Here is a 230,686-nt window from a genome sequence, read left to right on the forward strand (position 1 = left end):
GTATTTTTTTAGAGATATCATCTTTTCTAGAATAAGCATCATAATAAATAAAAATAATAACAAGGAATAACAACCTTCCTATGCTTTGAAAATCAAAAATATTTGTTATCGTAATATCTGTATTAACGTAAGGAACTAACTTATCAATAAAAGGAATAAATGACACTTTAATTAACAAATTTCCTACTGGTAAAACAGAAAACATAATGCTAATAATAGCTAACAACATTAGCTTTTTTTTTGATAACTTAAGCATTGAAATAAAGTAAAGAAATAGTAATAATACAGCTGAAGAATGAATTAACGATAATACTACAACAATAACAAAAAATTTAATTTTTTTGTTATTTTCAATTGTTCTTAACAAATAATAAATACCTACCGCTAAAGCTATACCTTGACGAAGACCGCTAAAAGTCCATACAAAATAGTAAAAGCATAGATAGACTAACATTGATAATACAGGATTCTCACTGTAATGTTTACATGTTTTTGAAACAAAATACAAATTTATTATAGCAAATAAGATTAAATACTGCTGATACGAAAGACCTATACTTTTTAAAAATGAACCAATTAAACGAAAGCCTATCTCTTGAGAATCTACTCCATTTCTATATTCGTTTAACAAGGATGTGTCCAACCTATAAAATAAGTATTCATAATTGAAATAGTCAGCCCCTACCCCATACCTAAAAAAAGCAACTACAGCTAAAAGTAGTGTAAACAATACTAAAACTATTCGCTTTTGATCTTTAACAAACGACAAAATAATCCCTATAAAAAAAAGAAGATAATACATTAGCAATCTCCTACACACATATTATTAGCTCTATTGTTAATTTTACATCTCACATATTGTTCATTTTCTACATTGTTCTGACTATAAGCAAATAAAAACTATACTAAAATATTGGTTATAAACTAAATTTCTTTTTACTTGCCTGCTATTCTTATTCTCTATGATGAATAGTGCCAGTATACATAATTTCTTTACTTTTGGTACCTTAGTATAAGTTCAAAACATTATCAAAAATTCTCACCATTACTGTATACAGTTTTTAGTAAAAGTTAATTCAATTATTCATAGATAATCTAAATAGAAAGTTCCCTCCAAAATTATACTATACAAAATTAACCAATTTAATATAATAGGGGAGTGCATTTTATTTGAACCATTGCATATTTCTTTTGCCTTATAGAAATAATAATAATAATAATAGCACTTGAAAGACTTACAATAATTATATAACTTAAGTAACTTTCCTCATTTAATACTACTCTTTATGTAAATAATAAATATCCATTACAACATCTTTTAATTCCGAATATCAGCTGATTAGTGCGCAACTTGTGATAGCATTCCTTTAATACTAGATACAGAAACAAACAAGCCTATAAAGACTCACAGAGTATAAAATTTTCATTTCGGTACCTACTTTTTTATAACTGCTTTATATATTCACTTTTATACTGTAACTTCTTAGAATCCGTTAATCTTCAACTAAAAAGTCAATTAACTGTTTCTTTATCTCAATTTGATTTTCTTGAATATCAGGAGATTTTCTATATACTTCTTTATTATTAAGAATTTTATACATTAATATGCTTAACTCTTTTGAATCAAACACCTCAAAGAATTTCGCATTTTCGTAGCCTTTAAGTATCTCTTTTGCAAAACTAGTGTTTGCTGCAAATATTATTCCCTTATGTAATCTAACTTCAAGTATAGGTAACCCAAAGGTCTCAATATAAGATGGAAAAATTAGTATTGATTGGGTATATAGCTCAAACACCTCTCTTCTTGTTTTCGGACCCTCAAAACTAATTGGTAGATGTTCTCTTTGTACTTGTCTATACAAGTCTTCTACATATGGATTTTCATTACCAGTCAATGTTAATATTATCTCAAAGTGCTTATTCGTTCGACTTTTTAAGTCTCTACATGCATTCAAGATAAGTTGATGATTTTTATATAACAATCCACTTGCAGGATAGAAAAATGTAGACAAGGATTTTTCACTTGATTCAAAGTACCTTTCAATTTCTACGTTAATAATTGGTGGGATAACTTCAATTTTACTGGCCTGAATTTGAGTTTTTTCAATACAAGCTTTCTTCATCCATTCTGTTTGTACAATTACTTTTTCTGCTTTTTTTATCGATTTAATTATGTTTTTACCAATAATCTTTTGATATACCCAAAAAAGTTTATTTTCTTTGAAAGAAAACTTGTAGTCCACAAAAGGTAAAGATTGATGTACATAAAGGACCTGTTCACACACAACTCTCGGAATTACTACATTTTGCAAAGAAAACACCTTATCGATTCGGTATTCTTTTACAAGTTTAGGTGCGATAACTTGATCGAAATAGAATCGATGTCCCCAACTTTTCTTTATCCAAGGAAAGTTTAGTATTTTTATTTTTTTTGTTTCTTTTAAAGCTGGTGTGCTAAGTACAAAAATCCAATTAATATCTTTAGAGTCATGTTCAACCACTTCTTTATAAAAATCATTTAAGACAGAGAGTGCTCCGCCACTCTCTGCCGGAACATCAATTACCATTATATTCATTTTACTTAATCCTTCTTCCAGACAACCTTATTAATAATCTCTGTATGGCTTTGAATAATCTTTACAACTTTCACTGACACATTTTCATCTAGATAATCAACTGGTAGGTACGTCTTTTCTTCATTTTCCCATATAGCTCTACTCAATTCTACAGCTTGTAAGATTTCTTTCTCTTTAATTCCACCAATTACAACTGTTCCTTTATCCAGGACTTCTGGTCGTTCAGTAGAAGTTCGTATTAAAACACCAGGAAATCCAAGGATTGCTGATTCTTCAGAAAGTGTACCACTATCTGAAAGCACTGTAAAAGCACTTATTTGTAACTGATTGTAATCAAAGAATCCAAACGGTTTTAATTGACGGACAAGTGGATGAAATGTAAATCCTCTTTGCTCGATCTTCTTCCAACTTCGCGGGTGAGTTGAATATATTACAGGTACTTGATATTTTTCTGCGATATTATTGATTGCATTCATGAGTGATAGGAAATTTTCCTCATTATCAATATTTTCTTCACGATGTGCTGAAACTAGAATGTATTTACCCCTTTCAAGATTCAACTCTTCAAGCACCTTACTTTTTGTTATACTTTTCATGTTTTTATTCAACACTTCTGTCATGGGTGATCCTGTTACAAAAATATGTTCCTTGCGAATTCCTTCCGATAAAAGATAACGTCTGCTATGTTCAGTATAAGGCAAGTTAATATCAGAAATATGATCAACAATTTTGCGATTGATCTCTTCTGGTACATTCTGATCGAAACAACGGTTTCCAGCTTCCATATGGAAGATTGGAATTTTTAATCGTTTAGCAGAAATGGTTGACATACAGCTATTTGTATCTCCGAGAACTAGAAGTGCTTCTGGTTTCACTTTCTCCAATACTTCAAATGACTTGGCAATAATATTCCCCATTGTCTCCCCTAGATGATCTCCCACCGCATTTAGATAGTAATCTGGTTTACGAAGTCCTAGCTCTTCAAAGAATAATTCGTTTAATGTATAGTCCCAGTTTTGTCCGGTATGAACAAGAACATGATTGAAATATCTATCACATGCTTTTATTGTTTCCGATAGCCTAATAATTTCAGGTCTCGTTCCAATAATTGTCATTACTTTCAATTTATTCATTCAGTTTATACCTCCAAAAATCTTGTGTCTGGTTGTTCGGGATTGAAGCATTCATTAACCCACATAACAGTTACAAGGTCGTTAGCCCCTATGTTTACAATTGAATGTGTATATCCTACAGGTATATCTACAACCTCCAACTTTTCACCACTTACCTTATATTCGATAATTTCTTCTGTGTTTACATTTCTAAATCTTATTAATCCTTGACCACTTACTACAAGGAATTTTTCATTTTTTGTATGATGCCAATGATTACCTTTTGTAATACCTGGTTTAGAAACATTCACAGAAACTTGGCCTCTATCAGCCGTACGTATGAATTCTGTAAAAGACCCTCGATTATCTACATTCATCTTTAAATTATAGGAAAACTGATCTTGTGGCAAAAAACTTAAATATGTGCTATATAATTTTTTTGTTAGCACATCATTCATATTTGGAATACTTAAATTTGTTCTAGATTCTTTAAAACTTCTAATAAGGCTCGCTAAGTCCTCTAATTTAATAGTATGTGTCGTTTCTATAGAACAATAGATATCTTTTTTGTTCGGATTTCCTTCAAGTGCATTTATAAACTCTTCTAGTACATCGTCTATGTAACAGAGCATCAATTGTGCTTCTGGATTATTTACTTGGATACCTAGATTTCTTGAAATATTATAGCAATATGTAGCAACTACAGTATTATAGTTAGGTTTACTCCACTTTCCAAACAAATTCGGTAGTCTATATACTAATACATCGACTCCTGTTTCTTCTTGATATTCAAAAAGTAAATCTTCTACGACTTTCTTACTACTGCCGTAGGAATTGTCCAACTCAGCTTGTATGGAGGAAGTAATAAGTACAGTGGATTTATTATTATGTTTTTTTAACAAGGCTAATAATTCAGAAGTAAAACCGTAGTTTCCTTCCATGAACTCTCTTTCAGCTTTTGGCCTATTTACACCAGCTAAATGAAACACGAAATCACACTCCTTAGTGAATTCCTCTAAGTCTTCTAAAGACTGTTCCCTTGTATATAAAAACAAATTATTATATCCTCTATTTCTCAACTCTGCTACTAAATTCTTCCCTACAAAACCAGCTGCTCCTGTAATAAGAATTCTCACTAGCTGTTCCATCCTTTCAACTCACTTTGTATATAAGGTAATTGCAACAATTTATCTTTTATTTGTTCAATTGTAAGTCGATACGTATTATGGGAATTATATTCTTCTTCTGAGGAAAGTTTTTTGTTACCTTTTTCATAATATTTTTCATAATTTAGGTCTCTATTATCAGCAGGAACTCTATAAAATCCTTTCAAGTCTTCTGCTACGACATGCTCTTCTCTTGTCAGCAAAGTTTCGAAAAGTTTTTCTCCATGTCTTGTGCCTATTATCTTTATTTCATTTTCAGCATTGAACAATTCTTTCACAGCTTGCGCTAAATCTTCAATTGTAGATGCCGGAGATTTTTGCACCATAATGTCTCCTGCATTTGCATTTTGAAATGCAAACACAACAAGTTCTACTGCTTCTTCAAGACTCATTAGAAAACGAGTCATATCTGGATCTGTAACTGTAAGTGGCTTTCCATTTTTAATTTGTTCTACAAATAGTGGAATAACGGACCCACGTGAAGCCATTACATTCCCATATCTTGTTCCACAAATAAGCGTTTTTTCTGGAGATACTGTTTTTGCTTTGGCAACAAATACCTTCTCCATCATTGCTTTTGATATGCCCATCGCATTTATTGGGTATGCAGCTTTATCCGTTGAAAGACAAATTACTTTTTTTACACCATATTCTATGGAAGCATTCAATACATTTTCTGTCCCGATAACATTAGTCTTGACTGCTTCCATTGGAAAAAATTCACATGAAGGAACTTGCTTTAAGGCAGCACCATGAAATACATAGTCTACTTCATTCAATGCATATCTTACACTCGCTAAATCTCTAACGTCACCGATATAAAATTTTAATTTTTCATTATTATAAAGCTTACGCATATCATCTTGTTTCTTCTCATCTCTCGAAAAGATACGTATTTCCTTAATATCTGTATGTAAAAAACGTTCCATAACCGCATTCCCAAAGGAACCTGTTCCTCCAGTTATTAGTAAAGTTTTATCTTTAAACATATAAACCTTCCTATCTTTTAAAATGTTTCATAATAATTTCGTATGACTTTGAAACATGATAATTTTCTTCTAAATATTTTCGTCCGTTGTTTCCTAACATATGAAGAATTTCCCTATCCTCCAGAATTTTTTCAATGGTATCCTTAAATTGATTTAAATCTCCAGCACGTACGAAATATCCACATTCAGCTTCCTTTATAATATCTTTCAAATCTGTATTTACATCGGTTACTGCAATTACAGGCTTTGCACTATCCATATAAGCAGTTAATCTAGAAGGAATATTCGGAATAGTAAAACGCTTATCCAAATATATCATTCCAATGTCCGCTGATCTAACCAGTTCTTCATATTGTTTTTTAGGCATATAGTTTTCTAAACGTATATTGGTAGGCATATTTTTTTCTATATACTGGTTGATTTGATTAAATTCAGTACCAGATCCAACTATTAAAAAGAAAACGTCTTGCCTATTTTTAAATAAATCAATCGATTCTATTAGAAACTCAATCCCTTGAGGCTTACCCAAATTTCCACCATATATAAATAAAAGTGCATCGTTTGGAATGTTATATTCATTTCTAATTAAATTAGTTTTGTTAGTGACTTTTATTTCTGTAGGTATTATTGTGTTAGGGTTTACTTCAACTTTATTTACATCAATTTCTGGATTATGCTTTAGAAGAAACTGTTTATTACCTTCTGACATACACCCGATATAATCGCTTATATGGTAAAGTCTTTTTTCTTTATTTACAAAAAATTTATGAATGTAACTATTTACTCTTAGCAGCCCTATGTCAACTGCATTTTGAGGGAAAATGTCTTTTAAAAGCAAATATGATGCTGATCCTTGAGTATTTTTAAAATACTTAATTACCTTTTCAAAAGTAATAGGTGGCGTAGAGTATAAAATAAGATCAAATTTTTTATTTAAAAAATANATTACCTTTTCAAAAGTAATAGGTGGCGTAGAGTATAAAATAAGATCAAATTTTTTATTTAAAAAATATCTCTTTATAGCATTAATAAATTGATTTTCTAAACGGAGTGTACTAATACCCTTCTCAAAAATATTTGTTTTAGTGATATTTCCAGTTTTAACTCTTAACACTGGAATAGAAAGATGAGATAATAGTTCGGTCCGCTTACTATTTCTCTTTTCTCTTTGGCAGATGACCGTAACATCATGTCCATTTTTTTTAAATTCGGACATTAAATCCGTATATAAGTTCGTCTGATCTTCATTTTCAGGATATGCTAAAGTGATTAATAAGATATTCATCTTAGAAAAGTTATACCTCGATTCTTAAAAAATATTAGGCAATAGTAAGCCTATTATTTACATTCACATTCTTTCTATTAGCCAGTTTTAGTAATAACTCTTTAAGTTCTTCTTCTTTTAAGTCTAGTAATTTCTCTATTATATAATCAATCTCCATTTTCCCAATTGGATTTGCTTTACCTACATGAATTTTCGGATAAACACTAACATTTTGTAATTCATTTTCATTAAGTAACTCTTCATATAGCTTTTCCCCAGGGCGTATTCCAGTAATTTCAATTTTTATTTCATCTTCTGTATATCCCGATAAACGAATTACATTTCGTGCTAAATCCAAAATTTTCACAGGTTCACCCATATCGAGTACAAATACTTCTCCATTATTTGCAAGAGTTCCTGCTTGAATTACAAGTCTAGATGCCTCTGGTATCGTCATGAAATAACGAGTCATTCTTGGATCAGTTACTGTAACTGGACCACCTAGAGAAATTTGTTTCTTAAACAAAGGAATGACAGAACCCCGTGAACCAAGTACGTTTCCAAAACGTACAGCTGCAAATTTTGTTTCACTTTCTATAGCTAAGTTTTGTACAATCATTTCAGCAAAACGCTTTGTTGCTCCCATTATATTTGGCGGATTAACAGCCTTGTCTGTTGAAATCATAACAAAATATCCTACTCCAAATGTATGTGCAGCTTCTGCTACATTCTTTGTGCCAAAAATATTATTTTTAACTGCTTCCATTGGATGATATTCCATCAATGGTACATGTTTATGTGCAGCAGCATGATAGATAACATCTGGTTTATATTCTGAAACAATGTCAAAAATTCGATTGCGATCTTGTATATCTGCAATGATTGGAATAAATTCTGTTTCAACTGAAACATTTTGACAAAGCTCCATATCAATTTTATAAATGGAGTTCTCACCATGACCTAATAATAGAATTTTCTTAGGTTTAAATTTCAATACTTGTCTACATATTTCAGAACCTATCGATCCACCTGCACCTGTAACTAGAATAATTTTGTCTGTTAATTTTTCTGAAATAGCTTCCATATCCAATTCAATTTCCTCACGCCCTAGTAAATCTTCAATTTTCACTTCTCTCATTTCACTAACAGTAAGTTTGCCTGTCATTACTGCTTCAATACTTGGCATTATTCTTACATTAGCAGTTGTTTTAGAGCAATGTTCAAAAATTCCTTGTATATCTTTTTTAGTTAGAGACGGGATAGCAATGATTATGTGATCAATTGCATGCGACTCTACTATTTTTGGAATGTCTTCTATTCCGCCCTTAACTGGGATATCCAGCATTTTTAATTTTTGCTTATTTGAATCATCATCAACAAATGCCACTGGAATTAAATCTGAGTTCACAGATTGACGCATCTGTTTTGCTAATACGGTTCCTGCTTGCCCTGCACCAACAATGAGTGCTCGAAATTTTTGTTGGTGTGAACTTTGTATTTTTCGTTCACTTAGTACTCTTAATGCAAATCTAGACCCACCAATTACTATGATATGAATCATCCAAGTAACTGCCATTACTCTGAAATATACGTCTTTTTGTACTGCAAATTGCATTAGACTTGCTGTACCGACAGAGATTGTTACAGAATACACAATCGTTAATAACTCACTTACCGATGCGACACTCCATATTCGATCATATAAATGAAAATAGTAGGCTGCTATATGATGCGAAATAAGTAACGTAATTGCACTAAGAATAAGAGTAGGTAGCGAGTAGACAGTTAATGTCGGATGTAATAGAAAATAACTAAAGAAAATAGCCGTTATTACAATGAATGAATCTAATATTATAAATGTAACTATTCTTAATTTATATTCCATTACTTTCACTCCTCTCTTTAATTATTACTCGGACTTATTTCTTGCCAATACTTTCTTATAAATACTATTCCCAAACCTATCATTATTCCTAGAACTAAACCTATAGCAATGTTTAAAAATGTATTTGGTGAGCTTGGTCCTTCTGGAATTGTTGGTTCAATAATTGTTTTAATTAACGGATCTGCTCTAAAACTTTCAATATTAGTCAACACGGATTGATATTGATCTAATACTTTTCTATATTCCTCTGACTTTGATTCAATTCTTGCTTGTAATTGCATTAGTTCATTTTGTATTTCCCCATCTATGTTTGTAAGAGCTGAGGATTGTTCATCAGATATACTTACAATAAGCTCATTTGATACCATTGTTTGTAATATTAATATTTCTGGCAATTTATTTTCTTTAACAGTTGTGTTATATATTTTAATTAAATCCCTAATCTCTTCGGATAGTTTGTCACTTTCTTTTGTATATGCATCCGCAAGTAATGTAAACTCATTTTTTAGTGATTCTGACATAGCAGACTTTTGTTTTTCAATTAATGTAGATAGTACTTCACTAGATTTTTTTTGTTCTTCACTCTTATATGTTAGGGTAACCATTGATGTTGCAGCATCTATATTCACATTTAAATCAGTACTACTTACTTCTCTAGAAGTCTTATTAAATAACTGATCGATGAATGCCTGACTTTTAATACGCTCTGCAAAAACTAGGTTTGTAAACTCACTATCTATGTATTGTTTTACAATTCCCTCGGCAGCACTATTTGATGTAATTTGAACGGTTGAAGTGGATTCGTACTTTTTTTCTAAAACAAAAAAACTTAATATAAAAGCTATTAGCATAGCAGTTATTATTGAAATTATGATAATATTTTTACCTTTCCAGATAATCTCAACTAGTTCTCTTAAATCAATCGTTTCTTCTTTCATGATGTCTCCTCTTCAACTCTTCTATTTGTTATTGCGTAGACAATTGTAGTAGCAAGTAACGGAACAATTGTTGCTCCTATTACAGAATCATTGAAAACTGCTTGAATGAGAAATGCTCCCCATCCCAATACAAAAGCTATAATAATAGGCGATAGTCTTTCCTTAAAAACTAATTTACCTAGTTTAACTGTATAATTAATTAAAATACTCAATAAGCTTAAGAATCCAAAGAAGCCAGTCCCGTATAAAATCCCAATATATAGGTTATGTGGTTTATCAATTATTACATTTTCTTCCATAAATCCATTTCTTTTATTAATATCATTCTGAGGGAAATAGTATGTAAGTGTATCAAGTCCATATCCGAACAAAGGTTTTTCTTTAATTAGAGGCACCATATTATTCCAAATATATACACGTCCTGATCCTCCAGATAAAGTTCTTTCCGGTAAATTTGGTAAATTCAATTCCGAGTCAGCCGCAGAAGCTTTACTAGTTTCAAAAATCGACTGTTGTAGCACTCCCTCTACTTGAACAAAAGGATTGGTTCCTGTAATAAATCCAAATGACTCTGTCCAAACTTGTGGATTGTGTTTGGATAATATCCCAGTAGAAACAAATGCAATAACTATAAATCCGGCAAACCACATAATTGATTTCTTCTTATTTTCCTTAATCAGAATTAAAACTATTAAAAATACTATCATTATTAACAAACTTATAAAGCCACTAGTTGAAATCGATGAGAGAATCGTAGAAAATGCAGCAATTGCAGTTAATAGATTCAACACTCTAGATTTCACTGTTCCATTAAATACGGCTATTGTTAAAAAGATTATTGCCATTACAGCTGAGTAACCACTCATGTAGTTCCATTGATTCAATGTTCCAGTTAGTACTGAGCCTTCACTAATAGTCATTTCGTCTATTAGAAACAATGTAAACAAATTATGGAAAGTAGCATTTTGAAGGATATTTACTCCATACAAATTCAATAAAGAGATGATTACATTTATCCACACAAAAGGATAGAGAGTGTAAACCAATTTATTTAAAGCATTTTTTGGATAAGTTATATGTAATGCTATAAACATTAATATGGCATAGCATATAAATGTTAAAGCCCCGTCGTAGCGATCATACAAACCCCAGAGTGCAATTGATTTATATTCTGCAAATAGTACAGATAGCGTCAGTGCCACTATAAAAGCAAGTAAAGAAAATGATACTATTTTCATTTTTATTTCATAATTTAGAAATAAGGTTTTGTAAAGAAATAACACTAGAGAGGACACTGTAAAAATAATTAAGAATACAAATTTAAAATAAGTAAAAAAGTCTAATTGGTAGCCAGAGCTAGTGATACCAGTTCCTGATACTAAAGGACTAACAAATAAATTTGCTTTTGCACCTATAACTAACGGAACTAAAGTTAAAGCACCTAAAAACAACCAAAATATTATTCGATCAACATATTTAATCGATATCATATCTTCTTTTTCATCTCTTGCTATTTTCATACTTCTAACTTTTAATCTACTCATGATGTCGATCCTTTCATGCTACTTATGGAATCCTTAAGTTCTGTTACAGTATTTCTAAAAGCCTCATCTATTTCCAACGTTAATATACGTTCAATAACAATGATAGCATTGTCATATTGCTTGTTACTCGTAAGTACAGTAGCGAATTCATACATAAAATTCTTATTTTCTACTAAATATGGATTCAAGTCCAAGGCTTTTGTATACATAATTAGGGCTTTGCTAAACTGTTGCTTGTTCATGTAAGAATACCCAAGTCTATGTACCACATTATAATCGGCTGCGTATCTTTTGTTCAGTTCTTCTAGTGTTAATAATGCACTATCAATATCACCTTCTTGTAATTGAAGATCAGCCTCTCTATATAAAACAGTATCATTTAGTAGTTTCTCATTTTGCTTCGTAGCTTGATTCTGCAAATAAAACAACGTCGAGCCAATAACTAAAACAAACAAGCATAGAATATAATTCATATAATTCTTTCTTTTAACTTCAAACTTTATTTGATTCATTATTTAATTCCCCTTAATAAAACGACATATCCATAAAATTATATCATAATTAGATACTTTTGGTAATGAAGTTATATGAAAAGCTAAAATCTTCTGAATTAAAAAAACTGTTCCCCAAGTTACTTTGGGAAACAGTTTTACTTTTCTAAACTATTGATTAATAACCAGAGATTGCTCCAGTAACATTAACATTTAGTTTATAAGCATTTGTAATACCTGATACAGAGCTAATGTTTAATGAACCATTTAATTTGTTGTCTCCACCTGAAATTGAAGATGGCGCACCAAATGTAATATCAAATCCATTATTAGTTTTTACAATTTTCGTACCATTTACACCATTCACATAAGTAGCTCTAGTTAAATCGCCATCTAATACTGTGATTTGTGCATTATTAGCAATTACAGTTGTAGCTTTCGTTGCAACTGAAACGTCTTTAGTTGAAGTAAAAGGAACAACATCTCCAGATAAAGAGTTATCACTTGAACCTACAAGAGTTCCTGCAGCAACAGTAAATTTACCAGGAGTTACAACTAGTGTTTTATTAGCAGCAACAGTAGAGATTGCTGAATAAGGTTTTGGACCTTCATTTGCAGAAACTGCTTGATAAGCTGTGAATGTAGTTGCATCTGCTGTTACTGGCACCGTGAAACTCCACTTACCATTAGAAGCAACTTGCCCTTGTGCAATTGCAGCTTCAGTAGTTCCGCTGTAAATTGATACTAATTTACCAGCTTCACCAGAACCTGATAATGTAACTACATTTCCTTCTACACGGTATGCAGTAGTATCAGTAGCAAGTTTTTGGTCCAATTTGAACTCAGATTGTGTTGCCCAGTCAATAGCTAATTTAAGATTCGATCCACTTGGATTATAAGTTCCAGTTACAACGTCATCTTTTGTTAATTTAGCTTTAAAAGCATCTAAAGTGATAATTGCATTGTTTGTATCTTGGTATACACTTCCTGCTGCTGATAAAACGTATTTGTTAAGATCTGTAGTTACAAAATAGTTATTAGCTACATCTACGTATTTTACTTTTCCACTATTTAAATCAAGTGGTGTAGATTCAGTTACTTTATTATAGAAATTTAATGAACCTGATGTTGTAGAATCTACAATATCTGTACCATTTGGTTTAGTATCGAATGTAACTACTCCGCCTGCAATTTTAGAAGCAGCTTTAACTGTTAATACTAATTGACCATTTACAGGATATACTGTATTTACACTTGTACTTGAAGCAGCTACACCGTTTACAGTTACGAACTCGTACCCTGATGCGCTTGTCGCATCAGTATAGTCAAAATTAATTTCGACTGGTCCATTATATGCAGCACCTTTAGAGTCTTTAAATGATGCTACAACTGCATAAGTACCACCTACTTCACCATGGAACGCTGCGTCCGTAACAGTGATATTACCAGGAATTGGAGACAACTGTTTTTTAGCATCATCTAATGATCCTGCTAAAGTTGTTTCCCACTTAAGAACGTTAGCATCAAGAATTGCTTGTGCTTCTGCAATTTTTGCATGTGCTTCTGCAATTTTCCCTGCTTTATTGTCCGCTAATGCTGCTTTTACAAGCATATTAACTGTTACTTCGTTTTTAACTGAAGCAACTGATTTTTCAAGTGCTGGTTTAACAGCATTACGAATTTCGTCACGAGTAGATTGACCATATACGCGGTCTAAAAGTTTAGCTTGTTTACGGTATTCAGCAGTTGCTGTGTGGTAAGCAGCTTCAACTTTTTCGATATCGCCAGTAGCGATAGCAGCATCTAATTTAGATGTTAAGTCTTTAATTTTTTCACTTGAAGTGATTGCATCGATGTAAGCTGCTGCACGTTTAACTTGTAATTTTGCATCAACAAGTTTTGCATCAAGGCTTAATTTTTCAGATGTAGAAAGTTTTTTACCAGCAGCTTCTGCTGCTGCAATTGCTTTCTTAGCAGCGTTGTATTGATCGTATGGACGTGTTACGAAATCAGCAGAACCTTCTACTGAGATAGCCCATTTTAATACTGTACCTGCATTTTGTGCGTCTGTTGCTAATTGGTTTACATTAGTTGCTGCGTCTGCTTGTTGTGCTGGCGCTGCTGCAACGAATGCTGAAGCTGCTACTGCAGTTGAAGCTGCAATTTTGATAGCTTTTTTCTTCATAAACTTGTGATCTCCCTTCGCTTGTGTGTTGCAATTTTTTTTAGTGTGTAACATCGGTCGCTTGATCGCGTCCAATATCGTCACCCTAACTAATATATGAGTATACAAAACTCATATGCTAAAATCAACTAATATCTTCAAAGATTACCAGTTTTTTATAAGGATGACTGTATGAAAGCACCAAGGACAACATTACATATTCCATATTACAGCAACATTACCAAAGACGCTAGCTTTTTTTTATGAATATTTCTTACTATTTTTATTTTTAAAGATTTCTTTCAAAATTACTTTTATANTAATGCGTGCATTTTTAAAATTATGTGTTATGATTTACAGTATAGAAGGTTACTTATAGATGTGTAACGCCGTAAACTTGTTTGTACATTCATTAGTGTGCAGCCTTCTACTTCCTTCGTTTTATCGCTCAAGAAAAGAAGCATCTGAACATCGGATGCTTCTTTTCTTATTTTATTAGGGTTTTGGTCTTTTGGCCAAAACCCCTTTTTTGTTTTCAGCGGTTATTCTCCTATCCAGATCTATTAAAATTGAAAAATACTGGAACACACTTAACCTTCTAGTTCTAGTTTATTTTTCACACTTTCATATATTTTTTTATTTTAATGTAGGTAAAAAGATTTCAGAGTCATAAATCTGCCATTAATTATATTACATCTATATTACGACCCCCACGCCTTTTTAACACTGCTGTAATATGAAAAATGAAGAATATTCCTTTTGAAAACGCTTTCGAAATAGATTTGTAAAGAAACTGAAAGTAGAGAAAAAGAAAAAACCACTAGAAATTTCTAGTGGTTTAGGACTTTTGATAGGAAATCCTGGGCACGTTGCGTATCCGGATTGGTAAAGAATTTGGAAGGAGCTGCACGTTCGACGATTTTGCCATCAGCCATGAAGACGATTTCATCGCAAATTTCTTTAGCAAAGCCCATTTCGTGCGTTACAACTACCATGGTCATACCGTCTTTCGCTAGTTTTCGAATGGCATCGAGCACTTCAGTTACCATTTCTGGGTCGAGTGCAGATGTAGGTTCGTCAAATAGCATGACATGTGGATCCATTGCTAGAGCGCGTGCGATAGCTACACGCTGTTGCTGACCACCTGAAAGCCTGCTAGGGTAGGCATCGAATTTATCTGCAAGACCAAGAGATGTGAGTAGTTCTTTACCTCTCGCTTCGGCAGCTTCTTTGCTCATTCCTTTTACTTTAAGTGGTGCCATTGTTACGTTTTCTAATGCAGTTAAAAACGGAAAAAGGTTAAAACTTTGGAACACGAACCCGATGTTCGTTCGAGCTGCGTTAATATCCGTTTTTTTACTGTGAATGGATACACCATCGACCGTGATTTCTCCATCGTCGATTGGCTCTAGAGCATTTATGGTACGGATTAGTGTAGACTTCCCCGCTCCACTTGGTCCAATAAGTGCGACTACATTCGATTTTGGTACTTCGAGCGAGACGTCGGTTAGGACGTGGTGATCGCCGAAGCTTTTATTGACATTTTTGATTGATATCATGATGATACACCCTCCCTACCGTTATGCTTCACTCTTCAGTAATCGTTTTTCGAAATATCGAATGATTAATGATAAGCTGAATGTCATGATGAAATAGATTAGTGCAACAAATGTCCACACTTCAATAGAACGGAAAGATGTCGCTACTAAGTTTTTCGCGTTAAGCGTTAAGTCTGTTGCCGCAATTACGGATACAAGAGATGAGTCTTTAATTAGCATAATAAATTGTGATGCAAGCGGTGGTAATACTCTTCTAAATGCTTGCGGCAAAATAATATGGGTCATTGCCTTCGTATGGGACATACCAAGAGAACGCGCTGCTTCCATCTGTCCTCTTGGAACACCTTGAATCCCAGAGCGTACGATTTCGGCAATAAATGCACCTGCAAATATTGCAAGTCCGATGATCGCTCCCCAATATGAACCAAGCTTATAGTATTGTCCGAGTACGAAGTAAATCCACATAAGTAATACAAGCAGTGGGACACCACGAATAATTTCTACATATATAGAAGAAATCAATTGTATAATTTTATTTTTTGAGATACGTCCCAATCCAAATAATATACCTATTGGTATCGCTATAAGAATTGCTAGTAAGGAAATTTCTAATGTTTTTAGTGCACCGTCAATAAAGATATCCATATTGCGCGGTATAACACTCCAGTCGTATATCATAGCTGTCCCTCCCCTAAGCTGCTAGAGTGTTCTATTCGTCTACAACTTCACTTAACCAGTCAGACGTTTCAAACCATTTATTACGAGAAGCTAGTTCTGCAGGACTTCCAATGTAACTGTTTAAGAAAGAGTTCACCCATTGAACAGTTTCAAAATCATTTTTCTTCAGTGCAATCCCTAAGTTCTCAGATGAGATTAAACCTTCTAGTTGACGAACTTGGTCTCCATTTTGTAATTTCCAAACCGCAATAGCAGGCTCATCATATACTACTGCATCTGCTTTACCTTGTGCCATTGCTGCTGCTGCAGATGGGAATTCTTCGAAATCTAACACTTCCGCGTTTTTAAATACATCTTTCGCAAGTAGTGCCCCAGTTGTTCCGATCCCTACAGCAATTTTTTTTCCTTTTACATCAAGCTCTTGCCAAGTTTTTGTTGCTGTATCCGATGTAGGAAGCATAACTGCTTGACCAGTTTGGAAGTATGGGTCTGAAAAGCTGACTGCTAGTGCGCGGTCTCCACGAATCGTCATACCAGCGAAAACCATGTCCACTTCTCCTGCTTGAAGTGCAGGAATTAAACCATCAAATGTAAATTGTTTGTATTCTACTTTAATATCTTTTCCAAGTGCAGCTCCAAGTGCGTTCGCAGTATCTACGTCATACCCAACGAAGTCTCCATTCGGATCTTTCATATCGAACGGGAAATATCCTGGTGACATCCCAATAATTAATTTTTTGTCTTTTAATGCCTTTTGAATTGTCGAATTTTCTGTTGAAACTCCGCCTCCAGAATCATTACTACATCCCGCGATAATTAAAACGGTAATCATAAGTAGTGCTGCTAACCATTTTTTCATAACCTTTACCCCCATTTATATTTTCTTCAGATCCCCTATTAAGCTACTGAATTATTAAAAGTATAAGTTATTAATATTCACATGTCTACATAAAAAATAATTTGGTATAATATTTTTATTATTGCATCTATTGGAAGAAAGATGCAAAATAGAGTATATATATTCTTCATATTAAGAGTTTATTAGGTTTGTAGGTGTTTTATTACAAAATAGATTAGTATGTTTAATTATTCTGCTAATTGAATATTTATTCAAAGGGGTGTTTTTTTGGAATTTCCAAAAGGAGAAGTTGGTAAACGAATTAGATATTTACGGAGATTGCAAGGACTCACATCGGACGAGCTTGCGAAACTTGCCGGAGTAAGTCAAAGCATGATTTCTCAAATAGAGCGTGGACAGGTGTCCCCATCGCTTGAGACCCTTTGGAAATTGGGTCATAGCTTGAAAGTACCGGTATTTTCTTTTTTCGAAACAGAGGAAACAAACGCCGTGACGATTTCCCGTGCAGGAGAAGCGAAGAACATTAAACGTGTACGCCCCAATGTGAGCTATGAACTGTTGTCGCCAAGCTCTGGTAAGCAGATGAGCTTTTTCAAGATGATTGTGGAGCCTGGAGAAGATTTAGAAACTCCACTTTTGTATCATTCAGGCGAAGAATGTGGAATTATGCTGGCTGGAAGTTTACGTATTGAGGTAGAAGGTGAGATACATACGATTCACGAGGGTGATAGTATTTATTTTGACAGCTCGCTGCCGCACAGGTTTACGAATGTTGGGGATGAGAATGCCGTGGCTATTTGGGCGATGACGCATAGTTTTTAAAGCTGGATGGGAGGCCACTCGCTTAGGCGGGGGCTTTTTTTGTTAGAAAAAAGCTCTCTGATTGAATCAAAGAGCTTTTTGATATTTATGCCAACCAACCATGTAAAGCGCCTAGTAATGTAAAGATAACAAGGTGATCGCAAATTGCTATAAGTGTTGATTTTTTCGAAATTAAACCAAACAATGCATTTTTCACATATACCATTTTTATGATAACTCCAATGATGAAGCCGATGATTGCTCCTTGAAGTAACGTTTCTGCACCGGTTCCGTTTATAAGAATCGCCATTAAAATAGAACTGATGAATGCAATGATGACAGAATAAATGTATTTTAACGGGCCTTCTGTTTGTTGCTCTTTCTTATTTCCTAATAAAATAGAATAATAGATTGTTCCATAGATCATATATAAAAGTCCGCCTATAATGATAGCTACATAGTTTAAATTGCTCCAGTCAATAGACATGAAAATCCTCCTAGTTTATAAATCTTTCAATGCTTCTGTACGAACCAATTCCACGAATCCGTCTACTACTTTATCATTGCTTTTCTTCGGACCTAATTTAATAAACACTTTCCCCATGAGGTTAATTCCTTCATTTTGCCCTGTATAAATAAACCTTGTGGATTGCTCATCCAGCTTGATGAGTGTATACGCCGCTTGAATTTTAAAGGTTTTCGCAAGTGTAAATTCAATTTTATTGTGTTTTCTTTGGTCCGTGTTTTCATGCTCTAAATCCGTAACGATGTAAGTTTCAGTTCTTTTTCCTTCTCTATAGGTTTGCTCATAGGTAGAACCTACAACTCCTTCTTTTATTTCTAAAGGTTTATGTTCCACTATATTTGGCATAATTCTCTGGATGTTTTCTAGCTGAAAGAGATTCCATACAGTTTCGATTGGTGCAGGGATGATAATTTCTCTATTCCAAGTTAGCATTAGTTTACCCCGTTTCAAAAGTAGTAGTGAATAAGATTTGGTGCTAATTTCCTAAAGTGTACCATAGAAATTTGTTGAATCAATAGGTTTGTCGTGTTCGCGGGGGTGTTTGTCGCGTTCAATGTGGAGTTTGTCTTGTTCACGGCTTAGTTTGTCTCGTTCAACCATATTTTAGGTAAATTAAAGGACCTTCCAAATAGGCAGGTCTTTGCAGATTGTAGATAATTCAAATTTCGAAGGTGGTACTTCAGACTGACTTGAAAACGCTTGTCAGTCGAGGCGCGCAGTACGAGGCGGAAGCGAATAGAACTTTAGTTCATGAGCTTACAACGATGTACAAGCAACGAAGAATGAAAGCGTTTGTCAACAGTCTGAAAGGTCCTGCCAAATAGGCAGGTCCAAATTTGTGAATAGCGGTTCGCAGAGCGCTTTAATTCAAGGTGTATTATTTTAAGATAGAAGAAAGTATAGTTACCGCTTGGTCAATTTCTTCCAATGAAACGGTAAGTGGTGGTAGGAGTCGAATCACGTTTGGTCCTGCTGCAACTAGAAGTAGTCCGGCTTCTTCAGCTTGCGCTATATACGGTGCTGCTTCCTCTTTGCAAACGATACCGAGCAATAATCCCGAGCCCACAATCGGGTATTGAGGTAGTGCTTCTTTTAGTTTATCCAAAAAGTAGTTAGATTTTTCATTGACTTCATCTAAAAATTTTGTAGTAAAAACATTGTCTAGCACTGTTTGTGCCACTGCTACTGCTAATGGGTTGCCGCCGAATGTTGTACCATGTGTTCCAGGGCCAAAAGAGTCATGTAAAGCACTCGTTCCGAGCATTACTCCGATCGGAAAGCCTCCTCCGAGTCCTTTTGCTAACGTCATAATGTCAGGTTTGAGTACAGTATGCTCATAAGCATAGCGAGTTCCTGTGCGGCCGATGCCTGTTTGCACTTCGTCGATTATTAATAATATTCCTTTGGATTTGCAAATGTCAGCGATTACTTGAGCGAATTCAGGCGTTACTTGGTTAACTCCACCCTCCCCTTGGATCACTTCAAGCATGATTGCCGCTACTTTTTCGTCGATAGCCGACTCCAGTTGCTCGATGTCATTGAACGGTACTGTTCGGAAAGTATCCAGCAAAGGTCCGAATCCATTTCGAACTTTGTCTTGGCCAGTAGCGGACATTGCACCAAATGTACGTCCATGGAAAGATTTTTCAAATGTGATGATAACGTGTTTTCCAGTATGTTTGCGAGCTAGCTTGATTGCCGCTTCATTCGCTTCGGCTCCACTGTTACAGAAAAATGCGTGTGCTAAATGCGTATCTTTTACTAAGGTTGCAGCTAGCTGTTCCTGTCCAGGACTTTCGAATAAATTCGAAGTATGCCATAGTTTTTCACTTTGTTGTTGAATTGCTTCAACAATCGCCGGGTGTGCATGACCGAGGCTTAGCACTGCGATGCCACTAGTAAAATCGAGATACTCTTTCCCTGTATCATCTACAATAAGCGTCCCTTTCCCTTGCACTAAGTGAACTGGTCGACGCGCGTAATTTTGAAATAAAGAACTCACACGAGTACCTCCTGATGTAAAATGGTCGTTCCTTCTAGTTGCTCCCCGACAATTTGAACGGAAGGAATACCTGCGGCTAAACAATCGAGTGCAGCAGTCACTTTCGGAATCATTCCTCCGTAGATTTCTCCCGTTGTGATCCATTCCGCAATTGCAAAGGAAGTTACAACTTGTTGCACTTCCCCTTCAATTTTAATGCCAGGTGTATCTGTTACGAGCTGCAGGCTTTCCGCTTTTATTGCGAGCGCTACTTTATTTGCTACTGTATCAGCATTAATATTGAGTGGTGTGCCAGTCTCAGTGCAGCTTATGCTCGAGATAACTGGTGTGATGCTGTTTGCTAGTAGTATTTCTAGCATTGAGCAGTTTACTTTATTTATTTCTCCGACAAAGCCGTAAATTTCTTTGTCTAATAACGTACATTCTAATAAATTGCCATCATATCCGCTTAAGCCAATTGCTACAATCCCGCTTTTATTCAACTGTTGAACAAGTGTTGGATTGACTTGACCTACTAGGGTCGACTGGACGATACCGATTGCTTCTTCAGATGTGACTCGAATGCCGTTTATAGAGGTTGACGTTATATTATTTTTTGCGAGTTCTTTATTAATTGCAGGACCTCCGCCGTGGACGATGATTATCTCATTGCCAGCAGCTTGGAGTTTTTTGAAATTGGTGAAGAAGTTTTCATTTAACCCCTCCAGCATGCTTCCACCAAGTTTGATGACGATGCGTTTAGGAGCGATAGGTTGCGTTGATTTGGACGTAGTCATATGTCAAATCGCACCCCCATGCAGTTCCTTGGCCATCGCCTTGATGTATATCTACGAAGATTTTTACTTCTGGTTGTTTTAAATAGACGATCAAGTCATCCTCTGAGAATGCGACAGGTTCACCGTTTTCTACAACTTTTGAAGTCCCAATATGAATCGTGATTGCGTTAGGATCCAGGGTAGCTCCACTATAGCCAACTGCTGCGATTATTCGTCCCCAGTTCGCGTCGTTTCCGAACACAGCTGTTTTCACAAGTGGCGAACCGACAACTGTTTTAGCTATTTTGCGAGCTTCTGCATCAGTAATTGCTCCCTTTACTTCTACTTCAATCAGTTTTGTTGCACCTTCTCCATCTTTTGCAATCATTTTCGCCAATTCTTGGGACACGATGTGTAAGGTTTGCACGAAGTTTTCCCAATCAGGATGTTCTGGAGTAAGCGTTTCGTTTTCTGCCATTCCATTTGCCATGACAATTACCATGTCATTAGTTGAAGTATCGCCATCGACAGTAATAGCATTGAACGTCACGTCAGTAATCGATTTTAGTGCTGATTGCAAATGTTCGGATTCAATGTTTGCATCCGTTGTAATGAAACCAAGCATCGTCGCCATGTTTGGTTCAATCATGCCAGAGCCTTTTGCAGTTCCAGCGATAATCACTTCTTTTCCATCAATCATTGTTTGATAGGAAGTGTTTTTCGTAACGGTGTCTGTCGTCATGATTGCTTGAGAGAAGGACATTGCCCCTTCTAACTCATCTACTGGATCCAATTGTTTGATTCCTTCTGTTACCGGATCCATTTTCATCAATTCTCCGATGACACCTGTTGATGCAACACCAACTAGATTCAGATCGATCCCTAGCTTTTCGGCAGTTAGTTTTTGCATTGTATAGGCATCTGCCATTCCTTGCTTGCCTGTGCATGCGTTGGCATTACCGGCATTGACGATGATTGCTTGCATTTTACCTGTCTGGTACACCACATCTTTTGTAACAAGTAGTGGCGCCGCTTTAATAGCATTCGTCGTGAATACACCCGCAACGCTTGCTGGGACCTCGCTGACTAGCAGAGCAAGGTCTTTTTTCTTATGCTTAAGGCCGCAGTGAATGCCAGTCGCTTTAAATCCTTTTGGTGATGCTATATTTTTATATGAAATACGCTTCATTGCCATGGTGGTTATAGCCATTTATTTTATTCCTCCTAATCAGCGTTTACGCTGAACTAATTAATGTTAAATGAATAATGGGACGTGCTTGAGGCCAGTTGTTTGATCGAAATTAAATTGAACGTTCATGTTTTGAATAGCTTGACCAGCAGCTCCTTTGACCAGATTGTCGATAACCGATACTACGGTCGCGCGGTTTGTGCGCGGATCAACCTTGACATGAATGTCGCAGAAGTTGGAGCCATATACTTGATTTGTTCCGAATTTGTTAGTTTCTTTTATTATTCGAACGAAAGGATGGTTTGCGTAAGTTTCTTCTAATGTATCGATTAGTTGTTTTTCTGTTACACCTTCGTTTAAGGGAGCATAGCTTGTTGAAAGAATTCCTCTTGTCATCGGTACAAGATGAGTAGTGAACGTGATCGTTGTATTTTGATTGGCAAAGAGGTTTATAGCTTGCTCGATTTCCGGGATATGTTGGTGTTGATGTAATTTGTATATGGCAGTATTTTCATTCGTTTCACTGTAATGTGTCATCTGCCCCGGCTTGTTACCCGCTCCAGATATTCCACTCTTCGCATCGATAATAAGATGTTTTACGTCGATGAGATTTTCTTTCAAGAGAGGAAGTAATGAGAGTAAAACCGCTGTCGGATAGCATCCTGGGTTCGCGACTATATCAGCTTGCTGAATGTTGGTTTCGTTCCATTCCGTCAGACCATATACGCTTTTCTTAATAGCTTCAATAGGAGCTGGTATTTTTTTATACCACTGCTCATATTGGTTTGGATCCTTCAGACGGAAGTCACCAGATAAATCAATGAGCTTTGGACCTTTATCTATTAATGATGGAAGTAACTCGCTCGATACCCCTGAGGGAGTGCTCGTAAAAATCACATCATACTCTTTTAATCTATCAGGCTCTATTTTTAATAACGGCTGGTCATGAATATTCAACAAATGTGTATATTTATTCGAAAACACGTTTCCTTCATCTGAAGAAGTGAACAAATCCAGTGTCCCTATTTCAGGATGTGTATGCAAAAATCTAATTAACTCAAGCCCACCATAGCCAGTTGCACCAATAATTCCAACCTTCATTTTCTTCACCTCTTCAGTAAGTTAGAATCTATTATAATACTGCATAAATATAAAGTCAATCGTATTTTTATAATTTTTTTGATTATTTTATAGATTTATGAATAAGAGGGGAATAATATTACAGAGGTGTTACTGGTGCCTGGCACCAGCAACACCTCTGTAACACATTTTTTCCATAGAAAAAGGAGCGAATTGAGGGATTCGCTCCTTTGCGTTTAGTTGTTTCCGTTTCCGTTGTTGTTTCCATTACCATTACCGTTATTGTTTTTTTCTTGATCTTTTTGGGATTTTTCATTTTCTTTTTGTGTTTTTTCTGCATCTTTTTGCTGTTTTTCTTTATTCATTTCTTTTGCTTGGTTTTCGGTAGGCTTAACGTTGTTATTTTGTTGATTTCCTTTTTGTTCCGGAAGCTTTTCTTTTTGTATTTCCTGCTTTTCTTTTATCTTTTCTTGTTGCTGTTTAACTTTTTCTTGTTGCTCTTGCTGTTTTTGTTCAATTTTTTCTTGTTGTTTTTCTTTATTGGATTGTTCGTCTATATTGTTTTGGTTGTTACTGGATGGTGTCTTTTGTATATTACTCTCCTGGTTTACTGGAATGCCATTGTTTCTAAGATTATCTTTTATTTTATTTCCGTTCTCAACTTCTTTTAACTTTTGAATGGATTTGTCATGTTTGTCAGCTTCTTCACGTTCTTCAATGGTACTTTCATTAACTATCCAGTCTTTGTCGGTGTGCTCGCTTTGTACTTCTTCAACTGCTACTTCTATAATTTCTTTCATATCAGATGATTCTTTATTATTTTCGTATATAGTTGTTATTGCTATTTCTTTTGCAAGGGGACTTAGTTGCTTTACTATGTTTGACAATACGATGTCCACTGGGTTCCCCTCCCAATCTTCGAGCATGATAGGAGCTGTATCATTTAGCGACCGAAGCGTCACTACTAATCCCTCTTGATCAACACCTAATTCTACTGAATTGTTTGCATCCAATTGTACATAAGCTAGAGCAGTCCCAGGGTTTGGGATAAAAGATGCTATCACAAATAGAAGAAACATTGCTGCGACAATAACTGGCGCGAGAAAAGAAGGTTTTGTCCAATTCCTACTAAGAGTAGTTACCCCCATTAAACGGAATTCAACTTCTTGTCCAATCTCAGGATTCGAAATGATGGGAACGCCTCGAAGAAATTTACCTTCCTTCGTTAGAAAAATCATATATTTAGTTTTCTTTTCGCAAACAATGCCTTTATAAGTGCGCATCATATGATTTCTCCTTTTACATACTCTTTTATATAATTGAAGTCACTTTTTAACAGTAAAGCAACTGCTATTATGTATTTTCTATGCCGTTCTAATGTTTTTCGTGAAACCTCGACGATTTCTTCCATTTCTTTCAGTGGTAATCTTTTATATTTTATAAGAAATTCATAGAATTCTTCTGTCTCAGCAATAATTTGTGATGTTTGAAATGCTGTTTTTCTCGCATCCTCATGCTTTGGAGCAACTTTTGCTAGATCTTCAAATGATAACCCGAATTCTGCCAGTAGTTTAGTATAGCGAGAAATTTCTTCTCTCCTTGCTTCTGCCTGCTGTTCTATTGAATAGGAATCAAGTGCTTGAGCGTCAAATAACAGCTGGTGCTCCGTTGCCGCTTCTTCTCTTGATGCATGTATTAATAGAACTTTCTCTTTTCGGACAGATTCTTTGCGAATAAAATCAATGATACGTCTCTTTATTATTAAGTGTGCATAAGTTTGCAATGATGCATTTTCACTAGGGTTAAAGCTCATGATAGCTTCATGAAATCCATTCATAGCTACACTAAATTCTTCGTCATGTTCATCAATTGATCGTTTACAAACAAAGGATGCGGTTTTTTTCATAAATGGGGTAAAGGCAAAAAGAAGGTCATTTAAAACCTCCTCATTCCCTGCTTTTGCCATTTGAGCAAGTTCAGTCGTTATTTGTTTTTGCTTTGTTTTCGTTTTGAAAATCCCTTGAATAATGGACAAAAGCATACATACCCTCCCGTTCTCATCTTTCCCTTAGCCTCTCATTGTAACTGGCTGATTGGAGAATGAAAAGCGGTTAAACTATAAATAGTTCAATCTTCGTCATTATTATAGTACTAGCGATGTTATTCTATTATTGCTCTAGTACTATATTATTCGTTCGTCATGATACATTTGTGGGGGTGGCTAGAGGATAATTTTTATGTAGAAATATAAATAGTAGTTTTTAATATTGATTGAAGATAATACATTTAACAAAAAGGAGGCTCTTAGGAACCTCCTTTTTGCAGTTGTTTTGTTTCCCTTAAATAATAGACGAAATCATACGTATCTACACGTTTTTACTTCATCTAAAGTACTGGGTTAAATAAAATTAAAATAGTGTATTGATAAAGAGGATTTATTTATCTTCTTTATTTTTTTTATTTTCTTGTTTTTCAGCTTTATGTTCTTCTTTTAAAGCTTTTTTTTCTTCTTTATGCTCTGCTTGAAGTGCTTTGCGCTCTTCTTTTTGCTCAGCTTTAAGAGCTTTGCTTTGTTCTTTAGCAGATTCCTTTGCAGGTTCTTCTACAACAGGTTTTTCAGCTACTGGTTTTTCCACTGGTGTAGGTTCAACTGTTACAGGTTTTTCTTCAACCGGTTTCTCAACTACAGGTTCTTCCGTTTTCGGTTCTTCTACTGTAGGTTCTTCAGCTTCTTTTTGTGCAGCTTCAAATTTAGCGATTGCTCTTTCAGCATTACGTTTAATTGCTGCTTTCGCAGTTTCACTTCCAGCATTTTCATAAGCTTTTGTAAGCGCTGCTAGATTTCCAGCAGTGTAACCTTCAGGAATTTCAATTCCAATAGAATCTCCTGTAGTAACTTCTCCTCCAACAGTGTCCCCTGTAGTAACTACTCCCCCAACAGTGTCTCCTGTAGAAACTGGAGCTGTTGCCGTAGTTTGCTCTTTTTCTTTAGTCAAATCATTTAAATTAACCGTGTCGAACAAATTTTCATTCGCCCATGCATAACTTGCACCTGTTACTGTCATTGTTGCAACTAATAATGCTGCACTTGTTTTCTTCCATTTCATCTGCATTTTAGAATCACCTCGGATAGAATTTTGTCCCGTACTATGTTCGGACACTATATTATTCGTAATAAATTCATATCTTGTGGGGGTGAAGACAAAAAAATAATATTACAGATGTGTTACTGGTGCCTGGCACCAGTAACACATCTGTAATATATTTAAGGAGTATATAGTAAGGAAGCGGTTTTAACTGCTTTTAGGTTGTTGCATTTTTTTCTTTTTATGTTTTTTCCATATATCCTCGGCTGCACCGGATCCTAGCATTACACCTGCTACGATTAGGAAGAGCCCGATGAAATGGCGATAGTTTAGTATTTCACCTAAGAAGATGGCAGATAGAATCAAAGAGAATAATGGATTTAAATTCATAAATATAGCCGATTTTGTTGCTCCTGCTTTACCTACTGCGTAATTGTACATGAGATGTCCTATCGCTGTCGAAAGTACGGCAGATGCTAAAAATAGAACCCAAAAAAGAGGCTTTGTTTCAGTAAATGTGTAGATACCTCTTGGTTCTTGCACTAAGCTAATAACGATTAGCACAACTGCTCCGATTAGTAGCATATAGGCAGTGAGCAATCTTGGGTCAAGTGTTCTCGCTGCTTTACTTACGACCATATAGCTCAGTACTTGCGCTAAAATTGCGAGGAACACATAGAAGTCCCCAAGGTTGGCACCGCTAGACTCTCCACCTACTACTAAGATGGATACCGTCACCCCAGATAGACCTAGTAAAAGGCCGAGCCACTGAAATCGTGATGGGAAGTACTTTAATATAATCGCACCTGAAATAGCTGTAAGCATTGGACCCGTTCCTAAGATTAGACCTCCGTGGGTCCCACTTGTAATCGCAAGCCCCATGTTCAAAAAATAATGATGGAGCACGACATTGGAGAGAGCCCCTAATAATATGTACTTCCATTCTTGTTTCGTTGGCATTCGTAGGAGATTCATTTTCCATAAAATGACCAGCACTACTAGACCGGCTGTTAAAATTCGAAAAGCCGTTAGGGTAACTGGAGGCACTACTGTTACTAAATATTTAAGTATCGGTAGGTTTGCTCCCCAAACGAACATGACGAACACGAGCATTAAATATATATTCCATTGCTTCATTTGAGGAACTCCTTTTTAAAAATTGTATTTTGTTCTCTTAATTAATAAACTACATACGACATATGCAAGTAGCGATAAGATAACTGGCACGACGACCGTATGCACACCGAATAAATTGCCGTTTGATTGATTGTAAAAATGCAAAGCAATATATGAAACAATTCCTGTGATCATGGATGCTACCGCTCCGTATTTATTGCCATAAGACCAATATAGTCCAAGGACGACTGGCCAAATAAAGGCTGCTTCTAACCCACCAAACGCAAAAAGGTTTAAGAAAATAAGTAAATCAGGAGGATTCAATGCTAATAAAAATACAACAGACCCTAATAGAGTCGTCACCCCAAAGCTTAGATTTTTGACCATTTTCTCGCTTGCATTCGGATTCAGATAGTTAATATAAACATCCTTTACAATAGAAGAACTCACTAGAATAAGAAGGGAGTCAACTGTCGACATAATCGCGGCAAGTGGTGCAGCAAGTACAATCCCTGCAAGCCAAGCAGGAAGTACCTTTAGTGCTACAAGTGGAATTACCGTATCCGGAACTTCCACACCAGGTAAAATTGTACGTGAAAAAATACCAATTAAATGCATGTTCAGCATAATAAAACCAGTTACAACCGTTCCGATTACAAGTGCTCTGTGCATAGAGCGAGTGTTTTTATAGGACATTGCACGTACTGCCATTTGCGGAAGTCCAACGACTCCTACTCCGACAAGTATCCAAAAGGAGGAAACATACGCTGCGGATAGGTTCCCTTCATTGCCGTATGGCGTTACCAGGTTTGGATTTTCAGCAAGCAGGTCCTGGATTATATTCGGCACGCCGCCGCCAGCAATAACTACCGCGATTAATAACACGAGTGTACCAATTACCATAACTCCACCTTGCACAGCATCGGTAACCGCAACAGCTCGGAAACCTCCGATTACTACATAAACTAATACGGACACTGCAAAAATAAATAAGGCTGTTGTATATTTCATACCCGTTAACGATTCGATTAAGCGGCCACCACCGACCCATTGTGCCGTCATCGCTGAAAATAAAAAGATGATCATACTAATTGCAGCAAGCAACACAACGGCTGTGCTGTTATAACGAACCTTTAGGAAATCTATTAACGTGATGGCATTATAGCGTCGAGCTAAAATTGCAAACTTCTTCCCTAAAATAAGTAATACAAAGTAACCCGTCACTACTTGGGTCATCGCAAGCAAAACCCAACCAAACCCCATTGTATATGCTGTTCCTGGTCCCCCCAGAAAACTTGAAGCACTTCCATACGTTGCAACCATCGTCATTGCCAGAACAAAGCCGCCAAGCTCTCTTCCACCTAAAAAGTACTCCTGCAAGAATCCTCCTGTAGATGATTCCAGCTTTTTACTAGACCAAAATCCGATGATAAAAATAATTGCGAGAAAAATAATAAGAGGGATAATAACGCCTATATTCACAGCTCTTCCTCCCCTTCTTCAAACGAAACATCCTTCAAAACAAATTTCGCCAATACAATAACCGTTACACAAATGAGAATAAAACCAACAATACAGCTATAGAAAAACCAATCCGGAAAACCAAGAATATAAGAATACTCTTCTACCGGTCGAGATCCAAGCCCATATGCAAAACCAAACCACCAAATAAAATGAGCAATAGCAAGTCCAACTCCAATTAGTGCTTCCCGATGTGCAATTTTAAAACGAGGATCCATCTTTCCATCAACCCCTATCATTTCCATTCATTACTTCAGTATAGCGAAGTTAAATTAACTTGTTAACAAGTTAATACCAGAAACTTAGACTTTCTAAATATTACAACAGTGTTACTGGTGCCAGGCACCCAAACAAACACGATAAACGTGAAAAACGTGAAAAATAAAACAATCACGAAAGTTGAAACTTTCGCGATTGTTTAAACTAACATGAATGTTTGGGTGCCTGGCACTTGTCACAAAGTACTTGTCACCTTACATTTCTTATTTATAAGTCAAGTATCTGATGTAGTCTTTCCAGCCGACTGCTTTAATGCTATTCCAAGTTGGAAGATCCATAGGGAATGGTAGGAATGCGGTTGAGTCATCCCGTTTTAGGTCTGCATTCAGGATTACCATGTTGTTCTCTAACCCTTCTGAAAGAATAGCATATTGTTTTAAGTCAAATGGTACTGTTACTGGAGTGCGGACGATACGACCTTCATTTGTTAATGTGTAGATTTCAGCTTTTTGTTCTGCTCTGTTTAATAGCCATTTTGACTTTACTTGCACTGCGTTTTCCACTTCATCTGTTGTGATGACGGAATTTATGTTAGCGGCAAATGGCAATTCTTCAGGCTGCTCATTTAATTGAATTTTTACTTCGTATAGTGGTTCTTTGGTTTTATTGTCCAATTGTTTGTATGCTTTTAGCCATTCTGACTTGTTGGCAGGCACTGCTGACTTCGTAAGTATACTACCTTCCGCTGCATCTTCTCGATGTGTGGAGTAGTTCATTACTTTTTGGCCTTCTATGATCTCGTGCCATTCTTTTTCATTGGCGAATGTGAGTACCGACTTTTCATTCGTATATATACGAATGAAATAAAGACCGTCTCGCTCTTCAATGCTTGCCACACTTCCATCAATCGGACTTAGTAATGAGAGATCGCCTTTTTCTTGACTAAGCTGCGTTGTGACAATTTGTAGCTTGCGATCAACTTCCGCAAGTTTTTGCTCCGCTTCAGCGATTGCTTGTGCGTAATTACCATCTTGCGGAACATTCACATCTACTTGGACATTGACGTCAATCACGTCATCGGTCGTCGTGCCTGTTGTGGAGCCTTCGCCATAGGAAGTGGCGTACGAACTAGCACGTTCCGATTCAAGTGAGCTTATAATTTGTTGAAGCTGTGACTGCTCCTGCGTATATGCTTGCTGCTCTGCTTCCCAAAGTGAACGCTGGTTATCGGCAGATTCTGTTTTTAATTGGGCAAGTTCTGCCCCTTGTTGGACAATATCCCCTTCCGCAATTATAAAATCACTAACTGCCTCTGCATCAATTGTAACAACTGTTTCTTTCGCCGGAACTACTAGCGATTCTTTTTCTATCTCTTGCGCGTACGTATTCGCCTGAGCTCTGTCGTATTCTTCTATATAATAGCTTCTAGCCAATTGGCTTTTTTCTGAGAATAAAAGAATGGCATTTGCAGCAATAAATGTGGAGACAACGATTGCTATACCTATAGTAAATCCCTTATTCATACAGATTGCCCCCCTTCAAACCAAGTTTCAAATGGGATTACATGAAATCCTGCTGAAACGAGAGCAAGTACGATTTGGATAACTATTAAAATGATTAATAGTTTACGAGTCGACATTTCTGTGAACGAACGCAGAAAATGAAACTGAATCGCAATTATTAGTCCAGTGATTAACGTTAAATAATTAAAGAAATGAATGAAAAATTCATTATCTAAAAACGTTGCTGCCAGTGGTCCAAAAGACAAAATTGAAAATTCAGTTGTGTAGCCAACTATAGAATAAATGAAAAAGTTTAAGGCTTTTTCGATTAATAGTAAAGCGACAACGAATAGTTGCAAAACCGCCACTTTAGATAAATCAATACTAGTTATTTTATGTAAGAGAAAGGCAATTCCAAAAAAATGAAATGCCATATATAAGATTGCCCAAATGAGTACACCGATCAAGGAGACTATTCTCGCCACCGAATAAGTGTCCTCATATCCATTCGCAAAAATGGATGTAAGTGCTTCTGTATTCATTCCCCATATATCTTGAAGAGCGAACAGGAGAACTCCTAAAAGTGCGATAAACCATACTCGCTTCTCAAAGCTACGCATTGTGTTAGTCTTTAGCGAATCAATTAATTCATTTCTGTTGAAAAGATATTTCCAAAATCGAAATTCAAAAAACATTCCAATGTTCCCCCTCTATGGTTGAACAGTTACTTCCACATAAGCACCGTTTTTCATCGCGGTCCCATTTTTCGGTTGAAAATTAGGATGGATGAGTAGTAAGTATGCTGCTCCTTTATCTAATGGTGCATTTGGTTTTACAACGAACTGCTTGGATGATTTTTGTTTAATCGTTATAGGCACGCCGTTGGTTTCACCAAGCTTTACTAACTCAATATTCTTTTGGTCCTTATTGTCTTTTATTTCTTTCGAAAATGTAACTGTAAATTCTTTTGTTGCTGGTATGTTCGAAAGTGTACGAATTTTTTTATACGTTTTATTCGTTTCTAAAATTGTGTCCAAATGCGCTTGGGAAAGCTCCTTTCCTGCTTCCGTCAGAACATTTGGAGTGACACCTGTTTTATTGATAATTGTTCCTTTTGGTCCAGTAAAAGTTGCTACTGTCAACTTCAAGAAAGATCCATCTGACAATTCATAAAATGTCTGCATTGTTCCTTTTCCATATGTTTTTTGACCATAAAGTTTCGCTGATTTTTGGTCTAGTAAAGCTGCTGCCGTCATTTCAGAAGCACTTGCGCTATAGCCATTTACAAGAACCTTTGTATTTTTAGGAAATAAAGACGCATGCTGTACAGATTCCACAAGCCCAGAAGGACCTCTCGTTTCAAGATAATAAGCGTGAGGGCTATTTGGGAATAAACCAATAAGTTCCTCAGCAGTAGGCACATACCCCCCGCCATTATTTGTTAAGTCAAGAATAAATGAAGTAGCACCCTGTTTTTGCAATGCGTTCTTTGCATCTTGAACGAGTTTTGCTCCATTTTCGGAGAATGAATTGATTGCGATATATCCTGTGTTTCCATAAAGCAGCTTCTTTGTCACAACAGGTACATGGAATTTTTTGCGTGTTAACGTATACGATTCTTTTTTATTCGTTTCTTTTAAAACGATTAATTGAACCTCCGTTCCTTCTTTACCTGTAATGAGCGATGAAGCTTGTTGTATAGACATTTTTTCAGTAGAAGTACCGTTCACTTCTATAATAATGTCTCCAGATACAATACCAGCACCGTCAGCTGCTCCACCATCAAACGTGCTAACAACCTGAATCCCTTTTTCATGCTCTTCAATAACAACACCTATCCCAGTTGTCGTATTGTTGATGGAGTTTGTGTACTTTTCGTATTCTTCCTTTGTAAAATATGTAGAATAAGGATCCAATTGATTCATAATGTCATCAATCGAAGTGGCGCTTTGCAGATTAGTCGGAACTTCTCCCTTATAATCCTCACGCACAATTTGCTTCACTTCATTAAGTGGAGCACTAAAAGCGGAAACTGGAGCAACCAATATACTAAAAATTAATAGAATAATTGCAAAACCAGAAAACCTCTTCATTCCATTTCCCCCTTTTAAAGCTTATAAACCTATCATAACCGAAAATCTTCCATTCTGCCGTAAATTTATTACAGATATATTACGAAAAAATATACAATATTAAAAAACCACTCAATGGAAGTGCACAAAATACAACATATTCCAAATTATCAGGGTTTATTACAGGTATGTGCTGCGGGTGAAAGGGATGTAATGTTACTGGTGCCAGGCACCAGTAACATTCCCGTAATAATACATGAACCTTTAATCGTAAGTATCTATAGAAATAAAAACAATCGTGAAAGGTTAGTTCTTCACGATTGTTTAGTGTGTTGTATGATTTTAGGTTTTGCTTGGAAGTGAGTTGGTCTATTGTTTTAATAGTTGCAAGATAGATTGGGCTTGTTGCATGTGGAGTCTTAGAACATATTGGCCAGCTTGCATTAAGATATTAGCTTTTGTTAACGCCATCATTTCTTTTGCGATGTCCGCATCTCGTATACGAGACTCTGCAGCTGTTAAATTTTCTTCCATATTTACCGCGTTATTATATGCATGTTCTAGTCGATTCGTATATGCACCCATGCGCGAACGTTCACTAGATACTTTATTGATCGCTTTATCTAGTTCCCCAATCGCTTCATCTGCTTTTTCTCTTGTTGAAATCGAAAGATCATTTACTCCTATGCTTACTGCTCCCATATTTCCAAAAGTTAGCTCGATGTGTTGTCCTGCATTTGCTCCTGCTTGAATTTTTAATGAACTTTGAGAGCCATCGAGTAGCTTTTTCGTATTAAATTCGGTATCTGTAGATATTCTAGTAATTTCTTTTTTTATTTCCTCAAACTCGATGCCTAGTTGTTCTCGATCATTGTCTGTTAGCGTATCATTTGCAGCTTGGACACTAAGCTCTCGCATTCTTTGTAAGATGGAGTGTGTTTCATTTAACGCACCTTCTGCTGTTTGAACAAGTGATATCCCATCTTGAATATTTCTTGCTGCTTGTCCGAGTCCACGAATCTGCGCTCTCATTTTCTCGGATATAGCAAGACCTGCAGGATCATCTGCAGCTCGATTAATACGGTATCCAGAAGTTATTCGCTCCATGGACTTATTTGCAATTGCCCACTGGGTGTTCATGTTTCTTATTATCGACAACCCAGTAGAATTCCACATTCCAAACATCTGATCATCCCCCAAGGACCCTTTTTGTATATATCGTCTTCTTCCAAATATTTTCAAGTTTTCTAGTAAATTTATTACAGGGTTGTTACTGGTGCCAGGCACCAGTAACAACCCTGTAATAAACCTGAAATATTGTTGTGTTTTGAGGATTATATTTAACTATTATGGGTAAACTATGGAAAGTTATATTTATATTATTTTTTTGCATTTATACTTTAGTGTTATTTCCCGGGAAATCTACAAATATGGAGGACAAATGACATGAAAAACGACAAATTCATAGGATTAAGCTGGGGGGATATTTTGTTTGGATTATTTGGTTCGAGCGCTTTCGTATTAATTCTCTACTTTTTTACTTCATTTTAATTTTTGAATACATAAAAACACCTATCGAAAATTTACTTTTTTTCGTTAGGTGTTTTTTATTTGGCTATTAGGTTCAAAGGTGGCATCCTCCATCAGTGTTCTTTATTTCTTGGATTTCATGGAATAATGCTTCGTTTCTATGGAGTAAAGAATAATCAATCATTCTATTATAGTTTTCTTGTTCTAGTTGCTGGATGATTTCTTCAGCACCTTCTATTGAAGTCGAGACAGAATCATTATTCGTTGCCTCAATTATTGACAGTAAGTGGATATGAATATCAGAAACAAGTAAGAGCTGGTAAAGTGGAAGACGAATGAATCGGTTTCCTTTTTGGAAAACGAATACTTCGGATAAATTCTCTACTTGCAGCGTAGTAGCATTCACTATTATTTCTTTTCCTTCTACAGGTATAAAGTGAAATAGTTCATCTTCTTTTCGAATGGAAAAATATTGATAGGCAAACACTAATTTTATTCTTCCAGCCTCGTGCTTTGTATAAAATGGTTTCATTAACTGTACTAGTAACATTTCATCCCCTCCCTCATGTTTAGAATTTTCTGACTTATATTAGTTTATCATATTTTATGATTTACGTGTAGTGCAAAACGCTAAAAAGCGAACACATTATTATGTATTCGCACTTCTTACTTCCTTATATTATTTCAATGATAAAACCTTAGCTGACTGTGGTCTATTTCTTCCAGAACCATATAGTAAGTAGCCTACTTTTCTTTCATTGTAGCGTACAGCAAATGTTTGAAACACTTTTTGAAGGATGACTGATTCTTGTGGCATTTCTTCGCTTTCTAAGTAAAAGGAAAGTATTTTAGTTTTGAAGTTTAGATGCAAATCATAAATTGTAAAATCATCTGCTACTATCTGTTCAATACGTGTCGTTTCTTGAGTAGGATAACCAATAAAATACTTAATATCACTTGTTTTAACACCGACTATTTTTACTTCTTCCAACCACTGTTGTCGCTCATGATCTAGAAAATCAAGCAATGAAGGTATATAAAACTGTATTTTATTTACACCACTCACTTCCTTTCTTATTGTATTAATACCTAATATTTACATCATTGTAATAGGATGTATGTTTTCTTTATACCTTATTAATTGGATGGTTTTATTAATATCGCCAATTTGGCGATTTTCATATTTCACTTTCATTAATTAGATATTCTAGGTTCAATGATAAGGGGGTACTCGGATGCCTTTTCATGAACATATTCGTGAATATCGGGAACAATTAGAAATCACACAAATCGAAGCAGCTGAGCGTTTAGGCATTGATCATTCCGTTTTATCTAAATATGAATTAGGTAAATTGGCGATTCCCCTCGATTTATTGCCAGACATTCGAAGAGTTTATGCTATTCCTAAGGAAAAATTTATAGATATGCTGGAAGACAAACTTGGCAAAAGTAGAAATCCTGGCTTAGAGGCAAGAGAAAACAAGATTCGTTATGCTGCTGCTCTACAAAATGAATACATGCCATACATTATGAATTCAAAAGAGTTTCGACTTTTTATGTCTAAATTAAATGCTTTAGACAAAAAAGAAGCGAAGAAACTTTTAACTGAAGCTATAAAAAATAATTAAAGCTTATGCTACTTATTCTGCAAAAATTGTGGAATATTAAACAGCAAAAGCTTTTTTGTTTAGTTATATTACTGACTTATGTTTGGAAAATAGTCTCGGTTCTAGTTAGATTGGTCTCGCCTAGCACTTAATTTGTCGCGGTTAGCGATAATTTGGTCTCGCTTCCAGTCGAAATGGTCTCGTTCTGACAAATAATGTCTAATTAAAGTAATTTTCTTCATTACATGAAGTTAACTCTTTACTATAAGAAATAGTCTTGCCCAGCACTTAATTTGTCTCGGTCCAAGCTGAATTTTTCTCGGTTAGCGATAATTTGGTCTCGCTTCCAGTGGAAATGGTCTCGTTCTGACAAATAATGTCTAATTAAAGTAATTTTCTTCATTACATGAAGTTAACTCTTTACTATAAGAAATGGTCTCGCCTAGCACTTAATTTTTCTCGGTTAGCGATAATTTGGTCTCGCTTCCAGCGGAAATGGTCTCGTTCTGACATTTACTGGTCATTTAAGTTCCCCTTCTTTTTTTGCCATCCACTCATCTTTTTGCTGAGGTTTGGAGCTATGCCTTTTATTAATGACGGTTTATACGTATAATGGAAGGAAAGCCTTTTTTCTTAGGAGAGATTTGTTTGAACCTTACTTCTTCCCAAAAACTAGCAAACCATTATAAAAAAAATATCGAGGAGTCCATGCAGACGTTTGAGAAGAAGTTTCATCCTGCCATTTTAGAGGATGAGGAGCTTATTCGTCGAGCTGCCTTTTTTGTTCGTAACAATGCTGTACTGGTGACGAATTTTTATCCACAAGATCACCGGGTGGATTTTATCGTGAGGGATGTCAGCAGTTTAGAGGTCTCTTACAATATTTTAGAAGATACTTTTCACTGTCCGTGTCCCATGCATAAGCCATGTCGGCATATTGTAGCGGCAGTTTTTTATTTGTATCAGCAAAATGAGTCATTATCGACATGGATTTCTAATTGGCGTTCTACTGCGGATCAGGCACAATTGAAGCTACTGAGAGACGAGCGAAGTCCAAGAAGCTGGGATATTCTGATTGAGAACTTTTTCCGTAAATTTATTTCCAGTTATCCACCGAATAGCTTTTATCTTTTAGAGTTCGCTGTGCATGATTTACAAACGCAAATTCGCAAATCTCGACCTTTTGAACGGGAATGGCAGCCTATTTTCGATGTGTATGTTAACTTTGTCGTCTTAATGAAGGTTTGGCCGTATTTAGAACCATTTGCAGAGTCCAATATGCGAAATCGTGTGCTTCATTTCCTAAACGAATATATAGAGGATTTAGATGACTCACTATCTCAGCTTGCTTCAAAGCCAAGACTATTTGCTGCGGATTCATTTTACGACGAATTAATGAAGCGAGTTCGCCATTTCTATTTTGAAATGGAAACACTGATGAGTTATCGAAAGCATGTCTATTTGTCTTTTTGGGATGCCCTTGTGACAGATAAGGTTACTCGTGAAAAGGAAGTAGCTTATTTGCAGGCACTCGATAAAACAGAAGATGGTATTCATCTAAATATGGTACTTCCATATTTTTATCTCACATTGTCTCGAATGGACGATTTAGTAAATGCTGCTGAAAAAATGGAGACAGTACAGCTGTTGGAATGGGTCGAAGTTTGCGAGAAGGCACTTCATTCTTCCAACAAAGAACTTGCTAACCAGCTTGCTCGAAAGTTATTGTCACACATACCTTCTTATTTAAATGAATATGCTCAAAATCCATCCAGAGTGATGTTAATTCGTAGATTGGAATTACTTTTTGATGCGATTCAATTAGACACAAACGAAATGGAGAAACTATACCAATCATTTGGCCTATATGGAGTTCAAGCGTATTCAAATTTATTAATAAAAGAAAGACGATACCAGGACTGGATGGCTCTCCATCATTCTGCTAACTCGTCACTGGAGTATGCCGAAGCTTGTGGCCTTCCAATTGTCAAAGAAGAGGCACCTGAAGTATTATTACCGCTCTATCATCATTATGCGATGCGCTTTCTATTGGAAAAAAACCGCTATAGTTATAAACAAGCGGTACGAATTTGGAAGAAAATGAAGCAAATTGCGAAAAAAACAAATGACACGGATTATTGGAATCAATATGTAGATACTATCCGGGAAAAATATCGCCGTCTACGTGCATTACAACAAGAAATAGAGAAAGGAAATTTGCCATTATGATACAACCTTTATCTATTACAAAAGAGCTGCCCTTGAAAATAAATGTGACAGAAAACGGGAACTTCCGCTTAATATCTATTGGTACATCAGCTGAACAATGGGTTCCTTCCTTATATATCAATCATCGCCAAAGTTTTTTTGGACTGCAGGCACAAATCGAAGAGAATGCTCTGATTGCTACTCCTGTTGAAATGATGGAGATTTTCTCAGGGAAAGCCCATCCTTTTATAACGTTTACAGGTGATAATCATGATTCTAATGAGTGGCTTCGAACTTTTAAAGAAGCGGCAACTACTTGGTCCTCTCCTGATTTATGGAGCCAGCTTACGATTGATGGAGTTAGCATTGAAGTAAATGCGCCTCTCGAGGAAAAAGGAAAAATACTTATTGCAAATGCTGTCAAACAAAAGCTTTTTCAAGCAGGACTGACAATGGAAGATGTCCCATCGCTTGTTCCTTTCTTCCAGCAAGGTGGATGGCCAATTAAATCCCAGGCTATTCATCCAAGCTTAATGGTGGCTATACGGTTATCTGAACCAGATGAATTTGATGACACATGGTTGTTGGAAACAGTAGTTCGTGGCAAAAAGAGCAGTGTGTATTGGACACCTTCCTTTCGGAAAAAAACTTTGCCAATTAAGGATGCTTTACCAGACAAATGGAATGCTTTTAGTGAATATATTGCTGAGACACAAGCTAAAATCTTTTCGCTCATATCTTCTATTGACCCATCTAACTTAGACATTTTCTTTTCTTCCCCATTAGCTGATGAGGAAGTACGTGTCTTCCTTAGAGATGACTTAGTGAAATTACAGGCGCTTGGATTCGAGGTTATCCTTCCAGCTTGGTTGAAAGCAGTGAAAGAAACAAAAATGCGTGTAAAAACCATTGCCCAAACAGCAAATACGTACAAAACAGCTGCTGGTCTCGATGAGATCTTAAAATTTAACTGGAGCTTTTCACTAAATGGGCAGGATATTTCTGCAGAGGATTTTCAAACGCTAGTGAATGAAAATCGTTCTTATATTCAAGCAGGCAATGAATGGTTCCGTATCGATGCAGCATGGATGCATGAAATCAGAGAACTCATGAAGAAATCGGAGGATGAAAACTGGACCGTTAAAGAGCTTTTATTCCGAGAGATTCCAGAAGAAATTGCACTTGCATTAGATGATGATAATGATCAGTCAAATGAAGATCCTTTATTAGAATTTGAAATGCAAAAATCTCTGAAATCATTGATGGATCAGTTATCAGAGAAAAAAGGATTTCCTGAAATCCCGATTTCGCCAAATTTGTTGACAACATTGCGTCCTTACCAACAACTTGGTCTTGACTGGCTAGTGTTTATGCGTAATGAAAAATTCGGAGCTTGTTTGGCCGATGATATGGGACTTGGGAAAACAGTTCAGTTGATCTCATACTTATTGCATGTACATGAAAAGGAAGAACAGCCAACTCCGTCTCTTATCATCTGTCCTACATCTGTCCTTGGGAACTGGCAAAAAGAGCTTGCAAAGTTTGCACCATCTTTAAAAGTACAGACACATTATGGATCTGGACGTACGAAAGAAATTGATATGACAGCGGATGTTGTCATCACGACTTTTGGTACTGCAATGCAAGATATCGAGTCTTTAGAAGAAATCGTGTGGGCTAGTGTCACACTGGATGAAGCTCAAAATATTAAAAACATGCATACAAAACAATCCCGTGCCATTCGTAAACTAAATGGTGCACATCATATTGCTCTTACTGGAACACCTGTTGAAAATAGATTGTCTGAGCTTTGGTCTATTTTCGATTTTATTCATAAAGGGTACTTAGGCTCTTTCCGTAAGTTCCAAGAAAATTACATTGTGCCGATTGAGCGCGATAATTCAGAATCCATTAAGCATAAGTTACGTGTAAAAATTCAACCGTTCTTATTAAGAAGAACGAAGCAAGATCCTGAATTGCTTCTTAACTTGCCTGAAAAACTGGAGCAACGGGAATATTGTGCTTTAACTACTGAGCAGGCTGCTCTATATGAATCGCTTATACAAGAAACGGTTAGTAAACTTGATACGCTCAGCGGCTTTGAGAAAAAAGGACTTATATTGAAAATGCTAAGCAAGCTTAAACAGCTATGTAATCATCCTGCCCTTTATTTAAAAGAGCCATTTGATGATGCAGAGGATATGCTCGATCGTTCCGAAAAACTTGCACGTATTGTGACAATGGCGGGTGAAATTGCCGCTAGTGGAGAGCAGTGTTTAATCTTTACTCAATATATTGGAATGGGCCACTTGTTGCAGCATTGCCTGACAGAGCTATATGATATTGATGCTCCGTTCTTAACAGGCAGTATGCCAAAAAATCAACGTGACCATCTTGTTGAAGCGTTTCAAGCGAAAGAGTTTCCAGTCTTTCTTTTATCATTAAAGGCAGGTGGAACTGGATTAAATTTAACCGCAGCAAGCCATGTATTGCACGCCGATCGTTGGTGGAATCCGGCTGTTGAAAATCAAGCAACTGACCGTGCTTATCGTATCGGACAAACGAACTTTGTTCACGTGCATAAATTTATTACAATCGGTACAATTGAAGAAAAAATAGACAAACTTCTTGTTGAAAAACAAGCATTATCGGAAGAATTGATTCATTCTAGCCAATGGATTACCGAAATGTCTGATACCGATCTAAAGGATCTTCTGACTTTATCGATCTAATCTACAGAAACTAAAACCTGACCGTGCTTCTTCGGTCAGGTTTTTCTCTCATGATTCAGCGGTAATGCGTGCGGTCTAATAAGTATTTATACTGGAAGTTGATTTGTATGTGATGTTGGAAATTCGAAGTCTGATTCTATTTTCTTTTCGTTTGGTTGATGTGGTTCTTGATCATCTCGTTTCTTCGTTACTAAAAATCGGATGTCCTCCACAACTACTTCAGTTACAAACACTCTCCCTTCTCCTTTTTCATATGACCTCGTATTAAGCCTACCTGCTATCCCGACAAGTGAGCCTTTCCCACAATACTTTACGGTCGTTTCTGCGAGCTTTCCCCAAATCGTGCATAGCACAAAGTCCGCTTCATCTGTTTTATATCCCTTATTTACTGCAATTACAAAACTTGTTTGTACCCTTCCTTCGGATAAATATTTGAGCTGTGGAGCTTTTGTCATTCGTCCGATTAATGAAACTGTGTTCACCATTTCACCTCCTTCTATTTGATTAGCACCATCATAAAGCTATTCCAAATAGTTAGCAAAAGTCGAAAATGGCATTTTTGGCTCGTTTTTTCATTCAAAATGCGATTCTGGTAGCATTTGTTTTTCTGAAACCTTCATAATCCAAGCTTTATAAAAATCAAAAATGGAAATTTCGCATTTCTTTATTATTTTGCCAGTAGTTCCACCTATCCGTGCATCCTTCTTATGTTATAATATGGTTTAATCAAATCCTTCATAAGGAGAATGCAGATGAAAACTTTTAAAATGATTTCAATTGATATTATACGCGAAGATGAGGTAGTTCCTATTTCTCTTGAAGATGGTATTGTGATCAATCAGGAAAATACAAGCCGTTCTTGGATATTGGAGCTTTTTATCGATAAAAAATATGAGAATCTTTTTCAAGAATTTCAATCAACCAATGAAATCCTGAATGTGCAGGTTATTATTTCTTATCCTGAAAACGAGCCTGCTAATTTTGAAGTTGTTACATATTCAGTGAAAGAAATTGGACAACACATTTCTGTATTGTTAAAAGGTACATTAAAGCACGTACGAAGAAAATATGCAGAATCACTCCTTGAAGAATTGATACAAGAAGGACTAACTGGAGAAGAACTACTAGCTAAATTTGAAAAAAATATGAAAACAAGACCTAAGCTAAAAACAGACCAAATAAAAAAAAGCTGACTCAATGGAGTCAGCACTTTTTTTACTCATTTCTCTCTTTTATATCTTGTTTTATCGTTTGTCCTGCTTCGTTGTTAGCCCCATTCATTTCAGGAACTACATCGTCATTAACACCATTAAAACCATTCGATTGATTTGGAACTGTATCTTGGTATCCATTATTTGTCCCATTCGTTCCACCTGTTCCATTCATTCCGTTTGGTCCCGTTGTCCCACCATAATCGTTCGTTCCATTGTTATTATTCCCGTTAGGTGTTACATCGTCCCCACCTCGCTGAACATCGTCCATTGGGGTATCATTATCGTTAGGAAAAGCACCTTCATCGTTGTTATTACATCCAACTAATAAAAAAGCACTCATTGCTACTGCAGGAATTGCCTTTTTCCACATAAATAATTCCTCCTTTTTATTTACATCAAACGATTACAAGATGGGAGGAACTATCCCATGGGCTGTTATGCAAATTAATTAGATATTTTTATATCTAATTAATCATTGATCCTTGTCGTTTAATATTCCATCCATGTTGTTGCCGTTGTTACCATTATTACCGTTGTTGCCGTTGTTACCGTTGTTACCGTTGTTGCCATTATTACCGTTGAGGCCATTGTTTCCGTTGTTGTCGTTTTCACCGATTTCGCCATCGTCACCGTGGTCAACGCCATCATCGAGGTCTAAACCGTTATTGTTATTAGTATTTGTTCCACCCATACCATTTCCGTTTGTACCATTATTATTGTTATTATTCATGTCAGGTGTGATCTCGTCTACACCCTCTTGAACATCTTGCATTGGAGTTTCATTATCATCTGGAACACCATTGTTGTTATTACATCCAACCAATAAAAATGCACTCAATGCTATAGTAGGAACGGCTTTTTTCCACATAAAAAAATTCCTCCTTTCTGGATTATGTTCATCACACTATGGTGACTTACAATAGGTTATCCGGAAAGGAAGGAACTATCCTATGGCAATAATGCCTGTTTTTTACTCCGTTATTTCTTTTATTTCTTGTTTCGTCGATTGACGATTATTGTTGTTTGCGTTTGGAACAGTCTCGTCATTGACACCATTGTTAGTACCTGTACCTGCGCCACCATCAAAGCCAGCTGGATTGTTTTGGCCATTATTATTGTCATTCGTATTTGTTCCATCTGTGCCGTTCATTCCATTGCCATTGTTATTATTCATATCAGGTGTGAGGTCATTCAAATCCTCTTGAACTTCTTCCATTGGTGTTTCGTTATTATTCGGAGCTGCATCATCGTTGTTATTACATCCAACCAATAAAAAAGCGCTTAATGCTATACCAGGAACAGCTTTTTTCCACATAAAAAAATTCCTCCTTTCTGGTTTATGTTCATCACACTAAGGTGATTTACGATAGATTGTCCAGGAAAGGAGGGAACTATCCCATGGCATAAATGCCTGTTTTTTCATTTATTATCAGATTGCGATTACTTCGTTATTTCTTTTATTTCTTGTTGCATCGTTTGACCAGTATCGTTGTTTGCATCTGGAACTAAGTCTTCATTGATTCCTTTGTTTTCATTTGGAACTACATCATCGAGACCGTTGTCTCCAGCACCACCATTATATCCACTTTCATTCGTATTAGTGCCGCCTATTCCATTCATTCCATTACCATTGTTATCATTCACATCAGGTGTAAGGTCGTTCATATCAGGTACGAGGTCGTTAGCATCCTCCCCAGCACTCAACGTTAAAGCAGGAACAGCTTTTTTCCACATAAAAAAATTCCTCCTTTTCTGGTTAATGTTCATCACACTATGGTGATTTACAATAGATTGTCCAAAAAGGAAGGAACTATCCTATGGCATTCCTGCCTGTTTTTTTGATTAAAAAATGAATAAAGTATAACACTCTTCTAGAGCGGAATACTATTATTGATTGTCTACTACTGGTCCTAATGCGAAGAGGATATCAGCCTCACAAACAAGTTCACCGTCTACTGTTGCGATTCCATGCCCTTTACCCATAGCTCCACGAAGTTTAACTAGTTCTACTTCCAGCTTTAATTGATCACCTGGTTTAACTTGGCGTTTAAATCTGCAATTATCAATACCAGTGAAAAAAGCGAGTCTTCCTTTATTTTCAGGAATTTGAAGAACTGCTACTGCTCCAACTTGCGCTAACGCCTCTACGATTAATACTCCCGGCATCACTGGGTATCCTGGGAAATGCCCATTAAAAAATTCTTCATTTATCGTGACATTTTTAAGTCCTACTGCTCGTTTACCTTCTTCTACTTCAAGAATTCGATCAATCATTAAAAATGGATAACGATGAGGTAAAATCGCTTGAACTTGCTCTGTTGTTAACATGGTTTTCCCTCCGATATGTCCCTATTTACCGTCTTTTATATCTAAAATATGCTGATACGTTTCCCATTTGAGTGCATCTTTCGCAGATCCTTCTCCAAGGACCCCGTATCCAACCATTAAACCAGCTGCAGCTGCTCCTACAAGGAGTGCGATAACTATTAGTATACGCAGCCATATGGGGAACATGCGAATTTGGACCCAATTGATTTTTTTCGTTTCAGTTTTAGCTTCTTGCGCTTTTTCTATTTTTCGTTGTTGTCTGCCAGAAATTTTAACTTCTTCTGTCATGAGCCCAACTCCTTACGGAAAAGATTATCTTATCCCATTTATTAGACCCAACATTTGGTCTGCTATCGATATTGATCTTGCACTGAATTGGTAAGAACGCTGAGCAGTCATTAACTCAGTCATTTCTTTTGACATATCTACATTAGACATTTCCAATACTTGATTCGTTAAAGCTATTTCACCACGTTCAGCACCTTGAAGGTCAATTATCACATCTTGTGCATTGACCCCTAACTCTGCCAAATTGTTTGGCAATGCAATGTACGTCTCAGAAAGCTGTTCCATTAACTGTGGTTTTTGTAAAACAGAAACAGCTAATTCTCTTTGGACAGTAGAACCATCTGGATAATTTGCTGTTAGTACACCAGACTCGTTTACAGAAAAACTTGAAACGTTATCTGGAATAGTAATTGCTTGTCCAGCTGCATCAGCCACAGGATAACCATCTCCTGTAACGAGCATTAAGTTACCATTTTCCATTGGCGAAACATAAAATGCACCTTGACGAGTATAAGCCGTCTGTTGACCATTTTCTCCATCTGGCATTAAAACATTAAAATATTGCTTTGGTTCCTGAAAAGCAAAATCTAAATCACGTCCCGTAGATTGGAGACTTCCTTGCTTCCAGTTCATGGATGCCTGTGCAAGTGAAGCTCCAACTCCATAACGGATTCCTACGGGTGATTGACGATCTACTTTGTCCAACTTGTCATTGTTAAATTGTTGGTATAGAAGCTCTTGAAATTTTACATCTTTCGCTTTATAGCCATGCGTATTGGAGTTCGCAAGGTTGTTTCCAATAATATCCATTTGACTTTGAAGCTGTGACATTGTATTCGTAGCTGTAACCATTGTACGTAACATCTATGGGTGCCTCCTCTTTAAAGAAGATTAAATTTTTCTATATTGTTACTGTCTAGCTTCCGGCTTCTGCTGCCTTACGTATATCTAATTTACCCGTCCTACTTCATTGACTGCTTTTTGCATGCTTTGGTCGTATGCTTGAAGTACTTTTTGATTTGCTTCAAAAGCTCGGTATGCTGTTAACATTTCCGTCATTGTTTTAGCAGTATCTACGTTGGAACGTTCAATATATCCTTGTTGCATCGAAAAACTAACGTTTTCCGTATCGTAAGCTGAAGGCAAGTTTGTGCCATCCGCAGTTTTAAATAAACCATTGTCTTGTTTAATCAACGTTTCTGGTTGGGTGGAAAAAGAAACACCGATTTGCCCGATTGCCGCATCATCTACATAAATCTGCCCATCACCAGCAACACGAAAATCGTCATTTTGAAGCTGAATACGTTGCCCATTTGAATCAAGAACATACAAACCTTGGGGATTTGTTAAAAATCCTTCTGCATCTAATGTGAAGCTCCCATTGCGAGTGTATGCTTCTCCTTCCACTGGATGCTGTAAACGATAAAAAATGGCACCTGTTTGACCCGTTTCTGCATCTTCTGGTAGTAAACCATCAATCAAAGAAATATCCGTATTCAAGCCCGTTTCTTGCAGCTGACCTTGCTGCATCAAAGCGATTGTTTCTTGCATATAAACACCAGTGCCTACTGCTCCAACACCTGTTGCATACTTTCCGTTGATAGGAGCATCCGTTGGAATATTGGAAGGACCTAATTTGGATAAAAACATTTCAGGAAATGATCTAATCGCTGATTGGTCCGCTTTATATCCAGGCGTATTTGCGTTTGCCATATTATTTGTCAGTAATTCCGTTCTACGCTGTTGCGCAATCATTCCAGATGCAACTGTATGAAATCCACGAAACATTAGAATGCCTCCTCTTTGTCCAGCTGCAGAACCAGCCAGTTATCTTCTTGAGATTCTATCAATATTATCTAACATGATTCCCGTGCCTATCGCTACACAATCCATAGGGCTCTCTGCTATAAATACTGGCACTTTCAATTCTTCTACAAGAAGATGATCCATTCCATGTAAAAGTGCTCCCCCACCAGTAATGATTACGCCACGGTCAATTATATCGGCCGATAATTCAGGCGGTGTCTTTTCTAAAACATTTTTCGCTGCTTGTACAATAACAGAAACTGATTCGCGTAATGCTTTTTCAATTTCTTCTGAACGAATGGTAATGGTTCTTGGAAGACCAGTTACCATATCACGTCCACGAATATCCATCTCTTCATTACGACTATTTGGAAATACAGTGCCTATCGTAATTTTTATGTTTTCCGCTGTACGTTCCCCTATTAAAAGCTTGTACTCTTTTTTTATATATTGAAGGATGTCGTTGTCAAAAACATCTCCGGCAATTTTAATAGATTCAGAAGTAACAATGTCTCCCATTGAAAGTACTGCAACATCAGTAGTACCTCCACCGATATCGACTACCATATTACCGCTTGGTTGGAAAATATCCATTCCTGCTCCAATTGCTGCAACTTTAGGTTCCTCTTCCAAATATACTTTTTTACCGCCCGATTTTTCTGCTGCTTCTCGAATTGCTTTTTGTTCTACACTTGTAATGTTAGTAGGACAACAAATTAAAATGCGAGGCTTAGATAGAAATCCTTTTACGTTTAATTTGTTAATAAAATGCTTAAGCATTGCTTCTGTCACGTCAAAATCAGCAATTACTCCATCTTTTAGTGGGCGAATAGCAACAATATTCCCTGGTGTTCTGCCCACCATTTGACGTGCTTCTTCTCCAACTGCAAGCACTTTGTTTGAGCTTTTATCTATAGCAACTACGGATGGTTCATTTAAAACAATCCCTTTACCCTTTACATGAATTAATACGTTCGCTGTTCCTAAGTCGATTCCTATATCCTTCGCAAACATTAACAATGTTTCTCCTTCCCTATCTAAACCATTTTATATGTATAATTCCATACGTCTCTAACTTATAATTTTATCATAGTTTTGTTATAAAAACACTTTTTTTATTGACAAATAAACCCTTACTATTTTCCTTCTTTTTGTTTTTTATTACGTAAATGGAGGAATATACTAGAACTTTATAACTAGTTCTATATCATTTGAGTAACGGTATTATTTTCTATTTAACCATTCCATTCAGAAGGGCAAAAAAAGAATTTAACAGAATGAGAAAACAAGACCAATTTCGTTTAAACAGAGACCAATTATCCTCCATTCGAGAACATTGCTCATAAAAAAGAGTAGCAAAAGGCAACTATTTTAAAAGAAAAAAGCCGTGATTTATTACAAATCACGACCTTTCCCATCTTCCTTTTTTGTTTTCCATTTTCGTTTCGTTGCCTCTCCACCGCGTAAATGCCTGACCGATTTATGATACGCAAGTATTTCTTTGACTTCTTTCGCCAATTGCGGATCCACTAAATGGAGCCTCTCCGTCAAATCCTTATGAACAGTGCTTTTAGAGTGACCGGTCGTGCTAGCGATGGCACGGACAGTTTTCTTTGTTTCAATTACCATTTCCCCTAAACGTATGCATCTATGACGTATCGTTTCGTGCACTAACTCTTCCTTTCGTTAGTAAAGGAACACTTTTCATCACTTTATGCATTCGTATCGGTTTTTATGAATTTCAAATTCGACTTAAGGTGTTACTTCTGCAAAACGCAGAAAAGACTACATCGAATTTATTCAATGTAGTCTAAACGAAATCTGTACATCCATTGGAGGCTTTAAGTCCACTGGATGCTTGGAACTCAGGCGTTACCGGAATTCCCTATTTCAGCATATTCACGCTAAAATTTAAATAAATAATGTTTAAAACGCTAGTAATGATTCCGGATTGACTAGGATACCCTCTTCGTTATAAACCTCAAATTGCAAGTGAACACCTGCAGTAGGGTTCCATTCATTTTCAGATGAAGTTGCAAGTGCTTGTCCTTGCTCCACAACATCTCCTACTTTTACTAGAATGCCAGTGACAGAGCGATATTTTGTTTGCATACCATTTGCATGAGATAAGACGATTTCATCTCCTACAAAAGGATCTACATTGACTGCTTCTACTTTTCCACTCATTGCTGCAACTACTTCGAATGGTTCTCCATTCATCGACAGGGATACACCCGTATTCGCTACATAGGTTTGATTGAACACGAGTAATGATTTTTCACGTGTCGCTTCATCTGCTTCCATGTCATAATAGTGCTGTACGACTTCCATGCTATCCAACAAAGTTTCTTTGAAAGGATATTTCATAGATTCTGCTTGTGCATTCGTTTCGATAGTTACTTTATCAGGATCCTTACTAGCATCGGTCCATTTGGACTCCCCTGCTGTATCCGTGTCAACAAACACGTTATACCCCCAAATCATTCCTACGAATGCTACCGAAAACCCCGCATAGATTAGTGGCCAAAACCACGGTTTCTTCGGATTTTTATTCTTCTGAGAAGGCTTGTTTGATTGTTCTTCTCTCATTTTCATCACCTCAATTGCTATTATTTGCATTTGAAGGAGATTTTAAACACGTTGAAAAACTTTTTATTTCTGTTCCTTTATAATAGTGAAGAAGAATGTCATGTGCACCTACAGAATCGTGTGCCAGCACCTCTGCACCGTACTGGCTCATCCCTACTCCATGCCCATATCCGACCGTATCTACTATCACCTTATCATTCTTGAATGTAACTTTGAAATCTGTAGAGGGTAGTCCGAGTAATGTACGAACTTCACGGCCTGTCCACGTTTTGCCGTTTATTTGTACCGATTCTACGCGGTTAGAATCTGTCTTCGTCACTTGAAATGTTTTCGCTATACTTTCAGACCATTTTAATCCAAAAGCATTTGCCCATTCTTTCTTTGTATACTCGAATTGCTTGTTTACATTTGGCGCAAACAGCTCTTCCTCTTCACTTGGTACAGAAACTAAATACGGAATCGCATACCCACTATAATTTTCCGCACTCTCTGTTTGTCCATTACTAGTTGAAAAGAACATAGCCGTGATCAGCTGATCCTTATAAACAATGATTTCTCCTTCGGTAGAAGCGACGACGTTACGGAGTTTTTCCTCATATTCCTCAAAGGAAGATCCCCATTTTTTCTTTCGTTCTTCTTCGCTTGCATACACTTGTTTTTGCACCGTTTTTTCAATAGGTGTTTCCCCATAATTCGTCTCGCGTAACACATACGTCCGAGCAGCGATAGATTGTGCTTTTAAAGCCTCTTCATGAAAGGAAATAGGCATTTCCGCAGCTACAACTCCTAAAACGTACGTTTCGAGAGGAATCTTCTGTTGCTCCCCTTTCACTTCGATTAGTATTGGACATTCAATTTCAAAATCTAGTTCCAATGCAGGTGGTGATTTTGCGTCATGCTTTTCTTTGATTAATAAGAACGGTAGTAACAGGAGGCATATGACAATGAATAATAAGAGTATGTTTTGTTTCATAGAGGTACTATATGCTAGACCGAGAGGGAAAATGAACAAGCATTTTTAATAGGGAAACTTATGAAGGAATTATATAAAACAATCTGGCTAAGAGAGTCCTAAATTATCAGCATGCTGAGAGCGATCAATTTATTAACGAGAGCAACTAAATTTCTATTTGAGCAACTAAATCATTTTTAAAGTACAAAAATCTTATTTTGAGACACTTTTGGTAGCAAAAATTCAATTATTGAATCATTTTTATACAAAATAGACCTCAAGAATCGCATTCTAGTGATTTCTATATTTATATCCAGATATGGTAACCTATGTGCGAGGTGAGAGAATGATAGCCAAAAAATATACAGCTTCTCAATATGTCAAAACACTACGCACACTATATAAACGCTTACCAAAAAACCATCCAAAGTTTTTAAAAATTAAAAATGAATTTTATCAAAATCAGGCAGGGGAAATAGGAGAAGAAGTGGTAATGAAAGTTCTTGAAAAATTGAAGTTGCCCTATAAGTTCTATGTTTTTCATAATATTTCTTTATACTCAGAGGCACTTTTTCAAATGGACATAATTATTATTACTCCATATTATGCATTAATCTTTGAAGTAAAAAATATTAACGGAGAAATAATCTTCACCGATCAACAATTGTTAAGAAAGCTTGAGACAGGTGAAACTCATACTTTTGAGAATCCTGTTCTTCAATTAGAGGAGTATGAATATCAATTAATACAACTATTTAAATCTATAGGAGTTTCTTTACCTATCTATAGTGCAATCGTCTTTGCGTTTGCCTCTAGTTATATTAAAGTTGCACCTGCAAATAAAGTCCTTATATTTCGAAGAGGAATCAAACCCTTTATACGAAGTATTAATGTTGGCTTACCTATTCTTACTGATTCGCAATTGGAGTCCTTAAAAAACTATTTGCTTAAAAATAACAAAGATTTTCAACCATTTCCTTTAGTCAATTATTTTGGTATAGAACCTAATTCTCTTCTAAAAGGAGTAGAGTGTGATTGTGGATATATTGGAATGAAAAAAGTAATTAGGAGCTGGTATTGTCCCGCGTGTAAAACTTACAACAAAAATGCACATGAAAGTACACTAAAAGATTATTTTCTTGTATTTAAAAATACAATAACTAATCAAGAATGCCAACAGTACCTATTGTTAAACAATAAGCATGAAGCTACAAAAATATTAAGGAATCCATTACTGAGAAATACTGGTCAGTCCCGTAACAGAAAATACTCACTAATAAATGGAAAAGAGCAACCATCTTTTTCTAAAAGCAACCAAACTTAAAACGTAAGCAATCAAATTATTCTTAAAAGCAACTAATTCTTCTTTATCAGCAACCAAAAATACCCTTCGACAAAAAAAGCACCATGCATGTATGAATGCACAGTGCTTTACATATATTATACAAGTTGAATTGCTTTCTCTGGGCTTTCGGTACCGATTCTTTCAATATCCGCACCAAGTGCTGCAAGTTTTTTGTCGAAATCAACGTACCCACGATCTAAATGATAAAGTTCAGTTACACGTGTAATACCTTCAGCTACAAGACCAGCGATAATAAGTGCTGCTGCTGCGCGTAAGTCCGTTGCTGCGACTTCTGCACCTTGTAAATTAGATGGTGATTCCATAATTACGGAACGTCCTTCGATTTTCATGTTGCCATTCATCCGTCGGAATTCTTCCACATGCATAAAACGGTTTTCAAATACAGTTTCTGTAATGATTCCTGTTCCATGAGCAGTCATCATCAATGCCATCATTTGTGATTGCATATCTGTAGGGAAACCAGGATGTGGCATTGTTTTAATATCAACTGATTTTAATGGTTCTGAAGAACGTATACGTAAGCCTTGATTTTCTTCAGTTACTTCAACGCCCATTTCTTGCAATTTAGAAATTAGTGCTGTCATATGCTCAGGTACAGCATTTTCGATTAGCACATCGCCTTTTGTAATTGCAGCTGCAACCATGAATGTTCCTGCTTCAATACGATCTGGGATGATATGGTGCTCTGTTCCGTGTAATTCAGATACACCTTCAATACGTATTGTATCCGTACCGGCACCTTTGACACTTCCACCCATTTCGTTGATGAAGTTAGCTAAATCGACAATTTCCGGCTCTTTAGCAGCATTTTCGATAATCGTGATGCCTTCAGCAAGCGCTGCAGCAGTCATAATATTTTCTGTTGCTCCTACGCTCGGTACGTCTAAATAGATTTTTGCACCTTGTAAGCGTCCATTTGTTTTTGCTTCTACAAAGCCATGTCCGAACGAAATTTCAGCGCCCATCGCCTCAAAGCCTTTTAAATGCTGATCAATAGGGCGTGAGCCTATTGCACAACCACCTGGAAGAGCAACACGTGCAAAACCATTGCGCGCTAAAATTGGACCCATTACAAGAATAGATGCACGCATTTTACGAACATACTCAAATTGTGCTTCACTTGAAAGTCTCTCTTGTGAATCAATTATTACTTGATTTAGTTCTGGATTGTATATAACTTTTGTATTTAAACTTTTTAACACTTCATTAATTGTCAAAACGTCTGCTAGTGTAGGTACATCTTTGATTACATTTTGTCCTTTGGTGGCAAGTAAAGCAGCAGCAAGAACTGGTAGAACAGCATTTTTCGCGCCTTCCACTCTTACATTTCCTTTTAAAGTTTGACCGCCCTTAACAACGATTTTATCCACTTCTTTCCCTCCGCGTTCTTATCCTCATTTGCTCATATATAATCGAAAATATGTATGATGTCATTATTAGGAATTACAAAACAATATACATCATACAACGAATTTCGAGTATATACAAGCATCAAAAACACTATTTTCTACTGCTAATTTAGTTCATTTTCATTGCTATAGTATACGTTATACCCAGTCTTTTCGTGTAGATAATCTTAAATTACCCCAGTGTGTTTCACATAAAACCTAATCGACAAAATATTTCCCAGGAAATAAGAGGAGATTCTACATGCTCATACAAACTACTCCATTATTTGCATGAGCATAAAGAATCTTTTTCCATTAATTAAATAGAAATGGCAATTGATTTGACCAATTCGTTAGATTTAAGAAAAAATTAGCAACAGTTGAACCGATCATTATACTTATTAAAATAAATAACAGCTGTGCCTGGAAAACTTTATTTTTTTTAATTACCTTTTCAATCATAATTGCTTGAAGTGCATAAAATGATATACCGATAAAAAATATATTTGCTAAGATAGCAATGATTGCCTGTTGGCCATTTAATAAAAACATTTCCATCCTCCTACATTTAAACTAGATTAGTAGCAAAGTAGCCCTATAAGAAAAAAACGGACAGAACTAGTTCTGCCCGCTTGTTAAATCAGTTAAAATCAAAATTGCCTGCACGATAAATAAAATCCGTGACATTCACCGGAGGCAGTCCTTATTTATCACAGAAATAATAAGGTTTAAATGTTACCCTCATAAACGTTGATACGATTCATCGCACGTTTCAAAGCAAGTTCAGCACGATTGAAATCAGTTGAATCTTGCTTATGTTGAAGACGTTCTTCTGCACGTTTCACCGCTTCTTTTGCACGAGTTACATCGATATCTGAAGCAACTTCAGCAGATTGAGCTAAAATCGTTACCTTTTCAGGTCGAACTTCAACAAATCCACCGTTTACTGCTACATACTCTGATTTTCCATCTTTTTTCAATTTAACTGCACCGATTACAAGTGGCGCAACCATTGGAATATGGCCAGGTAAAATACCGATTTCACCAGATGCTGTTTTAGCGATAATCATGTCTACTTCAGAATCGTATACCGGGCCGTCGGGAGTGACAATATTGACTATAAGTGTCTTCATATTTTTTCCTCCTGGTCCGAATTATTATACTTCTACGCCCATGCTTTTCGCTTTTTCTACAACTTCTTCAATGCGTCCCACTAGACGGAAAGCATCTTCTGGTAAATGGTCATATTTTCCTTCAAGAATTTGTTTGAATCCTTCAACAGTTTCTTTAACTGGAACATAAGAACCTTTTTGACCTGTAAATTGTTCTGCAACATGGAAGTTTTGAGATAGGTAGAACTGAATACGACGTGCGCGGTTTACTACCAACTTGTCTTCGTCCCCTAATTCATCCATACCTAAGATCGCGATAATATCTTGAAGCTCTCTGTAGCGTTGTAATGTATATTGCACTTGACGTGCTACATCATAATGCTCTTGTCCTACGATTTCAGGTGAAAGCGCACGAGAAGAAGAAGCTAACGGATCAACCGCTGGGTAAATACCCATCTCAGATAATTTACGTTCTAAGTTTGTTGTCGCATCTAAGTGAGCGAAAGTTGTTGCTGGAGCTGGATCCGTATAGTCATCGGCAGGTACATAAATCGCTTGGATAGATGTAACAGAACCAGTATTTGTAGACGTGATACGCTCTTGTAATTGACCCATTTCAGTAGCAAGCGTTGGTTGGTAACCAGCTGCTGATGGCATACGACCTAAAAGAGCCGAAACCTCAGAACCCGCTTGAGTGAAACGGAAGATATTGTCGATGAATAAAAGTACGTCTGCACCTTGCTCATCACGGAAATATTCAGCCATTGTAAGACCAGTTAAAGCTACACGCATACGTGCGCCAGGTGGCTCATTCATTTGACCGAATACCATTGCTGTTTTCTTAATAACGCCAGAATCGCTCATCTCGTGGAATAAGTCATTTCCTTCACGTGTACGCTCTCCAACACCAGCGAATACCGAAATACCACCATGTTCTTGAGCAATGTTGTTGATAAGTTCTTGGATAAGAACTGTTTTCCCTACTCCGGCACCACCGAATAGACCGATTTTACCACCTTTAATATATGGAGCTAAAAGGTCTACTACTTTGATACCTGTTTCAAGAATTTCAACTTCTGTTGAAAGATTTTCAAATGTTGGTGCTTGACGGTGAATTGGATCACGACGCTCTTCAGTCGGAATTTCTTCTCCTAAGTCAATTACATCACCAAGAACGTTAAATACGCGTCCTAAAGTTACATTACCAACCGGAACAGAAATTGCTGCACCAGCATCTATTACCTCTGCACCACGTTTAAGTCCGTCAGTAGATGACATTGCGATTGTGCGAACAGAATCATCCCCTAAGTGTAAAGCTACTTCTAACGTTAACGTAGTAGGAGCTTCGTTTGGACGTTCAATAGCTACAGTCAATGCATTATAGATAGCTGGTAATTGGCCGTTGTCAAACTTTACGTCAACAACTGGACCCATTACTTGTAGTACTTGTCCTTTGTTCACTACTGTTCCCTCCTGTCTTACTTTCTTTCTTTACCTATTCTAGAGCCGATGCACCGCCGACAATTTCCGTAATTTCTTGCGTAATCGCAGCTTGACGTGCTCGGTTATATACTAATGTTAAGTTACTAATCAAATCAGTTGCGTTATCTGTCGCGGATTTCATCGCAGACATACGCGAAGCATGTTCACTTGCTTTACCGTCGAGTAATGCACCGAAAATTAGGCTTTCCGCATATTGAGGAAGTAACACTTCTAGAATCGCCTCACTTGAAGGTTCAAATTCATAAGAAGCAGTTGAGCCTTTTTCTACTGCAATATCCGTAAGTGGCAGTACCTTTTTCTCCGTTACTTCACTGGAGATGGCACTGACAAAGTGGTTATAGTACATATAAAGTTCATCATATGTACCATCCGTGAACATACCAACAGCTCTGCGCGCAATTTCTTTAATATCAGAAAAAGCTGGTTGGTCAGGTAAACCTATAACTTCCCCGATTACATTAGAACCACGTTTTACGAAGAAGTCACGTCCCATACGACCAATTGCCAGAATTACATACTCATCTTTTGAAGCGTGACGTTGTGCTATTGCATTGGCAACAGCTCGAATAACGTTACTGTTGTAAGCTCCAGCTAAACCACGATCAGAAGTGATGACAAGATATGCAGTCTTTTTAACAGGACGGGTAGTTAACATTGGATGTCCACTATCACTTGTACCTGAAGCAATTGCACCGACTACCTCTTGAATTTTACCCATGTAAGGAACATATGCTTTTGCATTCTCCTCCGCACGGTTCAACTTAGAAGCAGAAACCATTTGCATAGCTTTTGTAATTTGACTTGTTTTCTTAGTTGACGTAATTTTGCTTTTAATGTCGCGTAATGATGCCACTGGTATTTCACCACCTTATTGTTTTTTTCACATCGACAAAGATATTATTCAGATATTGCGAAAGTTTTTTTGAATGCAGAAATAGCATTGTTCATATCTTCATCTGAAGGAAGAGCTTTAGTCGTGCGAATATGATCTAAAACGTTTGTGTGGTTTGTATCTAACCAGCTATATAACTCTGCTTCAAAGCGACTGATATCTTTAACTGGGATATCATCTAAATGGCCACGTGTTAGAGCATATAAAATCATAACTTGTTTTTCTACTTTTATAGGAGAGTTCAAGTCTTGTTTTAATACTTCTACTGTACGAACACCACGGTTAAGTTTCGCTTGAGTTGCAGCGTCAAGGTCTGAACCGAATTGAGCAAATGCTTCAAGCTCACGGTATGCAGCTAAGTCAAGACGTAGTGTACCCGCAACACTCTTCATTGCTTTAATTTGAGCTGATCCACCTACACGGGATACGGATAAACCAGCGTTGATCGCTGGACGTACACCAGAGAAGAATAAATCAGATTGTAAGAAAATTTGACCATCTGTAATCGAGATTACGTTTGTTGGAATGTAAGCAGAGATATCTCCCGCTTGTGTTTCAACGAATGGTAATGCAGTGATTGAACCTGCACCTAAAGTTTCATTTAACTTCGCAGCACGCTCAAGTAGACGGCTGTGTAAGTAGAATACATCCCCTGGATATGCTTCACGACCTGGAGGACGTTTAAGAAGTAATGAAAGTTCGCGGTATGCAGCAGCTTGTTTAGATAGATCATCATAAACGATCAGTACGTGCTTACCTTCGAACATGAATTCTTCTGCCATAGTTACACCAGCATAAGGTGCTAGGTATAATAATGGAGCTGGTGCAGATGCAGATGCAGTTACAACGATTGTGTAATCTAAAGCACCTTTTTTACGAAGTGTTTCTACTACGTTACGTACAGTCGATTCTTTTTGACCGATAGCAACATAGATACAAATCATATCTTGGTCTGCTTGGTTAAGGATTGTATCAATCGCAACAGATGTTTTACCTGTTTGACGGTCACCGATGATTAACTCACGTTGTCCACGTCCGATTGGTACAAGAGCGTCAATCGCTTTAATACCTGTTTGAAGTGGCTCATGTACAGATTTACGTGCCATAACCCCTTGTGCAGGACTTTCGATTGGACGAGTTTTTGTAGTTGCAATAGGACCTTGTCCGTCAACTGGTTGGCCAAGTGGATTGACAACGCGGCCAATCAATTCTTTACCAACAGGAACTTCCATAATACGGCCTGTTCGACGTACTTCATCGCCTTCTTTGATGTCTGTGTATGGTCCAAGGATAACGATACCAACGTTGTTCGCTTCCAAGTTTTGTGCCATACCTAAAACACCAGTTGAGAATTCTAAAAGCTCTCCAGCCATGACGTTGTCGAGGCCATGAGCACGCGCGATACCGTCACCAATTGTGATTACTGTACCAACGTCGCTAACTTTCATCTCAGATTCATAATTCTCAATCTGCTGTTTAATCAAGACACTGATTTCTTCAGCTTTGATGCTCATGTATGTCACCTCTCAAAATTCATAATATTAACCGATCAAGTTACGTTTTAAGCGATCTAATTTAGTACTTAGAGTGCTATCGTAAATGCGGTTTCCGATTTGAACACGAATTCCACCAATAATAGATGGATCTACAATGTTTTGAATACGTAAAGATTGTTTACCTACATTTTTTGCAAATACAGATGAAACGCTTGCACGTTCTTCTTCTGTTAAATCACGTGTAGTATATACTTTCGCTTCTGCAATACCTTGTGCTTCGTTCGAAAGTGTCATAAATTCAGAAATAATGTCTGAAACTTCGTTTAATCTCTTTTTATCAATTAGCACTAAAAGTGTATTGATAACGATAGGATTTGCATTAGCAAAAACTTCACGAATCAAGTCTTTTTTCTTGTCTAAAGAAAGCTTTGGAGATGTGAATAGAGTTTTCAAATCTTTATTGCCATTCCAGACAACTTTAAGTTCACGTAAATCATTTTCTACTGATTGAAGCTCGTTTTTTTGTTGTGCTAGTTCAAACAATGCGATTGCGTAACGCTGTGCTGCAGTTGATTTACTCAATTAACTTCGCCTGCCTTCGCAATCGTTGCCTCGATTAGCGCACGATTATCTTCTTCCGAAACTTCTTTTTCAAGAACTTTGGACGCTGCAAGTACAGAAAGTGAAACTACTTCTTGTCGTACTGCCGCAATCGCTCTTTCTTTTTCTGTATCAATTTCACGGATAGCAGATTCTTTTAAACGCGCTGCTTCAGAACGAGCAGTTGTGATAATTTCTTCACGAGACGCTTCGCCTTGCTTTTTCGCATTTTCTACAATCGCTAGTGCTTCCGTGCGTGCTTCTTTAAGTAAGTCACGTTGTTCTTCCAGTAATCGCTCTGATTCTTGGCGGCTAGATTCAGCTGCTTCAATTTCACTTGCGATTAATTCTTCACGTTGAGTCATAATCCCCATTAATGGACCCCAAGCTACTTTCTTTAAAAGTACAAGAAGTAAAATAAAGAAGAATAATGTAGCAAAGATATCCCAAGTGTTAAAACCACTATGGGCTTCAGCACCAAGTACAAGGTAATCAAAAGACACGATTGTTTCACTCCTTTCAAACGCTAATAAGAGATCTTGCTTCTATAATGTATAAATGTATTTATTGTTTTCTAATTCATAAAGAGAATGGCGGATAAAAAACCCGCCATTTCAGACTGTTGACAAACGCTTTCATCCTTCGTTGCTTGCACTCGTTGTTAGCTCATGAACTATTAGTTCAATTCGCTTCCGCCTCGTTCTTCGCGCCTCGACTGACAAGCGTTTTCAAGACAGCCTGGAATATCTATATTAGAGAGATACTCCAAAGATTTTGTATTTGGTTCTTATTTGTTTAATACGATGAAAGCGATAACTGCTGCGATAATTGGAATCGCCTCAACTAATGCTACCCCGATGAACATAACTGTTTGTAAAGCTCCACGTGCTTCTGGTTGACGAGCAATACCTTCTACTGTTTTTGAAACGATTAAACCGTTACCGATACCTGCACCAAGTGCACCTAAACCGATTGCTATAGCTGCTGCTAAAAGACCAACTGAACCTACCATTGTGTAATTTCCTCCTTGGAATGTTGTTTTTTTTTATTTATTTCTGCCTAGTTTCCTAAACAGTTATATTAATGGTCTGACGACACTTTATGTGACATATAAACCATTGTTAACATAACGAAAATGAATGCTTGGATCCCACCTATAAATAGGGAGAAACCTTGCCATGCCATTGCTGGAATAATTGCTCCAACAAAGCCGAAAATACTAGAAGTTGCTAATCCTGCGATCAGTCCTAAAAGAACTTCCCCCGCATAGATATTACCGTAAAGACGAAGACCAAGTGTCAACGTATTTGCAAATTCCTCAATAATTTTTAATGGAAATAAAAATGGAAGTGGTTTTAAATAAGTATCAACATTATATTGTTTAAAACCTTTCATTTGAATTCCGTAGTAGTGCGTTAAAACGATGATCATAACGGATAATGTCATGGTGATGGTTGGGTCTGCTGTTGGAGATTTCCACCAAAGTACCCCATCATACGTGATGGCAAATGGAAGACCTAATACGTTTGCTACTGCAATAAACATAATTAGTGTAATCCCAAGTACATGGAAACGCCCACCTGTTTTCCAGTCGAAGTTACTTTTAATAATCCCCTTCACAAAATCCATAATCCATTCCATGAAGTTCTGCATACCAGTCGGTTTCATTTTTAAGTTTCTTGTCGCAATATAAGCAATTAAGAAAACGATAAGTGTAGTTACCGCAAGCATTAAAATGTTTGACCAGTTTCCATACAGTCCTAAAAACTTGAACGTTGGATTTGCATGTTCCACGATTCATTCACCTCTCTTTCACAATCTCATAGTTAATGTCTTGCATGAAACACAATTCTTTCTACTATTAGTAGAACATAGGGAATCATTAATCCGATAACTGTGCTGATCAGATGTATGTACTCTGGAAGGGCAAGGGCAATTGCAACAGCTGCAACGCCTGATGCGAAGCGAAAAGTTGTGCCGAGACCTGCTCGTCCTTTTCCATTTGTCAACACTCGATCAAATTTCTCCATTCTACGTACTAGAATCCAGAAATTATACAGACCAAATAAAGAACCTAGTGCTAAGCCCGCAAATATTGGCGAATATGGGGTAAATCCCCAACCTAGCGCACATGCTCCGAGCAAAAAAAATATGTACTTTTTCTGCTTCGTATAAATACGTTGCATTTCCTGCATGGGTCTTCAGTCTCCTGAATCATATTTTCGAATGGTAGTAATAATGGCGAACACACCAACTGTAAGGCCAGCGAGTAAACATATTACTAAAAATACTGGAGTGGTTCTAAAAATATCGTCTATCCACATTCCTGTGAATATACCTATTAAAATAGAACCTACAAGCTGTGAGAGAATCGCAGAATACATCGCTATCCCTTGTAACGGACGTCTATTTCGACGCATAAAAGAGTCCTCACGTTTTTCCTATTTAAGTAAAAACTGTGAAACTAGTAGAAAGTTGATACGACAAGTGTTTCGAGCATGAAACCCCTATCATTGATATCCTTTGTAAGCATACAATAGGGGCAATTTGATGTCAATTAGAAGTAGTGAAATTCTTCACATATACTTCACAATTGACATCTTATCGACAAATTTAATAGAGTCAATTTACTTCTTTTTCTTAAAAAACCATAAATGATTCTATTTACCCAATTACTTCGTACCGAATAGTCTGTCTCCTGCATCGCCTAACCCTGGAACAATATAGCCATGGTCATTTAGCTTTTCATCTAAAGCTGCAATATAAATATCTACATCTGGATGAGCTTTTTTCAATGCTTCTACACCCTCTGGAGCAGCAATCAGACACATAAATTTAATGCTTGTTGCGCCACGCTTTTTCAAAGAGTTAACTGCTTCAATTGCGGAACCTCCAGTTGCAAGCATCGGATCTACAAGGATGAAATCACGTTCTGCAACATCTGCGGGAAGCTTTACATAATATTCAACTGGTTGCAATGTTTCTGGATCTCGATAAAGACCAACATGTCCAACCTTCGCAGCTGGTATGAGTTTCAAGATTCCATCAATCATTCCAATACCTGCACGCAGAATAGGAACAATCCCTATTTTCTTACCAGCAAGTACTTTTGATTTTGTTTTTTGTACAGGAGTTTCCACTTCTGTCTCCTCTAATGGTAAATCACGTGTAATCTCAAACGCCATGAGTGTCGCAACCTCGTCTACAAGTTCACGAAACTCTTTAGTTCCAGTGTTTACATCACGGATATATGTAAGTTTGTGTTGAATGAGTGGATGATCAAATACAAATACTTTTGGCATATGGCGTATCTCCTTCTCGTTTTATTTGCAATTCTACTAATTATAACAAAAGAATATGGTTACATACTAGTAATCCTACGTTCTTAATATTGCGTCTATTTTAAGCCGACATAGGATTGTAAATATATTGTCATTGATTGCCTTTGTTCATTTTCCCACTCCTCACATATTGCCCAATAGTCTTTTTTTAAATTCATTCAAAAATAAAATATAAGAACATCCATTTTACAAGTTGAAATGAAAGGTTAGACAGTATAAAACGGAAAAGGCTACTTTTCCAAAGAAAAGTAGCCTTCATATACTAAACTATTAATTGTATAATGGGAATTTTGCTGTTAATGCAGAAACACGTTCTTTAGATTCTTTAAGTACAGCTTCGTCTTCATGGTTTTTCAGAAGTTTTGCAATGATTGAAGCGATTTCTTTCATTTCTTCTTCTTTAAATCCACGTGATGTAACTGCTGGAGTACCAATGCGAACTCCTGATGTAATGAAAGGACTAGATGTATCAAATGGAATCGTGTTTTTATTTACTGTAATTCCAACCTCATCAAGTACATGCTCCGCTACCTTACCTGTTAAATCTAAAACAGAAACGTCTAATAGCATAACGTGATTATCAGTTCCACCAGAAACAATGCGTATACCTTCTGCAGTTAAGCTATCTGCAAGAGTTTTAGCATTTGCAATCACTTGTGCTTGATACTCTTTAAATTCAGGTTTTTGAGCTTCCCCAAATGCTACAGCTTTTGCAGCAATTACATGCATTAATGGTCCACCTTGAATTCCAGGGAAAATTGTTTTATCAATTTTCTTAGCGAACTCTTCGGTTGTTAAGATTAATCCACCACGTGGTCCACGTAATGTTTTATGTGTTGTCGATGTAACGAAATGTGCATATGGAACTGGGTTCGGATGAAGTCCAGCTGCTACTAAACCTGCAATATGTGCCATATCTACAAACAAGTAAGCTCCTACTTCATCAGCAATTTCACGGAATTTAGCAAAGTCGATCGTACGTGAATACGCACTTGCTCCAGCTACGATCATTTTAGGCTTATGTTCTAATGCAATCGCACGAACATTTTCATAGTCGATCGTTTCTGTTTCTTTATCCACACCATAATCGATGAAGTTATATTGAATTCCACTAAAGTTAACTGGAGAACCGTGCGTTAAGTGACCACCATGGGAAAGATTCATACCTAATATTGTGTCACCTGGTTGTAACGCAGTCATGTATACTGCCATATTCGCTTGAGAACCTGAATGTGGTTGAACATTTGCATGCTCAGCTCCAAAAATTTCTTTTAATCGATCACGAGCGATATTTTCCACTACATCCACATGCTCACAGCCACCATAGTAGCGTTTACCTGGGTAGCCTTCTGCATATTTATTTGTCAGTACAGAGCCTTGCGCTTCCATAACTGCTTCTGACACAAAGTTTTCTGATGCAATTAACTCAATATTTGCTTGTTGACGTTTTTTCTCTGCCAGCATAGCTTCATGTACCGCTGGATCTTGTGCTAAAATCTTTTCCACTCTTAGTTCCTCCTCCAATATCATCCGTAAAATGCACGTTCTCCGCCAATTAGCTTTGGACGTGTTCTCGCAATCGTAACGATCGCTTCCCCAATATGCTTAGTGGACACGCGAATCGGAACAGCAACAGGTTTCAATTGCATACCGATAAGCGTTTGTCCTATGTCAATGCCGGCATGTGCTTGTACATGCTCGACAACTACAGGGTCTTGAAATTGAGTGTACGCATAGGCAGACATAGAGCCACCTGCACGAACAACTGGAATAACCGAAACTTCTGGTAATCGATAGAGAAGCTGGGTTTCTCTTTCCATTGTTATTGCTCGATTTATATGTTCACAACCTTGAAATGCTAAATGAACCTTATTTCGATCAGCAAAAGCACGCAAAGGTTCATATAAAACCTCGGCTACCTCTAAGCCACCAGCAGTACCAATTTTCTCGCCGATAATTTCCGAAGTTGAACAGCCAATAACAAATAGATCATTCTCTTTTAAGAACGCTTGCTGCTCAACCTCGAGTAGAAGCTGTTCTATTTGTTGTTTCCACAAACTTTTTGCTTCCATCTAATAATCGCCTTCTTCTATTTATAAATTAGTTCTCTAATGCCGAAATTTTTTCTACACGGCGCTCGTGACGTCCACCTTCAAAGTCTTGTGCAAGCCAAGTAGCTACGATTTCTCTAGCAAGTCCTGGACCTATTACACGTTCACCCATTGCAAGAACATTAGAGTCGTTATGACATCTTGTTGCTTTTGCAGAAAATACATCATGCACTAATGCACATCGAATACCTTTTACTTTATTCGCCGCAATCGACATACCAATACCTGTACCACAAATTAATATACCACGATCAAACTTCCCGTTTGCCACACCTTCTGCTACCGGCATTGCATAATCAGGATAATCGACTGAATCATCGTTTGTTGGACCGAAATCCTCATAGGAAAGTCCAAGCTCTTCTAATTGTTGAATAATTTCTTTACGGAGATTATTACCGCCGTGATCGGAAGAAATCGCTATTTTCAAATCGTTCCCTCTTTTCTGTTCATATTCCTACTCATCATACCATTATTCTGCACAAAAAAATACAATTCACACGAAGTGAATTGTATTTTTTGACGAATTTCTGTCATTTCTTTAAAAATAGTTGTTATTTTAAAATAATCTACAGTAAAAACCGAACAATAAATAAAAACGCATTGTTATTATTCGGCTTTATTTTGTTATAAAAAAATGTATATATTATTTAGTATTACGATCAAAAAGGCTTATTACATTATATAGTTCTTCAGATTGTTTCTTCAAATCAACTGATAAGTGATCGATTTCTTCAATAGAACGTGCTTGTTCATCAGTAGCACTTCGTACCTCTTCTGCTCCTGCGGATGTTTCTTCTGCTATTGCAGCAACCTCTTGTGATTGTTGGGCTGTACTTTCAATATTTGTTAACTGCTTTTCAACCAATGAAGATATTTCTACTACTGATTCGGCCATCTCATGTATTTTATTGGACATACCTTCTACTGCCTCGTTTGTCTCAGAAACACGCTTCGCTTCACCTACAGCAAAGCTTACTTGATTTGTCATTTGTTGAACGACAGTTTGCACATCCGTTTGGATAGCAAGGATAAGCTCAGATATCCCTTGTACCGCCTTAGCACTTTCATCCGCTAGTTTGCGAACCTCTTCAGCTACAACTGCAAAGCCTTTTCCATGCTCCCCCGCACGTGCAGCTTCAATAGACGCATTTAATGCAAGCAAGTTCGTTTGAGCAGCGATATCTCCAACTAACTGAATAATACTTTCGACTTTTCCTGCGTTTTCTTCTAATTGGTGCACATTTCCTAATGCTGCCTCACTACCAGAAGCAATCTTCTGGATCCCATTTACAAGCGATTGTATAGCTTGCGTAGTTTGGGCTAATCCATGAATCATTTCCTGCGATTGTACAGAAGACTTTTCAGCACGTTTATTTACTTCTGAAGCAAGCGTTCTGACGTCTTCTACAGATTCTGCTGTTTCTTGTACTGCTATCGCTGATTGTTCTGCACCTTGTGAAATTTGTGCAATCGTACTTGCGATTGCTTCTGCTTGCTCCGATGCCACAGATGATTGCGCTGATAGTTGTTGAACAGTATTATTTGTCTTCTCAAAATTCTTTTCAATGCCTTGAACCATTTCTCTTAAATTCACAAGCATCGCCTGAAATGCTACTGCAACGGATTGAATCTCATCTTTGGATTTGGGAACTTCCACATCCACCCCAATTTTTCCTTCTGAAGCAAGATTTGCAACTTTTTCTAGATTAAATAAAGGCTTAATAAGTAATCCACTAAAAAAGTAAGCCAATATACCAGACCATAAAATACCTAAAGCGTACATAGCAATCTCAAAAGGTACAGATTTAGTAGTAGTATCAAAGATAAGCGGTTGTATAAAATTAATAAAAATAGCACTTGTTGTATATGTAATTAAAGCTAAAACAGTGACAAACAGCACAATCTTCTTTTGTATTCCGAACGCATACTTCTTCTTTTTTTCTTTCATCCTTAATCCCCCTGAAGTTTTTTCACTAGTTCATCCGTTAGTACATTCAATTCTCTATACGTAGCTTCATATGTACGCAAGTCTCCACCATATGGATCAGATACATCACGTACAGCTTGGGGTGTTACGTACTCTGTGTACATGTAGACTTTTGATATCGCATGCGGAAATGCAAAGATAATAGCTTGTTTATGGGATGCCGTCATCGTTAATATGATATCTGCCCAGTCAACTATTTGTTCATTTAATGCGGATGATTTATGTTTAAACTGGATAGATTTATTCTCCAATACTTTTTGCCCATTTGAAGACATATTACCTCCATCCATCGCATAAATACCTGCTGAACGCACCTCCACACCATTTAAATGACGCTCTTTCAACAATGCCTCTGCAATTGGACTACGACACGTATTTCCCGTGCAAACAAATAATATATTCATCGTACTAATTCCCCATCTCTAGTATATAATAAAAAGTCCTATAATTGTTTTAAATTTTATGATTATTTTTGACTATATTTTGTGAATCTACATAATTCGGTTAATTATTTTGTAACGTTAAAATTCCCATTATTAATAATATCAGTCCCGCAAATCTCATGATGAAAGCTCGGTTCATAATTGCATATTTATATATTATATTTTGCGCAATAAACACTGCTAAAAATGAAAAAATTCCCGAGCTGAGTATGAATATAAACTTCTCTACTTTTAGCATACCAAATGAAATACTTACTGAAAAGGTATCAACGCTTGCTACGACGGCCAATAGAAACGGAGATAAAAGAGGAGCTTGCTTTGGAGATTGTGTAAGAATCATTTGTAATCCCAGTAATGAAAGAAGAACTCCAGATAAATAGGGACTTGCATGCTGAAGATAATTCTGCACGATAATCCCTGCGTAATAACCGATTAAAGGAAAAAGCATATGTAATGCCGCAACCCATGCAGCTAGAGTAAATACTTGTTTTCTATAAGATACTAGAGAAAACAATATTAGTACATCCACAGACATTAATACACCAGCCAAAATTTCACGCCACAAAAAAATCTCCCCCGTCCATTTGCATAATTAACTATATGCAAACTATTAGGAGAGAATACACTCAGACTGTATGAGAAACGCTTTCATTCTTCGTTGCTAGCACTCGTTGTAAGCAAACGAACTTAAGTTCTATTCGCTTCCGCGCCTCGCCTAACAAGCGTTTTCATTACAGTCTTTAAACTATTCCTCTACATCTATATCGCTAAAACTTAAAGAGATTATTAACTATACCAATTACCTTTAGCAGCCTTTTCTAATCTATTCATGATCGCACTTCCAACTCCATGTTTAGGAAAAGCTGGTACAAGGACTAAATCAGCATCTGATTCATCACATTTTCTAAGAGCTTCGTACAATAGGTGTGCAGCATCTTCCAGTTGATTTTCCTTGCCTAATGTAAAAAAGTAATCCGCATTACTTTCACTGTATAGGTCACTTGCAATTAGCGCTACTTTTTTATGATCACTATGTATGCTTTCCACTGCTTTTTGAACTTCAATTATAGAAGCTTCTATTAAATAGACTGGAGCATCCGGTGCGTAATGTGCGTACTTCATTCCTGGCGCTCTAGGAGCTTCTGCTTTGTCTGTCAGTTTTGCTTCATTTACTGGACCAATCACTTTTTCAAGCATTTCTTTTGTAACTCCACCTGGACGAAGAATTGTTGGTTTGTCAGTTGTAACATCCAAAACCGTAGATTCTAAGCCAATCCCTGTTGTACCTCCGTCTACTATTAAAGGTATCTTTCCTTTTAAGTCATGTAGCACGTGGACTGCCTGAGTCGGACTAGGTTTTCCACTTCTATTTGCACTCGGAGCAGCAACTGGTTTTTTTAAACGTCTAAGTAATTCTAGAGCTACTGGATGCTCAGGCATTCTCACACCAACTGTATCTAATCCGGCTGTAACGTTTTCAGCAAGAGTATTTGGTTTTAATGGCAAAATCAACGTTAGGGCTCCTGGCCAAAATGCATCCATACATTCCATTGCAAGCTTTGGTATATTCATCGTAAATGAATGGAGATCTTTTTTATCACCAATGTGAACAATTAATGGGTTATCCTGCGGTCTTCCCTTCGCCTCGAATATTTTTCGGACAGCAGTTTCTTTGGTAGCATCAGCACCTAAACCATACACTGTCTCTGTTGGAAATGCGACCGTTTCTCCATCATTTAATAAATCCACAGCTTGTGTATAACCAAGTTCTTTTGTGGATAAGTTATCCACACTCACAATTTGTGTTTTCATGTCGTAATTACTCCTTTCTCTATAAGTTGTCCACATTTTGTGTATAACTATTAATTATATGTGGATTATTATGTGGAAAACTTCTTTTTTAACCATTCCCATACAAAAAATTTAGGTTTCTCTTTTTTCTTTTCTTCTTTCATTTCATCCTTATAACAAACTTTTGGAAACAGTGCACACCACCAATTATCCCCGCGACCACTGCCTATTGTAATAACAATCGAGTCTACGTGTGTTTGTGCTACTATCCCATCATTCCACACTTTCGGAGGAAACAATGCTTGTCCTGTGGATAAAGTAATTTTTTCTTCATATTTTTCTGACAAATTATCCACAACTTCTTCTAATTGTGTATAAGTTTTCTCTGGATTACTTGCGTAACTTCGTAAAATAGGCTCAATACTATCTCTTACTTCATTTTTAAATTGTTGATCTTCTACTGAATTGCTATTAGCAATAAGACGAAATCGTGTTCCATCTGTTTGCTCCATAGGTTGAAATAGAATAAATAAACAAAATTGAATAAGTAGTAACATCCATACAAATAAAATAACCGCGTCTATTTGTTTTCCAATCCTCGGTGCTCTTTTTATCTCGTAATCTGGTAACATATAACATTCCTCCCTTAGGAACATTGTTACCAATAGATTCATAACTTATTCATTGATTGTACAAAAAACAAAACGATTTTTTTTATTAATGTCCTTAACCACTTCTACTGTCGCATTAGGAAATGCTTTTTGAAGCATTTTTTGGACAGCTGTGCCCTGCTCGTAGCCAATCTCAAAGCCTATTAAACTTGGGATATTCATCATGGTAGGAAGCTGTTCTGCCATTTTTCTATATAATTGCAATCCATCTTCTTCTGCAAACAATGCTAGATGTGGCTCGTATTCTATTACGGTATCGGAAAGGGACTCTGCTTCCTGTTGTCCAATGTAGGGTGGATTAGATAAGATGATATCCCATTTTTGATTTGCAATAGGCGCGAGTAGATCACCTTGTTCGAATTGAACTTCGGCGTCTAAACGCTGAGCATTTTTTATCGCAACTCGGAGTGCTTCGGTTGAAATATCGGTTGCAGTTACTATAGTATTCGGCATTTCTTTTTTTATGGAAATCGCAATAGCACCACTTCCAGTTCCGATATCAGCGACCTGTATGACTTTATTGATACCGAACAATTTTAATGCACGTTTTTTTACATCTTCTATTAATTCTTCTGTTTCAGGTCGAGGGATTAAGACGTTTTCGTTTACTATAAAATCTCTCCCATAAAACGTTTCCTGTCCAATAATGTATTGAAAAGGACGACCAGTTGCATGCTCCTCCACATATGCCCAAAAAGTTTGGAACGCTTCTTGGGATATTTCTTCATACATAGCCATCATCAATTCAGAATAATTTTTCTTTAATACATGCTGCAACAAATAACGAGCCACTTCTTTTTCTCGATTATTCTCTTCTAAAAAAGAAGAAGCCCGGGTTAGGGCCTCATAAGTTGTTTTACACATTCGTATCATTCATTCTTTCTAATTTTTCGGCTTGATCCTCCAATATTAATGCATCCACTACTTCATTCAGCTTTCCTTCTAAAATCTGGTCAAGCTTTTGAATTGTTAAACCGATGCGATGATCCGTCACACGATTTTGTGGATAATTATATGTTCGAATTCGCTCTGAACGGTCACCAGTACCTACGGCAGATTTACGAACTGCATCATATTCGGCTTGTGCTTCTTGACGGAATTTATCAGCAACCCGTGCACGTAGAATTTTCATAGCCTTTTCTCTGTTTTTAATTTGCGATTTTTCATCTTGCATGGAAACTGTAATGCCTGTTGGTAAATGCGTCATACGAACAGCTGACATGGTCGTATTAACGGATTGTCCACCCGCTCCAGAAGATGCAAATGTATCCACACGAACGTCCTTTTCATGTATATCAACATCCACTTCCTCCGCTTCCGGAAGAACAGCAACAGTTGCAGTGGATGTATGAATACGTCCACCAGACTCTGTTTCTGGTACGCGTTGTACACGATGGGCACCGTTCTCATATTTCATTTTGGAATAAGCATTCGTTCCATTAATCATGAAAATAATCTCTTTGAATCCACCAAGTCCAGTAGGAGAGGATTCCATAATATCAATTTTCCAGCCTTGTGTTTCTGCATATCTACTGTACATTCTGAATAAATTCCCTGCAAATAAAGCAGCTTCATCTCCCCCAGCAGCTCCACGAATCTCCATAATAACGTTTTTATCATCATTCGGATCTTTTGGAATCAATAGAACTCTAAGACGTTCTTCAAGCTCTGCAATTTGGTTCTCCAAATCATTAACTTCTTCTTTTACCATATCACGCATATCTGCATCGAGCTTTTCATCTAACATCAGCTTTGCGTCGTTATATTGACTTTTTGCATCCTTGTATTCACGGTACGCATCTACTGTCGGCTGCAAATCTGATTGCTCTTTTGAATATTCTCTTAGTTTTTTTGTATCGTTGACCACATCTGGGTCACTAAGCAATTCATTTAAATTATTATAACGATCTTCTACCGATTGTAATCGATCAAACATCGAGCTCACCTCGTTCATTTAAGTCTATATCATTCCTATTATAAAGAAAAAGTCTCTTCCTCGCTACTTTTTCTAATGGCGAGCTTTATTTTTGGCGTATGGAGACTAATTTGTCTATGGGAGCAACCATATATCATTCTCTGATATATTTTGCGTGTAATTATTTACCTTTTAAAGTTACAAAACGGCACTTCGAGACCAATTACGTTGCAAACGAGACCAATTCACTGCTATGCAAGACCATTTCCCTCTGAAACGAGACTAAATCCAGAGAAGTCGAGACCATTTCTCAAAATAAGTCTCTGAAATATTTTGCGTGTAATTATTTTCCTTTCAATGTTACAAAACGGCACTTCGAGATTAATTACGTTGCAACCGAGACCAATTCACAGCTATGCGAGACCATTTCCCTTTAAACCGAGACTAAAGGCAAGGAAGCCGAGACCATTTCTCAAAATAAGAGTTATCTCACGTGAGATAACTCTTTGAAGTCCATTATTTATAGAGGTGGATTGGCGTGGCATTTTCGACATACAGGGTAATAAGTGTCATTGCCACCAATTTGAATTTGCTCCCCAGTATATACAGGCTTTCCTGCCTCATCCACACGTAAATTCATAATTGCTTTTTTATGGCAGAACCAGCAGATCGTCTTCATTTCCTCGATTTTATCGGCATAGATGAGCATATAACGGCTACCTTCAAATAACTCATTTTGAAAGTCATTTTTTAAACCAAAGCCCATCACCGGAATGTCTAGCTCGTCCACTACTTTAGTCAATTGCAAAACATGCTCTTTTTTCAAGAATTGTACTTCGTCAATTAACACACAATAAGGTTTTGGTGAATGTTCTTTTACCAATTCATATAAATTCGTATCGTCATATGTAGCTGTTGCTTTTCTCTTTAAACCTATTCTACTAGAAACATATCCTACTTCATCTCTTGTATCGATTCCAGGTGTAAAAATAAGAACAGGTTTATTTTGTTCTTCATAATTATGTGCAACCTTCAAAATCTCAATAGATTTTCCGCTATTCATTGCACCGTGCTTAAAAAATAATTGTGCCATTTGAATTCTCCTTGTGAATCTTCTATTTTCCTCTATTCATTTATAACATAAAGAGGCTGGCATCTACATAGATAATATTCAAAAAAACAAAAATACCTGCAAAACACAATTGTGCTTTACAGGTACTTGGTAATTAGTTTTTAGCTTCTTCTTTGATACCGTATTTTTTGTTGAAGCGATCAACACGGCCATCCGCAGCTGCGAATTTTTGACGTCCAGTATAGAATGGGTGACATTCGTTACAGAACTCGACACTGATGTTTGATTTTACAGAACCAGTTGTGAATGTGTTACCACATGAACATGATACTGTTGCTTCTTTGTAATCGGGATGAATTCCTGCTTTCATCTCTATCTCTCCTCTCGCCCTGAACCATCTGGAACAGAGTTGGTTATAAAACTGATACCTTACACGATCCGATTGATTGCCAATCGTATATGTAGCAGAAAATTGTAAACTTACATTGAACATAATAGCATGTCTGTTATTAAAATGCAAGTTCTTCGATTATAGAGAAACTTTCCCACTACGATGCGCTTTCATTTCTACTGCCAGTTGCTCAAAGAATGCTTCGTTCGTTTTTGTTTGTCTGAGTTTCTTCAAGAAACGCTCCGCAAAATCGGATGAATCGGAAAAAGTTTTGCGAATAGCCCAAAGCTTGTCCAATTGATCTTTTGGAATGAGAAGTTCTTCTTTTCGCGTACCCGAGCGACGAATATCGATTGCCGGGAAAATACGACGTTCTGCAAGACTTCTATCTAAATGAAGTTCTAAGTTACCTGTACCTTTGAACTCTTCATAAATTACTTCATCCATACGAGAACCAGTATCAACTAGTGCAGTAGCAAGAATCGTTAAACTACCGCCTTCTTCAATATTACGAGCAGCTCCAAAAAATCTTTTTGGACGATGGAATGCAGCAGGGTCAATCCCTCCGGAAAGTGTACGTCCACTTGGAGGAATTACTAAATTGTATGCACGGGCAAGACGCGTGATTGAATCCATTAAAATGATTACATCACGTTTATGCTCTACTAAGCGCATTGCTCTTTCTAAAACAAGTTCCGCTACTTTCACATGATTTTCTGGAACTTCATCAAACGTGGAGCTCACAACATCCGCCTTTACTGAACGTTCTATATCTGTAACTTCTTCTGGACGCTCATCTATTAATAAAACAATCAGTTCCGCATTTGGATGATTCGTCGTAATAGCATTTGCGATTTCTTTTATTAATAACGTTTTCCCTGCTTTTGGAGGTGCAACAATTAAACCACGTTGTCCGTATCCAACAGGTGCTACCAAATCCATTATGCGAGTCGATAGTTTTTCAGGAACGGTTTCTAATTTAATATGGCGGTCCGGATATAAAGGTGTTAGAGCAGGAAAATGAACTCGTTCCTTCGCTATTTCTGGATCTTCACCATTTACTAGTTCCACATGAAGTAGGCCGTAATAACGTTCACTTTCTTTTGGAGGACGAACTTTTCCCGTTACTTTATCACCATTTCGAAGGTCAAATCTTCTAATTTGAGATGCCGAAATATAAATATCCTCTGAACTCGGAGAGTAGTTAATAGGACGTAAGAATCCAAAGCCCTCTTGTTGAATAATCTCTAAAACACCTTCCATGAAGAAGAAGCCTTCTTGTTCTGCTCGAGATTTTAAGATAGCAAAAATAAGTTCTTTCTTTGTAAGCTTGCTATACGCTGCAATTTTGAACTTTCTTGCAAGTGTATAAAGCTCTTTTAGAGTCATACTTTCTAACTCATTAATTGTTGTTTGTGTCATTGGCGTTGCACCACTCTTTATTTTATTTTTATGTTCCTATTTATTTTTGGGAATCAAATACAACAAGTTGAATTTGCGACAACTATTGCTCTCCTTTAGATTTACTACATTTTTTAATGGCTTCACCTAAATGGATTGTCTACACTTATCTATTTGTAACTGTTGATTAAGGTTAATAGGATTGAAGTTTGTTAAGAGGATACCCAATCAGAATTGGCTGATTAGAATGTTAACAAATGCAGTTTTAGATGTCGTGAACTTAGAATACCTCGACTGACAAGCGTTTTCAAGACTTTTTGAGGTCCGACCTTCTAATTTATGCATTTGTCTCCAAGATGACCTAATCTGTTACGGAGGGTATTCATGTGAGAAGTTTTATTTTATCACGCTTTATGTAAGACTCTCATGAAGGAAGCAAAACAAAGTTATGTTGACAGGCAACATCTTTGAAAGCTTCCTCGGAGTCTAAACCACTATTCATTTTAGAATTGAATTAAGCGATAAAAGTTATTCTTATAGAACTAAATTCGGTTTTTTCTTTAAGCTGTGTCTTCCTTCAACAAAACGAATTGTACCAGATTTAGCTCTCATAACGATTGAGTGCGTTGAACCAAATGCACCTTTGAATTGTACTCCACGAAGAAGTTCACCGTCTGTTACACCAGTTGCTGCAAAAATCGCATCGTCACCTTTTACTAAGTCTTCCATACGTAAAATTTTGTTTACGTCTAGTCCCATTTTAATACAACGAGCAAGCTCTTCATCATTTTGCGGCACTAGTTTTCCTTGTATTTCTCCGCCTAAACATTTTAATCCAACTGCAGAGATAACTCCCTCAGGAGCACCACCCATTCCAAATAAAATGTCAACGCCAGTATTATCAAAAGCCGTGTTTATAGCTCCAGCTACATCACCATCATTAATTAGCTTAATACGTGCACCAGCAGCTCTAATTTCATCAATAATTTTTTGATGACGGTCGCGACCTAAAATTGTTGCCACTACGTCTTGGATGTCTTTATTTTTTGCACGTGCAACTGCTCGTAAATTATCAATAACAGGTGCGTTAATATCAACTTGACCAACGGACTCTGGACCTACTGCCAGTTTGTCCATATACATGTCTGGAGCATGAAGTAGATTTCCACGATCAGCAATTGCAAGAACTGCAAGTGCATTCCATCCACCTGAAGCTACAATATTTGTACCTTCTAACGGATCCACTGCCACGTCAACTTGGGGACCACCAGTTCCATGTCCAAGCTTTTCTCCGATATATAACATCGGCGCTTCGTCCATTTCACCTTCCCCAATTACTACGACACCTTCCATTGGAATTGTGTCAAAAACTGTGCGCATTGCAGTAGTTGCTGCGTCATCTGCTTCATTTTTTAATCCGCGTCCCATCCAGCGTGCAGATGCGATTGCTGCTGCCTCTGTTACACGAACTAATTCCATTGATAAACTACGTTCCATTTAATATATGCCTCCCGTTTTACGGTTTATATTCCGGTCTGTGTTTCTTCCTGTACCATTGTAGCATATTTGTCAAATAAGAAAAGTAAGGCGCCGGTTATCAGCAACGAGTTTGCTAACATGCAAAATGGGCATTTTGCCTTGTGCTGATAGGCGCCTATAGTCTGAGTGGAAGTACTTTATTCTGAGTTTACTTCTATTTCTTTAATTTCCACTCTTCTAATATCTGCTCCTAGTCCTCGAAGCTTTTCAATAATGGAACTATAGCCACGTTCTATATGGAAAATATCTTGAATCTCCGTTTCACCCTCAGCGATCAATCCAGCAAGTATGAGAGCTGCTCCAGCCCGCAAATCACTCGCTCGAACAGTGGCGGCTTCAAGCTTGGCTGGCCCCGTAATAATAGCAGTTCTACCATCCACTCGCCCATTAGCGTTCATACGGCGTAGTTCATCAATTTGCTTGAATCGAGCTGAGTAAATAGTATCGGTAATAACGGAAGTTCCGTTAGCTTGCGTTAACAACACCGAAAAAGGTTGTTGTAAATCCGTAGGAAACCCAGGATACACAAGAGTTTTCACATCGACTGCTTGTAAATTTTGAGCTTTCGGAATGAAAATCTTCTCTTCATGCTCCTCCACTTTTACTCCCATTTCTCGTAGTTTTGCTGTTAATGCTTCTACATGAAATGGAATCACATTGTCAATCGTGATACCGTCACCTGCTACAGCAGCCATAATCATAAATGTTCCGGCTTCAATTCGGTCTGGAATGATAGTGTGCTTTGTCCCGTGTAATTCTTCAACACCGTCGATTCGAATGACATTCGTCCCAGCACCTTTTATATTCGCTCCCATATTTGATAGCAATGTGGCAACATCAATGATTTCTGGTTCTTTTGCAGCATTTTCAATAATCGTTCTACCCTTTGCAAGTACTGCAGCAAGCATAATATTAATAGTTGCCCCAACACTTACGACGTCTAAATAAATTTTCGTGCCAATCAATTTCTCTGCACGTAAATAAATAGCGCCATGCTCATTCGATACTTTAGCTCCTAATGCCTCAAAGCCTTTAATATGCTGATCTATTGGGCGAGGTCCCAAGTGGCATCCTCCAGGTAATCCAATAGCCGCTTTATTAAATTTTCCAAGAAGTGCACCCATTAAATAATAAGATGCTCGCAGCTTTTTAATATTACCATTTGGCAAAGGCATATCCACCACATTTGTAGGATCAATTGTCATCGTTCCGTCTTCAAATGTGATTTTTGCACCTAATTCTTCTAGAATATCTTTCAATGTCCACACATCTAAAATCTCTGGCAGGCCTTCAATAGTTACTGGAGAGTTCGCTAACAAGGAAGCAGGAATTAGCGCTACTGCACTATTTTTTGCCCCGCTTACCTTAATCGTACCATGTAAACGATTAGCTCCTTTTATTTTATAAACTTCCATACGTTTCTCCTTCGTCTTGTTACTCGCTCTTACGATTGTTCCAATCCGCTAGAAATCCTTCAATTCCTTTATCTGTTAAAGGATGGTGGAATAGTTGTTTTAATACTTTAAATGGAGTTGTAGAAATATGAGCACCATTTAAAGCTGCATCCGTAATATGCTGAGGATGTCTGATGGAAGCTGCAATAATTTCTGTATCAATGTTGTGAATAGCAAAGATTTGAGCAATTTTCGCAATCAGTTCCATTCCATCATGCCCAATGTCATCTAAACGGCCTAAAAATGGCGATACATATGTTGCACCTGCGCGAGCTGCCAATAGCGCTTGGTTTGCACTAAAGATAAGCGTCACATTCGTTTTGATTCCTTCTGAACTAAAAACTGCGCATGCTTTTAACCCTTCAGGTGTCATCGGTAATTTCACCGTAATATTCGGTGCAATTGCTGCAAGTTCTCTACCTTCTTTAATCATACCCTCTGCATCCAATGCGATTACTTCTGCACTTACAGAACCATTTACTAATGCTGTAATTTCGCGAAGGCGATCGTGAAATGAAATATTTTCTTTCGCCACTAGCGAAGGATTCGTCGTAACTCCGGATAAAATACCCCATGCGTGTGCTTCTTTAATTTCCTCAAAATTAGCTGTATCTATAAAAAATTTCATCTTAATAAGTTCCTCCTTATGATGGAAAAATAGGAGAAGCTTCTGTATGTTCACTAGAAGACTTCTCCCCACATTCTATTATATCTTACTGATTTATGCTTTATTAGAGCTTCCAAATTCGCGCATTTTACCAATAACGGTTGTTTTAATAGCATCACGTGCTGGTGTTAGGTATTTACGTGGGTCATACTGATTTGGATTTTCATCCAAATATGCACGAATCGCTTTAGTAGCAGAAATTTGGTTTTCCGTGTTCACATTGATTTTAGCTGTCCCTAATGAGATTGAGCGTTTAATATCATGTGTAGGAATACCTGTTCCACCATGTAATACTAACGGAAGATCTGCTAATTTAGAAATCTCTTCCATTTCTTCAAAACCTAAATTAGGTTCACCTTTATAAGGCCCATGAACTGAACCAAGTGCTGGCGCTAAGCAATCAATTGCAGTACGTTTCACTAATTCCGCACATTCCGCAGGATCAGCATAAATAACGCCATCTGCTATTACGTCGTCTTCCTGCCCACCTACTGTACCAAGCTCTGCTTCTACAGAAACGTTGTGTGCGTGTGCATAATCCACTACTTTAGAAGTAATTTCTACGTTTTCTTCAAATGGATGATGAGAAGCATCAATCATAACAGAAGTGAATCCAGCATCGATTGCTGCTTTACATTTATCAAAACTTGAGCCGTGATCTAAGTGAATTGCCACTGGAACTGACGTTTTATAGTCTTCCATTAGACCTTTTACCATATGTACAACTGTTGTAAAGCCGCCCATATATTTTGCCGCACCTTCGGATACACCTAAAATAACTGGTGATTTTTCTTCCTCTGCCGCTTGTAAAATAGCTTGAGTAAATTCAAGGTTATTTATATTGAATTGCCCTACTGCATAACCTTCTTTTTTTCCTTTTTCAAGCATTTCTTTCATCGATACTAAAGCCATTCCAATGGACCTCCTCTATTTTCATACACTCTCATTTGTACATCATTTTTCTCTCTCTAATTTATCTGTTGCAGACGCCTGTTATTCAAGTTACAGAAATATATTGTTGTAAAAGCTAAACTGCGTCTTCCACTTTTCATCATAACAAAAAAAGGCCATGTTTTCCACTGCCTGCCTATGTACTACTTCTTTAATATATTATTTACTGCATCACGCACTTCGAATATATCAAAAGGCTTAGTAAAGTAAAGAGAAGCACCTAAATCCTTTGCTTCTTGAATTAGGTTTAACTCTCCATATGCTGTCATCATCATGACAGGTAAATTTGGATACTTTTCTTTAAGTAAAGTTAAGATTTTTATTCCATCCATACCTGGAATTTTCATGTCTAATAATACACCATCTAAACTTTCCGCACTAGCAATATCCAAAGCTTCTGGACCATTGGCCGCTAAGCTCACTTCGTAGCCTTCCTGTGAAAAAACTTCTTTTAAGAGCATTCGTATTCCTAGTTGATCATCTACGATTAATATGTGTTTCATGATGTACAAACCCCTTTTATTAAATTTTCCCCTTCTATACTATTCGCTATTAATATACATTTTCCTTCTAAAGATTCTAAAAAATACCCATTTTACGTTTATCTTTTCCTACACTATAATAAAAATTGAGGTGAAAAAAGAATGAAAATGTTAACGACACAACTGACAGGTCTCCTCCAAAGAATAGTAAATTCGGAGGAAGAAAATATTGAAGAAACTGCTAGACTTCTTGCACAAGCGGCCGCAAGAGAAGGCTTTATATACTTTGCAGCATTCGGTGAAATGGAAAGTATTACGATAAATGCAGAAAATGCCGTAGAAAAATTCCCAAGTTTGAGAGTTTGGACTTCCGATACCGAACTTACAAGTGCAGATCGCGTTTGGATCATCACTAGATCTAGTGAAAACGAAGATGCTCTAGCACTTGCAGAGAAATTAAGTGTAGAATTTATTCCGTTCAGTGTACTTGCTGCTGAAAATCATAATGATGAAAACAAGCTAGCGAATCTTGCTTATACATATATTTCTTTGAAAATTACGAAAGGCTTACTCCCTGCTGAGGATGGCAGTAGAATTGTATTACCTTATGCGCTAAGTGCAATGTTCGTATACGAAGCTGTCAAAATGAAGCTAGACGAGATCCTTTTAAGCGAAGATTAAAAATTAGCATCGATATGCCCATGGAAATAAGAAATTTCCGTGGGCATTTTATATTAAATTGTATTCAAAGGGTATCACCTAAAGATTAGTCGCTGTTTTTATTGTTAAGTTTCACTGTTAATAAATTTATTGTGAGAAATGGTCGCGCTTATGATGGAATTGGTTGCTTTCAGACGAGAATGGTCTCGCTCATTGGGTAATTGGTTGCTCTCACACTTAGATCGGTCGCTCTTTGCCATTTAATTCCTAATTACCACGTTCCCGCATAATAAATCCATTTCTCAAGTGAAGTAAACTCTTTATTGTGAGAAATGGTCGCGCTTATGATGGAATTGGTTGCTTTCAGTCGAGAAGGTCTCGGTCATTGTGTAATTGGTTGCTCTCACACTTAGATTGATCGCTCATTTCCATTTAATACCTAGTGACCAGGCCCATTCTCAAGAGAAGTAAACTCTTTATTGTGAGAAATGGTTGCGCTTGTGATGGAATTGGTTGCTTTCAGTCTAGAATTGGTCGCGTACATTGGGTAATTGGTTGCTCTCATACTTAGATTGATCGCTCATTTCCATTTAATACCTAGTGACCAGGCCCATTTCTCAAGAGAAGTAAACTCTTTATTGTGAGAAATGGTTGCGCTTGTGATGGAATTGGTTGCTTTCAGTCTAGAATTGGTCGCGTACATTGGGTAATTGGTTGCTCTCACACCTAGATTCGTCGCCCTTTGCCATTTAATACCTAATTACCCAAACTACTTCATAAGAAACCCATTTCTCAATTGAAGTTAACTCTTTATGTTGAGAAATGGTCTCGCTTGCGATGGAATTGGTTGCTTTCAGACGAGAATTGGTCTCGCTCAGTGGGTAATTGGTTGCTCTCACACCGATATTGGACACTCTTTGCCGTTTAATTCCAAATAAAAAAGCAGTTCGACAAGTCGAACTGCTTTTTCTTTTTTATTCTCCTACGGATGCTTTGATGAACTCACGGAATAATGGTTGTGGACGCTGTGGACGTGACACAAATTCCGGATGGAACTGAGAAGCTACGAAAAATGGGTGATCTGGTAGCTCGATGATTTCGATTAGACGACCATCTGGGCTTGTACCAGAGAACATAAATCCTGCTGCTTCAAATTGTTCACGGTATTCGTTATTGAATTCATAACGGTGACGGTGACGTTCGTATACAAGTTCTTCTCCGTATGCATCATGTGCTTTAGAACCAGGAGTTAATTTACATGGATATAATCCTAGACGAAGTGTTCCACCTAAATCCTCTACGTCTTTTTGCTCTGGCAATAAATCAATAATAGAATGTGGAGTTTTTGGATCTAGTTCAGTTGAGTGAGCTCCTTCAAGTTCTAATATGTTACGAGCAAATTCAACTGTTGCTAATTGCATTCCTAAGCAAATACCTAAGAATGGTACATTGTTTTCACGAGCAAATCGTGTAGCTGCAATTTTCCCTTCTACGCCGCGGTCTCCAAATCCACCAGGAACAAGGATGCCATCTACATCTGAAAGAATTTCTGCAACATTTGCATCGTTCACTTCTTCCGCATTCACCCATTTCACTTCTACATCTGCATCAAATTTGTAGCCAGCATGTTTCATTGCTTCTACTACTGAAATGTATGCATCTTGAAGCTCTACATATTTACCAACTAACCCTATGCGAACTTTTTTAGATAAAGATTTCACTTGATCAACAAGTGCTATCCAATCTGTCATATCTGCTTCTTTTGTAGCAAGTTGGAAATGATCCACAACAATTTGATCTAAATGTTGCGCTTGAAGATTTAATGGAATTTCATATAATGAATCCGCATCAATACATTCGATTACTTCTTCTGGTTTAATGTCACAGAAAAGAGCAATTTTATCTTTCATATCTTGAGGAACTGGCATCTCTGAGCGAACAACAATGACATTTGGTTGAATACCTAGACTACGTAACTCTTTCACACTATGTTGCGTTGGTTTTGTTTTCATTTCACCGGCAGCTTTTATAAATGGAACTAATGTACAATGAATGTACATTACATTGTTACTGCCAACGTCACGTTTCATTTGACGGATTGTTTCTAAGAAAGGTAGTGATTCGATATCTCCTACTGTTCCACCAATTTCAGTGATAACAATATCCGCATGTGTTTCTTTTGCAGCTAAGAATAAACGATTTTTAATTTCGTTTGTAATATGTGGGATAACTTGTACTGTTCCACCATTGTAATCGCCACGGCGTTCTTTTCTTAGTACAGAAGAATATACCTTCCCAGTAGTAATATTTGAGTATTTATTTAAATTAATGTCAATAAAACGCTCGTAATGACCTAAATCTAAATCTGTCTCTGCCCCATCGTCAGTTACAAAAACTTCTCCATGCTGATACGGGCTCATAGTCCCTGGATCTAAGTTGATGTAAGGATCAAATTTTTGAATTGTTACGTTTAATCCTCTGTTTTTTAATAAACGACCTAGAGATGCAGCCGTAATTCCTTTACCTAGTGAAGATACAACCCCACCAGTAACAAAAATAAATTTAGTCATGCTTGTTCCTCCTAATATAGTATCTATTTCGCCTTGGTCTTTTAAGCTCAGATTTTACACTCAAGTAAAGATGATAACATATAACATTGCACCGAGCCCAATGATTTTTTCTTTACATAATCTGTAGCATTCGCCTTAGGCTATAACCTTATTCAGTAGGACTAGGTGAATAAGGTTATAAAATAACAAAAAGCGCCCCACCTGCTTTTGGCAGGGGAGCGCATATGCACATGAGTAATGTCTCTTTAAAAAGAGCCCAATAAAATCTTATAGCGTTTGCGTATAGAAGTCAAGAATTATTCTTCTTCGTCTTCTAATTCTTCATCTTCCAACTCTTCGTCATCGATGATATCAAATTCATCATCTTCTTCGTCGATTATATCCTCTTCGATCACTTCATCGATTTCTCCTACGAAATCAATTACTGGATCATCGTCATCTTCGTCTTCATCCTCATCATCGTCTTCGATAAATTCATCGAATTCTTCTTCGAAGATAATTTCATCTTCTTCTAATTCTAGATCTAAATCGTCATCGTCTGAAACTTTAGCTTTCTTTTTACGGACTTTAACAGTAGGAGCAGTCTCTTCTTCAATTTGTTCTACAGGATACCATTCTCTTAGTCCCCATTGATTTTCTGCAGTAGCTAAGAAGCGTCCATCAATATTCATATCTGTATAAAATTGAGGTTTGCGAGCTGCCATTTCTTCATCTGTTAAACCATTAAGTTTTTGGATTTCACTAAAAAGTTCAGATAAAGTTAAAGAGTTTTTCTTATCTTCTAAAATCGCAAATCCTAAATCTATTAACGATTCTTCTTGTAATTGTGCTGTTGTCATTTCACGAAAATTCAAATCGTGCACGTCCTTTCTATGTCCGTTTGCATACTTCCCATTATATACAAACAAGTATGTTATATGCTACATTCATTTATTCTTTTTGAAAAGGAATAATTTATTAAAAGCTAAGGCGAATAAATAAAACGAAAGTAATAGTAATGGAATAGCTCCCAGTTGTTTATTATAAAGGAGAATGGTTAGTAATAGGAATATTATCATAATCATTATGTGTATTGGGGTTTTCATTCCATATCTCCCTCACTACTTAATAGTTCCATTATACAAAATAAAAGGAAAAAAGTGTTCCGATATCTGATCGGAACACTTATTTTTTTTTACATGTTTCTTCGATACTGGCCGCCCACCTCGTAAAGAGCGTTCGTAATTTGCCCAAGACTTGCTTTTTGAACAGTTGTCATTAGCTCCTCGAAGATGTTGCCACCTGTCATTGCTACTTGCTTAAGACGATTAAGAGCTTCAGCAGCTTCTAACTCATTTTTCTTTTGGAAGCTTCGAAGGTTCGTTATTTGAGTTTCTTTTTCTTCCTTTGTTGCACGTGCTAGTTCCATATTATCGATATCCTCTTCAGAAGCAGGATTCGGATTTAAGTATGTGTTCACACCGATGATCGGAAGTTCGCCCGTGTGTTTTTTCATTTCATAGTACATAGATTCTTCTTGAATTTTTCCACGTTGGTATTGCGTTTCCATTGCTCCAAGAACCCCACCGCGGTCATTTATACGATCAAATTCTGAAAGAACTGCTTCTTCTACTAGGTCTGTTAGTTCTTCTACAATAAATGCACCTTGTAATGGATTTTCGTTTTTTGATAATCCATGTTCTTTTGTAATAATCATTTGAATCGCCATTGCTCGACGAACGGATTCCTCCGTCGGTGTTGTAATTGCTTCATCATAAGCATTAGTATGAAGTGAGTTACAGTTATCCTGAAGTGCCATCAACGCCTGTAAAGTTGTTCGAATATCATTAAAGTCAATTTCTTGCGCATGTAGACTTCTACCAGATGTTTGGACGTGATATTTTAACTTTTGACTACGGTCATTTGCACCGTATTTATCACGCATCACAACTGCCCAAATACGACGGGCAACACGTCCGATAACTGTGTACTCTGGATCCAACCCATTTGAGAAGAAGAAAGATAAGTTTGGTGCAAAATCATCTATATTCATACCACGACTTAAATAGTACTCCACATAAGTAAAGCCATTTGATAATGTGAATGCCAGCTGAGAAATTGGATTCGCTCCAGCTTCTGCAATATGGTATCCAGAAATAGAAACTGAATAGTAGTTACGAACCTTATGGTCAATAAAGTATTGTTGAATATCCCCCATCATACGTAAAGCAAATTCAGTAGAGAAAATACATGTGTTTTGACCTTGGTCTTCTTTTAATATATCTGCCTGAACAGTACCACGAACTACTTGGAGTGTCGCAGCCTTTACTTCTGTAAATTCTTCCACAGTTAGAGTACGTCCAAGCTCCTCCTCGCGAAGGCGAACTTGCTGATCAATTGCTGTATTCATAAACATTGCCAAAATGATTGGTGCAGGACCATTGATTGTCATTGAAACGGAGGTTGATGGTGCACATAAATCAAACCCGTCATATAGCTTTTTCATATCCTCTAACGTACAAATGCTTACGCCAGATTCGCCGACTTTCCCATAAATATCAGGTCGATGATCTGGGTCTTCACCATACAATGTTACCGAGTCAAATGCAGTAGAAAGACGTTTTGCATCGTCATCTTTAGATAAATAATGAAAGCGACGGTTCGTACGTTCTGGTGTTCCCTCTCCTGCAAATTGTCTCTTTGGATCTTCCCCTTCTCTTTTGAATGGGAAAACTCCAGCCGTATATGGGAATGAGCCGGGTACATTTTCTTTGTAAACCCATCTTAAAATTTCACCAAAATCAACGAATTTCGGAAGTACAACTTTTGGTATTTTCAGCCCTGATAAGCTTTCTGTACGAAGAATCGTGCGTATTTCCTTATCACGGATTTTAGTTATGAATTCATCACCAGCATATGCTTCTTTTAGAGCTGCCCAGTTCTCCAGTATACGTTTTGATTCAGCAGTAAGTTCGTCACGAACACCGTTAGCTAATGATTCTAGTGAGTGAACTAATGCATCATCTGCCGCTTTTTCTTTTACTGCATCTATTGCACCTTCTAATTGGAACAATCTTCTAGCAAAAGCTACTTGTTCCTCGGATTTTTTATGATATCCACGAACAGTATCTGTGATTTCACGTAAATAATAGCGACGATCATTTGGAATTATTACGTTTTGCTTTTGAGTTTTCACAAATTGCTCGTAGGTTGTCTCCCAGTTGGTGCCAGTTTTTTCATTCATCACAGCAACTAAAGCTGCAAATAAAGAATTGGTGCCTTTATCATTAAATTGGCTAGCAATCGTCCCGTAAACAGGCATTGTGTCCAAATCATCGTGCCATAATTCACGGCTGCGTTGATACTGTTTTTGTACTTGACGAAGTGCGTCTTCTGAACCTTTTCGTTCGAATTTATTGATAACAATCAAATCTGCGTAATCGATCATATCAATCTTTTCTAATTGAGATGGTGCACCAAATTCACTTGTCATTACATACATAGAAACGTCTGATACATTAGTGATTTCTGCATCCCCTTGCCCGATACCACTTGTTTCTACAATTATTAAATCAAAGCCCGCTACTTTAACAACATCAAGGACATCTGCAATCGCACCAGATAATTCTGTACGAGATCCACGTGTTGCCAAACTACGCATAAATACACGTTTATTGAAAATAGCATTCATTCGGATACGGTCACCTAGCAGTGCCCCACCAGTCTTTTGTTTCGTCGGGTCAATGGATAGAACGGCAATCTTTTTATCCGGTAATTCGTGTAGGAATCGGCGAATTAATTCGTCTGTTAATGAACTTTTCCCTGCCCCACCAGTACCGGTGATACCTAGAACTGGTGTACCTTTTGATAAAACTTTCGCTTGTTCTAGCATTTCTTTTGCTTCAGCATCATTTGTTTGATGTGCTTCCTCTGCTAATGTAATCAGATGAGCTAGCACTTCCGGTTTCTCCGTAGATACTTCGGAAATCTCGTCTTTTGCTCCTGAAGCTTTCGTCGGAACATCACATTCCATAAGCATTTGATTGATCATACCTTGAAGGCCAAGTTTACGGCCATCCTCTGGAGAGAAAATACCCGATATACCGTATTCTTGCAGTTCTTTTATTTCTTTCGGAATGATTACTCCGCCGCCACCGCCAAATATACGAATATGAGGCGCACCACGTTCTACGAGTAAATCCTTCATATATTTAAAATACTCAACATGTCCTCCTTGATAGGAAGATATGGCTATCCCTTGAACATCCTCTTGAATCGCAGCATTCACCACTTCTTCTACCGAACGGTTATGACCTAAGTGGATTACTTCCGCTCCGCTAGCTTGTAAAATACGTCGCATAATATTAATCGACGCATCATGTCCATCAAATAGACTCGATGCTGATACAAAACGGACATGATTTTTTGGACGATATACTTCTACAGTAGACATGTCGTTCCCCCTTTGTTTGAATAAATCTTATTGTCCAGACTACAGCGCAAAGCTGTCGCAGAAGGACCTTTCCCACCCCCGTTTGGAGGGCACTGAAAAAGTTCTCCATGAAATTTCATAACAGTATGTGAACGACAAATTGTTCAGATACTCGATTATTTATTTTAGACCCATTAATTTCCGTTACAGGCGGACGCTTTCCGCCGAGCATGGCTTCAGCCGCTTCCCTTGCTCCTGCGCAAAGCTCGTCGCAAAAAACAATGCTCCTGCGCTAGCTCGTCACAAAAATTAATTTCGCTACGCTCAGTCCAGGGTCTTCAGCTCATGCACCTGACGCTTCGCTTTCGGTGCAGAAAACATTTGCTATTCCGGCAGTAGTCGCCGCCCTCCACTCAAATTAACTAATATCCGCTTTTCAATTAGAAAACCATCATGCCATTAATAGAGCAGATTTTATCACATAAATTTTTTCAATTAGTATTTATAGAAAATCCTTGAAAAAGGCGACACTCCTGCGGGAATAGCGTTAGTCGAAGACCCCGCAGCGCAGCGAGGAGGCTAAGACAACGCCCGCGGAAAGGGAGCCGTTTCAACGATTTTCTTATTTATTGGACGACATTATTTATTAAAGTCAAATTCTATAGACTTTTTCACTGCCCTCCCCCGATTGCCTGTCAGATGCCTACACGAAGTGGGTCATACAGTCGTTGAGCAATGATGTTGCGAGCTTAGATTGTATTCCTCTACTAGGCGCTTGCGCTTTTCTTATTTCCCCATCCCATTTAGTACAAATTCTATTTGTAGTTCCGTAAATTGTTCAATTGTAAATTCCTTACGAAATGCCCATCTTCTAAATGCCCACATTTGACCTTGGACTACAAGGGTATGCGCGTAAAGTTTTGCTTGGGCATCTGTCAATTTCAGTTCCCCAGTTTGTATACAACCATTAAGAATTTTATGGAAAATATCAACCATTTCTAATTCTTTCTTTAATACGTAATCTAGTGCGTTTTTTGGCAAGGATTTGGATTCTTGATACATGACAACGAACTCATCTTGCATGTCATTAATTACCCCATAATAATGACGAATAGCATTTTTGAGGTCGTCAATCGTACCATTCTCCAACGTTATTTGCGAGAGCTTGTCATGTACTTCATTGTATATACTATCGCATACTAAATAGAGGACATCTTCCTTTGTGCGAATGTATTCATACAGGGTGCCTATACTAAACCCGGCTTCCTTTGCAATTTCTCTCGTTGTCGCTCGATGAAAGCCTTTCTCTTTGAATAAAGTAACAGCTGCACGAATCATTTGGTGACGTCTTTTTTCAATGAGGTTTTCATCTTTCACCGAAGTCTTTACTTCATGCTTTTTTTCCATAGGCATCGATTACTTTGTTAGCATACGAGAAATAACAAGGCGTTGAATTTCTTGTGTGCCCTCGTATATTTGTGTAATTTTTGCATCTCGCATAAAACGTTCAACCGGGTAATCTTTTGTATATCCATATCCACCAAATACTTGCACTGCCTCTGTTGTTACTTTCATGGCTGTATCTCCAGCCATCAATTTCGCCATAGCAGATTCTTTCCCATAAGGAAGCCCGTTGGATTCTAACCAAGCTGCTTGATACGTAAGCAAACGTGATGCCTCTGTTGCAGTTGCCATATCAGCAAGCTTGAATGATACACCTTGATTTGCAACAATTGGCTTTCCGAATTGAACACGTTCCTTTGCATAACCTACTGCAGCATCAAGTGCTCCTTGCGAAATTCCCACTGCTTGCGCAGCAATACCATTACGTCCACCATCCAATGTTTTCATCGCGATAATGAAACCCTCACCTTCTTCACCAAGAAGATTTTCTTTTGGTACTCGGCAATTATCAAAAATAATTTCTGTTGTAGGAGAAGAACGAATTCCTAGTTTCTTTTCTTTTTTCCCAACAGAGAATCCTTCGAAATCAGCTTCTACAATAAATGCGCTTGTGCCTTTATGTTTGGACGTTGGATCAGTAACTGCGAAAACGACATAGATGTCTGCGATACCACCATTCGTAATGAAAATTTTAGATCCATTTAGCACATAATGATCGCCATCTAATTTAGCTGTTGTTTTCATCCCACCAGCGTCAGATCCTGAACCTGCCTCTGTTAAACCGTATCCACCAACTTTTGTACCTTCTGCCATTGGACGAAGATATTTTTGTTTTTGTTCTTCATTGCCATATTTAAAAATCGGCCAACCTGCAAGAGAAGTGTGTGCAGAAAGAGTTACTCCTGTTGATGCACAAACTCTGGATAACTCTTCTACGGCGATGCAGTATGCAAGGTAATCAGAACCAATTCCGCCGTATTCTTCTGGCCAAGGAATACCCGTTAAGCCAAGCTCAGCCATCTTATCGAAAATTTCACGATCAAAGCGTTCTTCCTCGTCGCGCTCTGCAGCAGTTGGTGCTACTTCGTTTTCTGCAAAGTCTCGAACCATTTTACGAATCATTTCATGCTCTTCGGATAGTTGAAAATTCATTGTTTTCCCGCCTTTTTAGGTATATTTTTATATTCAGCTTCTATTTAGTCGCTCTCGAAGTGGAATTAGTTGTTACTAATACGAAGGGTTTGATTGCCCCTCTCCACTTTTAGGAAAAAATTAATTAATCACATGCTTACCTATTACGATTCGTTGAATTTCACTAGTTCCCTCGTAGATTTCTGTAATTTTTGCGTCACGGAAATAACGTTCTACCGGGTAGTCTTCTGTATAGCCATATCCGCCGAATACTTGAACTGCTTCTATTGCAACGTCAACCGCTGTTTTGGATGCGAATAATTTAGCCATTGATGCTTCTTTTCCGCAAGGAAGACCTTGTTCGCGAAGACTTGCTGAACGGTAAACAAGAAGCCTTGCTGCCTCTACTGCTGTCGCCATATCAGCAAGCTTAAAGCCAACACCTTGATTTGCTGCGATTGGTTTACCAAATTGCACGCGCTCTTTCGCATATCCTACTGCCGCCTCCAGTGCTGCTTCCGCAATGCCTAATGCTTGAGTAGCAATTCCGATACGTCCAGTATTTAAATTAGCCATAGCGATTTTAAAACCTTCGCCCTCTTCACCCAGTCTATTTTCTACTGGTATTTTCATATCTTCAAATGTAAGTTGGACTGTTCTTGAGCCATGCAATCCCATTTTCTCTTCATCTTTCCCGACAATAAACCCAGGTGTATCCTTTTCTACGATGAATGCAGTTATGCCTTTTGACCCTTTGGATGTATCTGTTGAAGCAAACACGATGTTAATATCTGCTTCTCCACCATTTGTGATAAAAACCTTAGAACCATTCAAAACATAGTGGTCGCCCTTCAACACTGCTTTTGTTTTTAATGCACCAGCATCCGATCCAGCTGAAGGTTCTGTTAAACAAAATGCTCCAAGGGATTCTCCAGAAGCAAGCTTTGGTACGTATTTATTCTTTTGCTCTTCATTTCCAAAATAGAGTATCGGACTTGTTCCTACGGATGTATGAACGGAGAGAATCACACCTATAACAGCACTTACCTTTGAAAGCTCATTGATCGCTATAACATAGCTCGTAAAATCCATTTCAGAACCGCCGTATTTCTCAGGAACCGTGATTCCCATCAAGCCAAGCTCACCCATTTTTTTTATAATTTCACGGGGGAACTCTCCTTGCTCCATTCGTTCAATAAAAGGCTCGATTTCCGTTTTTGCAAAGTCTCGAACCATATTGCGCATCATAAGTTGTTCTTCTGTGAATGTTAATTCCATGATTCACGCTCCTTACTCGTATATGTAGAAACCACGGCCTGACTTCTTCCCTAACCAACCTGCTTTGACGTATTTTCTAAGTAGTGGACATGGACGATACTTACTATCTCCAAAGCCTTCGTGCAAGATTTCCATAATGTATAAGCATGTATCTAAGCCAATAAAATCTGCAAGTTGTAGTGGTCCCATTGGATGGTTCATTCCCATTTTCATCACATCATCGATTGCTTCTTTTGAAGCGACACCCTCATATAGTGTGTAAATTGCTTCATTGATCATCGGCATTAGAATTCGATTGGAAACGAAACCTGGAAAATCATTTACTTCAACAGGTACTTTTCCAAGTTTTTTTGTCATATCTTCAATCACTGCATACACTTCATCAGAAGTTGCTAAACCACGAATAATTTCCACTAGTTTCATCACTGGAACTGGATTCATAAAATGCATCCCTATTACTTGCTCAGGGCGATTCGTTACTGCTGCAATTTCTGTAATTGGTAGAGAGGATGTATTTGATGCTAGAATCGCATGTTTTGGTGTGATTTCATCTAGTTGTTTAAAAATAGATTGCTTGATTTCCATGTTTTCAACAGCTGCTTCGATAACGATATCCACATCGTTTGCATCCTCAATGGAAAGGGATTTTGTAATGTTACTTAGTACCGCTTGTTTTTCCTCTTCTGTCATTCGTCCTTTTTCTACATTACGTGACAAGTTTTTGGTAATCGTTTGGATTCCACGATTGTAAAATTGTTCCTCACGGTCATTAAGCTTTACTTCAAAACCTGCTTGTGCACAAACTTGAGCAATCCCTGATCCCATTTGCCCTGCTCCAATTACCATTACTTTTTGGATTGTCATGCTTCTTTCCCCCCTGTTTTTGGAACTTCAATCATAATAGCGTCGCCTTGACCACCACCGGAACAAATAGCTGCAATCCCAATCCCACCACCACGGCGTTTTAATTCGTATGCAAGTGTAAGAATAATACGGGCTCCGGATGCTCCAATCGGATGTCCAAGCGCCACAGCTCCACCGTTCACGTTTACTTTTTCCTCGTCTAGCCCAGCTATTTCACTGCTTACTAATGCTACAGCAGCAAAAGCTTCATTTATTTCAAATAGATCGATATCTGCAAGATTTTTCCCTGTTTTATCTAACAATTTATTAATCACGATACCAGGTGTTTGTGGAAAGTTTTCTGGTTCAATCGCTACCTCTGCATGACCTAAAACGTATGCAAGTGGCTCTTTTCCAAGCTCTTTTGCTTTTTGTTCATTTGTCAAAACGATTGCACATGCCCCGTCATTTACTCCAGGTGCATTTCCTGCTGTAATCGTTCCCTCGCTACCAAATGCTGGCTTTAGCTTAGCTAATGACTCTAAAGATGTATCACGTCGAGGTGCTTCGTCCTTCTCAACAACGATTGGTTCTCCCTTTCGTTGAGGTATTTCTACTGAAACAATTTCCTCTGCTAAAATGCCATTATCGATTGCTTTTAAAGCACGGTCATGACTTCTAAATGACCATTCATCTTGCTTCTCACGTGATAATTCAAAAGATTCTGCTGTAGAGTTTCCGTACGTTCCCATGTGTACATTTTTTGGATGGAATGAACAAGAAAGTCCGTCATAAACCATTCCATCTACTATTTGGCCATCCCCCATACGAAGGCCAAATCTCCCTTTTGGTAAATAATAAGGAGCATTAGACATGGATTCCATTCCACCTGCCACGATGATTTCTTCATCACCTACACGAATTAATTGATCTGCAAGCGTGACACTACGCATTCCAGAAGCACAAACTTTATTAATCGTTTCTGTTTTAACAGACCAAGGAATACCCGCTTTTGTTGCCGCTTGTCGCGAAGGAATTTGACCTTGACCTGCTTGTAATACAGACCCCATTATGACTTCATCCACTTGAACTGCCTCTATACCAGCACGAGTTAGTGCCTCTTTAATAGCTACTCCACCTAAATCAGAAGCCGTTAAACTACTCAGTGCTCCCCCAAACTTTCCAAATGCTGTACGTGCCCCATCCAAAATAACTGTCTTTACCAAAATAGCCACCCCTCACTTTAATGAAATCGCTTTCAAATAAAATAAAAAAATATAATTGACTGAACGCTCGCTCGACATGAAATGTTAGAAAAAAGGGAGTAAAAATACTCCCTTACTATTAATTCTAGTTTACGAAACTATAAAAATATTTGCAATATAAATATGTCTTGTTCGATCCGCTCGAGACAGAAGCGAATAGACTTAAGTTCAAGAGTTACCAATGAAGTGCCAGTACGCTCACTTGCTAAATTGAGCGGGAATATTATTGAACAGTTGGTGCCACTTCTTCATCTTCCGCTGATGGCATAATTTCTCCGAAAATAGATTTTTCTAGAAGCTCGGCGATATCGTATGTTCCAACTGTTTCTTCGACTTCCTTCGCTTTCGTGCCATCTGAGAGCATTGTTAAGCAATAAGGACATCCAGAAGAAATAATCGTTGGATTTACTTCTAAAGCCTGTTCTGTTCGAGCAACGTTGACTCTGTTTCCAACATGCTCTTCCATCCACATCAATCCGCCACCTGCTCCACAGCACATTCCTTTTTCACGGTTACGATCCATTTCAACTAATTTCACTCCTGGAATTGCTTTTAACACTTCACGAGGTGCGTCATAGACATCATTGTATCGCCCTAAATAACAAGAATCATGGAATGTAATTGTTTCTTCTACTGCGTATTGTGGTTTCAAGCGACCAGCTTGAACTAAATCATATAGCATTTCTGTGTGGTGAAGAACTTCTCCATTCCATCCAAAATCACTATATTCATTTTTAAAGATATTATATGCATGTGGATCAATTGTTACTATTTTAGTTACCCCAGCTTTTTCAAATTCTGAAATATTGTTCGATGCTAGCTCTTGGAATAAAAACTCGTTCCCTAGGCGACGTGGTGTGTCTCCAGAGTTCTTTTCTTTATTACCAAGAATCGCAAATTTCACTCCAGCCTCGTTCATCAAGTGTGCAAACGATAAAGCGATTTTTTGTGAACGGTTATCGAATGATCCCATTGAGCCAACCCAGAATAAGTACTCAAATTCTTCTCCAGCTTTTGAAACTTCTTTCACTGTTGGAATATGAATATCTGGACGTGCATCTCTCCAGTTTTCTTTTTCTTTACGATTTAATCCCCATGGATTACCTTGACGCTCGATATTTGTCATCGCGCGTTGTGCATCTGCGTCCATTTTTCCTTCTGTCATTACTAAATAACGGCGAAGATCGATAATTTTATCAACATGCTCATTCATTACAGGACATTGGTCTTCACAGTTACGGCAAGTTGTACATGCCCAAATTTCCTCTTCTGTAATAACATCTCCAATTAGGGATGGGCTATAAATGTCTTCGATTACTGCTCCTTCTGCCCCAGCAGCCATCGCAAGTTGATTACCTTTTGTTCCTTGGAACGCAAGTGTAGGTACCCAAGGTTTTTTCTTCGTTTCTACTGCACCAGTTAATGTTAAGTGATCACGAAGCTTTACGATCAAGTCCATTGGAGAAAGCATTTTACCTGTTCCCGTTGCTGGACACATATTTGTACAACGACCACATTCTACACATGCGTAGAAATCAATCATCTGTGCTTGCGTAAAATCTTGAATGCGACCTACTCCGAATGAAGGCATTTCATCTTCATTTGCTTCTTCGTCTTCTTCCTCTTCAAAATTGATTGGACGTAGCTTTCCAACATTGTCTAATCGGTGGAAGTACACGTTTGCCGGACCAGTAATCAAGTGGAAATGCTTTGATTGCGGTACATATACTAAGAATGTTAATAGGAATAAAAGATGTACCCACCACATTGCATAGAAAACTACTGCTGCAGCTGTCGGTGGAACAAATCCAAAAAGGATTGCAATAGAAGATGCAATTGGCTCTGACCATACAGTCTCATGACCATGCCAAATCATTCCCATACCATTACCTACTAAAACAGAAACCATTAACCCGCCGATAAAAATCAGAACTAGTCCATTTTTCCAACCACGTTTTAAACGTACTAATTTTTCAATATAGCGTCTGTAAAATGCCCACAAGACTGCTATTAAAATAACAAATGTCACAATTTCTTGGAAGAACGTAAACGCTGGATACAATGGACCTAATGGTAAATGTGAATCTGGCGCTAACCCTTTCCAAATAAAATCAATTGCTCCAAACTGAACAAGTAAGAAACCATAAAAGAACATAACGTGAATCGTTCCACTTTTCTTATCCTTTAAAAGCTTCTTTTGCCCAAACACATACACCCAAATTTTGCGAAGTCTTTCCTTCACATTGTCTTCAAATTCGACTTTTTTCCCCAGTTTGATATATGCATACCTCGTTCTAAGTAGATATACGAATAAACCAATTGCATACAAAGTGACTGCGATGAACAGTAACCAGTTTGCGATTAATAATGGACTCATCTTATTCTCCCCCTCTAAGATGTAAAATGATATCATGGATAGAATACCATTAGGTTAATAGATTTATAAAGAATTAATTTAATATTAAAACTGAATGAGCATTCAGTCAACACTTATTTATTCTAAATTGCGCGAAATTAGTAGAAAATTTATTTTAGTAGTTCGGAAATGCTAGGTGATCAATAAAATTGTACAAGTCACTACTTGTACAATATATGTTTCGGAATATGTAAACTTGCCTGGGATTATTTTCAATTAATAGGTATTATAAGACACTTCGAGACCAATTGCTCCCTAATAGCAACCATTTGATTGATCAACGAGACCAATTTACACCAATCCGCAACCAATTCTTTCACAAGCCAGACCATTTCTCGTAATAAAGAGTTATGTTGATGTGATAAGAGTTAATTACTACTGGCCTTATATTCCTTCTGGAATTATTTTACATTAAAAGTATCTATACGGCACTTCGAGACCAATTGCTCCCTAACAGCAACCAATTGATTACTCAACGAGACCAATTTACAACAATCCGCAACCAATTCCTACAAAAGTGAGACCATTTCTCGTAATAAAGAGTTATGTTGATGTGAGACAATATTTCTAACTCTATTCGGATGAAAGCAACCATTTCTCCAAACAAAAAGCTATCTCCGTATGAGATAGCCCTTCTTTTCATCGAATCTCTTCAAAATATTTTTCAAAATGATTTTTCGCATCTTTTATTTGCTCGCTTGGAACTCCTAGTAATACAGAAGTAGCCGGGCCAGCCGATTTTGTTATGTCCCACCCTGTTATTTCACCGCGCAAACCAAGTCGCACGCATTCGCCGGCAATTCCATTAGAACCGACCGGCCAAACTCGTTTGACAAATCCTCTTTCCATCGCATTCCATATCTTTTTTAAATCAGCAATTTTATCTGCATGATCCACTACCTCTTGACCGACACATGGTTTCCCGTACACAAACCATGTAATTTCCAATTCACTGGTCCATCTCTTTTCGCCAATCATCGTAACAGCCATCGCAGATTGCATTGTCTCCATATTGGATTCTGTACTTCCAGTAATTGTTGGGCAGGGCCACTCTATTTCTTGAAACGCTTTTTCTATTCCTGCAACATATTTATCCCAGCTTTTATTGCCAGTAAAGTTGTGTACGATAACGGAGATTGGATGTGCCTCTGCAGACCATTGCTCCAACAAAGCAACTCTTGCTGCAAAATATGCAACGATTTCGTCTTCCACTCGAACAATATCATCCACTTTTTCTCCGATTCCCGCAGAATTATCAGTTGTCAAAACTAGCCCATTTGGCAATAAAACCGCGTTACGCATGCATTCTCACTCTCTCCATTACTCGCTCAACTACTGGAGAGACAATCATTGCGATTCCTGCATTTAATATAGTTGCAATCGTAATTCCAGGTAACGCTCCAACAAAAAATGCAGGAGAAATGATCCAGTAAAATGGAAGTGTTGCTAGCAAACTATTGGCAACGATGAAAAATACCCATTTCATCAAATAGTGGCCAGTTTGATGTAGCTTCGTAAATACGAATAAAATAAGAAACATTTCTACTGCAATGATTATATGCAACGGTCCTAGAGGAAATCCTACGTACAGCGACGAAGATAAATGTCCAACCAGTGACGCTGCTCCTGCATAAACGGGAGGCAGAAAAGCCGCTGACACTAATGCAGGAACCGTATCGAGTGCGGCACTTCCAATTCCAACTGGAATTTTCACGAATGCACCTATTGTAGATAGGGCTGCAAACATTGCTGCAAGTGTAAGTAAACGAAGTTTCATCGCTCTTACGCCTCCTCTTTTTTCACGCTTCCTACATTTTTGAATACTTTTGCACTACGCACATATTCAACATCAGACACATTTTCTCTAGCATTTGCAACCCTAGCTGCTGCAAATAAATAATCGGATAAACGATTCAAATAACGTTGTACAACTGCAGGAACATCCTCTTCCGTTTTCATTAGCGTCACCATTTGGCGCTCAGCTCGTCTCGTAATAGTACGCGCAATATGAAGCGTTGCTGCTGCAGGAGTTCCTCCTGGTAAAATGAAGCGCTCTAATACGGGGCCTTCCTCTACTAACACATCAATACGTTTTTCCATTGCCTCTATAGGTGCATCCGTCATTTTATACACTCGACGGTTTGATACGTTCGCCAAGTCACCACCGCAATCGAATAATTCGTGTTGAATCGTTTCTAAGTCTTCTAAAATATCCGCAAAAATAGTAGAATCCAACTCTGTCACTGCTTTTCCGATAAAGGAATTTACTTCATCAATTGTCCCATATGTTTCCACTCGAATATCATCTTTATCAGTTCTTCCTCCGATTAATCCTGTTTGCCCTTTGTCACCTGTTTTTGTATAAATTTTCAACTCCATCATCTCCCTTTTATCGTTTGTGAAATGCCATACCATATTCTTGTGACACGTTCTGCCCTTGTAAAAAGCTGTTGATAAAATCTTCCGACATCATCTCGCAGTTTACGCATGCTCGCTTCCATCGGGACGATGCCTCGCCCAATTTCAGTCGCAATAACAATTACCTCGAAATTTTGATCCCATTGCTCCAGATGCTCAAATAACTTATTCAATTTGTCTTCTAATACATTTTCTACTCCAAAAACAATTACAACTTCAGCTTTTGAAGATACAATCGGAAATTCCTCTGTAGCATCCAACCACTGTGCTTCTTTATCTTCTACTAGTTGCTCTACATATGCTCTTTTTCCATTAAATGCTCCACCGAAAATGACGTGCACCGCATTCCCTCCAGTACATCTTTCTTTTCATTCCAATGCATTTTATAGCTGCAACCATGCAGCACTTTCCACTCCCAGAAGCTCTTTTCCACACTCCCAAACTTTGTTAATAAAAAACGAATGGGACCACCATGTGTAATAATTACTGGATTCTCATATTCACTAATAACATCATATAAACCTTGAAGCACACGCGCTTCCATCTTTTCAAGTGACTCTCCATTTGGAGGTGCTGCTTGCCGAGGGTTATCCAGCCATGCTTGATATAATCTATCTTCTTTTAATTCATTATATGTTTTTTCTTCCCAATCACCAAAGGAGCATTCTCGGAGATTTTCATTCGTCCTATAAGGGATTTCTTTAAATAACAATTCTGCTGTTTGTTTGCAGCGTGTCAGATCACTACCAATAACTTGTTTTATTTTTGGAGATAATTTCTTCGTTTTCATTCCAGCTAAAATGGGTTCATCCGTCCAGCCGATATACTTTTTCTCTAGGTTTCCTTGCGTTGGCAAATGTCTTATGAGAGTAATAGTAAAAGCGTCAGCCATAATAGCACCTCCGTAATTTCAACACTCGCCCCAAGAATATCGCCGGTCACACCACCAAAATTTTTAAGTGACCAATTTCGATACAAGCAAATAAAAACGAGCAACACCGCTGCAAATGTAACGGGAATAAACCAACTTGACGACATCCATCCAATTAAAAAAAGACCAATAAACGTATTACATACAGTCGCTAGAATAACAACTTTCACATTCATCTTCTGCTTAAAAAAATATGCAAGCCCACTCTCTTTTGCGCTTCGCGTTAACCCAAAAAGCATTGCAAGTGTTGCTCTTGAGAAAAATGGGAGAAGCAATACAAAAATCCAATGAAACGATTCCGCTGCCAATACTTCTGAAACAATAATCACTTTGCCGACGATTAATAAGACAACTGCCATCACTCCAAATGCTCCAACCCTTGGATCATCGAGAATCTCAAACCTTTTCAATCGATCTCTATAGGAAAAAAATGCATCCGACGTATCTATAAAACCATCCAAATGGAGACCCCCAGAAAATAGAATTCCAACAAAAACAATACTGAACCCTGTCATTAATGGACTCCACTGGAAAGATAGTAATACACAAGCAATTGCTCCTATACTCGCACCAATCCACGGGAATATGCTATACATTCCAGAGATTTGCCGCTCTTCCATCGGTAAATTTTTATGAACTGGAATGATTGTGAAAAACTGAAGTGCCAATAAAAGACTATTCACTTGCCCACCTCTAATATATCCACTATTTTTTCCCATTTCACATGCTTCCGAAAATGTGCTGCCCATTCCTCTATTTGTTCATCGGAAGCAGCGTTCGTACTCTTTGCAACCCCGTCCTCTTCCTCCAATTCATTTGGAAAGTAAGGAACAGTGCCTAAAACCATTACTCCAGTATAATTTTCAATAAAATTAATTCCATCTTGGAATAGTGTAATGTCTCCTTGAAACTTATTAATAATAATCCCTTTCACTCTTGCTCTTTGCGATTCTGGTAGCAATGCAAGGGTGCCAACGATGGAAGCAAACACTCCACCATATTCAATATTAGCGACTAATAGTACAGGTACGTCTGCCAAGTCAGCAACGCGCATATTCACTAATTCTCGATCTCTTAAATTCATTTCGACAGGACTTCCAGCACCCTCCAAAATCAGGTATTCATAGAAATCTGAAAGCTTCTTTAAACTTGTTTTAATAAGTTTTTGTCCTTCTTCAAAAAACTGTTCACGATAAAGCATTCCATTCATTTTATTTACTTTTTCGCCTAAAACGATAATGTCTGTTTCCATATTTCCATTTGGCTTTAATAATATTGGGTTCATCTCAGGCAAATAAGAAGTTTTAGCTGCTCTAGCTTGTAATGCTTGCGAAACGCTTATTTCAAGGCCATCTTTCGTTTGTATGCTTAAACTGGACATATTTTGTGATTTAAAAGGTGCCACTTGTTTCCCTTCGTTCGCAAGTAATCGGCAAATAGCTGTACATACTAAGCTTTTCCCTACACTAGAAGCGGTTCCTTGCACCATTAGTCCTTTCACTTATACCCCTCATTTCCACTGATGACTTAAACCATATTCCATCTCAAAGGCATAATCTGCTTTCGCCACAAGCCATTGATGAATTTGTCCGATCCACTTTTGATAGAGGATAACATCTTCATGGTTGGATAACGGTTCATCCAACACTTCATTTGAAACAATGACCATAACTTTTGCTTTTTCTACAACTTGATCAATTGCATCATGGAGACGTTCTTCTATCAACTCCATGTCTCCTTCATACAGCTCATTGGCAAGCCAGGTGGTAACACAATCCCATAGGACTCCGTCTCCATCTTGGATATGGGAAAGGATTTTCTCGAAGTGTCGAGGCTGCTCAATGGTCACCCACTCGACCGGATAATTTTCGCGATCTTGCTGATGCCGTTCAATTCGTTTCTTCATTTCTACATCCACTGCAACTCCTGATGCTACATACACGTTGCGTTTAGCGTGCTCATTCATCAAATATTTCTCGGCGAAGCTACTTTTTCCGCTACGTACACCACCCGTTATGAAGACCAGTTTCCCTCGAACCATTCATTCATCTCCTTCTGCAATCGCTCCATATGTATTTCTTCCTTCATTCCTACACGAAACCATTTACCATCCAGACCTTTAAAGTTCTCGGTATGCCGAAGTACGTAGCCCTTTGTTAATAAATACGTAAAAAATTCCATAGAACGTTCAGGATTAGAAAGTTGAAAGCAAATAAAATTCGTTCTTGATGGAAGTACTACACAATTCCATTTTTCTAGAAATACAGTAAATTTCTTTCGTATGTCTTTCGCAAATGCAATAGCCTGTAGTCTATAATCCTCTTCTTTCAGGCAAGCTGCACCTATCGATGTCGCTATGGCATTACTATTCCAATGTGGCATGGTTGCACGAGTTTCCTCAATAATTTGTTTACTAGCTATTGCATAGCCAAGTCGCAACCCTGGAATTGCATACATTTTAGTCATCGAACGAACAACGATAACGTTCGGAAAATTTTTTAAAAGAGGTATAAATGATTCTCCTTCATCGATAAAATCAAGAAAAGCTTCATCTAGAATGACTTCACATTTATATCTTTTCGCATACTCTGCTATTTGTATAATTTCTTTTAAAGGAATTAAATACCCAGTAGGATTATTTGGTCTACAAATATAAATAACTTCTGCAAATTCTACTTCATCCAATACTTCCTCTAAAGGTAAAGCTTGTATGGCAATAATTTCTTTTATGTACACATGATAGGGTGCTAACGTCGCAGCATATTCTGAAAACGTAGGATGGATCAAAACGGCACGCTTATTTACATACCGTTTTGCAAGACTTGAGAATATTTCAGCAGCTCCATTCCCTACTATCACCTGGTCGATCGGAACATTATGATATGTAGCGGCAGCTGATAAAAATGGCTCTCCGTGTGGATCAGGGTATTTAGTGATTAAACTTGCATATGATGCCCAATTCTCTTTAACAAAAGGTGGTGGTCCTAGAGGGTTCACGTTTTCACTATAATCTATTATTGCTTCAGGTATGTTAATCCCAAGACTTTCATAGAGATGATGAGCATTTGCACCATGATTAGGTAATGACAAGTAAAACTCCTCCAATCACCATTAACCAAAGCCAAAATAGAAATACTGCTGTATTTAAATGGGAGATGGTACTTAATATATGACTAGGGTTAAGCGGAATCTCTCCAATACCCATTAATGCCCGGTTAGAAATGATTCCTTTATATGTATTTATTCCACCTAGTTGAATTCCAAGTTGATAGGCAGTCGCAGCTTCTAAATAGCCACTATTTGGGCTTGGATGTTTTTTCGCATCCAGCCACCATCCTTTCATCCGCTCTTTAAAAGGAAGTGTGCTTTCTTTCTTACCCCAAAGCATGATGATATAGCCAGTCATGCGACTTGGAATGTAGTTTGCAATATCATCAAGTTTTGCAGATGCATAACCGAACTCCTCGTACTTTTCATTTTTGTACCCGACCATTGAATCTAATGTATTAATTGCCTTATAGGCCCAGAGTCCAGGGGCACCTGCAAATAAAAATGCATAAAAGAGAGGAGCGGTGATCCCATCGCTTATATTTTCAGAAACAGTTTCCACGACACCTCGCGTGATCTCTTTTTCATCTAATTTTTCAGTATCTCGACCAACAATCCACGAAAGTTTTTGTCTTGCTGCTGGTAAATCTTTATCCACCAATGGTTTATAAACTTCCATCGCAGCATCCTTCAAGCTTTTTTGCGCTAGCCCAGAAGCAATTAATATACTTTCCAAAGCAATCCCTACAATTACGTGAACAGAATAAGCAGCAATTAAAACAACTACTGTAAAGAAGAAAGTAATTCCTACTACGATGAAAACAAGTAAAAACCCTTTTGCTTTCCGTCCATTCCCTCTATTTAGCAAAGCAGTAAGCTTTGAAATGAGATTACCAATCCATCGAACGGGGTGAGGCCAATTTGGCGGGTCACCTATTATTTTGTCTAGTATTAGACCAATTGCTATGGCAATAATATGCGGACCCATCCTACACCCAGCCTTTTACTTTTTTATAAGTTTGGATAGCTTCTACGGTACATTCAAACACACCGAGTCCAATTTTCTTTCCTATTTCTGTGATTGGCCCAGCATATGGAATATAGCTCCCTTGCTGCGTCGCAGCCACTAAAATGCTATCTGTAGATGTTCCAGTTGCGATTGTGCCTGTACGTGGATCCATTACAGATTCAGCGGTTAGCGCTTTCGTTTTTGCTTCTGTTGCAGTTATCACTGCTTGTAGAAATGCTTCTTCAGCAAGAGTTCCGTTTATTATAATCCAAGTATTAATGGTTCCTACTACCGGAAAATTTTCAACTTCATACGCTTTTGATACATCTACTGCATTTCCAACACCTGCTGTCACCATGATGAAGACAGAACCAAAGTCTCCTTCATACTCCTTAATAACAGCATCTTTCGTTTGAACAGCTGTCATCATTCCAACTGTCTCTGTTTCAGAAAAACCATGATTTGCAAGGAACTCCTGCATTTCCATCTGAGCATTATCAATATTATACTGTGCATCTACTCTTCTATTTACAAATGATCGATACCAGCCACTTCCTGCATTTATGACAGCAGATGACCATGTTCTTAGCTGTTTTTCTGCTTGAAATACGACGAGCTCATCTGTAACCTGAAAGTTTTCGGTTGTTATTTGGTCATTTACTATCTTTTCATTCACATCAGGAAGAATAGTGATTTGTGGCTTTGGGAGTTCTGGATGTGGATTTGTACTAACTCGTGCTTGGTACACTGTTTCAATCTGATTTTTCTTAACTACTTCATGAGGCTCTCCGATTGCTTTAATTTCCCCTTGCTCCATTAATAACAGCCTATCACAATATAGGGATGCAAGGTTTATATCATGAAATACACTTATGACAGTAATTCCTTTTTCAATTGTTTGCGTTTTAATAGTATCGAGTAATTGTTTTTGGTGTGCAATGTCTAAATGGTTTGTCGGTTCATCGAGCAATAATATTGGTGCTTGTTGTGCAAGTGCTTGAGCAACAAATACTCGCTGCTGCTCCCCACCGGACAATAGGTCTAGTAATTGATGCTCGTACACTTCCATTGCTGTTAGTTTCATTGCTTCCTTAACAGCTACTTCATCTTCCTGTGACCAAGAGGAAAACCATCCGCTTTGGTGCGGATATCGGCCAAGAGATACTGTATCCCTAACCGTATGTGAAAATGCTTGACTATGTAATTGTGGTAAAACTGCCATTTTTTTAGCTAGCTCTTTAGATGAGTACGATAGCAGTGATTTCCCCTCTATTAATACGTCCCCAGAACTCATTGGTAAAATCCCACTCATCACCTTCAGCAAAGTAGATTTCCCACTTCCATTGGGACCAAGTATACCAAGCATTTCACCCTTTCCAACTTCAAAGGAGACGTCTTTAACGATTAATTTATGGTCGTAACCACCTGACAAGTTTCCTACCTTCAACATGTTAAACGCCTCCTTTTTTTCGCTGTCTAAAGAAAATAAATGCGAACACTGGTGCACCAATAAATGCAGTGATTACTCCAATTGGTAGCTCGGTTGGTGAAATTATTGTACGAGAAACTAAGTCGCAGATAATGAGTAAGGATGCTCCATTGATGAAGCTAAGAGGTAATACATGTCGATGATCCGATCCAAATAAAAGCCTCGTCATATGTGGAACAACAAGCCCAACAAAACCAATTGTTCCAGATACTGCTACTGCTGTTCCCGTTAACATAGACCCGCCGATCAAGATCATCATCTTTCTTCTTTTTACATTAACTCCAAGATGCTTTGCACGTTCTTCACCAAATAATAGTGCATTTAATTCTCTTCTGTTTAAAGCTAATAAAATCGAACCAATGACGATAAAAGGTAATGCCATCTGTACATAGCTCCAGCCTCGCATCGATACACTACCAAGTAGCCAGCCGATGATTTGCCTAAGCTCTTCTCCTGTTAACGCAATCATTAATGATATAACCGAGCCTAAAAAAGAACTAAAAATGATTCCAGTTAAAATAATCGTCTCCATTTTCATCGCACGATCGACTAATTTGGCAAATGTAATGACAAGAAGCATCGTAACTAATGCACCTATCATACTGAAAATGGGTAACGTATAAATTCCTAGAAATGGTACCGAAATACCGAAAAAGAGCGTAGCCACGGCACCTACTGAGGCACCGGACGACACTCCTAACGTATAAGGGTCGGCAAGCGGGTTTTTTAATAAACCTTGAAACGCGGCTCCTGCAATGGCTAGTGATGCACCAACTAACCCTGCAAGAACAACCCGCGGCAAGCGAATTTTCCAAACGATATTGGTCGCAATTTCATCTGCTCCCCTATCCCATAATGTGCTGATCGGTACCTTTACGGATCCGACCGATACACCTAGCCATATCGCCACTAAAAGAGCAATAATAGACAAGGTGTAGCCGATCATGGATTTACTCACTAAAAGCCTCCGGATAGATTGCTTTCGCTACTTCTTCTAATCCTTCTGCAAGACGTGGGCCTGTTCGACTAGTTAAGTTTTCATCAACCTGTATTACTGCATCATTTTTAACAGCATTAATCGTATCAAAACCATCGCGTGCCTTCACACTATCTACAATTCCTTCTACGTAGCTATACATTACGATAATCACATCTGGATTACGGTTTACAATTTCCTCTGGAGCTATCATAAACCAGCCCTCTTGATCAGCCGCAATATTCTCCGCATTTACCATATCTAAAATTTCTTGCATAAATGTCCCTTTACCAGGTGTATAAATTTCCGGAACATCAGAAGTTTCAACGAACACAGTTTTCTTTGTTTCTACATTCGCCACTTTTGCTTTTACTTCTTCTACTTTTGCTTTCATATCTTCCACAATTTTTTGTGCCTCTGGTAATTTTCCTGTAGCACGACCAATTTGTTCGATAGTTGTATATGTTTCATTAAAATCAGCCGCATTTTTTACGACAAACACTTTTACACCAGCATCACGGATTTGTTGTAAACCTGCATCGCCAGCTCCCAACATTGACTCATGTGCAAACACGATTTCTGGATTCATGGATACAATTTTTTCTACGTTGAATTCCATACCGCCGATTTTCTCTTTTTCAAGCGCTTCCTCAGGGTAGTTATCGTAGTCATTTACTCCAATAATTTCTTCATTAAGTCCAAGCGCAAATAAAATCTCTGTATTACTTGGCAACATCGAAACGATTGTTTTTGGTGCCTCTTCCAACGTTATCTCATTGCCAACCGCATCGGTCATCGTAATCGGGAATTCTGTTTCTTCTATTGTCGCTTCCTCTTGAGTAGTGTCCTTGTCTTCAACAGGTTTTGCTTCTTCTTGAGAACATCCAACTAACAATAATACTGCAAATGCGGATGTCATCCATAATTGCCATAACTTCTTCATCTGTAATTCCTCCATTTTTGTGCAAATAAAAATCTCTCGTTCCATGAACGAGAGATAGAATAGGTATAAATCTGCTAGGTTAAAACATGCCAAGCGGACTTACACATAACCTATCCTCGTAGGTAGTAAAGTGTAAACGCATAAAGGCAGGTTTTCTGACTTGTGATCATGTACAATCACTTACAGTGGCGGGACCGCGCTGGACTTGCACCAGCTTCCCTTTTAACTTACTAGTAAACTAGCAAGCACCTTTATGTTCAAAATATTCTTGATGCATCGATTTCATTATACCTTAAAACATTTTATTGTCGACAGAAGTTTTCATAGTATTTGACTGATATTAGTTGTATTCAACCGATTCATTTAAAATATATTAGAAAAGCGCAAGCGAGCCCTTTAAAAAGCAAAAACTGGTTACAATTGTTTCCGGATTGCTTTGGACAGACTTTGGCATCAAAGTTACCGCAGAATTATTTTGAAGGGGTGGCCGTGACTTTCGTCAAGACCAACCCTTCTTTTTCGGTAATCTTGTTGCTGCAGACTGTTCGTCGCTCTCCTTTAACTTTTGAAAACTGGTTAATACCTTTTTGGATAATTAGTGAATAGATGCTATCTTATTCAATTGCAAGCTACCGAATGCCCCACTGAAGAAAAAAGGCAGTAGGTTAATTGATATCGATTTTTATTTTGTTTTTTTGTTCATTTTATTGGTTTGGAGGAGCGTAGCGAGGGCACTGAAAAAGCCTATAGAATTTACTTTACTAAATAATGTTGTCCGATAAATAAGAAAATCGTTGAAACGGCTCCCTTTCCGCGGGCGTTGCCTTAGCCTCCTAGGCCAACACGATGTTGGTCATGCAATCGTTGCCGCAAAAGTTCTTTTGCGACGAGCTTTGCGCAGGAGCAGGATGCGGCGAACTTAGATTGCCTTCCCCTCAACTGCGGGGTCTTCTGCTAAACGCTATTCCCACAGGAGTGTCGCCTTTTCCAACGATTTTCTATAAATACTAATTGAAAAAATGTAAGTGATAAAAACTTGCACTATTAACGGTATAATGGTTTTCTAATTGAAAAGCGGATAATAGTTGATTGGAGTGGAAGGCGGCGACTCCAGCCGGAATAGCAAATGTTTTCTGCACCGAAAGCGAAGAGGCAGGTGTATGAGCTGAAGACCCTGGACTGAGCGTAGCGAAATTAATTTTTGCGACGAGCTTTGCGCAGGAGCGAGGGAAGCGGCTGAAGCCATGCCGGCGGAAAGCGTCCGCCTGGAACGGAAATTAACGGTTCCAAAATTAAATTCGAGTTGTTATACAAAACTTTCAGTGAAAACGTTTTCATGATACTATAATAAAAAATTTATTATTTTCAAGGGGGCGCAACGGGTTGTTTCCTTTTAAGAAAAAAAGAAGAGTGCATACACAAACTAAGAAGTTGTATTACAGTTATTCATTAAATTCTTCGACAGAAGAAGATATGAATGAGATGTCTTATCTGCTTAGTACATTATGTGAGACTGGCACCATTGATATTGTCTTTTTATGTATTGGGTCAGATCGATCGACTGGGGATTCTTTCGGTCCCTTTGTTGGAACGATGCTAAAAGAAAAAAACTTTCCATATCATGTATTCGGAACAATCGAAGAGCCCGTTCACGCACTAAATTTAGAAGCTGTATTAAAAGAAATTAATAGCCAGTTCAATGAACCAATTATTTTTAGTGTGGATGCCTGTTTAGGAGATAATCACCAAATCGGATCAATTATATTAAAAGATGGTCCCCTCATTCCCGGAAATGCTATTAATAATCCGCTTCCCGAAGTGGGAAACTATCAATTAAAAGCGATTGTAAACTATTTAGATCCGAGCTGTCCTACATACTCTTTAAATAATACGAGATTAAGCACTGTTATGAGCCTTGCAAAAATTACGTCTACTATTTTATTGAAGTCAGTCCAAAACAAGAACAATATAAAAATGACGATGAATCCTTTTTGATTCATCGTCATTTTTGTTTTATCCAATTGTTATAACACCTAGAATGAAGTGTTCATTATTACATTTTTTCAGGAGCAGCTACGCCAATTAAACGTAGAGCGTTTGAGATTGTTTGACGAGCAGATGTCACTAAAGCAAGTCGAGCTTCTGATAATGCCATGTTTTCTGCGTCCAATACTTTATCGGCATTGTAGAAGCTATGGAATGTTGCGGCTAGCTCTTGAATGTATGTCGCCACTCGGTGAGGTGCACGAAGTTTTGCAGCGTCCGCTACTACTTGTGGGAAGTCACCTATTTTTTTCAATAAGTCTAATTCTTTTTCACTTTGTAATAACTCAAGTGAATCGGTCGACGCATTCATCTCTTGTGTTTCAGCTGAGCGTAAAATAGAGCAAATACGTGCATGCGCATATTGTGCATAATATACTGGGTTTTCATTCGACTGGGAAACAGCTAAATCAAGATCGAAATCCATATGAGAATCACCAGAACGCATACCGAAGAAATAACGAACCGCATCCAGTCCAACTTCTTCTACAAGCTCGCGCATTGTAACTGCCTTCCCTGTACGCTTACTCATTTTCATTTTTTCGCCGTCTTTATACAGCTGAACCATTTGAATAACTGATACTTCCAGTTTTTCACGTTCGTATCCTAGTGCCTCGATTGCCGCTTTCATACGTGGGATATAACCATGGTGGTCTGCTCCCCAAATATTGATCAGTTGGTCGAACCCACGAACTAATTTGTCCTCATGGTAGGCAATATCCGGTAATAAATAAGTGAAAGAGCCATCACTTTTAATTAATACACGGTCTTTGTCATCTCCAAAAGTAGTAGAGCGGAACCATGTAGCTCCTTCTTCCTCAAAAATATGTCCGTTTGCTTTTAATTTATCTAAGGCAACGTCAATTTTTCCTGTTTCATATAAAGAAGTTTCTGAGTACCAGTTATCAAATCCAACTCGGAAATCAGCTAAATCTTTTTGTAATTTAGCAAGCTCTACTTTTAATCCATGCGCACGGAACGCTTTATAGCGCTCTTCATCTGACATAGAGACAAATTTATCGCCATGCTCTTTCACAAGTTCTGCTGCAATATCGATAATATCTTGTCCACGATAGCCGTCTTCTGGCATTTCTCTTTCTAGTCCTAATGCTTCAAAATATCGCACTTCAATGGACACTGCCAAGTTATGAATTTGATTACCAGCGTCATTAATATAATATTCGCGTGCAACATCGTACCCTGCAAAATCAAGTACATTACATAATGAATCCCCTACAGATGCGCCACGAGCATGACCTAAATGTAAGTCACCTGTTGGATTCGCTGATACAAATTCTACTTGAATCTTTTCTCCAGCACCTGAAGTAGTACGTCCGTAATTCTCTTTTTCCGCAAGGACCGCTTTTACAACTTCTTGTAAATAATCTTTACGAACTGTGATGTTCATAAATCCTGGTCCAGCGATGTCGATTTTCTCCATCATCGTGCCTGACATATCCAGATTTTCAACAATTGCTTCTGCAACTTGACGAGGATTTCTTTTCGCAAGCTTTGTTAATTGCATCGCAATATTAGTTGCATAATCGCCATTGGCTTTATCTTTTGGTGTTTCTAGATGAATAGAAGGAATTTGCTCTACCTCTACTAATTCCGCTTTTATAATTGCTTCTTGCAATGCCGTTTTAATGGACTGTTGTACCTGTTCTACTGCGTTCATTTAATCCGCCTCCGTATAAATTAGTTCCAATGTATATGTACCAGCAACCTCATCATTGATCAGCAGTTCATATTCGACATGAAAATAGCCATCTTCAAAATGTAGATGCGTTGTATTTGTAGTTATCATTAATGTGCCATAAACTGTATCGTAGCTCCCAGTTTGAAGCTCACCGCTTTCAAACGGTAATCGCATTTTGACTCCACCACTTCGCAATATAAGAGCAGATTTCCCGCCAAGCTTGACAGTTGTTCTGACAATTTTCTCATCCTGGACTTCCTCGTAAACTAAATAAGGCTGATTTCCTTTTAGCGTTAGTTCTCCAGTCGTTTCAATATCGAATGTTTCCTTCTCGACATTTGGATGACAAATGGTGGATTTTAAACGAACATGTACTGATTTTTTTAATGGTTGAGCCATTGCTTTCATCCTTTGAACATTTTTACGTAAAATATCTCTTTTATGTACATTTTTAAATAACTCATGGATATATATAACCTTCACATTATATCTTAAAATTTACTTATGTGACAACTAATCCAAAAAGGAATACCTTATTCTTCCTGAAGAGGTTATAATAGACGCAATCTGTCATTTGAGGGTGAATAAATGCTTTTAGATATCATCATAAATTTTTGTATACTATTTACTTTTGCAATTCTTACATATATTCCATTTCAAAATAAGGTAAATCTTTTCATCCCTTCCACTAAATATCATCCCTTTATACTTGGGATTTTAAGTGGTTTAACTGGGTGTATCTTAATGTTAACAGCCATAGCTGTATCAGAACATGTAATTGTTGATGGTAGAATGGCTGTCATTTCCTTATCGGCGGTACTAGGCGGGCCAATCGCTACCTTTATTAGCGCAACGATTATTGGTATTTTTCGGATGTTTCTGTATGACTTTTCTATAGACTCTTTAATTGCTGGTGGAAATACGATTGTTATTGGAATTATTATAAGTATATTTATTAGGAATAAACCAATCGAATTTCGTATTCGGTATGTTCCCTATTATTTTGCATACTCAGTTATTCAAGCTTCTTTGGTAATTTGTTTATTAAATAACTGGTCATTTACTAGTTATTTGGCAGTCTTCGGTTTCGTCATATATTCTATTGTGTCATTTTCGATTGTTTTTATTATTTTAAAGCAATTAAATAATCTTTTTAATAAAATTCGCCAAATAGAAGAAATGTCCGTAACTGATTATCTGACAGAATTAAATAATAATCGGAAATTTCAAGAATATGCTCAAAATCTATTGAATACGAATGATAGATTTTCACTAATATTACTAGACATTGATCATTTCAAAAAAGTAAATGATACATACGGTCACCCGATTGGAGACGAAGTGTTAAAGGAATTAGGGCTTCGATTAAAGGGTGCATCGAATTTTTGGGGAGGAATCGTTTCTAGAAATGGTGGCGAGGAGTTTTCTGTCCTTCTTCCAAATGCAACGGTAGAAAGTAGTTTAGAAGCCGCTGAAATAATTAGACAAGCTATTGAGATGAGTCCTTTTCATGTTTCAACGGGAGATAATTTACATATCACCGTCTCAGGTGGAATAAGCTCCTACCCCGAAAATGGTGACAAAGTGAATGAGTTGTATAAGTTGGCTGATGATGCTCTTTATATCGCAAAGTCATCTGGAAGAAACAAAGTGATTCATATCCTACAAACATAAAGTTAAAATCAGAAAAACGTGATGTCCATTTAAGGACATCACGTTTATTATTTCACCCAGCCTAAGATCATTTCTCTTAGTAACTTCGATGCAGTGTTAGCTGTTTGCTTCCGCTTCTCTTCGTTCAGCTCCGCAGATAGAATAGAAAATTGCTTTCTATTTCACCCAGCCTAAGATCATTTCTCTTAGTAATTTACTAGCAGTATTCGCTGTTTGCTCCGATGAGTCGTAAATTGGAGCTACTTCTACTAAATCGAAACCGACTACATTGACACCTGAGTTTGCGATTGCATGGATTGAAGCAAGTAGCTCGCGACTTGTGATACCACCGCAGTCTACTGTTCCTGTTCCAGGTGCATGAGCAGGGTCAAGTACATCTATATCAATCGTTACATAGACAGGTCGTCCTTCTAACGTAGGAAGCACTTTTTTCAAAGGCTCCAATACTTCAAATTTAGCGATATGCATACCATTTTCTTTTGCCCAGTCGAATTCTTCTTTCATTCCAGAACGAATTCCGAAAGAATATACATTCTTTGGACCAATGTGTTCTGCAATTTTACGAATTGGTGTGGAATGAGAAAGAGGTTCTCCTTCATATTGCTCGCGTAAATCTGTGTGAGCATCCATATGAATAATCGCAAGGTTATCGTATTGGTCCGCTACTGTTTTCATAACAGGCCATGATACTAAGTGCTCTCCGCCCATCCCTACAGGAATTTTACCATCTTGTAGCAGCTGACGGATAAAACCAGCGATTAGATCCAGACTTTTGGAAGCATTTCCGAAAGGAAGTGGAATATCGCCCGCGTCAAAATAGTTTACATCTTCTAGCTCACGATCTAAATATGGACTATATTCCTCTAAACCAATTGATACCTCACGAATTCGCTGTGGACCAAAACGAGAACCTGGACGGTAACTTACTGTCCAGTCCATCGGCATGCCATAAATTACCGCTTGGGCTTCTTCGTAGTTTTGATTACTTTTGATAAATACATTTCCTGAATAAGCTTCATCAAATCTCATCGGCTTACTCTCCTGCTAAATCCTTCACAAATTTCGGTAAAACGAAAGCTGCTTTGTGAAGCTCTTTTGTGTAATATTTTGTTTCAATATCAAAGAATTGCTCGTCCGGCACTTGTAATGGATCGTATTTTTTCGAACCAATTGTAAAGCACCATAGGCCACTTGGATATGTTGGGATGTTTGCCAAGTACATATTGGTAATTGGGAAAATTTCTTTCACGTCTTTTTGCACTTGTCTGATTAAGTCAGCCTTGAACCAAGGGTTGTCCGATTGTGCAACGAATATCCCATCTTCTTTAAGTGCTTTGGAAATCCCAGCATAGAAGCCTTTTGTAAATAGATTCACAGCAGGTCCCACTGGCTCTGTAGAATCTACCATAATTACGTCGTATTCGTTTTCAGATTCTGCAATGTGCATGAATCCGTCTCCAACTTGAACGTCCACACGTGGGTTTTCTAACTCACATGCGATTTCAGGTAAATATTTTTTAGAATACTCGATTACTTTTCCATCTATATCAACAAGCGTTGCTTTTTTCACTTTCGGATGCTTCATAATTTCACGAATTACTCCACCGTCTCCGCCTCCAACAACTAATACGTTTTCTGGATTAGGATGTGTAAATAAAGGAACGTGCGCAACCATTTCATGGTACACAAACTCATCTTTTTGTGACGTCATTACCATTCCGTCTAAAAAGAGCATATTCCCCCACTCTTCTGTTTCTGCCATCTCTAACAGTTGAAAATCCGTTTGCTCTGTATGAAGTGTACGTTTTACCTTCATTGTGATGCCAAAATTCTCGGTTTGTTTTTCTGTAAACCAAAATCCAGCCATTTATCTATCTCCCTTACCAATATGATTTTTTGTTATTTGTAGTTTATCAAAAAAATAAATACAAAGGAAAGTATAGAGGTTTTTGAAGAAAGTGCAATAGTTTTTTCTTTCTCTGTTTAATTTGAATCTATTGTTCTCATACTAATGAAAACATCGAAAAAGAACGGAGTAGATTTTTATGCGTCGTGCACAATACCGAAAAAAAGCCAGTCGTTCAAAACGCATGAAAAGGATTATTCTACTAAGTGTTGCTGCTATTTGCGCGTTTTTCAGTGCATTTATTACCCTTCGTATTTATGCACAAATCGTTGGGGCTCCAATTATTCAAGTACCAATTTCTTCGGTCTTTTTAGATAATCAAGGTAACGTGATTGGTGACCGATTTAACGAACAACGTCGTTATTGGATTTCCTTAGAAGAAATGTCGCCTTTCGTTGCACAAGCTGCTATTGCAGTAGAAGATCAAGAGTTCTATGAACATAATGGATTTGATTATTCTCGAATTGCTTCCGCTTTATTAAAGGACGTAAAAGCGGGCAAGAAAGTAGAAGGGGCCAGCACAATAACCCAACAATATGCACGTAACTTATTCTTAACACACGAAAAAACATGGAATCGTAAAATTAATGAAGCATTATATGCGTACCGATTAGAAATTTTTTACGAAAAAGATGACTTACTTGAAGGCTACTTGAATACCGTCTACTTTGGACATGGAATGTACGGTGTAGAAGCAGCAAGTAGATACTATTTTGGTAAAAGCGCAAAATCACTGACACTTGCAGAATCCGCTTTATTAATGGCTGTACCAAAGGGGCCAACCCATTATTCTCCGTTAGTAAATGAAGAAAAAGCAGTCACTCGACAACAGCTTATCTTGAAGCTAATGGAAAACCAGAAATTCATATCAGCAGATCAAAGAAAACTGGCATTAGAGGAAAATTACGTCTTAAAAGCAGAAGATTCTATTTTAACAAAGAAAACAGCCCCATATTTTTTAGAAGAAGTTTGGAAAGAAGCAAGCCAAATTGTTAAAAGCAAAGGTCATCGTATAGAAGAAGGTGGCTGGACAATTCAAACAACTTTAAATAAGCACCATCAACAAGCAGCTGAGGAAAGTATTGAAAAGTGGATGCCAGATGGCGAACTTCAAATTGGTTTTGTTAGTATGGAGCCGAAAACAGGTTATGTTACCGCAATGGTAGGTGGACGCAACTACGCAGAAAGTCCATTTAACCGTGTGACCCAAGCAAAAAGGCAGCCTGGTTCGATTATTAAGCCATTATTATATGCAACTGCACTCGAAAACGGCTTTTCTCCACTCACCTATTTGAAGAGCGAGCGTACAATTTTCACTTATGATAGTGGGCGTCAAGAATATGAACCTAAAAATGTGAATGGTCAATTTGCAGATCATCCTATCTCTATGGCACAGGCCCTTGCAATTTCTGATAATATTTATGCCGTAAAAACACTAGAAGAAGTTGGGTATAAACGATTCCAACAATTAGTTGAACGATTTGACATCAATATGAAAGTTGCTGATACACCCGCAACTGCTCTTGGAACATCGGAAGTTTCTTTGCTAGAAATGACAAAAGCTTATAACACTATTTCTGCAAAAGGAATTCAAAGAAAACCAACTTTTATAACTAAAATTACAGATAATGAAGGCAAGGTTATTTACGATGTGGAAGAAGAAAAATTGAAAGAGAAAAAAGTGTTGCTAGAACAAGATGCATTCCTTTTATCTCATTTAATGACAGGAATGTTTGACCCTATTTTTAATGATTATTCTCCGGCAACAGGCATTAGCATTCGTGCGAAGCAATCTCGACCATACGCTGCAAAATCAGGGACGACCAATACTGATCAATATCTAGTCGGATTTTCTCCTCAATTAACTGCAGGTGTATGGAATGGCTATGACCAAGGAAAACAAGTAAGTGATGCAGAAGCTAAGCAAGTTACGAAGCAAGTTTGGATTGAATTTATGGAGAAAGCCCATCAAGGATTGCCAGTGGAGCCATTTATATCTCCACCTGGTGTTCGAGGAGTTATTGTCGATATAGAGACGGGTGGAATTGCAACTTCTGCTTGCAGCAAGCAACGACTCGTCTATTTGAAAGAAAAAGATGTCCCAAAAAAGTTATGTACAGATCCTAAATTGAAGCAACATACATTTGAAGAAAATGAAGATGACGATCCGTGGTCCCTATTTCCTTTCTCCTTTTTTGGGGAATAGATACCATAACTAAATAAAGCAAAATAAAAAGCTTTCTAATACCTAAATTAGGTAATAGAAAGCTTTTTCTTAGTTAAGTATCTTGCAGAAAACTGTAGTAATCGGGATTGGGTTGTCACAATTCCACTAGTTCTTACATGTTGACTTTCACTAAGGTGTCCTAGCATTACTTTGAAGTAAGCTTTAAGTAAATTGTACTTTCTTTTTTGTATTAATTCAACCATATTAAGCATAAAACTGAAATGTCACAATTTCCAAGCAATAATTTAAGCGTTCAAATCTTTGTGGAGCTTTTCTTCGCTTCGATCCCACATTTCTTTATTGTGAGATTGTAGAAAGTCACGCAAAATAGCTTTGGAACGATCGTCCATAAAGTCTACAAGTATATGGCGTTTCATTGATTTATCCATTCGATTTACGTGATCCGCTAACATTTTATAGCCACGACGTTTTTCTCGGTTAATAACCATTTCACATGCTGCCACTCCAGCGTAATAAGGTCCTTCTTGTTTGTGATCTATTGTCACCCATACAAGCCAGTACCCTTTTCCCCCCTCAGAATCCTCACGATTAGTCGTAAACTTGATACCTCGCTCTGTATCACTTCTTGCATGCATCGCTCCAATTTCTACTCTTGCAACGCCTTCTTCTATATCAATAATGACTGGCGACACGTTCTCTAATGATAGAGAACCTACCCCAAATCCTTTATGTCCGTCCGTCGGATCATTTTTAATAATGGTAAAGCCCATTTTTTGTTTTGGTTTTTCTTCATTACCCATTCGAAAGTTCCCTCCGTTCTGTTATGATATTAGTATACAGAAAATCTCACTAAAGGAGGAAATGAAATGCCATACGTAACAGTAAAAATGCTTGAAGGTCGTACAGAAGAGCAAAAAAAGGCATTAGTTGAAAAAGTAACAGCTGCTGTTGCAGAAACTTCCAATGCACCTGTAGAAAATGTAGTAGTCTTCATCGAAGAAATGCCAAAAAATCATTATGCAGTAGCTGGCAAACGCTTTAGTGATCAATAATCAGATTCGAACCCCTTTCTATAAGGGGTTCTATTTTATTTACAATAAAGTTGGCCTGTTGATCTTCGCTGGCGGACGCCTTCCGCGTGCGGGGCCGAGCCGATTCCTTCGCTCCGCTCGAAGGCAAAAGTCTATAGAATTTAATTTTACTAAACAATGTCACCGATAAATAAGAAAATCGGTGAAACGGCTCCCTTTCCGTGGGCGTTGCCTTAGCCTCCTCGCTGCGCTGCGGGGTCTTCGGCTAACTCTATTCCCACAGGAGTGTCGCCTTTTTCAACGATTTTCTATAAATACTAATTGAAAAACGTAATTAAAAACTTGTTCTCTTAATGGCATGATGATTTTCTAATTGAAAAGCGGATAATAGTTTATTGGAGTGGAAGGCGGCGACTCCAGCCGGAATAGCATGAGCTGAAGACCCTGGACTGAGCAGAGCGAGGGAAGCGGCTGAAGCCATGCCGGCGGAAAGCGTCCGCCTCGAACGGAAATTAACGGGTCCATTAATTCGACAATTTCGATATTTTCATGAAAATTAATAAAAAAAGCTGCCCTTATTGGACAGCTCGTTCATTCATTAAATTCATTACAAAAGAAAATGCCTCTTCAATTTCTTCTTCCGAAAAATTAAGTTTTCCTTTAACAACGTGAAGCTTTTCTATTTGCTCATCTTTTGGCAGATGATCGAAGTACAGCAAAGTGGAAACTAACTCTAAAAATCTAGAGCTTTTGTCTTTCATCTGCGTAATACAAGAAACTAATGCTGGACTTGCATCCTCTAATTGGGCCATTTGAGTAAAGTGCTCTCCCTCGTCAGTCATTTGGTATTTATACTGTACGTATGACCCTTTATCTTGTCTTTCTTCATTCAAAAATCCCATATTGCATAGCTCTTCTACACGAGTTGTTAGCTCCACTGAATAGGGTCCATATACATGAAATTCATATTTTTCTTTGAATGAAAACTGTAGTTTTTTCGCTATATATACCATCTTTTGAAGTTTTTTTCTTCCAGTAATTCCGTCAGCTGCTCCGATAAATTGTACAATTTTTGCATGTTCTTCTAGCAATTTGACCCCACCTTTATGTTAACAAATCTAATATTTGCTTCTTCAAAGCTTTTTTCTTGCCGTCTTCTGTTAAAAAATCTTCTGGAAAATATAATTTATGGTCTGTTCGACGTTTTCCTGATATCGCTTCGACTATTTCTGATTCTCGGGAGAGCTCTCGAATTTCACCATTTGGCATGAGCAGATGAATCGGAATTCTTTCTCCTTCTTCGCCAGGACGATAAAAATCATATGGTAAGTCTGATGACGAATCAAAAACTAAATAATACTCTGGGTCTATACCCGCTTTTTTAAATAATAACTCCAACTCTCTCATCTTCATATAATCCTTAGCCAAATCAAATTCAATGTATTGAAACAGCTTACGATTGACAAAACGATCACATAAATCCGCTAAAATCGAGTCTTTTTCCGTTATCCATAGTTGAAAGTAAGTTAGTAAAACACCCTCATCTAAAGCGAGATATTCTTTTAATGAAAAAGTGCCATCAAAAAAAGATTTAAAATGAGTAGGTTGTTGCTCGAAATCATAACCACTTTCACTTAAAGCCTTTGCCCGATGTAAAATTTTCGTCAAAATTACTTCTGCACTGCGAGATACTGGATGAAAATACACTTGCCAATACATTTGATATCTACTCATTATGTAATCTTCTACCGCATGCATTCCGCTTGATTTTATAACTACTTGGTCTTCTCTAGGTCTCATGACACGTAAAATACGTTCCATATCAAAGTGACCATAGCTAACGCCTGTATAATAAGCATCACGCTGTAAATAATCCATACGATCTGCATCGATTTGACTGGATATCAAGCTGACTACTTGTTTGTTTGAATAGGTTTTTGCGATGACATCTGCTACTTTTTGCGGGAAATCCTCGCTTACTCTCTGTAAAATTTCATTTACTTCCGTATCACCAAGCAATATTGCCCTCGTAAACTCTTCGTGATCAAGATCAAACACATTTTCAAACGCGTGGGAAAAAGGGCCATGTCCCAAATCGTGAAGAAGAGCCGCACATAATACTACAAGTCTTTCAGATTCATCCCATTCCAGTCGATTTTTAAAACTATCATCCACTATACGGCGAACAATCTCATAAACTCCGAGAGAGTGATTAAAACGACTATGTTCTGCGCCATGAAAAACTAGATAGGTAGTTCCAAGCTGTCTAATTCGACGAAGTCTTTGAAATTCCTTCGCTCCAATTACGTCCCATATTACTTGATCACGGACGTGAATATACCGGTGAACTGGGTCTTTAAACACTTTTTCTTCTGCTAGCTTTTGCGATGCATAGCTCATTTAGCCACCTCCGTGATTTAAAGCGTAAGCACCTATCTCTACCTAGGTGCTGAGCTGTATGTATTTCATCTATTATAAAGAAAAAAACCGCTCTTTGAAAGCGGTATAAGTTCTATTTATGCTTCAAGTTTGGCTCGTACTTTTTCCATTAATTCATCTTCGGTCAAGGCAGCAACTGGACGGTTATTAATAAAGGCGAACGTCTTTTTTCGACCTGGTCCACAGTAGGATTGACATTCTTTAATTTCAATTTCTGCCTCTGGATCTATCGCTTTGAGCTTTGGAATTAACGTTTTTAAATTAACGGCCTGACACTCATCGCAAACTCGAAAATGGTTTGCCATATTGTCCACAACCCTTTCTATATATAGTAATAGTCTACAGGTCATTGTATCTTAAAGTTTATATTGCTATCAAGTGTATTTTACGTGAATAAAAGAGCACTAAGTTGTCCATTATGTTAATAGAACAACGAAACTATGAACATGGTAGGAGGACAAACATGGTAAAAATAAGACAAGACGCATGGATGGAAGAAAACGACGAAATGCTTGCAGAGATGGTGCTACGACATGTACGAGAAGGCAGCACACAATTAAATGCATTTGAAGAAGCTGGGGATGAATTGAATCGTACAGCTGCTGCATGTGGATTTCGCTGGAATGCAGTAGTACGTCATCAATATGAAAAAGAATTGAAAGAAGCAAAAAAAGAACGCAAAGAAAAACTTCGTCTATTAGGAAAAGACTATAGACGTAGAGGAAATGGTATTTATCTAGCAAAGCCAGTTGAAAGCGGTGAGCGTCCAGCTTCTATACCAGTTTCTGCATTATCAATTGATATAATCATTGCGTATCTTGTTCGATTACAACATAGTGATTCAGACATTTCAAGATATCGCCATTTAGCAAACGTTTCTACTGAGAAAATTAGAAAACTAGAAAGTGAAATTGCGAAGCTGGAAAAAGAAAATGCTGCAATTAAACAAGATTACGAGCAATTCGTTCAAATTATGAACCGTGCTAGACGATTGGTTACATTGAATGATGAAGACGCACCAACTACTCCAGTATTTCAGATGGAGAAAAACGGTAACCTAATATCTAAAGAACCACCAACCATTTAAAAAGTTGGTGGTTTTTTTCTTACTGTTGAGAAACACTTTCACTTTTCCTTGCTTGCAATAAATCGCGTTTTGACTTCGTTGTAAGCTCATGAACTTATGTTATCTTCGCTTCCAACTTGATTGACAAGCTTTTTCGTTCAGACTGAAAGTAAAACTACTTATCAAGCATCTTTTTGTTTCGATTTACTACCCGCTGCAAATAAAACATGTAGAGTTCCATTTCTTCTTGTGTGGCAGATTGAGAGACAACGTTAGTAGATAGATGTTGTAAGATTTGTTGGGTGCGAATGACGATATCTTCCACTGTAAAAGAGGCATCCAGTAATTCATTTAAAGATGCCATGACTTCTGGTTTGATTACTGGATAACTAAATTTAGTTTCTTCCCCTTGTACACCAATTTCATAAAATTGACGGATTAAATCTGCTCGCTCGCTTCCACTACCTTCCACACATAAATAAACTTGAACGGCGATTCCTTGACGTAGTCTTCTCTGAGAAATTCCAGCAAACTTCTTTCCACCAATACTTAAATCATATGAACCTGGACAATACGATCCTACAATTTCATAAGCTTCAATTTTCCCTTCTGCTTCTGGGAATAATAGACGAACAAATTCAAGCATTACTTCATATCCAGTGGGAATATCAATAGACTGATCGATTTCAGATAAGACAATTGAAATATTAAGAACTCCTTCATCCAAAACAACCGCAAGTCCACCAGAATTACGAACTATCGGAGAATACCCTCGTGTACGTAAGAAATTCTGTGCATCCTCTACAAACGGGAGACGATGATCTTGAATTCCAAGCACAACTGTATTGTCGTGTACCCATGTTCGAACCGATGCGGGGGAATGCCCTTGCCCAACTAAATGGCATAGCAAATCATCCGAAGCAAAGGACTCTAAGGCAGAACGACTTTTTCCACTAAGCGATTGATCCCAAAATCGCCATGTTTCTTGCTGTAATAAATCTTCTATTTGAGACATTTAGTTAACTCCTTAATTCAACACTTGTGCTGCTGTAATGTAAGCCAGCTTATATACATCCTCTGCAGAACATCCGCGTGACAAATCGTTTACTGGTGCATTCAATCCTTGTAGAATAGGTCCAATTGCTTCAAATCCACCTAAACGTTCCGCAATTTTATATCCTATATTCCCAGCTTCCAGTGATGGAAAAACAAATACATTTGCATCCCCTTGCACAACCGCTTCAGGTGCTTTTTTTGCAGCGATTGCTGGGACGATACTAGCATCAAATTGCAATTCACCTTCTATCGCAACATTTGGGGCTAATTTCTTTGCCATTTCTGTTGCTTTCACTACTTTCTCGGTCTCTTCTGATTGTGCAGAGCCTTTGGTAGAAAAAGATAGCATTGCAACTTTTGGTTTTATTCCGAAAGCTGCAGCAGTTTTCGCACTTTCTACTGCAATTTCTGCCAAATCTTCACTCGTTGGGGCTATTGTAATTGCACAATCTGCAAATACATAACGAAGGTCGTCTTTCACCATAATAAAAGCCCCGCTTGTTTTAGAGATACCTGGCTTTGTCTTAATAATTTGAAGTGCAGGTCTCACCGTTTCAGCTGTTGTATGTGCTGCTCCACTTACTAATCCGTTCGCTCTCTTTGTATACACAAGCATAGTTCCAAAATAATTAACGTCTTTTAATAGCTCTCTGGCCTCATCTTGGGTAACTTTTCCTTTACGTCGTTCTACTAATGCCAGCACCAGCTCATCTATTTCTTCATACGTTTCAGGGTCAATAACAGTGAGATTTTTAGGAAGACTTTGAGAAGTACCAATTACAACCGGCTTTATTATTCCTTCTTCTTGAAGTTTTAATGCAGCTTCAATAATACGTTCATCCGTTCCTTCAGGCAGCACAATGGATATATTGGCATTTCTTAATTTATCTTTTAACTCTTGAAATAAATCTGCCATATTTAGCCCTCCTACTATCTTTTTCGTTAATTCAAGCATACACGACTTTGTCACACATTGTCATGCGTAAGTGCATGCTAAACGGGAAAGTTTGGCGGTTGTATGATACACTAAAAATGCGAAATTTTAATTAAAAGGAGTGTCTTACTCAATGAATGAAGCAGCAATTACACTAGATGGTTGGTACGTATTACATGATTTCCGACAAATGGACTGGGCATCATGGAAGCAAGTTGCTCCAGAACTTCGTAAACAAGCTACGGATGAATTTGTCGCATTCCTAGACGAATTACAACAAGCAGATGACGCAAAAACAGGCGCACATGCATTTTACACAATTGTTGGCCAAAAAGCCGATTTCATGTTAATGACATTACGTCCAACAGTGGATGAACTTCAAGAACTAGAAGCAAAGTTTAATAAATTAACAATTGCGGATTTTACAATCCCTGCTTACTCTTATGTTTCTGTAGTTGAATTGTCTAATTATCTTGCTGGCGAATCTAACGAGGATCCATATCAAAATCCACATGTACGTGCTCGTTTATACCCAGAGCTTCAACGTTCACAATACATTTGCTTCTATCCGATGGACAAGCGTCGCGATGGCAATGATAACTGGTATATGCTTTCTATGGATGATCGCCGTGCATTAATGGCTAGTCACGGGAAAATCGGCCGCGGTTATGCAGGAAAAGTAAAACAAATTATATCTGGTTCTGTCGGATTCGATGATTTCGAATGGGGCGTTACTTTATTCTCAGATGATGTACTTCAATTTAAAAAATTAGTATATGAAATGCGTTTTGACGAAGTAAGTGCTCGTTATGCAGAATTCGGTTCATTCTTCATCGGTACCATTCTTGCAGGAGAAAAACGCTTAGAGTTTTTCAATATTTAATCGTTACAAAAAGCTGCAGCTTATGCAGCTTTTTTTATTTAGCATCCATGCATTTCGGTATGATGATAGATCTCCTTGCATAGTGTAGTGTAGGAGGTGATGCGTTGGCAGTAATCCAATACAATGATAAACAACTGGATTTACTAGCAAGGCTAATGCGTGCTGAGGCAGAGGGTGAAGGCGATCTGGAATGCTTATGGTAGGGAATGTCGGAGTGAACCGAGTTCTTGTCTACTGCCTAGATTTCAAAGATATCCGTAACCTGGAAGAAATGGTTTTTCAAAGTCCTGGTGGATTTGAAGCAATACAAAAATCCTATTTTTATCAACGAGCACGGGATTCTTATAGCTAAACGGGTTGTTCAAGGCGAACGCTTTTATCCTGCAGAACGCTCATTATGAATTTTTGAACCCCAGGCGATTGTCCTCCCCAATGGTATAACCAATGGAACGCCGGACGTTATAAAGCACATTGCTTCTACTCTCCTACAACTACAGATTGTCCAAATATCTAAAAAGAAAGGATGTATGAATGGTTCAATATTATTGGTACCCTGGAGGCTATCCACAACCACAACCACAACCACAACAACAGCAACAAATGACCCCACCAAACATTCAACCAACCACACCCGCAGCCGCTCGTCAGGAAGAATCCTACATTGAAAACATTTTAAGAATGAACAAAGGAAAGCTTGGTACCTTTTATTTCACTTTCGAAAATAATAAGGAATGGAACGCCAAAGTGATTAAAGGCTATATCGAAGCTGCTGGTCGAGATCATGTCATTCTTAGTGATCCTAGCGGAAAAAGATACTTAATGCTTATGATTTACTTAGATTATGTAACATTTGATGAGGAAATCAACTACAATTTATAAAATGAAAAGCTTATCCGTTTTCAAGGATAAGCTTTTTAATTTGAACTCGACTAACGAATTGGTATCTCTTATACAATTATAGAATATCTCACTTTAAGGATAACTATATGAAATGGTCTCGGTTATGTGGATATTGGTCTTGATTATGCTAGAATTGGTCTCGCTCCTGGACAAATTAGTCTCGTTTATCGGTGAACTTGTCTCGTTCCGCCATTTTCTAATAGTTTCTAGAAAATAATTACAAGCCAAGAAGTCTCGAGAATAAATTCTGAAATTTCACTGCATATGATGAATTTTTAGATTATGATTACTAACAGGGAGGGAATTACATGGAAACTTTCTTAGCAATTTTGCCATTGATTTTTTGGTTATTGATTTTTGTAGTGATAATTATTGCCATTGTTCGGGCTACAAAAAGATCGAATAAAAGAAGAATCCTTGAATTGGAAGAAGAAAATAAACGACTTAAAGAGAATCAAAATATATAAATAAAAATGGAATATTAAACGGGCCAGCTCATTTAAATGGGCTGTTTTTTGTTGTAAAAAAACACCGCTATAGGCGGTGTAAAAATGAATGTTTAGATAGTATTCAACTTAGCGTTTAAAATTACCTGTCTTTTCAATACATAACGGGGATGGTTATTTTTGGCCTTCCAATTAATTAACTTGCATATTTTACTGCAGCAACGATTAACATGATCCATCCGACTAAAAATGCTACGCCACCGATTGGTGTGATGGCACCAAGAACACTAATACCTGATAAGCTCAATACGTATAGGCTTCCGGAGAATAAAATGATTCCTACTAAAATAAGATAACCTGCAGTATTCAAGGTTGACACATGACCGATTAATTTTTCACTCATCAATATGCCAATTGCCACTAGTGCAAGTGCATGAAACATTTGATACTGTACAGCAGTTTCCCAAGTAGCTAAATATTTTTCTGATAAAGTTGCTTTTAAAGCATGTGCACCAAATGCCCCTAGTGCAACCGAAAGAAATCCATTGATAGCCCCTGCAATGATAAATAATTTCATATTGACCTCCTACTTTCTATTAAAAATCAAATAATGATTCTCCATTTGCATCGTCTTCTTTTAATACACTCGATTGCGTAGATACTTTTGGAGATGTTGGAACCGTGCTTAAAACAGGAGGTAAAGTTGCCGAGGAATCTAACACGACATCACATAATGCACGAATCGCAACTAATGCCTCTCTTGTCGATTGTTCATTCGTTTCTATTTTTGCTTTATGCACTTGTTTTTCTATTTGTATTAATATTTGTTCACTAGAAATCATTTCTTATGACCCTCCCCTTGCTTCGGTTCAAATTTCAAGCACTCCATCCCAGATGTACGCTTCACCAATACAGAGGGAAGTTCTTTCGTTTTAAACCCATAAGCCCTACAGCCACGTGGATGACCTGCATCCCATGTAGTAAAAAAGTGTCGGCATTTAAAACAGTTTACGGCCAATTCACTCCCCCACTTTCCATTCCATATACTAGCATAACTAGAGGCAAAAATCGATTGGCTTCTCTCCCCATGCTTCTAGCTGTGCATTTATTTTAGAATAGGGCTTGCTTCCAAAAAAACCTCTATGTGCACTGAGTGGGCTCGGGTGTGGGGCTTCTAGAATAACATGCTTTCTTGTATCTATCAGTTTCTTTTTTAGTTGTGCCGGTTTACCCCACAAGACAAAAATGATGGGCTCTTCTCTATTTGATAGTTTAGTTATAATGGTATCTGTGAGTACTTCCCAACCCTGTCCTTTATGTGAATTAGCCTCTCCTGCACGAACCGTTAAAACCGTGTTGAGCAATAATACTCCTTGTTTTGCCCAGCTTTCTAAATAACCACTTGTAGGAAGAGGACAACCGATATCTTCCAAAAGTTCTTTGAACATATTGCGTAAGCTTGGTGGAATCGCAACTCCTGGCTTTACAGAAAAACTCATACCATGGGCTTGTCCCGGTCCGTGATACGGATCTTGACCAAGAATTACTACCTTCACTTCGTTAAAAGGCGTGGCACGAAGAGCACTTCCGATATCCCCCCGTGCTGGATAAATAGTATGTTCTGTGTACTCCTTGTCTAGAAAGTCGTTTAGTTTTAAGAAGTATGACTTACTACGTTCTTCGTCTAATATTTCTTTCCAAGTTGTCATGACACATCACTCCTTAAACTCAACCTGGACATCAAAATCTACCAATCCGAACATTTCTTTTACAGATGTTGCAGCATTTTCTTCTGCTAGTTGCAATAGACCTTGTCCTGTTGCCTCTTCAATCATCATTTCCTTGGCAGTTTCAGCAAGCTCATATGCTTCTTTTATATCCGCTTTTTCACGGAATAATCCTTCATAAGAAAATACTTCTACTTGATCAAATAAAATTTCTGGTCCTCCTAAAAATTGAGCTTTAGGTAATGTTAGTTCTGCAGTTTTATTTTTCTCATCCACTTTTATATCAGCATTTGTTACTTGAGAGAAGTCCACTCCTGCTTTTACCGAACCAGGGACAACTACGAGTAATTGTCTTTTTGTTCCTGGCAAATCAATACCGATTTCTTTTCCAAATACCGCATTATCTTGTCGTTCAATAATTACTTTTGTAAATGCTTGAGCAGTCGATAATTCATTCAAGGCTTGTACCTGCTCCAGAAACGATCCTTTGCTTTCGGTGAATGTACTTCCTTTTATTGCCCAAAAAGCAGCAAATGGTAAGGCAGCTAATAATAGAAGAACAGCAATAACTAAAACCATAAAAGTTTTAAAACGCAGATTGGATAAAACACGCGGTACCTTCCAAAATCCGAATCCTTTTCTAGTCGGATTTTCTACAATGGTAGCTGCTGATTCTTTCTGTGCTTTTAACTCTTCTAATAGTTTTTCCATTTCACGAATTTTTTTATCGTCGTTTCGCATGTCATCCCCCCTTTCCTCTTAATCTATTACGTTTAACAGTACCGAAAAGTTTCTATATTAACAACTATCCAATACATGATAGGATAAAAAAAAGGAGACATGCAAATGGCCGATTTACATTTTCGTGAAAAACTAAAAAATATAGAAAAAGCTGCTAGTACGTCGAATGAAGTTCCAGAAAAAGCTAAAAATATTGGAATGGGTTGCTTTACTTTGGGAATGATTCTATTAATAGCATTTCTTATCTTTTTAGCATTTTCTTTATTTATTAACGGAATACTCATAGGATCAAGTATTTGTTTTATCATTGCAATTATTTTAGTATTTGTTTTAATTAAATTATGGACTGCTCCAAAACTACCTTAAACAAAATAATGATCTAATCTGTTATAATTAAAAATATTGTATATTGCAAAGAAAAAGGAGAAATTACACCATGTCTATCAAAAAAACATTAACGATTGCAGGCTCTGATACTTCAGGCGGCGCTGGAATACAAGCAGATTTAAAAACGTTCCAAGAGCATGGAACATACGGAATGAACGTATTAACTGTTATTGCTACGATGGATCCTGACAATGGATGGAGCCACGGAGTATACTCTATTCCCGTAGAGGAAATTAAGCGTCAAGCAAAAACAGCATTATCAACAGATGTTGATGCTATAAAAACAGGAATGTTAAGTACAGAAGAAATTATCGAGACAGCTGGTAATATTATTGAAGAATCTGGCGTAAGCAGTGTTGTTATAGATCCGGTGATGGTTTGTAAAGGTGAGGATGAAGTGTTGAACCCTGGTACTGTGGATGCAATGATCGAGTTTTTACTTCCACGTGCTTTAGTTGTGACACCTAATCTGTTCGAAGCTGGACAACTTTCTGGACTTGGCGCATTAAAAACTGTGGAAGACATGAAAGCTGCTGCCGAAAAAATACATGCACTTGGTGCAAAAAATGTTGTAGTTAAGGGCGGTAAACAATTAGCACATGAAAAAGCAGTAGACTTATTCTATGATGGACAAACTCACACATTATTAGAAACAGAAAAAACAGAAACAACTTACAATCATGGTGCTGGTTGCACATTCGCTGCTGCAATTACAGCAAACTTAGCAAATGGACTGACAGTGTCGGATGCAGTATTCGAAGCAAAAGAATTTGTTTCTGCAGCAATTACACATGGTTGGAAACTAAACCAATACGTTGGACCTGTTCTTCACGGAGCGAAAGGTAAATTCGGTGCACCCGAAGTTACCACTACTATCGTTTAATATTATTTCTAATTTCTCGCAAAGTCTCTTTGGCTTTGCGAGTTTTTTGTTTTGATCATTAATAGCTCAATCATTCGCATCAAAAACATTTTTTCATTATACTAATAAAAGACAGTATGCTAGGAGGCTATTTAAAAATGGAACTTGTCCATGTAGAGCAGTTACAAGAGCTTTTAAATAATTTTGCAAACGAAGATGTTTATATACATTTAGAAACAACGAATGGGGCTTATGCAACTCATTTTAATGAGAATGTTTTTAATGCAGGTGCTTTTATTCGCAATGTGGTTATTCGTTATGAACTTGGAAAAGTAGCCGGTGAGGCACCACATCGAGTTGGCCTTAAACTTCCGCACGGTTGGGTTTATGCCCAAGGAATCACACATTATGAGTTAGATGAGCATGGTCGATTATTAATGGCAGGTCATGATCAAAGCGGAAAACTTGCAGTTGCACTTCAAATTAGCAGAACACCATTCACTTATTAAGGAGGAATTGAAATGACTTTACCAATGGAACGACACGTTTTGGTCGTATTCCCTCATCCAGATGACGAAGCTTTCGGTGTTTCTGGTACGATTGCTACATATATAAAACAGGGAATTCCCGTAACATATGCTTGCTTAACGTTAGGAGAAATGGGAAGAAACTTAGGCAACCCTCCGTTTGCAACACGCGAAACACTACCTCAAATTCGAAAACAAGAACTTCTTGCTTCTGCAAAGTCTATGGGTGTGACAGACCTTCGAATGATGGGTCTTCGAGACAAAACAGTAGAATTTGAAGATGATGAAAAAATGGTAGAAATGATGGAGAATTTAATAAAAGACACAAACCCCTCTCTAGTTATTACATTCTATCCAAACTATGCAGTACATCCTGATCATGACGCTACTGGTCGTGCGATGATACGAGCTGTCCGTCGTATGCCAGAAGAAAAACGTCCTACAGTGTATGCACTTGCGTTTTCAAACAATTCAAGAGAAGTTCTTGGAGAGCCCGACGTAATTCATAATATTAAAGAATCAAAAGAAGAAAAAATGGGTTCCATGAGAGCACATATTTCTCAAACAGCTTGGATGCTCGAGGAAATGGAGAAACGGTTAGCAGATGGTGAACCAGAAGCAGAAAATTGGCTTCATTATGAACGTTTCTATACGTACAATTTTAGTAAAGATTTCGAATAATGGAACATAACGCAATCCTATAGACTTCCCATATTAAATGAATTAATATGTATGAATGATTACACCAAACGCATATTTATTCATTTACAGAAAGTTGGTCTAACACTTTGAAAAAGTTTTCACTGTCTACTTGGTTTCTATTCCTACTACCTTCTATAGTAGGTGTAATATTATTTATGATTCCTTTGCCAATTGAAGGAGCAACACAAATTCCCATTGCTTATTTTGCTAGTCTTCTTGCAGGAGTATTAGAACCAGTTATTCACTGGGTTTCTCTCGTAACAATGTCGATAGCAGCAATAGGTTCAGTGATGTTTTTATTTGTTCCTAAAAAGAATACATTTATTAATAATCTCTTTAAAGTAACCCCATTTTGGACCGTGACTCGTGTCATTGGAGCTATTTTTGCCTATATGATTGTTTTTGAAGTGGGACCGGAAGTCGTTCGTAATGAAAATACAGGTGGAATGTTATTAAGCCCTGATGGTTTGGTGTCCTTCCTATTTACTATTTTCTTGTTTGCGGGATTATTACTACCACTCTTATTGAATTTCGGATTACTAGAGTTTTTTGGTACGATGATGGTGAAAATCATGCGTCCATTGTTCAAACTTCCTGGTCGTTCTGCAGTTGATGCCTTAACTTCATGGGTAGGCGATGGAACAATTGGGGTTTTACTAACAAGCAGACAGTATGAGGAAGGTTACTACACGAAAAAAGAGGCGGCAATTATCGGTTCTACATTTTCAGTAGTATCCATTACATTTTGTATCGTCGTTCTCGAAGAAGTAGGACTATCCAATTACTTTATCCCTTATTACTTGACTGTTTTATTGTGTGGGGTTGTTCTAGCTTTTATTATGCCAAGAATCTATCCACTTGCTGGCAAGGAAGAAAACCATATTGACGGTCGACCGTTAGATTTAGAGGCGGAAAAGCACCCAGAAAATTATAATGCAATTACGCATGGCTTAGAAAATGCATTGAACACTGCGAATCGTAATAGATCTATTTATAAATTCTTTTCAGATGGCTTTAAAAATGTAATTGATATGTATATTGGCGTGGCACCGGTTGTTTTAGCATTCGGTACGATTGCATTAATGCTTGCGGAATATACTTCTGTCTTTACTATACTAGGCAAACCATTTGAGCCTTTGTTAATGCTATTCGGAATTCCTGAAGCTGCAGCAGCAGCACAAACGATGGTCGTTGGATTTGCTGACATGTTCTTGCCTTCTATTTTAGGTGCATCTATTGACTCTGAGATGACTCGTTTCTTTATCGCAACTATGTCTGTTACGCAGTTAATATACATGTCTGAAGTAGGTGGCTTGTTACTCGGCTCGAAAATTCCTGTTAACTTTAAAGATTTAATCGTTATTTTCTTGCTGCGTACACTTATTTCATTCCCTATCATCGCATTAGTTGCACATTTATTATTCTAAAAATCATACACTTTCAATATTGGTTTCAATCGTTTCAACTTTGAAGGGTTGGTTCGTGACTATCATCGCGACCAACCCTTCTTTTATCTGTAATCTTGTGGCGTACGTCAAAAAAAGCAGCGAGTCCTTTTACAAGGAACCCGCTGCTTTTTTCATTGTCAATTTTTCAAGCATATCTTTCGTCATCGCATCTAAATCATATTTATAAGTGAATCCCCACTCCGCTTCTGCTGCTGATGCATCAATCGAATCTGGCCAGCTATTTGCAATCGCTTGACGTACTGGATCTACCTCGTAGTTGATTGTAAATGTCGGAATAACCTTTTTAATAGATGCTGCAATTTGCTTGGGCTCGAAACTCATTGCCGTAACATTAAAAGCGTTACGATGAATTAACTTAGACCCATCTGCCTCCATTAAATCCACGATAGATTGAAGAGCATCAGGCATATACATCATATCCATGAATGTCCCTGCAGCAATATAGGAAGTGTATTTCCCTTCCTTTAATGCCTTATAATAAATATCTACCGCATAATCGGTTGTACCCCCACCTGGTAAAGTTTCGTTTGAAATCAAACCTGGAAAACGGACGCTTCGAGTATCTAAACCAAATTTATGAAAGTAATAGTCACAAAGAAGTTCTCCTGATACCTTATTCACTCCATACATAGTAGTTGGACGTTGCAGAGTATCCTGAGGTGTATTCTTTTTAGGTGTTGAAGGTCCAAATGCACCGATAGAACTTGGTGTAAAAAACTGCATATTTAAATCGCGAGAAGCTTCCAGTGCATTCACCAATCCACCCATGTTTAAGTTCCATGCAAGCAATGGCTTAGCTTCTGCAGTAGCCGATAAAAGAGCTGCCATATGAATCATCGTATCTGCTTGAAAATCTTTTGCCAACTCATGCATTTTTTCTCCATCTGTTACATCGAGAATTTTAAACGGTCCACTTTCGGACACTGCTGATGAAAGGTTTCTTACATCGGTCGCCAATACATTATCAGCACCATACTCATTTCGAAGTTTTGTGACTAGTTCCGAACCAATCTGTCCTAAAGCACCAGTAACCATTATCTTTTTCATATAACTTTTCTTCCTTTCAAAAACATTTGTATTTATAGAGAGTACACATATTATCTTAAGAACGTTGATATAACAATATTTCAATAAATTTTATTATACGCTGTTCGTTGGTGATATACAACAAGTGAATTTATTAAGTTTTGTATGTAGCTTATGCAAAAGGTTTAATTTAGAAACTTTAATAGAAAAAAGCAGCCATATCAATGGCTGCTTCCGAATTTTCGACAAAAGGTATCGAAAGGCTTTCCTCTAGATATCTCTTTTGACATTATTTATGTATTTTACCGGTGTAAATATTTCCAAATATGATGCTGCATCAGCATCTCTAACTGTTCACGGTCATTGATTAGACTTATTGTCTTCCAAACCCATCAGCTCTAATGATGTGTTTTTATGTTGAACATTAATTTATATCATTATGTAATTATCCAATATATTGATTGGAGCGGAGGCGGCGACTCCAGTGGGAAAAGCGGGACAGTCGAGACCCTGGACTGAGCATTGCGAAGGAAGCGGCTCGGCCCCTCCCGCGGAAAGCGTCCGCCGGGAGCGGAAATCGCAATTCTATTTATCAAATTTTTTATTTTAAATGAAAAAGACTATAGATAAACTCATAATCCTTAGAGTTTATCTATAGTCTGAAGCAGCCATATAAATGGCTGCTTTCCTTAATTTTTTTATGAAATTACCCCAAGCTCTTTCCCTACTTTTTCATATATACCTAATGCTTCGTCGAGCATTTCTTTTGTGTGTGCTGCAGTTGGCATGTTCCGAACTCTGCCTGTGCCTTTTGGTACGGTTGGGAAGACGATAGATTTTGCGTATACACCTTCTTCAAATAATCGTTTGGAGAATTGTTGCGTCAGTTTTTCATCTCCAATGATACATGGTGTGATTGGTGTCTCAGAAGCACCAATATTGAAGCCAAGTTTAGATAATCCGGCTTTCAAGTAGTCTCCATTTTCCCAAAGCTTATCGTGTAACTCTGTAGAGTCTATAATCATTTGAACAGCAGCTGTAATTGCTGCTACGTCACCAGGTGGTAGGGCAGTGGAAAATAAAAACGGACGGGAACGAACTTTTAACCAGTCGATTAAATCCTTTTTACCTGCAACATATCCACCTACTACTCCGATTGCTTTAGATAGCGTTCCGATTTGGAAATCGATTTCTTTCTCTAAACCGAAATGCTTTACAGTTCCTTTCCCTTTTCCTGTAACACCTGACCCGTGTGCGTCGTCAACATACGTAATGAGGTCGAATTCTTTTGCAATTTCTACGATTTCAGGAAGTTTTGCAATATCCCCGTCCATAGAAAATACGCCATCTGTGATGACCATTACTTTATTGTATAAGCCAGATTCAGTTGCCTCTTTTGCTTTTGCACGTAAATCATCCATATCCGAGTGGTTGAAAGCGATTATTTTCGCTTTCGAAAGTCGGCAACCGTCAATAATTGATGCATGGTTTAATTGATCTGAAAGGATCGCATCATTTTTGTCCATAACAGCTGAAATTGCGGCCATATTACAGTTAAAACCTGATTGATAGGAAATTGCTGCTTCCGTTCCTTTAAACTCTGCCAGCTTTTTCTCTAGCTTAATATGAAGATCCAAAGTTCCATTAATTGTACGAACTGCTCCTGCTCCTACCCCGTACTTGTCCACCGCGTCTTTTGCAATGCGTTTTAGTTCTGGGTTCGTTGCTAGACCCAAGTAATTATTTGAAGATAGGTTTATCAGTTCAGAACCATTTACAGTTATCTTCGCTCCGTTTGGGCCTTCTACTGGGTCGATTTCGTTATATAGCCCTTGGTTTTTCAATGCATCTAAGTTTTCTTTTAAAAAATTGTTTAATACGTTTGACAAGGTCATCTTCCTTTCAAGCGAAATAGTCTTTTCTATCTTACCATGATTAAAGCAAAAATAAAAAAACCGCTGACTAACATCAACGGTTTTGTGTTTGATAGCTCAAATATCTTAAGTTGATTGAAGCATGCTAATAAGTACCAACAGTCTCTATCATTTTATTTTGCAATTCTGTCCATTTATCTTCATCAATTGCACTATCGTATAGTTTCTTAATAACCTTTAAATCTCCTGCATACGTCGATATATAGTCTTGTGCAAGTTGCATCTCTTCTGAATATCTATGTTTCACTTCTGCAATCTTTTCTTCATTCACTAAAGATTGGTCTATATGAGGAAAGAAGTCAACTATTTCATCCCCTTCTCTTTCAGGCTCGTAAACGTGTGGACTGGTTGCGTCTACCAAACACATTTGTAACTCTGGAACGACAATTCCGTCTACGCTATTTGAATCCAATCCGCACCAAATAAGACGAGTATCTAATCCATGTTTCTTAGCTTCTTCTCCAAAGCTTTTGATGAAAGAAGACTTTCCACTACCAGGTAATCCCTTTATAAACAAACGAGACTTTAAGTTTTTAGAAATGGATTGTAACGTATCCTTAGCACCTACTGGAGTAAGTGATCCCATTAAACGATGCGTTACTGTAGGTTTCTTTTGAAGTGCTACATTACCAATCGCTGTCTTTTTTAATTGTGTCAGCAAGTTGTTTATGCCATCCCATTGAATAGCAGGATGGGTGAGTTGCTCCCACTCATCATGAATTACCTTTGCACGACTTAATGCTTGGAGCCCTTTTGTTAACCATACCTCATTCGCAATTTGCTTATCACGAACAAGTGGACCGATATCATGAAGTTTTCTTTCATCGTAAGCATTATAATAAGGCACCCACTCATGTCCTGCGCCATAATAAGATGGATCTAAAGTATCTGTTTGTATATAAAGGGTTTTAGTATCCGTAATATACACTCCATCCAATACATCTTCTTGAAGGGGATCATAAAACCACTCCATATTATTCCCTCTTCGTAATGCTACATAGCCAATTTCCTTCAATATTTCTGTCAGTCGATAAGAGGTCGGTCCCTTTAAAAAGTAAACTTTTTTAGCTTCGTGTATGATTTCTTTATAAAAACTCTTAACTCCTTGGCCCGTATACGATTTCCCTATATAGTGTGTAATAGTACCGTTCATATCATCATCCTCTCTATCTTTCATTCAATGGATAATGTATGCTCACAAAAGTAGAATTATGAAAAAAAGCACCAAAAATCATTCCTGATTTTCAGCGCTTACTTTTGCGAATGGTAATGTATAGCCACATATTTGAAATAATAACTTTTGAGAGAGGGGTAAAGCATAGTGAACCAACTGCCCGAGCAATAATGCAATAATAACAGTTCCTACTCCTACTGGCCCTCCAAGAATCCACCCGACAAAACCTACAATCACTTCTAAACCTGTACGTACTTTTTTTATACTCCATCCCGTTTTTGCTATGATTAACAGCATGAGAGAATCTCGTGGTCCAGCCCCCACATTAGGAGATACATAGACACCGACACCAATGGCCATGACAATCACTCCGAGTATGAAAATAATAAGTTGACCTATAAAACTAGTGATGTCTGGCAATAACCAATTAAACATATCTATGAAGGAACCAATGAAAAGTATATTTAGCCAGGTTCCTAATTGGGGCAATTTCTTCGTACCAATCATTGTTACGATCACGATAAATATACCTGTAAGTATAGCCCATGTTCCAATCGATAACCCTAAGTGTCTATATAGCCCAACATGCAAAACATCCCATGGACTTATCCCAAATTGTTGTCCTTTAATTGTCATCGAAATGCCTAACGACATGATCGTAACGCCTGCCACAAAAAATGCCCAGCGCCAAATTAATTCCTTTTTCATCAATAATCAACTCGTTTCATCTTTAAAAAACTATAATTTTAATTATATCTTTCTAGAGATGAAAAGCTAATCTTTTTCATTTTTACTTATTGCAGCAACTTTTCCTTTTGTCATTTTAAGCAAATCGGCTAACGTAAGTTTTACTTGGAGTCCTTTTTTCCCACCACTTACAATGATAAACTCCATGTTATTAGCACTTATGTCAACAAGAGTAGGAAATAGTTTTTTCATTCCGAAGGGGGAGCATCCACCTCTTATATATCCTGTAGTCTGTAGCAAATCCTTTAGTGGTAGCAATTCTACTTTTTTCTCCCCTACTACTTTTGCTACTTCCTTTAAATTTAGTTCTTTATCTACTGGTATAATACAAACAAAATATTTTTGTGGTCCTGCGGTGACAATTAATGTTTTGAACACAACAAAAACGGGGTAGCCAATTTTTTTAGCTACAGATACCCCGTCTACTTGATCTCCTGTTAACTCATATTCAATTAAATCAAACGATATTTTTTGCTGTTCCAACATTCGAACAGCATTTGTTTTGTTTTTCTTCACCATATTTTGTTACTCCTAAGCTATTCGAAAGAAACTAGGCTGCATATCTGTAAAACCATTGCGTTTCATTTGTACTTGATAGGAATATTTGGCAATTGCCTGTTCTATTAATCGTTTTTTCTGTAAGTTCTCCAAATCCTCTTCTAACACTTTTGGAGATTGAAAATCCGCTTGAACAGAGCGATTGAAAACAGCTGCTTCATCTTCGATTTGTCTTTTTACTTCCAACTCTATTTGACGGTTTGCTTCTTGATTTAATATAATCTGTGATTGTACTTGCTGAATTTTTGCAGTCGCGCTAGCAGCAATTCTTACATCCTGTGGAGTTGGATTGGCTGGTTCTAGTGCTGAGCTCCGTACTTTTTCTAAAAGCTCAATTGTTCTTTCAGGTGTTGGTCCACCAATCGTTTGCACAGAAAGGCTTGGTCCTTTAATGTCCAGAATATTTTGCTGTTTACTAGTAGCACTCTCTATTTGTTGAAATTCACGGACTGCAGCACTTACTTCTGGTGAATCAAGTTCTCTCTCTTTATTTCCTAGTAATAAATCCTCTAATTCTGACAATGTAGGTACTTTCGGTTTAAAATACTCAGCTTGTCTTCGATATGCATCTCCTGCATCTTTACGTTGTATAGCTCTTTTCCTTTCTTCCAAGTTAGCAATCTGATGAGACATACCATTACCAGTAGATTTAACTATATTCATATAGGGTCACCCCTTTCTTAAAATTCTCCTATTTATCATTCTACCACTTTATCTGAATAATCAATCTTACTATAGTCATAAAGTTGTTCAAGCATATTTCTAGGACGAAAGAATCAAAAAAAGATGTTAAAAAAGCCTCTCTTCGACTTTTTTAACATCTTTTCAAGAAATATTGACTTAAAGACTTCTCATGCGACACGCTTCTGCACATTTTAGGCAAGCTTCCGCACATTTTTTACAATGCTCATGGTCGTGTTTCGCACATTCACGAGCACAGCTTTCACATATATCCGCACAAAGTCGACAAATTTCTTTTACAAAAGGGCTATTTGTAGTCATTGCTTGTATCGCAAATGCACAGGCATCCGCACACGCACGGTCTAATTGTATACATCCCGCCATCATTTTAATGTCATCTTCTCTTAAACAAGCATCAAAACATGTATTGCAAGCCTTGAGACATTCTATACAAGCTTCTAGACATTCATCATATTTAGAATTCATGTACTCACCTCCTAATAGTATAATTTCCTATAAGAAATGAGTTCAAACCGAATATGAAGAGTTATTTTGATGTTAGCTCACTTTCTGTTACCCATTTATGATTTTTTACTTCTTCTCCACCAGTCGTTGGAGTGTAATCTACCATATATACAGTAGTTTTTTCAGATGACTCTATTGTTCCTTTTGCTCCATCCATCCCTTCCATATGACTAGCCTCTATTGTGACTTCGGTTCCTGGTTCTAATGTTTTGCGACCAGCATTTTTAATTTCTTCTTGAATAATCCATTTATGGTTCTCTACTTTTTCACCTCCAGTAGTTGGAGTATAAGAAATTACATAAGCAGTCGTATTATAAGCTCCTACAATCGTCGCTTCTGCATCTTTCATGCCATTCATGTGATCCGTTTTCAAAATTGCTTTACTTTCAACCGGGTAGGTCGGATTATCTGCCTCTTTTAAACCAGCAGGAATCACACCTGAGCTAGAGTGGCTCATATCAGAGTGATTCATCTCTGAATGATCCGTATCCTGGCCTTCGGTTGCATTTGGCTCCTCTTGATTACTACCACATGCCGCTAATGTAAATACAGTAAAAAGCGAAACTATCCCTAACAATAACTTGATCTTCATCTTCGTATTCCTCCTTATAGCTATTTTTTCCCTTTATTAATTTTAATAAAACAAGAAAACTCTTCCTTTCATGGATACGAGTTCTTCACAATAGTAATTGCTCGTTAAATTTATTTCTCTAGCTTGACTCGTTGTAAGCGTAGAGCATTGAGAACAACCGATACAGAACTGAAAGCCATGGCTGCACCGGCTACCCAAGGTGCCAATAACCCCACTGCCGCAATTGGAATACCTAAAGTATTATAAGCGAATGCCCAAAATAAATTTTGTTTAATATTCTTCATTGTTTTATGACTCATAATGATCGCATCCGCTATACTGTTTAAGTCTCCACGTATCAATGTAATATCTGCCGCTTCCATCGCCACATCTGTCCCTGTTCCAATAGCCATACCGATATCCGCAACTGCTAACGCTGGCGCATCATTAATACCGTCACCAACCATAGCAACTTTCTTGCCCCTCTCCTGCAGTTTTTTTACTTCATCCGCTTTTCCCTCAGGAAGTACTTCTGCAATAACATGGTCAATTCCAACCTCTCTACCAATTGCAGTAGCTGTTCTTTCGTTATCACCTGTCATCATAATAACGTCAATATTCATTTCTTTTAACCGTTTAATGGCTTTTTTAGAAGAGTCTTTAATCGTATCAGCTACTGCAATAAGTCCTGCATATGTCCCTTCTATACTTGCTAACATCGCTGTTTTTCCGTTAGCTTCTAATTCCTCCATAACAATTTGAATACCGGAAATGTCCACATTATATTGATTCATTAGCTTTCTGGTTCCTACAATAATCTCTTTTCCATTTATAGTTGTTTTAACACCATAACCAGGGATAGCCTCAAAGTGTTGAACGCTTTCAAGCTGTATATTACGCGCTTGAATCCCTTGAACAATCGCTTCAGCAAGAGGATGTTCCGACTGTTTCTCCGCTGCACCAATTAAAGCTAAAAATTCTTCCTCGTCTACTCCATCTGCTACGATTACATCGGTTAACTCAGGCTTACCGTTTGTTACAGTTCCCGTTTTATCAACAATGACCGTATCAATATGATGAGTAGTTTCTAAATGTTCTCCACCTTTAAACAGGATTCCAAACTCTGCAGCACGACCAGAACCAGCCATAATCGAAGTTGGTGTCGCAAGTCCTAAAGCACAAGGACATGCAATGACTAAAACTGCAATTAGCGCTTCTAATGCAGGTGTAAATTCACCTGGAACGACCCATACAATCCACACTAAAAAGGTAATAATGGCAATACCGATTACGATAGGCACAAACACACCTGAAATTCTATCAGCAAGTCTCTGAATAGGAGCTTTAGAGCCCTGCGCATCCTCTACCACTTTAATAATTTGAGCGAGAGCAGTGTCTCTACCTATTTTGGTTGCTTTCATTTTAAGAAAACCATTTTTATTTATAGTAGAACCAAACAATGTATCCCCAATTGTTTTATCTACAGGAATGCTTTCTCCTGTAAGCATTGACTCGTCAACAGCTGTGTTTCCTTCTATTACCTCACCATCGACTGGAATCTTTTCACCAGGCTTTACTAAAATAATTTCCCCTGTGATCACTTCTTCTAGTGGTATTTCTACTTCCGTTTCATTTCTAATGACTAACGCTGTTTTTGCCTGTAATCCCATCAGCTTTTTAATAGCCTCAGAAGATCGTCCTTTAGCTCTAGCTTCAAACAATTTTCCTAACAAAATCAAGGTAATTAATACAGCACTTGTTTCAAAGTAAAGCTGAGCACTATGATGCTCACCTGCCATAATAATCGCTTGATACACACTATAAAAATAGGCAGCGGATGTTCCCATTACGACAAGTACATCCATATTCGCACTTTTATTTCGCAATGCTTTATACGCGCTGACATAAAATTGTTTACCAATGATGAATTGCACAGGTGTCGCAAGCGCCATCTGTACCCACGGATTCATTAGAATATCGGGCATATAAATGAACGACGTAAATGAAAAATGTCCAACCATCGTCCACAACAAAGGTAAAGATAAAATAGCAGAAAGGATAAATTTTCTTTTTTGTTTCTGTATTGCCTGCTCTCTATAATCTATTGCTTCCTTTTCATTTTCTTTATTGTGTGCCTCATAGCCAAGCTTTTCGACACGAGAAATGATATCCATAACGGAAACTTGAGATGGATTATATTCAACCGTTGCATTTTCGAGAGCTAAATTGACATTAGCACTAGATACACCTTCCAGCTTACTCAGTCCCTTTTCAATTCTCGTTGCACAGGCAGCACACGTCATTCCTGTAATAGCAAACTCCTTTTTCTCTTTGGCAACACCATACCCAAGATCTAGAATTTTCTTTTCGAAATCTTTGTCATTGAGTTTTTCAGGATTAAATTTAATCAATGACTTTTCAAGTGCCAAGTTTACATTTGCCTCTTCCACTCCATCCATTTTCTTTAAGCCTTTTTCAATTCTTGTTGCACAGGCAGCACATGTCATCCCTGTAATTTGAAGACTTGTTTCTTTTAACTCACTTCTCATCCTTTTTCACCTCTTCTTTACATACGGTTAGGGGGTATATTTTAATGTAAGAAATAGAGTGCTCCAAGAAGCACCCATAATTTATTGAACATCGTATCCTTGATCGTCGATTGTTTCTTTAATTTTTTCTACAGTTACTTTTTCATCGTTAAATGATACATCTACTTTTCCTGATTCTAAATGAACCTTTACTTGTTCAACGCCATCTAACTTCCCAACACTACCTTCTACTGAGTTAACGCAATGACCACATGACATTCCTTGTACTTGTAATGTAACTTGATTTACCATTTAAATTTCCTCCTTTATTTTTTCATTAGTTTTTGTATTGTTACTAACAATTCATCTAGAACTTCGTCGTCACCCTCAGCTAGCCTATCAACCACACAGCCCTTTAAATGACCCTGTAAAAGTACCTTCGCAACACTGTTTAGAGCCGACTGAGTTGCAGAAAGTTGAGTAATGATATCGTCGCAATAGACATCCTTTTCGACCATACCTTTAATTCCTCTTATCTGCCCTTCAATACGATTTAAACGATTCGTTAAGTCTTTTTTTACATGTTCAGGGTGATGACTTTTTCTACAAGAAATGTCAGATGCATTTGTACTTTCTTCTAATACATTGTCCAACTAAGCAACCTCCTATCCTTGCACTTATTATATGATACCTATAAGGGGTATGCAACAAAAAAGATTTATTTTTTGAAAAATCTTCATAAAATGTGTATCAGCAACTCAGAGAATTGAACACGGGTGTGCGCTTGCCGTACGCTACGCATGAGCCTCCGCAGGATGAGTCGCTCCTTCGTCGCTCCCACATCCTTTACGGGGTCTCATTCTTCGCGCTCTTGCGGCCTGTAAGGCGCACATCCTGAAGACATCAAGATGATTTTGAAATAATTTAGAAGCAAACCTACACCCTATTTTCAGGATTATTGATTAACAATACATTTAAATAGAGTCATACTTAATTCGTTATTAAGAGAATTCACTGGCATTCGCGCCTTGCGAGCCGCATGACGTGCCGTATGAGACAGCGAAATGCGCTTGCGCATACAGCGGCTCATGCGGACGTGCGGCCAGCGCGAATGCCTATAGTCGGTAATGTTTTTTTTCAAGATATTATTGGTACACAGAAATCGGAAACACTGATGTGCGCTTGGCTATCGATTAATACTGTATTCTTACCCATCTTTACGTGTCTACAAATTAAACAGTGCTTTTTGTCTTAATAGATGTATTAACTACAAAAATGGCGTTCATATAGTTAAAGCTTTAACTAAAATGAACGCCATTATTTATAACTATGATTAATTAATTATATGCTGGGCATGATTTGCTCCATATAACGCTTAATGGTTTCTTCACTCATTTCGCCTGTAATTATTTTTTCTATTTTCCCCTCTGGGTTTACTAGAAAGGTTGTTGGTAAAGGATTGATATTATAAGTTTCCATTACACTTTTATTATCATCAATTAATACAGGGAAAGTTAAGCCTTTACGATCTACGAACTTTTGAACCTGAAAATCTGATTCACCAATGTTTACTGCTAATATTTGAAGACCTTGGTCTTTGTATTCTTGATATTGTTTGTCCATGAGAGGGAATTCTCTTTCACATGGTTTACACCAAGTTCCCCAAAAATTTAGAAAGACACCTTGCCCTTTATATTCCGATAATTGATGCTCTTCTCCATTCATATCAACAAGCGCAAAGTCAGGAGCATAATCCCCTACCTGCAATATAGCATTTTTTTCTTTAGTTAAATTTGAATAAATGGTTAAGCCGATAGCTCCAATCATTAATCCTAATATAACTAGACGCATGTAAAACCTTTTTTTCTTTTTATCCATAGTTATCCCTATCCTTTCTGGTTTTCTGAGATACTTCGGGATTTTCTGAGATACTCCCATGGTTTTCTGAGATACACCCGGGATTTTCTGAGATACCCCCCGGATTTCCTGAGATACTCCCGGGATTTTCTGAGATTCACCAAGATTTTATTTCCAAATAAGTATAGTTATTTACGTTTCCAAAGCATTAGCATCATAATTGTAATAAAAGTAAAAGCTATGAGTGCCAAAAAAGGAATCGTCACAAACCCGAACCAGTTAATGTATTGACCTGAGCATGGAACTCCGCTCGTACACGCACTAAACTCATGCATGGAAGGTATCTTTTGAAGTGCATAATGATAACTAGAAACCAACATCCCTATAACAGACAAAGGTAGAATATACGTATATATTGTTCTGTCATTTCTATAAAAAGCAATACCTAAAAATATAACAAGAGGATACATCAAAATTCTTTGATACCAACAAAGTGTACATGGTATAAAGCCCATTCGCTCGCTGAAGAACAAACTTCCAACCATCGCTATAATGGAGACAACCCATGCAAACAGTAGAGATCTATTTACCATCAGAAGCCGCCTCATCCACCATCTTGGCTAAATCGTCCATTGTTCCTCCAGTAAATTCTTTTCCGCCGACAAAGATTGTTGGAGTTGCTGTGACACCTAGGCTGTTTGCGATACTCATATCTTTATCCCATGCTTCTTTGCCTTTGCCTTCTTTAAATGCAAGCATTACTTTTTCTGTTTCCTCAGGATTTGCAACTTCTGCTAATACTGCCTTTAAGAAGTCTTCTGTCATTAAATTCGTTTGCCCAGTTTCTGTTGTTTGATTTGCAAATAATAGGTGATGGAATTCCCAAAACTTTTCATTTCCAAGCTCTTTGTAAACCGTTTCCGCAAATTGTGCAGATGTCGTTGAATCAGCTGCAATAAATGAATAATTCATAAAGTAAAATTTCGCTTTTCCTGTTTCAACTAATTCTTGATTTATTATAGGAAAGAGACTGTTATTGAATTCCCCGCAATGTGGACATTTGTAATCACCGAATTCAACTATTTCAACTGGGGCAGATTCTTCCCCTATAAACGGCTGTCCTTCGTAATTAATATCGACTGCCTTTTCTTTAGCATCCGTTAACACAACAATCGCTATAAGACATACCGCAACTATACCGATCACCCAAAATATTTTCTTAGACATATAAAAAACACTCCTGATTCAAACTACATTGCGTAGTGTAATATGGTAAAAAATTTACGCTAAAGCGTAAATAAAAAATATACAGATTAAGATAAAAATAGCTAACGACAGGAACGCTTCCCTCACAGGCACCTTCCACTCTACATCCTTTAAGGGATTTAAAATATATTGAATTCGATAATTTACAGATGTATCCGCAAAGGATGCATAGGTAAAAGGCATTTTTTCTTGCTTTCCAACTTTCAATATTTTTAACAATGCACTCCCTAAGTACACAGATGTCTCTTGTTTCTCGATTGCGAATTCATCTGCCAATACTTCCTGAATGATTCTATATTTTTGATTAAACCACTTAAGAATTGGAATATAGCAAATTGTCGAGGAACATAGTGAGAGTAAAAAAATCTTAAATGGATCACGATTTTCTTGATGAAAATTTTCGTGAGCTATTACAGCTTTTAGTTCTTCCTCGTTTAATAGATTAATCAAACCTGTTGAAACGACAATTTTAGGTCGTATAAACCCCATAGTTATTGCGATTGGACTTGGGTAAGAGATGACTAAAATATCCTCTTCTCCACTACCATACATCTTATTCATTTTGGTTGTCAGCTTTTTCTCTCTGTATTGCTGAAACCTTCTTTTCATTCTGGATGCATGTATTATTTGTGACCCCATTTTCCAAAGGACAAGGAGAACGGTATAAACAACAAGTGCATCAAGGACATATTCAAGTGAGGATAATCCAATTGCTTTTAAGGTACTATGACAAACTGCAACTATATTAAACTTAACGTTCCATCCTGCTAACATCGAGATAATATATAGAGCCATTTGAAGAAAGATTATTCCGGAAATGACAAGTGATACGATGAACATAATTGATGATTGACGTTTTGACATAAATTACTTATCCTTTTTTAATTCTTTAATTTTTTTCTCGAGTTTAGCGACTAAATCGTCATCAACGTCTTCTAGTGCATCTAGCATATGACTAACGACAACAGTTCCAAATTCATCCATTAATTCGTTCGTCATTTCCTTTGACTGCGTATGTAAAAACTGATCTCTCGATAGAACTGGTTTATATAATGAAGATCTTCCTTCAGCCCTCTTTTGAAGAATCCCCTTTTCGACCAGTCGATTCATAACAGTCATAACCGTGTTAAAATTGGTCCCCTTTTCACGGTCCAGAACTTGTTGAACATCTTTTATTGTCATTTCAACATCGTTCCATAAGATATCCATTATTTTTGCCTCAAGCGGTCCGAAAAAGCGGTTCAACCCACTTTCATTTTTGTTAAACTTTCGAATCAACACGATTTTATCACCTCACATTACTCATTGTAGTGTGATGGACTATTCCAGTCAACAATCGTTAATCGAAATTGATACAATTAACAATTTTGTAACATTAAATAACTGTATTCACTAGTAAGTCCTGTTACACTACAAATTGTAGTTTAATTAAAAAAGGAGATTTACGTAATGAAAAACAAACTATTTATTAGCTTAACCATCGGCTTATTGGTGCTCCTATCACTATTCTTTCTGTTTAAAGAAAATGAAGAAACCTATGAAATATATAATACTAATTCACCTTCTAGAGTAAAAGAAGTGAACTTGATTGTATCTGATGTTGATAAATTATCTACTTTTTATCAACAAGTAATCGGCTTTGATATTTTAAAAGTAGAACAAAATAAAGTTACTTTAACTGCTGATGGTAAAACCCCTTTGCTAGTATTAGAAGAGGTTGAAAACTCAGTGGAAAAACCTTTAGGAACAACCGGACTCTATCATTTTGCTATTCTATTGCCAGACCATTCAAGTTTAGGAACTATGCTCCTTCATTTATCGGAAACCGAATATCCTATGCAAGGTGCATCAAATCATCAGTATAGTGATGCTCTTTATCTAGCAGATCCGGATGGAAACGGTATTGAAATTTACGCAGATCTTCCTCCAGCTAATTGGGAGCGAGACAAAGACGGTGGTTATGCAGGTGGTTCTTATCCGATCGATTTCGAGAATTTGCTCAAACAAGCAACTCCTTCTTGGAACGGCCTTCCAGAGAATACACGTATTGGCCATATGCATTTGCAAGCTTCTGAACTTGAAATAACGGAACAATTTTATGTAGACGGCCTTGGTTTTGATATTACGTCAAAAGGAAATGGAAGTCTGTTTTTATCAAAAGACCATTACCATCATCATATTGCATTAAACATATGGTCCGGCACTGGTCTCCCTGCACCTCCAGCCAATTCTAGAGGATTAAAGAGGTTTACGATTATTTTTACACAAGAGGAATTAAATAAAGCTAAAACACAACTGAGACGGTTGGATTTTCCCTTTGAAGAAAAAGATAGTTACATACTTGTAAAAGATCCATCAGGAAATACCCTTGAAATTATAGCTAAATAAATCATAAGAACGTTATCCCTTTCTACAAAATAACTCGTTCTATGCTATATTTAAATTCAATGGTTACCCCCGAAAGGATGTATTAAAATGAAGAAAAGTGTAGTAATCGCAGAAAAACCTTCAGTTGCTCGTGACATAGCACGAGTATTGAATTGCCATAAAAAAGGAAACGGCTTCCTAGAAGGCGACAAATACATTGTGACTTGGGCATTAGGACATCTCGTAACACTTGCTGATCCTGAAGCATACGACAGTAAATATAAAACATGGAACTTGGAAGATTTACCTATGCTCCCTAACGACTTAAAGCTTGTCGTGATTAAGCAAACGGGCAAGCAATACAATGCCGTGAAAAGTCAATTAGTCCGTACAGATGTGAGTGATATCATTATCGCAACAGATGCCGGTCGTGAAGGTGAATTAGTAGCAAGATGGATAATCGACAAAGCTAAAGTAAATAAGCCCATTAAACGTCTTTGGATTTCATCCGTAACAGACAAAGCAATTAAAGAAGGCTTTCAAAATTTAAAACCAGGTAAGGCTTATGAAAACCTTTATCACGCTGCAGTTGCCCGCTCAGAAGCAGATTGGTACATTGGATTAAATGCAACAAGAGCACTTACGAGTAAATTTAATGCACAGTTATCATGTGGACGCGTACAAACCCCAACCGTTGCAATAATAGCGCAAAAAGAAGAAGAAATAAAAAACTTCAAACCCAAAACCTATTATGGAATTGAGGCTCATACAGATCAACAACTAAAACTCACTTGGGTCGATAGTAAAACAAACGATACGCGAACATTTACGAAAGAAAAAGTAGAACAAATAATAGCAAAAATAGATAAGAAGCAAGGTACAGTTGTGGAAGTGGATAAAAAACACAAAAAAAGCTTTGCACCGCAACTCTATGATTTAACCGAATTACAACGCGATGCCAATAAAATATTTGGCTATTCTGCTAAAGAAACGCTTGGTATTATGCAAAAATTGTATGAGCAACATAAGGTGCTAACATACCCACGAACGGATTCCAGATACCTTTCAAGCGATATTGTAGAAACTTTACCAGAACGCTTAAAGTCATGTGGCATTGGACAATATAGACAACTAGCAAACAAAGTTTTACAAAAACCAATTAAAGCAAATAAGGCTTTTGTAGATGATAGTAAAGTATCCGATCATCATGCAATCATCCCAACAGAAGAAATTGTAAATCAAGCAAACTTTACGGACAAAGAACGAAAAATTTATGATTTAGTTGTAAAACGCTTTTTAGCAGTTTTGTTTCCTCCTTTCGAATATGAACAAATCACAGTGAAAGCTGCTATTGGAGATGAAGCATTTGTAGCAAAAGGGAAAACAATTCTCTCATCAGGCTGGAAAGAAGTATATGAAAATCGTTTTGAAGAAGATGACAATGCAGATGATATGAAGGAACAAATACTTCCTCGCATGGAAAAAGGCGATAAATTATCCATTAAATTTGTGACAGAAACTTCTGGTCAAACAAGACCTCCAGCTAGATTTAATGAAGGAACCTTACTTACAGCTATGGAGAATCCAGCAAAATATATGGGTACCCAAGATAAAGAGTTGGCAAAAACACTCGATAAGACGGGTGGTCTTGGAACTGTTGCGACAAGAGCAGATATTATTGAGAAGCTGTTTAATTCTTTCCTTATGGAGAAAAAAGGAAAAGATATATATATCACATCAAAAGGGAAACAATTGCTTGATTTAGTTCCAGAGGACTTGAAAACCCCAGCCCTTACTGCGGAGTGGGAGCAAAAGTTAGAAGCAATCGCAAAAGGAAAATTAAACAAAAATGTCTTCATCAGTGAAATGAAAAACTATACAAAAACAATTGTCAGTGACATCAAAAAGAGTGAGAAGAAATTTAAGCATGACAATATCTCCACGAAGACATGTCCTGATTGCGGTAAACCTATGCTTGAAGTGAATGGTAAAAAAGGTAAAATGCTCGTATGTCAGGATCGTGAATGTGGTCACCGTCAAAATGTAGCAAGAGTGACAAATGCTCGCTGCCCACAATGTAAGAAAAAGCTTGAACTTCGCGGTGAAGGCGAAGGGCAAATTTTCACATGTAAATGTGGCTATCGCGAAAAGCTCTCTGCTTTCAACGAACGTCGTAAAAAAACCTCCGGAGGAAAAGCAGATAAACGAGATGTACAAAAGTATCTGAAAAAGCAAAACAAAGAAGAAGAGCCTGTAAACAATGCGTTAGCAGAAGCTTTAAAGAATTTGAAACTGTAGTTTAAAAAGAGAGTGACTTTTAAGTCACTCTCTTTTCTTTTGGTTTGTATTTGGTCTCGATTGTTCTTATTTTGGTCTCGTTATTTAAAAATTGGTTGCGATATTGCATGAATTAGTCTCGGTTTTATTGAAATTAGTCTCGTTCATACATTTAATGCCAATTTTATTACTTTATCTTAATTGATACAGAACCATCTAAGTAATTAGGATATGCAGTAAAATCCAATCTTACTGGATTTATGACATCCTTTGCTTCTAAAGTGATTTCTGAAAAATGATATTCTCCATCGCCCGAGGTACCTTGCGTTGGTATATCGACTACTTCTCCGAGTGCGTTCTCACCATCTGTAAAAAGAGAATACATATGGTTTTCCCGTATAGGAGCATATTTTACCTCAAATGAATTACTATGAATCCCCGTAACTTCAATTTTACCTTCGGATGGCTGTTTCAAAACTTCCTTCTTTCCAAAGTCGATTAAAAAATAACTTTCGTCCTTAGGGAGCGCCTGCACTTTATCGAATTTAAAATAAAGCTCTTTTGGCTCTTTAAAATAATTGCTTTGTAAAAAGTAGGTTCTTTCTTTGTTTCCTACTCCCCCAAAACCACTTGTTCCATTTTGAATGGAACTCCAAACTTCACCGTTTTCATCTTCGATTCGCATATCCTCAAACTGTAAGATTTCCATATCATTTTGTTCGTCAAACGCTATAGAAACTGCTACACGTAGAGGATAAACCTTTATTTCTTTCACGCTTATTTTTTGACCATCCATCTCTACTTCTTCATTTAATGAATATACTTTTCCATTCTTCCATTCATTTTTAATAGTGAATGGAACTTGGAAGGTTGTATTTTTACTATCCATCTCTACTTGAAACGTAATCTCAAACTCATTAGAAGTAAATTTCTCTGTCTCTGTAAAAACAAAGCTGAATTTATCTTCCTTTCGGTTTGCATGCTCCTGATTTGGTGAATCGTACCCAATAGAACCAATTAGACTTCTATCGTCATTTAACAAATCAATTTTTGTATAGTTAATTTTTTCAATAGAATGAGGGGCTTCTAACGTATAGAAAATCTCTGCTCCCGTCTCATCTATAATCACTCCATCAATCGTAAACGTCATATTGTCTTTTATTTGGCTAACGCCGATTGGCTCGTAATAGTCATTTTCCATAATTGCTTCTAACCCTTTATCAAACTGAATTAAATGAACAAATCTCTCCATTCCAGGAATAGATGAAACTGCGTTAGCAAATGCAGGAGATACTCGGATAGATGTCACTAATGTCAGCATTAGAATTGCTACTACAGAAAGCATTGTGATTGTTTTTCGACGATATCTTTTTTTGTTTTTTGCCTTTTCGATGCCTTCTTGTATGGCATCGTTTACCCGCTGTTCAGGAATCTCAATTTGCTCCAATCGCTGTTTTGATTGTATGAGCATTTCTTCTTCTTTTTCATACATGATCTATATCCCCTTTCTCTGTCAGGAAATTTCGCAATGACTTTAGCGCTTTATGAAGTCTCGATTTTACGGTTCCTTCTGGAATATTTTTTATCTCAGCTATTTCTTTAATTTTTGTATCTTGGAAGTATTTAAGGAATATTAACTGCTGCTCTGCACTAGACAAGGAGGCAATTGATTCCTCCATTTCTAGATTAGTATTGTCTGTGTAGTAGCCCATTTCTTGTAGAAATTCATTGGAAATATATCGTTTGTTCTTTTTTAAATGATCCTGGCAATAGTTCATCATGATTCGAATAAGCCATGTTTTCATATATTGCGGCTCTTTTACTGTATGTATTTTTTGATAGGCTCTAAATGTAACTTCTTGCAATGCTTCCACTGCGTCATGTTCATTTTTTAGAAAGGCAAATGCTGTATGATATAGTACCTTTTTATGCATCTGTATTAACTGTATAAATGCTTGTTCTTCCCCTTGAATAGCTTTACTCGCTATGTCTAAATCCTCCACACCCACACCCCATTTCATCCCCTCTTATACATTAGACATTTGAACACCAAAAAAGTTCATTTGTTTTAAAATAAAAAAAACGGATGCCCCAAAAGCTTTGGAGACATCCTTCTATCTAATTCATCAATGCGTATCGATTGGTTCTTTACAAAGTGTTTTACTCATTTCTACGTATTGTACAAATACACGAGCGAGTTCTCGGAGACGTTCATGTACGTCTTCTTCAACAATGACGTTATTTTTGTCAAAATGGCTAGAGTGTGTGTACACATAATTTGGGGTGACAAGGCATCGGAAGTAGTCCAAGATTGGCTTAAGCTGATTTTCGATTACTAGGTGATGTTGGTATGTCCCGCCATTCGCTACAATAGATACTGGTTTGTAGCGCATTGTTTTTGGATGTAAAAAGTCAAATGTATTTTTCAATACTCCAGGGATAGATCCTTGAAAAATAGGTGTTGCAATAATATATCCGTCAGCTTGTTCAAACTTACTAACAAGCAGCTTCATGTCATCGTTATAGTTTTCAAATGGTCTACCATCTACAAATTGATGTTCATAATTCGCTAGACTTACAATTTCTAACGTATAATTCTTGTTGAGATTTTCTATATAGTCTTTCACTTGTTCTAAAATAACTCCTGTTTTCGTACCAATAATTGTTCCGTCTACAAGTAGAATTTTCATTTTACAGAACCTCCTTTATCCGCTTCTCATTGTATCAAAAAAGGAGGTCTAATTTCGAAATTAACTTTCATTTTGACAAAGTTCATCCTTTTGACTGAACCCCTCTTTCCTCGACTTTCTAATTAATACAGTATATGCATGAACCCAATGAGCTGTAATTTGCTTTAATCTTCTATTTTTTCCTTTTCTAAAAATATATCTTTTCGATTTTCCCAATTAAACAATTCTTCTCGCGGAATCGGCTGCTCATCCTCTTCTATAATTGGTTTCGCTTCTAAAATAGGTAAAGCTTTATATATATTCACTTTATTTTTATTTCCATGGACTGCATAATGGTATATTGCAAAAGCTAATTGTTTACCTTCAATAGAACGAAAGCGCTTAAAGGGGCCAATCAATAGTGGATTGAGTAGTTGGAATACTCCTTCCGCAAGCCTTTCCCCAAATCGAAATTCTCCTCGATCCCCTGTAAGTAAGGTCGGACGGAAAATGGACAGCTGCGGAAGATTTAAGTCCATAAGTTCTTGCTCCATTTTCCCTTTTATACGGCTATAAAAAAACGGAGATTTTTTGCTAGAACCCGCTGCAGAAATGACAAGCACATGCTGTATCCCCCTTTTTTTTGCCAACGAAGCAATTTGAAGAGGATACATAAAATCCACTTTTTCAAAGTTCTCCTTCGTTTTCGCTTTTTTCATCGTTGTTCCTAAACAACAGAATAGATCATCTGCAATTTCTAAATCCTTTTCTTCCAACATATCAAAATCCTTTATTGTTACATCAAGTTTTGGATGCTTATATGTAATGTCTCTTCTAGCAATAATTGAAACTGCAACATATTCTTCACTTTCACATAACTGTTTTACTAAAAAGCTTCCAATAAATCCCGTTGCACCAACAACGATAGCTGTTCTTTTTTCCATTTCACTATGCCACCCATCCAGTAATAAGTAGAGATCTGAGCCTTTCGTTATTCTTGCAGTCATACACACCTGTCCCTTTCCATACAATAAAAAGTATAGTAAGGAAAGGATGATGAAAATTGAAACTAGCTTATCTTTTAAATACACTTCCTCACCGCGGATTATATCCTGCTGATCGAGCAAAAACACTGCTCCCTGCTTTAAATACTACAGATTGTAAATTTTTTGTACCTAGTTCGAATACGAGCCTAATTGCATATTTAGAAACGCTAAATATTAAAGCTGTTTTATTTAGAAATAATGCTAACCTATTAGAAGAAATGAAACTTTTTAGTCCTAATTGTATTATTCATGATAGTGGGAACTCTGAAAAAGATTTGATTCGGCATTTAAAAACATTTAACTGTCCACTTATCCATTTCGATGATCATGGGGATGGCGGAGCATTAGCTGACATTGTTTTTCAGGCATTATATGAGAATCCAAAGGACATTTCCAAAGAAAATTATGTATATGGACCTACTGGATATATTCCAGCACATAAAATTGTCTATAAAAATAATAACATGTTACAAGATCCGCCACATATTGTGGTAGCCTTCCCTCATGAAGATCCGGAAAATTTGACGTATCGCACGTTAAGGCATCTTGTCCAGCTGCACATCCCTTTACAAATTAGTGTAATTGTTGATGAAAATTATAAGCATGACATAACAGAGCTGAAGCGGTTTGCACTTACTCGAAAATCCATCAAAGTTATTTCCACCAAAGAACCAGATTCTTATATATATACTAGTGATATCGTCATTACTTCTGGTGCTTACACCCCCTTCCTTGTAGCACAACTTAAAATTCCTTGCATTATTTTGTGTGCACATGAGGAAGAGATGAATTATGCATTCCCACAAGAAGTAAATGGCTTTGCCAATTTGGGATTAGGACGCAAAATCAAGCAATCCTACCTTCAAAATGCTGTGATGGAAATCATTTTGCATGACAATAGAAGAAAAGCATATATACAGAAGCAGCAACATATTCAATTTAGTTCTAATTTAGAAGATGTTGTAAATCTTATCAATGAAACTATAACGAAAAAAATAGAACAAGAAGAAATAGCGCGTTAAACAACTTTTTATGCTACAATTAGGCAAAAAGCTGAAGGTGATTTTTCATGACAAAACAACAACTACAAGCGCAGATAGCTGAGTTAAAAATGGATTACATCCGTTTACAAGGAGACATGGAAAAACTGGAATCAAACGGCCATCCCACTCAAATAGAAAACGCCGAACGTAGACTAGCCAAAATGGAAGAAGACCTTGCAGAACTAAACAAACAGCTCGCGGAATTGTAAAACGTTAATTATTCAGATTTCTGGCAGATAAATTTCGAAGCTAGGTTCCCAGACTGACTTGAAAACGCTTGTCAGTCGAGGCAACTTAAGTTCACGACATCCTTGTCGCAACGGTTGCATAACCCAATCCTATGGGACTGCACGCCGGCTCGAGACGGAAGCTCAATATAGTTTTTATGAGCTTACAATGGTGTGCCAGCAAATGTCTTTCTGCAACGAGCTTTGCGCAGGAGCAAATGTTCTTTCTGCGACGAGCTTTTCGCAGGAGTAACGAAGAATGAGAGCGTTTGACAACAGTCTAGCGAGCTTTCTTTATGGAGGAAACAATAAATGAGCTTATTAAACGTAGAAAATTTGGGACATACATTCGGAGATCGCACGCTTTTCAAAGAGGTTTCTTTTCGTTTAGTGGAGGGAGAACATGTTGGACTAGTTGGTGCAAACGGGGTTGGTAAATCCACTTTGATGAATATACTGACAGGCGAAATCATTTATGATGAGGGCCGTGTAGAATGGTTGCCTGGCACTCATTACGGTTATTTGGATCAGCATACCCGTTTACAACAAGGACGCTCCATGTTCGACACACTTCGAGATGCCTTTTTGCCTCTTTATAAAAAAGAGGAAGAATTAAATGAAATCATCGCAAAAATGGCGGATGCCACTCCAGAGGAATTGGAAGAATTACTAGAACAAATGGCGGAAATCCAAGATGCTTTAGATGCTGGTGATTTTTATTCATTAGACATGAAAGTGGAAGAGGTCGCTCGTGGTCTTGGGTTAGATGCTATCGGATTAGACCGTCCAGTTGAAGCACTATCTGGTGGGCAGCGTACAAAGGTGCTTCTAGCTAAGCTTTTATTAGAGAAGCCAAAAGTATTGCTATTAGATGAGCCTACCAACTATTTAGACGAAGAACACGTTTCTTGGTTATCTAACTATCTGAAAAACTATCCATATGCGTTTTTATTGATTTCGCATGATACAGAATTTATGAATGGTATTGTAGATGTCATCTTCCACTTAGAGTTTTCAAAGTTGACTCGTTATACAGCATCCTATGAAAAATTCTTAGAGCTTGCAGAGTTAAACAAAAGACAGCATATTGATGCTTATGAAAAGCAACAAGACTTCATAAAAAAACAAGAAGAGTTTATTGCCAAAAATAAAGCGCGCTATTCTACAACGGGACGCGCAAAATCTCGCCAGAAACAACTTGATCGCATAGAGCGTATAGACCGTCCAGAAACAGCAGCAAAGCCTGAGTTTAGCTTCAAAGAGTCTCGTAGCTCTGGTCGATACGTGGTAGAAGCAGAACATTTAGAAATTGGTTATGATAAGCCTTTACTCCCTCCTTTAACGTTCACTATTGAACGCGGAGAAAAAATTGCGCTTGTTGGAATGAATGGTATTGGTAAATCAACCTTACTTAAAACGATGTTAGGCAAAATTCCTTCACTGGGTGGAAAAGTAACTCGTGGGGATTTCTTATTTCCTTCTTACTTTGAACAAGAAGTAAAAGCAGGTAATATTACACCAATCGAAGCCATTTGGGAAGTTTACCCAAGCATGGAACAAAGCCAGGTACGTGCGGCTTTAGCTCGAACTGGTTTAAAAAGTGAACATATTTCCCGTCCACTTTCTAGTTTAAGTGGTGGCGAGCAAGCAAAAGTACGTTTATGTAAACTGATGATGGAAGAAAGTAACTGGTTAATTTTTGACGAACCGACAAACCATTTAGATATCCATGCAAAAGAAGAACTAAAACGTGCAATGAAAGAATTTAAAGGAACTATCGTACTTGTGAGTCATGAACCTGAATTCTACGAAGGCTTAGTAACAAAAGTATGGAACGTAGAAGAATGGTTCTCCACTGGAAAAGAAGTAATAGAAGAATAAGTATGTTCGATTGCCCTGAGTTTAGTTAGCTCAGGGCTTTTTATTACATAGGCTCTGTAATTTTTGTTCTTTAATAAATTTGTACATATACTACACGAATATGAGCAAATGTATTCTTCATATACTTCATTCGAGCAATTTGGTACTGCAATCTCTCGAGCTTATATATTTTCTCTTGTGTTTCTGATCATGATATACCTGGATATTTCCAACCGAAGCTATTACCCCAAAATCATCTGCACCAGTACCATTGATAGGCATTTTACCTCTACCAAACCAATAATCTAAATATCTAACTGAAACAATTGAGTTCCTATTATTTCTATCTTTCAACACAGATCAACATAGTTGGTTATTAACTCCAATAAAAATATCACACCTATCTTTTCTAATATTTGACTTCTATAGGTAACATTAAAAAATAATATTCATTTACTTGTTTCCAAACAAATTTATGTTGATTATTAAAATTTATTTTTACACTTGCTCGACTTTTTAATTTGGGTATTAGTTCAAAATTGGATTTAGTTATATAATTATTACACATTGAAAAGCTATATGCTGTACTGTCTAATTTTTTTGATTCTTTTGTGTAAGAACCGTTATCAGTTATCATAAAAAAATAAGCTAGATCATAACCCGCGTTTAAACACCCTTCAAGTGATTGTATGTCAGAGTATGCATCAATCCTAGCCTCATCGTCTGCACCTTGTGACTTCTTTTTAAATTTCAGTTCAATTGCTGATTTTGAGATAATTACCCCATTTTCAAGTAGGTTACATGTAATATCAATATACTTATTTCTTCCATTAATATTTATTTCTCTTACTTCTAAATCTACATAAAATTGCTCTGTACGAGAGAAACAATGTAAATCTCCAACTTGCCGCAATATGTTGCCAAAATTATGCTGAAAAGGCGCTTCTTTAGAGACAATTAACCTACCGTTAGTAAATTGACTTATAAATATTTCCCAAGACTTCACTATTATCATTTTGAGTTTTTCTGTTGCGTTTGATGAATACATCGTAAAACACTCCTACAAAGATTTTTTTCGATTATAGTATCTTTGATATTATATCTTTTATATTATTTTACCTCTATCNTATTATATCTTTTATATTATTTTACCTCTATCTATTTAATAGATTATTAATGTTCCTAAATACCCTTCTCCACATTACACCTTTGTTTTTTTATTCACTTTTAAAACTAGAGCGGAAAATCATCGTCCGACACTTCAATTGGTCCCTCGCTATTTGCAAAAGGATCTTTACCCACCCTTCTATACTTCTGGAGAAGCTGAGTTGTCGAGCATTGTTTTGTGAGCCTGCCCATTCCTCGGTCCTAAGAATTGAACGCTATTTGTATTAAAATAAATGGACAATGGGAACCAATTCGTACTGAGAGCGTCCAATATATTAAGTAAAGCAAAAAAAGCCCCCATCACTGGAGACTCTCCTCTTTATTATGCTAAAACTAATGATTCTTTTGCTATATCATCATTCATAATTAATTCTTTCAAGCGTTGTTTCGCTCTAAATAGTCGTGATTTTACCGTGCCAATAGAAACCTTCATCACTTCAGCAATTTCAATCAATGAATACTGGTGAACATAAAAGTATAAGACAGTTTTTTGATAGATACCGTCTAATTCGGCAACTTTAGAACGGATGATTTCACCTACGTCCTCTTTCTCCAGTTGCTCCTCTACCGATAAAACATCGGAAGCGATTAAATCTAGAATAGAAACATCCAATTGTTCGGGTTGGTTTGCAATATATTTGCTACGTCGCACTTGTTTACGATAATGATCACGGAACGTATTCATACAAATAGTTGTTAACCACGCTTTTAAATGGTCAACCTCTTTCATATAAGATTCGTAACGTACTACCTTCATCCAAACTTCTTGCATTAGATCTTCCGCATCTATTTGATTTTTAGTTAATTTTAGACATAAGTAGTATATGTAACGGTTATATTCTTCATAAACATTTTCTAATTTGACTTGCATGGTTATTCCTCCGCTCAGCTTTTGTTGATACCTTTATAATGCCAAATATCAACCTTTCACTCCATCGGATTCTCTTTCAACTCTATTACAAACGTGTAAGAATAAAAAACGCAAGGAGTAATTAACTCTCTTGCGTTTCTGCTTCTATCGCTTCAGTTATAATTTCTTTTTTAATAATCGTTAATTTAGCAATACGGCTCCGATCCATTTCGTTTACCTCGAAAAGTAGATTTTCATATGTAAACTGTTCATTTTCTTCCGGAACATGCCCTAGCTGATCTAGGATAAAACCACCGATTGTATCATTTTCATTTATGATGTTAATATTAAACATTTGATTAACCTCTTCGATTTCCAAACGTCCTGCGCAGATTAATTGATTCTCAGTCATTTCGTGCACTAATATTTCTTCATCATGATCGGTTTCGTCTTCAATTTCCTGCCCAATCATTTCCTCTAATAAGTCTTCATGTGTCACAATTCCAAGTGTTCCACCATATTCATCCAATACAATCGCCATATGCTTTTTGTGTGTCAACATCAGTTTAAAGACTCTTTCGACACTCAATGTCTGCACTACAAATAATGGCTCTTTATCAATTATTTCATCTAAACTTGTAGATGGAACCATCGACCATTCAATCAGCTTTTTCGAATAAAACATTCCCACTATTGTATCCATATCCTCATCGTATACAGGATATCGTGTATAAAAGTGTTCTAATATCGTATCTCGTACTTCTTCATATGTGGCTTGTAAAGGAATTGCAACCACTTCCGTTCGGTGGGTTGATAAAACGTCCGATACATCTTTATTCGGAAAATCGAGTATACCTTTTAAACGCTCTGATTCTTCTTCTTCGAATGTCCCATTTGTAGAAGCTATATCTACCATATTTAATAATTCTTCTTTTGAAATGGTTGTTTCCCTGACAGCCCCATTAGAACCAATACGAATAATCATATTGATTAGTCCCGCTATTAAAAACGTTATTGGTCTTAGCAGTTGAACTAGAAGGCGTATAAAAGGAGCAATTATGTAAACAATTGATTCTGAAAAAGTACCAGCAATTGTTTTTGGTAAAACTTCAGCAAACAGTATTATCAAAACCGTTAAAGTGACAACTGACCAAGCAATATTCCATTGGTAATTCTCTGCTATCAGGATTAACAAAACAGTTGCCGCTATATTTGCAATCGTGTTTCCAACTAAAATTGTTATGATCATTCGGTCCGGTTTCGATAAAAGAACAAGTAGTTTCTCTGCTGCCCTCTCCCCTTGTTCAGCTCGTAACCGAACCTTCGTCCTATTAACTGTCGTTAAAGCTGTTTCACTTCCTGATAAAAAAAATGAAACAAGCAGTGCAAAACCTAATAGTACAAATTCTATGTACAAGTGTGTTTCCTCCTAAAATGATTAACTCGAACAGTATTTCTTTATAACTATAGCATACTGTGATTTTAGTTGTCACAAATCTTATGCTATACTATTTCTATTCACGAAATTTTATGAAAAGAGGGGTTTTAGTGAGCCAATTTTCAGTTTTAGATAGTTACTTTACAGAAAAAAGAGAAGCACATTTAGAAGAACTAAAGCAATTCTTGCGCATACCAAGCATATCTTCTTTATCAGAGCACAAAGAGGATATGCAAAAAGGTGCACAGTGGTTAGCAGATTCCTTTACTAACGCTGGATTAGAAAATGTCGTTATTGATAAAACAAGTGGTCATCCTGTTGTATATGCAGATTGGTTACACGCTGCAGGTAAACCAACTATCCTAGTTTATGGTCATTATGATGTGCAGCCTGTTGATCCCTTAAACCTTTGGGAATCAGAACCATTTGAACCACAAGTCAGAGACAATAAATTGTACGCTCGTGGCGCTAGTGATGACAAAGGACAAGTATTTATGCACGTAAAGGCAGTAGAAGCACTTCTTCAAACAGAAGGATCACTACCTGTTAATGTAAAATTTTTAATAGAAGGTGAAGAAGAAGTCGGTAGCCCTAATTTAGAAGAGTACATTGAAAATAATAAAGAAAAACTTGCTGCTGATGTGATTGTCATTTCAGATACTGGTATGCAAGGTCCTGGTCAACCGGCAGTTTGCTACGGCTTACGCGGGCTTTGTGGCGTACAAATTGATGTAAAAGGTGCAAAAGGTGATCTTCACTCTGGACTTTATGGTGGGGGAGTTCAAAACTCTATTCATGCACTAGTTTCTATTTTAGATTCATTCCGAGATGCAGAAGGTACAATTGAAGTGGAAGGATTCTACGAAAATGTCCGCCCTCTTCTAGATGAAGAAAGAGAAGCATACAAAGCACTTGGTTTTGATGAAGAAGAACTGAAAAAAGAAGTAGGTGTAGATGAACTTTTTGGTGAAAAAGGATACTCTCATTTAGAACGCGTGTGGGTCCGCCCTACTTTAGAAATCAATGGTGTATTCGGGGGATTCTCTGGAGAAGGCATTAAAACAGTCTTACCAAGTGAAGCAGGAGCAAAAATCACTTGTCGTTTAGTACCAGATCAAGATCCAGACGAAATCGTCGCTAAACTAAAAGCTCATATTGAGAAAAATAAACCAGCTGGTGTCACAGTAACACTAACTGAATTTGACAAAGGAAAACCATTTATCACCCCATTCGATCACCCTGCAATTCAAGCAGCTGGTCGCAGCTATGAAAAGGTATATAAAGTACCTACAGCATACACTCGTGGTGGAGGATCTATCCCGATAGTAGCAGCATTCGATGAAATTCTAGGATTACCAGTAGTATTAATGGGCTTTGGTCTATCTACTGAAAATTTCCATGCTCCAAACGAGCATTTCCATCTAGAAAACTTCGACCAAGGCTTACGAGTAATTGGCGACTACTACTACGAACTAGCAGAGCTTTCTAAAGAAAACTTAAAAAAATAATAATTCTTCTAAAACACATGGGTTTATAAAATCCATGTGTTTTTTTCACAAAGAATGGTTTATTTGAATATACGAGAAATAACACCAGATGATGCAGAGAAATTTGTTGAGTTAATAAGCTATATAACAAATGATAAAGAAATCAACTCTACTTTTGTTTCTTAATTAATATTTCTATGAGAAATGGTCTCGTATATCGTAGAATTGGTCTTGGTTGAAAGCAATTTGGTCTCGGTTACACTGCGATTTGTCTCGCTTCCCTCTGAATTGGTCTCGTTTAGACATTTCGCGCCATTATAAGTAAAATAATTCCAAATACTATTACCGAATGAATAAGTTGCTCACTTTAATGAAATGACTGCCCTCTCGCCATTTCCTCAGTTCTACTGAATTTCACTTCAAAGTAAATAAAAAAGCTATCTCGGAGTGAGATAGCCATCTAAATATTACGCTTGTTTTTCAAATACTGTAACGAACTCTTCTATACTCTTTCGTGGTCTTGGCTTAGGCATTTCATCAAAGTAACCAACCTGTAGCATGCTAATGATTCGTTCACCATCTTTTATTCCAAGTGCTTCGCGGAATTTAGGGTTGTCTAGAAATCCAGGTGTTTTCCAGCACGATCCGATGCCTCGGTCCCAAGCTAGTAATTGCACATTTTGTACAAGCATACTAGCTGCCGCATAGTCTTCCAGTCTTTCCTTTTGGCGTGCATCTTCAGGAACGATAACAAATACATAACCGCCAGCTAATGTATATTTTTTCATTTGTTTCTCTAAATCTTCGTCTGAAAGCTCTTTCCACTTTGGTAATCCAAATTCTTTTAATACATCATATAAATCTACTAGTTCTTTTCCGCAAGCAACAACAAATCTCCATGGTTGTCTTAGCTGATGATTTGGTGCCCATAGAGCATCTTCTAAAATAGATAATAATACTTCTCGCTCTACTGGCTGTCCATTATATAACTTGATAGAACGTCGCTGTATAATGGCGTCGCGAATACTTAATGATTGATTCATCATTTTTTGAAAAACTCCCTTTTAATAAACATGAATGATTATTATTATCATACCAATTATGGCATTACAATAAAAGCCTTGTCTTTCTTAAAGCAGTGTTACTCGATTTTTCCCATTTTTCTTTGATTGGTAAAGTGCTTTATCTGCACGATCAATCAGTTCGTCCTTCTTTTTAAAAGCATGCTGCTCGGTAGATGATGCTCCAATACTTACAGTTACATAATTATTGTCCTTACCAAGACTAAATTTCTGTTCCTCGATCAATAAGCGGATATCCTCTGCAAAATTTAAAGCATTTTGTATAGATGAGTTTGTTAAAACAACAGCAAATTCTTCGCCACCATATCTTGCAACAAACGTATCTTCGGGACACATCTCTTTTATTAGCTGAGAGCTTTTAATTAATAATTCATCTCCTGCTACATGCCCATAATTATCGTTATACACTTTAAAGTTATCAACATCGATCATTAAAATGGATAACGGACTATTATTCTTAAATGATTCCTCAAAATATTTACTCATATATTCATCAAAATATCTACGATTATAGATTCCTGTTAACCCATCAATTAATGTCAATCGTTTCAATTCATCGTTTTTTTGCTTCAATTCCTCTGTTCTCGCTTTTATTTTCTCATCTAAAGAGGAATTCAGAACTTGTAAATCACTAGATAATCTTTCTGCTTCTTCAAATTTTCTTGCATAGTCTTTACTTAAGTTAAATGACTGAATTAAAACATATAAAAAGAATCCACTTGTAGATAATGGTATAGAAACAATCCAATTAAGCGTAAGTAACACATCATTGAGTACAGTTACAAAGTAAACAAGATTAGCTATTAAATTGACACGAGCAGTCGGACGTTTTCTTTTGTACGCTACAATAAGAACATATAAACCATAAAGTACATAAAGTATTATGATTTTAAAGATAAAGTCTAATAATGGTCTGAACACCAATGGTTGCTCAATTAAGGTAAAAATTATTGAACAGAATGCTATGATAATTCCAATAAGAGTTGGTATTTTTTTCATTTCCTTCGGATACATCGCTTTTATAAAAAGTAAATAGAATAAGAATAAAAGATATATACAAATAATTTCAATTCGATATACCCATATCCATTCCATGGAAGGAAAAATTTTATTTAAATAAAAAGGTGATTTGACCATTGTATAGATGGAAATAAGGATACTAATTAAACCAAAGTAAAAAAAGACAATCTCTTTTCTTCTAAAGAAGAAGATAATAAGTTCATATATTCCCATTACTAAAATGGCACCAATAGAAAACATTGTATACGCAAGCGTCGTACTATTAGTTTTAGAAATTTGTTCAGATGTCCCTAAAAATATAGGCTTCGTGGCTCCTCCTACTGGATGGTCAAAATTAGCGACATGTAAAACAATATTTAATTCCCTATTTCTTGGTGTAAAATAAACTAGTTGGTTGGAATATTCGGGTTCACTCGTTTTGGCACTAGTTCCTACAAACCCATTCGATGCTACCCTTACTCCGTTTACCAATAATGTGTAAGAGGTGTTTTGATTTGTAGTTGTAAGTGCAAGCGTGTTCCCTACTTTTTCTTCAGGTATAGTAACCTTTAAATAGTATGTACCGTAACCCAGAGATGTACCCAATGTATTCGCCCAATCGGATGGTACCAAGAGGTTGGCATAATCTCTTTCTATTAATCTCTTTTTAATTTCATTTTCAGAAAGCAATTCTTGCCAAAAAAACTTCCATTCCCCATTTAATTGAACTGGGCCAGAACTTGCAAAATCTTCAATCGTCAAGTTTAACTTCCCGTTTTGTGCAGTAACAGGAGGAACTGTCTCATTTGAACAAGATGATAGTATAAATAAAAAAGGAATCAGTAGTAGTAAAAAGCATTTTTTCATACTTTGCAGCCTTTCTACTTTCACAATCAAACCTAATTGAGGTGATGTAATGTATCTGTATTGGATTATTTGTTATATAGTCGGCACCTTCCTAACCGCTTGGTGGGTAGGAAAATGGAAAAAAACTGATTTACGAACACGTCGAAGTGGTAACCTAGGTGCAAGAAATGCTGGTGCAGTTCTTGGAAAATCAGCTTTTTTAGTTACTTTTTTAGGTGATGCCTTAAAAGGTGTTCTCGTTATCTGTATTGGCTTTTATTTTCAATTTTCCTATGAATACATTGCAATCGGAGGATTATTTGTTATATTAGGTCATCTTTTTCCATTTTGGCTAAAATTTAAAGGTGGTAAGGGGATAGCTACATTCATTGGTGTCGCTCTTACTTATAATACACTATTATTTGGAATATTTGCGTTACTTTTTCTTTTATTAATATTAATTCTTCGAAGTGCAACCTTGAGCATGATCGTTGCCTTTTTCGCATATGCTTGCATTTGTTTGTTGTACCCAGCTTTTCAAGATGCTTGGCCACTTTCTATAGCTATTTTTATTATCTTGATACGCCATCGATTTGACATGATTGAGTCATGGAATGAAAGATGGTGGAAAAAGACTATTTAATGTTATTAATATTATAACAATTTCCCAAGAAGTTCTAAGTATACTATTAATCTGTATGCTATAATTATTATCATTTAAATAATTTATTGAATAGGATGTTTAATATGACGAAGAAAAAAATAGCATGGGTTGTAGATAGTAGTGCATATGTAAGTGAAACATTAAAAAACCATCCAGACGTTTATGTGATCCCGCTTAATATCCATTTCGGTCAACAGGAATTTATAGATGGTGTTGACTTAACTTCAGCACAATTATACGACCGACTTCGTATAGAAACGGAGTCCATCAAGACATCTCAACCGTCCGCTGGCCAGTTTGCTGAGCTATATTCTAAATTAGACAAGGACTATGAGTCTATCATAGCAATCCACGTTACCAACAAATTAAGTGGAACAATTTCAGCCTCGATGAGTGGTGCTCAAATAGCGAAAGTAAATGTGGAATGTGTTGATTCCCTTTCATTATCTGCTGGGATTACTGGTCTTGTTGATAAAGGACTACTTTTACAAGAACAAGGATTATCCTTTGAAGAAATAGCCATCCAATTAAGAACATATGCTACTAAGTTTCGAAATTATATTCTAATAGGTAATTTAACTCGCCTTTACAAAAGTGGAAGACTAAGTAGTGTCCAGTTTTATCTTGGTAATCTTTTGAAAATAAAACCTGTTATACAAATTAACAATAAAGGCGAGCTTCAAGAATTAGATAAGGTTCGTTCTCATAAAAAAGCAATACAGTATTTGATAAATAAAGTAGTGGAATCCATACAAACAGAAGGAGCAGAAATAGTTTATATTATGCATGCTAATGCTTTGGAGCAGGCAGAGAGCTTAAAAGATGCCATTCAGATGCAAGTACCTAACTTACAGATCACTATTGGAGAAATAAGTACTTCACTTGCTGTGCATGCTGGAGAAGAAACACTTGCTGTACTTTGGTACGCTTCCTAACAAAACAGAGGGTCACCAATCCATCCTGGTCACCCTCCTTTGTTATGATTAAAAATTGTCTTTAACGTGGAAGAAAATATAACTAGTTTTTGAAGTATGCGCATAGGAATCTGCATAATTCCAATACCTATTTCGACTGTTATTCGTATGAGCGTTAACATATGGCATTCCATTTTGAATACTCGTAACTATAGTAGAGTGATCGTATCTTCCGTCCCCTTGAAAATCATAAAAAATTAAATCACCAGGAACAAGTTTTGAAGGTGAATTTACTTGTGTTGCCTGTAATCCCTTTGTAGATCCCGCTAAGTACCAACGTAACGAATGTGGGGTACTCCAACTCAAACTCCATGAATTACTACTTAACCACCAGCCTCTCTCTCTGTTTGGCTGTCCTCTCATCGGGGCACCTCCCGCAAATAGACATTGTGAAATGTAATTTGTACAATCCACATCAAATTTTGGAAATTTCGGATTATAACTATTCCACCACTTTTGTGCATATGCCACAGCTGCATCACGATCATACTTAACCAATTTTCAACCTCCCTATACTTTGTTTATATGATTTCAATGAAAATATATGCTAGTATTGATTCAATGAATCCTTTTTTTAAGCAAACAAATAGAAACTGAGTAGAAAAAGTGGACTGAAGCTCGGTTTTAGAAAGGAAGATGGCTGATGCCACAACATGCAGAGAAAGAAATTACAGTACCTACCCTGCTTTGCGATGATAAGGGGAACTTGAATCCTAAGGCAATTGGATATGCTAAAAAACCAATTATTGAAAGCAATCTAAAGGGGCACTATATGCGGAAAAAGAAGTGGAATTATTGGTGCGTGTTCGGGGATGAAATTCTCTTTTCTGCAACAATTAGTCATTTAGATTACGCAGCAGTTTGCTTTGTTTACTTTTTAAATTACGAAACGCAACGATTTGTGGAGAAAACGGTAACCATTCCTTTAGGAAATAAAGTCAAAATGCCAACACAAATTCTAGAAACTGTTCAATTACATTCAAAAGAAATGTCCATCCAGCTTTTATATATACAGAATGAGACACATATGACTGTGACTATCCCTAACTTTGATGGAGATCTCTTGCATGCTGACTTACATATTTCACATCCTGTAGAAGATGAATCATTAAATGTTGTAATTCCATGGAGTCGTACACAATTTCAATTTACGGCAAAGCATCATCTATTACCTACAAATGGTTTTGTGAAAATTGGTGAGGCTCGTTATTCTTTTCAAGGAGAGGATAATTTCTCGGTGCTTGACTATGGAAGAGGAGTTTGGCCACGAGAGGCCACTTGGAACTGGGGATTTGCATCCCAACGTGTAGGTCTAAAAAGAATCGGGTTAAACTTTGGCGGTAAATGGACCGATGGTACAGGGATGACGGAAAACGCTATTTTTGTAGATGGGAAGATGACAAAAATACATGAAGATTTATTGTTTTCTTATAACCCACATGATTTCATGCAACCTTGGACGATTAAAACTAAATTTTCCAATGAAGTGAATTTAACCTTCACCCCATTCTCCCACCGTATTGCTAAAACTGATGCAAAGCTAATTTCCTCCGAAGTCCATCAAATGACAGGTTATTATAATGGGAAAATCCAACTAGAAAACGGCCCAACTCTGAATATTCGGGAATTGCTCGGTTGTATTGAAGAGCACAAGGCCAAATGGTAATAATTATATGAAACGCTGTTTCCTGAGGCATTGTCTACTCAGGAAGCAGTGTTTTTTTGGCTGTGTTGACAATGGATGGTTAGTTGGAATAACCCTTTTCCTTAAATCAGTTGTTTAATCAATTCTTTATTTCTCTCCTTAAATACTTCGTTATGAGAGGAAACCATTGCAATTTTACTTGCATCTGGTTGAATATATTGTTTTGCACAATTGACTGCATTAGCAGCATCATGGAAAGTTCCTGCAATTAAATGTAGTTTACCAGGATGATGAAGAATGTCTCCAGCCGCAAAAACACCTTCAACAGAAGACTCACTTAAACTATTTCCAGCAACATAAAAATTCTCTGCAATGTTAATATCTACGTTACTATTCTTCAATAAATCTGCATCTTGTTCATACCCATGATTGATGACCACTTCATCAATTGTTAAATACGTAACCTCCCCAGTTTCATGATTTGTTAAAGCAACGCGCTCAATTACGTCATGATTATCGTTAGCTATTAGCTTTGATATAGTTGTATTAAAATAACACGTTACGGAGCTTTCGAGAAGTTGACTTATTTGTGCCTCATGACCATTCAACGCATCTTTTCGATAAGTAACATAAACTTTTTTAGCAATTGGCTCTAGTTCATTTGCCCAATCTATCGCTGCATTTCCTCCTCCTGAAATGACAACCGTTTTATTTTTAAATCTTTGTCGAGATTTCACCGTGTAATTTAAATTGCTCACTTCATATCTTTCTGCCCCTTCAATCTCTAGTTTAATAGGATTGAGTATTCCACTTCCAACTGCAATAATAATGGTTTTAGAGAAATGCTGCTGCCCAGATGTAGTATGCAAAACAAATAATCCATTTTCTTCACGAGAAATCGATTCTACCTTTTCATTTAATACGACCTCTGGATTAAACGTTAGTCCTTGCTGCACCAATTGACCAATTAGCTTTTCACCCGAAATTGGCGTTTGTCCTCCAACATCCCAAATCATCTTCTCTGGATAAACATGTATCTTCCCTCCTAAATGAGGCTGATATTCGATAATCTTTGTTTTCATCTCTCGCAACCCACTGTAGAAAGCGGAATAAAGTCCTGCTGGACCTCCACCAATAATCGTTACATCAAAAATATTATCCATTCGATCCCGTCCCTCACTAAAAATTATTGTTGACATCGTTCATAAAGTTACATATAGTTGCATATATGATAATGATAATCGTTATCAATTATAAAAGCAATCTTTAGTTTGGAGGTTAACATATGGTTCGTCTATATACAGATGATTTGTCTATTGGTTATGGCGATCGATTAATTGTGAAAGAATTATCTGTTGAAATACCCGACCAAAAAATTACAACTATTATTGGGCCAAATGGATGCGGTAAATCTACTCTTCTAAAAGCTATTACTCGTATTATTTCGCACCAGTCTGGCGCAATCGTCTTAGATGGAAAAAGCGTTTCAAAAGAAAACACGAAGAATCTAGCAAAGAAGTTGGCCATTTTACCTCAAACACCTGAAAGCGCTGCTGGACTAACTGTTGGTGAGCTCGTTTCGTATGGTCGATTTCCCTATCAGACAGGATTTGGACGTCTTTCCAAAAAGGATTTCGAGGTAATCGATTGGGCACTAAGAGTTACAGGTACAAGTGTATTTAAGCACTACCCCGTTGATGCTTTATCTGGAGGTCAACGCCAACGTGTTTGGATAGCAATGGCGCTAGCTCAAGAAACAGAAATTATTTTCTTAGATGAACCTACCACCTATTTGGACATGGCCCACCAGTTAGAGGTCCTTGAGCTTTTACAAAAGCTGAACAAAGAAGAAAAACGAACTATTGTCATGGTATTACACGATCTCAATCAAGCTGCTCGATTTGCGGACTACATAATCGCTTTAAAAGCAGGGCAAATTGTTAAGGCAGGAAGCTGCAATGAAGTGATTACAGAAAAAGTATTACAAAATGTGTTCCAAATTGATGCTGAAATTGGTATTGATCCACGAACTAGCAAACCTATGTGCATTACATACAATTTACTCAGAGGAGAATAAGAACATGAAAAAATTATTATTATCTATTTTATTTTTGACCGCCTTCGTATTAGGGGCATGTAATAGCGAACCAACAGAAACAAAAGCAAGTGAAGAAAAAGAAGAGCCTACTACTATTACTTATCAATCTGAAGAAGGTCCAATAGAAGTTCCCGCTGATCCGAAAAGAGTTGTTGTTGTTTCTTCATTCGCCGGGAATGTTGCAGCGCTTGGAGTTAATTTAGTAGGAGTAGATTCTTGGTCTAAAGAAAACCCTAGATACGAAAGCTATTTAGCAGATGTGGAGGAAGTATCAGAGGAAAATCTTGAGAAAATTATAGAACTAAATCCGGACTTAATCATCGGTCTTTCAACCGCTAAAAATTTAGATAAATTAAAAGAAATTGCACCAACTGTAACATTCACTTATGGAAAAGTAGATTACTTAACACAGCATTTAGAAATTGGAAAACTATTAAACAAAGAAAAAGAAGCACAGGATTGGATCAATGATTTTAAAGAACGCGCTAAATCAACTGGGGAGGAAATAAAAGGAGTAATTGGTGAAGATGCAACCGTTTCAGTTATTGAGAATTTCGATAAACAACTATATGTATTTGGTGATAACTGGGGTCGTGGAACGGAAGTACTTTATCAGGAGATGGGCTTAAAAATGCCGGAGAAAGTAAAGGAAATGGCATTAGAATCTGGATACTATGCTTTATCTTTAGAAGTATTACCAGAATTCAGTGGAGACTATGTCATTTTTAGTAAAACAGCAGATCAAGACAACTCTTTCCAAGAAACTGATGTATACAAAAATATTCCTGCTGTGAAAAATAATCGGGTTTTTGAAGCAAATGCAAAGGAATTTTATTTTAATGATCCAATCTCATTAGATTTCCAACTTGAATTCTTTAAAGACCACTTCATAAGCAGTAAGTAATAATGACGGAGGATCCTCGTAATGGATTCCTCCCTCTTTCATGAGAAAGGATAAGTAGTATGAAAACTTCTGTTCAGTTTGGTATAAAGTTTTTCATAGGGTTGGCCATGCTTCTGACTATGTTTATCATTTCTGTGGTGTTTGGTGCAGCAGAAACAACAATGCAAGATGTGTGGAGTGCTATTTTTACAAATATGAAGAGCGATGAAATTAATATTCTTCGAGAAATTCGTTTACCTCGGGAAGTTGCGGCAATAATTGTAGGTGCTGCTCTTGCTGTTTCTGGAGCCATTATGCAAGGTATCACCCGTAACCCTCTTGCTGATCCTAGTTTATTAGGATTAACTTCTGGAGCCAACGCAGCACTGGCTATTACAATTGCTCTGTTACCTGTTACCAACTATTTAGGGATAACAATTGCATGTTTCATAGGCGCTGCTATTGGTGCATTAATGGTTTTTAGTCTCGGTGCTGTAAAAAAAGGCGGTTTTTCTCCATTTCGAATCGTTCTTGCAGGTGCGGCAGTTTCCGCCTTTCTATATGCTATCGCAGATGGTGTTGGAATTTACTTTAAAATTTCAAAGGATGTTTCGATGTGGACAGCAGGAGGTTTAATCGGTACCTCTTGGAAGCAACTTGCAATCATAAGTCCTTTTATTGGCGTAGGAATATTAATTGCCCTACTACTCTCTAGACAACTTACTATTTTAAGTCTCAATGAAGAGGTTGCAGTTGGACTCGGACAAAAAACTGTTCAAATAAAGATTATCTTATTCATCGCCGTTATTTTACTAGCCGGTGCTTCAGTTGCAATTGTCGGTAATATGGCGTTTGTGGGATTAATGGTCCCTCATATTGTACGTGCTGTTGTTGGCACCGATTACCGTTATATAATTCCTATGTCCATTGTTGCAGGAGGCATTCTCATGTTGATAGCGGACACGTTAGGACGAACAATAAATATCCCTTATGAAACACCTGTTGCTGCAATTATTGCAATAATGGGATTACCTTTCTTCTTAATAATAGTCCGTAAAGGAGGAGGCATATTCCGATGATTCAATCCGAACTGTTAAAAAAACAACGTATAATTCTGTTTAGTTTACTTACTCTACTTTTATTTACAGCTTTTATTAGTGCTGGACTTGGGTACTCTTCTTTATCATTTGATCGGCTTGTACAGACTATCTTAGGGAATGGGACATTCAAAGAAGAATTTGTATTATTTTCTATACGATTACCAAGAATTATTATAACAATTCTTGCCGGGATGGCATTAGCACTTTCTGGAGCAATTTTACAAGGAATTACACGAAATGATTTAGCAGACCCAGGTATTATTGGCATAAACTCAGGGGCAGGAGTAGCAATTTCTTTATTTTTCTTATTCTTTCCCATAGAACCAGGTTCTTTTGTTTATTTACTACCTGCTGTTGGGTTTATTGGAGCATTACTTAGTGCAGGTTTTATTTACCTTTTATCTTATAATCGCAAAGAAGGTTTGCAACCAGTAAGATTAGTTCTTACCGGAGTAGGTTTTTCCATGGCATTATCTGGTTTAATGATTGTGCTTATCTCCTCTGCCGAGAGCCAAAAGGTAGATTTTATCTCAAAATGGATAGCCGGTAACATTTGGGGGGCTGATTGGCCATTTATTTTTGCCCTCTTACCATGGTTAATTATTTTAATCCCCTTCACTCTTTATAAAGCCAATAAGTTAAACCTTTTAGGGTTAAGTGAGCCTGTAGCGGTCGGTGTTGGCGTCTCCATAGAAAAGGAACGTATTGTTCTGTTATTGGCAGCTGTCGCTTTGGCAGCCTCTGCTGTTTCTGTTACTGGAGGTATTGCTTTTATAGGTTTAATGGCGCCACACATAGCTAAGTCATTAGTTGGTCCTAGACATCAATTATTCGTACCAATAGCGCTTTTAATAGGCGGTTGGCTTTTACTCTTTGCAGATACAATTGGTCGAAATATTATTGAACCAAATGGAATTCCAGCAGGAATCATGGTCGCCCTCATAGGTGCTCCATATTTTATGTATTTGTTATGGAAGAAATAATTTGGAAGAAAAAAACACGAACGGCTGTAGCCGCTCGTGTTTTTACTTTCTCGTGCTGTTTTATTTGTTTAACATTTGATGATCAATAAATTGAATAATATTACTTGAGCAGTGTCTAATGTATTTGCTATCATCAAATAGCTTGCTTAGCATTACACCACCTTCTATCACTGCAATAATATAAGTAGATGCCTCTTCAGTATTTATATCTTCTCTAAATTCTTTATTCTCTATCCCTTTTTGAATAATCATAGTTAATTTTCCGATAAAAGTTTTCATCGCTTGCTGAGCCTTCTCTTTAAGAAAAGGGTGTCCATCGTCGCTTTCAATGGCTGTATTTAATATCGGACATCCTCCTTCCAAAGAGTCGTTTTCAACGAGATCGATATAGACGTTGCAAATTGCTAACAAACTTTCTTTAGAATTACTTGCATTCTCTAGTGCTTTGGAAAGGAAAGACAGAATTTGCGAAAATGAATAATCAAAAGCCGCCAGAGCTATTTCATCCTTGTTTTCAAAGTGATTATAAATGCCACCTTTTCTTATACCACAACGCTCTATAATCTCTGAAAGAGAAGCGCCTGTATATCCTTTTGTATTAAATAAACCGGCCGACTCGCGGATTATATGTTCTTTTGTAATTTGTCCCTTTCGCATTCATCATACCTCCCATAAAAAAGTACCGTTTGGTCTCAAAACATTATACTACGTTTAGAATAACAATCAATAAATGTGTAAATTTTCGTGTAATTAAAAATTGTCTTGCAGTCTAGTTTGCGATATGTTAAATTAAAACAGACCGGTCGGTACTAAAATAGAGAGAGGATTTGTTTATGCAAAAGAAATGCTTAACAATTCGAGGCAGAGAAGTGTACTTTTTGGATGATGGTTTGATAAATGCCCCTGCTGTACTTTTTTTACATGGTTTCCCGGAATCTTCATTGCTTTGGGGAGAAATAGTCACGTCTGTACAGAAGGCTGGTTACAGAGCGATTGCCCCAGATTTACCTGGCTTTGGTCAAAGCGAAGCTTTTAATGAACCTTCTACCTGGGAGAGATATATGGATTTTATAAGCGACTTTTCAGAAGAGCTTTCTCTAGAACAATTTCATCTTGTCACCCATGACTGGGGAAGCCTTATAGGAACAAGATGGGCATGTAGCAATCCTGAACGTGTTCATAGTTTAATCATTGCAGATGCTACTTATAGTCCTGATTTTGTTTGGCATAAAGACGCATTAATTATGCGTTCTCTTGGTGGTGGAGAGCAATTTATTGAATATCTAAAAAATAAATCAGTATTTGAGGGTTTTATAAAAAAATCAATTCCAAATCTTTCTCAAGCAATTGTGGAGGATTTTTATAACCTATTTTCAGATCCAATAAAAATTAAAATCGCTCTAGAATTATACCGTTCGGGTGATATGGATAAACTAGAAATTTATCGTGGACGTTTAGCAGAATTTCTTTCAATGCCGGTTTCTATCATTTTCGGCGAGCACGATACTTATATACTCCCGGAATATGGTCGGAAGTTAAAAGATGAAGAGTTACACCATGCTAATTATTACATCATTCCAGGGGCAGGTCATTTCACCCCTTTGGAAGCCCCAATCGAATTTATAGCTATTCTCACAAAACATTTAAAAAGCGTATAACTGAAATTCCCATAAACATAAATAATGGACTGCTTTATGCCGCAGTCCATTCTAACTTTATTTATTCAAATAATTATACATTTTTTCTGGGTAATCTGTAAAAATCGCGTCCACTTTGACAGCTCTAAGCATATCTGCATATGCTTCTTCATTCACTGTGAAAACACGAAGCTTTCTTCCGCTAGCAACCGCTTCTATTCCCATCGGTCTTAGCGCAGTCGGGAAAAAGGCATGAAGCGCATCAGCTCCAACTATACGCGCATAATCATGTGGAGCGATCATTACTTCCATAAATAAAATGGCCGTTTCTATTTGAGGAGCCAACTTCTTAAAAATTCTGACCATTTCATGATTGAAAGACGATATTACAACACGATCCTCTAATCGATAATCCTTCAACATTTCCAGAACCTTTCGTTCCATCCCCTCATATGGGAAAACATCTGATTTCAATTCAATATTTATATGATGATGTGTATCTTTAAATACATATAATACTTCTCTAAGTGTCGGAATTTGTTCTCCCTTAAATTTAGAAGAAAAACTCTTACCAAAATCATACTTTTTCAGCTCTGCTAGTGTCATGTCCTTGACGAAGCCTTTTCCGTTAGATGTACGGTCAATTGTCTCATCATGAATGACAACTAGCTCCCCATCCTTTGTCATATGAACATCAAATTCTACCCCATGTACCGGAAGAGCTGCAGCTGCTTTGAACGAAGCAATCGTATTTTCTGGATGTGTCCCTGCCGACCCCCTGTGTGCATACACTTTCAAGTGAAGACCTCCCATCAATATTCTTCCTTTTATATACTTCCTATTATACACAGTTAGAACCTAATAATAAAAAACGCCATCTCCAAAAGGAAATGACGCCATATAAATTAATCCCTCGGTGGGATAGGAATATATTTTAGCTTAGGTGGTCGTGCTTTTTTAAGAATAGTCCATTGTAGACTTGTTTGAACCATTTGTCTCAAGTGAGTGAAAGGTAAAGATTTTAATCGTTTATTCGAAATTCTCAATGTTACATTGCGTTCGTTTAAACCCAATATGTATCTCTCCTTTTCGATTGAACGATGTCTTCATCATTCATCATATAGATAGTTTATGAAAGAGATGTGAATGTTATGTTTAGAGTTTGTTAATCTAGTGACTTTCCAATATATTTGGTAGCTTTCGTAAGGGGATTTGGTTGCTGTGCTTTCCTCCAATTCAACTTCTATTTTTAAGCAATGCGCTTGTAACGCACTTTAATAGCCACCTGTTTTCAATCGTTTCCGGAGTGCTATGGACAGACTTTGGCTACATTATTACCGTAGAAATATTTTGAAAGGGTGGTCGTGACTGTCGTCACGACCACCCCTTCTTTTTTTTCGGTAATCTTATTGCTATTGTCTGTCCGTCGCCCTCCTGCAAATTTGGAGACTGGTTAATAGCTTTTTGGAAAATGAGAGAATAGATGCGCCTATTCATATTGTAACCTCCCAAAGATGCCATTTCGGTCGATATCGTTCTCCTCTATTACGTGAGTGCTTACTATTTTTCTATATTCAACATGATAGATAATTCCCTTCTTTAAGATATTTATTAGTGTGACTGATTTATACCTCAAACCTTATCGTTACTTTGTTTAGTGTTATCTCTGCAGGATCGTAGCATGACACTGAAAAAATCTATAGAATTTGACTTTACTAAAAAATGTCGTCAGATAAATAAGAAAATCGTTGAAACGGCTCCCTTTCCGCGGGCGTTGCCTTAGCCTCCTAGGCCAACACGATGTTGGTCATGCAATCGTTGCCGCAGGATGCGGCGAACTTAGATTGCCTTCCCCTCAACTGCGGGGTCTTCGGCCAACGCTATTCCAGCAGGAGTGTCGCCTTTTTCAACGATTTTCTATAAATCCTAATTGAAAAAATTCACATGATAAAAACATGCTCTTTTAATGGCATGATCGTTTTCTAATTGAAAGGGGGTAATAGAAATTGTAGTGTAAGGCGGCGACTCCCGCCGGAATAGCAAATGTTTTCTGCACCGAAAGCGAAGCGTCAGGTGCATGAGCTGAAGACCCTGGACTGAGCGTAGCGAAATTAATTTTTGCGACGAGCTAGCGCAGGAGCATTGTTTTTTGCGACGAGCTTTGCGCAGGAGCAGGATGCGGTGAACTTAGATTGCGTTCCTCTCAACTGCGGGTTCTTTGGCTAACGCTATTTCCGCAGGAGTGTCACCTTTTCCAACGATTTTTTATAAATATTAATTGAAAGAATGTAAGTGATAAAAACTTCCACTATTAATTTCATAATGATTTCCTAATTGAAAAGCGGATAAGAGTTAANTGTAGTGAAGGCGGCGACTCCAGCCGGAATAGCAAATGTTTTCTGCACCGAAAGCGAAGCGTCAGGTGCATGAGCTGAAGACCCTGGACTGAGCGTAGCGAAATTAATTTTTGCGACGAGCTAACGCAGGAGCATTGTTTTTTGCGACGAGCTTTGCGCAGGAGCATTGTTTTTTGCGACGAGCTTTGCGCAGGAGCAAGGGAAGCGGCTGAAGCCATGCCGGCGGAAAGCGTCCGCCTGGAACGAAAATTAACGGGTCCAATGTGAACAACTTGTCGATTGAGGACTTTTCAGTGTCCTCAGCGTAAGAAAGGAAAGCTAATTGCTCCTCGTCAAATGGAAGGTAAACTAGTTACTAAATTAATATTCTTTCCTACTCTTTTAAAAAAGGATGACCCAATTGGGATCATCCTTTTCTATAAAAATGTGTATGTTGGATTGTTTGAAATCCTGCTTTCGTATAGATAGATAATGCAGTTTCATTATCTGTTTCTACGTCTAAATATACGAATGTTTTTCCTAAGAGATATGCTTCGTTTTTGGACCAGTTTAATAATGCAGTTGCTACCCCTAGACCTCGTGCTCTTTCATGAACAGCTAGTCCGGTTACCCATAACTTATCAGCATCATCTACTAAAGAAACAGTACCTACAACGTCATTATCCATTAATGCTATGATGAGTTGACGATTTGGCGTAACTGTATTAAATGCAATTAGTTCTCTAGCTTCCTCTTCGGTGTCTCCAAAAGCACTTACTAACACTTCTATTACTGCGGATTCTTCTTCCCTGTAGGGAAGAATTTTAATATCATTTGAAACGGAAGTTATTTCTGCATTTGCTCCCATCGTTCTCTCCGAAAAGTCATGGGTGTACCCAAGCTTCGTTAGCAAAAGTTGACCTGCTTCTGCAGTTTCAGGAATTATTGCTAAATCGGTCTCTGCTCCTCTAAGCTCTAAGTTTCTTATCAGTTCCTTTACAAGTTGATTCCCAATTCCTTTACGACGGATGCTCGGTAAAACTAGTGCACTCCACTCGAAATCCGATGTAGCTATGCGATCTATAGCAGTTGCTAACCCAATTAACCTATCAGATTCGTCGTCGTATGCTAACACGCAAAAACCTTTTAAATGATAATCCGTCAGTTCATCTATACTTAACAAAGAAGTATAGTTTTCTTTATCTTCCATAGATGCTTCTTGTATCAATGCTTTTATTTCTAGCATCGTATCAACATCTAATGGTATTGAAACAGTCATAAAAGAAATATGCATATTTCCTCCTTAAATTTTTGCATTGGTCAACATATTGTAATAGCGACCTTTTTGTTTTAATAGATCTTCTTGACCTCCAGCTTCTACTAGCTCTCCACCTTCCATTACGAATACAAGGTCAGCTTTTCTAACTGTATTTAATCGATGGGCAATAACAAAGCTCGTTCTACCTTCCATTAACCGCTCGAGCGCTTCTTGGATCTTTAGTTCCGTGACTGTGTCAATACTAGAAGTTGCTTCGTCTAATAAAAGTAAGGCCGGATCCGCTACTAATGCTCGTGCGATCGATAATAGTTGTTTTTGTCCCTGGCTAATCTCTCCACCATCGGCCGTTAATATCGTATCATATCCATTTGGCAGCTTCATAACAAAGTCATGTGCATTAGCTTCTTTTGCTGCATTTATTACTTCTTCATCTGTTGCATTTAATTTGCCGTACCGAATATTTTCTTTTACCGACATCTCAAAAAGGAAAGGATCCTGTAATACAAATGCTGTTTGGCTACGTAATGTATGTCTAGGTAATTGATTCATAGGAATCCCATCAATCAATATCCGCCCATCATTCACTTCATAAAAACGTGCTAGAAGCTGCATTATAGTAGTTTTACCAGCACCAGTTGCACCAACTAAGGCAGCAATTTTCCCTGCTTCTACATGGAAAGACACATGCTGAATAGTTGGTTTTTCTTCCTCTTGGTTGTATCGAAACGTTACATCCTCGAAAGTGACATTTCCTATTAGTTTATAGTCCTTATTATCAACAGCAGCATCTAATTCTTCCGGTTCATCCATAATCGTAAAAACACGTTCTGCCCCAGCAATAGCGGAAAGAACCGTATTAAATTGATTGGCTAAATCATTTAAAGGACGAGTAAATTGACGAGCATACTCCGTAAAGATAACAATTTCACCAATCGTCACATAATTATAATATGCTAAGACACCACCCGCTGCGGCTACAAGTGTAAAGCTTACATTATTTAATAGGTTCATCACTTTTGGAATAAAACCCGAGTATGTAAGTGCCCAAAATCCAGTTCTTTTCAATCGATCGCTTTTCACTGAAAATTCTTCTAGCATACGACTTTCTTGTGAGAATGCCTTGACGATTCGTTGACCAGAAATAGTCTCTTCAATCATTCCATTTAATTCGCCGACCGCTTGCTGCTGCTCTTTAAACAATTTAGATGTTCGTCTCGTAATCCATCTCATTGCAAAATACATAAATGGAACAATTGTTAACGTGATTACTGTAAGTAAAGGGCTTAATAAAAGCATGACAGCGGCAGTGCCTACTAGTGTTAATATACTTGAGAACACCTGGATGAAGGAAGAATTCAACGTTTGGCTCACATTTTCAATATCATTTGTCATTCGGCTCATTAGCTCGCCATGCTGTCTTCTGTCAAAAAATGATACCGGTAATTTTTGTAGCTTATTAAATAGACCAGTTCGCATTCGATAAATCGTTTGTTGAGAGATTCCAATCATCCAATAACTTTGCAAGTACATCGTGATCGATAAAAAAACATATACAATGACAAGAATTCCAATTATCTTTGCGAGACCTGCAAAATTACTTTTAGTTAAGTATTCATCTATTATGACACCAATCAAATAAGGTCCTAGTAATGCTAAAGCGGAGCTTGCAACTACCAATATAAGCACGATTATTAATAAGAATCGCTGTTCATCAACCAATTTCCATATACGTGAGAGTACACCTTTCCAGTCGGATGCTTTCTCCACTTTCTTCTTATTGCTTTTCTTCAAATCTTCCTTAGTTACTATAGGTTCATAACCAAAAGGCTTACGAATGAAGTTCAACATAATTGTCTCCCTCCTGCTGTGATTCTACAATTTCTCTATATAGAGATGAGCTCTCCATCAACTCATCATGGGAACCATATGCTGAAACTTTTCCTTCTTCTAGTAATAGTATTTGGTCTGCACCTTTAGCAGTCCTAATTTTTTGAGTAATCACTAGCATAGTGGCTTTTTCATCCTCTAATGCTTCCCATAAAGCATTTTCTGTCGATACGTCTAATGCACTTGTGCTATCATCTAACAATAGAATTTCTGGTTTTCGAACTAAAGCACGTGCAATCGAAAGTCTTTGCTTTTGACCCCCAGAAAGATTCACTCCCTTTTGACCAACTCTCGTATCATATTGATCGGGGAATTGCTCAATCGAATGATGAATTTGTGCTTGCTTTGCCGCCTCTCTTAATAACTCCTCCGTTGCTGTAGAGTCTCCCCAACCTAAATTTTCTTCAATACTCCCGGTAAATAAAATCGATTGCTGTGGGACAAGCCCTATTACCTGGCGAAGCTCCTTTAATGGCCATTCCTTTACATCTACTCCATTAATCAAAATTTCTCCTTTTGACACATCAAAAAAGCGGGGAATTAAATTTAACAGAGTTGACTTTCCAGAACCGGTTGCCCCCATAATTGCTAGTTTTGAGCCAGGTCTGACAGTAAAAGATACATCCTTTAAAACGGGAACATCTGTTGTAGGATAGTGAAATGATACATGATTAAATTCAATTTCCCCTATTCCAGAGAGAGAATCAGGAGTATCTGTCTCAATTTCTTCTATTCCTTCCTTCACTAATAACACTTCTTCCATACGCTCGGACGATGCCTTAGCACGCGAGAAGAAAATGATGATAAAGGCAAACATTGAAAAAGCACCAGTCATACGCGTTGCATAGTTCACGATCGCAACCACTTCACCCATCTGGGCATTTCCAACTTGTATTTCCTTTGCACCAAACCATAGAACTGACATTAAACTTACATTCATCACAAACAGAAGGACTGGTAAGATTAACTCCATTATGCGAAAGGCAGTTATATTATCTATTTTGAGACTATCTGCTACTTTGGCAAATCGAGTGGCTTCGAAATTACCACGTAAATATGCCTTTATTAAACGTACTGCCTGCAAATTCTCTTGGATTTTACTAGTCACACGGTCTACACTTCTTTGCACTTTTCCAAAAAGCTTTAATCCCCTTCTACTCATCCAATATAAGAACACGACTAGAAAAGGAGCACCAATCACTAAATATAGCGCTAAATAAGGATGAACTACAAAGGACATAATAATACTTCCAATAACAAGTAAGGGAGCTCTTAACATGATGCGAAGTCCCATAAAGATTAAGTTTTGCGTAATGGTCACATCTGTTGTTAATCGTGTAATTAAACTGGAAGTAGGAAATTTTAAAAAGGTTGCCATCGTAAAAGATTGAATCTTTTTAAATAGCGCTTGCCGGATGTCATATCCATAGCTTTGCACTGCATGAGAAGCGATGTATGTATTAATAATCCCTGCCAAAAATGCAATGAAAGACAGAGCAAGCATAATGCTTCCCCAAAAAATGATTGTTTGTTGATCTCTTGCTAATATTCCATCATCAATAATAGTTGCTATTAATAATGGTTGAATTAGCTCTACGGATAGTTCAGTCAGCATAAAGAACAAAGCAGTAGCTACAAGCCACTTATATGGAGATAAATAAGATAAAACTGTCTTCATGTTTCATACACCCCTAGATTCTTCGTTACACGAATTAATTATCGGTATGACCTATTATGCCATAATCAATCAAGAACAGATAGAAAAAGATGACTTAAAATTCAAGTCATCTCAGATTATTCTCATTATTTTAATAATTGACCGGTAGGTTAGTAGAAATGTTTAACTTTCAATCCCTTCCGTTACTTTCTTTTTCCACTTAATTTCTCCTGCAACCGAGAGCCATGTAACAAAAACAAGCATCACTACTACTCCAAAGTATTGCCACGCTCCCAGTATTTGTCCAAACCATATTACAGAAATAATCATGGCCGTCAAAGGCTCTAAGCTAGAAAGAATACTTGTTTCTACTGCAGTTATGTATTTCATACTGGATAGAAATAGAACAAATGCAACTGTACCGATTAAGATAATAAAAACAATCATCCAATTGAATGGAGATTCCGCTAGAAAAACCCATTCATCTGAACGCCATAATTGAGTGATTGTCCCTAGCAATACACCCCCGATTAACATTCCCCATCCGACAACAATCAGTACTCCCCATTCCTTCATGAGCCTTGCTGGATACACCGTATAAAACGCAAAAGTAAGACCTACACTTAACCCCCAAAGTAAAGCTTCGGTACTTATTAATAAATTGTTCACTTCAGCATTGGTCAACAAATAGAAAAGTCCAATGAGTGTGCCGATTATACCGACTACCTGATATTTTGGTGGGAACATTTTACTTTTCCAAGAAACAAATAGAATAATATAAATAGGTCCTAAAAATTGCAGCAATGTTGCTATAGATGCATTACTAGCATCAATTGCTGCTACGAACGTGTACTGGACACCTAGCATTCCAAAAATACCGAAGATAATTAATTGCCTCCACCAGCTAGGCTCTTTCCAAATGGCAAAAATTTGTTTACCACTCAATCGCATAAATAGTAGAAGAAAAAAACCTGCTACAGTTAATCTTATAGTTAGGAAAAAAGGAACAGACAACCTACTATTGTTGAATACCCACTCCATCATCGGACCTGTTGCTCCCCAAAGCATAGAACCACTAACTATTAATAGTATACCTTTCCAGCGATTCACTTTCTTCTCACCTCATTTTTAACGTTGTTGTTTTATGTACCAAATATTTTGAAAGGACTATTTAACTATCATTTTTTACAATATGATTATTTTGTTCTAGAGTAATGACTAATTTACCTATATTCTATATAATTATAAATAAACAAANAAACAAAATAGATTACTATGAAAGGGGTTGAAAAGATGTATTCGATTGAAGCAACATTAGATTCAAGCAGCTCTATTTTCAATAATATACCTTACCCAGCCTTTCTTACGGATAAAGAAGGTAACATAATTTGGTGGAGCAGAGAAGCTGAAAGACATTTTGGTTTTAGTCATGATGATGTAAAGGTAGAAAACCCACCTTTACTTGACAGTGGTGTAAAAGAATCTTTTTCTGATATGTATGATACTTATTCACACCATGAAGATCCTGTCCGCTTTGATTCTATTCTGCTATATCATGAGAACGGTGAAAATTCTATTGCTTCTATTGTGGCAAAATCCTTTACTATAGACCATCATTCGTTTGTTATATTTTTAATAGATCTTGATCATTTACCTAAATCCGAAGAAGCTTCTTTTTTAGAATTACAAGCAATTAAAAAAAGCTTATCCGATTCCTATATGGTTGTTTACTTAGACAAAGAAGGTTTAATTACTAATGCAAATTCTCAATTTTTAAAGAAAAGTAATTGGACGCCAAAACGTATTTTAGGAAAATCATTTTGGCAAATGTTTCCTGACACTTCCGAACATCAAATGGTTGCCACTAACATTATGAAATTACTCCGAAAAGGAGAGAGTTTCCAAGGCACCATCGAAAAAATAACAAAAGATGGAATTAATTATTGGGTTGAATTGCTTGCTATCCCAGTAAGAGATACCCAAAATAATACACTCTACTATTTATTATTGGAAGAAGAAATTACTGAAAAAAAATTATTCCAGTCTCGTTTAGAGAAAATTGCATATGTAGATACAGAAACTGGACTTATGAGTAGACACCGCTTAGAGGATATTGTAACAGAATATATAGAAGAGAAGAGACATTTTTCATTTGTTTTTATTACAATTGATCAATTTTATACATTAAGAGAAATTTTCAATGATCAAACCGAATCCAAACTATTAATTGAGTTTGCCAAAAGATTAAAAGTATATTTTGAAGACACTACGATCGCTCGTGTCGGAAGAGATGAATTTGCACTGATTACACCTTTAAGTGATTGGTATATCCAAGGATTTACGAATTATCTTAGACAAAACCCTATTTATTTAAATAATAAAGTCATTCCTATTACAATAAGTGGGGTAATCACAAAATACCCAGAAGCCCAGCATTCTTACTTACATTTAATAAAAGCTTCCAATACAACAATCCAAAAAGTTAAGCAAGAAGGCGGTGGAATGATAGCCAGTCTTTCTCAATCTGAACATAATAAACTAAGTCGAACAATACAAATTGAGAAACGTCTTCTAGAAGCATTAAATCATCGAGATTTGCATGTAATGTACCTCCCACAAAAAGATTTAGAGTCAGGAAAAATAACCGCCGTTGAAGCTCTTGTTCGATGGGAAGATGAAGTACTTGGAGTAATTTCTCCTGAGGAACTTATTCCAATTGCTGAAGAAACTGGTCTAATAAATGAAATTGGTACCTTTATGCTTGAAAAATGTTGCGAACAAGCAGCGATTTGGCACAATAAAGGATTTCCAATAAAGGTTAGCTTCAATTCTTCTATAAGAGAATTCCGAGACAAAAATATGGTGAAAACCATTCGAAAAGTGTTGGAGAAGTATGATTGCCCACCTGAAGCATTACAAATAGAATTTACTGAGAAATTTGCATTAGAAGCAGAAGCAGAAAAATCTATTATCCAACAAATGCAAACGCTCCAGCAAGATGGTGTGACATTCGTACTGGATGATTTCGGAACTGGCTATGCATCGCTGCGATACTTGCAACTTTTGCCAATCAGCCAACTGAAAATCGATAAATCATTTATCGGTTCACTATTACAACAAGAAAAGCTCCAACAGCTTGTGCAAGGACTAATTCAATTTGGACACTCCTTGAGTCTACGAGTAGTCGCAGAAGGAGTAGAATCAGCAGAACAATATAGCCATTTACAACAAATAGGCTGTGATGCTTTACAAGGGTATTATATAAGTCGTCCTATTTCTACTAAAGAAGTGGAAAATTTGTTATACAAAGAAGCAAAAACCGTGAAAAACATATAAGTTTTTCACGGTTTTAATTTTGGTTGTTTTTTCGTTTTTAATAGCAGCTTTGTAATTATCTCTGCAAATACTAAACCTACTGCAATCGCTCCTGAAATCATTAAAGCATGTGATGCATACTCAATAGCAACTGCGTAATCCTGCTCCACAATATGTCGCATTGCGTTATACGCAACTCCCCCTGGAACTAATGGGATGATTCCTGCAACACTAAAAATAATCATTGGCATTTTAAAGTGTTTGGCCATTAGATGTGCGACAAAAGCTATTGTAAAGGCACCAGCAAAAGAGGATTTGACTGGATCATTACTTAATTCATTTATATACGAGTAAATTAGCCATCCTGTCATTCCAACTAAGCCACAATAAAAAAGTGAATTTTTGGGAGCATTAAAAACTATTCCAAATGCTGTTGCTGCAATAAAGCTTAGTATTCCCTGCAATAAATAAGACATGGCCTTCCTCCTTAGAATGACAATACAATTGCAACTCCTGCTCCTATTGCAAATGCAGTAAGAAATGCTTCCGCTCCTTTTGATAATCCAGACATAAAATGTCCTGCCATTAAATCACGAATAGCATTTGTAATGAGCAGTCCAGGAACAAGCGGCATTACAGAACCTATAATAATTTTATCTATATCCCTTCCAAGACCATATTCAACTGAAGCAATAGCTATTACGCTAATTATTAATGCAGCTAATAATTCTGCAAAAAACTTAACCTTTGTTTTTACCTGTAGCGTTTCAGATACTGTGTATCCTATTCCTCCTGCTAACATGGCTAAGGGTATATCAGTAGGATTTGCACCGAAGAGCAAGAGAAAAGCCCCCGATGCTATGGACGCTGCGATTATTTGTATCCAAAAGGGATACTTTTTATGTTCTTCCTCTATTTTTTTTAATTCTAAATACGCTTCATCCAAAGTAATTACTTTATTGGCTAAATTTCTGGAGACAGCATTAACGAGTGCAATTTTTTCTAAATCTGTTGTTCTATTACTAATTCTTGCTAATCGAGTTGGAATAGCTCTGTTTCCGCTGAAAAGAATGCCTGTTGGCGTCACAAAGCTTTGCGATTCGGTTAAATGTTGCGACTGAGCCATGCGATCCATTGTATCTTCTGCACGGTAAGTTTCCGCTCCACTTTCCATCATTAATCGACCTGCAAGAATACAACACTCTACTGCTAAATCATAATCAGGTCTCAATCGAAACACCGTCCTTCCTCTATTTACGATAATCTTATCGAACGATGAACATAAAAACAATCCAGTTTATTACTTTATCATATATTCATCGATAAATTCTAATATAATATTTATGCAATAATAATCCTTCATATAATACTTCAAGCTTCCTCAAAATAAGGCGTTCATATACCCTCGTTTATCGCTTTGCGGGTATTTCGACCGATTCCCCGAATTATTTTTTTATCCGTAGTAGGAAGCTTTTCCTTAAGTGCTGTTGCAGACATTTGTTCGTACTAAAAGGATAGCGGAAATTCATATATTCTCAAAATCTTTAGGGCTTTGCACAATGTCGTGAACAGACCGAAAAAGGATGAAGTCAACCTTAGCGGTTGCCTTCATCCTTTATGCTAGTATTTCAATTTTCCTATTTTCTCAAATTTATTTAAGTTATAGCTTGTGATTTCCCTTACTGCTATCGTGTACAAAGAATCCTCAACATACAACATTCGTTGAATACTACTTTCCCAATTTTCATAGAGCTGAGAAGGATTGTGGGGGTTTAATAAATTCCCTTTCATTACAATCCCTTTTTCTGGAGTTATTTCATAAATTAAAGCTCCGTCTTGCTTAAACTGAGCATACTCTTGACCAACGCCTTGCTCATAAATAGTAATTGGAAAGCCATATAGATTTTTTTCACGATGTTGGAACAAAGCATGATGATCGTATTGAATAGGTGAGAAAGTTCCTTGCCCTCCAATAACTTCTGTATCCACTTCTTTAGGATTTGATAAATCACTTACATCAAACAAAGACACTTTCATTCCCTCTGTCATAATAAGAGGTTCTTTAGAACCCTGTTGTGGGACAATCTTTGTTTCATATCCAAATCCTATTAGGTGATTTTCGTCTAATGGATGCAAATAATTACTAAAGCCAGGAATTTTTAATTCTCCTAAAACTTTCGGTGCAGTTGGTGTTGCAACATCGATGACAAATAGCGGATCTGTTTGCTTGAAAGTCACCATATATGCTTTATCACCCATGAACCTTGCAGAATAAATACGCTCATCTTTTGCTAGACCCGTTAAGGACCCAACTATTTTCATCCCTTTATCTAAAATGAAAAGATTGTTTTCGGAAGGTTCATTTTCATCCCAGCTACTACCTTTCGTTGTTACAGCTCTGAAATATCCATCATGTTCATCCATGGAAAACTGATTCAATATCGTACCCGTCAAACGACTTGATGCAACAAATTGAGCGGATGTTTCGTGAAGCGCAAATTTAAATACTTCCGTATCCATTTTACCTGGATTCCATATAAATTTTTTAGAATTGGAATTTGTTGATTCAAAAATTGTTGAAGTTAAATATAAATTTTCCTTGGACATATATAACTGTTCACTTCCTCCAAGGTATCCCTTAGTCATAACGGTATTATCTTGTAAGTTTTCTACATTGATTGCTGATATAATACTATAATTTGCTTGCATGGAATTAGGAAGAATCGAAATGTTATCATAGTTCATAGGTTTCGGTTCTTTATCTGTCTTGGAATCATATACGCTAGGACGTAGCTCTATATCCTCATTCTCTTCCATCATCCAAAACTTTGGATAGACAGTTGTTACATAATACAGGGTATTATTTGTTAAACGTGCGCCATTCATATATCCTTCTGTGGCAATCTCCCTAGACAGTTTAGGTGATGCAGGGTTTGTAATATTATAGAAATACACACTCGTCATGGAATCCATTGGCATTCCAATTCTATCAATATTTTGTTTACTGTCTGATTCTAGTGTGCGAAACACATTCTTTTGCCCAATGATTATTAACGTATCATTAGACAATAATAGTTGAGAAGGATAAAAATCATTCGTAAAGCGGATTTTCGTTTCTTCTCTCATTTTCTCAGGATCTTTTACATTTACTATGACTACATTATTTTCACTAATCGAAAATACATGGGAGCCATTTGTTTTCACCATATCAGCTTCATCTACACCATCTACCTGGTTATTTGTAGTAGAATAATCTCCTCCTTGAGCACTGGAAGATTCTTTCGATTCTGTCTCCATAGTGTCTTCCATAATTGTGACTTCTTCATACCCTTGAGTTTTTTTCGCTAGCTCAAAATAAGCTTTTAGTTCTTCCTTTGATTTTACGGATTGAAGTTCTTTGTACACCGTGAAAGGAAATTTCGTTTTCATAAACTTATTTTTTACATATAAGCTATAGGTACCTTCTTTTAAGCCTGTTATTACAACTACCTTCCCATTTTTAGATACACTATGCTTTGCATTAACTTTTTTCCCTTGTTGGTCAGTTACATACATTTCCCCTTTTTTGAATGCATCCTCACTAACTGCCGAAGACAAAGTAACGATAAATGGTTGGTTGGATAATACAACATCCTGAGCACTCACGGACGTTCTAGCTGAAAAAAATACTATGACCAATCCAACAATTAATGCCGTACCAATTATCGACATAATCCACTTCTTCATATGATCTCCCTCTCTTTTCCTTTGTTAAACCATTAGACTTCCTTTTATGTAATTCGTTTCACTTTTTCCTTTATATTTTTGGAATGTAGAGAATTTACTGTTATTAGTCTATTATTATATTTGCAACATAATATTTTACAAAGGAGGGAATGTTGTGAAAACACTTACTAGGTTTTCAAATGCATTAATGGAGAGGTATTTACCCGATCCATACATTTTTGTAGCAATATTAACTTTATTAGTATTTTTATTGGGGATAACTTTAACAGATACTACCCCATTAGAGATGGTATCTTATTGGGGTGATGGTTTTTGGGGATTACTATCTTTTACTATGCAAATGGTTGTCGTTTTATTAGCTGGACATGTTCTAGCTAGTAGTCCAGTGTTCAAAAAGTTACTAAGTACCATGGCGAGCAGCGCTAAAACACCTGGTTCCGCAATAATTCTAGTATCTGTAGTTTCCTTAATAGGTTGTTGGATTAATTGGGGTTTTGGATTAGTTATTGGGGCTTTATTCGCAAAAGAGATTGCACGTAAAGTAAAAAATGTGGACTATCGTTTACTTATCGCGAGTGCTTACTCTGGATTTATCATTTGGCATGGTGGGTTAGCAGGATCAATCCCTCTGTCTATAGCAACAGAAGGTCATCCGTTTGCAGAGAAAATGGGTGTTATTCCTACAACTGAAACTTTATTTACAACCTATAACTTAGTTATTGTAGTAGTACTGTTAATTTCAGTTCCATTATTAAATAGATGGATGATGCCTAGCAAAGAAGAGACCTTTTCAATTGAACCAACTCTTCTCGAGGAGGAAGTAATAGAGAATAAAGAGCCATTAACAAAAACTCCTGCTTCCCGATTAGAAAGTAGTTATATTATATCGATTTTAATTGGCTTACTTGGGCTTGTATATTTAGTACAACATTTCATTACTAAAGGCTTTGATTTAAACTTAAACATCGTCAACCTAATATTCGTAACGCTTGGTATTATTTGTCACGGTACACCTAAGCGGTTTTTAATTGCCGTGAAAAACGCGGCTAAGACAGTTGGAGATATCGTCATTCAATTCCCTTTTTATGCAGGGATTATGGGTATGATGGTAGCCTCCGGGTTAGCAGGGGTTGTTTCCAATGCTTTTATTAATATTTCAAATGAACATACTTTCTATCTTTTTACTTTTTACGCCGCTGGTATTGTTAACTTTTTTATCCCTTCAGGTGGTGGTCAATGGGCTGTTCAAGCACCTATTATGTTAGATGCTGCCTCAGCATTAGATTTAAGCTACGCTAAAACAGCTATGGCAATTGCTTGGGGTGATGCTTGGACTAATATGATCCAACCATTCTGGGCATTACCTGCATTAGCAATTGCTGGATTAAAAGCGAAGGATATAATGGGCTATTGTGTCTTTGTCCTGTTATTAAGCGGAATAGTTATTAGTGTTGGACTTTACTTTTTTTAAGACCATTTTTAGCAATAACTACCCCTTTCAAGGGATCTCAGACTGTAGACAAACTCAAAGAAATTTGAAATTGTCTATAGTCTTCTTTTTATTTACAATACATAGTAAGAAATCGTCGATTTCCGTTTCAGGCGCTACGCTTTCCACGGGCACGGTCTCAGCCTTCTCCCTTGCTCCTGCGCAAGCTCGTCGCAGAAAAAACGTTGCTCCTGCGCAAAGCTCGTCGCAAAAAACAATGCTCCTGCGCAAGCTCGTCGCAGAAAAAACGTTGCTCCTGCGCAAGCTCGTCGCAAAAATTAATTTCGCTACGCTCAGTCCGGGTGCTTCGGCTCGTGCTGTTCCCGTAGGAGTCTTCGCGCCTTCCACTCCAATCGACTAGTGTTGGCAAATTTAAATAGTGTTGAGTTTCTAAATCTTCTAAGACGTTAAGTTGTTGAATATCATGATGACTAAAAACCAATTCAATGAAAGTGAACAACTTGAAATGCTAACGATTGACCAGCTTGTACCGAAGGACCATTTGGTTCGTAAATTAGATGCCGCGATTGATTTCCATTTCATTTATCCATTAGTAAAACATCTTTACTCTGCTACTGGGCGACCAAGTTTTGATCCCGTTGTGTTATTTAAAATAGTCTGCGACCCCTTTCAAGGGGTCTTTTCGTTTTATTCTTCTATTTTATTTCCTCTAGTCAATTTTTCAAATTCTTCCATATCTCTGTCCCTTTTTGGGAGGTAATTAAAAGGATTTCTTTCCTGTGCAAATTCTTCTCTTGCATTAACTTGGATACCGATTTTCGTTCCAGCAGTTGCTGTCGGATCATTATATATATTTTCCTTTTCTCCATCGAAATGTGGAGTTGCTTCGACATGTTTGTTATCACTTTTTCGAGTCATCAAATTATCTCTCCTTTATAGTTAATATGATGTTTTTAAAGTTGAACTATTCCTCTTACTTTTAAGACTATAATTAGTTGCGCAAATTTCCCCTTCTTATAGCAATGCCTCTTTTATTTGTTTCTAAAGTTCGGTGGACGGTCATAGTTTATTTTTCATAAAAAAGGTTTTCTTGAACAAGTCAAGAAAACCTTTTTATATAGTATTTGTTCAGAATCAACACCAGTTACATTTTCTTTCCCTATCACTCTTCTTCGAATGGCCATTTTGGTAGCATATGAGAAAGTGTTTTATCTTCTCGGTAGCCAAGTACATATTCCGCTTGCATAATGGTATGGATTTCACGTGTTCCTTCATAAATTACAGGTGCTTTGGAATTACGTAAATATCTCGCTACTGGATATTCATCTGAATACCCATAAGCACCATGAATTTGGACAGCATCATCTGCAGCTTTATTTGCAAAGTCGCATGCTTGCCATTTTGCAAGTGACGTTTCACGTGTATTACGAACACCTTTGTTTTTTAGCTCTCCTACACGGTAAACGAGTAATCGGCTCATTTGAAGTCCTGCTTCCATCTTCGCCACCATTTGTTGCACGAGCTGATGTCTTCCAATTTCCTTACCAAAAGTTTCTCTTTCATGACAGTACTTTACACTTGCTTCTAAACAAGCTAGAGAAAGTCCTACTGCTCCTGCTGCTACCGTAAACCTTCCGTTATCGAGAGCAGACATAGCAATTTTAAAACCCTCTCCTTCTTTTCCTAAAAGATTCTCTTTCGGTACTCGCATATTTTCAAAAAACAGTTCACCGGTATTTCCGGATTTAATACCGTATTTCCCCTTAATTGCTTTGGAGGAGAAGCCTTCCATTGTTCGTTCTACGATGAAAGCACTTATACCGTGGTGTTTTTGAGATTTATCCGTATAGGCAAAGACGATAAAATGATCAGCCGTATCACATAATGATATCCATGTTTTTTGCCCATTAATGACATAGTGATCCCCATCAAGCACTGCTACAGTCGACATGGCTGCTACATCTGAACCTGCACCCGGTTCTGTTAATCCAAAAGCGCCTATTTTTTCTCCCTTTGCTTGAGGAACTAAATATTTTTGCTTTTGTTCTTCCGTTGCCCACTGCATAAGCGTCATTGAATTTAGTCCTATATGCACCGACACGGCAGTTCGAAAAGCTGTGTCACCGCGTTCTAATTCTTCGCAAGCAATCGCAAGTGAATTATAATCCATTCCACTTCCGCCGTATTTCTCCGGAACACAAACTCCCATTAAGCCAAGATCCGCTAGACGTTTCCAGATTCCTTTATCAAATGCACCTTCAATTTCCCATTTGGCTATATGAGGAATGATTTCACTATCTACAAATTGACGAACTGTTTTTCGTAAAAGGACTTGTTCCTCCGTTAATTCGAAATTCATTATTCTTCACCTCTCACAACAGTCTCTACAATATCAACTCCACGAGTTGCCATTTCTCTAATATATAATTCTCCTGGGACGATCAATTCAGGTGGGTATACGCCTCGTTTAGAAATAACATTATTCCCAATCATTTGTGCTACTACAGAAATTGTATTGGCAGTTGCTCTTGCCATTGCGGTTGTCCCGGAAAGTTTATCTTTTTTCGTAGACAATTCATATGAAAAAGTTGTGTTTTCCCCTTCTTTTATACCTTTAACGATTACCCGTAATAAAACAGCATCTTCTTTATCACCAAGTAATAATTGTGGTGTTAATACTTCTTTTAAGACATCGCGAGCCTTCACCATATTTCCATTTACATTCACAATGGTTTTTTTATTTGTTAATCCTAAATCTACAAGCAATTTAAACTTATCTGCATGCCCTTTGTAACGTATCGTTTTATATTCCAATGTGTCGATGTTCGGAAAGGATTTAGGTAATGTTGAAGTTCCACCTGCAGTATGGAATGCCTCTAACTCCCCATACTCATCAAAGAATATCGGCTCTATCTCTGATAGAGATTCCACTTCTTGCAGTTTACCATCCCGGATTACATGGGAAGGGTCGGTATAATGGTCAAATACACCTTCTAATGAAAAGACAATGTTGTATCCGAAAATTCCTTCTGGTTTTACTGGTATTCCACCAACGTATAAATGGATTCCTGAAACTTCATCTAGTTTACTAGCTCCATATCCCGCAAGAATATTAATCATACCCGGTGCTACACCTAAATCTGGGATTAGTGTGATCCCTTTCTGCTTTGCCTTTTCATGAAGTGATAGAACTGTATCTGTTGCTCCTCCAATATGGCCACCAAGATCGATTGAGTGAACACCAGCTTCCACTGCAAGTCTAGCTACTTTTTCATTGAACGAATAAAACAATGCATTAATGACTACATCTACCTTTTCCATGATTTGTAGTATATTCGCATCATCATTTGCATCTAATCTTAAAACATCTATTTTCGAGTTTTGTAGTCTTTCTTTAAACATCGTTGCTTGTCCCACATCTAAATCACATAATATTACCTTTTCCACATTAGGACTCTTCACTAAATCACGAGCTGCTTCTTTTCCCATTAATCCTGCTCCCAATACAGCAACCTTCATGTAATCATCCCCCTATTATTCTGTATCTATTTGTGCTCTTTGCAATTTCCCACTAAAGTCTACATAAATGCTCTTCCATTCCGTATATACATCTAATGCCGCCACACCTGAGTCTCGGTGTCCGTTTCCGGTACCTTTAGTCCCACCAAATGGCAAATGGATCTCAGCTCCTGTAGTTCCAGCATTAACATAAACAATTCCCGTATCTAAGTCCCGCTGTGCACGGAAGACTTTATTTACATCTTTGGAAAAGATAGAACTTGAGAGTCCAAATTTCACTCCGTTATTTACTTCTATTGCTTCTTCCAAAGAACCTACTTCAATAAGTGAAACAACTGGACCAAAAATTTCTTCTTGCGCTATTCTCATATTCGGTTTAACGTCCGTGAAAAGGGTTGGAGCATAATAATTTCCGTTTGCTAAGTCCCCTTCTTCTAATACATTTCCACCAACTAGAAGATTAGCCCCTTCCTCTTGTCCAATTTTGATGTAGGAATGAATTTTATCTAACGCTTTCTTGTTAATAACTGGCCCAATTTTGACTGATTCATCTAAGCCGTCTCCTATTGTCAACTTTTCCATTTGCTCTAGTAATTTAACTTCTAATTCTTTCTTTACATCTTTATGCACGATTACTCGACTACATGCAGTGCAACGTTGACCTGCTGTTCCGAATGCACTCCATAAAATCCCTTCTACAGCAAGAGACAAGTCTGCATCTTCCATCACAATAACAGCATTTTTTCCACCCATTTCAAGAGACACTTTCTTTAAATGCCTTCCTCCAAGCTCTGCTACTTTACTACCTGTTTCAGTAGAACCTGTAAAGGAAATCACTTTTACATCCGGGTGCTCAATCATTGCGGTTCCAACTTCCGAACCAGAACCAAAAACTATATTTGCTACCCCATCAGGTAAACCAGCCTCTTCAAATATTTTTGCCATTTCATAAGCCATCATTGGTGTTTCAGTTGCAGGCTTCCAAATGAAAGTATTTCCTGCTACTATCGCTGGAAATGACTTCCACGTAGCTATGGCTACAGGAAAATTCCAAGGTGTAATCAGTCCAACTACTCCAATTGGTGCGCGCACGCTCATCGCAAATTTATCTGCTAGCTCAGATGGTGTCGTTTCTCCAAATAACCGGCGACCTTCCCCTGCCATATAAAACGCCATGTCTATTCCTTCTTGTACTTCCCCACGGCCTTCTTCAATTACTTTTCCCATCTCTTTCGTTAGAACTTGTGCCAGATGTTCTTTCTTTTCTTTCATTAGCCTACCAATTTCATATAAATAATCTGCACGTTTTGGCGCTGGTACAAGTGCCCATTTTTTCTGTGCTTTCGTAGCAGCCGCAACAGCTAAATCTACATCCTCTTTTGTTGACATCCTTACTTCCGCCAACTGTTCTCCACTCGCTGGATTTAAAACAGCTGTATATTTTCCCTCGCCAATATCTTGCCATTTTCCATCAAAAAAGTTTGTGAGCTTCATAATCCTATTACCTCTTTTCCTTTTTATGAAAACGCTAACATAAAGAATACATTCTCTATTACTTGTAGAATCCCTTTAATTTTTTCTAAAAATAAGAATTTTCAGAGTGAAACTTTTCATAACATGATTCGTATTAATAAATATTGAATATGAGGAGGAAATAAACATGAACAATCACGAAATAGATTACAAATTATACGGAGACGATATGCAATTTGTAGAAATTGAACTAGACCCTCAAGAAACAGTAGTTGCAGAAGCCGGCAGTTTAATGATGATGGAAGACGGCGTTTCTATGGAGACGATCTTTGGTGACGGCTCCAGTTCTGGTGGCGGCGGTGGTCTAATGGGCAAATTAATGGGTGCAGGTAAACGTATGCTTACAGGTGAAAGTTTATTCATGACAACCTTTACGAATACAGGCAGCGGAAAGAAACATGTTTACTTTGCTTCTCCATACCCAGGTAAGATCATTCCAATGGATTTAAGCGAACATAGAGGAAAAATAATTTGTCAAAAAGATGCTTTTCTTGCAGCAGCAAAAGGTGTTTCTGTAGGGATTGAATTTCAACGAAAATTAGGAACTGGATTCTTCGGTGGTGAAGGTTTCATCATGCAAAAGCTTGAAGGTGATGGGCTTGCATTTATTCATGCTGGCGGAACAATCCATAAAAAAGTTTTACAGCCAGGAGAGGTTTTACGAGTAGATACTGGATGCCTAGTAGCTATGACTGCTGAAGTGGATTACAATATCGAAATGGTTAAAGGTGTAAAAACTGCTCTATTTGGTGGCGAAGGGCTATTTTTTGCAACACTTCGTGGACCAGGTACAGTGTGGATTCAATCCTTACCATTTAGCCGTTTAGCAAGCCGAGTGTTTGCAGCTGCTCCTCAAACTCCAGGTGGAGGCTCACCAGGTGAAGGAAGTATTGCTGGAGGACTGTTCGATCTTTTAGGCGGAAAATAATAAATAGTGGCCTTCGGTTGATGGGGAGAAAAACTAATGGAATATAAATATTTAAAGGTTTAATGGCACTACTAGGGAAAAATAAAAAGAAGTTTAGACTCAGATGTTATTCTGAGTCTTTTTGATTTACTTCCCACAAATAAAATATTATCTAATAGGAGTTTACAAATATCTAAAGGAATTGTAAAAAAAGGAGTATTCCATCTTATAGGGAAATCTAATTTAACTAACCTTTGGCTGGTTTGGTTAAAGAAATTTATTATCTATTATTCTAGAGTGTCCTCGTCACTTCTGTATTCTAAAAGATCTCCCGGCTGACAGTCTAAAGCCTTACAAATTGCTTCTAAAGTGGATAGTCGAATCGCTTTTGCCTTTCCATTTTTCAATATAGAAAGGTTAGCCATTGTTATTCCAACCCTCTCCGAAAGTTCAGTTACGCTCATTTTCCTTTTAGCCAGCATCACATCAATATTAATTATTATTGTCATGTTATTCACCTCAGACTATTAAGTCGTTCTCTGATTTTATATCGATGGCTTCTTGTAAAAGTCTTTGAAGAACTGCCGCAAAAACAGCAATCACCATGGGAGCAAAAATCATGACCATTCCTATTAGCACGAGACCTGGTGCGTCATCTATCTCCGCTAGGATAAAGACGAATGGTAGGGCTACCGCATACAAGCCACTGATTGTGATAGCACATTTTTTGATTTTCTTTAGAGCTCTTACTGATAATTGCGAGAAAGCTTTGTTCTTGTCAATATAGCTTAAAAGGTTAAAAGATTGATATAAAGCAATGTAAAACGGGATCGCCGAAACATACATAACCATTAAAATGCCATATACTACATAAGCTAAATCTGAACCTCGTTCTGCTGCTTCATTTGCTTCATTCGCTATCTGAGGCAACAAAAATAGACACAAAGCAAGAACCGGAATGCCAATAAAAATAACAGCTACCTTTAAAAAGAGTGTTGAACTTCGTTTCATAAAACGCACCTCATTTATTTATTGTTAAATTGAATTTAACACATTATTTATTGATTTACAATAAAAAAATATTGATTTTAATTACATTATTATTGTTTAAAAAATCATCAGTTTGTTTTAGACGAAATAAAAAGCACTCCTCATTACAGCGAAATGCTCTATAACTTTAAACTATTCATTTTAAAACCATGGTCCATAGAGCCTATCCTTGAGTCTAACTCCAACGACCACGATTGCTATAAATCCTGCCATTGTTTGAACGCCATCAATTTATATGCGTATTGATGTCTAATTAATTTGTAAAATCTACTAAAGCATTGATATAACCACAAAAAGGGAAACACCAACTCATATGTATTGCATCCCCGATTAGGTTGTTAATAATGTTTTCTCCCTAATAACCGAACCCGTTATCTTTCTAGGGTCCTCTTTTTCGTGGAATAAATAATGCCTGTCCGTCTACATTTTTCGGCAAATTGTTTATTTTTTATCGAACACCCCTTCATATACTATGAGTAAGATCAATAATGTGGATATTACGTTTCTATTAATTTATTGATCTTTAGTATAAAAAAGGAGGTGTTCGACATGAAAGCTTCTTTTGGTATGTGGATTGGCTGGGTAGCTATTATTCTTGCTGTAATAGGGTTCTTTTACTCACCTATTTGGTTCGGTGGAGCTGCAATAATTTTAGGCCTAATCAGCTTAGCTTCCCCTCAAAAGTTCCTAGCTTGGAGTGCAATTGTACTTGGAGCAATTGCGTTCTTTCTTCCGATGCTCTTTTAGATAAATGGTAATTATGTATTTACGGCATGTCCGGGTCAAGTTACCGCACATGCCTTTTTATATAAGAGAAGCACTAATCACGAACTTCTTTTTATATGACCGGATAAAAATAAATGTGTCCAGATAATAAAATTTCTGACCGGATAAAATTTTATCTGTCCACATTAAAAGATTTTGACTGTATGGCATCTTTTCAATAATTAAAAAAGCTCAGTAAGTGTTTTACACTTACCAAGCTTTTCTCTACTTATTTGCTTGCTTTATATGCATCTAAGAATTCTTTTGCTTTTGCTGGATCTGCTACTAGCTCATTTCCAGTATCAACAAGTGGACTTACAGTGGAAACTGCTTTCTTTTTGTTTCCTTGGTAGTAATTTAAAATTTCATCTTGGTTAATTGAATAAAGAATAGCTTTTCGTAGGTCATCGCTATCGGATACTTCACGATTCTTTGTATTAAATAACAAATAAGATACGGCATTACTATCACTTTTTTGAAGGGTTAATTTACTATCTCCTTCTACTAAATCATACTTTGTTTCTGGAACACCATTGAAAATATGAATTTCTCCATTACGTAATGCGGAAAGTGCGCTGTCAGGATCTTGAATGAAACGTACAGTTACATTTGAAATTTTAGCTTCATTTTCAGTACCTGCCATATAAGCTGGGTTTTTCAAGAATATTGCTTCGTAGTCATTTTTATGAGATAAGATGTACGGACCGCTTGCATATAACGTATTGTTATATTTGTCGCCTTCTGTAACTGTATTTTGATCTCCGTAAGGAATATCTTTATTTACATCAAATGTTGCCACATCATAAGTATTAATGCTTTCTACTTGTTTTTTAGAAACAATTCCTGCAGATTGGTGAGCTAAATAATTTAGTACTTGTGGGAATGGATTTACTGTTGTAATTTTCACCACTTGATATTTGCCTGCCGCATTATCTGCAGTATTTTTGTCTTCTACCAATTCGGTAATTTTAGCGTCTAAGCCTTCTTCAAGCGCTTCTCTTACAGTAACATCGCTTCCAGATTGTTTAACATCAAGCTCTGATAAGTCAGTTACTACTTGAATGTCTTTCATACTTTCATGCAAGCTATATGTGCGGTGATCTGGAACTGAGTTTTTATCCTTTGCACGGTTTAAAGAGAATACAACATCATCTGCTCCTACGCGTTCCCCAGTGTCAACTGCTTTTTTATCTGTAACAGCAGCAAAGTTTATATCATCACGAAGAAGGAAGTAATATGATTCATTACCTTCTGCGATTGCGTGATTAAGTGATAAAGAACCATCTGAAACCACTTTATCGTCATCAGTTAAATTAACAAGTCTTATATACATATTAGTATTTAGCGTATTGATAGATCCATCATTACCTTTAATCGGATCTAAAGAAGTTAAAGTCCCGATTGCTTGTTGCATAATTAATGGTTGTGTTGCTCTTTTTGAAGTGTCTGTAAAATCAATCGTTTCCCATGCAATTGCACGTGAAGTTGCAAGTCTTACTGTATCTGCATTTAAGATTTCTTTATTTACACCTTGAGCTTTGAAAGAATTATAAAGCGGTGCAATATATGCTTTATCCAAAACAAGACGTTGCTCTAATTGTTTATATATTTCCGTAAATTCCTCTTCTGTTTCTGTACTTGCTTGATCAATTAATTTATCCACTTCTTCATCAGACATAATACTGTTATCTCCATCTGATTTGAACAGCGAACGAACTGCGTAGTCAGGGTTTCCTGTAACCGTTGTCCAGCTAGATAAAGCTAAGTCATAGTTTCCTGCATCTTTTTGTGCAGTAAAGCTACCGTAATCAGGTTGAATATTTAACTTCACATCAAAACCATTTTTAATCAGTTGATCACGGACGATGTTCATATCCGCTTCACCTGTACTCATGCCTAAAAGTTCAATTTCTACCTTACTTTGATCCGTGTTAGCGTCTTTATTATCATTTGCTTTATCGGCAACATCCGATTTCGTATTTACACATCCTGCTAAAACCAAAACAAAAGCAATCAGGATAGCTAATATACTTTTCTTCATACTATTTTCCTCCTAAAATATAATTCTTTTTAATCCATTCTTGGATCAAAAGCATCTCGTAACCCATCACCTAAAAAGTTGAAGGATAATACTAGGCCAATAATAGCAAGCCCTGGTATTACAGCAAGATACGAATGTGATTCAAGATAGGTACTTCCTATTTTTAAAATATTTCCCCATTCTGGAATATGTGGTTCCACTCCAAGACCTAGGAAACTCAAGCTACTAGTAGCGATGACGGCTCCTCCAATTGTCAAGGTTGCCTTCACAATCATTGGGGCTAGCGAGTTCGGAACGATTTGCTTAAAAATAATAGACAAATCAGACGAACCAAGTGCACGAGCAGAATCGACAAATTCATAGTTCGAAACCATTAGTACGTTAGCTCTCATCGTTCGAGCATAGGTCGGAATTGATCCGACACTTAATGCCAAAATTAGATTCATAGTGTTTGCCCCAAATGCAGCAATAATAGCTATGGCAAGTAAAATTCCAGGAATAGCGTACAAAATATCTAGAAGACGCATAATCACATTATCTGCACGTTTCGTATAATATCCTGCTAAAGCTCCTAAAAATCCACCAATAATCGCTGGAATTATCGTGGAAGCAAATCCAACAATAAGTGAAATTCTCGCTCCAAAGACAATTCTTGAAAACAAATCTCGTCCAAAATTATCTGTACCAAATGGATGCTCCAGACTAGGATTTTGAAGTAATTCTCCGTAATTATTCTCAACAGCCATATCATAATCAAACGTGAATTTACTGCAAACCGACAATGAAAACATTAGAATGATAAAAAACATTCCTAATATTGCCGTTGAGTTGCGAGTAATTTTGCTCCACATCGTATTCCACTTCAGAATTCTAGATTGATCATGACTACGTACTTTTACAATTAAACTAATACCTAATAATAAGTTAAATATATTTCCCGTTAGGGAAGTAATTATTAACAGAATGGCAATAGCCATCATCCATGACGGTGCTAAGTTATCTTCCACATGTTTGGACACGAGAACTAGCGTTATGACTTGGAATATTAATATTCCTATCAAAATGCCCATTGCCGGTAAAAAGGTATCTGTCACATATGGTTTATACAAATTGAGGGATGAAATAGCTAGGATAGATATTTGTGTTAACAACATATACACAGCAAAAGTGTACTCTGGTGTTTTTTTCTTTTTTATTATGTTAAATGCAAATGAAGCTATAAATATATTTGCACTCAATATGCTAAGAAGTTGAATATAGCCGAGTTTTCTTGTTTTGCTTTGTATCTCACCTGTACTCAAAAGGTCCCTCTTCATTTTCCATGTAAGGAAAAGTTGAAAAACTGTAAATACAAAATAAACAAGAAATACAGTAAAAACAGCACCCTTCAACGTCCCCTCTTTAAAGTTGAAACTGTTTACTAATAAAAGAAGGGTCACGATAAGAGAAAGAATCCATGCAAAGTTTGCTTGTGTATAATCTCGGGATAACTTCAACGCATGTTTTTGATTTGAAATCACCTTTACACCTACTTCTCTTTACAGTTGCTTCATCTTAGATCGAATGCGGGGATCAAAAAACGCATACAAAATATCGATGAGCACATTTACTAAAGAAATTGTTATGGCAATATAAATTACCCCACCCATAATCGCTGGTATATCTGGAACGAATTGTTTATCAACAATATAACTTCCTATACCACTAATATTGAATACTTTCTCGGTTACTGCTGCTCCTCCGAGCATATCTCCAAACAGTAAACCAATTACTGTAATAATAGGAATCATCGCATTTCCAACTGCATGCTTCCAAAGTACCTGTCTTTCATTTAGCCCCTTGGCTTTTGCTGTAATAATATAATCCTCATTAATGATTTCTAACATGGAGGATCGTGTCATCCTTGCAACAGATGCCGTCAGTCCAGTTCCAAGAACAATGACCGGCATAATGATCGACAACAAATTTTGAGGATTATAAGTTGCAGGTAACCACTGCAATTTAATCGAGAAATTTAAAATAAATACTAAACCTTGCCAAAAGTTTGGAATAGATAATCCAATTAAAGCAATAAACATAAAAGAATAATCTAAAAACGTATTTTGTCTAGTAGCTGAAATTATTCCTACTGGTATTGCAATAACAATCGCCATTAACAATGAAAAAATTGCAATATTTAAAGTTATTGGGAATTTATTCGCAATACTTGTGGCTACTTCTTCATTTCCAGTAAAAGAAGCTCCTAAATCAAACATAGCTATTCCTTTTATTGCATCCCATAATTGAGCTAAGTAAGACTGATCCAAACCATGCATCTGATTGAAAGCTGCAATTTGCTCTTTCGTCGCTGCTTCTCCCAAGATATTAGCTGCAGGATCAAAAGGAGATAAGTATAGAATAGTAAATACTAGAATGGATACACCTGCTATAACAAATATACTCATAATTAGTCGTTCAAAGATAAACTTAACAAAAGCATTACTATAAAAAATAAGTAATAGATACATAAGTATTCCGGGAATACATGAAACAACTAAAAATGCCTTTTTATTAAGTAAACTTTGAAAAAAGGAAACATAGGTTAGCTTTTTTAATCCATTTTGCTCATATTGTTCCTCTATCTTTTCAGAGAGTACTTTTGTGTATCTTTCCTCTGCAAGCTTTTCTACTTCTCTCTCCATTTCCTGTTCATTTACTTTTTCACTAAAGAAAGCATGCTTGCGCACATATTGGTCTGCAAATTCTCTCTTCAGCTCTTCTTTAAGACCCGAATTTTTCAAGGAAGCATTCATTTTTTCATAAATAATAGAATATGTATCGTTCTTCTTTTTCAATTGATAATAGAAAAAAGTGATAAAATGCAACGGAAATCCTAAAATTATCAACAAGAATCTAAACGGCGCTCTCTTCATCAATTTCCCGAAAATGAATGCAAGATGATCGGATATATCAAAATTGACGGATGGCTCTTTATTTAACCCCAACGACTATTTACCTCCTTTCCTATATTGTATAAATCCAAGTGGTATAGTATAGTATAGATTCGAACTTTTATTAAGTCAATGGATTTTAATTAATTACATATAGAATTAGGAAGGTGTTTATGTTGGAGACGGTTTTAAAAGTAAAAGATCTACATATCTCGTTTCTAACCAGCGACAAAGAATTTGAAGCTGTACGAGGTGTCAGTTTTGACGTGAAGAAAGGAGAAACTTTAGGTATTGTTGGAGAATCTGGTAGCGGAAAAAGTGTTACTGCCCGTTCCATTATGAGACTTCTTCCCTCACCTCCCTCCTTGTTGAAAAACGGAGAAATTGAGTTCCTCGGTGAAAATCTGGTAAATAAATCAGAAAAAGAAATGGAAAGTATTCGTGGAAGAGATATTAGTATGATTTTCCAAGATCCTATGACCTCTCTAAACCCTACTATCCGAATTGGAAAGCAAATCGCTGAAAGCTTAATTAAACATCAAAAGTTATCTAAAAAGGAAGCATACAAGCAAGCAGTTGAACTACTTAAACTTGTAGGCATTAAAAATAGTGAAGAACGTTTTAATCAATATCCACATGAATTTTCTGGGGGAATGCGTCAACGTGTCATGATTGCAATTGCACTTGCATGTCGACCTACTTTACTAATTGCAGATGAACCGACTACAGCACTAGATGTAACGATTCAAGCACAAATATTAAATCTGATGAAAGATATGCAGACACGTTTTGGAACATCCATTATTTTGATCACCCATGATTTAGGAGTTGTCGCAGGTATGTGTGACAGGGTTGCAGTGATGAAGGATGGGGAAATTGTTGAAACTGGAACAACAGAAGAGATCTTTGAAAACCCTCAACATGCTTATACCAAAAGATTGCTCCATGCCCTTCCTCGTCTGGATCAAAAGAAAAAACCTAAACGTCCCCCTCTTCGCTCCATTGGAATAGAAGAAGGAAAACCATTACTCGATGTTAGGTCTCTTAAACAACATTTCAATACTGGAAAAGGCAATGTATTAAAAGCAGTCGATGATATCAGCTTTTTCATAAAACCGGGAGAAACGTTAGGCTTAGTTGGAGAATCTGGATCAGGAAAGTCTACAACCGGTAGAGCTGTTTTAAGACTTCACGAGCCGACAGATGGAGACATATTATATCAAGGTATAGCCATTAACAGATTAAACAAAAATGAATTGAAAACAATGCGACGTCATATGCAAATGATCTTTCAAGATCCCTATTCGTCTTTAAACCCACGCTTTAAAGTCCTTGATATTATAGGGCAAGCATTAGATATTCATCAGTTGAGTAAAAATAATGAGGAAAGAAAAAATAGAGTAGAAGAATTGCTTGTAATGGTTGGATTAAAACCAGAGCATGCAATGCGGTATCCACATGAGTTTTCAGGTGGGCAGCGACAAAGAATAGGAATTGCTCGAGCACTTGCAGTAGAACCTGACTTTATTGTTTGTGATGAACCATTATCCGCATTAGATGTTTCTATCCAAGCACAAATTGTTGAATTACTTGAGGACCTTCAACATCGGTTGGGGCTTACCTATCTCTTTATCGCCCACGATTTATCGATGGTCAAGCATATTAGTGATAGAGTCGCAGTTATGTATGCAGGAAAAATTGTCGAGCTTGCAGAAAGTGAAGAATTGTACTCTAACCCATTGCACCCATACACAAAATCATTATTAGCAGCAATTCCAATTCCAGATCCTAAAATTGAAGCAAAGAAAAAACGATCCCTAATGGAAGAAAATCGGGAAATAGATCGATACCAATTATCACAATCAGAATTAGTAGAAGTCTCCAAAGAACATTGGGTTGCTATACCGAAAAATTAAGCACCTCCTATTGTACTATTTAGAAATACACATAAAAAAAGACCTTGTATAAAAATTCATCCCGTGATAAACTTACCTAAATTAATTTTTTGAAAATTTTATATTTTATTTCTTATCAAGAGAGACGGAGGGATTGGCCCGAAGATGTCTCAGCAACCAGCCGAATAAAGGTGTGGTGCTAATTCCAATAGACGTTCTACGTCTTGAAGATAAGAAGACTAACTTCAGTATTTTATTGAGGATTCTCTTCTTATTAGAGAATCCTCTTTTTTTATTTTTGGCAGACTCCAGCGCACTGCCCCTCGAGGTTATATGTGAAATAGTTGCTCCTGCGCAAAGCTCGTCGCAGAAGGAACCTTGCTCCTGCGCAAAGCTCGTCGCAGAAGGAACCTTGCTCCTGCGCAAAGCTCATCGCAGAAGGACCTTGCTCCTGCGCAAAGCTCGTCGCAGAGGAACCTTGCTCCTGCGCAAAGCTCGTCGCAGAAGAACCTTGCTCCTGCTTAAACTCGTCACAAACACAGACGGCAAAAACTTTTGTGGTGGCTGAAAAGCTGCCTCCTAGGTCTTCTGGGCTCGGAGATGAGGGTCATGCATCCTTTACTACAGGATGAGGTGAACTTAAGATGCATTCTTTTCACATTTGCTTGTTGGGGCAAACATAGGCGCTAGCGCATTTATAATTTAATAGTAAAGGATGAATAATGATGTCTAAAAAGAGTATAGAAACTCAGCTAGTACAATTAGGGAACCATAGTGATTCGAAGACAGGAGCTGTAAATCCACCAATCTATTTATCTACCGCTTACAAGCATGCCGGACTTGGTCAATCAACTGGTTATGACTATACACGTACAAAAAACCCGACAAGAGCTATATTAGAAGAAGGCATCGCGAAGCTAGAAGCTGGAAAAGCGGGATTTGCCTGTAGTTCTGGTATGGCTGCAATTCAATTGGTATTATCTCTATTTAAATCAGGAGATGAACTGATTGCCCCAGAGGATCTTTATGGCGGGACTTATCGCTTATTTAATCAGTACGCAGATTCCTACAATATACGCACATCCTATTCAAAGTTTGAAACTGTTCAAGAAGTAGAAGCCCTCATTACTAAAAACACAAAAGCAATCTTTATAGAAACGCCTACTAACCCGTTAATGCAAGAAATCGACATAGAGCAATATGCGACATTAGCTAAAAAGCATCATTTATTATTAATCGTGGATAATACATTCTTAACCCCTTACTTACAGCGCCCAATTGAACTTGGTGCCGATATTGTTATTCACAGCGGCACAAAATACATTGGCGGCCATAACGATGTTCTTGCTGGTCTCGTTGTTTCTAAAGGCACCGATATAGGTGAAAAATTACTAATAAATCATAATGCAGCAGGTGCAGTGCTTTCTCCATTTGATTCATGGTTATTAATAAGGGGGTTAAAAACACTTCACTTACGTATGAAACAGCATGATGCAAATGCAAAAAAGATTGCTGAATTCTTACAAACCGAATCTGCAGTAAAGGATGTTTTATATTCTGGAAAAGGCGGAATGCTTTCTTTCCGCTTACAAAAAAGTGAATGGATTAATCCCTTTCTTGAAAACCTCCAATTAATCGTTTTTGCAGAAAGCCTTGGAGGAGTGGAAAGTTTTATCACCTATCCCGCAACTCAAACACACGCGGAAATTCCAGAAGAAGAACGTACAGCACGTGGTGTAGATAACAGCCTATTACGCTTCTCTGTCGGTGTTGAAGAGGCAGAGGACTTAATAAAAGACTTGAAACAAGTTTTTGCATTATTGGAAAGTGAGGTGTCCGTAAAATGAGTGGCTATAAAGAGTCGTTAGAAACGAGTATTGTAGTGGCATCAACTCGTGGGCATGGAGAACGAAAAACTGGTGCTGTCAATGTCCCGATTTATCTGTCCTCTACCTTCCATCAAGCGAGCTTTGATGAATTTGGTCCATATGATTATAGCCGTTCTGGAAATCCAACGAGAGATGCTTTAGAAAAAACGATTGCTGAACTAGAAGGTGGTACTCGAGGTTTAGCATTCGCCTCCGGACTTGCTGCAATCTCTTCCGCATTCATGCTCCTATCCGCAGGTGATCATATTGTTATTACAGAAGATGTCTATGGAGGGACATTTCGTTTTGTAACCGAGGTATTGCCTCGTATTGGAATTAAGCATACTTTCGTTGATTTTACGGATTTAGAATCCGTTGCTTCAGCGATTCGCTCCAATACAAAATTGATTTATATAGAAACACCATCCAATCCATGTCTAGGTATAACGGATATTAATCGAATCGTGGAGCTCGCTAAAGCAAACAATTGCCTAACCTTTTTAGATAATACATTTATGACACCACTTTACCAACGTCCACTCGACCTTGGAGTAGATGTAGTTTTACATAGCGCTACTAAATTTTTATCAGGACACAGTGATATAATTGCAGGTCTAGCTGTTACAAAAGATGAGGAACTTGGAAAACGATTAGCATTCCTTCAAAATTCATTCGGTGCGATTTTAGGTGCCCAAGATTCATTTTCACTTATTCAAGGAATTAAAACGTTGAGCGTTCGATTTGAAAAATCAGCAGATTCAGCCCAACAGATTGCTGCCTATTTAAACAATCATTCTTTAGTAGAAGAAGTTTATTATCCAGGGTTAACATCCCATCCAGGATATGAAATTCATGCACAGCAAACAACAAGCCCTGGGGCAGTCCTCTCCTTCCGTTTACCTACGCAAGCAATAGCAAAAGCATTTGTTGAAAGTGTTCAGATTCCTGTTTTCGCTGTAAGTCTTGGCGGAGTGGAATCTATTCTTTCCCACCCTGCCCAGATGTCCCATGCCGCTATGCCGAAAGCGGAACGGGAAAAACGAGGAATCACTGATGGATTACTCCGATTCTCAGTTGGTTTAGAAAATGTAGATGATTTAATAGCAGACTTCGACCAAGCACTTCTAGTAGCTGCAAAACTAATAGAGAAAGTTGGAATTTAACATGACAAATCAATTAGTACTTAAAGCGCCTTTTAAAGCAGATCACGTTGGAAGTTTTTTACGTCCAGAACGTTTAAAACAAGCTCGTTTACAATATGAAAATAAGGAAATTACTGCAGATCAATTAAAACAGATCGAAAACGAAGAGATTATAAAACTAGTAGAAAAACAAAAAGAGGCAGGGTTAAAATCCATTACAGATGGTGAGTTTCGTCGTAAATGGTGGCATTTTGACTTTCTAGGAGGCCTTGATGGAGTAAAGTTCTATGAAACAGATAAAGGACTCTCCTTTAAAGGAGTACAAACTAGAGCACACGGTATTAAAGTAACAGGTAAGATCGGTTTTAGCACTCATTATATGATTGATCACTTCAAGTTTCTAAAAAGTATTGCTGGAGACTCCGTTGTTAAGTTTACTATCCCGAGCCCAAATATGCTTTACTATAGAGCAACAATTGAAGAAGGCGTATATAGCAGTGACGAGGATTTATTCAATGATTTAATCGCTGCATATCAAGACGTAATTCAGGCATTATATGATGAGGGCTGTCGATATCTACAAATCGATGATACATCTTGGGCAACCTCTTTTTCTGAGGAAGGCATTGCTTCTTTAAAAGAACGCGGTTTAGATTTGGAGCATGCTCTTCAACTTTCTGCACGCGCCATCAACGAATCCATCGCAAAAAGACCTGATGATATGCTCGTAACTATGCATATTTGTCGTGGTAATTTCCGTTCTACATATATTACGAGCGGAAGCTATGAGTTGGTTTCGGAAACGATTTTTGGTGGACTAAATGTAGACGGTCTTTTCTTAGAATTTGACGATGAGCGCTCTGGAAGCTTTGAACCACTTCGTCATGTGAACCGTTCTGATTTATATATCGTACTTGGTTTAATTACTTCCAAACATGGTGCTTTAGAAGACTCGGACCAAATAAAAGCAAGAATTGCAGAAGCAACAAAATATGTGCCTCTAGAACAGTTATGCTTAAGTCCACAATGCGGCTTCTCTTCTACGGAGGAAGGAAACATTCTTACAGAAGAAGAACAATGGGAAAAAATCCGCCATGTCGTTCAAATCGCAGAAGACGTTTGGAAATAAAATATGTTGGTAAAGTGTGGATAAGAGCAACCAAATAAGATATAAAGCGACTAGTTTATTCAATAGACCGACCATTTCCCCCCAAAAAAGAGTTAACTTCATAAATTAACATAAAAAGTGTGTGATTTTAATTTTGATCGCACACTTTAGACTGGGGACAAACTCGAATATCTTCGTGTTTGAACTACAGTCTTTTTTCTTACAATAAATATAGATAAACTATTTAGTTGAGTTTCACTACGGGCGGACGCTTTCCGCGGGCGGTCCGTGAGCCTCCTCGTCGCAAGCTCCTTCGGGGTCTCACTTGGACACGCTGTTCCCGCTGGAGTCGCCGTCCTCCGTTTCAATCAACATATGGCTTCCTATTTTTCAAATAGTAAAAGCAAGTTCACTTTGTGTGAATACTGAAGGCTACCATTAATTTTGAATATTTTTTTCCCACAAAAAAATATTTAGAGATATTATTTCTTTCGGATTGAAGACAAAAGGCAGTTAGCTTCATTAAGTTAATATTGTGTCATATTTTCAATTACCTCAATATTATTCTTCCTGAGTATATACAAATAATAACGTAGCATTTTATCGGTTTGGAGAAGCGTCCGCTCGACTCCTGCGGGAAAAGCGAGACAGACGAGACCCTGCAGGAGCGTAGCGACGAAGCGGCTCGGCGCTCGCCCGCGGTAAGCGAGCGGTAAGCTTCGGAAAATCTAAACTATCCAATATAATAAATTCGAGTTTGGCTATAGTCTGAAGTGTGTGATTTTATTTTGATCGCACACTTTTCTCTTGCTCCAAGTTGTGGAGAACTTGTTGATATCTTTAATCGTGCTGTATGATTTTGTTTTCCTAATGTTTTATTAATTACTTCATGGGTAAATAAATTATACGTTATTAATTGAAGGAGGAATATTATATGACCAATCATCTATATGAACACTCAACAGACGACATCGTAAAAGAAACAGGAGAATACACTTGCGAAGCTGGTATTACGAAAACATTATATAAGGGCGATAAATTTCCTTCTTGCCCAGAATCGGAAATTTCGACCTATTGGAAGCATTCGGAAAGTCATTATCATAATTCTGGAGATAAGGTAACGGAATCCGGTAAATATGTAGATGAAGACGGAGATGAATTAGAATTAGAAGCAGGAGCAACATTCCCAAATTGCCCTAAAGCTGGAACACCTACTAAATGGAAACACGCAGGAAATCTATAAAATTGTGGCTGGCGCTTTGCCAGCCTTTCTAATTAGAGCAATCCTTTGACAAAATCAATCGTAACGTCTTGTACAAATAAAAACAAAAGCCATCCACAAATCCCTAATCCGATAGACACGAATAAATGAAGAGAATTTTGTAAGGAGATATAAACAATTAACAACATCACTGCGGTAGCAGGAAATCCCCAAAGAACTCCTAATGCAAACTTACTTAACACAGTAGTTTGTTCACCTTGTACATATAACCATATAATACTTAAAAGGCTAACTAAAGGAAGCGCAGCAATTATTCCGCCATAGGTCGGAAACCTTCTCGAAACTTCTGTTACAATCCCTATTAAAATAGCAGAAATCATTATTTTCACAATTACATACATTTATTCGCACCCTTACTTAATATTTCTAACGCTTTCTCAATCATCATTCTTTCTTGGTTCGATAGCTGCTCTAGTACTATTTTTAATTTTTCCTCATCCAAATTCGTATTTCGATGTAACACGCTTTTGCCTAGCTCAGTTAAAGTTAAACTTACTTTCCTTTGATCCTCGGCGCTCTTTTCTTTTTTAATATATTTTTTCTCCAATAATCTCTTTACATGTTCTGATGCTGTATTAGGCGAAATTTGTAAAAAAATAGCTACATCATTCACGCCAACAAATTGTTTTTTTTCTATAAGCTGAAGTATACGTACTGCCTGATGGGAGATTTTATCCTCATGTGGATAATGTAAATAAAAATAAATATCTGTCCAATATTGATTTAGCCTCGTTATTTGCTCGGTCACCTTTGTATCCTCCCTTAAATAATACTTATTTATATCGTAACATACGATATAAATAAAGAGCAAAAAAACCTCCGAATACCGACATTCGGTCTTCGGAGGTAATCTTATCTATCTTATTTTGGTCTTTCTATCGAAAATACTTCACCAATTTTTGCGTAGTTAGAACCTGCTAAACGGCTAACCGCTCCAAGTGTTTGATGATTAATTCTCCCGTCTTCGTAAATAGATTCATCTATATGAAAATGAACTATTTTTCCTATAATGAGATCCGTTCCAATAGAATGACCATCACCCAACTCAATAATTTGCTCTAAAGTGCATTCAAACCTAACTTTCGCTTCTTTGATTCCTGGAGTACCGATTATTTCACTTGATGCCAAGGTTAACCCAGCTTTTTTGATTTCACTTTCATTCGGAGGCAGCGAGACAGCAGTTATATTAATCTTTTCTACATTTTCTTCATCCACAATGTGGACAACAAACTCATTTCTTTCTAAAATGTTTCGTGCGGTATCTTTTCGTTCTCCATTTTTCCGCTGAATCGCAAGGGAAATCATTGGCGGATTAGACGAAACAATATTGAAAAAACTAAAGGGTGCACCGTTTATCGTTCCATCTTTCGCCAAACTGGTTACAAATGCAATCGGTCTAGGAATTATACTACCGATTACCAATTTATAATTTTCTCTTTCTGTACTTTTTTTCGGATCAAAGGAAAGCAAAGGGATTCCTCCTCAAATTAGTCAAAGTTTCTTATTTTGATTGGAATTAACTCATTGTTCAATCGTTCTCGATACTTTTCATATTGATAAGGTAGCATTAAATTCTCGCCCATAGTTTCAAGCGATTCATCATGAGCAAATCCTGGAGGATCCGTTGCAATTTCAAATAAAATCTCTCCATGCTCTCTGAAATAGATTGCATTAAAGTAGTTTCTATCTTTTACTTCGGTTACTCCATATCCATGATTGCCTACATATTGCTGCCAATCTAGTTGATCTTTATCATCTTCAGCTCTCCAAGCAATATGATGAACTGTGCCTACACCCATTTGCCCACGGCCTCTAGATGTCGTTTTTAAATCGATCACATTCCCGATTTCACCAATTGATTTGAAACGAATTAAATCACCTTCTTCTGCAATTTTCTCAAGGCCCATCACTTCTTCTAGAGTTTTTGCAGTTTTTTCTGGTTGTGATGAAAACAATATTGCTCCACCAAAACCTTTAATTGCTACTTCAGCGGTGATATCACCAAAAGTCCAATTGTTAGCTTCACCATCTTCTCTTTCCACTAGTTCTAACCGGAGGCCATGTGGGTCCTCCAATGTAATATAAGTTTCTCCAAAGCGTGATTCCTTATTAAAAAGAACACCTAATTTTTCCAATCTTTTTTCCCAAAAAGGCATTGCCCCAACTGGTATCACATAAGATGTCACACCAACTTGTCCATCCCCAATTTTCCCTTGATACGCGCCGACCCATGGAAAAAATGTAATAATAGTCCCTGGTTTTCCTCCACCATTTCCGAAGTATAAATGATATGTTCCTGGGTCATCGAAATTAATTGTTTTCTTCACTAACCGTAGTCCTAAAACCCCTCCATAAAAATCGACATTTTCCTGTGGATGTCCTACAATTGCCGTAATATGGTGTATTCCTGCTGTTTTTTTCATTTTACAATTTCCTCTCTTATTATTTAGTGACTGTTGTTATTCTTTCCAACTTTTTTTAATAAATCGATCAATACAACTTTTTCTTCTTTCGTTATTCCTGAAAAGATTTCTTCAATTACGGATACATGCTTTGGAAAGATCTCATCCATAAATTGTTTACCAGCTTCCGTAATTTGAATATAGACAACACGACGGTCTTCTTTACAATTTAATCGCTCTAATAAACCCTTTGTTTCTAATTTATCGATTACGTAAGTGATGGAACCCGAATTAATAAGCACTGAATCTGAAATTTGTCGTACCGTTTGTTTTCCTTTATTATATAGGGCTTCTAACACGGTGAATTCAGATGTATGCATTTCATAGCTACTAATGTCTTTTTTCGTCCGATCTTGCACAGATTTAGATGCTTTCATCAAAACAACAAACGATTTTAACGATAAATTCTCCCCCATATCGTTTCCTCCATTCCACTTTATTTTGAATTCGTTTATCTTGAATTAAAGATATTATATGCCTTTTTTATTTTGATGTCAAACAATAAGGAACCTCATTCCCCTGTCCTTTAGACAATGAAATAAGGTCTAATTTTTATAACCCTAAATTTTTTGCAATGATTACCTTCATAATTTCGTTAGTACCAGCGTAAATAGAGGCGACTGGTATATCACGATATCTTCTTGCTATTTTGTATTCTTCCATATAGCCATAGCCTCCATGTAATTGCATGCACTCTACGGAAATTTCACGAGCCGTTTCAGTCAACCAATACTTAGCCATTGACACCTTTGTCACGACGTCTTTTCCTGCAAGATGGTCCTCAATTAGTGACTCTAGGAATGATTTCCCTAGCTCTATTTTTGTCGCCATCTCCGCTAGTTTAAATTGTGTATTTTGAAAGGATGACACAGCCTTACTAAATGCTTTACGAGATTTCACATATTCCATAGTTATTTCCAACATATCCTCGGAAGCAATTTGTGCAGCAATAGCGACTACTAGCCTTTCTTGTTGTAGTTTTTCCATCAAATAACTAAAGCCATGCCCTTCTTCTCCAATTAAATTACCAATTGGTACTCGACAATCCTCGAAATATAATTCGGCAGTGTCTTGTGCGTGAAGTCCTACTTTATCGAGTTTTCGACCTTTTGTAAAACCGGGAGTTCCTTCTTCTACCATGAGCAGACTTATACCTTTATGTTTTGGTTCTGCTTTAGGATTTGTTTTAACAACAACCAAAAATAAACTTCCGTTAATACCATTTGTGATAAACGTCTTTTGACCATTCAACACATAGTGCTCATCATCCAAAATAGCAGTCGTTTGAACATTAGCTAGGTCAGATCCGGTTCCTGGCTCGGTCATTGCGATGGCTGTAATCGAATCACCTGATATACAATTGGGGAGCCAACGCTGCTTTTGTTCCTTTGATCCAAAAGACTCAATATATGGAACGACGATATCATTATGTAGACCGACTCCTACTAAACTAGTTCCAACTCTCTCTAACTCCTCAGAAATAATTACACTATAACTAAAATCTAGCCCTAGTCCTCCAAATTCCTCTTCCACTTGGGGGCAGAGAAATCCCATCTCTCCTAGCCTCTTCCAAAAAGAAATAGGAATCGCTTTTTGTTTCTCCCAAGTATCGTAAAAGGGGACAGCTTCTTTTTGAAGGAACTTCCGAAGCGATTGACGAAATATTTCATGGTCTTCCGTTTCAAAACGATATCTTGCCAATTTCAATCCCCCTTATTCTATCCGTTCAATAATAGTTGCATTGGCCATTCCCATTCCTTCACAAATGGCTAGAAGCCCATAACGACCACCAGTACGTTCTAATCTATGCAAAATAGTTACTAAAAGCTTCGTTCCAGTTGCTCCCAATGGATGTCCGAGTGCGATTGCTCCTCCATCTGGGTTTAATTTTTTTGGATCCGCCCCTGTCTCTTTCAACCAAACAAGTGGAACTTGGGCAAATGCCTCATTTACCTCATATGTGTCAATGTCGCCAATCGTCAGTCCAGCTTTTAACAAAACTTTTTTAGTAGCTTCAATTGGACCCGTTAGCATTAGCGTAGGATCTGATCCTGTTACACTTCTAGCAACAATGCGTGCTTTTGGTCTTAGGCTGAGTTGGTTTGCCCTTTCTTGAGACATAAGTAAAACAGCAGAAGCACCATCACTCATTTGACTCGCATTCCCTGCAGTAATTACGCCTTCCTCATCAAATACCGTTTTTAATTGATTTAGTACTTCTGGCGTTGAACCATCCCTTGGCCCTTCATCAATATCAACTATTTTGACGCTACCATCTTCTTGAAGTATTTCAATCGGCACAATTTCTTTTTTAAAGTGACCATTCTTAATTGCTTCTAATGCTTTTTTATGACTATCAGAAGAATATTGATCCAGCTCATTCCGTGTTAAATTCCACTTCTTTACCATTCTTTCTGAAGATAATCCTTGATTGATAATTTCATATTTTTCGGTTAGTTTAGAACTCGGTTTAGTATCTCCAATATTTGAAAACATAGGCTCCCGCGTCATACTTTCTACGCCTCCAGCAATCACAATGTCCATATCACCAGATGCGATTGCTTGTGAAGCAAAATGAACCGCTTGCTGACTGGAGCCGCATTGTCTATCGATTGTTACACCCGGCACTTGAATTGGAAATCCTGCAATCAACGCTGCAGTTCTTGCAATATTACCACCTTGTTCTCCTGATTGGGTGACACATCCTAAGATTACATCCTCCACTTCCGCCTTATCTAAACCTATACGTGTTACAAGCTCATCTAGAACAACTGCTGCAAGTTCGTCCGATCTATAATTAGCATAAACCCCTTTTCTACGCCCTACCGCTGTTCGGATCCCATCTACTATCACGACTTCCCTCATTATTCTGTCCACCCCTCTTTGTAAGTAACCTTCCAAACTAGTACTTATCTCGGTGACATTCTAATCCCACCATCAAGACGAATCACCTCACCATTAATATACTCATTTTCGATGATGAACTTCACTAGTGATGCATACTCATCTGGTCGTCCTAACCGTTTTGGAAACTCGACCATCGACTCTAATTTTTCCACTACTTTATCTGGTAAAGACGCTGCCATTGGTGTGCGGAATAATCCTGGAGCAATCGTGTTTATTCTTATTCCATAAGAAGACAAATCACGTGCAATAGGTAATGTCATTCCAGCTACTCCTGCCTTACTTGCACCATAAGCCGCTTGCCCCATTTGACCATCAAAAGCTGCAACAGATGCAGTATTAATAATGATTCCACGTTCTCCCCCATCAGTTAGAGGCTCGTTTTTAGTCATTTCTGCAGCAGCTAGCCTTAAAACATTAAAAGTACCTATTAAGTTAATATCAATTACTTGCTTAAAATTTTCTAGAGGCATTGCACCTGACCGCCCAATTGTTTTTTGTGGCGTTCCAACCCCCGCACAATTAATACAAATGTGAATAGATCCGTGTCGTTCGATTGTTTGTTGAATGGCTGACTGCACTGATTCTGGATCGGACACATTTACAATGAAATAAAATACGTTTTGGCCCAGCTCATCACATACTTTTTTTGCATTGATTTCATTTATATCAAATATTACAACCTTTGCTCCTTGCTCTACTAAACTTGTAACTGTTCCTAGCCCTAAACCAGATGCACCACCAGTTACGACCGCTATTTTCCCTTTAATATTCATATTCATCACCCCAGAAAATTTTTTATAAGACGGATATTCCTAATTAAAAGCTTGTAAGTAAACTATAACTCTTTTTATATAATATTTCTAATTNAAGATGCAACTTAGAGCGTACCAAGCGGCTGGAAGGGCACGAATGCCAGTCTTGATAAGAAATAAAGTAGAATTCTATTAATGTATTGTCAATCTATTATTTTGAAAGCAGATGTAGAATTCCATCTTTGATAAAATTGTTTCTACGGCCAGAGGAGGCTCAGAGTGAGGCAAGCGCCTCCGCTCCACTATCATCAGAGCAATAAAATACAAAAAAATGCCAAGTTGAATATTAAACTCAACTTGGCATTTTTTAGGTATTTTATTTAAATTAGCGAATTGTTTTTAAAGCGCCGCCCCATGCAAGAACTTCATCAAGCATTTGGTTTGCATTTGCTGCATGGTATTCAGCTGGTTTGAAAACGCTCATGTTTTCAAAATCAGACATAAGTGAGAATGTCACTGCAGTACGAACGTCCGCTACAGAAAGTTCTCCTAAGATTAAACGAAGATTTTCATGTGCACGTGTACCACCTAAGCTACCGTAACCTACCATACCAGCTACTTTGTTTGCAACTTCAGGTTTAAGGTAATCAAGTGCATTTTTAAGAGCTCCACCAATTGCATGATTATACTCAGGTGCTACAAAAATGAAACCATCAAATGAAGCCATTTTGTCAGACCAAGATTTAATTGCTGTATTAGCAGCATCTTGTCTATCTGCAGGAAGTTCTTCCCCTAAGAATGGTAATTTGTAATCTACAAGATCTACTAACTCATAATCTGCATCGTTGCGTTTTGTAGCAAAGTCATACATCCATTTAGAAACTGCTTCCGCATTACGTCCTTGACGTACACTACCAACTACGATACCAATTCTTAATTTTTCTGCTGTCATTACTATTTCCTCCTCTTTGGTTCTACCAAATAATTTGTCTATAAAACCCATAACCTAATCACTACCTCTACTTTGAATTAATATATCTCATTATGACATATTTTGAATTCAAAATAACTATAAATTATAATATTGAAAGTGTCAATTCTTCTGCCTACTCTACAAATTTTTCTCTCAAGACACTTTTTAAACGTCTTACTCTGAATATGTACCTCCAGAAATAGCGAGGAATATCAGGAAATATCTAAGTTTAAAGGTATAAATCATTATGGAATAGTTGCCAATAAAAAAACCTCACTAATAGTGAGGTTTTTATGTGGTCTGCGCTAGCTTTGTTAAATAATAGGTCTCTTCTCTCGCCATATGATCAGCCATGAGCGGCGTAAAAGTTCCAAGCGCTTCTTTTTTTATTCTCATTTCTTCTAATTCCTTTAGAAACATCTTAAATATTTTCATTTCTAATTCTACATCATCGTGGAATTTATCTAAGGCTGGAAACTTTTCAATATTGGTACGTAAATAACCAGCAAATTCAACTGCTTTCAAATAGAAGTCTTCCCATTCCTTCATAAATTGTTGACCTTTTTCTTTTAGTTTTTTCTCTACACTATCCAAATTTGCATCTATTGCACCTGCATGACCGGCAGCATCTAATAGCCATAGTAAATCATGGTGCAGTAGATGTACAATAGGAACGTTCTCACCCTTTTCTAAGTAGGAAAACACACGTATCGCTTCTTCTACTTCATTGACCATATGATTGATGAAAGTTGGTGGCAAAGCGATTTTAATATTACCAACTAAGTGTTCTTTTAATAAATATAATTTAAATGAACGTATTTTTTCACTTGATGTTTTCGCCTTAGCCGCCAAAGATATTAATTCCTGTTTCGATAAGGATTGTTTGGAAGTAGTAAGTAACTGGCTAAATCTTTTAATAAATGAACTTGCGACTTCAATTTTTTCCTTCTCACTTGGAGCCAATGAATCATGAATAAATCTTCCGTGGTCCTCCAACACTTTCAACCAGAAATGAAGCTCATACAGCGCTGACTCTTCGAATGTTTTTCCCAGCAAAAACCCTCCCCCTATTTTACACTCTTACTATATATGCTGATGCCCAGTATAAATTACTAGAAGTTATTGCCATTGCCTAATATATAAATGTAATATATTTGTAGAGGTGAGTTTTTTGGAATTAATACTAATTATTTTACCGGTATTTTTAATATTTTTTATTGGCTATATAGGACAAAGATTAATTGGCTTTGACATTAAATCTATATCCAGTGCCGCACTTTATTTGATGTCCCCATTCTTAGCTTTTCGGACATTTTATACGAATGAATTGACGATAGACTATTTTTATATTGTACTAGCTTGTTTATTGCTTACTTTTACACTATTGCTTGTTTCCTGGATAACTGCTCGCATAATGAAGACTACTCGTCCTCAATATGCAGCAATCATACTCGGAGCAGTGTTTCCAAACAGCGGTAATTACGGGGCACCAGTTGTACTTTTTGCTTTAGGTGCTGTGGGGTTTGATTATGCCGTTGTTATTATGGTTTTACATGGCCTAATCATAAATACGTTTGGAATCTTTTTTGCTTCTCTTGGAGGAGAAGAAAAAGCTACTTGGAAGCAGTCTGTTCATAAAGTAATACGTATGCCAGTTATTTACACAGCTGTTGCAGGTATTGTTTTACAATTAACGTCCATTACGATACCTCAAGTAATAATGGAAGGAATCAGCCTTGTAGCAGATGCTTCTATCCCAACTGTTATGCTTGTTCTTGGAATGCAGCTGGCAGTTATTTCTCGTAAAAAAGTAGCTTATCGTTTTGTTTCAGCTGTAACAGTTATACGAATGGTTGTATCACCTCTACTTGCAGTTGTAATTGTTTATTTCATGCCACTTAATGATTTGATTAAAACAGTGTTTATCATACAAGCGGCAATGCCAACTGCAGCGAATACAACACTTCTTGCGCTCCAATTTGGCACTGAACCAGATCTCGTTTCTTTCACTACCTTTGTTACGACATTAATAAGTATAATCAGCATCCCACTCGTTCTATTTTTTTTAGGGGTATAAATTACATTTTGAGAAAAGGGTTTTGTTCATGAATAGTGTTCCACCTATTACATTACTAATAATCGCTACTCTACTATGGGGAGGGAATTTCGCATATGGACGAGCTGTTGCGGATGAATTACCTCCCTTTACATTTGCTTTTATAAGATGGTGCTTAGCATTTATTATCTTTTTACCAATTGTTTGGAAACCTCTGAAAAAGGAATGGAGGCTAATAAAGAGATATTGGCTAATTGTATTAGCAATGTCTTTAACGGGAATTGTTGGTTTTACTGCACTTGTTTACTTAGCTTTGCACTATACAACGTCTATTAATGCATCCCTAGTAAATACATCAACGCCAATCCTTATCTATATCATATCTTTTGTTTTTTTTAAGGAGAGACTAAATAAAAATCAATTACTGGGTACCTTTATTTCTTTGGTAGGACTGTTATGTATCATCTCCAAAGGTTCTTTTCAGAGTTTCCTTGAGTTGTCATTTAATAGAGGAGACTTGTTAGTAGTTACCGCGGTTATTTGCTGGAGTATTTACTCCACTTTAGTAAAACAATATGCACAAAAGCTTCCTGTTCACTCTACATTTCTAGTAACTATTTTAGTGGGAATCATTATTCTTTTTCCTTTTTTCCTATATGAAACATGGAATCCAGCCATTAATGTAATCTGGTCTATTAAATCTATTTCTGCTATTTTCTATACAGGGATTTTTGCCTCCATCGTCGCCTTCCTCTCATGGAACACAGGAGTAGTGAAAATAGGAGCGAATAAAGCCGGCATTTATTTGAATTTAATACCTGTTTTTGCTACAGTATTCGCCGTTTTATTCATTGAGGAATCTATTCAATTGTTTCATTTAGTTGGAGGATTTTTCACCATATTGGGTGTTTACCTAACTAGTAAGAAGGGATAATTCCCTTCTTTTTTTTTGACGTTGTCCACTACGAATCAGACGAGCCTTTCCATACATAGGATGAACGGAAGGAGTGATGTCATTTGGACCGTTCAATGTTCCGAGGTAGTTATAAGCCTTATGTATCGCCAAGAGACCCCTGCCCACCTATGTTAGTAAAGAAATTTGTATTACCACCCCAAGTTTACACAAACTTTCAACAACCTGGTCTTCCTCAATTTTCTCCCGAGGAAGCGCTCATGCATGGGTCCCTCTGGCCTGCATTTGTCGATGGATTTTTTCGGGAGGAGGGAATTTCATGAATGTGTATGACGATGAGTGGAACTTGTTGAAAAAAGTGCAGCAACTGGATTTTGTCGTAGTGGAGCTAACCTTATATACCGATACACATCCAGATGATGAGGACGCACGAAATCAGTGGAGAAACGCAATAAAGGAAGCAGCTAGAGTTCGTAGACACTATGAAAGTAAATACGGACCACTTTCATTAACATCGGTCCCTTCCAAACAAGCAATTGAAGTCGGCTGGCAATGGAATTCACCTCCATGGCCATGGCAACGATGAGAAAGGGGAAACGCCATGTGGGTTTATGAAAAAAAACTGCTTTATCCAGTGGAAGTAACTACATGTAATCCAATGCTTGCTAGGTATTTAATGGAGCAATATGGTGGTGCTGATGGAGAACTCGCTGCCGCTCTACGATATATGAATCAACGGTACACGGTTCCAGATAAAGTAATTGGCCTTCTTACGGATATTTCAACAGAAGAATTTTCTCACCTGGAAATGCTAGCAACGATGATTTATAAATTAACGAAAGACGCTACACCAGAGCAACTAGAAAAAGCTGGTCTTGGCGCCCACTTTGTTAATCATGGCCATGCACTATTTTATGAAAATGCGGGAGGAGTGCCATTTAGAACGGAATATATCCAGGCAAAAGGAGAACCTAATGTTTCTTAAGACATAAATGCAACTTTCAATTTATACACTATTTAAAGTAGAACTATTTTAAAATGGTTTACATTGTTCTCATGTCTCAAATTCAAAACGTTTACATTAGTGACTTTGTTTACACTAAATCGCTGACTTTGTTTACACCTAAATACTGGGAATTATTAAATACTATATCTTTTTATAATATAAAAGTCACCTTCTTTAATTATCTTGGAAGGTGACTTTTATATTTAATTTAGTTTTATTAAACCTGTCTCTGTACCCCAAAAACCAGTTTGAACTTGTAATTCTAGACCAGTAAGGCTAGGAGGTACCTCAAATAATATATTACCTGTTAGCCCTAAACCAGGGTTAATGCCTTCGAAAACAAAAAATTTCTCATCAGCTACTAAAATTGAAGATGGACTATATTTTATGTCCCCCGCCTTAAGTTGGAAGAATGACGAATCTGTATTGATCATTTCCTTACCGTCATTTCGAAGGGTAACATTAACTACTAAGAAAATTGCTCCTTCTGCATCTGGAGTGTACTTAAACATTCCATTCCCGGCTGTTACTTCCTTTGTTTCTGAAAATTCATTAACCTTGAAGGCTACATCGCCTACTTTAAGCTCTTCTCCAATAGCAATTACCTTTTCCGAGGTAACTTCTACTTTTTCCCCCTCCATAGAATTGGATGTGGATTCAGTACTAGTTTCAGTTTTCTTTTCTTCGTCATTTTCTGGGCTGTTAGCGGTTAGGGCTGCAGTGCATGCGCTTATCAATACAAGAATACCAAAAACAATTAAAAATAATTTTAGACATCCACCTTTTTTCTTTACCTTTTCGTTCATAGTCAAATCCTCCTTGGCTCTTATGGAATAATTATACTATTCTTAGGAGCAAATACCATTAAATACTTTAAACTTGAAAATTTAATTGTTATAAAAATCCTCCAGCTGCACGTACATCTTCTTCCTCTTCTATTATTAAAGCTTGAGGATTTGCAATATGGGTTACTTTCTTTCCTTCACGATCTCTCTCGATCAATCTCTTAATGTACTTGCTAAACTTACCATTCTCTATTTTTGTAGCATGCTTCAACAACCCTATTTCATATTCATCCAACAAGTTAAAACTAACTTGACCAATATGTCTATCTTTCATTTATACGTCAACCTTGCAAGCTCATAATTGCCAATAGCATTAGCGAATACAGGCAAGACTAATTCCACTCCATCTAACCTCTTTATATATGGTTGGATTACTTTAGCATTATGATAGTGCACCTTGATATAGTCTAATATTTCGGATGCAACTCCTCCGCAAATAAAGACCTTTGCTGATCTCTTCCATCTAAGTTTGGTAGTTGCTCGAATAATACCGGTTGCTATAGATTCCAACCCCCTTTCAACGGTCTCTATTCCAAAATTAAGCGTCTGACTACTATTATTTATCACACGCTTATTGTGTATTGTGGCAAGGTTCACAGTTCCACTTCCAATATCAATTATATGAACCTCGCCTGAGACTGGACTACTCCAAAATGCTCCACAACCTTCTGCAGCTATCCCCACGTTTTTTATATGAATAATTTGTTTTCTGTTATTAACAATAAACTCGTGCGTACCTAGAAGCATATCCTGGATTTTCTTCTTTTCACTCTCTTTATGAGTAGCAATTGGCTGCCCTGTAACAATGCTTACACTTTGGATATTGGGACAGTAAATATTTATATAGCGGTAGAGAGCTAGCAGTACACGAACTTTTGTATCATCGTGTGCTTTAGTTTCTCCATACATACCGCTGCCTCCAAAAACATCTTCTTGAACAGCAATGGATCCCGCAAATCCTCTCCTTTTATCGATAGTGAACTCCATATCATCTTCACCGAACTTCTCTACAAAGTCCCGTTCGAACCAATCACAAATAGCAGTACGAAACATATCCACTCCAAAAGCTCCAGCTGTCTTAGCCCAGTAGTTACCTGCATCTACCCCAAGCACTAATTCACTCATGTTTTCCCTCCATATTTTAGTAATACGTTCGTAATACAATTACCTTAAATTTATACGCATAGTATGACGTATGTATTACATAGTATGGAATGAAATTAAAAAAGATGACTAAATTTCAATTTTTTCTTTATTTGTGTCATCTTTTTAGATGTTGTAGCATAACGTGGGTTAACCCGCGTTTTAAGGGAGAGTTCTTGCCTATCGCAAATTTCGACGATTTATACCCCTTTTAAGTAATCCAATGTATATGTATTGTATTACTTAGGAGGTGCAATTCTAAATGGCCAAAGACAATTACAGCTTTCGTCTCGATGATAAGGATATTAAACTTTTAGATGCATTAGTAATCAAATTAACAGACTTACACGGCACAGATTATAAGCGACCCGCCATCCTCACCATGGCAATACGCAAGCTTGCACCTACGTACCTCACGGAAGAGGAAATTAACAATATAACTAAATAAAAAGAATAGAGCGCCTTCTAATTGGAGGCGTATTTTTATTGCCCAAAAATAATTACTTTGTATTACGTTTCATGACATCTTAATCACATTGTCTTGCATATACTGTGGAAAAACATGTGGAGGTCGATTTAATGAGCACGATTACTTGGACTTTTCCTGAACCTTTGTTCGCTAATGGAGTTCCTTCTATAGAAACAGTCAAGACAACAATGAATATTGGTAACAAAACATTGTTTACTGCAGCTGGAGTAACTGCAATAGGAACTGCAAACACAGTTAGTGCACAAAGCGTAAGTACTATTACTTCTGCATTTGAACCAGTAAAAGATTTATTAATTTCTTTAGCGGATCCACTTTGTTACATCATGTTTGTTTGGGGATGTGTGGAGTGTATCGTTGGACGGCCTGCTAGTGGATTAGATCGTATGAAGTATGCTTCTATCGGTTTTATTGCAATCAACTGGATTCCAGTGATCATGAATACAATCCGTTCCGTGGCACCGAACTAATATGAGATACATTAAATTAGAGACCGGATGGGTATCTGTTTCAAGCACTAATGCCCCAATGTTTGAAGGACCTTCTACCCCTAAACCATTCGAGCCACCTTCTCAAATTAACCCAATGTTCGAAGGACCTTCCGAACCAAGACCTGAACCAGACTTCTATAAAGATTTTGGTAAAGATCAAGACCTTCCTGGCTTTTGGGAGAGCCTTGGTAACGATACTGCTCAATGGGCACTAGAGGAGATGGCTATTTTCTTTAAAGGTATCGGAAGATTCTTATTGGAAATTGCACCGGATGCAAGTATCACACTTGCCATGGCATTTTGTTTAGGAGCAATTGCAAGCATTCCAAAGATGGGGAAATTATCGGCTGTTATGGTTACTGTTGGGGTAATGAGCGAAGCTATTAGGCAGACACTGCCACCTTATTAAAGAGGAGGATTTTTATTGATCAACAAACGTGAATTAATCACCTTTCGTATTATTCCAGATAGAACAGTGACCAATAGAAGAAACCACGATTTTATGCGTTCCATCCATGACTTTCATGAGGGATTTCGTAAACGTATTAATTTAAAGAATAAGGAGCTGAATGAACCTTCTAGATTTTTTTGGGATATACTCATGACCTCAAATGACGTTGCCTTTTATTGTACTGTTCCAAAAGAGCGAGAGTCATTTGTACGACAACAGTTAGAACTTATTTGGGATAGAGCGACTATCACGGAAGAAACAGTAGAAAGAGAAGCATCTACTTCCGATATTGATGTTTGTGAAATGTCTCTTACACGTCATAATATCTTTTCTTTGAAAGTAGATAAACGTATTGAACATGAACCATTAGGCTCCATATTAATGGGAACAAAGGAATTAAAAGAAGATGATTTTGCGCATATCCAAATCATGTGCCAACCGGTTAACCGTCTATCTTGGCAAGATTCTGCAGATAAAGCTCATAAGAATTTTAGAGCAGGCAAAGTTCCAAAACGAATGAAAATATCAAAGAAGGATGCACTATTAGCTTCTGGAGATGCCTTCCTTTTCGTTATGGATCAAGCAGCTGGAGCATTAGATATTGCCATGGATGCATTAGCAGGTAAGGCTAGTGAAAAAGACAAAGAAATTCGCGATAAATTAAGACGTTCTGATTCTGATTTAGAAAAACGTACAATTCTCATTGATGGCGAATTAAAGACTTCTACGCAACGCAAAAGGAAAGATCCAACATTTAAAACTTGGATACGTATATTAGCAGGATCATCTGACCCAGGAAGACGCGCTAGCCTACTATCCTCTCTATCAAACGGATTTCATGACCTACATGCAGACAATGAGTTAGAACGTGTGGAATTATCTAAATCATCCCAAGAAAGAATTGCACAAGAAATCATTAACTTTGCGCCATCATCTCGTACTCTACTAGACCCAAATGTTATGATTCTTTCCAATAATGAGTTAGGAAGGCTCATTGAATTACCCAGTGCTAAACTACAGGATGATTTCAATTTTCAGAGTGTGCAAAGAAGAGAAGTTAAGATTCCAGATGCATTGAAAAAAGGGATTCCATGGGGAGTGCTATCACTTAAAGGTCTACAAGAGGTAGTGCATTTACCGACTGCAAACTGGGGTTTACTATGCAGACCTCAAGTTATACTCGGTAAGATGGGAACTGGAAAAACCATGTTGGGCTCAAGACTAGGGCATTTATTCCCTGAACATGGATTTACGGCTATCATGATGGATACTGCTGACGGTGGATTAATTGATGATGCTATTAATGCTTTACCTGAAGACTTTCCAGAAAGTCATATCATTGATTTAGACTTTGGAAACCTCATGCAGATGCCCCCTTCAGATTGGAATGAGATGACATCTTCCATGAAACTAAAAGGAGAAGACTGGTCAGAAGTTGAAGTCAACCGAAGAAAAGCCTCTAATAAGCTTACCAGTGTCTTGATTGATTTTATTGATAAATTAGCAACCTATGAAACCACTGACCGAATGGAACGATATCTATCTGCCGTAGCAAAAGCAATCCTCACAAGCCCGGACAGAGGATTAATGGAAGTTGTGCTATGTCTCACAAGTGACGAGTACCGAGAGAACGTCCTAAAGAGTTTCAAAATTACGGATCCAATAGTTTTTGGAACGATTCAAGAGCTGCACGAAATGTCTACAGATAGCCGTAACCAAATAGTGAAGGATATTATGTCTAGAATAAATGTACTCCTTTCAAATGATTACATGAGAAATTCCCTTTTGCAGTCACCGAAGCTAGGAGGCGATGGAAAGCCTTTAATAAATGTTCGTAAATGGATTGATGGAAATCTCATCACTAACCCTAAATACGGTGGAGCATATTTTGTTGGTATTCGAATACCTAAGAGCGAACTATTCGAAACTGCTACAGATAGACTAGCGACATTTTGGGATGCAAAGATTTGGCTCTCTGCCCTGTCTCGTTATGATCTACCAAAAAAAAACGGTTGTCATGGTAAACCATTTGTTTATATTCGCGATGAACCACATCAAACACCATCGGCTTTCAATGTGCATGATGATGCTTGTAGAGAAGCACGTAAATGGGGAATGAAAAATGTATGGATGGCTCATAAATTAGAGGACTTCGATTTTATGAAGAAGACTTTAAAAGATGCTGGTGCACAATATACACTTTTCTCTACAAGTAAAGAAACAGTTAAATCGTTGAAAGAAGAGCTTGCGCCTTTTGAAGAAGAGGAACTACAAAAGATTCCAGAACAATTTTACTGTGTGAGTAAATTTGCTGAGAGTGATCAGGCTTTCTTATGCGCTACAATGAAGACTCCTTTTATAAAGGACCGTTCGTATATTAGAGAGAAATGCAGTAAGTTATACGGAAAGCCATTAAAAGATATAGAGCGGGAAATCTTCAATAAAACGAAAGTATTGTTTCAAAAAGAAAAACCGAAACCCAAAGCGAGAAACAAATAAAAAATACCTTCGTAAAGTAGGTGAAGCTGTTTAAATATATATAATGAAATTTTTCCCAATAAACAGTATACTTGTACCATTAAAGAATAGGGGGAGATACACTTTGTTGTCTAAATTATTTAAAGTTTTTATAATGTTACTGTTGGTAGTTGGTTTTAGTTCTTACAGCATTCATACAGCAAATGCAGCTACTAAAGTCATGTGGGGTAAGACAGAATTAAAGTTAGGCCAAATTGGTAAAGTGACAATATTATCAGACACAACACTTGTGAAATTAGAAAGTAATGGATCCTTATCTAATGTTCGTAAAATGAAAAAAGGTGAAGAGTATCGTGTATATAGCTTCAAAAGCAATCATGGTGGTTTATATGGTGTAGGTGGTGGAAGTTATGTTCAAAAGTCTGCAAAAGTAAAATATGAAACGCCATCTAAATCTAAACTAGCTCTACTCCAGCATGGATCCACTAATCAAAATGCATCATTGACTACAGAAGATGTTATTAAAAAATTTAAAGACGATGGGTTAGAAGTTGGAGGGACATTTGATTTAGACAATAGGGAGTTCGGTAACACGCGCATAGAAGGGAAACGTATTTTAATTCCTTCATTAGGAGAAGATGCTGGCGGTCGATTATTTTTGTTTAAAAATGAGAAAGATTTGGCGCAAGCAAAAAGCTACTATGACGAATTAGGAAATGCTGGACCTATTTTTTATTCACACACTCATCAAAAAGGTAACTTTCTCCTTCAAATGAATGGAGATATGAGTGACTCAAATTTTAAAAGATATGCTGATTCAATGGACAGTTTAAAATAAAATAAACCACCTTCCAGTAACATGGTTGGTGGTTTTTCTTTATTCTAGTACTACAAATCCATTAACTAAATATCTCTCTACATTAATCATGTTAAGGTAATAATTATCGACCTTTAAAACTCCTGGATTTACTCTCTTTGGTTTTTTATTTGTCTTAAACTCCCGAGCATATCCTTTCGAATACTCTATCAAGACTGTATATTTCTTCTCCATCATCTCACCCCTTTTGAATACTATTCGAGATGAGTTGAGAAAGTCCTTCTATTTAATCAGTAACAGTCACATCCACAATATCGTCCAAATTATAGCTAAGAAGACCATAAGGATTATCAACTTCAATAATTCTATCCTTTAGATCAACATTTTGAATAATACCACCACGAAGAATAAACTCCCCATCCTTCCAAAGCTTTATGACTACATCCGATTTTCTTTTAATAGCAATGTTTATTGTTTCTTCTATTGCGTGTAAATCCCATTCATCTAATTGCGGACGTGGTATTTTCTTTTGTTCTTCTTTATAACTTCTAATTAACTTTAAGTGTTCTGGCAACATCATGGCAACCCATTTTTTACTTCCTCTATCCTTCACGTTGGATAAATCTAATTGGGGGTTATCAATCATATTATCGAAAAATTCCATTCAAACCACCTAACTTTCTTTATGAATTATTTAATTAAATATGTACTTAACAACTCTTCAGTACGATCACGGAGTTGTGTGTTCAAATATGTCTTTCGTTCTTCCCATCCCATATGGATGAAAACATAATCTGATTGTTCTTTGGTCATATTCTCACGTACCAGTTTCATGTTTTTGCGTTTTAGATAAATATCCGTTTTCTTTAAATCAGATTTAACATTTTTTAACGCATTCTCAACCATTGCAATATATGGACGATGCAGTTTAAACGGTTGCTTTATTATCAATTCAAGGTCATGTTCTAATACCTTAATCAACATAGGAAGGTATATCCTATTCTCGAAATATTGATAAGCCTCTCCAGGAATTGCTGGCATATAGAACACTCCTTTTCTTTATTCAATAATTTGCAAAGTTCGTGAGCATGTATCTATAAAAGTAATGTAGCCTTTTTCCCTCATTCTATCCAAATGGCCATGTACTGTTGAAGAAGATTTCAGCCCGACTCCATCTGTAATTTCTCTAATTGATGGTGAGTAATGATTATCTGCAATGAACTTTTTGATGTAATCATAAATTTGTTTTTGTCTTTTGTTCATCACACAACACTTCTTTCTTTTTGAATTATAGGAACAAGTGCGAGTACATTTTCTATTAGAAACGTTCGCTTTGCATTCCTTTTAAAGCAATAAGCCTGGAATGAATCACCTTGAATATTAATGACTTTAACTCTCCTTTTACTCATTTCACCAGTTTTAGAAAGATACATCATTTCAATAATTTGATTACGACTAAAATATTTCTCTAATAAAATACGCACACCTGTTCCCTCCCTTTCGTTTCATTATACGAACGTTCGTTTGATTTTGCAACCGACAAATTATTCTATTTTTACGTATTTTAACTTTTCATGATGGAAATAATGCATTGTGAATGAGGTGAACACCAGTATGAAAAAAGTAAAACCGATGCTTTTAAATTCTCAAGACACAGTAACTAATAATAAAGATTGGATCTATGAACCAAAATATGATGGTATTCGATTACTTGTAGGAAATAAATATTCTTATACTAGACATGGCACCATAACAACAAATCGTTTTCCAGAGCTACATATTCAACATGATGTCCTGTTAGATGGTGAATTAATAGCACCAGGAACAGATGCACCGGATAATTTTGAAGGAGCTATGTCACGTTTTAGTGGAAATAAAGAACAACCTATATACTTCATGGCTTTTGATATTCTCTCTTATAAAAATGAATCCATTTCTAGATATCCACTTGAGGAAAGAAAAGGACTTCTAACTGAAGTGTTGGCAAAGATTAATTCTCCATACATTCATTTGGTACCTTACATACACACAGAAGGTAAGTCGTTATTTAATTTGATTAAAGATAATAACATGGAAGGAATAGTAACTAAACGTTTAGGTAGTACCTATATGCCTGGTAAGAGAACGGATAATTGGAGGAAAATAATAAATTGGAGTTATCATGATTGTGTAGTATCGAAGATTACTTTTGAACCTCTAACGGTGCAATTGAAAAGTGTGGAAGGTAATTATATTGGAAGTGTAAAACTAGGTTTTACTACGGATATTAAAAATGAGTTATTTAGTAGAACCCCACCTTATTTATGCAAAGTAAAAGCACGAGGTTGGACGAATAGCGGAAAGTTAAGGACACCATTAATTTATTCAATAGAAAAAAGCGACCAACTCGATTAAGAGAAGGTCGCTAAACTAATTTGAAAGCAAAATTAAAATTCAGTTGAGCTTTTAAAATAGCCCTGATGTATACGTTTTAAATTTATCTTCTATTTCACTATATGTGTCTGGATAAACAACATTCAGTTGACTATTTGTGTAAAATGTTAAGTCTTTAGAATGCATCGTTGATATTTTATGTATTCTAACAAAAGAAGGATCATATTTTAATTTTAATAAAGGATGATTTTCTTTTGTCAGAGGATAATCATATAACGCACTAATATTTTCTTCTCTACTGATCTTTGAAACTGGTAATACAGTTATATCACAAGGTAATTTATCTTTTTCTACACCTATAACTAAGACGGGCCTTACCTTATACTTATATTCTTGAGCACGATTGTCAAAAAAAGCAAAACGGGAATCACAAAGTTTACCAATCAATTCTAAAGCGTTATTGGAGATAGTTTGGTTCTTCAGGTTCGTCATCGAACTCATCTAGATACATCCCCCAATTACTATCGTATAAGCGTACAGTATTTGCATCAAGTTTTATATCATCAATAGGAATAATAACGTTCCCTCTTTCTGAATCGTCTAATCCTATTCTGCTTTTCTTCCAGCACTCTTCGTTATGAGACATATCACGCAAAGTCCAAGCAGCATATTGCGCATATTGATCTAAAACGTTAGATACAATATATTTTTCTCGTTCGCTGATTTCTACTACGTCTTCATCATCACTACTTTCTTCGTCAAAGAAAAAGCGCAATTCTGGAAGAACTGGACCATGGACCCAACCTTCAAAGTCTTCATCAATGAGTTTTTGACCATCAATAGCCAATGCTTCTCTTTGAATAAAATACATTAATTTTTGTAGTTTTAGTTCACTGTTACCAAAAGGACTATCAGTAAATTCCTCGTAAGCTTTAACTAAATAATTAGCTAGAACTTTCGCCTTTACCATAATAATTCCCCCTTCTTATTCTCTATAATATCAAATGTACATACAAAATGTATATAAAAATGTAATACAAAATGTAATACAAGGTAAATTATAGATATAAGAAAAAAGCCCCACCCACAAACGTGAGCAGGATTTCTCGTTATTTTAATCTTTTTTCGAATTCTGAAATGCGCTTTTCCAATGCTTCAATTTTCTGTGCTTGAGGAATTGCAACCGCCCATGAATAAAACTGGTTAACCATTCTAAACGGATCGTTACCATTCGTGATTTTTAATCGGATTGCTTCTTGGCGAATAGCTTCTTGTGAAGCTGATAATTGTTGTTCGGCCACTTCTGTTTCCTCCTCCTTCTTTATTAAACCAAATGCTTTTACTAAACCATTTACATGCCCTTGCGCTATTTCTTTGATAAATTCATCTTGCTTTAATAGGGAGGCATCCGAACTATTATCAATAAAACCACACTCCGTTAATATAGAAGGCATTTCAGTTTCTCTCAATACATGATAATCCGCTTGTTTCTTTCCACGATTTTTCATTTTACCGAGTGTTTTAACAATTTCTTCATGAATAATATTTTGGTAAGCAATAGATTTCGAACTACCTGGATAAACAAAATCTTCGTAACCAGTACCTCCACCTGCATTAATGTGGAAAGACATAAAGTAATCTGCACCCCACTTATTAGCTTCATTAGTACGGGAAGAAAGGGATGGATAGGTATCTCCTATTCGACTCATTTTAGTTTCCACATCTTGATAATCCTTTAACATTGCTTCTACTTTTTTCGCTAATATAAGGGTTAAGTCTTTTTCCTTCAATCCATTCCCTACTGCACCTGGATCACTACCACCGTGCCCGGCATCTAAATAGATTTTAACCATCTTATTTCACCTCATCCCGTGGTTTGTTGTAATACATTGCTTGTTGACTATCAGACAGTCCTTCAGTAGTTGGGTCTAAAACTACACCTAACAGCACTAGAATTGCTAGAACAGTATTAAACAATTCCGTTACTCGGTCATTGTAAATAGTAGTGTCATATCCAAAAAAAGAAGCTACCTGTTGAACAAGTAGCAACGCCAGTGAAAATAATGCGATTAAGAATGGTTTGTGCTTAAAACGTACTTTCCAGTTGATTTTCATATTTATTTTCCTCCTTATGATTGTAATACTGTGTAAATAAGTGCTACGGCTCCACCAATAATCCCAACTATAAAAGCATTTGTAATTGCCCGACGTGTCCACTTTGTATCATCTTTGATTTCCTT

The 230,686-nt window shown here is 37.1% G+C and carries 233 protein-coding genes, 3 pseudogenes and 2 riboswitches (1 of these 238 only partly in view); of the genes and pseudogenes, 56 read left to right on the forward strand and 180 right to left on the reverse strand.

Annotated elements, in window-relative coordinates; translation table 11 throughout:
• From AN959_RS02315 to AN959_RS02380, 14 genes are all read right to left on the reverse strand, one after another.
• The coding region (locus AN959_RS02315; RefSeq protein WP_056827954.1) for an EpsG family protein at positions 1-802 on the reverse strand (802 nt) is incomplete at its 3' end.
• 691 nt (positions 803-1,493) lie between these two features.
• Positions 1,494-2,576 (reverse strand): glycosyltransferase, encoded by a 1,083-nt coding sequence (locus AN959_RS02320; protein WP_056827956.1) that lies wholly within the window; start codon positions 2,574-2,576, stop codon positions 1,494-1,496.
• 5 nt (positions 2,577-2,581) lie between these two features.
• The gene (gene wecB, locus AN959_RS02325) at positions 2,582-3,709 is read right to left on the reverse strand and encodes a non-hydrolyzing UDP-N-acetylglucosamine 2-epimerase (protein WP_056827958.1); all 1,128 of its coding nucleotides are present in this window, start codon (positions 3,707-3,709) and stop codon (positions 2,582-2,584) included.
• Between the two features lie 5 nt (positions 3,710-3,714).
• On the reverse strand, positions 3,715-4,824 hold the full coding sequence (locus tag AN959_RS02330; protein WP_056827960.1) for a capsular polysaccharide biosynthesis protein CapF: 1,110 nt from the start codon (positions 4,822-4,824) through the stop codon (positions 3,715-3,717).
• Complete coding sequence (locus AN959_RS02335; RefSeq protein ID WP_056827962.1) at positions 4,824-5,843, reverse strand: polysaccharide biosynthesis protein; 1,020 nt, start codon at positions 5,841-5,843, stop codon at positions 4,824-4,826. Before AN959_RS02335 ends, AN959_RS02330 begins: the two co-directional genes overlap by 1 nt.
• 10 nt (positions 5,844-5,853) lie before the next feature.
• Positions 5,854-6,786, reverse strand: a 933-nt coding sequence (locus tag AN959_RS02340) for a glycosyltransferase family 4 protein (protein ID WP_253278855.1), incomplete at its 5' end; no start/stop codon positions are given.
• A gap of 376 nt (positions 6,787-7,162) precedes the next feature.
• Entirely contained in the window at positions 7,163-8,992 is a 1,830-nt protein-coding gene (locus AN959_RS02345) for a nucleoside-diphosphate sugar epimerase/dehydratase (RefSeq protein WP_056827967.1), read from the reverse strand.
• Between the two features lie 17 nt (positions 8,993-9,009).
• Positions 9,010-9,930 (reverse strand): Wzz/FepE/Etk N-terminal domain-containing protein, encoded by a 921-nt coding sequence (locus AN959_RS02350; RefSeq protein WP_056827969.1) that lies wholly within the window; start codon positions 9,928-9,930, stop codon positions 9,010-9,012.
• Positions 9,927-11,474: an O-antigen ligase gene (locus tag AN959_RS02355; RefSeq protein ID WP_056827971.1), complete on the reverse strand. Its 1,548-nt coding sequence runs from the start codon at positions 11,472-11,474 to the stop codon at positions 9,927-9,929. The genes AN959_RS02350 and AN959_RS02355 overlap by 4 nt, the downstream gene beginning before the upstream one ends.
• Positions 11,471-11,986: a M48 family metallopeptidase gene (locus AN959_RS02360; protein ID WP_056827974.1), complete on the reverse strand. Its 516-nt coding sequence runs from the start codon at positions 11,984-11,986 to the stop codon at positions 11,471-11,473. The genes AN959_RS02355 and AN959_RS02360 overlap by 4 nt, the downstream gene beginning before the upstream one ends.
• Before the next feature lie 157 nt (positions 11,987-12,143).
• Positions 12,144-14,150, reverse strand: coding sequence for a hypothetical protein (locus AN959_RS02365; RefSeq protein ID WP_056827975.1), 2,007 nt, complete (start codon positions 14,148-14,150; stop codon positions 12,144-12,146).
• An 809-nt stretch (positions 14,151-14,959) separates the two neighbouring features.
• Positions 14,960-15,688: an amino acid ABC transporter ATP-binding protein gene (locus AN959_RS02370; RefSeq protein WP_053590472.1), complete on the reverse strand. Its 729-nt coding sequence runs from the start codon at positions 15,686-15,688 to the stop codon at positions 14,960-14,962.
• Positions 15,689-15,709: 21 nt separating this feature from the next.
• Entirely contained in the window at positions 15,710-16,366 is a 657-nt protein-coding gene (locus tag AN959_RS02375) for an amino acid ABC transporter permease (RefSeq protein ID WP_056827977.1), read from the reverse strand.
• A gap of 31 nt (positions 16,367-16,397) precedes the next feature.
• Positions 16,398-17,225 (reverse strand): transporter substrate-binding domain-containing protein, encoded by an 828-nt coding sequence (locus AN959_RS02380; protein WP_053590474.1) that lies wholly within the window; start codon positions 17,223-17,225, stop codon positions 16,398-16,400.
• 267 nt (positions 17,226-17,492) lie between these two features.
• On the opposite strand from AN959_RS02380, the gene AN959_RS02385 reads away from it, so the two are divergent.
• The gene (locus AN959_RS02385) at positions 17,493-18,047 is read left to right on the forward strand and encodes a helix-turn-helix domain-containing protein (RefSeq protein ID WP_056827979.1); all 555 of its coding nucleotides are present in this window, start codon (positions 17,493-17,495) and stop codon (positions 18,045-18,047) included.
• An 85-nt stretch (positions 18,048-18,132) separates the two neighbouring features.
• Here the strand turns inward: AN959_RS02385 and AN959_RS02390 are convergent, their stop codons facing one another.
• The 18 genes from AN959_RS02390 to AN959_RS02475 all read right to left on the reverse strand — a co-directional run bounded on the left by AN959_RS02390 (position 18,133) and on the right by AN959_RS02475 (position 35,690).
• Complete coding sequence (locus AN959_RS02390; protein ID WP_056827981.1) at positions 18,133-18,513, reverse strand: DUF1761 domain-containing protein; 381 nt, start codon at positions 18,511-18,513, stop codon at positions 18,133-18,135.
• Between the two features lie 15 nt (positions 18,514-18,528).
• On the reverse strand, positions 18,529-18,984 hold the full coding sequence (locus AN959_RS02395; RefSeq protein ID WP_056827983.1) for an SRPBCC family protein: 456 nt from the start codon (positions 18,982-18,984) through the stop codon (positions 18,529-18,531).
• Between the two features lie 445 nt (positions 18,985-19,429).
• Positions 19,430-20,554, reverse strand: a complete 1,125-nt coding sequence (locus tag AN959_RS02400; protein WP_056827985.1) for an acetylornithine transaminase — start codon at positions 20,552-20,554, stop codon at positions 19,430-19,432.
• Entirely contained in the window at positions 20,551-21,330 is a 780-nt protein-coding gene (gene argB / locus AN959_RS21625) for an acetylglutamate kinase (RefSeq protein ID WP_056827986.1), read from the reverse strand. The genes AN959_RS02400 and argB overlap by 4 nt, the downstream gene beginning before the upstream one ends.
• The gene (gene argJ / locus AN959_RS02410; protein WP_056827988.1) at positions 21,293-22,519 is read right to left on the reverse strand and encodes a bifunctional glutamate N-acetyltransferase/amino-acid acetyltransferase ArgJ; all 1,227 of its coding nucleotides are present in this window, start codon (positions 22,517-22,519) and stop codon (positions 21,293-21,295) included. Before argJ ends, argB begins: the two co-directional genes overlap by 38 nt.
• A gap of 45 nt (positions 22,520-22,564) precedes the next feature.
• Positions 22,565-23,599, reverse strand: coding sequence for an N-acetyl-gamma-glutamyl-phosphate reductase (gene argC / locus AN959_RS02415; protein WP_056827990.1), 1,035 nt, complete (start codon positions 23,597-23,599; stop codon positions 22,565-22,567).
• A 215-nt stretch (positions 23,600-23,814) separates the two neighbouring features.
• A complete protein-coding gene (locus AN959_RS02420) occupies positions 23,815-24,861 on the reverse strand; it encodes an anti-sigma factor domain-containing protein (RefSeq protein WP_156350713.1) in 1,047 nt (348 codons plus the stop codon).
• Positions 24,861-25,619 carry an RNA polymerase sigma-I factor gene (sigI, locus tag AN959_RS02425; protein ID WP_056827994.1) on the reverse strand — a complete coding sequence of 253 codons (759 nt, stop codon included), beginning with the start codon at positions 25,617-25,619 and terminating at the stop codon, positions 24,861-24,863. The genes AN959_RS02420 and sigI overlap by 1 nt, the downstream gene beginning before the upstream one ends.
• Before the next feature lie 394 nt (positions 25,620-26,013).
• Positions 26,014-26,691, reverse strand: a complete 678-nt coding sequence (locus AN959_RS21505) for a hypothetical protein (RefSeq protein WP_056827996.1) — start codon at positions 26,689-26,691, stop codon at positions 26,014-26,016.
• Positions 26,692-26,871: 180 nt separating this feature from the next.
• Entirely contained in the window at positions 26,872-27,801 is a 930-nt protein-coding gene (locus tag AN959_RS02435; protein ID WP_056827998.1) for a DMT family transporter, read from the reverse strand.
• Between the two features lie 15 nt (positions 27,802-27,816).
• Entirely contained in the window at positions 27,817-29,262 is a 1,446-nt protein-coding gene (gene panF / locus AN959_RS02440; RefSeq protein WP_056828000.1) for a sodium/pantothenate symporter, read from the reverse strand.
• On the reverse strand, positions 29,259-29,519 hold the full coding sequence (locus tag AN959_RS02445) for a YhdT family protein (RefSeq protein WP_056828002.1): 261 nt from the start codon (positions 29,517-29,519) through the stop codon (positions 29,259-29,261). Before AN959_RS02445 ends, panF begins: the two co-directional genes overlap by 4 nt.
• A 264-nt stretch (positions 29,520-29,783) precedes the next feature.
• Positions 29,784-31,043 carry a hypothetical protein gene (locus AN959_RS02450; protein ID WP_056828004.1) on the reverse strand — a complete coding sequence of 420 codons (1,260 nt, stop codon included), beginning with the start codon at positions 31,041-31,043 and terminating at the stop codon, positions 29,784-29,786.
• On the reverse strand, positions 31,040-31,717 hold the full coding sequence (locus tag AN959_RS02455; protein WP_056828006.1) for a hypothetical protein: 678 nt from the start codon (positions 31,715-31,717) through the stop codon (positions 31,040-31,042). Before AN959_RS02455 ends, AN959_RS02450 begins: the two co-directional genes overlap by 4 nt.
• A gap of 15 nt (positions 31,718-31,732) precedes the next feature.
• Positions 31,733-33,115: a S41 family peptidase gene (locus AN959_RS02460; protein WP_056828008.1), complete on the reverse strand. Its 1,383-nt coding sequence runs from the start codon at positions 33,113-33,115 to the stop codon at positions 31,733-31,735.
• A 348-nt stretch (positions 33,116-33,463) separates the two neighbouring features.
• A complete protein-coding gene (locus tag AN959_RS02465; protein WP_056828009.1) occupies positions 33,464-34,279 on the reverse strand; it encodes a flagellin in 816 nt (271 codons plus the stop codon).
• A gap of 439 nt (positions 34,280-34,718) precedes the next feature.
• On the reverse strand, positions 34,719-35,174 hold the full coding sequence (locus AN959_RS02470; protein WP_056828011.1) for a hypothetical protein: 456 nt from the start codon (positions 35,172-35,174) through the stop codon (positions 34,719-34,721).
• A 129-nt stretch (positions 35,175-35,303) separates the two neighbouring features.
• On the reverse strand, positions 35,304-35,690 hold the full coding sequence (locus AN959_RS02475; protein ID WP_056828013.1) for a hypothetical protein: 387 nt from the start codon (positions 35,688-35,690) through the stop codon (positions 35,304-35,306).
• A gap of 169 nt (positions 35,691-35,859) precedes the next feature.
• On the opposite strand from AN959_RS02475, the gene AN959_RS02480 reads away from it, so the two are divergent.
• From AN959_RS02480 to AN959_RS02490, 3 genes are all read left to right on the forward strand, one after another.
• Positions 35,860-36,252 (forward strand): helix-turn-helix domain-containing protein, encoded by a 393-nt coding sequence (locus tag AN959_RS02480; protein WP_056828016.1) that lies wholly within the window; start codon positions 35,860-35,862, stop codon positions 36,250-36,252.
• Between the two features lie 627 nt (positions 36,253-36,879).
• Entirely contained in the window at positions 36,880-38,460 is a 1,581-nt protein-coding gene (locus AN959_RS02485; protein ID WP_056828017.1) for a hypothetical protein, read from the forward strand.
• Positions 38,457-41,171 (forward strand): DEAD/DEAH box helicase, encoded by a 2,715-nt coding sequence (locus AN959_RS02490; RefSeq protein ID WP_056828019.1) that lies wholly within the window; start codon positions 38,457-38,459, stop codon positions 41,169-41,171. Before AN959_RS02485 ends, AN959_RS02490 begins: the two co-directional genes overlap by 4 nt.
• Before the next feature lie 86 nt (positions 41,172-41,257).
• Here AN959_RS02490 and AN959_RS02495 read toward each other — a convergent pair whose 3' ends face one another.
• Positions 41,258-41,656, reverse strand: coding sequence for a single-stranded DNA-binding protein (locus AN959_RS02495; RefSeq protein WP_216598626.1), 399 nt, complete (start codon positions 41,654-41,656; stop codon positions 41,258-41,260).
• Positions 41,657-41,923: 267 nt separating this feature from the next.
• Between AN959_RS02495 and AN959_RS02500 the strand changes: the two genes are divergently transcribed.
• Positions 41,924-42,364 carry a YwpF family protein gene (locus tag AN959_RS02500; protein ID WP_056828023.1) on the forward strand — a complete coding sequence of 147 codons (441 nt, stop codon included), beginning with the start codon at positions 41,924-41,926 and terminating at the stop codon, positions 42,362-42,364.
• Positions 42,365-42,386: 22 nt separating this feature from the next.
• Here AN959_RS02500 and AN959_RS02505 read toward each other — a convergent pair whose 3' ends face one another.
• The 12 genes from AN959_RS02505 to spoIID form a co-directional block, all read right to left on the reverse strand.
• Positions 42,387-42,755, reverse strand: a complete 369-nt coding sequence (locus AN959_RS02505) for a hypothetical protein (RefSeq protein WP_056828025.1) — start codon at positions 42,753-42,755, stop codon at positions 42,387-42,389.
• Between the two features lie 102 nt (positions 42,756-42,857).
• A complete protein-coding gene (locus AN959_RS21510; protein WP_056828028.1) occupies positions 42,858-43,253 on the reverse strand; it encodes a hypothetical protein in 396 nt (131 codons plus the stop codon).
• 102 nt (positions 43,254-43,355) lie between these two features.
• Positions 43,356-43,700, reverse strand: coding sequence for a hypothetical protein (locus AN959_RS02515; protein ID WP_056828031.1), 345 nt, complete (start codon positions 43,698-43,700; stop codon positions 43,356-43,358).
• A 125-nt stretch (positions 43,701-43,825) separates the two neighbouring features.
• Entirely contained in the window at positions 43,826-44,119 is a 294-nt protein-coding gene (locus AN959_RS02520) for a hypothetical protein (protein ID WP_056828033.1), read from the reverse strand.
• Between the two features lie 153 nt (positions 44,120-44,272).
• The gene (gene fabZ, locus AN959_RS02525) at positions 44,273-44,713 is read right to left on the reverse strand and encodes a 3-hydroxyacyl-ACP dehydratase FabZ (protein WP_053590503.1); all 441 of its coding nucleotides are present in this window, start codon (positions 44,711-44,713) and stop codon (positions 44,273-44,275) included.
• A gap of 21 nt (positions 44,714-44,734) precedes the next feature.
• The gene (locus AN959_RS02530; RefSeq protein WP_053590504.1) at positions 44,735-45,001 is read right to left on the reverse strand and encodes a DNA-directed RNA polymerase subunit beta; all 267 of its coding nucleotides are present in this window, start codon (positions 44,999-45,001) and stop codon (positions 44,735-44,737) included.
• A gap of 24 nt (positions 45,002-45,025) precedes the next feature.
• Positions 45,026-45,865 carry a flagellar hook-basal body protein gene (locus AN959_RS02535; protein ID WP_056828035.1) on the reverse strand — a complete coding sequence of 280 codons (840 nt, stop codon included), beginning with the start codon at positions 45,863-45,865 and terminating at the stop codon, positions 45,026-45,028.
• A gap of 84 nt (positions 45,866-45,949) precedes the next feature.
• Positions 45,950-46,789 carry a flagellar hook-basal body protein gene (locus tag AN959_RS02540; protein WP_056828036.1) on the reverse strand — a complete coding sequence of 280 codons (840 nt, stop codon included), beginning with the start codon at positions 46,787-46,789 and terminating at the stop codon, positions 45,950-45,952.
• A 39-nt stretch (positions 46,790-46,828) separates the two neighbouring features.
• The gene (locus AN959_RS02545; RefSeq protein ID WP_053590507.1) at positions 46,829-47,821 is read right to left on the reverse strand and encodes a rod shape-determining protein; all 993 of its coding nucleotides are present in this window, start codon (positions 47,819-47,821) and stop codon (positions 46,829-46,831) included.
• 381 nt (positions 47,822-48,202) lie between these two features.
• Entirely contained in the window at positions 48,203-48,478 is a 276-nt protein-coding gene (locus AN959_RS02550; protein WP_053590508.1) for a sporulation transcriptional regulator SpoIIID, read from the reverse strand.
• A 255-nt stretch (positions 48,479-48,733) separates the two neighbouring features.
• On the reverse strand, positions 48,734-49,396 hold the full coding sequence (locus AN959_RS02555) for a M23 family metallopeptidase (protein ID WP_053590509.1): 663 nt from the start codon (positions 49,394-49,396) through the stop codon (positions 48,734-48,736).
• Positions 49,397-49,406: 10 nt separating this feature from the next.
• A complete protein-coding gene (gene spoIID / locus AN959_RS02560; RefSeq protein WP_056828038.1) occupies positions 49,407-50,369 on the reverse strand; it encodes a stage II sporulation protein D in 963 nt (320 codons plus the stop codon).
• Positions 50,370-50,694: 325 nt separating this feature from the next.
• Between spoIID and AN959_RS02565 the strand changes: the two genes are divergently transcribed.
• Positions 50,695-51,672, forward strand: a complete 978-nt coding sequence (locus tag AN959_RS02565) for a nuclease-related domain-containing protein (RefSeq protein ID WP_056828040.1) — start codon at positions 50,695-50,697, stop codon at positions 51,670-51,672.
• Positions 51,673-51,788: 116 nt separating this feature from the next.
• On the opposite strand, the gene murA is transcribed toward AN959_RS02565, so the two are convergent.
• From murA to AN959_RS02720, 31 genes are all read right to left on the reverse strand, one after another.
• The gene (gene murA, locus AN959_RS02570; protein ID WP_053590512.1) at positions 51,789-53,084 is read right to left on the reverse strand and encodes a UDP-N-acetylglucosamine 1-carboxyvinyltransferase; all 1,296 of its coding nucleotides are present in this window, start codon (positions 53,082-53,084) and stop codon (positions 51,789-51,791) included.
• 333 nt (positions 53,085-53,417) lie between these two features.
• The gene (locus AN959_RS02575) at positions 53,418-53,654 is read right to left on the reverse strand and encodes a DUF1146 family protein (RefSeq protein WP_275789289.1); all 237 of its coding nucleotides are present in this window, start codon (positions 53,652-53,654) and stop codon (positions 53,418-53,420) included.
• Positions 53,655-53,830: 176 nt separating this feature from the next.
• A complete protein-coding gene (locus tag AN959_RS02580; protein ID WP_053590514.1) occupies positions 53,831-54,235 on the reverse strand; it encodes a F0F1 ATP synthase subunit epsilon in 405 nt (134 codons plus the stop codon).
• Between the two features lie 24 nt (positions 54,236-54,259).
• Positions 54,260-55,675, reverse strand: a complete 1,416-nt coding sequence (gene atpD, locus AN959_RS02585; protein ID WP_056828042.1) for a F0F1 ATP synthase subunit beta — start codon at positions 55,673-55,675, stop codon at positions 54,260-54,262.
• Between the two features lie 34 nt (positions 55,676-55,709).
• Entirely contained in the window at positions 55,710-56,570 is an 861-nt protein-coding gene (locus tag AN959_RS02590; RefSeq protein ID WP_056828044.1) for a F0F1 ATP synthase subunit gamma, read from the reverse strand.
• Between the two features lie 44 nt (positions 56,571-56,614).
• On the reverse strand, positions 56,615-58,123 hold the full coding sequence (gene atpA, locus AN959_RS02595; RefSeq protein ID WP_053590517.1) for a F0F1 ATP synthase subunit alpha: 1,509 nt from the start codon (positions 58,121-58,123) through the stop codon (positions 56,615-56,617).
• Between the two features lie 27 nt (positions 58,124-58,150).
• Positions 58,151-58,687 (reverse strand): F0F1 ATP synthase subunit delta, encoded by a 537-nt coding sequence (locus AN959_RS02600; RefSeq protein ID WP_056828046.1) that lies wholly within the window; start codon positions 58,685-58,687, stop codon positions 58,151-58,153.
• The gene (gene atpF, locus AN959_RS02605) at positions 58,684-59,208 is read right to left on the reverse strand and encodes a F0F1 ATP synthase subunit B (RefSeq protein WP_053590519.1); all 525 of its coding nucleotides are present in this window, start codon (positions 59,206-59,208) and stop codon (positions 58,684-58,686) included. The genes AN959_RS02600 and atpF overlap by 4 nt, the downstream gene beginning before the upstream one ends.
• A gap of 284 nt (positions 59,209-59,492) precedes the next feature.
• Positions 59,493-59,717, reverse strand: coding sequence for a F0F1 ATP synthase subunit C (gene atpE, locus AN959_RS02610; RefSeq protein WP_053590520.1), 225 nt, complete (start codon positions 59,715-59,717; stop codon positions 59,493-59,495).
• Positions 59,718-59,785: 68 nt separating this feature from the next.
• Positions 59,786-60,499, reverse strand: a complete 714-nt coding sequence (atpB, locus tag AN959_RS02615) for a F0F1 ATP synthase subunit A (RefSeq protein WP_053590521.1) — start codon at positions 60,497-60,499, stop codon at positions 59,786-59,788.
• A 32-nt stretch (positions 60,500-60,531) separates the two neighbouring features.
• Entirely contained in the window at positions 60,532-60,900 is a 369-nt protein-coding gene (locus AN959_RS02620) for an ATP synthase subunit I (RefSeq protein ID WP_053590522.1), read from the reverse strand.
• A gap of 6 nt (positions 60,901-60,906) precedes the next feature.
• Positions 60,907-61,125: an AtpZ/AtpI family protein gene (locus AN959_RS02625; RefSeq protein ID WP_056828048.1), complete on the reverse strand. Its 219-nt coding sequence runs from the start codon at positions 61,123-61,125 to the stop codon at positions 60,907-60,909.
• Between the two features lie 252 nt (positions 61,126-61,377).
• Positions 61,378-62,007: a uracil phosphoribosyltransferase gene (gene upp / locus AN959_RS02630; RefSeq protein WP_053590524.1), complete on the reverse strand. Its 630-nt coding sequence runs from the start codon at positions 62,005-62,007 to the stop codon at positions 61,378-61,380.
• 309 nt (positions 62,008-62,316) lie between these two features.
• The gene (gene glyA / locus AN959_RS02635) at positions 62,317-63,552 is read right to left on the reverse strand and encodes a serine hydroxymethyltransferase (protein WP_053590525.1); all 1,236 of its coding nucleotides are present in this window, start codon (positions 63,550-63,552) and stop codon (positions 62,317-62,319) included.
• Between the two features lie 20 nt (positions 63,553-63,572).
• Positions 63,573-64,118, reverse strand: a complete 546-nt coding sequence (locus AN959_RS02640; RefSeq protein ID WP_056828050.1) for a TIGR01440 family protein — start codon at positions 64,116-64,118, stop codon at positions 63,573-63,575.
• A gap of 28 nt (positions 64,119-64,146) precedes the next feature.
• Positions 64,147-64,584, reverse strand: coding sequence for a ribose 5-phosphate isomerase B (gene rpiB, locus AN959_RS02645; RefSeq protein WP_053590527.1), 438 nt, complete (start codon positions 64,582-64,584; stop codon positions 64,147-64,149).
• Between the two features lie 216 nt (positions 64,585-64,800).
• Positions 64,801-66,105 carry a methyl-accepting chemotaxis protein gene (locus AN959_RS02650; RefSeq protein WP_053590528.1) on the reverse strand — a complete coding sequence of 435 codons (1,305 nt, stop codon included), beginning with the start codon at positions 66,103-66,105 and terminating at the stop codon, positions 64,801-64,803.
• 2 nt (positions 66,106-66,107) lie between these two features.
• Positions 66,108-66,548 (reverse strand): low molecular weight protein arginine phosphatase, encoded by a 441-nt coding sequence (locus tag AN959_RS02655; RefSeq protein WP_056828053.1) that lies wholly within the window; start codon positions 66,546-66,548, stop codon positions 66,108-66,110.
• A gap of 100 nt (positions 66,549-66,648) precedes the next feature.
• Positions 66,649-67,152 carry a manganese efflux pump gene (locus AN959_RS02660; RefSeq protein ID WP_053590530.1) on the reverse strand — a complete coding sequence of 168 codons (504 nt, stop codon included), beginning with the start codon at positions 67,150-67,152 and terminating at the stop codon, positions 66,649-66,651.
• Positions 67,153-67,373: 221 nt separating this feature from the next.
• On the reverse strand, positions 67,374-68,399 hold the full coding sequence (locus AN959_RS02665) for an L-threonylcarbamoyladenylate synthase (protein ID WP_056828056.1): 1,026 nt from the start codon (positions 68,397-68,399) through the stop codon (positions 67,374-67,376).
• Positions 68,400-68,467: 68 nt separating this feature from the next.
• Positions 68,468-69,010: a stage II sporulation protein R gene (locus tag AN959_RS02670; protein ID WP_056828058.1), complete on the reverse strand. Its 543-nt coding sequence runs from the start codon at positions 69,008-69,010 to the stop codon at positions 68,468-68,470.
• A gap of 45 nt (positions 69,011-69,055) precedes the next feature.
• Entirely contained in the window at positions 69,056-69,922 is an 867-nt protein-coding gene (gene prmC / locus AN959_RS02675; protein WP_056828059.1) for a peptide chain release factor N(5)-glutamine methyltransferase, read from the reverse strand.
• Positions 69,906-70,985, reverse strand: coding sequence for a peptide chain release factor 1 (prfA, locus tag AN959_RS02680; RefSeq protein WP_056828062.1), 1,080 nt, complete (start codon positions 70,983-70,985; stop codon positions 69,906-69,908). Before prfA ends, prmC begins: the two co-directional genes overlap by 17 nt.
• A gap of 499 nt (positions 70,986-71,484) precedes the next feature.
• On the reverse strand, positions 71,485-72,057 hold the full coding sequence (locus AN959_RS02685) for a thymidine kinase (protein WP_053590535.1): 573 nt from the start codon (positions 72,055-72,057) through the stop codon (positions 71,485-71,487).
• Positions 72,058-72,190: 133 nt separating this feature from the next.
• On the reverse strand, positions 72,191-72,406 hold the full coding sequence (gene rpmE / locus AN959_RS02690; protein WP_053590536.1) for a 50S ribosomal protein L31: 216 nt from the start codon (positions 72,404-72,406) through the stop codon (positions 72,191-72,193).
• Between the two features lie 159 nt (positions 72,407-72,565).
• A complete protein-coding gene (gene rho, locus AN959_RS02695; protein ID WP_056828064.1) occupies positions 72,566-73,849 on the reverse strand; it encodes a transcription termination factor Rho in 1,284 nt (427 codons plus the stop codon).
• Positions 73,850-74,362: 513 nt separating this feature from the next.
• On the reverse strand, positions 74,363-75,325 hold the full coding sequence (gene glpX / locus AN959_RS02700) for a class II fructose-bisphosphatase (RefSeq protein WP_056828065.1): 963 nt from the start codon (positions 75,323-75,325) through the stop codon (positions 74,363-74,365).
• A gap of 179 nt (positions 75,326-75,504) precedes the next feature.
• The gene (locus AN959_RS02705; RefSeq protein ID WP_056828067.1) at positions 75,505-76,782 is read right to left on the reverse strand and encodes a UDP-N-acetylglucosamine 1-carboxyvinyltransferase; all 1,278 of its coding nucleotides are present in this window, start codon (positions 76,780-76,782) and stop codon (positions 75,505-75,507) included.
• 19 nt (positions 76,783-76,801) lie between these two features.
• A complete protein-coding gene (gene fsa, locus AN959_RS02710; RefSeq protein ID WP_053590540.1) occupies positions 76,802-77,449 on the reverse strand; it encodes a fructose-6-phosphate aldolase in 648 nt (215 codons plus the stop codon).
• Between the two features lie 93 nt (positions 77,450-77,542).
• On the reverse strand, positions 77,543-78,400 hold the full coding sequence (locus AN959_RS02715) for a class II fructose-bisphosphate aldolase (RefSeq protein WP_053590541.1): 858 nt from the start codon (positions 78,398-78,400) through the stop codon (positions 77,543-77,545).
• A 182-nt stretch (positions 78,401-78,582) separates the two neighbouring features.
• Positions 78,583-78,942, reverse strand: a complete 360-nt coding sequence (locus AN959_RS02720) for a response regulator (protein ID WP_056828070.1) — start codon at positions 78,940-78,942, stop codon at positions 78,583-78,585.
• A 141-nt stretch (positions 78,943-79,083) separates the two neighbouring features.
• Between AN959_RS02720 and AN959_RS02725 the strand changes: the two genes are divergently transcribed.
• Positions 79,084-79,602, forward strand: coding sequence for a DUF2529 family protein (locus AN959_RS02725; protein WP_056828072.1), 519 nt, complete (start codon positions 79,084-79,086; stop codon positions 79,600-79,602).
• 953 nt (positions 79,603-80,555) lie between these two features.
• On the opposite strand, the gene AN959_RS02730 is transcribed toward AN959_RS02725, so the two are convergent.
• The 22 genes from AN959_RS02730 to AN959_RS02835 all read right to left on the reverse strand — a co-directional run bounded on the left by AN959_RS02730 (position 80,556) and on the right by AN959_RS02835 (position 105,713).
• Entirely contained in the window at positions 80,556-82,151 is a 1,596-nt protein-coding gene (locus tag AN959_RS02730; protein WP_056828074.1) for a CTP synthase, read from the reverse strand.
• A 296-nt stretch (positions 82,152-82,447) separates the two neighbouring features.
• Positions 82,448-83,005: a DNA-directed RNA polymerase subunit delta gene (rpoE, locus tag AN959_RS02735; RefSeq protein WP_172794299.1), complete on the reverse strand. Its 558-nt coding sequence runs from the start codon at positions 83,003-83,005 to the stop codon at positions 82,448-82,450.
• Between the two features lie 320 nt (positions 83,006-83,325).
• Positions 83,326-86,583, reverse strand: a complete 3,258-nt coding sequence (gene icmF, locus AN959_RS02740) for a fused isobutyryl-CoA mutase/GTPase IcmF (protein WP_056828076.1) — start codon at positions 86,581-86,583, stop codon at positions 83,326-83,328.
• A 765-nt stretch (positions 86,584-87,348) separates the two neighbouring features.
• On the reverse strand, positions 87,349-87,969 hold the full coding sequence (locus AN959_RS02745) for a TetR/AcrR family transcriptional regulator (protein WP_056828078.1): 621 nt from the start codon (positions 87,967-87,969) through the stop codon (positions 87,349-87,351).
• A gap of 9 nt (positions 87,970-87,978) precedes the next feature.
• The gene (locus AN959_RS02750) at positions 87,979-89,118 is read right to left on the reverse strand and encodes an acyl-CoA dehydrogenase (RefSeq protein WP_056828080.1); all 1,140 of its coding nucleotides are present in this window, start codon (positions 89,116-89,118) and stop codon (positions 87,979-87,981) included.
• 120 nt (positions 89,119-89,238) lie between these two features.
• A complete protein-coding gene (locus tag AN959_RS02755) occupies positions 89,239-90,375 on the reverse strand; it encodes an acyl-CoA dehydrogenase (RefSeq protein ID WP_053590548.1) in 1,137 nt (378 codons plus the stop codon).
• Positions 90,376-90,387: 12 nt separating this feature from the next.
• The gene (locus AN959_RS02760; protein WP_056828081.1) at positions 90,388-91,239 is read right to left on the reverse strand and encodes a 3-hydroxybutyryl-CoA dehydrogenase; all 852 of its coding nucleotides are present in this window, start codon (positions 91,237-91,239) and stop codon (positions 90,388-90,390) included.
• Positions 91,236-92,444: an acetyl-CoA C-acetyltransferase gene (locus AN959_RS02765; protein ID WP_056828083.1), complete on the reverse strand. Its 1,209-nt coding sequence runs from the start codon at positions 92,442-92,444 to the stop codon at positions 91,236-91,238. Before AN959_RS02765 ends, AN959_RS02760 begins: the two co-directional genes overlap by 4 nt.
• Positions 92,445-92,706: 262 nt before the next feature.
• Positions 92,707-94,860 (reverse strand): (Fe-S)-binding protein, encoded by a 2,154-nt coding sequence (locus tag AN959_RS02770; RefSeq protein ID WP_056828085.1) that lies wholly within the window; start codon positions 94,858-94,860, stop codon positions 92,707-92,709.
• 678 nt (positions 94,861-95,538) lie between these two features.
• Positions 95,539-96,201 (reverse strand): hypothetical protein, encoded by a 663-nt coding sequence (locus tag AN959_RS02775; RefSeq protein ID WP_056828087.1) that lies wholly within the window; start codon positions 96,199-96,201, stop codon positions 95,539-95,541.
• A complete protein-coding gene (locus AN959_RS02780; protein WP_056828090.1) occupies positions 96,194-96,676 on the reverse strand; it encodes an ECF transporter S component in 483 nt (160 codons plus the stop codon). Before AN959_RS02780 ends, AN959_RS02775 begins: the two co-directional genes overlap by 8 nt.
• A gap of 5 nt (positions 96,677-96,681) precedes the next feature.
• Positions 96,682-97,272 carry a cob(I)yrinic acid a,c-diamide adenosyltransferase gene (locus tag AN959_RS02785; protein WP_056829098.1) on the reverse strand — a complete coding sequence of 197 codons (591 nt, stop codon included), beginning with the start codon at positions 97,270-97,272 and terminating at the stop codon, positions 96,682-96,684.
• A 5-nt stretch (positions 97,273-97,277) separates the two neighbouring features.
• Positions 97,278-97,658 carry a bifunctional adenosylcobinamide kinase/adenosylcobinamide-phosphate guanylyltransferase gene (locus AN959_RS02790; RefSeq protein WP_056828092.1) on the reverse strand — a complete coding sequence of 127 codons (381 nt, stop codon included), beginning with the start codon at positions 97,656-97,658 and terminating at the stop codon, positions 97,278-97,280.
• Complete coding sequence (locus tag AN959_RS02795) at positions 97,610-98,209, reverse strand: histidine phosphatase family protein (protein WP_056828094.1); 600 nt, start codon at positions 98,207-98,209, stop codon at positions 97,610-97,612. Before AN959_RS02795 ends, AN959_RS02790 begins: the two co-directional genes overlap by 49 nt.
• Positions 98,179-98,967 (reverse strand): adenosylcobinamide-GDP ribazoletransferase, encoded by a 789-nt coding sequence (gene cobS, locus AN959_RS02800; RefSeq protein ID WP_056828096.1) that lies wholly within the window; start codon positions 98,965-98,967, stop codon positions 98,179-98,181. The genes AN959_RS02795 and cobS overlap by 31 nt, the downstream gene beginning before the upstream one ends.
• On the reverse strand, positions 98,928-99,749 hold the full coding sequence (locus tag AN959_RS02805; protein ID WP_056828098.1) for a cobyric acid synthase: 822 nt from the start codon (positions 99,747-99,749) through the stop codon (positions 98,928-98,930). The genes cobS and AN959_RS02805 overlap by 40 nt, the downstream gene beginning before the upstream one ends.
• A gap of 9 nt (positions 99,750-99,758) precedes the next feature.
• Complete coding sequence (locus tag AN959_RS02810) at positions 99,759-100,214, reverse strand: bifunctional adenosylcobinamide kinase/adenosylcobinamide-phosphate guanylyltransferase (protein WP_253278856.1); 456 nt, start codon at positions 100,212-100,214, stop codon at positions 99,759-99,761.
• Positions 100,215-100,261: 47 nt separating this feature from the next.
• Positions 100,262-101,338 carry a histidinol-phosphate transaminase gene (locus AN959_RS02815; RefSeq protein ID WP_056828102.1) on the reverse strand — a complete coding sequence of 359 codons (1,077 nt, stop codon included), beginning with the start codon at positions 101,336-101,338 and terminating at the stop codon, positions 100,262-100,264.
• Positions 101,325-102,284, reverse strand: coding sequence for an adenosylcobinamide-phosphate synthase CbiB (gene cbiB, locus AN959_RS02820; RefSeq protein WP_056828103.1), 960 nt, complete (start codon positions 102,282-102,284; stop codon positions 101,325-101,327). Before cbiB ends, AN959_RS02815 begins: the two co-directional genes overlap by 14 nt.
• Before the next feature lies 1 nt (position 102,285).
• The gene (locus AN959_RS02825; RefSeq protein WP_056828105.1) at positions 102,286-103,755 is read right to left on the reverse strand and encodes an adenosylcobinamide amidohydrolase; all 1,470 of its coding nucleotides are present in this window, start codon (positions 103,753-103,755) and stop codon (positions 102,286-102,288) included.
• Between the two features lies 1 nt (position 103,756).
• Positions 103,757-104,740, reverse strand: a complete 984-nt coding sequence (locus AN959_RS02830; protein WP_172794321.1) for an iron ABC transporter permease — start codon at positions 104,738-104,740, stop codon at positions 103,757-103,759.
• Positions 104,741-104,744: 4 nt separating this feature from the next.
• Complete coding sequence (locus tag AN959_RS02835; RefSeq protein WP_056828107.1) at positions 104,745-105,713, reverse strand: ABC transporter substrate-binding protein; 969 nt, start codon at positions 105,711-105,713, stop codon at positions 104,745-104,747.
• 127 nt (positions 105,714-105,840) lie between these two features.
• Positions 105,841-105,981, reverse strand: a riboswitch (cobalamin riboswitch).
• 1,115 nt (positions 105,982-107,096) lie between these two features.
• Between AN959_RS02835 and yyaC the strand changes: the two genes are divergently transcribed.
• Positions 107,097-107,708: a spore protease YyaC gene (gene yyaC / locus AN959_RS02840; protein WP_253278857.1), complete on the forward strand. Its 612-nt coding sequence runs from the start codon at positions 107,097-107,099 to the stop codon at positions 107,706-107,708.
• Between the two features lie 58 nt (positions 107,709-107,766).
• Here the strand turns inward: yyaC and argS are convergent, their stop codons facing one another.
• Positions 107,767-109,434 (reverse strand): arginine--tRNA ligase, encoded by a 1,668-nt coding sequence (gene argS / locus AN959_RS02845; protein WP_056828109.1) that lies wholly within the window; start codon positions 109,432-109,434, stop codon positions 107,767-107,769.
• Entirely contained in the window at positions 109,435-109,854 is a 420-nt protein-coding gene (locus AN959_RS02850; RefSeq protein ID WP_056828111.1) for a DUF1934 domain-containing protein, read from the reverse strand.
• 189 nt (positions 109,855-110,043) lie between these two features.
• Here AN959_RS02850 and AN959_RS02855 point away from each other — a divergent pair, with 189 nt between their 5' ends.
• Positions 110,044-111,129, forward strand: coding sequence for a diguanylate cyclase (locus AN959_RS02855; protein ID WP_056828113.1), 1,086 nt, complete (start codon positions 110,044-110,046; stop codon positions 111,127-111,129).
• 156 nt (positions 111,130-111,285) lie between these two features.
• Here AN959_RS02855 and speB read toward each other — a convergent pair whose 3' ends face one another.
• Positions 111,286-112,158: an agmatinase gene (speB, locus tag AN959_RS02860; protein WP_056828115.1), complete on the reverse strand. Its 873-nt coding sequence runs from the start codon at positions 112,156-112,158 to the stop codon at positions 111,286-111,288.
• 4 nt (positions 112,159-112,162) lie between these two features.
• Positions 112,163-112,996 carry a spermidine synthase gene (gene speE, locus AN959_RS02865; protein WP_056828117.1) on the reverse strand — a complete coding sequence of 278 codons (834 nt, stop codon included), beginning with the start codon at positions 112,994-112,996 and terminating at the stop codon, positions 112,163-112,165.
• 178 nt (positions 112,997-113,174) lie between these two features.
• Here speE and AN959_RS02870 point away from each other — a divergent pair, with 178 nt between their 5' ends.
• Complete coding sequence (locus tag AN959_RS02870; RefSeq protein ID WP_056828120.1) at positions 113,175-115,241, forward strand: transglycosylase domain-containing protein; 2,067 nt, start codon at positions 113,175-113,177, stop codon at positions 115,239-115,241.
• Between the two features lie 266 nt (positions 115,242-115,507).
• Here the strand turns inward: AN959_RS02870 and AN959_RS02875 are convergent, their stop codons facing one another.
• Entirely contained in the window at positions 115,508-116,023 is a 516-nt protein-coding gene (locus AN959_RS02875; protein ID WP_056828122.1) for a YwhD family protein, read from the reverse strand.
• Between the two features lie 66 nt (positions 116,024-116,089).
• Between AN959_RS02875 and AN959_RS02880 the strand changes: the two genes are divergently transcribed.
• Entirely contained in the window at positions 116,090-116,275 is a 186-nt protein-coding gene (locus tag AN959_RS02880; protein WP_053590572.1) for a 2-hydroxymuconate tautomerase, read from the forward strand.
• Positions 116,276-116,829: 554 nt separating this feature from the next.
• On the opposite strand, the gene AN959_RS02885 is transcribed toward AN959_RS02880, so the two are convergent.
• The 3 genes from AN959_RS02885 to AN959_RS02895 all read right to left on the reverse strand — a co-directional run bounded on the left by AN959_RS02885 (position 116,830) and on the right by AN959_RS02895 (position 118,998).
• A complete protein-coding gene (locus AN959_RS02885) occupies positions 116,830-117,345 on the reverse strand; it encodes a YwgA family protein (RefSeq protein ID WP_056828125.1) in 516 nt (171 codons plus the stop codon).
• Positions 117,346-117,358: 13 nt separating this feature from the next.
• Positions 117,359-118,654 carry an HD domain-containing protein gene (locus AN959_RS02890; RefSeq protein WP_056828127.1) on the reverse strand — a complete coding sequence of 432 codons (1,296 nt, stop codon included), beginning with the start codon at positions 118,652-118,654 and terminating at the stop codon, positions 117,359-117,361.
• Positions 118,655-118,770: 116 nt separating this feature from the next.
• Positions 118,771-118,998 (reverse strand): DUF1450 domain-containing protein, encoded by a 228-nt coding sequence (locus AN959_RS02895; protein ID WP_053590575.1) that lies wholly within the window; start codon positions 118,996-118,998, stop codon positions 118,771-118,773.
• A 158-nt stretch (positions 118,999-119,156) separates the two neighbouring features.
• On the opposite strand from AN959_RS02895, the gene AN959_RS02900 reads away from it, so the two are divergent.
• Positions 119,157-119,780, forward strand: coding sequence for an RsfA family transcriptional regulator (locus AN959_RS02900; protein WP_053590576.1), 624 nt, complete (start codon positions 119,157-119,159; stop codon positions 119,778-119,780).
• Positions 119,781-119,934: 154 nt separating this feature from the next.
• On the opposite strand, the gene AN959_RS02905 is transcribed toward AN959_RS02900, so the two are convergent.
• A complete protein-coding gene (locus AN959_RS02905) occupies positions 119,935-120,774 on the reverse strand; it encodes a lipoate--protein ligase family protein (protein WP_056828130.1) in 840 nt (279 codons plus the stop codon).
• A 12-nt stretch (positions 120,775-120,786) separates the two neighbouring features.
• Positions 120,787-121,731 carry a phosphate acetyltransferase gene (gene pta, locus AN959_RS02910; RefSeq protein ID WP_056828131.1) on the reverse strand — a complete coding sequence of 315 codons (945 nt, stop codon included), beginning with the start codon at positions 121,729-121,731 and terminating at the stop codon, positions 120,787-120,789.
• 151 nt (positions 121,732-121,882) lie between these two features.
• Between pta and hemQ the strand changes: the two genes are divergently transcribed.
• From hemQ to AN959_RS20915, 4 genes and pseudogenes are all read left to right on the forward strand, one after another.
• Positions 121,883-122,632: a hydrogen peroxide-dependent heme synthase gene (hemQ, locus tag AN959_RS02915; RefSeq protein ID WP_056828134.1), complete on the forward strand. Its 750-nt coding sequence runs from the start codon at positions 121,883-121,885 to the stop codon at positions 122,630-122,632.
• A gap of 104 nt (positions 122,633-122,736) precedes the next feature.
• A pseudogene (locus AN959_RS02920) lies at positions 122,737-123,146 on the forward strand (cell wall hydrolase).
• Positions 123,147-123,163: 17 nt separating this feature from the next.
• Entirely contained in the window at positions 123,164-123,511 is a 348-nt protein-coding gene (gerQ, locus tag AN959_RS02925; RefSeq protein WP_056828136.1) for a spore coat protein GerQ, read from the forward strand.
• Between the two features lie 329 nt (positions 123,512-123,840).
• Positions 123,841-123,999 carry a hypothetical protein gene (locus tag AN959_RS20915; protein WP_156350714.1) on the forward strand — a complete coding sequence of 53 codons (159 nt, stop codon included), beginning with the start codon at positions 123,841-123,843 and terminating at the stop codon, positions 123,997-123,999.
• 175 nt (positions 124,000-124,174) lie between these two features.
• Here AN959_RS20915 and AN959_RS02930 read toward each other — a convergent pair whose 3' ends face one another.
• The 4 genes from AN959_RS02930 to AN959_RS02950 all read right to left on the reverse strand — a co-directional run bounded on the left by AN959_RS02930 (position 124,175) and on the right by AN959_RS02950 (position 126,446).
• A complete protein-coding gene (locus tag AN959_RS02930) occupies positions 124,175-124,555 on the reverse strand; it encodes a DUF423 domain-containing protein (protein ID WP_053590581.1) in 381 nt (126 codons plus the stop codon).
• 19 nt (positions 124,556-124,574) lie between these two features.
• Positions 124,575-124,820 carry a YwdI family protein gene (locus tag AN959_RS02935; RefSeq protein ID WP_056828138.1) on the reverse strand — a complete coding sequence of 82 codons (246 nt, stop codon included), beginning with the start codon at positions 124,818-124,820 and terminating at the stop codon, positions 124,575-124,577.
• Positions 124,821-125,033: 213 nt separating this feature from the next.
• A complete protein-coding gene (locus AN959_RS02945; protein WP_056828143.1) occupies positions 125,034-125,687 on the reverse strand; it encodes a uracil-DNA glycosylase in 654 nt (217 codons plus the stop codon).
• A gap of 6 nt (positions 125,688-125,693) precedes the next feature.
• On the reverse strand, positions 125,694-126,446 hold the full coding sequence (locus AN959_RS02950; RefSeq protein ID WP_056828145.1) for a DUF4230 domain-containing protein: 753 nt from the start codon (positions 126,444-126,446) through the stop codon (positions 125,694-125,696).
• A gap of 105 nt (positions 126,447-126,551) precedes the next feature.
• Between AN959_RS02950 and AN959_RS02955 the strand changes: the two genes are divergently transcribed.
• From AN959_RS02955 to AN959_RS02975, 5 genes are all read left to right on the forward strand, one after another.
• Complete coding sequence (locus tag AN959_RS02955; protein WP_056828147.1) at positions 126,552-126,812, forward strand: hypothetical protein; 261 nt, start codon at positions 126,552-126,554, stop codon at positions 126,810-126,812.
• A 70-nt stretch (positions 126,813-126,882) separates the two neighbouring features.
• Positions 126,883-127,716 (forward strand): bifunctional hydroxymethylpyrimidine kinase/phosphomethylpyrimidine kinase, encoded by an 834-nt coding sequence (gene thiD / locus AN959_RS02960; RefSeq protein WP_056828150.1) that lies wholly within the window; start codon positions 126,883-126,885, stop codon positions 127,714-127,716.
• Between the two features lie 137 nt (positions 127,717-127,853).
• Complete coding sequence (locus AN959_RS02965; protein WP_053590588.1) at positions 127,854-128,204, forward strand: YojF family protein; 351 nt, start codon at positions 127,854-127,856, stop codon at positions 128,202-128,204.
• A gap of 12 nt (positions 128,205-128,216) precedes the next feature.
• On the forward strand, positions 128,217-128,903 hold the full coding sequence (gene bshB2 / locus AN959_RS02970; protein ID WP_053590589.1) for a bacillithiol biosynthesis deacetylase BshB2: 687 nt from the start codon (positions 128,217-128,219) through the stop codon (positions 128,901-128,903).
• 107 nt (positions 128,904-129,010) lie between these two features.
• Entirely contained in the window at positions 129,011-130,351 is a 1,341-nt protein-coding gene (locus tag AN959_RS02975) for a YjiH family protein (RefSeq protein ID WP_056828152.1), read from the forward strand.
• A gap of 129 nt (positions 130,352-130,480) precedes the next feature.
• On the opposite strand, the gene AN959_RS02980 is transcribed toward AN959_RS02975, so the two are convergent.
• The 16 genes from AN959_RS02980 to AN959_RS03055 form a co-directional block, all read right to left on the reverse strand.
• Positions 130,481-131,440 carry an L-threonine 3-dehydrogenase gene (locus tag AN959_RS02980; protein WP_056828154.1) on the reverse strand — a complete coding sequence of 320 codons (960 nt, stop codon included), beginning with the start codon at positions 131,438-131,440 and terminating at the stop codon, positions 130,481-130,483.
• Between the two features lie 677 nt (positions 131,441-132,117).
• Positions 132,118-133,308: a glycine C-acetyltransferase gene (locus tag AN959_RS02985; RefSeq protein ID WP_053590592.1), complete on the reverse strand. Its 1,191-nt coding sequence runs from the start codon at positions 133,306-133,308 to the stop codon at positions 132,118-132,120.
• 130 nt (positions 133,309-133,438) lie between these two features.
• Positions 133,439-134,506: a hypothetical protein gene (locus AN959_RS02990; RefSeq protein WP_056828156.1), complete on the reverse strand. Its 1,068-nt coding sequence runs from the start codon at positions 134,504-134,506 to the stop codon at positions 133,439-133,441.
• A gap of 78 nt (positions 134,507-134,584) precedes the next feature.
• Positions 134,585-135,235, reverse strand: coding sequence for a YitT family protein (locus AN959_RS02995; RefSeq protein WP_056828158.1), 651 nt, complete (start codon positions 135,233-135,235; stop codon positions 134,585-134,587).
• Between the two features lie 66 nt (positions 135,236-135,301).
• The gene (gene ybaK, locus AN959_RS03000; RefSeq protein ID WP_056828159.1) at positions 135,302-135,793 is read right to left on the reverse strand and encodes a Cys-tRNA(Pro) deacylase; all 492 of its coding nucleotides are present in this window, start codon (positions 135,791-135,793) and stop codon (positions 135,302-135,304) included.
• A gap of 12 nt (positions 135,794-135,805) precedes the next feature.
• The gene (locus tag AN959_RS03005) at positions 135,806-136,495 is read right to left on the reverse strand and encodes a hypothetical protein (RefSeq protein WP_056828161.1); all 690 of its coding nucleotides are present in this window, start codon (positions 136,493-136,495) and stop codon (positions 135,806-135,808) included.
• A 177-nt stretch (positions 136,496-136,672) separates the two neighbouring features.
• Positions 136,673-136,999, reverse strand: coding sequence for a four-helix bundle copper-binding protein (locus AN959_RS03010; RefSeq protein ID WP_053590597.1), 327 nt, complete (start codon positions 136,997-136,999; stop codon positions 136,673-136,675).
• Positions 137,000-137,060: 61 nt separating this feature from the next.
• Complete coding sequence (locus AN959_RS03015) at positions 137,061-137,630, reverse strand: YdhK family protein (RefSeq protein ID WP_156350715.1); 570 nt, start codon at positions 137,628-137,630, stop codon at positions 137,061-137,063.
• Between the two features lie 110 nt (positions 137,631-137,740).
• Positions 137,741-140,158, reverse strand: coding sequence for a heavy metal translocating P-type ATPase (locus AN959_RS03020; protein WP_056828162.1), 2,418 nt, complete (start codon positions 140,156-140,158; stop codon positions 137,741-137,743).
• Positions 140,159-140,239: 81 nt separating this feature from the next.
• Entirely contained in the window at positions 140,240-140,449 is a 210-nt protein-coding gene (gene copZ, locus AN959_RS03025; RefSeq protein ID WP_056828163.1) for a copper chaperone CopZ, read from the reverse strand.
• Positions 140,450-140,463: 14 nt separating this feature from the next.
• Positions 140,464-140,790, reverse strand: coding sequence for a metal-sensing transcriptional repressor (locus AN959_RS03030; RefSeq protein WP_053590601.1), 327 nt, complete (start codon positions 140,788-140,790; stop codon positions 140,464-140,466).
• 688 nt (positions 140,791-141,478) lie between these two features.
• The gene (resA, locus tag AN959_RS03035) at positions 141,479-142,015 is read right to left on the reverse strand and encodes a thiol-disulfide oxidoreductase ResA (RefSeq protein ID WP_056828164.1); all 537 of its coding nucleotides are present in this window, start codon (positions 142,013-142,015) and stop codon (positions 141,479-141,481) included.
• A 167-nt stretch (positions 142,016-142,182) separates the two neighbouring features.
• Complete coding sequence (locus tag AN959_RS03040; protein ID WP_053590603.1) at positions 142,183-142,587, reverse strand: disulfide oxidoreductase; 405 nt, start codon at positions 142,585-142,587, stop codon at positions 142,183-142,185.
• Positions 142,577-143,221, reverse strand: coding sequence for a DsbA family protein (locus AN959_RS03045; protein ID WP_056828166.1), 645 nt, complete (start codon positions 143,219-143,221; stop codon positions 142,577-142,579). Before AN959_RS03045 ends, AN959_RS03040 begins: the two co-directional genes overlap by 11 nt.
• 54 nt (positions 143,222-143,275) lie before the next feature.
• Positions 143,276-144,124: a M56 family metallopeptidase gene (locus tag AN959_RS03050; protein WP_056828168.1), complete on the reverse strand. Its 849-nt coding sequence runs from the start codon at positions 144,122-144,124 to the stop codon at positions 143,276-143,278.
• A gap of 3 nt (positions 144,125-144,127) precedes the next feature.
• On the reverse strand, positions 144,128-144,541 hold the full coding sequence (locus AN959_RS03055) for a BlaI/MecI/CopY family transcriptional regulator (protein ID WP_056828170.1): 414 nt from the start codon (positions 144,539-144,541) through the stop codon (positions 144,128-144,130).
• Between the two features lie 168 nt (positions 144,542-144,709).
• On the opposite strand from AN959_RS03055, the gene AN959_RS03060 reads away from it, so the two are divergent.
• Positions 144,710-145,648, forward strand: coding sequence for a VOC family protein (locus AN959_RS03060; RefSeq protein WP_082460734.1), 939 nt, complete (start codon positions 144,710-144,712; stop codon positions 145,646-145,648).
• An 87-nt stretch (positions 145,649-145,735) separates the two neighbouring features.
• Entirely contained in the window at positions 145,736-147,925 is a 2,190-nt protein-coding gene (locus tag AN959_RS03065) for a DNA topoisomerase III (protein WP_056828172.1), read from the forward strand.
• A gap of 166 nt (positions 147,926-148,091) precedes the next feature.
• Here AN959_RS03065 and AN959_RS03070 read toward each other — a convergent pair whose 3' ends face one another.
• From AN959_RS03070 to AN959_RS03085, 4 genes are all read right to left on the reverse strand, one after another.
• The gene (locus AN959_RS03070) at positions 148,092-149,396 is read right to left on the reverse strand and encodes a DUF4179 domain-containing protein (RefSeq protein WP_056828174.1); all 1,305 of its coding nucleotides are present in this window, start codon (positions 149,394-149,396) and stop codon (positions 148,092-148,094) included.
• On the reverse strand, positions 149,389-149,925 hold the full coding sequence (locus AN959_RS03075; protein ID WP_253278859.1) for a sigma-70 family RNA polymerase sigma factor: 537 nt from the start codon (positions 149,923-149,925) through the stop codon (positions 149,389-149,391). Before AN959_RS03075 ends, AN959_RS03070 begins: the two co-directional genes overlap by 8 nt.
• A gap of 105 nt (positions 149,926-150,030) precedes the next feature.
• Entirely contained in the window at positions 150,031-150,594 is a 564-nt protein-coding gene (locus AN959_RS03080; protein ID WP_053590609.1) for an NADPH-dependent FMN reductase, read from the reverse strand.
• A 164-nt stretch (positions 150,595-150,758) separates the two neighbouring features.
• The gene (locus tag AN959_RS03085) at positions 150,759-151,580 is read right to left on the reverse strand and encodes an NAD-dependent epimerase/dehydratase family protein (protein WP_253278860.1); all 822 of its coding nucleotides are present in this window, start codon (positions 151,578-151,580) and stop codon (positions 150,759-150,761) included.
• Positions 151,581-151,636: 56 nt separating this feature from the next.
• Here AN959_RS03085 and AN959_RS03090 point away from each other — a divergent pair, with 56 nt between their 5' ends.
• From AN959_RS03090 to AN959_RS03100, 3 genes are all read left to right on the forward strand, one after another.
• The gene (locus AN959_RS03090) at positions 151,637-152,641 is read left to right on the forward strand and encodes a hypothetical protein (protein ID WP_056828177.1); all 1,005 of its coding nucleotides are present in this window, start codon (positions 151,637-151,639) and stop codon (positions 152,639-152,641) included.
• Between the two features lie 47 nt (positions 152,642-152,688).
• A complete protein-coding gene (locus tag AN959_RS03095) occupies positions 152,689-152,871 on the forward strand; it encodes an SE1832 family protein (RefSeq protein WP_053590611.1) in 183 nt (60 codons plus the stop codon).
• A 330-nt stretch (positions 152,872-153,201) separates the two neighbouring features.
• A complete protein-coding gene (locus AN959_RS03100) occupies positions 153,202-154,770 on the forward strand; it encodes an ABC-F family ATP-binding cassette domain-containing protein (protein ID WP_053590612.1) in 1,569 nt (522 codons plus the stop codon).
• Positions 154,771-155,158: 388 nt separating this feature from the next.
• Here the strand turns inward: AN959_RS03100 and AN959_RS03105 are convergent, their stop codons facing one another.
• The 3 genes from AN959_RS03105 to AN959_RS03115 form a co-directional block, all read right to left on the reverse strand.
• On the reverse strand, positions 155,159-155,797 hold the full coding sequence (locus AN959_RS03105) for a hypothetical protein (RefSeq protein WP_056828179.1): 639 nt from the start codon (positions 155,795-155,797) through the stop codon (positions 155,159-155,161).
• 441 nt (positions 155,798-156,238) lie between these two features.
• Positions 156,239-156,787 (reverse strand): RNA polymerase sigma factor, encoded by a 549-nt coding sequence (locus tag AN959_RS03110; protein ID WP_056828181.1) that lies wholly within the window; start codon positions 156,785-156,787, stop codon positions 156,239-156,241.
• A 121-nt stretch (positions 156,788-156,908) separates the two neighbouring features.
• On the reverse strand, positions 156,909-158,183 hold the full coding sequence (locus AN959_RS03115) for a hemolysin family protein (protein ID WP_371256463.1): 1,275 nt from the start codon (positions 158,181-158,183) through the stop codon (positions 156,909-156,911).
• Positions 158,184-158,296: 113 nt separating this feature from the next.
• Between AN959_RS03115 and AN959_RS03120 the strand changes: the two genes are divergently transcribed.
• Positions 158,297-159,712, forward strand: coding sequence for a dipeptidase (locus AN959_RS03120; RefSeq protein ID WP_056828184.1), 1,416 nt, complete (start codon positions 158,297-158,299; stop codon positions 159,710-159,712).
• Positions 159,713-160,158: 446 nt separating this feature from the next.
• Here AN959_RS03120 and AN959_RS03125 read toward each other — a convergent pair whose 3' ends face one another.
• Entirely contained in the window at positions 160,159-160,737 is a 579-nt protein-coding gene (locus AN959_RS03125; RefSeq protein WP_056828186.1) for a nitroreductase, read from the reverse strand.
• A gap of 84 nt (positions 160,738-160,821) precedes the next feature.
• A complete protein-coding gene (locus tag AN959_RS03130; protein ID WP_056828188.1) occupies positions 160,822-162,639 on the reverse strand; it encodes a diguanylate cyclase in 1,818 nt (605 codons plus the stop codon).
• A gap of 49 nt (positions 162,640-162,688) precedes the next feature.
• Here AN959_RS03130 and AN959_RS03135 point away from each other — a divergent pair, with 49 nt between their 5' ends.
• Together AN959_RS03135 and AN959_RS03140 are read left to right on the forward strand one after the other, a co-directional pair.
• Entirely contained in the window at positions 162,689-163,261 is a 573-nt protein-coding gene (locus tag AN959_RS03135) for a glycerol-3-phosphate acyltransferase (RefSeq protein WP_056828189.1), read from the forward strand.
• 104 nt (positions 163,262-163,365) lie between these two features.
• Complete coding sequence (locus tag AN959_RS03140; RefSeq protein ID WP_056828191.1) at positions 163,366-164,217, forward strand: DegV family protein; 852 nt, start codon at positions 163,366-163,368, stop codon at positions 164,215-164,217.
• A 48-nt stretch (positions 164,218-164,265) separates the two neighbouring features.
• On the opposite strand, the gene AN959_RS03145 is transcribed toward AN959_RS03140, so the two are convergent.
• Complete coding sequence (locus tag AN959_RS03145) at positions 164,266-164,754, reverse strand: amidase domain-containing protein (protein ID WP_053590622.1); 489 nt, start codon at positions 164,752-164,754, stop codon at positions 164,266-164,268.
• A gap of 145 nt (positions 164,755-164,899) precedes the next feature.
• Between AN959_RS03145 and AN959_RS03150 the strand changes: the two genes are divergently transcribed.
• The gene (locus AN959_RS03150) at positions 164,900-165,922 is read left to right on the forward strand and encodes a DUF2804 domain-containing protein (protein ID WP_056828192.1); all 1,023 of its coding nucleotides are present in this window, start codon (positions 164,900-164,902) and stop codon (positions 165,920-165,922) included.
• 101 nt (positions 165,923-166,023) lie between these two features.
• Here the strand turns inward: AN959_RS03150 and AN959_RS03155 are convergent, their stop codons facing one another.
• Entirely contained in the window at positions 166,024-167,064 is a 1,041-nt protein-coding gene (locus AN959_RS03155; protein ID WP_056828194.1) for an NAD(P)/FAD-dependent oxidoreductase, read from the reverse strand.
• A 122-nt stretch (positions 167,065-167,186) separates the two neighbouring features.
• On the opposite strand from AN959_RS03155, the gene AN959_RS03160 reads away from it, so the two are divergent.
• From AN959_RS03160 to AN959_RS03175, 4 genes are read left to right on the forward strand one after another with little or no spacing between them, the layout of a single operon-like run.
• Complete coding sequence (locus AN959_RS03160) at positions 167,187-167,978, forward strand: ABC transporter ATP-binding protein (protein ID WP_056828196.1); 792 nt, start codon at positions 167,187-167,189, stop codon at positions 167,976-167,978.
• 4 nt (positions 167,979-167,982) lie between these two features.
• The gene (locus AN959_RS03165; protein ID WP_056828197.1) at positions 167,983-168,903 is read left to right on the forward strand and encodes an iron-hydroxamate ABC transporter substrate-binding protein; all 921 of its coding nucleotides are present in this window, start codon (positions 167,983-167,985) and stop codon (positions 168,901-168,903) included.
• A 59-nt stretch (positions 168,904-168,962) separates the two neighbouring features.
• The gene (locus AN959_RS03170; protein ID WP_056828199.1) at positions 168,963-169,961 is read left to right on the forward strand and encodes an iron ABC transporter permease; all 999 of its coding nucleotides are present in this window, start codon (positions 168,963-168,965) and stop codon (positions 169,959-169,961) included.
• Positions 169,958-170,965 (forward strand): iron ABC transporter permease, encoded by a 1,008-nt coding sequence (locus AN959_RS03175; RefSeq protein WP_056828201.1) that lies wholly within the window; start codon positions 169,958-169,960, stop codon positions 170,963-170,965. Before AN959_RS03170 ends, AN959_RS03175 begins: the two co-directional genes overlap by 4 nt.
• A gap of 60 nt (positions 170,966-171,025) precedes the next feature.
• Here AN959_RS03175 and AN959_RS03180 read toward each other — a convergent pair whose 3' ends face one another.
• Positions 171,026-171,622: a TetR/AcrR family transcriptional regulator gene (locus AN959_RS03180; protein WP_056828203.1), complete on the reverse strand. Its 597-nt coding sequence runs from the start codon at positions 171,620-171,622 to the stop codon at positions 171,026-171,028.
• A gap of 176 nt (positions 171,623-171,798) precedes the next feature.
• Here AN959_RS03180 and AN959_RS03185 point away from each other — a divergent pair, with 176 nt between their 5' ends.
• Positions 171,799-172,623, forward strand: coding sequence for an alpha/beta fold hydrolase (locus AN959_RS03185; RefSeq protein WP_056828205.1), 825 nt, complete (start codon positions 171,799-171,801; stop codon positions 172,621-172,623).
• A 57-nt stretch (positions 172,624-172,680) separates the two neighbouring features.
• Here AN959_RS03185 and AN959_RS03190 read toward each other — a convergent pair whose 3' ends face one another.
• The 5 genes from AN959_RS03190 to AN959_RS03210 form a co-directional block, all read right to left on the reverse strand.
• Positions 172,681-173,400 carry a glycerophosphodiester phosphodiesterase gene (locus AN959_RS03190; protein WP_053592195.1) on the reverse strand — a complete coding sequence of 240 codons (720 nt, stop codon included), beginning with the start codon at positions 173,398-173,400 and terminating at the stop codon, positions 172,681-172,683.
• A gap of 1,965 nt (positions 173,401-175,365) precedes the next feature.
• Positions 175,366-176,232 carry a GNAT family N-acetyltransferase gene (locus AN959_RS03195; RefSeq protein ID WP_056828208.1) on the reverse strand — a complete coding sequence of 289 codons (867 nt, stop codon included), beginning with the start codon at positions 176,230-176,232 and terminating at the stop codon, positions 175,366-175,368.
• A 9-nt stretch (positions 176,233-176,241) separates the two neighbouring features.
• Positions 176,242-178,065, reverse strand: coding sequence for an ABC transporter ATP-binding protein (locus tag AN959_RS03200; protein WP_172794304.1), 1,824 nt, complete (start codon positions 178,063-178,065; stop codon positions 176,242-176,244).
• Positions 178,046-179,782 carry an ABC transporter ATP-binding protein gene (locus AN959_RS03205; RefSeq protein WP_056828210.1) on the reverse strand — a complete coding sequence of 579 codons (1,737 nt, stop codon included), beginning with the start codon at positions 179,780-179,782 and terminating at the stop codon, positions 178,046-178,048. The genes AN959_RS03200 and AN959_RS03205 overlap by 20 nt, the downstream gene beginning before the upstream one ends.
• Before the next feature lie 162 nt (positions 179,783-179,944).
• The gene (locus AN959_RS03210; RefSeq protein ID WP_053590633.1) at positions 179,945-180,871 is read right to left on the reverse strand and encodes a DMT family transporter; all 927 of its coding nucleotides are present in this window, start codon (positions 180,869-180,871) and stop codon (positions 179,945-179,947) included.
• 183 nt (positions 180,872-181,054) lie between these two features.
• Between AN959_RS03210 and AN959_RS03215 the strand changes: the two genes are divergently transcribed.
• On the forward strand, positions 181,055-183,097 hold the full coding sequence (locus AN959_RS03215; RefSeq protein ID WP_056828212.1) for a bifunctional diguanylate cyclase/phosphodiesterase: 2,043 nt from the start codon (positions 181,055-181,057) through the stop codon (positions 183,095-183,097).
• Positions 183,098-183,102: 5 nt separating this feature from the next.
• Here AN959_RS03215 and AN959_RS03220 read toward each other — a convergent pair whose 3' ends face one another.
• From AN959_RS03220 to AN959_RS03230, 3 genes are all read right to left on the reverse strand, one after another.
• Positions 183,103-183,552 carry a threonine/serine exporter family protein gene (locus AN959_RS03220; protein ID WP_056828214.1) on the reverse strand — a complete coding sequence of 150 codons (450 nt, stop codon included), beginning with the start codon at positions 183,550-183,552 and terminating at the stop codon, positions 183,103-183,105.
• Between the two features lie 11 nt (positions 183,553-183,563).
• Positions 183,564-184,316 (reverse strand): threonine/serine exporter family protein, encoded by a 753-nt coding sequence (locus tag AN959_RS03225; protein ID WP_256363912.1) that lies wholly within the window; start codon positions 184,314-184,316, stop codon positions 183,564-183,566.
• A 380-nt stretch (positions 184,317-184,696) separates the two neighbouring features.
• Positions 184,697-186,802 (reverse strand): beta-propeller domain-containing protein, encoded by a 2,106-nt coding sequence (locus AN959_RS03230; RefSeq protein WP_056828216.1) that lies wholly within the window; start codon positions 186,800-186,802, stop codon positions 184,697-184,699.
• 154 nt (positions 186,803-186,956) lie between these two features.
• Here AN959_RS03230 and AN959_RS03235 point away from each other — a divergent pair, with 154 nt between their 5' ends.
• Together AN959_RS03235 and AN959_RS20920 are read left to right on the forward strand one after the other, a co-directional pair.
• Positions 186,957-188,273 carry a short-chain fatty acid transporter gene (locus AN959_RS03235; protein WP_056828217.1) on the forward strand — a complete coding sequence of 439 codons (1,317 nt, stop codon included), beginning with the start codon at positions 186,957-186,959 and terminating at the stop codon, positions 188,271-188,273.
• 442 nt (positions 188,274-188,715) lie between these two features.
• Positions 188,716-188,910 (forward strand): annotated as a pseudogene (locus AN959_RS20920) (IS5/IS1182 family transposase); the annotation flags it as partial.
• A gap of 29 nt (positions 188,911-188,939) precedes the next feature.
• Here the strand turns inward: AN959_RS20920 and AN959_RS03245 are convergent.
• The 4 genes from AN959_RS03245 to AN959_RS03260 form a co-directional block, all read right to left on the reverse strand.
• Positions 188,940-189,170 (reverse strand): hypothetical protein, encoded by a 231-nt coding sequence (locus AN959_RS03245; protein ID WP_056828221.1) that lies wholly within the window; start codon positions 189,168-189,170, stop codon positions 188,940-188,942.
• A 244-nt stretch (positions 189,171-189,414) separates the two neighbouring features.
• The gene (locus AN959_RS03250) at positions 189,415-190,611 is read right to left on the reverse strand and encodes an acyl-CoA dehydrogenase family protein (protein WP_056828223.1); all 1,197 of its coding nucleotides are present in this window, start codon (positions 190,609-190,611) and stop codon (positions 189,415-189,417) included.
• A complete protein-coding gene (locus tag AN959_RS03255; RefSeq protein ID WP_056828225.1) occupies positions 190,611-191,771 on the reverse strand; it encodes a saccharopine dehydrogenase family protein in 1,161 nt (386 codons plus the stop codon). Before AN959_RS03255 ends, AN959_RS03250 begins: the two co-directional genes overlap by 1 nt.
• 15 nt (positions 191,772-191,786) lie before the next feature.
• Positions 191,787-193,265 (reverse strand): aldehyde dehydrogenase family protein, encoded by a 1,479-nt coding sequence (locus AN959_RS03260; RefSeq protein WP_056828227.1) that lies wholly within the window; start codon positions 193,263-193,265, stop codon positions 191,787-191,789.
• Between the two features lie 166 nt (positions 193,266-193,431).
• On the opposite strand from AN959_RS03260, the gene AN959_RS03265 reads away from it, so the two are divergent.
• Positions 193,432-194,232 carry a TIGR00266 family protein gene (locus AN959_RS03265; protein ID WP_056828228.1) on the forward strand — a complete coding sequence of 267 codons (801 nt, stop codon included), beginning with the start codon at positions 193,432-193,434 and terminating at the stop codon, positions 194,230-194,232.
• A gap of 266 nt (positions 194,233-194,498) precedes the next feature.
• Here AN959_RS03265 and AN959_RS03270 read toward each other — a convergent pair whose 3' ends face one another.
• Positions 194,499-194,720 (reverse strand): helix-turn-helix transcriptional regulator, encoded by a 222-nt coding sequence (locus AN959_RS03270; RefSeq protein ID WP_056828230.1) that lies wholly within the window; start codon positions 194,718-194,720, stop codon positions 194,499-194,501.
• Between the two features lie 10 nt (positions 194,721-194,730).
• Entirely contained in the window at positions 194,731-195,222 is a 492-nt protein-coding gene (locus tag AN959_RS03275) for a DUF2975 domain-containing protein (RefSeq protein WP_056828232.1), read from the reverse strand.
• A 588-nt stretch (positions 195,223-195,810) separates the two neighbouring features.
• Here AN959_RS03275 and AN959_RS03280 point away from each other — a divergent pair.
• Complete coding sequence (locus AN959_RS03280) at positions 195,811-196,008, forward strand: hypothetical protein (protein ID WP_053590643.1); 198 nt, start codon at positions 195,811-195,813, stop codon at positions 196,006-196,008.
• Between the two features lie 247 nt (positions 196,009-196,255).
• Here AN959_RS03280 and AN959_RS03285 read toward each other — a convergent pair whose 3' ends face one another.
• Genes AN959_RS03285 through AN959_RS03295 form a run of 3 tightly spaced genes read right to left on the reverse strand, consistent with a single transcriptional unit; the run spans position 196,256 to position 200,979 of the window.
• Positions 196,256-198,067 carry an ABC transporter substrate-binding protein gene (locus AN959_RS03285; protein WP_056828234.1) on the reverse strand — a complete coding sequence of 604 codons (1,812 nt, stop codon included), beginning with the start codon at positions 198,065-198,067 and terminating at the stop codon, positions 196,256-196,258.
• A 29-nt stretch (positions 198,068-198,096) separates the two neighbouring features.
• Positions 198,097-199,587, reverse strand: a complete 1,491-nt coding sequence (locus AN959_RS03290) for an ABC transporter permease (protein WP_056828236.1) — start codon at positions 199,585-199,587, stop codon at positions 198,097-198,099.
• Between the two features lie 18 nt (positions 199,588-199,605).
• On the reverse strand, positions 199,606-200,979 hold the full coding sequence (locus tag AN959_RS03295) for an ABC transporter permease (RefSeq protein WP_082460818.1): 1,374 nt from the start codon (positions 200,977-200,979) through the stop codon (positions 199,606-199,608).
• 191 nt (positions 200,980-201,170) lie between these two features.
• On the opposite strand from AN959_RS03295, the gene AN959_RS21945 reads away from it, so the two are divergent.
• From AN959_RS21945 to AN959_RS03325, 5 genes are all read left to right on the forward strand, one after another.
• Positions 201,171-202,913, forward strand: coding sequence for an ABC transporter ATP-binding protein (locus AN959_RS21945; RefSeq protein WP_172794305.1), 1,743 nt, complete (start codon positions 201,171-201,173; stop codon positions 202,911-202,913).
• A 109-nt stretch (positions 202,914-203,022) separates the two neighbouring features.
• Positions 203,023-203,129, forward strand: a riboswitch (SAM riboswitch).
• A gap of 488 nt (positions 203,130-203,617) precedes the next feature.
• Positions 203,618-204,739, forward strand: a complete 1,122-nt coding sequence (locus AN959_RS03305; RefSeq protein ID WP_056828240.1) for a methionine biosynthesis PLP-dependent protein — start codon at positions 203,618-203,620, stop codon at positions 204,737-204,739.
• A complete protein-coding gene (gene metC / locus AN959_RS03310; protein WP_056828242.1) occupies positions 204,736-205,923 on the forward strand; it encodes a cystathionine beta-lyase in 1,188 nt (395 codons plus the stop codon). Before AN959_RS03305 ends, metC begins: the two co-directional genes overlap by 4 nt.
• Before the next feature lies 1 nt (position 205,924).
• Complete coding sequence (locus tag AN959_RS03315) at positions 205,925-207,031, forward strand: 5-methyltetrahydropteroyltriglutamate--homocysteine S-methyltransferase (protein WP_056828243.1); 1,107 nt, start codon at positions 205,925-205,927, stop codon at positions 207,029-207,031.
• Between the two features lie 913 nt (positions 207,032-207,944).
• Entirely contained in the window at positions 207,945-208,253 is a 309-nt protein-coding gene (locus tag AN959_RS03325; RefSeq protein WP_053590648.1) for a hypothetical protein, read from the forward strand.
• A 32-nt stretch (positions 208,254-208,285) separates the two neighbouring features.
• Here AN959_RS03325 and AN959_RS03330 read toward each other — a convergent pair whose 3' ends face one another.
• From AN959_RS03330 to AN959_RS03375, 10 genes are all read right to left on the reverse strand, one after another.
• Positions 208,286-208,633, reverse strand: a complete 348-nt coding sequence (locus tag AN959_RS03330) for a DUF3147 family protein (RefSeq protein WP_053590649.1) — start codon at positions 208,631-208,633, stop codon at positions 208,286-208,288.
• Positions 208,624-209,040 (reverse strand): MarR family winged helix-turn-helix transcriptional regulator, encoded by a 417-nt coding sequence (locus AN959_RS03335; RefSeq protein WP_056828247.1) that lies wholly within the window; start codon positions 209,038-209,040, stop codon positions 208,624-208,626. The genes AN959_RS03330 and AN959_RS03335 overlap by 10 nt, the downstream gene beginning before the upstream one ends.
• A 113-nt stretch (positions 209,041-209,153) precedes the next feature.
• Entirely contained in the window at positions 209,154-209,762 is a 609-nt protein-coding gene (locus AN959_RS03340; protein WP_056828249.1) for a flavin reductase family protein, read from the reverse strand.
• A gap of 17 nt (positions 209,763-209,779) precedes the next feature.
• Positions 209,780-210,715, reverse strand: a complete 936-nt coding sequence (locus AN959_RS03345) for a ring-cleaving dioxygenase (protein WP_056828251.1) — start codon at positions 210,713-210,715, stop codon at positions 209,780-209,782.
• A gap of 23 nt (positions 210,716-210,738) precedes the next feature.
• Positions 210,739-211,170: a MarR family winged helix-turn-helix transcriptional regulator gene (locus tag AN959_RS03350; protein WP_053590652.1), complete on the reverse strand. Its 432-nt coding sequence runs from the start codon at positions 211,168-211,170 to the stop codon at positions 210,739-210,741.
• Positions 211,171-211,306: 136 nt separating this feature from the next.
• Complete coding sequence (locus tag AN959_RS03355) at positions 211,307-212,455, reverse strand: acyl-CoA dehydrogenase family protein (protein ID WP_056828252.1); 1,149 nt, start codon at positions 212,453-212,455, stop codon at positions 211,307-211,309.
• Between the two features lie 12 nt (positions 212,456-212,467).
• Complete coding sequence (locus AN959_RS03360) at positions 212,468-213,619, reverse strand: thiolase family protein (RefSeq protein ID WP_056828261.1); 1,152 nt, start codon at positions 213,617-213,619, stop codon at positions 212,468-212,470.
• 44 nt (positions 213,620-213,663) lie between these two features.
• Positions 213,664-214,434, reverse strand: a complete 771-nt coding sequence (locus AN959_RS03365) for a 3-hydroxyacyl-CoA dehydrogenase (protein ID WP_056828263.1) — start codon at positions 214,432-214,434, stop codon at positions 213,664-213,666.
• Between the two features lie 364 nt (positions 214,435-214,798).
• Positions 214,799-215,365, reverse strand: a complete 567-nt coding sequence (locus tag AN959_RS03370; RefSeq protein ID WP_056828265.1) for an NADPH-dependent FMN reductase — start codon at positions 215,363-215,365, stop codon at positions 214,799-214,801.
• 312 nt (positions 215,366-215,677) lie between these two features.
• On the reverse strand, positions 215,678-216,439 hold the full coding sequence (locus AN959_RS03375; protein ID WP_056829118.1) for a DUF2935 domain-containing protein: 762 nt from the start codon (positions 216,437-216,439) through the stop codon (positions 215,678-215,680).
• Positions 216,440-216,548: 109 nt separating this feature from the next.
• On the opposite strand from AN959_RS03375, the gene AN959_RS03380 reads away from it, so the two are divergent.
• The 5 genes and pseudogenes from AN959_RS03380 to AN959_RS03400 all read left to right on the forward strand — a co-directional run.
• The gene (locus AN959_RS03380; RefSeq protein ID WP_371256469.1) at positions 216,549-217,463 is read left to right on the forward strand and encodes an AEC family transporter; all 915 of its coding nucleotides are present in this window, start codon (positions 216,549-216,551) and stop codon (positions 217,461-217,463) included.
• A 28-nt stretch (positions 217,464-217,491) separates the two neighbouring features.
• On the forward strand, positions 217,492-218,376 hold the full coding sequence (locus tag AN959_RS03385) for a DMT family transporter (RefSeq protein WP_056828268.1): 885 nt from the start codon (positions 217,492-217,494) through the stop codon (positions 218,374-218,376).
• A 95-nt stretch (positions 218,377-218,471) separates the two neighbouring features.
• Positions 218,472-218,678, forward strand: a complete 207-nt coding sequence (locus AN959_RS03390) for a spore coat associated protein CotJA (protein WP_053592203.1) — start codon at positions 218,472-218,474, stop codon at positions 218,676-218,678.
• Positions 218,675-218,941 carry a spore coat protein CotJB gene (locus tag AN959_RS03395; protein ID WP_056828270.1) on the forward strand — a complete coding sequence of 89 codons (267 nt, stop codon included), beginning with the start codon at positions 218,675-218,677 and terminating at the stop codon, positions 218,939-218,941. The genes AN959_RS03390 and AN959_RS03395 overlap by 4 nt, the downstream gene beginning before the upstream one ends.
• A gap of 15 nt (positions 218,942-218,956) precedes the next feature.
• Positions 218,957-219,328: pseudogene (locus tag AN959_RS03400) on the forward strand (manganese catalase family protein); the annotation flags it as partial.
• Between the two features lie 236 nt (positions 219,329-219,564).
• Here AN959_RS03400 and AN959_RS03405 read toward each other — a convergent pair.
• The 3 genes from AN959_RS03405 to AN959_RS03415 all read right to left on the reverse strand — a co-directional run bounded on the left by AN959_RS03405 (position 219,565) and on the right by AN959_RS03415 (position 221,331).
• Positions 219,565-220,167 carry a DUF4352 domain-containing protein gene (locus tag AN959_RS03405; RefSeq protein ID WP_056828272.1) on the reverse strand — a complete coding sequence of 201 codons (603 nt, stop codon included), beginning with the start codon at positions 220,165-220,167 and terminating at the stop codon, positions 219,565-219,567.
• Between the two features lie 88 nt (positions 220,168-220,255).
• A complete protein-coding gene (locus AN959_RS03410; protein ID WP_056828274.1) occupies positions 220,256-220,480 on the reverse strand; it encodes a hypothetical protein in 225 nt (74 codons plus the stop codon).
• Positions 220,477-221,331: a ParM/StbA family protein gene (locus AN959_RS03415; protein WP_056828276.1), complete on the reverse strand. Its 855-nt coding sequence runs from the start codon at positions 221,329-221,331 to the stop codon at positions 220,477-220,479. Before AN959_RS03415 ends, AN959_RS03410 begins: the two co-directional genes overlap by 4 nt.
• Before the next feature lie 280 nt (positions 221,332-221,611).
• Between AN959_RS03415 and AN959_RS03420 the strand changes: the two genes are divergently transcribed.
• The 5 genes from AN959_RS03420 to AN959_RS21635 all read left to right on the forward strand — a co-directional run bounded on the left by AN959_RS03420 (position 221,612) and on the right by AN959_RS21635 (position 226,094).
• Complete coding sequence (locus AN959_RS03420) at positions 221,612-221,797, forward strand: hypothetical protein (protein ID WP_056828278.1); 186 nt, start codon at positions 221,612-221,614, stop codon at positions 221,795-221,797.
• Between the two features lie 131 nt (positions 221,798-221,928).
• Positions 221,929-222,306, forward strand: a complete 378-nt coding sequence (locus AN959_RS03425; RefSeq protein ID WP_056828280.1) for a hypothetical protein — start codon at positions 221,929-221,931, stop codon at positions 222,304-222,306.
• Position 222,307: 1 nt separating this feature from the next.
• The gene (locus AN959_RS03430; RefSeq protein WP_056828282.1) at positions 222,308-222,736 is read left to right on the forward strand and encodes a hypothetical protein; all 429 of its coding nucleotides are present in this window, start codon (positions 222,308-222,310) and stop codon (positions 222,734-222,736) included.
• 15 nt (positions 222,737-222,751) lie between these two features.
• Positions 222,752-225,277: a hypothetical protein gene (locus tag AN959_RS03435; protein ID WP_056828284.1), complete on the forward strand. Its 2,526-nt coding sequence runs from the start codon at positions 222,752-222,754 to the stop codon at positions 225,275-225,277.
• Positions 225,278-225,380: 103 nt separating this feature from the next.
• Complete coding sequence (locus tag AN959_RS21635) at positions 225,381-226,094, forward strand: hypothetical protein (RefSeq protein ID WP_253278862.1); 714 nt, start codon at positions 225,381-225,383, stop codon at positions 226,092-226,094.
• A 39-nt stretch (positions 226,095-226,133) separates the two neighbouring features.
• On the opposite strand, the gene AN959_RS20925 is transcribed toward AN959_RS21635, so the two are convergent.
• Genes AN959_RS20925 through AN959_RS03460 form a run of 5 tightly spaced genes read right to left on the reverse strand, consistent with a single transcriptional unit; the run spans position 226,134 to position 227,557 of the window.
• Positions 226,134-226,307 carry a hypothetical protein gene (locus AN959_RS20925; protein WP_156350716.1) on the reverse strand — a complete coding sequence of 58 codons (174 nt, stop codon included), beginning with the start codon at positions 226,305-226,307 and terminating at the stop codon, positions 226,134-226,136.
• A gap of 52 nt (positions 226,308-226,359) precedes the next feature.
• Complete coding sequence (locus tag AN959_RS03445; protein ID WP_056828286.1) at positions 226,360-226,737, reverse strand: YolD-like family protein; 378 nt, start codon at positions 226,735-226,737, stop codon at positions 226,360-226,362.
• 26 nt (positions 226,738-226,763) lie between these two features.
• Positions 226,764-227,114 carry a hypothetical protein gene (locus AN959_RS03450; protein WP_056828288.1) on the reverse strand — a complete coding sequence of 117 codons (351 nt, stop codon included), beginning with the start codon at positions 227,112-227,114 and terminating at the stop codon, positions 226,764-226,766.
• 18 nt (positions 227,115-227,132) lie between these two features.
• On the reverse strand, positions 227,133-227,336 hold the full coding sequence (locus AN959_RS03455) for a winged helix-turn-helix transcriptional regulator (protein WP_056828289.1): 204 nt from the start codon (positions 227,334-227,336) through the stop codon (positions 227,133-227,135).
• Entirely contained in the window at positions 227,336-227,557 is a 222-nt protein-coding gene (locus AN959_RS03460; protein ID WP_056828291.1) for a hypothetical protein, read from the reverse strand. Before AN959_RS03460 ends, AN959_RS03455 begins: the two co-directional genes overlap by 1 nt.
• Before the next feature lie 130 nt (positions 227,558-227,687).
• Here AN959_RS03460 and AN959_RS03465 point away from each other — a divergent pair, with 130 nt between their 5' ends.
• Positions 227,688-228,467 carry an RNA ligase family protein gene (locus tag AN959_RS03465; RefSeq protein WP_056828294.1) on the forward strand — a complete coding sequence of 260 codons (780 nt, stop codon included), beginning with the start codon at positions 227,688-227,690 and terminating at the stop codon, positions 228,465-228,467.
• A gap of 51 nt (positions 228,468-228,518) precedes the next feature.
• On the opposite strand, the gene AN959_RS03470 is transcribed toward AN959_RS03465, so the two are convergent.
• The 5 genes from AN959_RS03470 to AN959_RS03490 all read right to left on the reverse strand — a co-directional run.
• A complete protein-coding gene (locus AN959_RS03470; RefSeq protein WP_056828296.1) occupies positions 228,519-228,947 on the reverse strand; it encodes a type II toxin-antitoxin system PemK/MazF family toxin in 429 nt (142 codons plus the stop codon).
• On the reverse strand, positions 228,904-229,416 hold the full coding sequence (locus tag AN959_RS03475) for a Panacea domain-containing protein (protein WP_056828298.1): 513 nt from the start codon (positions 229,414-229,416) through the stop codon (positions 228,904-228,906). Before AN959_RS03475 ends, AN959_RS03470 begins: the two co-directional genes overlap by 44 nt.
• 139 nt (positions 229,417-229,555) lie before the next feature.
• Entirely contained in the window at positions 229,556-230,299 is a 744-nt protein-coding gene (locus AN959_RS03480; RefSeq protein ID WP_082460737.1) for an N-acetylmuramoyl-L-alanine amidase, read from the reverse strand.
• Between the two features lies 1 nt (position 230,300).
• Positions 230,301-230,561 (reverse strand): phage holin, encoded by a 261-nt coding sequence (locus AN959_RS03485; protein ID WP_056828300.1) that lies wholly within the window; start codon positions 230,559-230,561, stop codon positions 230,301-230,303.
• A gap of 14 nt (positions 230,562-230,575) precedes the next feature.
• Positions 230,576-230,686: the 3' portion of a hemolysin XhlA family protein gene (locus AN959_RS03490; RefSeq protein WP_056828301.1), read on the reverse strand. 141 nt of this gene lie beyond the right edge of the window; only the last 111 of its 252 coding nucleotides appear in the window; its start codon lies beyond the right edge, outside the window; the stop codon is at positions 230,576-230,578.

Origin of the sequence: Psychrobacillus sp. FJAT-21963 (genome assembly GCF_001420585.1) — a bacterium.
Classification (GTDB): domain Bacteria; phylum Bacillota; class Bacilli; order Bacillales_A; family Planococcaceae; genus Psychrobacillus.

Coding starts and splice junctions, on each gene's coding strand:
- AN959_RS02320 (WP_056827956.1), bottom strand. CDS start 2,576: ATGAATATAATGGTAATTGATGTTCCGGCAGAGAGTGGCGGAGCACTC.
- wecB (WP_056827958.1), bottom strand. CDS start 3,709: ATGAATAAATTGAAAGTAATGACAATTATTGGAACGAGACCTGAAATT.
- AN959_RS02335 (WP_056827962.1), bottom strand. CDS start 5,843: ATGTTTAAAGATAAAACTTTACTAATAACTGGAGGAACAGGTTCCTTT.
- AN959_RS02345 (WP_056827967.1), bottom strand. CDS start 8,992: ATGGAATATAAATTAAGAATAGTTACATTTATAATATTAGATTCATTC.
- AN959_RS02350 (WP_056827969.1), bottom strand. CDS start 9,930: ATGAAAGAAGAAACGATTGATTTAAGAGAACTAGTTGAGATTATCTGG.
- AN959_RS02355 (WP_056827971.1), bottom strand. CDS start 11,474: ATGAGTAGATTAAAAGTTAGAAGTATGAAAATAGCAAGAGATGAAAAA.
- AN959_RS02360 (WP_056827974.1), bottom strand. CDS start 11,986: ATGAATCAAATAAAGTTTGAAGTTAAAAGAAAGAATTATATGAATTAT.
- AN959_RS02365 (WP_056827975.1), bottom strand. CDS start 14,150: ATGAAGAAAAAAGCTATCAAAATTGCAGCTTCAACTGCAGTAGCAGCT.
- AN959_RS02370 (WP_053590472.1), bottom strand. CDS start 15,688: ATGATATCAATCAAAAATGTCAATAAAAGCTTCGGCGATCACCACGTC.
- AN959_RS02375 (WP_056827977.1), bottom strand. CDS start 16,366: ATGATATACGACTGGAGTGTTATACCGCGCAATATGGATATCTTTATT.
- AN959_RS02380 (WP_053590474.1), bottom strand. CDS start 17,225: ATGAAAAAATGGTTAGCAGCACTACTTATGATTACCGTTTTAATTATC.
- AN959_RS02390 (WP_056827981.1), bottom strand. CDS start 18,513: ATGTCTATTGACTGGAGCAATTTAAACTATGTAGCTATCATTATAGGC.
- AN959_RS02395 (WP_056827983.1), bottom strand. CDS start 18,984: ATGCTAACTTGGAATAGAGAAATTATCATCCCTGCACCAATCGAAACT.
- argB (WP_056827986.1), bottom strand. CDS start 21,330: ATGACTACGTCCAAATCAACGCAACCTATCGCTCCTAAACGCATCGTC.
- argJ (WP_056827988.1), bottom strand. CDS start 22,519: ATGGCTATAACCACCATGGCAATGAAGCGTATTTCATATAAAAATATA.
- argC (WP_056827990.1), bottom strand. CDS start 23,599: ATGAAGGTTGGAATTATTGGTGCAACTGGCTATGGTGGGCTTGAGTTA.
- AN959_RS02420 (WP_156350713.1), bottom strand. CDS start 24,861: ATGCGCACTTATAAAGGCATTGTTTGCGAAAAGAAAACTAAATATATG.
- sigI (WP_056827994.1), bottom strand. CDS start 25,619: ATGCTTTTGTCCATTATTCAAGGGATTTTCAAAACGAAAACAAAGCAA.
- AN959_RS21505 (WP_056827996.1), bottom strand. CDS start 26,691: ATGCAGATGAAATGGAAGAAAACAAGTGCAGCATTATTAGTTGCAACA.
- AN959_RS02435 (WP_056827998.1), bottom strand. CDS start 27,801: ATGAAGCAATGGAATATATATTTAATGCTCGTGTTCGTCATGTTCGTT.
- AN959_RS02445 (WP_056828002.1), bottom strand. CDS start 29,519: ATGGATCCTCGTTTTAAAATTGCACATCGGGAAGCACTAATTGGAGTT.
- AN959_RS02450 (WP_056828004.1), bottom strand. CDS start 31,043: ATGAATAAGGGATTTACTATAGGTATAGCAATCGTTGTCTCCACATTT.
- AN959_RS02455 (WP_056828006.1), bottom strand. CDS start 31,717: ATGTTTTTTGAATTTCGATTTTGGAAATATCTTTTCAACAGAAATGAA.
- AN959_RS02460 (WP_056828008.1), bottom strand. CDS start 33,115: ATGAAGAGGTTTTCTGGTTTTGCAATTATTCTATTAATTTTTAGTATA.
- AN959_RS02465 (WP_056828009.1), bottom strand. CDS start 34,279: ATGTTTGGAATGTGGAATTCTACTGGGTTGTCGATAATAAGAAACATG.
- AN959_RS02470 (WP_056828011.1), bottom strand. CDS start 35,174: ATGTTACTAGTACAGTTAATGAAACCATTTTATACAAAGCACGAGGCT.
- AN959_RS02480 (WP_056828016.1), top strand. CDS start 35,860: ATGCCTTTTCATGAACATATTCGTGAATATCGGGAACAATTAGAAATC.
- AN959_RS02490 (WP_056828019.1), top strand. CDS start 38,457: ATGATACAACCTTTATCTATTACAAAAGAGCTGCCCTTGAAAATAAAT.
- AN959_RS02495 (WP_216598626.1), bottom strand. CDS start 41,656: ATGGTGAACACAGTTTCATTAATCGGACGAATGACAAAAGCTCCACAG.
- AN959_RS02500 (WP_056828023.1), top strand. CDS start 41,924: ATGAAAACTTTTAAAATGATTTCAATTGATATTATACGCGAAGATGAG.
- AN959_RS02505 (WP_056828025.1), bottom strand. CDS start 42,755: ATGTGGAAAAAGGCAATTCCTGCAGTAGCAATGAGTGCTTTTTTATTA.
- AN959_RS21510 (WP_056828028.1), bottom strand. CDS start 43,253: ATGTGGAAAAAAGCCGTTCCTACTATAGCATTGAGTGCATTTTTATTG.
- AN959_RS02515 (WP_056828031.1), bottom strand. CDS start 43,700: ATGTGGAAAAAAGCTGTTCCTGGTATAGCATTAAGCGCTTTTTTATTG.
- AN959_RS02520 (WP_056828033.1), bottom strand. CDS start 44,119: ATGTGGAAAAAAGCTGTTCCTGCTTTAACGTTGAGTGCTGGGGAGGAT.
- fabZ (WP_053590503.1), bottom strand. CDS start 44,713: ATGTTAACAACAGAGCAAGTTCAAGCGATTTTACCTCATCGTTATCCA.
- AN959_RS02530 (WP_053590504.1), bottom strand. CDS start 45,001: ATGACAGAAGAAGTTAAAATTTCTGGCAGACAACAACGAAAAATAGAA.
- AN959_RS02535 (WP_056828035.1), bottom strand. CDS start 45,865: ATGTTACGTACAATGGTTACAGCTACGAATACAATGTCACAGCTTCAA.
- AN959_RS02540 (WP_056828036.1), bottom strand. CDS start 46,789: ATGTTTCGTGGATTTCATACAGTTGCATCTGGAATGATTGCGCAACAG.
- AN959_RS02545 (WP_053590507.1), bottom strand. CDS start 47,821: ATGTTTGCGAAGGATATAGGAATCGACTTAGGAACAGCGAACGTATTA.
- AN959_RS02555 (WP_053590509.1), bottom strand. CDS start 49,396: ATGAGAGAAGAACAATCAAACAAGCCTTCTCAGAAGAATAAAAATCCG.
- spoIID (WP_056828038.1), bottom strand. CDS start 50,369: ATGAAACAAAACATACTCTTATTATTCATTGTCATATGCCTCCTGTTA.
- AN959_RS02565 (WP_056828040.1), top strand. CDS start 50,695: ATGATAGCCAAAAAATATACAGCTTCTCAATATGTCAAAACACTACGC.
- AN959_RS02575 (WP_275789289.1), bottom strand. CDS start 53,654: ATGTTTTTATTAAATGGCCAACAGGCAATCATTGCTATCTTAGCAAAT.
- AN959_RS02580 (WP_053590514.1), bottom strand. CDS start 54,235: ATGAAGACACTTATAGTCAATATTGTCACTCCCGACGGCCCGGTATAC.
- atpA (WP_053590517.1), bottom strand. CDS start 58,123: ATGAGCATCAAAGCTGAAGAAATCAGTGTCTTGATTAAACAGCAGATT.
- atpE (WP_053590520.1), bottom strand. CDS start 59,717: ATGGTAGGTTCAGTTGGTCTTTTAGCAGCAGCTATAGCAATCGGTTTA.
- AN959_RS02620 (WP_053590522.1), bottom strand. CDS start 60,900: ATGCAGGAAATGCAACGTATTTATACGAAGCAGAAAAAGTACATATTT.
- AN959_RS02625 (WP_056828048.1), bottom strand. CDS start 61,125: ATGCGTCGAAATAGACGTCCGTTACAAGGGATAGCGATGTATTCTGCG.
- upp (WP_053590524.1), bottom strand. CDS start 62,007: ATGCCAAAAGTATTTGTATTTGATCATCCACTCATTCAACACAAACTT.
- AN959_RS02640 (WP_056828050.1), bottom strand. CDS start 64,118: ATGGAAGCAAAAAGTTTGTGGAAACAACAAATAGAACAGCTTCTACTC.
- AN959_RS02650 (WP_053590528.1), bottom strand. CDS start 66,105: ATGAAAGAAAAAAAGAAGAAGTATGCGTTCGGAATACAAAAGAAGATT.
- AN959_RS02655 (WP_056828053.1), bottom strand. CDS start 66,548: ATGAATATATTATTTGTTTGCACGGGAAATACGTGTCGTAGTCCAATT.
- AN959_RS02665 (WP_056828056.1), bottom strand. CDS start 68,399: ATGAAAACACAAATTGTGAGTGTGGATAACTTATCCACAAAAGAACTT.
- AN959_RS02670 (WP_056828058.1), bottom strand. CDS start 69,010: ATGTTACCAGATTACGAGATAAAAAGAGCACCGAGGATTGGAAAACAA.
- prmC (WP_056828059.1), bottom strand. CDS start 69,922: ATGATACGAATGTGTAAAACAACTTATGAGGCCCTAACCCGGGCTTCT.
- prfA (WP_056828062.1), bottom strand. CDS start 70,985: ATGTTTGATCGATTACAATCGGTAGAAGATCGTTATAATAATTTAAAT.
- AN959_RS02685 (WP_053590535.1), bottom strand. CDS start 72,057: ATGGCACAATTATTTTTTAAGCACGGTGCAATGAATAGCGGAAAATCT.
- rpmE (WP_053590536.1), bottom strand. CDS start 72,406: ATGAAAGCAGGAATTCATCCCGATTACAAAGAAGCAACAGTATCATGT.
- rho (WP_056828064.1), bottom strand. CDS start 73,849: ATGACACAAACAACAATTAATGAGTTAGAAAGTATGACTCTAAAAGAG.
- glpX (WP_056828065.1), bottom strand. CDS start 75,325: ATGGAACGTAGTTTATCAATGGAATTAGTTCGTGTAACAGAGGCAGCA.
- AN959_RS02705 (WP_056828067.1), bottom strand. CDS start 76,782: ATGGAAGTTTATAAAATAAAAGGAGCTAATCGTTTACATGGTACGATT.
- fsa (WP_053590540.1), bottom strand. CDS start 77,449: ATGAAATTTTTTATAGATACAGCTAATTTTGAGGAAATTAAAGAAGCA.
- AN959_RS02715 (WP_053590541.1), bottom strand. CDS start 78,400: ATGGCTTTAGTATCGATGAAAGAAATGCTTGAAAAAGGAAAAAAAGAA.
- AN959_RS02720 (WP_056828070.1), bottom strand. CDS start 78,942: ATGAAACACATATTAATCGTAGATGATCAACTAGGAATACGAATGCTC.
- AN959_RS02725 (WP_056828072.1), top strand. CDS start 79,084: ATGAAAATGTTAACGACACAACTGACAGGTCTCCTCCAAAGAATAGTA.
- AN959_RS02730 (WP_056828074.1), bottom strand. CDS start 82,151: ATGACTAAATTTATTTTTGTTACTGGTGGGGTTGTATCTTCACTAGGT.
- icmF (WP_056828076.1), bottom strand. CDS start 86,583: ATGTCTACTGTAGAAGTATATCGTCCAAAAAATCATGTCCGTTTTGTA.
- AN959_RS02745 (WP_056828078.1), bottom strand. CDS start 87,969: ATGGAAAAAAAGCATGAAGTAAAGACTTCGGTGAAAGATGAAAACCTC.
- AN959_RS02750 (WP_056828080.1), bottom strand. CDS start 89,118: ATGAATTTTCAACTATCCGAAGAGCATGAAATGATTCGTAAAATGGTT.
- AN959_RS02755 (WP_053590548.1), bottom strand. CDS start 90,375: ATGGAATTAACATTCACAGAAGAACAACTTATGATGCGCAATATGGTT.
- AN959_RS02760 (WP_056828081.1), bottom strand. CDS start 91,239: ATGACAATCCAAAAAGTAATGGTAATTGGAGCAGGGCAAATGGGATCA.
- AN959_RS02770 (WP_056828085.1), bottom strand. CDS start 94,860: ATGAGTCCATTATTAATCGCAAACTGGTTACTGTTCATCGCAGTCACT.
- AN959_RS02775 (WP_056828087.1), bottom strand. CDS start 96,201: ATGCGTAACGCGGTTTTATTGCCAAATGGGCTAGTTTTGACAACTGAT.
- AN959_RS02780 (WP_056828090.1), bottom strand. CDS start 96,676: ATGAAACTTCGTTTACTTACACTTGCAGCAATGTTTGCAGCCCTATCT.
- AN959_RS02795 (WP_056828094.1), bottom strand. CDS start 98,209: ATGGCTGACGCTTTTACTATTACTCTCATAAGACATTTGCCAACGCAA.
- cobS (WP_056828096.1), bottom strand. CDS start 98,967: ATGGGAAAAAATAGTGGATATATTAGAGGTGGGCAAGTGAATAGTCTT.
- AN959_RS02810 (WP_253278856.1), bottom strand. CDS start 100,214: ATGAATGAGCACGCTAAACGCAACGTGTATGTAGCATCAGGAGTTGCA.
- cbiB (WP_056828103.1), bottom strand. CDS start 102,284: ATGGGTCCGCATATTATTGCCATAGCAATTGGTCTAATACTAGACAAA.
- AN959_RS02825 (WP_056828105.1), bottom strand. CDS start 103,755: ATGTTGAAGGTAGGAAACTTGTCAGGTGGTTACGACCATAAATTAATC.
- AN959_RS02830 (WP_172794321.1), bottom strand. CDS start 104,740: ATGATCGGCTACACCTTGTCTATTATTGCTCTTTTAGTGGCGATATGG.
- AN959_RS02835 (WP_056828107.1), bottom strand. CDS start 105,713: ATGAAGAAGTTATGGCAATTATGGATGACATCCGCATTTGCAGTATTA.
- argS (WP_056828109.1), bottom strand. CDS start 109,434: ATGAACGCAGTAGAACAGGTACAACAGTCCATTAAAACGGCATTGCAA.
- AN959_RS02850 (WP_056828111.1), bottom strand. CDS start 109,854: ATGGCTCAACCATTAAAAAAATCAGTACATGTTCGTTTAAAATCCACC.
- AN959_RS02855 (WP_056828113.1), top strand. CDS start 110,044: ATGCTTTTAGATATCATCATAAATTTTTGTATACTATTTACTTTTGCA.
- speB (WP_056828115.1), bottom strand. CDS start 112,158: ATGAGATTTGATGAAGCTTATTCAGGAAATGTATTTATCAAAAGTAAT.
- speE (WP_056828117.1), bottom strand. CDS start 112,996: ATGGCTGGATTTTGGTTTACAGAAAAACAAACCGAGAATTTTGGCATC.
- AN959_RS02870 (WP_056828120.1), top strand. CDS start 113,175: ATGCGTCGTGCACAATACCGAAAAAAAGCCAGTCGTTCAAAACGCATG.
- AN959_RS02875 (WP_056828122.1), bottom strand. CDS start 116,023: ATGGGTAATGAAGAAAAACCAAAACAAAAAATGGGCTTTACCATTATT.
- AN959_RS02880 (WP_053590572.1), top strand. CDS start 116,090: ATGCCATACGTAACAGTAAAAATGCTTGAAGGTCGTACAGAAGAGCAA.
- AN959_RS02890 (WP_056828127.1), bottom strand. CDS start 118,654: ATGAGCTATGCATCGCAAAAGCTAGCAGAAGAAAAAGTGTTTAAAGAC.
- AN959_RS02895 (WP_053590575.1), bottom strand. CDS start 118,998: ATGGCAAACCATTTTCGAGTTTGCGATGAGTGTCAGGCCGTTAATTTA.
- AN959_RS02900 (WP_053590576.1), top strand. CDS start 119,157: ATGGTAAAAATAAGACAAGACGCATGGATGGAAGAAAACGACGAAATG.
- AN959_RS02905 (WP_056828130.1), bottom strand. CDS start 120,774: ATGTCTCAAATAGAAGATTTATTACAGCAAGAAACATGGCGATTTTGG.
- pta (WP_056828131.1), bottom strand. CDS start 121,731: ATGGCAGATTTATTTCAAGAGTTAAAAGATAAATTAAGAAATGCCAAT.
- hemQ (WP_056828134.1), top strand. CDS start 121,883: ATGAATGAAGCAGCAATTACACTAGATGGTTGGTACGTATTACATGAT.
- gerQ (WP_056828136.1), top strand. CDS start 123,164: ATGGTTCAATATTATTGGTACCCTGGAGGCTATCCACAACCACAACCA.
- AN959_RS20915 (WP_156350714.1), top strand. CDS start 123,841: ATGGAAACTTTCTTAGCAATTTTGCCATTGATTTTTTGGTTATTGATT.
- AN959_RS02930 (WP_053590581.1), bottom strand. CDS start 124,555: ATGAAATTATTTATCATTGCAGGGGCTATCAATGGATTTCTTTCGGTT.
- AN959_RS02935 (WP_056828138.1), bottom strand. CDS start 124,820: ATGATTTCTAGTGAACAAATATTAATACAAATAGAAAAACAAGTGCAT.
- AN959_RS02945 (WP_056828143.1), bottom strand. CDS start 125,687: ATGACAACTTGGAAAGAAATATTAGACGAAGAACGTAGTAAGTCATAC.
- AN959_RS02950 (WP_056828145.1), bottom strand. CDS start 126,446: ATGCGAAACGACGATAAAAAAATTCGTGAAATGGAAAAACTATTAGAA.
- AN959_RS02955 (WP_056828147.1), top strand. CDS start 126,552: ATGGCCGATTTACATTTTCGTGAAAAACTAAAAAATATAGAAAAAGCT.
- thiD (WP_056828150.1), top strand. CDS start 126,883: ATGTCTATCAAAAAAACATTAACGATTGCAGGCTCTGATACTTCAGGC.
- AN959_RS02965 (WP_053590588.1), top strand. CDS start 127,854: ATGGAACTTGTCCATGTAGAGCAGTTACAAGAGCTTTTAAATAATTTT.
- bshB2 (WP_053590589.1), top strand. CDS start 128,217: ATGACTTTACCAATGGAACGACACGTTTTGGTCGTATTCCCTCATCCA.
- AN959_RS02980 (WP_056828154.1), bottom strand. CDS start 131,440: ATGAAAAAGATAATGGTTACTGGTGCTTTAGGACAGATTGGTTCGGAA.
- AN959_RS02990 (WP_056828156.1), bottom strand. CDS start 134,506: ATGAACGGTACTATTACACACTATATAGGGAAATCGTATACGGGCCAA.
- AN959_RS02995 (WP_056828158.1), bottom strand. CDS start 135,235: ATGAAAAAGGAATTAATTTGGCGCTGGGCATTTTTTGTGGCAGGCGTT.
- ybaK (WP_056828159.1), bottom strand. CDS start 135,793: ATGGTGAAGAAAAACAAAACAAATGCTGTTCGAATGTTGGAACAGCAA.
- AN959_RS03005 (WP_056828161.1), bottom strand. CDS start 136,495: ATGAATATAGTTAAATCTACTGGTAATGGTATGTCTCATCAGATTGCT.
- AN959_RS03010 (WP_053590597.1), bottom strand. CDS start 136,999: ATGAATTCTAAATATGATGAATGTCTAGAAGCTTGTATAGAATGTCTC.
- AN959_RS03015 (WP_156350715.1), bottom strand. CDS start 137,630: ATGAAGATCAAGTTATTGTTAGGGATAGTTTCGCTTTTTACTGTATTT.
- AN959_RS03020 (WP_056828162.1), bottom strand. CDS start 140,158: ATGAGAAGTGAGTTAAAAGAAACAAGTCTTCAAATTACAGGGATGACA.
- copZ (WP_056828163.1), bottom strand. CDS start 140,449: ATGGTAAATCAAGTTACATTACAAGTACAAGGAATGTCATGTGGTCAT.
- resA (WP_056828164.1), bottom strand. CDS start 142,015: ATGGATAAAAAGAAAAAAAGGTTTTACATGCGTCTAGTTATATTAGGA.
- AN959_RS03040 (WP_053590603.1), bottom strand. CDS start 142,587: ATGGTAAATAGATCTCTACTGTTTGCATGGGTTGTCTCCATTATAGCG.
- AN959_RS03045 (WP_056828166.1), bottom strand. CDS start 143,221: ATGTCTAAGAAAATATTTTGGGTGATCGGTATAGTTGCGGTATGTCTT.
- AN959_RS03050 (WP_056828168.1), bottom strand. CDS start 144,124: ATGTCAAAACGTCAATCATCAATTATGTTCATCGTATCACTTGTCATT.
- AN959_RS03060 (WP_082460734.1), top strand. CDS start 144,710: ATGAAAAACAAACTATTTATTAGCTTAACCATCGGCTTATTGGTGCTC.
- AN959_RS03065 (WP_056828172.1), top strand. CDS start 145,736: ATGAAGAAAAGTGTAGTAATCGCAGAAAAACCTTCAGTTGCTCGTGAC.
- AN959_RS03070 (WP_056828174.1), bottom strand. CDS start 149,396: ATGTATGAAAAAGAAGAAGAAATGCTCATACAATCAAAACAGCGATTG.
- AN959_RS03075 (WP_253278859.1), bottom strand. CDS start 149,925: ATGAAATGGGGTGTGGGTGTGGAGGATTTAGACATAGCGAGTAAAGCT.
- AN959_RS03080 (WP_053590609.1), bottom strand. CDS start 150,594: ATGAAAATTCTACTTGTAGACGGAACAATTATTGGTACGAAAACAGGA.
- AN959_RS03085 (WP_253278860.1), bottom strand. CDS start 151,580: ATGACTGCAAGAATAACGAAAGGCTCAGATCTCTACTTATTACTGGAT.
- AN959_RS03095 (WP_053590611.1), top strand. CDS start 152,689: ATGACAAAACAACAACTACAAGCGCAGATAGCTGAGTTAAAAATGGAT.
- AN959_RS03100 (WP_053590612.1), top strand. CDS start 153,202: ATGAGCTTATTAAACGTAGAAAATTTGGGACATACATTCGGAGATCGC.
- AN959_RS03105 (WP_056828179.1), bottom strand. CDS start 155,797: ATGTATTCATCAAACGCAACAGAAAAACTCAAAATGATAATAGTGAAG.
- AN959_RS03110 (WP_056828181.1), bottom strand. CDS start 156,787: ATGCAAGTCAAATTAGAAAATGTTTATGAAGAATATAACCGTTACATA.
- AN959_RS03120 (WP_056828184.1), top strand. CDS start 158,297: ATGAAAAGAGGGGTTTTAGTGAGCCAATTTTCAGTTTTAGATAGTTAC.
- AN959_RS03125 (WP_056828186.1), bottom strand. CDS start 160,737: ATGATGAATCAATCATTAAGTATTCGCGACGCCATTATACAGCGACGT.
- AN959_RS03130 (WP_056828188.1), bottom strand. CDS start 162,639: ATGAAAAAATGCTTTTTACTACTACTGATTCCTTTTTTATTTATACTA.
- AN959_RS03135 (WP_056828189.1), top strand. CDS start 162,689: ATGTATCTGTATTGGATTATTTGTTATATAGTCGGCACCTTCCTAACC.
- AN959_RS03140 (WP_056828191.1), top strand. CDS start 163,366: ATGACGAAGAAAAAAATAGCATGGGTTGTAGATAGTAGTGCATATGTA.
- AN959_RS03150 (WP_056828192.1), top strand. CDS start 164,900: ATGCCACAACATGCAGAGAAAGAAATTACAGTACCTACCCTGCTTTGC.
- AN959_RS03155 (WP_056828194.1), bottom strand. CDS start 167,064: ATGGATAATATTTTTGATGTAACGATTATTGGTGGAGGTCCAGCAGGA.
- AN959_RS03160 (WP_056828196.1), top strand. CDS start 167,187: ATGGTTCGTCTATATACAGATGATTTGTCTATTGGTTATGGCGATCGA.
- AN959_RS03165 (WP_056828197.1), top strand. CDS start 167,983: ATGAAAAAATTATTATTATCTATTTTATTTTTGACCGCCTTCGTATTA.
- AN959_RS03170 (WP_056828199.1), top strand. CDS start 168,963: ATGAAAACTTCTGTTCAGTTTGGTATAAAGTTTTTCATAGGGTTGGCC.
- AN959_RS03175 (WP_056828201.1), top strand. CDS start 169,958: ATGATTCAATCCGAACTGTTAAAAAAACAACGTATAATTCTGTTTAGT.
- AN959_RS03180 (WP_056828203.1), bottom strand. CDS start 171,622: ATGCGAAAGGGACAAATTACAAAAGAACATATAATCCGCGAGTCGGCC.
- AN959_RS03185 (WP_056828205.1), top strand. CDS start 171,799: ATGCAAAAGAAATGCTTAACAATTCGAGGCAGAGAAGTGTACTTTTTG.
- AN959_RS03195 (WP_056828208.1), bottom strand. CDS start 176,232: ATGCATATTTCTTTTATGACTGTTTCAATACCATTAGATGTTGATACG.
- AN959_RS03200 (WP_172794304.1), bottom strand. CDS start 178,065: ATGTTGAACTTCATTCGTAAGCCTTTTGGTTATGAACCTATAGTAACT.
- AN959_RS03205 (WP_056828210.1), bottom strand. CDS start 179,782: ATGAAGACAGTTTTATCTTATTTATCTCCATATAAGTGGCTTGTAGCT.
- AN959_RS03215 (WP_056828212.1), top strand. CDS start 181,055: ATGTATTCGATTGAAGCAACATTAGATTCAAGCAGCTCTATTTTCAAT.
- AN959_RS03220 (WP_056828214.1), bottom strand. CDS start 183,552: ATGTCTTATTTATTGCAGGGAATACTAAGCTTTATTGCAGCAACAGCA.
- AN959_RS03230 (WP_056828216.1), bottom strand. CDS start 186,802: ATGAAGAAGTGGATTATGTCGATAATTGGTACGGCATTAATTGTTGGA.
- AN959_RS03245 (WP_056828221.1), bottom strand. CDS start 189,170: ATGACTCGAAAAAGTGATAACAAACATGTCGAAGCAACTCCACATTTC.
- AN959_RS03250 (WP_056828223.1), bottom strand. CDS start 190,611: ATGAATTTCGAATTAACGGAGGAACAAGTCCTTTTACGAAAAACAGTT.
- AN959_RS03255 (WP_056828225.1), bottom strand. CDS start 191,771: ATGAAGGTTGCTGTATTGGGAGCAGGATTAATGGGAAAAGAAGCAGCT.
- AN959_RS03260 (WP_056828227.1), bottom strand. CDS start 193,265: ATGAAGCTCACAAACTTTTTTGATGGAAAATGGCAAGATATTGGCGAG.
- AN959_RS03265 (WP_056828228.1), top strand. CDS start 193,432: ATGAACAATCACGAAATAGATTACAAATTATACGGAGACGATATGCAA.
- AN959_RS03270 (WP_056828230.1), bottom strand. CDS start 194,720: ATGACAATAATAATTAATATTGATGTGATGCTGGCTAAAAGGAAAATG.
- AN959_RS03275 (WP_056828232.1), bottom strand. CDS start 195,222: ATGAAACGAAGTTCAACACTCTTTTTAAAGGTAGCTGTTATTTTTATT.
- AN959_RS03280 (WP_053590643.1), top strand. CDS start 195,811: ATGAAAGCTTCTTTTGGTATGTGGATTGGCTGGGTAGCTATTATTCTT.
- AN959_RS03285 (WP_056828234.1), bottom strand. CDS start 198,067: ATGAAGAAAAGTATATTAGCTATCCTGATTGCTTTTGTTTTGGTTTTA.
- AN959_RS03295 (WP_082460818.1), bottom strand. CDS start 200,979: ATGAAGAGAGCGCCGTTTAGATTCTTGTTGATAATTTTAGGATTTCCG.
- AN959_RS21945 (WP_172794305.1), top strand. CDS start 201,171: ATGTTGGAGACGGTTTTAAAAGTAAAAGATCTACATATCTCGTTTCTA.
- AN959_RS03305 (WP_056828240.1), top strand. CDS start 203,618: ATGTCTAAAAAGAGTATAGAAACTCAGCTAGTACAATTAGGGAACCAT.
- metC (WP_056828242.1), top strand. CDS start 204,736: ATGAGTGGCTATAAAGAGTCGTTAGAAACGAGTATTGTAGTGGCATCA.
- AN959_RS03315 (WP_056828243.1), top strand. CDS start 205,925: ATGACAAATCAATTAGTACTTAAAGCGCCTTTTAAAGCAGATCACGTT.
- AN959_RS03325 (WP_053590648.1), top strand. CDS start 207,945: ATGACCAATCATCTATATGAACACTCAACAGACGACATCGTAAAAGAA.
- AN959_RS03330 (WP_053590649.1), bottom strand. CDS start 208,633: ATGTATGTAATTGTGAAAATAATGATTTCTGCTATTTTAATAGGGATT.
- AN959_RS03345 (WP_056828251.1), bottom strand. CDS start 210,715: ATGAAAAAAACAGCAGGAATACACCATATTACGGCAATTGTAGGACAT.
- AN959_RS03350 (WP_053590652.1), bottom strand. CDS start 211,170: ATGGGGGAGAATTTATCGTTAAAATCGTTTGTTGTTTTGATGAAAGCA.
- AN959_RS03360 (WP_056828261.1), bottom strand. CDS start 213,619: ATGAGGGAAGTCGTGATAGTAGATGGGATCCGAACAGCGGTAGGGCGT.
- AN959_RS03365 (WP_056828263.1), bottom strand. CDS start 214,434: ATGAATATTAAAGGGAAAATAGCGGTCGTAACTGGTGGTGCATCTGGT.
- AN959_RS03370 (WP_056828265.1), bottom strand. CDS start 215,365: ATGACAGCAGAAAAATTAAGAATTGGTATCGTAGTTGGTAGTGTACGT.
- AN959_RS03385 (WP_056828268.1), top strand. CDS start 217,492: ATGAATAGTGTTCCACCTATTACATTACTAATAATCGCTACTCTACTA.
- AN959_RS03390 (WP_053592203.1), top strand. CDS start 218,472: ATGTTCCGAGGTAGTTATAAGCCTTATGTATCGCCAAGAGACCCCTGC.
- AN959_RS03395 (WP_056828270.1), top strand. CDS start 218,675: ATGAATGTGTATGACGATGAGTGGAACTTGTTGAAAAAAGTGCAGCAA.
- AN959_RS03405 (WP_056828272.1), bottom strand. CDS start 220,167: ATGAACGAAAAGGTAAAGAAAAAAGGTGGATGTCTAAAATTATTTTTA.
- AN959_RS03410 (WP_056828274.1), bottom strand. CDS start 220,480: ATGAAAGATAGACATATTGGTCAAGTTAGTTTTAACTTGTTGGATGAA.
- AN959_RS03415 (WP_056828276.1), bottom strand. CDS start 221,331: ATGAGTGAATTAGTGCTTGGGGTAGATGCAGGTAACTACTGGGCTAAG.
- AN959_RS03420 (WP_056828278.1), top strand. CDS start 221,612: ATGGCCAAAGACAATTACAGCTTTCGTCTCGATGATAAGGATATTAAA.
- AN959_RS03425 (WP_056828280.1), top strand. CDS start 221,929: ATGAGCACGATTACTTGGACTTTTCCTGAACCTTTGTTCGCTAATGGA.
- AN959_RS03430 (WP_056828282.1), top strand. CDS start 222,308: ATGAGATACATTAAATTAGAGACCGGATGGGTATCTGTTTCAAGCACT.
- AN959_RS20925 (WP_156350716.1), bottom strand. CDS start 226,307: ATGGAGAAGAAATATACAGTCTTGATAGAGTATTCGAAAGGATATGCT.
- AN959_RS03445 (WP_056828286.1), bottom strand. CDS start 226,737: ATGGAATTTTTCGATAATATGATTGATAACCCCCAATTAGATTTATCC.
- AN959_RS03450 (WP_056828288.1), bottom strand. CDS start 227,114: ATGCCAGCAATTCCTGGAGAGGCTTATCAATATTTCGAGAATAGGATA.
- AN959_RS03455 (WP_056828289.1), bottom strand. CDS start 227,336: ATGAACAAAAGACAAAAACAAATTTATGATTACATCAAAAAGTTCATT.
- AN959_RS03465 (WP_056828294.1), top strand. CDS start 227,688: ATGAAAAAAGTAAAACCGATGCTTTTAAATTCTCAAGACACAGTAACT.
- AN959_RS03470 (WP_056828296.1), bottom strand. CDS start 228,947: ATGAGTTCGATGACGAACCTGAAGAACCAAACTATCTCCAATAACGCT.
- AN959_RS03475 (WP_056828298.1), bottom strand. CDS start 229,416: ATGGTAAAGGCGAAAGTTCTAGCTAATTATTTAGTTAAAGCTTACGAG.
- AN959_RS03480 (WP_082460737.1), bottom strand. CDS start 230,299: ATGGTTAAAATCTATTTAGATGCCGGGCACGGTGGTAGTGATCCAGGT.
- AN959_RS03485 (WP_056828300.1), bottom strand. CDS start 230,561: ATGAAAATCAACTGGAAAGTACGTTTTAAGCACAAACCATTCTTAATC.